Below are 162,744 nucleotides of genomic sequence, written 5' to 3'. Positions count from 1 at the left end.
ATACGTTCCGTTCGATGAACACAAAGCACAGGAGGATTCTTTCTGGCAGGATATGCACAAATTTCACAAAGCCATTGCATTTATAAGAGCACTCAGAGATTTGCAGGTAATAAGAGGATTTATTTTAACGCGATGTCCGCTAAGATTTTTTTAAAGCGTGGAGAATATTTTCGTTCGCAAAGGCAGTGCAGTCGGAAAAGGATAGCAGTGTGAAATGATACGTTCCGTTCGATGCACACAAAGCACAGGAGGATTCTTTCTGGCAGGATATGCATAAATTTCACAAAGCCATTACATTTATAAGAGCACTCAGAGATTTGCCGGTAATACGAGGATTCNCGGCAAATGATAGCAATGTTAAATGATACGTTCCGTTCGATGAACACAAAGCACAGGAGGATTCTTTCTGGCAGGATATGCACAAATTTCACAAAGCCATTACATTTATAAGAGCACTCAGAGATTTGCCGGTAATACGAGGATTCATTTTAACGCGATGTCCGCTAAGATTTTTTTAAAGCGTTGAGAATATTTTTCGTTCACTCAGCAAATCATAGCAATGTTAAAGTAATGAGGCCGTTTAATGAACACAAAGTACAGAAAGGTTCTTTCCGGCAGCGTATAACAGCACCTCTAAAAGTCTTTACGATTATCACTTTTTAGATTTAGATTTCATTTCGTTTTATCATTAAAAATAAAGTATCAAGCATTATCTGTGAAAATCTGCGTAAATCTGTGGTTTAATTTTAACACAGTAGACATATAGGATAGAGGAGCACTTTGAAAAACATTTCAAAACATATAAGTTTAAAAAAATCTTTGATTTTTTCTGATGTGCTCTGAAAATATTTTCAGCCTATCTGAAAAATATTTTGTGACTTATCTGTTAAATAAATACAGCTAGCTAAACGATCATGAAAAAGGTTGGGTTCAGAAAACAAATATTTTCGAACCCAACCCAACAATTTCAATTTAGCTGCTTAATTTTATGCTTCGGCGACCGGTTCTTTCTCAAACCTTCTGTGGCCGCATTTTGAAGCAAATCCTTTTTTGAATTTTCCTTTCAGTTCCTGATATTCTTCCTCGTTCATTTCGCGGATTTTATCAGCCAGTCCGAAAGGTGATCTTTCTTTGATTCCGTATTCTTCAAAAATACCTTTTACGAATTTTTTTCGCTGAATGGCTTTTTTAGCGACCATTGCTGCTCCGGCCACTGCCAGTGCGCCGAAAATACCTTTTACTACTGAATTTTTCATTTTCTTAATTTTAAATTTTACTACTTCTTTTATAAAGACGAATACTCCTGAATTTTTACTTTACTACTTCTTAAAATTTCGGTTATTCGTTTGTTTTTTTGTTTCGGTTGAAAAAACCGTTTTCACATCTGCTTCTCCAGACTTCTTTAAACTTTTCCCGTTCTTCCGGAGACAGATGCATCATCTTTTCTCTCATCTTCCTTTCCTTGAAATCCCGCACGCCTTTCCCGAAATGGAAACCGCCAAAAAGGATTTTACAAAGGATCAGAATACCCATCGCCTGCCAGAACGTAATCGATTTTGCCCCTAAAATTTCCGGTAGCAGCCAATTCCAGAGTACCATGACGATCCAGGTAACCCCCAGAAAAATCAGAGGCGGACAGAGTATCAGAAAAATCCATCCTTTTTTATGTTTATGATTCATAATCTTATTTTTTACTAACTGTTTAAATCTTCGTATAATGTTCTCAGCCGGTTCCTCAGATGCTTGACCGCGTAGTTTTTACGGCTGATGATGGTCTTGATGTTTTCCCTCTGCTCATCGGCAATTTCCTGGAGGGTCCTGTCGTTGAGTTCGTTCTCAACATAAACCAGCCGCTGCTTTTCAGGAAGTTCGTCCAGGGCTTCGAACAGTTTTCTCCAGATTTCGTCCTGAAACATTTTCACTTCCGGTCCGGCACTTTCATCCATCAGCAGGATGTCTTTAATGGAAAAACTCCCGTCTTCATCTTCGTACACGAAATCTTCAAGGTTCGCGGTTTTCTTCTTGCGGTATTTGTCGGTAATCTTATTGGCCGTAACGCGATACAGCCATCCGCCGACATTCACGATTTCCGAGAGATTGGTCAGACTGCTGAACTGATACCACACTTCCTGCAGGATGTCTTCCGCATCTTCGGTATTCTTCACTTTGGGGCGAATATAAGACATCAGCTTTCCTCCGTATTTTGAAACGGTCTGTGAGATGATATTTTCCTTCTCCTTCTGTGGCATTGTTATGTTTTCGGCAACCTCCATATTGCTATGACGGCTGATGATTTTGTTTTACTTTAATAAATTTAAAATATTTTCAGGCAAGTTCGGTTTTTCTTTTGATAGCGAGGACTCCGGATGACAATATGTTTACATAGGAATACACTCTTATCCTTTTATTTTTTTAACTTTTAAACAATTTTAGTCTTTCAGCCCAGCAAAATGATCAGTTCATTGAATTTCTGATACATTTCTCGAAAAATCTTATTTTTAACACTATTGACTATCAAAACTTTAACCACATATATAGCTACAAAAAAAGGAAAACCGATTAAGCTTTCCTTTTATTTTATTTAAATTTTATCAGATCAATTTAAATAGATTCCAAAATACCAGGTCCATGCGATCAGAATAATCTGCATCGGAATTCTTTCTTTGTACAGGTAAGCCATTCCCGGGCCTGTAAAATCAGCCTTGAAAATATTAATGTTTTTCCGGGATGAATTGATGTTGGCAATAAAAACCAACAGGAAGAAAACAATTAATAAGACTGCTGTCAGTTCACGCATCGAAGGAATCATCAATCCGATTCCCGCAGCAATTTCCAGCACGCCGGTGAAATAGACCCAAAATATTTTTCCCGGAACCGGTTCAGGAATCATCATCGCCATTCCCTTTTGGAACTTAAAGTGTGCCAGTCCGGTAAAGATTATAAAGGCTGCCATTCCCAGGTTTCCGGAAAATAAAAAATTCCAGTTTTCCTGAAAAATTTTTGTTGCCAATAAGCCCAAAATGAATGTTACTAAAAGAATCGATAATAGTTTCATGTTTATTCTTTCTACACAATTGTATGCATGGTACCGAAGTTAAGCAAAACCAAGCAGGATCTAAGCAGAAAATAGTTAATAAAGTATTTGATTCATAATTCTTTCCATGAAGGCTTAATGTATAAATAGCTGCCTGTTTTAAGCAGTAAAACTCCATACCTGTTTTTTAAACCACCGACTTTTACGGATTTTCACAGATTTTTATGTTTAAATGAATACTATTTGTTTTATATCGTCTGCAACAAAATTGCGAATTTTTAAACTATTATATTTTCCTAAAGCGCGATCATATATGAAAATCTGTATACATCTGTGGGAAAATTCATTTTGGTTTTATTAAATATTTTCCGCAAGTTTTTTTATCACCTCAAGGCCTTGCGTGAAGCCGGAGTTCATATGATCTTCCCATTCTTTTTCGTTCTGTACCTCGACATGAAGCTTGGTTTTTCCACCGAAATCGATAAGGATATATTTTTCGAAACATCCGCTCCATTGCTTGACTTCCATACTTTCAGTATCTTCATTGCCATCCTTATCCAGCATCCCCAGATGTTTGAAGATGATCTGGTCCGGCTCTTTGAGGCTGTCGATGATGGAGACCATACCCGCTCCTTCCGAATTTAAGAAATACGTCTTTCCGCCGACTTTCCAGTCGGATTTCATTACGCATCCCGGACTGAAAAACTGCGTCCATTCGCTATACGTTCTTTCGTTCCACAATACATCCCATACTTTTTGTCTGGGTGCGTTGATAACAATTTCGTAAGATAGGGTTTCCATATTTTTGGATTTAATTTCATTTAACTTTTATAGCTGATTTTCCGCAAGATGCTTCACATTGGATAGAGCATCGGTAAATTTTTCCTCTAAAAAAGACCTTAATTCTTCGGTAGTATGAATCTCCACTTCAAGATGGGTCATGTTTTCATCTTCGGTCAATAAATATCTTTCGAAAACTTCTCCCAGGTCCCGCGGTGTTTCAATTCCATCATAGATCTCTCCAAGATGATGAAATATGATTTCCTCATTCGGAACCAGCTTTGTAATTGTGCTGTACATCCCGTTGTTTTTCGGGTCCAGGAATTTTATGGTGGCTCCCTCCTGTAAATCCCCCTGATAAAAAGAGCCTTCGGTGAACGCCGACGTCCACTGCCTGAAAGAAAAATCATCCCACAGCACACTCCAAACCTTTATTGCTTCAGCCTTAATCTGAATATCAAAATGTAATTTTTCCATAAAATTTATAAACTAGCTGTTAATTCTGCGTATATCCTTATCCGCCTACAAAATCCCCGCCATTAATGTGGATAACCTCACCGGTAATGAAACTTGAATCCTGAGAAGCCAGAAATACATAAGCAGGTGCTACTTCGGAAGGCTGACCTGCCCTTTTCATGGGATTGTCTTTTCCAAAATCGGAAACATCGTAGAAAGTTTCCTTTACCAAAGGTGTCCAGATGGGACCGGGCGCAACACCATTAACCAGAATATTTTTTTCGGCTATATTCGTAGCCAGAGATCGGATGAAGGTAGCAATTGCTCCTTTTGTGGAAGAATAATCAATTAAATGGTCACTGCCGCGATAAGCCGTCACCGAGGTGGTACAGATGATTCGGGAGCCGCTCTGCATCAATTTCAGACAGTCTCTGGTAAAAGAAATCATAGAGATGATATTGGTGTCGAATGTTTCATGAATCTGTTCATCCGAAATGTTTTCAATATCGTCTTTCGGAAACTGTATGCCTGCATTATTAACGAGAATATCCAGTGATTTCCATTCTTTTTTTATGGTGTCCATACACTCTTTCCGGAAATTTTTATCTGAAATATCGCCTTTTAGGAGCATACAGCTTTTGCCTTCTTTTTCTACCAGCTTTTGGGTTTCCTTAGCATCATCGTCGCTTTCTTTATAAATGATGGCTACATCGGCGCCTTCCCGGGCATAATGTACCGCTACCGCCTGCCCGATGCCGCTGTCGCCTCCGGAAATCAGGGCTTTTTTACCGGAAAGTTTTTCACTTCCTTTATAATTTTCACGGATGATTTCGGGAAACAGACCTTCCTTAGGAACTTTAGATTTAGCATCTGATTTGTTATCTGTTTTCATATTCAAGTATTTGGTGGTGAATAAAGACATCAAACCGCAAGCCGAAGGAGGAAAAAGTATGGTATGCTGAAACGGATTTGAGGTGATGATCTATTATTCAGGGGAAAAACCTCCATAGCGCCTGCACAATTCTAAGACCGGTAAGCTTTTTCCAGATCTTCAATAATAATTTTCTGCATGGTCATCATGGCCTGGGCAACCTTCTGTGCTTTTTCCGGATCAGGGTCGCTCATAAGCTCAATCAGCTTTTTCGGGACGATCTGCCAGCTAAACCCGAATTGATCTTTCAGCCAGCCGCACATGCTCGCCTTTCCGCCGCCGGCTGTAAGAGCATCCCAGTAAGTATCGGTCTGTTCCTGATTATCCGTCATAATAACCATTGATATCCCTTCGTTGAAATCAAAGGTATGATCGTAAGAATTGTCCATACAGTATAGGCTGTAGCCATCAATTTTAAAGTGTGCATGCTGGATGTTGTCTGCCGGTTCCTGTATCGGATTTCCCTTGCTTCCCTGCCCGTATTTCAGAAAACTCCCGATTTTGGAATTGGGAAAGGTCAGGGTATAGAGCTCCATAGCCTGCATGGCTTTTCCGTTGTTTCCATGGATGAACATAAGGGTCGGCACTATTTTCTGGTCCCCGTATTTTTCGCCGAGGTAAACCTGCCAGCTGACACCGAACCGGTCTTGTACCCAGCCGTATTTTGCACTCCAGGGATAGGAATCCAGCGGCATCATAACCATGCCGTCTTCGGCAAGCCCGTCCCAGCACTGCTGAACCTCATCCTCTGTTTCGCAGAGTACCGTAAACGATACCGAGGCATTCTTTTTGAAATGCGGACCGCCGTTCAGGAGCATGAATTTCTGTCCGAAAAGGTCCACATTTATCACCATAGGATTATCTGCTGTGATTTTGCCGTTAAAGACTTTTACGTAAAATCCGGCAGATTCTCTGGCGTCCCCGTCGTACCAGAGGCACGGGAAAATATTGTTGTTTATCATCTTAATTTAATTTTAGTTTTAGAGGTCCTAACTTAACTACATATTAGATCTTTTTGTAAAACAGGCTTTCTATCCACCATTCTTTTGATAAGATTATTAAAGATTGTTTGCTTTGATTGGGACCGATTTATTCTGAAACAAAACTCACTTAAATATCGGTTGATATTAGAATCCGATACCCACGAATAAGTCGTTCTTATCCAGGATTTCACCTGGTAAATCATGGTATGAAGTACCGGGAAATTCCTGCCTTTATTACTTGGAATCTGAGTAATAATAAAGTCTTTTATCGGTCTGTATCCTTTCCAGTCATCCGTTACTATTTGAGCTGACCGATCAATATGTTTATCAAAAATTGTTCGTAGAGATTTAGATGAAAAATCTTTGATTTTCAAAGCATAAAAACGCTTGACTTTGCCCTCATCAGTCAATTCTACGGCACATACAACTTTTTTCCTTTTAGCATCATAACTCCTTCCTTGTTTGCCATCCTCTTTTCCACCAACCGTAAATTCATCGATTTGAACCAGGCCTTTCATTCCATCTTTTTCGTCTGATTTCATTGCTTCCCGAACTTTATGCATGAATAACCGGGCCGTATTTTCCGCAATACCATAACGAACGGACATTTGCAGTGCAGACAAATCTTTTGTCGTTGTACTCATCTCAAAACAAATGAAAAAAGCCTTTCGCAAACCAAATTTAACCCGATGAAAAAGCGTACCGGAACTTGGACTTTCAGTATCGCTGCAAATATTACAGGTTCTTGAAAAATCTTTTCTAACCTGATACTTTGTATGGGCACATTTGCGACAGCAATAACCATTTTTTCACTTCCAATGGGAGAGATATTCTTCGCAATCCAAATCTGTTTTAAAGCGTTCAGCAAACTCCAGAAGGTTTTGACCCTTAAAAATTTCCATAAAAATCCAGTTTTTCAGTACTTTAAAGATATGAAATTATCTAATGACCTCTATTTAGTTTTATTCCGTTATGGATTGACTGGCTTCGGTTCCGCTCAGCCGTCGGGACTACGCTCTAATCAGTTGTTGGATTTAAATCACGGATTGACGCAGATTTGCACAGATGGCTGCGTATATTTAAAAATCTTCGATTTTTATTCTCATGTGTTCCTGCTTTTTAAAAGCTAGTCCTTTTTCTGTGTCTCTTATGTGGTTAAAATTTCTTAAATGGGATTTTACATGTCTATTGATGCTTCAGAAAAATCACGTGTACTTTGCATAAATGAAAACTGATGTTCTTCCATATGGCTTTTCAGTTTTTTCATGCTGACTTCTCCGAAGCCATTCAGCAGCCTGATTTCTTGTTCCGAATACTTCGAAAGCTTTTCCAGGGAATCTATTTTTTCTTTTTCCAGCGTTCGCCGGGCAGGCGCTGCCACAATACCGCGCAGAAAATCTCCTTTGGCCGCATGATTTACCGCAGACATCGAAATTAAACATTTTGCCATTATCACCAGATTGATCATAAAGTCATCATGTTGTTAATGATTTTCAACATACTTATGAAAGTTATTCAGGATGGCATACCAGCCTTCCCGCTGCATTTCAGACGGGTTCTGCTGCTCCGGATCAAAAGTAATTTCTACGTTCGTCGTGTTGTTATCAATTTCTTTAAAAACAACTTCAACCTTTCTGCCGTCCTCCAGATGGTAGCGGATCTTTTCAGGGGGAGCGACTTCATCGTAGGTTCCTTCAAAATCAAACCCGAAACTTCCGTCTTTGGCTTCCATCCTGGTCCTTAACTTTCCGCCTGTCCTAAGATCGTTTTCCGCAGCCGGACAGTGCCAGCTTTCATCGGCAAAATTCCATTTTATGATGTGCTCCGGGTCACTGTAATATTCCCAGACTTTCTGTACGGGTGAAAGTATGGTTATCTCTATTGTAATTGGTTCCATATTGTGATGATTTATGGTATGGTTTAAAGAGCAGCTTCAGAAGCTACGCCAGATAATAAAGTTTAAAGATAAGCTTATTTTACATATTCTTCATTGTAATTCACCATCCAATGAATCCCGTATTTATCCTGAAAACTTCCGAAATAATCGCCCCAGAACTGATCTTCGATCGGCATTTCGACATTTCCGCCTTCAGAGAGGCCTTTGAAAAGCCGGTCCGCCTCTTCCCTGGATTCGGGAAAGATCGATACGTAATTGTTATTTCCTATTGTGAGCGTCTGGCCGAAGCTCGGGACAATATCAGACGCCATCAGCAGGTCGTTTCCTATTGGAAGCGCAATATGCATTACTCTGTTTTTTTCTTCTTCGGACAGGTGTTCCGTGCCGGGAGCATTTCCCATTCTGTAAATTTCGCCCAGGAATTCCCCGCCGAAAACGGATTTGTAAAAGTTGAAAGCTTCTTCCGCCTTTCCGTTAAAATTTAAGTAAGAATTTAATTTAGCCATGTATATTGTTTTGATAAGGTGAGTTGTTGTACTATTGTAATGATTCCCCTGTTGTTTAAGGCTTAATTTTTTAACCACAGATTGGCACAGATGATAGAGATGTACTTTATGAATAAATTAATTCGGTACATGTTTTAAGAACTCTGACATTTCCTGCGCTATTGCGGCATTTGGGAGGGATCGGCGAAAGTAATGTTCCAGCCGTGTCCGTTGATGTCCCAGAAGGAATTCTGATACATCCAGCCGTGATCCTGCGGTTCTTCATGCTGATAAGCTCCGTTTTCTACCGCTTTGTTAACCACCTGATCGACTTCTTCACGGCTGTTCATAGCCAAGGCCACCAATATCTGTGTGGTATCGTCTTTCGGGACCGGTCTTTCGGAAAATGTCTGAAAATATTCTTCGATAATGAACATCACAAAAATATGATCGGCTATGATAATGCACACTGCTTTTTCATCGGTAATCTGTTCATTAACGGTGAATCCTATGTTTGTCCAGAACGTTTTGGTTTCTTCGATATTTTTTACAGGAAGGCTTACGTAAATCTGATTGGCTTTCATAATGTATTGATTAAGGGTAAAACTTTTATCCAAAATTACCTCATTGCCGTGAAAGCCTGCTTGCCATAGGACAAGATTTAATCTTTCCGCGGATGCGAAACCAGTTCTTTCCGGATGCGGCTTAAAGAAGTATCCGTAACACCCAGATAGGATGCAATTTGTTTCAGAGGAGCGCATCGGATCACCTGAGGTTTCTGCTCCATAAGGTTGAGATACCGCTTTGTTGCCGAAAGAGTAAACATTTCCACCGAACGCTGCTTATACACGAAAAGCTGCTGTGACATCCATGCCCTGCCCCATTCCCTGAGGTTAGGGATCTTATGAAAGAGCTCCTGGAAATTTTCAAACCTGAGTTTCAGGCACTCACAGTCGGTGATGCAGACAATATTTTCCTGGGTCGGAATCCGCTGGAATAATGAAGAAACCTCGATAACGATCTCGTTGTCTGCAAAAAAATGGGTGGTTACTTCATTACCATTAAAATCAGTTACAAATGAGCGGGCCAGTCCTTTTTCAAGAATGTAATATTCGTTAGCGGTTTTTCCTTCCTTCAGGATCAGATCTCCTTTCCTGAAACTTATTTTTTCATGGGCCTGAAATATTTCATCAAGCTCATCGCGTAGAAAGAAAGGAAAGTCATAACAGATTTCCAGTGCCGTATTGCTCATTAGTCAGTACTTTAGACTTTAAAAATAAAATTTTATTTGATATGTAGAATAAAATTTCTTAATGCTAAAATGAGCTTATCAGTTTACTGTAAAGATCGGATATCTTACAGACTTTATTTAACTAAGAATCTTTAGATTTAGAAAAGATAAAAATTCTAAAGATTTCTTCCGTTCGGCAAGTAAGTCAGCCATCTGATAAAATAATGTTAAAACAGCGAAAGCTGGATCGGTTTCGGCGGCGACGGTTTCTGTGCATCCCCGAAAACGGTTTTTCCGCCGAAACGCCATGAATTCTGCCGTTCCTCTTCGATGACCTCCTGAATATCGAAATCCGGGATAAAGTCTTTTTCCGTGGATTCAATAATCTGATGAAGCTTGTTTAAGGTTCTCAGCTTGTCTGAATTCCCAAGCTTTGATTTTTCAATTCCGGTTTTGATGATATGCAGGCTTTCATCATACACTTTGGTAGGTACCGGAAACGGATGCCCGTCCTTTCCGCCGTGGGCAAAAGAAAATCTCGCAGGATCCCGAAATCTCGATGGCGCTCCGTGAATGACTTCACCCACCAACGCCAGCGACTGCATCGTGCGCGGGCCAACGCCTTCCAGCATGAGCAGGTCTTCAAAATTTTGAGGCTGCTGCTCACGGGTGACATACAAAAGTGCACCCAGACGTTTCAAATCTACATCTGAAGCCTGAATATCGTGGTGATTGGGAAGAATGAGCCTCGAGAAATCGCTCATGATTTCCGCAGAGTCGGTATGAGAAATTTCGAGTATTCCTTTGCGGTTTTCAGAAGCTTCGGCATCCGTCAGGTTTATGATCTGTCCCCTGGAAATACCGTTGATTCCGGTATGAGGTTCTTCAACAAAAGAGGTAATGTTGCCGGAATGCCAGTGGTAACGCCTTGCGGTTCCGTCGGATTCATGCATGCCCTGCTGCACCACGCTCCAGTTTCCGTTATCCGACAGAATAAAATTGTGGAGATACAACTGATAACCGTCCTGAATGGCCGTATTATCGACTTTGGCGGACAGTTTACTGGCCTTCACGAGCTCATTTCCGTTCAGTCCGGTTTTATCGGCGATCTGAAGCAGCTCAGAGGGAGTCTCACGGGAAAACTTCCCTTTTCCGCCGCAGATGTAAAGTCCCAGCGACTGCGAATTGGGGTTAATGGAACGTTTCAAAGCGCCCATTACGGAAGTGGTAATTCCCGACGAATGCCAGTCCATTCCCATTACGGCACCAAAACTCTGGAACCAGAACGGGTCTGCCAATCTGCGGAGCACCTCATCCTTACCGTAATCCATCAGGATCACCTCAACAATAGAAAGCCCAAGCACCGACATGCGTTCGTACAGCCAAGGCGGTACCTTGCCATAGTGAAGTGGTAAATCTGCAGTTCCGGAACGTTTCATACGGTAAAGGTATGGTTATTATCTGTATTTTTTATTGCTTTGAATCAGTATTTCCGGATTGCTTTTGAAAGCGATTTAAACACATAAGAAAAAAGTAAAGGCCCGCTTTCAAAACAGGAAGAACACATGAGATTAAAAATCAAAGATTTTTAAAACGATATTTGAATAAATGCAATCATCTGTGAAAATCTGCGCCAATCTGTGGTTAAAATTTTAAACACTTCTATGAAAAATCCCTGCGAAATGATTCCGCAGGGATTTTAAATATTATTGTTCAGTTTATTTTACAGCAGATAATGCTGCTTCATAATCCGGTTCGTTGGCAATTTCAGGAACCTGCTCCGTGTATACGACTTTATTATTTTCGTCCGCAACGATGATGGCGCGGCTCAGAAGCCCTTTGAATACGGAGTCTGCAATCGTAACTTCATAATCATCCCCGAAGCTGCTTCTGAAATCCGAAAGCGTTTCCACGTTATCCAGCCCTTCCGCTGCACAGAATCTTCCCAATGCAAAAGGCAGGTCTTTAGAAACATTAATTACAACAGTATTATCCAAAGCAGACGCTTTTTCATTGAAAGTCCTTGCCGAAGCGGCGCAAACCGGTGTATCAACGCTTGGAAAAATATTGAAAATCTTTTTCTTACCTTCAAAATTTTCCAGGGTTTTAACATTCAGTCCGGAATCTACCAACGCAAAATCCCTGATAATACTACCTACTGCCGGAAGCGTTCCTATGGTATGTACTTCATTTCCCTTTAAAGTAATTATGGTTGCCATAAATTTATTTTTTTAAATGTTTTTCAAATTTACTAAAAATACGGCATGAAATTGAATGATGGTTAAATAATTCTTAAAGTAAGACGGTAAATATAGATCATTGTGCATCCAAAGAAACTGTTCCGTGAAACCATATGGTGGAATTTTTCCGTAAGTTGCAAAGCGGCAGCCTGAAATCCCTGTTCTTTAGATTCATAGGTTATAATCTCTGCGAATTATATTTTATTACATTAAGTTTAAAAAATGAAAATTAATTTCCGGAAAAGCTAGGTATTTGCCTATCTTTGTCTACTCATTAACTACACCAAAAAAACACCTGATGAAATCATCATTTTGTGCTTCGCCGGAATACATGATTTTCAAGCAGAAATATTAATATTATAATTGATATATTTTCCTTTAAAATCGGGATTTCTATGTATAAAACATTTTCGGAATTAAAAAAGGTATTGCGAAAAGACACGTATCCGCATAAAATAATAAAAGTGGCCTTATTAGGAGACACGGCTACCCAGTTTCTGAATGTTGCCCTAAAGGGCACTGCAAAAACCGAAGGCTTCGGACTGGATATTTTTGAAGCGGATTTCGGGCAGATTTCCCGTCAGATCATGGATCCGTCCTCAGAATATTATGAATTTGATGCCGATTATACTATTATTTTCGAGTCAACACACAAATTGCTGAATCAATATTACAAATCTTCCGATTTTTCCATAAATTTTGCCAATAACAAAATCAGCTATGTAGAAGAACTTTACAACACGATCCAAAGCAGGACGAAAAGCAGGGTGATCTACTGTAATTTCCCTATTATAGACGCTAAGGTATTCGGAAATTTTTCCAATAAGGTAGAATCTTCATTCAATTTTCAGCTGAATAAGATTAACTATCTTCTTTCTCAGGAAATCGCCGTGCAGAGGGACAATTTCTTTATTGCCGACCTGCTTTCCATCCAGAATAAATGGGGTCGCGATTTTATGTTTACGCCAAGTATTTATGTAAATACGGAAATGGTGATTTCTATCGATGCCCTGCCGATTGTTGCCCATAATATTTTCAGCATTATTGCTTCGCTCGAAGGGAAATTTAAAAAATGTCTGATCCTGGATCTGGACAATACCACATGGGGAGGAATCATCGGTGATGACGGCCTTGAAAAAATTCAGATCGGAAATTTAGGAATAGGAAAAGCCTTTACAGAATTCCAGTATTGGGTAAAAGCATTACAGAAAAGAGGAATAATCCTGGCTGTATGCAGTAAAAATGATGAAGACAAGGCGAAAGAACCTTTTGAAAAGCATCCGGATATGGTACTGAAACTGGACGATATTGCCGTCTTTATCGCCAACTGGGAAAATAAAGCGGACAACATCAGGAAAATCCAGCGCATTTTAAATATAGGCTTCGATTCGATGGTCTTCTTAGACGATAATCCTTTTGAAAGAAACCTGGTACGGGAAAACCTTCCGGATGTCTGTGTTCCGGAACTGCCCGAAGATCCTGCAGAGTACCTGGAATATCTCTACGGCCTTAACCTGTTCGAGACCGCCAGTTTTTCGGAAAATGACAGTGAAAGGACGAAGCAGTATCAGGTAGAAGCCAGAAGAGCGGTTGACCTGGAAAGCTTTACGAATGTAGAGGATTTCCTGAAAAGCTTGAATATGGTTTCCGCTGTGCAGCCGTTCAACAGTTTTTCCAAGCCGAGGGTTTCACAGCTTACCCAAAGATCCAATCAGTTTAATCTGCGTACCGTGCGCTATACCGAACAGGAAATTGAAAACCTGATACAATCCGGAAAACATTATACCCTTTCATTTACCCTTGAAGATAAATATGGCGATAATGGTCTGATTTGCGTTATCGTTCTTGAAGAAAAGGATAAAGAAACCCTCTTTATCGATACCTGGCTGATGAGCTGCAGGGTGCTGAAGAGAGGTATGGAAGATTTCACCCTGAATACCATTGTTGAAAAAGCAAAGGAGCACGGTTACAGATACGTTACAGGAGAATATCTTGAAACCGCTAAAAACCAGATGGTAAGAGACCACTATCAGAATTTAGGCTTCATTTTTGAAAACAACCGGTGGATCCTGAATGTAAATGATTATCAACCCAAAACAGTATATATTAAAAACAAATAATTATGGACAGAAACGAGGTCTTAGAAAAATTAACCCCTATTTTCCGCGAACAGCTGGATAATGAAGATATTGTACTGAATGCAGAAACTACTGCCGAAGATATCGAAGAATGGGATTCTCTTTCCCATATTCAGTTAATTGTAGCTATTGAGAAAGCTTTCGGAATCCGTTTTACGTCTGCAGAAATCCAGAGCTGGAATAATGTGGGCGAAATGATTGATTCTATCATCAGTAAATAGACATCATGCTCCTCAATTCGTATTATTTCATCTTCTTTTTCACTATACTATTTTTTGGCTATTACCTTTTTGGGAAAACATCAAAAATTCAGAATATACTTCTTCTTATAGGAAGCTATATTTTTTACAGCAGCTGGAGCTTGAATTTCCTGTCGCTTCTTATCCTTTCTACCCTGGTTACTTTTTTCATCGGAAATAAGATCCGGAAGGCAGAAGGTCAGGCCAAAGTGTACTGGATGAGAGGCGGCGTCTTCCTGGTACTGATCCAGCTTTTATACTTCAAGTATTTCAATTTTTTCATCGAAAATTTCAACGATGTACTGAAACTGTCCGGCATGAAGGATCAATTGAGTTTGCTGAAGATTATTTTCCCTATCGGAATTAGTTTTTATTCTTTCAGGATGATCGGCTACCTGCTGGATATCAGGAACAATAAGCTTAAAGAAATTCCTTCCTTACTGGATTATTCGGTATTCGTCGCTTTTTTTCCGTGTATTATTGCAGGGCCTATCGATAAAGCGGGACCTTTTTTAAACAATTTAAAAAACAGAAGGGAATTTTCTTCTGCACAGTTCACCGACGGATTGAGGCAGATTTTATGGGGACTTTTTAAAAAGCTGGTGGTGGCAGATAATATTGCAACGATCACCACCCCTATTTTTGAGTCTTATCATACGCTGAACGGCAGTGCTTTATTCATTGGTACGGTTTTATATTTCATCCAGTTGTACTGCGATTTTTCGGGGTATACGGATATGGCAATCGGAATTTCCAAATTATTGGGTGTTAAAATCCAGCCGAACTTCAATTATCCACTGTTTGCCCAGAATGTAGCGGATTACTGGCGAAGATGGCACATTTCCCTGACCTCATGGCTTACGGAATATGTCTTTACTCCCCTGTCGATCCGGTTCCGCGATTATGATAAATACGGACTGATCCTGGCGATTATCATCAACTTCTTAGTGGTAGGCTTCTGGCATGGCGCGGAGTGGCATTATATTTTTCACGGACTGGTAAGCGGTGTAATGTTTATCCCCGTCATCTGGAAAGGTAAGATGAATAAGAAAATAAAAAGCCAGAACAATATCATTCCTACAAAAGAAGAACTGAAGAATATCCCCGTTACTTTTGTAATGTTTTCTATGCTGATGGTCCTCTTCTTTTCAAGCGATATGAAAATGGCCTTAGGATATTACCGGGAAATTTTTTCTCTGTCATTTTTCCAGTTTCCGAATTTTAAATTTCAAAAACTTATCGCCTTCCTTATTCTGTTCACTTTGGCGATTGAATGGATCAACCGTAATCAAGAATACGCACTTGAAGACCTATTTATCAAAAATAACGTGGTTATGCGATGGGGCTTTTATTATCTGCTGATTTTACTGATCTGCCTTTTCTACATTGCACCGAAAGGATTTATTTATGCCCAGTTTTAAAGTTATGAAAAAATCTCTTTACCGACTTCTTCTTTTTTCCATACTACCCCTGCTTTTCATCGGCTATGCGGTCTATATTACCGGAAAAAATACGGATGATTTTTACAAAAGATTCTCCTCTCCTCAGCAGAATTCCCTTATTTTGGGAAGCTCAAGAGCTGCTTCGATGAATCCTAAGATTATCGACCATATTATCCGTGAAAAATATCCAGAGGCAAAATTATACGATTATGCTTTTACCTGGGCCCATTCTCCCTATGGTCCGAAATACCTTGAATCTATAGAGAAAAAACTGAAACCTGACACGAAAAAAGGCATTTTTATCGTCACTGTAGAACCCACAGCGTTGATGGTTTCAAAAAGCAGTCCCGACAGTCCTGAATACTATATTGAAAACGATAAATCCGTTGCCCAAACATCAAACGTTGCAGTTAACCCGAATTTTGAATATCTGATAGAAAGTTTTGACTTTTCGATCACAAAAGAACTGAATAAAGAAATACTTCCGGAAAGAAACAAAATGGTAGAAGTTTCGGTACTGGATAACGGGCAGGTGCATGGAAAAGTTTTAAAAAGGTTTTCTGCTGAAAAGAGAAAAGCCGAAAATAAAGAAAAAATGGCGGAATTAAAAAAGAGAATCGACGGTCTTAAAATGTCGCCGGTACGTTTGAAATATTTAGCAAAAACCATTGGTTTCCTTAAAAAGCATGGAGAAGTCGTTCTCGTAAGAATGCCGGTCAGCAAAACGGCTTATGCTATTGAAAACATTTTCGTACCTGATTTCGACAGGATAATTAACGGTATTTCACAAACTGAAAAAGTGCAATATATCAATTACAATACGATTCCCAATCATTATAAATGGATTGATGAAGTTCATCTGGAACCGGTTTCTATGGATATTTTTTCCGGGCAGATGGGAAAGGATATTCTTTTATTAAAATAAAATACAGGATTTTACAACCCACCTATCCGGTCGTTTTGTAGATTTTTGCTTATTATCTTTATTCATATAAAATTCATTCAATTTCGACTTTAAACAATTCAGTTTATTAAGCTGAAAAAGAATAAATATAGATTTAAATAACTAATGGGATACTCCTTAATTTTTCAATTTTAAATCCCTTTCCAATCAATAATAATAAAATTTAAAATGAGAAAAGAACTGTATTAAACGGAAATTTTCTATCTTCGCATTCCTAAAAAATTGTTTAACCATGAAAAAGAGAATTACTTTACTGTTATTCGGAATTCCGTTCTTCGGCCTAGCCCAGTCAGTGATTGGGAACATCAATTCCGGGGCAGTTTCCACAGACGGCTTTTCGCATTCCGTAGGAGAAATCTACGTAATCCCTACGGATCCCGATCAGGCAAGTTCCGGTACGATGGGCATGCTGTACCAGTCCGTTCTTCAGATATTGGGCGTTTCAGAACTTGAAAAGAATAATGTGAAGATCTATCCCAATCCAACCGCTGATTTTATCTATGTAAAATTAAGCTCAAAATCGAAAATCGAGGGTGCTGAGATCTACGACCTTTCCGGAAAGCTGATTTTCAGAACCAAACTGGATTCCGAACAGCTGGATCTCAGATTGCTTCCACAAGGCGTTTATATGATCGTCTTTAAAAACTCCGACCTCAAACCTATTAAAATTATCAAAAAACCTTAAAAACTATTTACATGAAAAAATTATACGCTACGATAGGATTATTTCTTGCGTCTTTACTAAGCGCACAGGTACCACAGGCTTTCAGCTACCAGACAATCGCTTTCAATGCCGCAGGAGCACCGATTGCCAACGGGAATGTTTCTTTCAGGATCAGCATCCTGGATAACTCGGCAACAGGAACCGTTTTGTACACGGAAACCCAGACCAAAACTACAAATTCTAAAGGATTGGTAAATTTAAACATCGGCCAGGGAACGGCTACTACCGGAAACTTCGGGGGCATCAACTGGGGAACCAATACCAAATTCGTAAAAGTGGAAATGGATCCTGCCGGAGGTTCGAACTATACCAATGTCGGGGTGAACCAACTGATGAGTGTTCCTTACTCACAAGTAAGTAAGACCGTGGTAACCGGCGCAGGACAGGGCATTACGCTTACTGCTCCTAATGGAACGGCTTACACCTTGGGCGTTGATAATTCAGGAGCTTTAAGCTTGCCGACGACTTCAAGTTCTAACAGTTCAATTCCTGTAAATTTATATTTTTACGGTTCTTACAATAATTTTAATGCCAGTGCAGCAGAATTATTAAGAAATGTAAATGGGAATGTAAAAATTGGTTATAAATATATGTCTGCAAATACACAATTCAAATTTATTGCGGCCCAGAATTCATCTGCACAAATATATGGATCAGGAAATCAGGGTACGGTAGTAGCTAACGGAGCTAATTTGAATATTTCTTCTAACGGTTTTTATAGAATCAATATTACCACTTATGGAACGACAAATAATATTTATTTAGAAAATATTAATCCATTAATCTATTTAAATTACACTAGTAGCAGTAACCCTCCTCAAATTTCTGCAACAACTTACAATGCATCAACCAATAAATTTACGATCAATTTAAATGGTGTAACTTCTGCAAATTTTACCGGATTTAAAGTAAACCTACCTAGTGGAAGTAGTGCTAATAACTACCCAGAAGAATTGGGTGATAATTTAAGTGATGCGAGTTTTGATGTAGGCGGAGCATATATTATGATTCCCAATCTAACATCCACTCCCAAAAATTTCAAAATTGAATTTAATATTAATTTTGATGCAACCGGGACATATACGATTACACAAATATAATCAAGAGAGGCAACCGCCTCTTTTTTTATGCAAATACTCCTAATAAAACAATCATAATCACTAAATTTGTGAGTCTTAAAAAAATCAAATAATAAATAACAGTATAATGTCAGACAAATCAAAAATCTATTACACCCTTACGGATGAGGCTCCGATGTTGGCTACACACTCGTTTTTACCGATTGTAAAAGCTTTTACCAAATCAGCAGACATTGAGATCGCAGTCCCGGATATTTCTTTGGCAGGAAGAATTTTGGCCAACTTCCCGGAATTTTTGAAAGATGATCAGAAAACAGGCGATGCTTTGGCAGAATTGGGGCAACTGGCGACTCAACCTGACGCAAATATCATTAAGCTACCCAACATTTCGGCATCTGCTCCACAATTGGATGCAGCGATTGCCGAATTGCAGGCGAAAGGATTTGCCGTTCCGAACTACCCGGCAGAACCTAAAAATGACGAAGAAAAAGCAATCAAGGCGAAATATGCCAAAGTATTGGGAAGTGCTGTAAACCCGGTGTTAAGAGAAGGGAATTCTGACAGACGTGCTCCGAAAGCAGTAAAAAATTACGCGAAAGCCAATCCTCACCGCATGGGTGACTGGGCTTCCGACAGCAAAACCGACGTAGCCCACATGGAAAGCGGGGATTTCTACGGAACGGAAACATCCACTACATTAGAAAATGCTACAAAATATAAGATCGTTTTCAAAGGAAACGACGGTGCCGAAACGACTCTAAAGGATTTCGCCAGCCTTCAGGCCGGTGAAGTAATCGACTCTTCGGTAATGAATTTGACTGCTCTGAAAGCATTTGTTCAGCAGGCAATCGAAGAAGCCAAAAGCAGAAACGTTCTTCTTTCCGCACACCTTAAAGCAACGATGATGAAGATCTCCGATCCTGTCATTTTCGGAGCGATCGTAGAAACTTTCTTTAAAGACGTTTTCACAAAATATGCTGAAACTTTCACGTCTCTGGATATCAACCCAAATAACGGACTTGCCGATCTTTTTGAAAAAATCAAAGGCAACGCACAGGAAGCTGAAATCAAAGCAGATATTGAAGCTGCCCTGGCCAACGGACCTAGAGTAGCCATGGTGAATTCCGATAAAGGTATTACCAACTTCCACGTTCCTTCCGATATTATCGTAGATGCATCGATGGCAGCATTGATAAGAGGCGGCGGTAAAATGTGGAACAAAGAAGGAAAAGAAGAAGATACGGTTTGTATCATTCCGGACCGGTCTTATGCCGGTTTCTACCAAGCGGTAATCGATGATATGAAGGCGCATGGAAAACTGGATCCTACAACGATGGGTTCGGTACCGAATGTAGGATTAATGGCTCAGAAAGCCGAGGAATACGGTTCCCACGATAAGACCTTCCAGGCTACTGCTGAAGGAACGATTGAAGTTCAGGACGAAAACGGAAACGTTCTGCTTTCTCAGAATGTGGAAAAAGGGGATATTTTCAGAATGTGCCAAACCAAAGATGCTCCGATCCAGGATTGGGTAAAACTGGCAGTAAACAGATCCAGATTATCCGATACCCCTGCTATTTTCTGGTTAGATAAAGGAAGAGCACACGACAGGGAGATCATCAAAAAAGTTGAAAAATACTTAGGGGATCATGACACCAACGGTCTTGACATCAGAATCATGGATGTAAAAGATGCGATGACAGAAACTTTAAAAAGAGCCAGAGAAGGAAAAGATACGATTTCGGTTTCAGGAAACGTACTGAGGGATTACCTGACTGATCTTTTCCCGATCCTCGAGCTGGGAACTTCGGCAAAAATGCTTTCCATCGTTCCGTTGATGAACGGCGGAGGTTTGTTTGAAACCGGTGCCGGCGGTTCAGCTCCGAAGCACGTTGAGCAGTTCATCGAAGAAGGATACCTGAGATGGGATTCTTTAGGTGAATTCTTAGCATTACAGGCTTCTCTGGAACACCTAGCGCAAACCCAGGGGAACACAAAATCCCAGGTGCTGGCCGATGCACTGGACGAAGCAAATGCTAAGTTCCTGGCAACCGATAAGTCCCCGGCAAGAAAAGTGGGACAGATCGATAACAGAGGTTCCCACTTCTACCTGGCAATGTATTGGGCAGAAGCACTGGCTAATCAAACAGCTGATGCAGAACTGGCAGATCAGTTTGCTCCGGTTGCGCAGGCGATGCAGGAAAACGAAGAGGTGATCAACTCCGAACTGATTGGAGCTCAGGGTAAGCCTCAGGAAATCAACGGCTACTTCAAACCTGATACGTATAAAACATACGCTGCCATGAGACCAAGCACGGTATTAAACGAAATCATCGACGGAATTTAATTTTCTGTTCCGATATAAATTAAATAAAAGCTCCTTTTTGAAAGGGGCTTTTTTTATTTCTTTTAGCGAATCAATCATATATTCGTCATCATTTGGTATTAGACAACACCCTTCTGTCATTGATTAAGCCGAAGCTACGATTCCCCACAGGGAATGTAAACTTAGCATTAGAGAACAGTAAGGAAAGATCTACGATTGGATTCCGTACCAGAAATCGCAGATTCGACGCAGTAATGATAAGAATACGAATAAACATGATCCCGAAATTTCAACACAAGCTTTGTCATTCCCGCACGGAATTTAAACACAGTATCAGCGACAAGTATGGAAATTCGCATTTAGATTCCTACCAGAATGACAATTTGAGCGTTTTATATTTCCTTTCTCTTAATAAACCCCATTGTCTTTAACAGATAGTCCTATACGTCCTGTTGTTTTTCCCAAAGGGAATCTCGACATAGTATTAGAGAGCAACACGGAAAGATTCTCGTTGAGATTCCTACCGGAATGACAAACGTAATAAAAGCTCTAAGAACTACACATAAAGGAAATAGATATAATTTTTAACTTGGTTCAAATAATTTAAAGTAAAAATCAACCCCATCCGTCTTTGTAAAAACAAATATCAACTTCTCAATTACTTATGCAGCAATAAATCCTCCCGTAATGAGAGGATTTATTATTGAAATATGATGTAGAAAATTTAAATAAAATATTGTCGAGATCAAATTAAGGCTTTAAATATGAGCTTTTCTCCATCTGATCATGCTTAAAATAAAAAGTCCCAATATACCCAGTACAAAATAACCTTCCGCTACCTGAAGCTGGATCTGAGGCTTTATCACCGCAACAATCCCATAGCTGATTGCCGATGTGATGATAAACGCTACCCCACCGGTAAGGCCGCCGGCAATCCCGGCAGAATTCGGGAATCTTCCGATGCAGTACGAAAAATAGTTGTTGAATATAAATCCTGCCGTAACATGGATTAAAAAAGCAAAAGCCACCAGGCTGTAAATCGTGTTGGCAAAATAGGACGCGATGAACATGAGGATAATCAGGAAAAGCTGGATATAATTCGCATTACGGATCTTCGGCAGAAACGCCCGGTTGATCAATGCTTTTCCCAGGAATCCGCCCGTCATCCATGCAAAGCCCAGAATCAAAGAAACATAGCCGGCCACCACTTCGGAATATCCCATTTTATGTTCGATAATAAAAGAACCGCACAGATTAAAGAACATAATCATCGAATAGCTCAGCCCGCACATAATCATTCCGTAGAAAAAATCCTTCGCTTTAAACATGGATTTGTATTCGCTGATCAGGAATTCAAAATTAAAAGGATTTCTTTTTTTTAGTGTTTCCCCGGAAAATATAAATTCCGATATCAAAAGCAGCGCACTGTAGCCGGCAAGTACATAAAAGTTCGACTGCCACCCGAAGTTCTTCTGCAGGTATCCGCCGATGAAAGGTGCAATGATCGGACCTACCGACCAGACAATTGTCATAATGCTCAGGTAATGCTTCCGCTCCTCCCCCTCATAGACATCTACAAAAAACGCTCTTTTAGCAACGACCGCAAAACCGGATAAAATGCCCTGCAACACACGCATTGCATAGATTACAAAAATATTCTGAGTAGTTGCCGTGATCACGAACGAAGCTACAAATAAAGCCAGGGAAATCATCGAAATCCTATACCTTCCGAAAGAATCGACAATACTTCCGGCGAAAAATTGCGTTAATCCGTAGCTGATTAAAAAGATGGATAACGTAAGCTGAATATTGCTTTCGGGCTGGTGCAGCTCCGTAGCCATACTTGGCATTGAAGGCAGGTAAATATCCGTAGCGAGGCCCGACATCGGAATGACGGCAAATGCCAGGATGGTGGATATAAATTTATTTTTTTCTTTAAGTGTGACCATTGCTGTTGATAAAAAAATTGATCAAAAAAGAATTCCCGAAAAGAGGTTCGGGAATCCTGTTATATTTTTAATTGTTAACCAGTTTCATGGAGCCTTCGCTATACCTTTCCCCGACGTTCGGATATTTTTTCAGGATGGCATCGATCGTTTCCAGGTCTGAGGTGGAAAGTTCGACATTTACTGCGGCGATATTTTCTTCCAGGTATCTGATCCGTTTTGTTCCCGGAATCGGAATAATATCTTCTCCCTGGTTCAGGACCCAGGCCAAGGCAAGCTGTGTTCCTTTGATGCCTTTGGAGGCGGCAAATTCATTGATTTCCTTCGCCAGATTCTTGTTATTTTCCAGATAATCCGCCTGGTAACGCGGCAGGGATTTCCTGAAATCTTCATCTGTAAAGTTCCGGGCATCGTTGATATTGGAGAATAATCCCCTTGCCAGCGGCGAATACGGAACCAGCGTGATACCGAGCTCCCGGATTACCGGTAAAATTCCGTTTTCAACATCTCTCGTCAATAACGAATACTCGGACTGCAATGCTGTGATCGGATGGATTTTATGCGCTTTACGGATGGATTCCGCAGAAGCTTCTGATAATCCCAGATATTTCACTTTTCCTGCTTTTACAAGGTCTGCCATGGCTCCGACTGTTTCCTCCACAGGAATATTCGGATCAACCCTGTGGGCATAATACAGATCGATTTCGTCAATATTCAGCCGCTGCAGGCTCAGGTCGACTGCTTTTTTGATCCATTCCGGCGATCCGTCAAAATAGGTACCGAGTGCACCGCTGTGGCCGGCTTTTCCATCCTTAAACCTGAAACCGAATTTCGTGGCGATAAAAATTTTGTCCCGGTTCGGAACCAATACTTTTGAGATGAGCTTTTCGTTTTCTCCATTGGCATACATATCTGCCGTATCCCAGAAATTTATTCCCAAATCAAGTGCCTTGTGAAGCGTATTGATGCTTTCCTGTTCGTCGGTCGGCCCGTAGGCGAAACTCATGCCCATACATCCTAACCCGATAGCCGACAACTGTTTTCCTGTGTTTCCTAATGTTCTAAATTTCATGATAACCTGTGATTTTAAGTTGATGGTACAAAATTAGAGCAGGCTCTTAAGAGATCCAATATAGAATTCAAACAAATAATTATAAAATTCAAACAACAGCAGTTCGTACTGCATTCGGGGTCATCCCGGTCTGCTTTTTAAAATAGTTGGTAAAATAGGCGGGTTCCTCAAAGCCAAGCCCGTAGGCAATTTCGGCGACGCTCCAGTCTGTATGCTTCAGCAGGGCTTTGGCTTCCTGGATAATCCGGGCGGTGATCTGCTGGCTTGTTGTTTTCCCGGTCATTTCTTTCACGGAACGGTTCAGAGAATTTACATGAATCGAAAGGCTTTCTGCATAATCCACCGGGCTTTTCAGCTTCAGAAAACGTTCGGGGCTGTCGATCGGAAACTGCCTTTCCAGCAATTCCATAAATAGAGAAGCAATACGTTGTGACGCATTCTGATAGGGCTCAAAACTTTCGGCCGGCTGCATCTTCATCGTTTCATGGATCAGCAGATGCAGATACGCGCGCAGCATATCGTATTTATGAAGATAATCCGACTGGATTTCATTCATCATCTTTATAAAAATATCAGCTACGGTCTTCTGCTGTTCTTCATTCACGAAGAAAACCGGTGTTCCCCCGATTTTAAAAAGCCGGGAATCCTGCAGATTGCCCAAACGGTTTGCTTCATGCACGAATTCGTCCGTAAACAGGCAGAAAAATCCCCTCTGATCAGTATTTTCGGCCTCCCAGGAATAAGGAATCACCGGATTGGAAAACAGCAGTGCAGGCTGATCGACATAAATCCATTTATCGGCATAATGCAGCTTGCCTTTTCCGATGATCAGGGAAATTTTATAATAATCCCTTCTGCTGTAAGGAGTAACCAGGGAGCAGCTTTCCCGTGAAAATACATTGAAATGACCAACGCCGGGCGTTTTCACGCATTCAAGACCGACACGGCTGTAAAAACCTTTTAATGTTTCATTGGATTCCATTTTTCAAAATTATAAAATTCAAACATGATAAAGAATATAATTTCCAAAATATTTATACTAAAAAACGGCTGGTCTTCCGATCAGCCGTTCATTGGTTTGAACTAATATCAAAATATTTTTTAATGATGCCCGTTTCCGTGTTTCGGTTTGTGCATCTTCATCTTTTTGTCCATATGCTTATAGCGTTTATCATTATTTTTGTTCCGGTTGTACACGGCTACAGGATTCTGGCCTTTGTAATACGTGTTTTTGAACTTCATGTATTTTTCCCGGCCCATAATTCTTTCCAGTTCTCCATAACGATCGGTTCTCCATCGGTCCGGGTTATTGTTATAGGCCCTATCCCAGGTATTGTAATCCCGGTAACGGTCGTTCAAAGCATAAATCTGGTTAGCCTGCGTTGAAGATAAAACCAGATCCGAAATTACACTCTGCCAGTTCAAATCGGTAATGCTTCTTTGGTAATCACTGTAATAATCGGTTTGCGCATTGGATAAACCGAATGTTCCGATCAGCATTACTGCTATTATTAACTTTTTCATAATCATCAAATTTAAATACTTCGGTATTTTCAATTAAAATGCCAGATTTTCTTAAAATATTCTAATTTTTCTTTAAAATTTTTATCTTTGATAGGCGTAGTCCCCGACATGGTTTTTATACGTTTAGTGTGTTAAAAAAACACTATCATCTGTGAAAATCAGGATGACATAAAGTCTGAACTTTTATTCTGCTTAAACAAAGAACTAGTTAATCCAAACTTAACTGCATATACACACTGTCAGGCTCGGGCTCTCGAAGCCCTTATCAGCGCTTACGAAAATCCTTCGAGAGCCTCAGGATGACATAACGCTAATACTAAACCCGATTATGTATCGCTTAAATAAAAAACTGTTTTAATTCAAACTAAACTGTATATGCATACTGTCAGGCTCAGGCTCTCGAAGCCCTTATCAATAGCCTTACGAAAATCCTTCGAGAGCCCCAGGATGACATAACGCTAATATCAATCTGAATCTTATATTCTGCTCAAACAAAGAGCTATTTTAAAAATCTTTGATTTTTAATCTGATCTGTTCTAAAAATATTTTCAAGCTATTAAAATCTTCTCTGTGGCTAATGTGTTAAAAATAAAACACAATCATCTGTGAAAATCTGAGCAAATCTGTGGTTAGAAATATAAGACACAGAATCCAGCCTTCCAATTCATCGGCCTGTAAGAATCTCAGCCATAGAAACAGTCTTATTCAAGTCTCATATGCTGAGAAAAAATCTGTGAGAAATTATAAATGAATTCATTATTAATTTGTAATTTTAAAGAAAGGCTTCACATCATTTTTAATCAAAATCCCAAGATCATGGAAAATATAAAATTTGAAATAGCTCCTTATCAGGATGAACTGCAGCTACTGATTGACGGAACAAAAGCGGGATATATGTCTATCGAAATAGACGGGAGGTTATTGATCGTCTACTACACCAAGCTTGAAGAAGAACATGAAGGAAAAGGATATGCCAAAATGCTCCTTGACGAACTGGTAAGGTATGCAGAAGAAAAAGACATGATGATCGATCCCGAATGCGACTTTGTGAGACAGCAGTTTGAAAATCATCCGGCAAGATACAAAGACATCTGGCACGCCTGAATCAATCTTCCCACCAGGTTTTGAACTGCTGATCCTTTTTATTTAAATCGACAGGTTCTCCAATCAAGGGAGTGAGTACATTCAGATGTTTCTCTTTTCCCAGCGTCGTAACTTTTTGCAGCGGCTCATTCCATGCGTGCAGCGCCAAAGCGAATTTTGACGAGTGAACCGGGATGATATTTTTGGCATTGATATCAATGCTGGCCTGGATCACATCTTCCGGCAGCGCATGAATGTATTTCCAGGCTTCATTGTACTGTCCGTTTTCAAGAATCGCATAATCGAAAAGCCCGTATTGTTCACCGATCGTTTTGAAGTGCGTATCGTAACCACTATCACCGCCTAAAAACAGTTTCCTGGTCGGAGTTTGCAACACGTAGGAAGTCCAAAGCGTTACATTTCGCTTTGCTTTCCGACCTGAAAAATGTCTTGCCGGGGTAAATGTGATCTTCAAATCGTTTTTCAAATTCACTTCGCTTCCCCATTCTTCTTCGATCAGCTGCTCCGGCTGGTAACCCCATCTTTCAAGATGTGCCCCGACGCCCAGAGGAAGAATAACTTTTGAAACCTTATTTTTAATCGCTTTTACCGTAGGATAATCCAAATGATCGTAATGATCGTGGGTTATCACCAGATAATCCAAGTCCGGAATGTCTCCCGGTCTGTAAATATCTGCTCCGTTAAATGCTTTATTGAAAAATTTAAACGGTGAACCATACGGACTCAGCACGGGATCAACCAGCAATGAAATCCCATCGGTCTGAATATAATAGGAAGAATGCCCCAGCCATACAAAGACATCCTGATCTCTAGGAAGAGCATTTAAATCGGTATGAATCGAAGGAATATTCTTCAATGGCTTCAGCAGCGGGTTCTTCTTTTTGAAAAAGAAATCGTACATTACTTTAGGCATGGAATACCCTTCCGCCAGAGATGGCGTTTCGCTAAGGTTCTGAAACTGATGATTTTTATAATGTTGCGACTGCTGCATCCTCCGCAGCCTCTCTCCTTTTGCCTCCGCTCCGAAAACCTCCTGCCCCGTGATGATAAAATACAAAAGGATAATGAAAACGGCGGCGGCGATAATTAGATATATCATTTTTAAAATACTGTAAAATGTGTGACTTTATGTATTGACGGCCAAGAAACCAAAAACCTTTATTTTATTGAGACTTTTCGGGAATTATCCAAATTTATCATGAACCGTATTCATTAATTAACTGTAAACTATTAAATTAGATGCCGGAAAAAATTCAAGGTGCATTTAAAAAATTATTTCATATTCCTGTTATTCTTTACATTGAGCTCCTGTGTATCTGTAAACAAATATAATGAGCAGCAAAAAGTATGCTTACCTCCCGAAAAGCTGAAAGAGGATGTAGATTTTGCCTATTCAAAACTGAAAGAAACTCATCCGCAGCTGTACTGGTACATCGCGAAAGAAGATCTTGACCATAAATTCGACAGCCTTAAACATACCATTACGAAACCGCTTACGCCGCTTCAGTTTTATTTTAAGCTGCAGCCCGTGATCGCCGGCATCCGAGAAGGCCATCTTTCCCTCAGAATTCCGTCGAAGATGATTACCAAAAAGGAAATCAGAACACTGGAAGGCAAGAAAGGAATGTTCAGCCGTTTCGGATATTACGTGGAAGGCGACAGGCTTTTTATTGTTGAAAACAAAGATTCCATTCAGCATATTCCGCCGGGGACCGAGATCCTCTGTATTGATCAGGTTTCCGTTTCCGATTACATAAAGAAATACAGGAAGCTTATCAGCAGTGATGGTTTCAACACCACTTTCCATCCATATTACCTGAAAGATGTATTCTTTAATTACTATGTAGCGGAAAAAGGTTACGAAGATCATGCTACTCTGGAAACGGTCTATAAAGGACAAAAGAAAATATACGAACTCACCCGTGAAACAAAGTCTGAAGACGATCTCAAAAAAGAAAAGGAAAATAAGAAACGAACCGAAGAGAAGAAAGTAAATGATTATATTGCTTTCAACAATTCGTACAACAGGAACTTTAAGTTTCTGGATCAGGACAGCAGCATCGCATATATTAAAATAAAGAGCTTTTCAGGTGATTATTCTGCGAAGTTTTACCAAGAAACTTTTGGTAAAATCAAAAAGGCAGGTTCTTCCTATCTGATTATCGACATCAGGAATAATTACGGCGGCTCGCTCCAGGAAATCAACAACCTGTATTCTTACCTGAGCCCGGAACCTTATACCCTGATCAGACCTTCGCAGGTAACCTCAGCAACATCACCCATAAAAACAAATTATTTCAGGAAAACCAATGTCTTACAATACATCCTGAAAACCCTTGCATATCCTGCCTTTTTCTTCGGACAGACCTTCAGCACCTATAAAAAAGACGGCAGGTTTTACTATAAAAACAAAGCTGACAAACTTTCAAAACCCAACAAAGATGCTTTTATCGGAAAAGTTTTCGTGCTCATCAACGGCGGAAGTTTCTCGGCATCCTCAATTTTTTCAGCCAAGCTTAAAAATGATAAAAGGGCTGTTCTGGTGGGTGAAGAAACCGGCGGAGCCAACGATGGGACCGTAGCTGGATTTTATTCGTACCAGACCCTTCCGAATTCAAAAATAGACCTTCCGATCGGCGTTCTGCTGGTGCAGCCGAATATTGATTTTACGGATACGAAAAAAGGTGTTGTCCCGGATGTGAAAATTTCCGGAACCATGCAGGATATTCTAAATCAGAAAGATCCCGAAATGGATTGGATCATCAAGGACATTGAAAAAGAGAAAAATAAAAAACAATAACTGTATTTTATGGTTAGAAATTTTTTCAGATCCGTTAAAATCTTTTTCATGCTTCTTCTTTTATGGTTTATCTTTCATTCCATTTATATTATTACGGACGGTATTTCCGATGAAGAAAAACAAGCGGACCTTGCTGTTATTTTAGGAAATAAGGTAAACGAAGACGGCACTTTATCGATCAGGCTTGAAAAACGGTTGGAAAGCGGGATTGCACTGTATAAAAAACGGCGGGTTAAAAAGATCCTCGTAAGCGGCGGGCTGGGAAAAGAAGGTTTTTACGAAGGCAATAAAATGAAAGATTTCCTGGTATCAAAAGGAATTCCCGGCTCCGTAATCATCGTTGATAATAAGGGTGACAATACCCGGGCAACGGTTGAAAATACGTTACGGTTACAATCTAAGCTTCATTCCAACAGCGTCATTGTTGTTTCTCAATATTTTCATGTGACCCGGACCAAAAAACTGTTTAAAGACAAAGGTTTTAATAATGTCAGCTCAGTGAGTCCGGATTATTTTGAATGGCGTGATTTGTATGCACTTGTGAGGGAATTCCCGGCCTATTATACGCAGGAAGGCTTCGGCGGGCCTTTGGCCCGCCGAAGCCTACCGGTCAAGTTCTTTCACAAGATACTCTACCTGTTGCATATATCTTCCGTAAAATACCCGGAACCACCACTTGCCGATAATCAGCAACAAAGGCATGGTGATCACAAGAGTACTGATAAGAACCGATGCAATCTGCACATCAGACAACGGTACCGGGCGGGGAATAAATTCCAGCACGATAATCAGTTCGCAGACCAGAAACGGAACAAAGGAAAGGTAAAAGGAAAGGTAATACTGCTTATTCAGATTAAACTGATGGAGCAAATCCTTTAATCCGTCCAGTGTTTTCATCCCCGGATCGCTCATGTTTCTGTACAATTTAAAAAACTGACTGTAAAAGAAGAAGGTCACAAAAACCATTGATCCAATCAGGATCGAGAGGTAAAATTTAAATTTAAAATTTCCTTCACAAAACGCAATAACAGCAAAGGCAAAAATAAAGATCCCGACCGTCGACCACAGCTCCATCCGCATATTTTTACGGATTTTCTCAAGCGGAAGATTGATCCTGCTTTTCTGTTCGATACTGATTTCCGGCATTTGTTCCAGGGAATCATCTTCATTCCAGGTATTTTTAAGTTCGTCTATATTCATGATAAATAAATTTAAAATTAGTAGGTATTCGTTTGTAAGATATCTTTCAGTTTATTTTTGGCGCGGTTCATTTTTACCCGTACGTTTCCTTCGGAAATACCCATTTGCTCGGCAATTTCCTTTCCGGAAACATTTTCAAGATAGTAAAAAATAAAAGCTTTGTCGATGGAATTCAGCTGATGGATGGCTTGGTACATCGCATTCAGTTTTTCTTCCTTTTCATGGTCGAACTCGTCCTGGACAATTTTATATTCGGAAAAATCGTCGCGCCTGAAAATGCTTCTTTTCTTTTCATTTTTAAGAAAAATAATAGCCGTGTTCAATGCAATACGGTACAGCCAAGTAGAAAACTTACTTTCTCCCCTGAACTTAGGATACGCTTTCCAGAGCTGATAAATAATCTCCTGGAAGAGGTCGTCAAGATCATCCTTTTCCTCCATATACATTTTGGAAATCTTGAAAATGATTCCTTTGTGCTTTTCGATTTTCTTTAAAAATTCATGTTCTGTTGAATCCATGATTTTGTATACTTCTGAAGAGTTAGTTTCGCCTTAGAAAAAATGTTACAGCTTTTCCTGAAAAATAATAAAAACAGCGGATCTGCTTATCTATTAAATAAAAATAAAATGAATTACTTTATTGTCAGATATCTAAGAGACTCTTTAAATTTACCTTTTATATTTTAACATTAAGAATTTAAGGCATTTTAGCTTAAAAAATCAATATGTCGGTTGCCCGGCAATATTCAATTAAATCAATTGAAATCATCGTATTAAAGTGAAGAATAAACAAAGTTTATTTGATTCAGAAAATTAAGAGAAATGACGGAAAGTTTGCTGAATTAAAATTTAAAAAGGCTCTAAAAAAGAAAAAGTAAAATCAGGAATTTGATCAGTAAATATAATCCTCGGTAAGAAAAACAATATGATCTGATATTACAGGCTGCCAGCCTTGATGTTGCCAAAAGAAACGTCCAGTATCCATATCTCCTCTTCAGCCTTTTACCTAAGTTTGTTTCCCAATCATGTAAAATATTTAGGTAACACATTTCTATTTATGGCTCAATATTTGAAACTCTTGTGGTACACCAAAAATATCAATATGCCTTACATTACAAAACAGGACGATCAGAGCGTCCAACTTTACTACGAAGATTTCGGATCAGGACAACCCATTATTCTTATCCACGGATGGCCGCTCAGCGGGAAATCATGGGAAATGCAGATTCCTGTACTTCTTAATTTAGGATACCGTGTGATCACGTATGACCGAAAGGGCTTCGGAAAATCATCACCAACTGCAAACGGATATGATTATGACGGACTAACGAAAGACCTTCATGAATTGATTTCACAACTGGATCTGAAAAATGTAATTCTTTTCGGTTTTTCTATGGGAGGCGGAGAAGTAGTACGTTATCTTACGAATTACGGTTCTGAAAACGTGGACAAGATTGCTCTGATTTCATCAATTATTCCTGTCGTTAAACAGAAAGAAGACAATCCGGACGGTGTTCCGCAGGAAAAACTGGATGAGATCATGAATGCTCTGAAGACCGACAGAATCACCTTCCTGGAATCCTTCCATAAAGATTTTTACAATTATGGAATGTTGTCTAGGCCGGTTAGCCAAAAACAGCTTGACTATGACTGGGCCATTGCCTCATTTGCCAACCCTATTGCTACCATCAAATGTGCGGAGAGCTGGGCCAATACCGATTTCCGTCCGGAACTTCCGAATGTAAATGTAAAAACACTGATCGTTCATGGAGATTCCGATAATATCGTCCCTATCGATACAGCCGGAAAGCAGGCTGCACAGGGAATTGCCAACAACGAATTTTTTATTATCGAAGGCGGACCGCACGGTCTTAATGTGACCCACGCCGACGAACTGAACAGTATTATAAGCAGGTTCCTGACTCAACAGTAACTTTTTTCCAATATATGTTTTTTTGATTTTTACTAATCGAAAATCCGCAGTCTTTTTCAGACTGCGGATTTTATTTTTGGAATTTCCCACCTATAAAACTGATCTTCAAAAAAAATCTGTCGTTTCAAGCAACTTCAGCCGCCGAGATAGTTATTACTGATAAATTTTTTTTTGATTTTAAAACTTTTTGTTAACTTATTTGGCATCCGATACCTAAGCTTTATTCTACAGCATCTGTATCTTTTTGATTCTTTGTAGTTAAAAATTCTATGGTTAGATTAAACTGCTGATTTTTGAAAAATCCGAGTGAAATCTCCTTTCAGGTTGCTGTACTTTCATATTAAAAAATATAATCCGTGCTCAAGAAATTGGAATCATGATCCCGGACAATCGTATTCAGCAGGTTCTTATTAGAATCTGTAATTTTGGCTGCCACCAGTGACCGTATCGAAAACGAACGCAAAGCATCGAACACAGAAAGCGTACCCTCCGCACTGTCCTTTCTTCCGGTAAAAGGGAATACATCCGGACCACGCTGGGCCTGGCAATTAATATTCACCCGGCTTACCAGATTGACAAACGGATCGATCAGTTTTGAAACTTCCATCGGATCTTCACTGAAAATGCTTACCTGCATCCCGTGGGAAGCATGAACCTGGTAATCGATCGGCTCTTCAATGTCATCAAACGGAACCACAGGAATTATCGGTCCGAACTGCTCCTCATGATAGAGTTTCATCTCGCTGTTCACAGGGTACACCACTGCCGGAAAAACAAAAGATTCTTCGGTAAAACCGCCTTGTTCATTTAAAACCTTTGCTCCTTTCGACACTGCGTCATCGATACATTCTTTAAGATAAAGCGGTTTGTTAACTTCCGGAAGCGGCGTAATTTTCACATCTTTCTCCCACGGAAGCCCGGGCTTCAGGGCAGAAACCGCAGCCGTTAGTTTTCGAGTAAATTCTGCGGCGACCTCTTTCTGAACGAAAATCAGCTTCAGTGCCGTACATCTTTGTCCGTTGAAAGAAAGGGCTCCGAGGATACATTCGCTTACCGCCACATCAAGATTCGCATGTCTGGTGACAATAGCCGCATTTTTTGCATCAAGACTCAAGATTGCCCGTAAACGGTTAACTTTGGGATGGAGTTTTTTCAGTCCGTTGGCTACTTTACTGGAACCGATAAAAGCCAGGACATTTACCTTTCCACTCTCCATAATCGGCGTAATAATATCCGATCCTTTACCATATAAGGTATTGACTGTTCCCGGAGGAAAGGCTTCTTTAAATGCTTTTAACAAGGGATAATGTGCCAGAACTCCGTGCTTCGGAAGTTTAAAAAGAATGGTATTTCCCATGATCAGGGCAGGAATCAGGGTCGTGAAAATTTCATTTAAAGGATAATTAAATGGTCCCATGCTCAATACAACACCGAGCGGTGCTCTTCTGATCTGTGCGATCGTTCCTTCTGCCTGCTGGAACCTGGATGATTCGCGGTCAAGGTCTTTTAAAGCATCGATGGTCTGGTTAATGTAATCGACGGTCCGGTCGAATTCTTTGGTGGAATCGGCAAGGGTCTTTCCGATTTCCCACATCAGCAGCCTGATAACCAAATCTCTTTGCTGTATCATTAAATATACAAACTTCTGCATGCATTTGATCCTTCCTTCCACCGACATGGTCGGCCACTCCCCCAGCCCATTGTCGTAAGCTTTTACACAGGCATCAAGAACTTTCATCGCCTCATCGGGACCGATATTCGGAATGCTGCCAAGTAATTTCCGCTCCGCTCCGTTTTCCGTACGAATGCAGACCGGAGAATAAATTTCCTGCACATCACCCTTCCAGGGCACAAGCTCTCCATTTAAAAGGTATTCCCGCTGATGGATTTCGGGCACTTTATATTCTTCTGGGATTTCATTTTCAGGTTTAAATATCTCGTGGAATGAAGGGTTGTTTTCTGAATTCATAAATTTTTATTTTTAATAGTCTGATGGGATTTGAGTATTAAAGGTAATCCTAAATTCTGACTTTAAAAAGCAGGACATCATAGATTTGTTCTATTTTAAAAAAGTTTAACATGACGGAACCTGAAAAACAATAATTTTGCTTAAAAATAATTCTATGTATTCAAAATTCGCTTTCGGCTTTGTTTTATTTCTTTCTGCATTCATTTTTGCCCAGCATTCAAAGACAGGCAATACAGTAACGGCAGGCGGAAAACCAGTCCACACTTATGCCAAATTACCGGCAGTAAACAAACAGGCTCCCGGATTCACGCTGACAGATGTTACGATGAAAGACCAAAACCTTGATGCCTATAAAGGAAAATATTTAATTCTGAATATTTTTCCGAGTGTTGACACCGGAGTTTGTTCTGCATCCGTACGTCATTTCAATGAAGATGCCGCCAACCTTCCCAACACGGTGGTACTCTGCATATCCAAAGACCTGCCATTTGCCCAGAAAAGATTCTGTGGGGCTGAAGGTATTAAAAACGTGGTCATGCTTTCAGATTTCCGTTCGGATTTCGGAAAAAAATATGGAGTAGAAATTACGGATTCCGCGATGAAAGGCCTTTTGAGCAGAGCGGTTGTGGTAATCGATCCTTCAGGAAAGATAATTTATGAGGAGCAGGTTGCAGATATTTCCCACGAGCCGAATTATAATGCAGCTATAGGCGCAGTAAAAAAATAGATCGCTTGTTATGAGAGACCATGTAAAACGGTCTCTTTTTATTTAACTCACATCTATTAATTTTTCAAATAAAAATTTACTTTCTTTTTGATTTGTTGTTTTTTGTTGTAACCAAAATTACTCCATAAATTGCTTTTGTACCATATAAAGCAGTTGCATCCTTTCCTTTTAGAACATTCAGGGTTTCTATGGATTGGGGATCTGTTTCTTCAAGGACTTTTAAAGGGACTACCTTCTGGTCGACAATCAAAAGCGGCTCTCCTGAGCTCCCGGAAACAAGGCTGCCGCCACCAATCCTGATCGCATTATTTGAATCTTTAGATGGTGGATTCACCGTAACACCCTTCATCTGTTCAGCCAGCGTACTGCTTTTATCTTCTTGCTTCGCATTAATAACATCTCCCGGAACAACCGTCCCCAGCCCGGTAACCATGGATTTTTTAACTGTTCTGTAACCGGTCACCATTACTTCCTGCAGGTCTTCTGCCTTCGCAGAATCCTGAGCGGTCGCCTGTTGTCCGTTTACAGCGATCAACCCTCCCGCCGTCAGCATAAACCCCGCTGCAAACTTCATAAAGATGGAATTGATATCGGAATACAGGAGATTGCGGTTGAGCTGTGTGATGTTGAAACGACAGCAGATATCATCTTTCGCAGACGAAAAGGCTTTTAGCACTTGCCGGTCTGAAGATGCCGTAAAATCTCTCACGGTTTTTGAACACACAGAACAGAATCTTCCTTTTTCCTCAAGGGTCATGCCCTCCCAATTTTCATGGCATGGACTGGATATTATAATTTTCATAGATTACTTTTTTGTTGTCGTATCGCCTTCCATTTTGCTTTCAATGATGATAACTCCGTGTTCCCCAGATCTGCCATATTTCTTTTCGGCACCCTCGCCGGTAAGAATGGTGACGCTTTTTACCTGTTCGGGTTTTAGCCGTTTCATCTTTGCTTCGGAAATTCTCTTATTGTTAAGCATGATCATAGGCTTCACAGACTCGTAATACTCTTCACTTGGCATTCCCAGAACAATTGAACGACTTAAAAGGGTATCGTTTACCATTTCAATGCCGCCGATTCCTTTCTTAAAATCTATTTTCTTGACCTCTTCCTCTTTCATCTGCTGACCGTTTACCGTGAATACCCCACCACTTAATGCAAATAATCCCAAGGTAAGGGTACTAATCACCGAAAAGCTCAGATCCCTCCCCAGCTGCCCCGCCTTAAACCTTCCGCAGATTCCCGGATACGACTTTACTTTATCAATAATTTCCTCATCCGGGGAAACCGTGAAATCCCTCACAGTTTTTGAGCATACGGAACAGAATCTTCCTTTTTCGTCAACAGACATCGTTTCCCAGTTTTCATGGCATGGAGCCGGTATAGTAAGTTTCATAATAATCGCTTTCTATTAGAGATGCACGATTTGTGAAAAAGGTTGGAAAGAAAAGAATATTTTTTAAATACTAAGCCGTTGAAATAATTTAACAATGTTTTTGAATTTTAAAATTCTGATTTTAAATCCAATAGCAAAAAGCTAAGTGCGATCAGCTATTTAATATTTCTCACCCTGAAAAAAATTCCGATATTTCGGCTTCAAAACAGTTCCCAACTTTTATCACTGCCATGAAAGAAGAAAGCATAAACCGTCTGAATCATGTGTTTTACAACTTAAAAACGGAAGAGGAAAAACTCAGAGACAGCCTGGCCCGAAAAAAAAGCGAAGAAGACCTTTTTCTGGAGGATTTCAGAACACTGTGCAAAAACTTTATTGATCCGAAAATGCAGGAATTCCGGAGAATGCTGAGAGAGAACAAATTCGGAAGCAAAATATCTTTCGCAGAAGAAACTGCAAACCCAGCGGGAGTTCTTGCCCAGCCCCACATCAAACTTCAGATCTCAAGAAATGTTGATTCTAACTTCTATGCGAACGATAAATTTCCGCATATTATGTTTGTGGCCGACAAAAATTTAAAAAGGATCGGAATTCATCTCGATACTATTTTCCAGAACGGAAGCGGTACGGCGGTTCTCAAACCCGACTTCTATACCCTGGAAACCCTTGATGAAGACTCCATCGAAAGAGAAATTGTCGATGCCCTTGAAAAAATACTGGTTAACCGTTAAGATCTATCCATCATACAAAGAAATATCAAGCCGGTAGTCCATAAAAATCTCCGATTTTTATTCTTATGTTTTCCCTTTTTGAAAAGCGTAAAAATCCCTTTGTGACTTATGTGTTAAAATTTTTTAAACCACAAGATAGCGAAGCATATAAAAAACAATTGGCTCTCCTGAGGAAAGCCAATTGCTGTCATTCTATTGATTTACTTAATTTCAATAAGTCTCGGTGCCTGTTTCTTTGCTTTTTCCGTTTTCGGAATGATCAGTTTCAGAACACCGTTTTCATACTTCGCTTCAATGTGTTCTTCATCCACCACATCCTTCGCAAGCTCGAAGCTTCGCTGAAAAGACTGGTAGCTGAATTCCCTTCGGGTGTAATTATCTTTGGATTCTTCCGTTTCATTCTTTTTAAAGGATGAAATCGTCAGAAGGTTGCTGTCCAGAGTAATACGGAAATCGTCTTTCTGCATTCCCGGTGCGGCGACTTCCACCTCGAAATGGTTATCATTTTCCTTGATGTTCACCGATGGAACGGTAGTTAAGGTAGAAGAAAAATTGGTGTTGCCCCAGTTAAAAAGTTCGCGGCTGAAAAAGTCATCGAACAGGGTACGTGTTCCGGCAGGAAGCAAGCTGCCGTTGTTTCTTTTTACGATTGACATAACAAACGAATTTTTAAGGTTAAACAATAATTTTAATGATCGTACTCAAATATTTTCAAAGGTTGTACCAGGGTTATATAGCTGAAATCTTGTCATTTGAAATGAAAAATTGTCAGTTTTGAACGATAAAATTGTCAGATTATGGAAATCCGTAGTTCCCTGATGATTTTTAACCCTTATTTTTGATTAATATTAAACTATTTCTTTAATAAACAATTCGAACAAGCAAATTATATATACTATCATGAATTTATCAAAAAATCATCTTGAAGAATTACGACATGCAATGGAGATCCTCGAAAATCCAGGTATTATTGCCAAAATTACAAACATATTTGGCCAGCCAATTGAAAAAGCACTAGAATTTCTTCCTAAAAATATACATGAAAAAATAGGGTCAATTACAGAAACAGCTCTATTAAAAGCAGCAGACACTGCTATTTTTACTATGAAGGATACCCCGAACACCCAGCCTTCGAACTGGTGGCATAAAATCAGCGTAGCCACATCGGGAGCGGTCGGCGGATTTTTTGGGCTGCCGGCTCTTGCGGTAGAGCTTCCGATTTCCACAACCATTATGTTGCGATCTATCATTGATATAGCCCGCAGCCAGGGAGAATCAATCAGCGACCCTAACGTAAAACTGGCCTGCCTGGAAGTTTTTGCGCTGGGAGGAAATAGCGAATCGGATGACGCAAGCGAAAGCGGATATTTTGCAGCACGGATTGCCCTGACAAAAACCATGGCAGAAGCAGCGAACAAACTTGCAGGAAAAACCATTGCCGGAGAAGGAGCTTCCGCTATCATCAATTTTATCTCAAAAATTGCAAGTCGCTTCAGTATACAAATCAGCGAAAAAGTAACCGCCCAGGCTGTTCCTGCCATTGGAGCAGCAGGGGGAGCAATTCTTAATACGCTGTTTATAGACCACTTTCAGGATATGGCAAAAGGCCACTTTATCGTCAGAAGGCTGGAAAAAGTTTATGGTGAAGAGACTGTAAGACACGCTTATGAGGAAATGCTGAAAAGATAATCTGCAATAAAAGTTGGATGAAATACCAATTGCTTAAACTTTGTCAAAGACTTTTAGCTTTGACAAAGTTTTACCGATGAAAATACCGAGGATCGGGATATTGAAATTCAAAATTCAGTTCTGAGATCAGCTTTTGCGGGGAAATTGTCCTTCCCTTTTCAGCGCGTTTTCCTAAATACGGAAGATCTTTTTGTGCATTTATCACTTCTTCCTTATCGGGATGAACAGGCGCCACAACATTGTACACTTTTGAAGTTAAACTATATTTCAGCATTTTTTCAACAACCGAACAGATGTCTGTATAATGAATATGATTTACCAACTGATCAAGGTTGGAGATGTTGTAATTTTTCAGCAGCCTTTCACCGCCCATTAAACCACCCAATCTGAGGATATTGGTATGTGGAAATTTTTCCAGGATGAAGTTTTCACTTTCCACTTCCGTTGCGGGCAGATCGTCTTCCTTAAATTCTTTTTCGGTATCCGGATAAACACCCGTGGAGCTTGTATAAAATATCTGTCCTTTGAAATCCCCGATAAACCGAAGCAGGTTCTGCCGTTTTCCTGTCATTGGAATTTTTGAACCTCTCAGCCCGGAAAAAGGAACGGCAATGATAATGGCATCCAATTCAGAAACTGTTTCCCAGGTCTTCATTTCAGCATCTGCTTCGTCAGGAAATTTTATTAAAGTCGTGTGATAGCCTTTGGCGTTCAACCCATCAAGCTTTGATTGTGTGGTGGTCGTTGCAAAGATTTCATAGTCTTTTGACAGATGTTCTGCCAAATGGTTTCCTAACCAGCCACAGCCGATGATTCCCAGTTTTTTCATATTTAATTTTTTAGATTTGATTGATTTTTAAGGCTGCAAAGATTTATAATTTTATTCAGGATCCTGATAGTTTTGAAGAGTTCTATGAATGTACAAAACGTCTTCCCCATAATTGTAAATAAAAGAATTATGTTGGTTAAAAGAAATCTGTAAAAAACTGTATCTTCAAATCTCTTAAATATAACTTTATTTTCTAATAACATTTTTATCACATTTTCGAATTTTTCTAGAAAGTTCTCCAATACATTTAAATCCCATTTATCAACAAGAAAAGATTCTATATTCAGCAGATCTTCCTTCGCTTTCTCAGAGATTTCGTAACGCATGCGCCTTGTAATTTTCCAAATGTTTTCTCATATCTTCCAGAACGATCTCTCCCGGAATTCCTTTTTCATTCTTAAAATCTTCTTCTGTCTTCTTTAATGACTCCAGAATTTCCTCTTTTGTTTCATTGCGCCATTCCTTTACTTCTATGGTTTTTGAGATCACCAGCAGCTCTTCCGGGGTAAATCTTTTTTCTTTCAGCTTCTTAAAAAATGTCGGTTTTTTAATCCCGGATTTTTCGATAATATAAGACAGTTTGAAAGGTGAATTTTTAATGATCTCATCGATGTTATTCTGAATCTCGATAAATTTTTCTATTTCTGCTATCATTTTTGTTGTTTTTTAAGTATCAATTTATGATACAAATATAATAAATTATTTATCTGACTAACATATTCAGTTATATATCAAAAAAAATTACTATGGAAAACCGTAAATAAAATATAGATGCTTTTATTAATTTTATAATTCAGAAAAAGTAGTCAAACAATTTGAATGCGTATAATTCATTGACGATTTCCTTATGACTAATAATCATTCCGGAAAAGCCAAAATCCGTAATCACCTTTACAATCTAGGTTAGTTTTTCTATATTTGAACAGATTACGGTTTGGATCAGGCTTAAAAACCTCCCAAGCCGGATTTGAAACAAAAATTAAAGTTGAATTACATCATGAACGATATTAAATGTCCGCACTGCCATAAAATTTTTAAAGTTGATGAGGCGGGTTTTGCTGATATTCTCAAACAGGTAAGGGATCATCAATTTGAGGAAGAGCTGCAGTCGCGGCTGGATCTTGCAGAAAAGGAAAAAGAGAATGCGATTAAACTTGCGGAAGCGACCCTCAAAAATTCCATACAGAACGAACTGGCAGATAAGGAGAAAGAAATCCTGCAGATCCGGGCGGCCCATGAAAAGGTTCTGGCGGAAAGGCTGGCGGAGAAAGAAAATCTCCTGGCGAATCTTAAATCAAAACTTGAAAATGCCGAAACCGAAAAGAAGCTTTCCGTTTCCGAAGCCGTTAAAAGTGTAGAAAAAGAAAAAGACGATAAGGAGAGAGAAATCTTACGCTTGAAAGCCGAGATCGAACGTAACCTGACCGAACAGCTGTCCCATAAAGACGTTCTGATATCGCAGTTGCAGACCAAATTGGAAAATGCAGATACCGAAAAAAGGCTTTCCGTAACAGAAGCCGTTCAGAAAATAGAAAGAGAACGGGATGAATACGCCAGCAAAGTAACCCTTAAGGAAACCGAAAAGGAGCTCCTGGAAAAATCCCTCAACGAAAAACACCTGGCTGAGTTGAAGGCTAAAGAGGATATCATCCGGCACAAAGATGAAGAGATCGCCTTCCGCAAAGACATGAAACTTAAGCTCTCGACCAAAATGCTGGGAGAAACCCTGGAGCAGCACTGCGAAATAGAATTTAACAAGCTCAGATCCATCGCTTTCCAGAATGCTTATTTCGAGAAAGACAATGATGCCCGGACCGGAAGTAAGGGCGACTACATTTACAGGGAAACAGACGATGCCGGCAATGAAGTGATCTCGATCATGTTTGAAATGAAGAACGAAGGCGATGAAACCGCGACCAAAAAGAAAAACGAAGACTTTTTCAGGGAGCTGGACAAAGACCGGAATGATAAAAAATGTGAATATGCCGTTTTGGTGACCCTTCTGGAAGCCGACAACGAACTGTACAACGCAGGAATCGTTGACGTATCACATAAGTACCCGAAAATGTATGTCGTACGGCCGCAGTTTTTCATCCCGATGATCACCCTGCTCAGAAACGCCGCACTAAATTCGATGAAGGTAAAAGCAGAACTGGCCTTTATTAAAAACCAGAATATCGACATCACGAATTTTGAAGAAAACATCAATACCTTCAAGGAAGGCTTTGCGCGGAACTACGAGCTGGCCAGCAGGAAATTCAAGACCGCCATTGAGGAAATAGACAAAACCATTATCCATCTTCAGAAAACGAAAGACGCCCTGCTTTCCTCGGAAAACAATTTACGGCTTGCCAACAACAAAGCCGACGATCTTAGCATTAAGAAGCTTACGAAAGGAAATCCGACGATGGCCGCCAAGTTTGAAGAGCTTAAAAACAGCACCGGTAACGAACTGATGTAATTTCACATGACACCTTTCCGAAAAATCAAACTATAAGAAAAATTCGCAGTTATAAAAATTTTGAAATTTATGTAATTGATATATCGCAAATTGAATAATCTATCGAACATAAAAAACTTTCTCTCACTGGTTTGCTTAATACTCTTTCTCCCACAAATAAATTAACACTTAATCCTCCTTGCCCAATCCCCCAATATTTTCTAAATTTACCCTTTACTAAACAATAAAAACACCGGTCATGGAACAAAAAGTACATCAGGGGCGCAACGTCAAAAGATTCAGGGAGATGTTAGGCATCAAACAGGAGGCTTTGGCTTTTGATCTGGGGGAAGAGTGGAACCAGAAGAAAATATCGCTATTAGAACAGAAAGACGTAGTAGAAGAATCTCTTCTACAAAAGATTTCTGAAGTTTTAAAAATTCCTGTGGAGGCTTTTCAGAATTTTGATGAGGAGCAGGCGATTAATGTTATATCAAACACTTTCACAAGCAATGATACCTCAACATTAAATGCTATTAATTCCAACTGCAATTTTAATCCGTTAGACAAAATGGTTGAGTTGTATGAAAGGATGCTTCAACAGCAGAAAGAAATGATCGAGAAGCTTGAGCAACTTTTACAGAATAAATAATCTACAACCCGCCTTAAGGCGGGTTTCTTTTTTGAAAACTTTGTCAAAGATTTTCAACTTTGACAAAGTGTGGGTTATCACGAGTACCGGAAGTACGGAAATTCCCTCCCGTGGAGGGGAATTGTATTGGTGTAAATTTTCATACCTGAAATTGGGAAGCGGCTTTATACTTCTCCAATTTCCGAAAAAAACTTACATTAGTCCAAAATTAAAAACACAAATGCCGGAAAAACAGATACTCACCCATATACATGGCATCATTATTTACCGCAATTTTGTCGAAAATTTACCTTACAATCCTCATCTCAAACCTTTAATAAAGGAAAAAAGAAAATTAGGGATTTTGTCAGAAGTCTTATTTTGGAAACAGGTTCGGAATAAAAACTTTTACCATATTGATTTTGACAGACAAAGAATAATTGGTAATTATATTGTTGATTTGTATGTAAAATCATTAGTCCTTGTTGTTGAAATTGATGGTATAAGTCACGATTTTAAGCAGGAATATGATTTGGAAAGGGCAAAGTTTCTGGAGAATCTGGGTTTGAAAATTTTTAGAATCACTGATTTCGATGTGAAGCAAAATCTTTCAGTAGCAATGACTGCTCTCGAGAATTTTATTATTGAACATTGGAGTGATTAAATAATTGGTTATTAAAATGGGTGGATTCAGATAAAACCTGCATGAACCACCCCGTCAAAATTTTTTCAAAATTTTGCCACCCCTCCACGGGAGAGGAATTTTTATCGCAGGGTAAATTTTCCAAACTGACACTGATTTCAAAGCTCATATTTACAACCGCAGGCAACCATATTCAAATTTAGTCGTCTTTAATACAGAAAGATTCATTACCTGTTTAACCGTAAATAATTAGCATGAAAAAGACACTTTGTATTTTAGGCTTCTTCGTAAGCTGCCACCTGTTTTTTGCACAAAAGGATCATCTCGCCTTTTATGGCGGACTAGAATTACAGCCGGCCTTAAGGGGGTATGCGCCGGCCTTCCACATGAATGCCCGGGGATATATCAACGACCGCGTTTCATTGGGTGGCGTACTGACCTATACCCAGCAGAATCACTCGGACAACTTTGGATACCTGACTGATCGGACGAGATCTTTTCACACAACATTCAATGCATTGGGCCAAAATGATCTTATCCAAAAGGAAAAGTTTTCTTTTAGTGCTTATATTTCTACAGGGGTGTACTTATTCAGCCTTGTGAATCCCGATGAGACCTACACTCAAAGCTCTTACAATCAGATTGATGGAATATGGTTCGTTACTCAGCAGGAAGCACCACGAAGATTAAGCCGGGATCTGTTTTTCAATATACAGCCCGGATTAGACGCCTCCTATAAGCTGGGGACGATTACCAAAGAAAATGTAGGGATCTATCTCACTTCGCGGGTGGGCTATCAATTTGTCTTTGGAAATGGACGCAACATCAACGGTTCCCAACTTACCAAACCTGTGATATCCCTGGGCATAACTCTTAACGGACCAAAATAAAACCATTAACTACTATTCATGAGATCTTAAAAGACAAAACCTGCCTTTGGGCAGGTTTTGTTATATTATTTAAACTTTCAGATATGCTTTTAATTCTATTATTCTTTTTATAAAACCACCCCGTCAAAATTTTTCAAATTTTGCAACCCCTCCGAGGGATGGAACTTTATCAAAACAGGCTTTCATCCACAAAATTCGGCAGCGTTACTTTCAGTTTCGGTTCGGCTTCCATGGCTCTTTTGATGGCGAATACGGCACCTTCGTTCCGGGCCCAGCTTCTGCGGGAGATTCCGTTGTTGACGTCCCAGAAGAGCATGGATTTCAATCTCCGGTCGGCATCATCGCTACCATCGAGCAACATTCCGAAACCGCCGTTGATCACTTCACCCCAGCCTACCCCGCCACCATTGTGAATGGAAACCCAGGTCGCCCCGCGGAAACTGTCGCCGATCACGTTGTGGATCGCCATATCTGCTGTAAATCTCGAACCGTCATAGATATTGGATGTCTCGCGGTACGGCGAATCGGTTCCGGAAACATCGTGGTGGTCTCTTCCTAGTACAACCGGGCCAATCTCCCCGTTTCTGATCGCCTTATTGAAGGCTTCCGCGATTTTCATTCTCCCCTCAGCATCGGCATACAGGATTCTTGCCTGTGAACCTACGACCAGTTTATTTTCCTGTGCCCCTTTGATCCACTGAATGTTGTCTTTCATCTGCTGCTGGATCTCTTCCGGGGAATTCTGCTGGATTTTCTCCAATACCGCACAGGCAATATCATCCGTCTTTTGCAGGTCTTCCGGTTCTCCGCTGGCACATACCCAACGGAACGGCCCGAACCCGTAATCGAAGCACATCGGCCCCATGATATCCTGAACGTAAGAAGGAAATTTAAACTCTCTCCCTAACGTCGGATGATCCGCCATCACATCGGCCCCGGCCCTGGAAGCTTCCAACAGAAATGCGTTTCCATAGTCGAAGAAGTAGGTTCCTTTTTCCGTATGTTTATTGATGGCTTCCGCATGTCTTCTCAGGCTTTCCTGAACTTTATCTTTAAACAGTTCCGGATCTTCTGCCATCATTTTGTTGGATTCCTCAAAGCTCTGTCCGGCAGGATAATAACCTCCCGCCCAAGGATTATGCAGCGAAGTCTGGTCTGAACCGATATCGATTCTTACATTTTCCTGATCGAATTTCTCCCAGACCTCAACGATATTCCCAAGATAGGCCAGCGAAACCGTTTCTTTATTTTCTCTTGCGGTTTTTACACGGGCTACCAGCTCATCAAGGTTTTCATGGATTTCGTTCACCCATTTCTGTTCATGGCGGATTTTGGTAATCTTCGGATTCACCTCGGCACAAACCGTTACACAACCGGCAATATTCCCTGCTTTCGGCTGTGCGCCGGACATTCCGCCCAATCCTGAGGTAACGAACAGTCCGCCTTTCGGTTCTTTATTGATCTTCCTGAAAGCATTCAGCACGGTAATCGTTGTTCCATGCACGATTCCCTGCGGACCGATGTACATATAGCTTCCCGCCGTCATCTGTCCGTACTGCGTTACCCCTAAGGCATTGAATTTCTCCCAGTCATCCGGTTTGGAGTAATTCGGGATCATCATTCCGTTGGTGACCACTACCCTGGGTGCATCTTTATGCGATGGGAACAATCCCATCGGGTGCCCGGAATACATCACGAGCGTCTGCTCGTCCGTCATTTCCGAAAGGTATTTCATGGTTAGAAGATATTGCGCCCAGTTGGAGAACACCGCCCCGTTTCCGCCATAGGTAATCAGTTCGTGGGGATGTTGCGCCACAGCATAATCCAGGTTATTCTGGATCATCAGCATGATGGCTTTAGCCTGTCCGGATTTTCCAGGATAATCTGAAATCGGACGCGCCTTCATCTCGTAATCGGGACGGAAGCGGTACATATAAATCCTTCCGTATGTTTCCAGCTCTTCCCTGAATTCCGGCAGCAGTTCCGCATGAAACTGAGGTTCGAAATAACGAAGCGCATTCTTCAACGCCAGTTTTTTTTCTTCCTCTCCTAAAATCTCCTTTCGCTTCGGCGCGTGGTTGATCTCCGTTTCATATGGTTTCGGTTGTGGCAGTGTGCCCGGGATGCCCTGCTGTATCTGTTCCTGGAATGTCATATCGTGTTGATCGTTGTTTATAATTATTGGATTTTTGTGGTTTAAAGATATTCAAATTAGAAAATCCGTGCAACTTCTATGTAAAATTTACAATGCTGTAAATTTCCGTTCGTTCAGGAAAGAAAAATAACGATAGTGAATAAAAAAACACTATCAATAAATTCACTTGAGCCGAAATCATAATGTATTTTAAAAATAAGATTTTAATTAATTCATTAAGGCTCAATAACATTAAATACAAAATCAGTACGGCAAAAGCTTCCCTCCGGACCGGAATGGTGGTTAAGCTTAGAAATAACGGTGAAAATATAGAATTTTCCGTGTTTTTTAAAAGCACGTTTTGCTTCAAATAATAAAAAAACCCCACTGAAAATCCAGTGAGGTCCATGATATTATGTTAAAATTTAATTATTGTTTTTAACCAGGATCCATCCGGTAAACGTTCTTCCGTCCGGAAGGGTTATCACGTACCAGTAACTGGAAGTTGGGATCGCTCTTCCTTTGATGGTTCCGTCCCAGTAGAATTCCGTATTGGATTTCTGTTCAAAGATCAGGGCCTGGTAACGGTCGAATATCTTAACGGTCGACAATCTGTTGCCGAAAACCTGAAGGTTCTTAACGATCCAATGGTCATTCATCCCGTCTCCGTTCGGCGTGATGGCATTTTTTATATCCAGGACAACGCCCTGTTGTTTTACAATACAGTCGCTTCCGGTGTATTTCACATAGAAAGTGGTGATACCCGTCGGCAGGTTATAGAACATATTGGAAGACTGCCAGTTGATCCCATCGATGGAATACAGCATCGGTTTTGTTCCCGTAGCATGAACAGTAGCATTGCTTCCGTTAAACTCAAGATTCTCGATGACCGGAACTTCGTAATATTTCACTTCAAAAGTATCGGTATAAGAGCATCCGTTGCTTGCCGTAACGGTAAGCGTATACGTTCCCAGGACTTTAATTCCGGTGATAGTATCGGTGGTGGAGATTACCTGTCCTGCAGGATTTGTCCAGGTGTAGCTTGTTATCGTAAAGCCTTCTATCTTCACTTTATAATCCAGGGTTCCTTCCGGACAGAAATACAAAGTCGGAATATCGAATACAGGCGTATTTTTCAATGAAAGCTTAATCTCAACTCCATTCGGACATGATCCGGAAGCGCTTACTTTCACATATACCGTAGCGGGACTTACTCCCTGAGTATACGTGTAGCTGGAAGGGTTCGCAATAACGTTCGTACCGGCATTAAGGTCTGCCAGAGACGGATAATAGGTAAAAGTGGCATTGGATCCCGAATAGATCTGGTTCTGGAACTGTGTCAGATCCACATTTTCCGTACCGTTGTTTCCGGTGTCGCATGCAGCAAGCTGAAACGGGCCGCCGTTCTGCAAGGTCAGTTTATTTCCCAAAACAAAACTTACCGTGGCGATATCCTGGCATCCCGGGATATTCTGAACCCGCACCCAGATCTTCGCAGGGAAAGGATTTGCCGTAAAATTGGAAGGATTCGCAATCGGGTTTACATTATTCTGTGCATCTTGCTGGGTAAGATAAAAGGTAAACACATTATTCGGGCTTGGAAGATCCACCATTTGACCGGTAAAATTCAGCAGGTTGACTTCATAGCTCCCATCCAGGTTTTCGTCACAAACCGTAATCGTGGAATTGATTGATTTAGGCGGAAAAAAAGTATTCAGCTGGATCGGTGCTACCGAATAACAACCGGTTGTTTTCGACTGAAACCTTGCCCATACCTGTACCGTTGAAACATTTGCCGTTACGGTATTCCCGATCTGGTTGGAAGCATTTCCCGCATTGGCATCGGCCTCCGTATTGTAATAGGTAACCGTTATGTTGGACAGTGTGTAGGTATTCTGTGATGCGATAAACATCTGCGGAATGGCATCGTCCAGCTGAAAGGTTTCGCTGAGGTTGAAATCTTCGTCACATCGGTTCAAAGTGGCATTATTCAGCACAACCGTAGGTAAGAACGTCATGACGATATTCAGCTTGGAGACTGAGAAGCATTCGTTGTTATTAAATTTAACCTTTACAAAAACCGTCGCGCTTCCTCCTGAAACCGTAAACTGGGAAGGGTTTGTTATTTCATTGGAAAAAGTCTGGGTCGCAGCATTATAGTTGGAATAGTAAGTAAAGCTGACGTTCGGGCTGGATGAAATCTGGCTCTGTGCATTGGTGAGGTTATAGATTTCAACACCGTCATTATTATTATCGCAAATGTTTGTCAGATTAATCGTCACTACAGGATTTACCACCGGCGTTGAAGTTAAGCTTACCGTAAACGGATAAACCTGCTGACAGTTGTACGAGTTGATTTTCACAAAAAACTGTTTGCTTCCGTTCAGCGTATAGGCATTTACCGGATTGGTGCCGTTTGCCGCGTCGGTAGCCGTAAGATAAAAAGTTGTCGTAGCATTCTGATTACCGATGATGGCTGAAGAAAACTGCGACAGCTGAATATTCTCCGAGTTGTCATTGTTGAAATCACAAACCGTAAAGCTAGACTGTACAATAACCGGATGCACAAGATTTACATTGATCGGACGAATCGTATAACAGTCATCTGAATTTTCGAAACGCACATAATAAGTCTGGGTCACGAAATTTCCATCCGTGGTAATGGTCTGGTTCGGGCTGATCGGGTTCGTACCTGCTGTCGCGCTGATAAAAGTATAATAATATTCAGTCACAGGAACCGTAGTCGGTGAAAGCAGCATTCCGGTAGAAAGGGTACTTAAATTCACACTGATATCATCCGTTCCGTTGAAACAGATGTATTCCGTTTTATCGTTAGCCTGAATTTTTGTGAACGTGATATTCATATTGACCGTCGCCACAGCAAAACAGCCGTTCGGGATCTGAACCCTTACGTAAACGGTATAAGTTCCTTCTTTAATGGTACTTAAAACCGTACCCGACCCATTAAAGGCTTCATCATATGTTCCGTATGCTGCAAAAGTGGCTCCCTGTTGAGTCGTGATAAGCGGACCGATGTTCAGCGGGAAATCGAAAGGCTCCTGATTATCTGCGTTAATATCACACATCGTCAAAGAAAAATTGATCGGCGAATTCATATTCACCCCAGGTCTGAACTGGAAGTTCACAGGTCCTAAGATATAGGAGCAGTTTCCGTCCACCAGCCTTACCCAGATCTGGGTATTGGCGGTGATATTGGCTGTTGTTACAGGATTGGTATTATTCTGAGCATTCGTTTGGGTGGCAAAATATGAAATCCCGGTAGTTCCCTGTGGAAAAAGGTCCGAATTCAATGCATTTAAATTAAAATTAGGTTCCGATCCGTCGTTATTCGTATCACAAATCTCCACTGTACTTTTCAGCAGATTTTTAGTGAGTAGATTCAGTGTTAAAACCGCGACTCTGTAACAGGCCGGCACATTCGGATTCTGGATTCTTACATATAATACCGTATTTGCATTCAATGTATAATTGTTTGGTAATGCGGCTACATTATTCTGTGCGTTCTGAAGGCTGGTATGAAAGCTGAAGCTGAAATTGGCAGGGTTCTGAGTCGTTACATTGGCCTGAAAGCTATTCAAGGTAAGGTTTACAGGGGCATTTCCACAGAAATTCTGCGTATAGTTTTTGGCTGCCGGATAGGTAGCATCGAATGTCAGCGGAAAATCATCCGTTAAGGTAAGGTTCTGGGTTCCGCAACTGTTGAAGGTAACATTTGCCGTAAAAACATCGCTTTGCGTCGGGCATATTGATGCCTGGATGCCGTTTGCTACCGTCTGCCCTGCCGAATTCGTCCACGTTACCTGCGGCTGGATGACATTTCCAAGCGGACTGAATTTCCAGCCTTCCTGTAATGCCTGCCAGTTCCCTGTATTCCTGCTGGCCGGCGAAACACCCTGTGTTCCGTCGCTGTTGATCACTCCGATCAAAGCATTCGGGAATTTTCTTGTCGGGCAGGGCGTGGGCTTTTTATCAACAAAAACTTCAATCATATTCGTTGTTTCATGAAGAACGATTTGCGAGGAAGAACGCTCGGTACATCCCGCGATCCTTCCTTCATAAAAACTGATGATAAATTTCCTGAAAGGCGCAGTTCCGGTGGTCGTGTAATAAATTTCCGAAGGATCGGTTGCTGAAAAAACCATATCGTGATATGCTCCGAAGATCGAGTTTTTCGGTAAATTCGTACTTGGATTCTGCCACTGGACATTAGGATAATTGATATTTCCCAGCTGACCGAGATCAAAAGTAACCATTCCGTTGGATCCTACAACCAGCGATTGAAAATATTGGTTGTAGAAACAGAATTTGAACGGCATGTCCAGTTTTACCGCAAACAGATCGTCGTAATTGGCATTAAGCGGAGTTCCCTGGTTCAGAGAAACCGGCGGGCTGTAGCTTTCGGAAGACACCTCGTATCCAGTTGTCTGTTTAATAACAGGATATTCTACATTAAGTGCGATGCAGCCATTGGTATCAAGTGTATTCGTACAGGTGACATTGAAACTCTCATTCCCTAGGTTATCTTTTATTTTGACATTTCCGGGTACCTGTGAAAGTCCATAAACACTTACGAGTATAGATAAAAAACGTAAAATTCTCTTCATAATTGTATAATAATATTCCCCTTTATGAGATAAAATTAATACTTTTTATGATATAATTTTCAACCATAACCATTTATTTATATTAAATTAATATTATAAAGCGTATAAAATTGTATTTCAACAATTTAAATTATAAGTATTGCATAAAAAAACCTCACTTTCGTAAAGTAAGGTTCATATTCTTAGAGAAATAATGCTATCTTATGTAAGAACATCATCATTCTGCTCTTCATGATCGTCATCATTATCGCTCATGCTCCAATAGTTATTTTCTTCGTCCTCCGCACCTATTTCCTCCATTGCATCATCTTCTTCCACACCGGGAATATCGAGTCCTTTATCTATTTTATCTTCATCGGCTTCCTCTTTTTCGTCATATACCGGCCTGCCGTCGCCATCCAGAGGAATATGGTCCTCCTGATTGAAAATATCTTCACTGGGCTGATAGTCTCTCTGCTCCAGTCTTCTTTCCTGTTCTCGTTCGCTGTTTTCAGATATCATAATCTTGTTTGTTTTAGTGTTAGGAGCATTCAAACAAAAATAATTCCAGGATTTCGGGAAACCTAAGAGCTTTTTTACACCCTAAATATATTTTCAGTAGTAAGAAATGAAACCTTGATCTATTAATAGACTGATTATTAAATTTTTAACACTTAAGAAATTGAATTTAACGATGTCGATTCTAAAGATTTATTACCACTGATGGTCAGAACGAACTTTGTTTATTTGAATGAAGAAGCATTAAGTAAAAGTCCATAAAATTATCAGATCAATTTAGACAGACTCTAAGAATAAACCTCCGGATTTACGCTGGCAGGCATCGGTTCTCCTTTTGAAAAGGCGATGAGATTTGCTGCTGCTATCTTCGCCATCCCGGTTCGTGCTTCGACGGTAGCTGAGCCGATATGCGGCAGTACACAGACGTTTGAAAGCTCTAGGATAGGGTCATCCTTAAACATCGGTTCAGGATTCGTCACATCCAGCCCGGCACCCCAGATCTTATGTTCGGCCAAAGCATCATAAAGGTCTTTCTGGTTGTGGAAGCCGCCTCTTGCGGTATTGATAAAGATGGCATTCTCCTTCATTTTTTCAAAAACCGAAGCATTGAAAAGTTCTTTCTGTTCTGGTTTAAAGTTGGCATGAATGCTTAGGACATCAGACTGCGTAATCAGTTCATCAAAAGAAACGTATCTGGCGCCAAGTTCTTTTTCTGCCTCATCATTATGGCTACGGTTGTGGTAAATAATTTCCATTCCGAAAGCAGTTTTCGATTTTTTAGCCATTTCCATCCCGATCCTTCCCAACCCAAAAATGCCCAATGTTTTTCCGTAGAGTTCCTGCCCCAAGGCATGCAGCGGATCAAAATCGCCCCAATTGCCCGACTTCACCTTTCCGAAATTATAGCTGGCTCTTCTCGCTACCGACTGCATCAGCAAAAAGGCAACATCGGAAGTCGCCTTACTCAACACATCCGGTGTATTTCCCACCGGAATATTCCTGGCCGTGGCTTCTTTAACATCCACATGATCGAAACCTACCGAATATAGGGCAATGGCTTTCACTTCAGGACAATTATTGAAAAAGGCTTGATCGTATCTGAACTCGCTGCCCACACTCAGGATCATGTCGCTGCCTTTGCAGTAATTCAGCCATTCTTCGTGCGACAGATTTTCGTGTTCGGAGATAAAAATTTCCAGTCCTGCGTCTTTCAGCAGCTGGATGCCCGCCTCAGGAATTCTTTTTGTAATGAATACTTTCATGCTTAATTTTTTATCTGGTTTCCTTATTCTTTAAAAGTTTTGAAGCAACAAAAAGCAAACCATAAAACGATGAGCAATTTTTGTACGGCTGTTCAGGATTACATTTTAAAGATACATTAGATTACTTGGCTGGAAGAGTGAAGCCGGATGCCGGAAGTTTTTTCGTTAACTCACAGCCCGAAGCTCTTAATATTAAAAGCTTAGAGCCTGTTTAAATTTACCTTTTATATTTTAACATTAAGAATTTAAGGTATTTTGGCTTAAAAAAATAATATGTCGGTTGCCCGGCGATATTCAATTAAATCAATTGAAATCATCATATTAAAGTGAAGAATAAACAAAGTTTATTTAATTCAGAAAATTAAGAAAAATGACGGAAAGTTCGCAGAATTAAAATTTAAACAGGCTCTTAATCATTCCTATTTTCTAATTTTCTAAATATTATTAAATCAATCTCGATAATATTTAATTTATCTCAAGCTATTTTAGAAAGAATAAACCGAAAATAATCTGGGATTTTAAATAGATTTTCAGCATCCGGCTTCCCTCTTCCAGCTTATCAAACCCGACTTTTCATTTAGAGTTACATTAAATTCAATCCTATTGAATCCAGATTAAATTAAATCTGCTGAATTTAAAAATGCTTTTACAAAAACAAAACCTCACTCCCTTGATCCAGAGCGAGGTTTTCAACTTTAATATTAAAAATTATTGGTCTTCGTGTTCGTGTCTATCCCAGGCATCTAAAGCCAGCTCTTCAATTTCTTCCCATATTTCGCGGGCTGTTTTTCGGGTATCGTTCATAAACCCTTCTTTCGTGGCTTCCTGGTTCCGAATTTTCATGTCGCTGATATAATCTTTTACATGCTGAGAATAACTTTCGATATGGTATCCCGGATTATTCTCTATGTTTTTCTGAATGTTGCTGAAATCCTGTGATGATTTAAATCTGTTGGTCTCCATTGCATTAAGATTTAATTGATTGCATTTTAAACGCATTCAATTTTCATTCCGAACGGAAATTAAATTTCAGTAGTGCTACTATCCATAAATTTAAAATTATTGGTGGGTATTGCCCAGCATCGGGACAAATTTGTAGGCTCCGAACTCTTCTTTTTCAAATTCCGTTTGGGAGGCTTTGGTGAAGCGGTAGAGCACCTGTTCATCGGTAGGCCCTAAAGGAATCACCATTTTACCACCGACTTTCAGCTGCTTCAGGAGTTCCGTAGGCAATACGGAAGCTCCGCAGGTCACAATAATCTTATCGAAAGGGGCAAAGGTAGGAAGTCCGGCAAAACCGTCCCCGAAACTTTGGAATTTAGGATAGAGATTCATTTCCCGAAGCTTCTTTTTTGAGAAATCGAAAAGATCTTTCTGCCGTTCAACCGTATACACATGCGCTTTCATTGCCAGCAAAACAGCGGTCTGATATCCGCATCCCGTACCGATTTCAAGTACTTTTTCTCCAGGTTTTACCTGCAGCAGTTCCGATTGTTCCGCTACCGTAGAAGGATGGGAAATCGTCTGATGAGCAAGAATCGGAAACGCCCGGTCTTCATAAGCGAAATCTTCAAAAATACTTTCGATAAAAAGATGTCTCGGAACTTCATTCATTGCGGCGAGAACATGCTCGTCCGAAATCCCGATCCTGTTCCGGAGATAATCTACTAAAATTTTTCTTTTTCCTTTATGTACAAACGAATCCTGCATCATGGTCACTATTAGATTTACAAAGTAATTTCCACAAAAATATAAAAACATTTACGATCTCCCAACCCTGAAAACCGAAGGAACGCTGCTATTTCAGAGAAAACTTTTGCTTGTAATATGCGAAGCCGCAAGGAATTTTTCAAATAACCATAATGTAATAAGCACAAAAATCTTATCTTCAATAAAATTATATTCCACCAATCACGTTCAGGATTGAAATGTGCAAAACCGCCAGGAGATTCTTATTTGATAACCTAAAATCTATCATCTCAGCCGAAACCTTAAATTTATTATCTTTACGGAAATTTAATACAGCTATGTTAAAAGCAGGTTTGGTAGGTGCCGGACATTTGGGAAAAATCCATTTACGACTTTTAAATCAGTCGGATAAATACGAATTCGTAGGATTTCATGATAAAGATGCGGAAAACGGAAGGAAACTCGAAGCAGAATTCGGATACCGGTATTTTGAAAATTTCGATGAATTGCTTGAGCAGATCGATATGCTGGATATTGTGACCCCGACGGTTTATCATTATGATTATGCTCTAAAAGCTATTGAAAAAGGGCTTCATTTCTTCATCGAGAAACCGGTAACCCAAACCCTGGAACAGGCTGAAGAAATCCTCAGAAAATGTGAGGTGAAAGGCATCAAGGCGCAGGTGGGACACGTCGAAAGATACAACCCTGCCTTTATTGCGACCAAAGAATACATCAACAATCCGATGTTTATTGAAATTCACCGCCTGGCGGAGTTCAATCCCCGCGGAACGGATGTCTCGGTGGTGCTGGACCTGATGATCCACGATCTTGATATTTTATTGAGCATGGTAAAATCAAAAGTGAAGAATATCCACGCAAGCGGCGTTTGTGTCGTAAGCAAAACCCCGGATATTGCCAATGCGAGAATTGAATTTGAAAACGGATGCGTCGCCAATTTAACGACTTCCAGAATTTCGATGAAAGCCATGAGAAAAAGCCGGTTCTTCCAGAAAGACGCTTATATCTCGGTGGATTTCCTGGAGAAAAAAGCGGAAGTCATCCGGATGAAAGATGCGCCGGAAACTCCTACTCCATTCGATATGATTATTGAAAATGCAGAGGGCGAAAAAAATCAGATCTTATTTGAATATCCGAACATCCAGCCGAACAACGCCATTCTGGACGAGCTGAATTCTTTTGCGGATTCAATTACCCAAGACAAGCATGTGGAAGTTTCTATCGGGGATGGAACAGAAGCACTGAAGGTGGCATTGGAGATCATGAAGCTCATCGGTAACAAATGAAAAATAAAAAAGAATATCTGTTTCCGCTGATCCTACTGTATCTGGCACTTATGTGCTTATACGTAAGCTATACCTTTATTATCAAAGATTATAATATTACGAAAAGCATTTATCAGCCCTATAAAACTTTTTTACAGATTTCTCCGTTTGATCATCGGAATGTGTTCATTACCCTTTTCAAAGGGATTTTTGGAGTGGCTGGATTTATCGCTTTTTTATTAAACCGTAAAGTAATAAATCCATGGAATACTTTATTCCTTGTGATTACCATTTTAGAAATAGCACTGAATTTTTTCGTATGGGCTGAAAATTTTAAAGATTTTTCGGTATATGTCAGTTTTACAGGCATTATCGTATCAGCCGTTCTGTTTGCTGCATTAAGCTATTTTTATTTTAGGGACGCTTCTTTTAAAAAAGTATTTCCTCAAATAATATTGGGCTTGCTTTTAACAGTGATGTCCTATAATTTACATTGATCTTTAACTGAAATATTTATAAAGCGGGCTCTTGCAGCCCGTTTTTTATTTGACGAACTTTTTCAATCATTCCTTATGATTAAATAATTTTAATATATTTGCGAATACTTAAAAGTTTATTTCTTAAAACAATCTCCTATTATTTAAATATTTAAAACCATTATGAAACGAGCCATCCTATTATCCGCTTTTTTATTGTCTCAATTTGGGACATCACAGCTTTTAAAAACACAAGGTCAGAAAATCGTTAACGATAAAGGCGAAAATGTACAGCTGCGGGGCCTCGGTCTTGGCGGATGGATGCTGCAGGAAGGTTATATGCTGAAAACGGCCGATTTTGCCGGTCCGCAATACAAAATTAAAGAGAAAATCGCAGAACTGATCGGCGAAGATGGAATGAACGAATTCTACAAAGCATATCTGAAAAACGGGGTCACCAGGCAAGACATCGACTTTCTGAAAAAAGCGGGATTTAATTCGATCCGGCTTCCGATGCATTATAATCTTTATACCTTACCTATTGAAAAGGAACCGGTAAAAGGACAGAATACCTGGCTGGAAGAAGGTTTCAGAATGACAGATGATCTGCTGAAATGGTGCGCCGATAATAACATGTACCTGATCCTGGATCTTCACGCCGCTCCCGGCGGACAGGGAAATGACGTGAATATCTCAGATAACGATAAATCCAAGCCTTCACTTTGGGAAAGCGAGGAAAACCAAAAGAAAACCATTGCGCTCTGGAAAAAGCTGGCCGAACGATACAGAGATGAACCGTGGATCGGCGGCTACGACCTGATTAATGAGCCGAACATCAACTTTACAGGAAAAAACCCAAACGGCACGGATGAAATGTACAATGCTCCATTGTGGAAGCTTCAGAAAGAAATTACCGAAGCCATCCGAACCGTTGACAAGAAACACATCATTATTCTCGAAGGAAACGGCTGGGGAAACAATTATAACGGCTTAACACCGCTCTGGGATGACAATATGGTCTTCAGCTTCCATAAATACTGGAACAACAATGATGACGCCACGCTTAAGTTTGCACTGGATCTCCGCGAAAAACACAACGCCCCGATCTGGCTGGGAGAAACGGGAGAAAATTCCAACGTCTGGTTTACGGAACTCATCCGGCTTTTAGACAGGCACAACATCGGTTATGCCTTCTGGCCGATGAAAAAGATCGACAATATTGCCGGGATCACGAATGTAAAAATTACTCCGGAATATCAGAAACTTCTGGATTACTGGAAGAACGGCGGTGAAAAACCTTCTAAAGAATTCGCTGAAAAAACGTTGATGCAAATTGCCGATAATTACAAATTTAACAATGTGGAGATTAAAAGTGATGTGATCGATGCGATGTTCAGGCAGACGACGGACGGTTCCACCAAACCTTTCAAAAACCTGCAGGCTCCGGGCAGGATCTCCGCAACGGATTATGACTTGGGAAGAATGGGTGCTGCTTATCTGGATAAAGATTTCGTCAACCTTTGGGTAAGCGATCCGGCGAAAAGATCCGAATGGAATTCCGGAAACCAGCTGCGCAACGACGGTGTTGATATTTATAAAGGAAAAAACAATGAATATTACGTTGGGAAAACGGAAAACGGCGAATGGCTTCAGTACACGATCAATGTAAAAGACGGAAAGCCCTACACTTTCAACATCAATTATGCAAGCAATGGTCCTGCAAAGATCAGGGTTGAAGATACTTCCGGAAAACACCTGGGCATTATTGCTTTACAGCCGACCGGCGGAAATGAAATCTGGAAAACCGCTTCGTTAAAAGGAATTAATCTTAAAAAAGGGGAAAATAAAATCCGTATTTATTTTGAGAATGAAGGGGTAAATCTTAAAGGTTTTGAAATAAAATAAAGACTGACCTTTATTAATGACAGTAAAAACCACCCATCAAGAAAGGGCATATTACATAATTTTAAGTATTTTGCAGAAAAATTATAATCCATGGAAAAATCTCCTTTTGAACAGTTTGAAGAATTAAGAATCGATGCAGCCGCAAAATCTTTTTTGGGTGAAGCTGCAAAATGGACCACCTTTTTATCGATACTGGGTTACATCGGTATCGGTTTTATGGTGTTGGCCTCCGTTGCTTTGTTTGCTGTGGGTTCATCCCTTAGCATGGGGCCAATGCGCGGAGGCATCTGGATGGGAATTTTTTACCTGGCTTTGGCCGCGTTTTATTTTATTCCGATCAACCTGCTGTATAAGTTTTCATCCAATATGAAAGCAGCACTGCGCTCGAACAATCAGCACAGCCTGGTAAAAGCTTTTGAGTATCTGAAATCGCATTACAAATTTATCGGAATCCTTACGATCGTTTTGATCGGAATCTATATTCTTGCTGTCGTCGGTATTGTTTTAACCGGAATGAGCGGTATGAGATAGTAATTAAAATTTAAATCCTTCTTTTTTGAGAGGGATTTATTTTTTAAGGTAACTGTAGAATTCCTGATCAAACTCACTGAAAATTTCAGGCTATCCTTCATTTTAAAATCAGTAAATTTAAGTTTCCATATTTTTAAGATCTAACCATCGTATGAAGCAAAATATTATGAAAAAAACAGCATTGCTATTTCTCCTGATTTCAGCATTTTCGTTTGCCCAGCAATTCATTTTGGAAAAGAAAATCAATTCAATTATAAAAAATAAAAAAGCAACCGTGGGTGTTTCGGTCCTGGGTTTTGAAAATGGTTTTCAGTACAGTAAAAACGGTGACAAGAAACTTCCGATGCAGAGTGTCTTTAAGTTTCACATCGCAGCAGCTGTTTTAAATGAAGTGGATCGAGGAAAACTCTCACTGGATCAGAAAGTCCCATTGAACAAAAGCAATTTACTGGAAAATACATGGTCGCCGCTTCGGGACAAATATCAGAATGATACTGCCGAAGTTCCGTTAAGTGAAATTATTGAATATACCGTAGCGAAAAGCGATAACAACGGATGTGATATCCTGCTTGCATTGCTTGGCGGAACGCAGACCCTCCAGAAATTTATGGATTCCAAAGGAGTAAAGGATTTTCAGATCAGGTACAATGAAGAAGAAATGCATAAAGACTGGAACGCCCAGTACCAAAATTATACAACGACGGTTTCTGCAACGGATGCCCTGAAGAAATTGTATGACGGGAAATTACTTTCTAAAAAGTCAACGGATTATTTGATGAAAGTCATGCTTTCCACCTCCACGGGAACCAATAAACTGGTCGGGCAGCTTCCGAAAGATACGCCTGTAGCCCGGAAAACGGGATCTTCCGGTAAGAATAATGCCGGTCTTACAGGGGCTGAAAACGAAATCGGAATCGTTACACTGCCCAATGGCAAGCATTATGCAATAGCTGTATTTGTCAGTAACTCAACGGAAACGGATGTAGTGAACTGTAAGATGATCTCGGATATTTCAAAGTCGGTCTGGGATTATTTTAATAAGTAAAAATTTAAGCTTAATTTTAAAACCGTTAAAAATGAAAAAAGTATTAGCAACCATAGGATTATTCAGCTCGGTATTTTTCTTTGCCCAGAAAAGCGAAAGCTATCTTCAGGTAGGATATGCCAGCGTCTGCTGCGGAACCCCTTCCGATAAACCTCTTATGGATTATCTTACCCAGTTTAAAAGTAAGAACAAGGTAAAAAGCCTGGAAATCTACAAACAGACAGGCCTCGGCCGGGAAGGTGAATATAAACTGTATATCGGAACCGACGGCCTTTCCGGAACACGGAAGTCCGCTTTTATCAAGGGCCTTAAAGCTGTGGTCAATAGCCAGAATAAGGCAAGAAAAACCGAAAGTGCAGGCTTTGTAAACTTCGACGAAAAAGAAACCGTAAAGAAATCAGATCTGATGAACGCCAGAAATGTAACGCTGATACCAACCCGTAAAACAATTAAAACTAAATAAGGAAAAATGATCAAAAACATTGTAGTTATCGGAGCAGGAACCATGGGAAATGGTATTGCACACACTTTTGCACAAAGTGGCTTTCAGGTAAATCTGGTGGATGTATCCCAGGAAGCTTTGGACAGAGGACTAAAAACCATTACCACCAATCTTGACAGAATAATTGCAAAGGGAAACCTTACGGAAGAGCAGAAAGCAGAAACCTTGGGAAACATCAACACGTTTACAGCCCTTCAGGATGCGGTAGGAAATGCCGACCTTATCGTGGAAGCGGCTACTGAAAACCAGGAACTGAAACTGAAAATCTTCGGCCAGATGGATGAATTCGCACCTCAAAACTGCATCCTGGCCACCAATACTTCATCGATTTCCATTACAAAGATCGCAGCAGCCACAAAACGGGCAGATAAAGTGATCGGAATGCACTTCATGAACCCGGTTCCGATTATGAAACTGGTAGAGATCATTAAGGGCTACTCAACTTCAAAAGAAACTTTTGATGCGATCTATGAAATGAGTAAAACGTTGGGGAAAGTACCGGTAGAAGTAAATGATTATCCCGGTTTTGTAGCCAACAGAATCCTGATGCCGATGATCAACGAATCGATTGAAACCCTTTACAATGGTGTTGCAGGCGTTGAAGAAATCGATACGGTGATGAAGCTTGGAATGGCCCATCCGATGGGACCGCTTCAGCTTGCAGATTTCATCGGTCTTGATGTTTGCCTTGCCATCTTAAATGTGATGTACGACGGTTTCAAAAATCCTAAATATGCTCCGAATCCGCTGCTGGTAAACATGGTAATGGCCGGAAAACTGGGCGTAAAATCAGGAGAGGGATTCTATGATTATTCCGAAAGCAAAAAGGCCGAAAAAGTAGCCCGCATGTTTTCAAAATAAAAAAAAACTCAAAGCATAGTCGATCTGAGTTCTCAGCATTGACTGGCTTTACAAAATTCATTACTTTTCCGTGATGAAATTCAGAGAAAGACCTATTCAGATAGTACTGGTCATCATTACTTTAGTGATGACCATTTTTCGTTTTTTACTTAATGAAAACGGGCGGGTAAGTCCGGATTCGATACGCTACCTGCGGTTTGCACACAATTTACCGGTCATTGACAACACGACGACACCGCTGGGCTATCCTTTGGCCATCAGATTTTTCACTTTCTTTGGGCTTGATGAATTCTGGGGCAGCAAAGCCATCGGCATTATGGCTTTTCTCTTCATTATTATATTTACCTGGCGGAAAAAGTTCTTTTTCAGGGAATCGGTTATCCTGTGTTCTTTATTCAGCTTTCTTTCCATTTTTTCGTTTACCATGAGTGAAGCGCTGACCCTGCCTTTTGCATTCCTCTTCCTGTATGTATCGGCATTGATCATTGAAGGAAAATTAGAAAGAAGGAACGCTATTTTTTATCTTACCTTAAGCCTGATCGCCCTGTATAACGTCAGGTACAGCTCGCTTTTCATTATCGGCGGCACGGGGCTGTTCGGATTGGTTTTCTATAAAAGAAAATATGCTTCACCGTTTATTATTTCAGGAATCATCGGAGGAACTTTCGTGGTTTTGTACAAGTTTCTGTTTATTGATTATTTTAATGAAAACTACGTCAATGAAGCCCTGGAAATCGGCCTGCACCCTACTTCACGGCTTTTAATAGAACTATTGCAGGGATTGTGTACCAGCTTTAATCCTTTTATCCATATTTCCGATCCGGGAGGCGGGATAATTAATTATGCAATCTACGGAATCGGGTTTATCAATATACTCGCTATCGTTTATGTATTTATAAAATACAGGCTTACGGAAACCGAAACTTTTTACATTTTTGTAGGGGTAACAGGCATTATCTGTTCCTATTTCATACAGTATTTTTATTCAGTCAACGCTATCGATTACCGGCTGCTGGCTCCTTTCAGCCTTCCGGTATGGCTGGTGTATTTCAGGAAATTATTTCAGGTCCTTTCGCTTAAAACCTATGCGGTTGGTTTTTTAAGTATTTTTTCGGGCATGCTTTTCACGTGGCTTTCCAAAGGCAATTACCTTGAAAACAGAAAGGAAATGAAAGACTTTTTACAATCTGAAAAGCTTGATAAAGTTCCTTTGAAATTTTATCTGGAAACGACTGAAGATCTCGATAAAATCCAGATAGCGGAACTGATAAGTACGGTAAATGCAAATATTTCCCTGACTTTCAAGCCACAAGATACCCTCCGGAGAACAACGCTGACAAGGGATAAAGTTTTACAAAAAATAAAGATTGACAGGAACAAATACCAATAATTTTATTATCTTTGATTTAAAGTTAAAACATTAAAAAAATGAAATTACCAAAGTTTTTATTAGCAGATAATTCGGAATTTCCAGAAGATTTGTTCGTTGTTCATACAGAATACCCAAGATTCATTCTTAACGTAGAGGAAGAAGAGGTTGAGTGGCTGGATGATCTGGAAGGCGACGATGAGGAAACGATGGCAGACGAGGCTACAAAAGTAGTAGAATCCGCATTCAAGTGGTGCGATGAAGAGTTGGCTAAGTACGACGACGAAGAGGAAGAATAATAACGACCCGAACATAAAAAAAGGAACTCCAGTGAGTTCCTTTTTTGTTTCTTGCTTATTTATTCGGCCTTATTGAATTTCAGGAGTAAGAGATTGTCCTGGTATAATTCCAGCACATTTCCGGTTACCACGTACTTGTTGGCTTTCCCCATCATATCCATGAAGTTTTTCTCAACGCTCATGTTATCGCAGGCCATTTTGGTGGCCCCCATCTGTCCGGCAGAGAAATTTCCTGTAGAAGGCTCTACCCTGGCTGTTCCGAAGTAATTATTACATCCGGCATTCCCGTTGATTTTCTCACCGTCAATATTCAGTGTAGGAATTTTTCCTTTCACATTATCGGCCAATGCCCATTTCGTTCCCGAAAGTGCGGGCTGTGCCTTTCCTAATTTTGCAGAAGAACCTGCGGTTGTGCCACATGAAACCAAAACTGCTGCCATACCTATACTTAAAAAAAGATTTTTCATTTTTTTCTTTTTGATGTAAACCAAATTTACGAAATATTATAATGAAAACGGGATTCCGGAGGATTTTATTGTGGTGCCGCTGGTTTCTGTTGTGCTATTTTACGGTAAAACTTTGTCAAAGTTCAGAACTTTTACAAAGTTAGATGCAGCATTGTTCTCCGGCTGACAACAGCTTTGTTAAAAACAAAAAAACGGACCGAAGTCCGTTTTTAAAATATCTTGTAAAACCAATCAGAAAATTATCCTCTCAGTTCAGCGTTGAATTCTTTTTGGAAAGATTTTATCAATGAATCCATCACAGATGCAATTTCTTTTTCTTCCAGCGTTTTTTCCTCGTTCAGAAGCTCAAAGCTCATCGCGTAAGATTTTTTCCCTTCAGGAAGATTTTTGCCTTCATATACGTCAAACAGGTTAATGTTTTTAATGTAAGGTGATTTATTCTTCTTGGCCGTCTGGTAAAGATCCTGATAGTTTACATTCTTATCCAGCAGCAATGCCAGGTCTCTTCTGATCTTGTTGAATTTCGGGATGTCCTTAAATTTAAGTTCGTTTTTAGCACGCAGCTGCTGGGCAAATTCCAACTCAATCTCTGCATAGAAGCATTCCTGATCGACATCGAAATCTTTCAGCATCTGAGGGGCCACTTTTCCGATTCTTACCAAAGCTTTCCCATCAACTTCATACGCAAGCGCATCAGAGAACCTTTCGTCGGTTAAAGCCACTTCTTTATAATCCACTGCCAGTTTTTCAAGCAATACTTTTACGTAAGCTTTCAGGTTGTAGAAGCTTGTCGCAGATTTCGGCTGCAGCCAGTTTTCGGCAACTTCCCTTCCTGAAACAATGATGGCCAGCTGTTTTCTTTCTTCGTATTTTTCTCTTTTGTGGTAAATTTTTCCGAATTCAAAAAATTTGATATCCTGATTTTTCCTGTTGATGTTGTAGATCGCGTTCTGTAAAAGCCCTTCCAGCAGAGATTTTCTCATAAATGCCAGGTCGTTGCTCAACGGATTCAGCAGTTTTACGGCATCGGTTTCATCTTTTACGGAAGTCAGCGAGTTGTTCATTACCTCATTGAAGCCTAAGCTCTGTAATGTTCTTGCCCAGTTGTTTTCCAGCTCATCCTGATCCTGTGCATTCAGTTTAACCGGTGTAAAAGATATTTTTTGCGGAGCATCGATTTTATTATACCCATAGATTCTAAGGATTTCTTCAATAACATCGATTTCTCTGGTTACATCCGCCCTGTAGGCAGGAACAGAGATCTCATATCCGTTCTGGATTTCATTCAGTACCTGGATTTCGAGAGCTTTCAGAATTTCCTTTACTTTTTCCCTATGGATTTTTGTTCCCAGTATCTGCTCGATTTTTGAAAATCTGATAATCACATAATGGTCTTCGATCTTCTTCGGGTATTCTTCCAGCAATTCTCCCACTAACTTTCCTTCTGCAATGTCCTGGATCAGTTTAATTGCATGGGTAATCGCTGTTCTGGTAATATTCGGGTCTACGCCTCTTTCAAATCTGAATGAAGCATCGGTATTCAGTCCGTGGAATTTGGCCCCTTTCCGCACCGCTACCGGATTGAAGTAAGCACTTTCCAGGAATATGGTTTTTGTTTCTGCGGAAACTCCGGAATCTGCACCTCCGAAAACCCCGGCAATGCACATCGGACTGTCGTTTCCGTCTTTAATGATGATCTCGGAACCGTTCAGCGTTCTTTCCACGCCATCCAGCGTTGTGAATTTTGTTCCTTCTTGTACGATTCCCACTTTTACTTTCTTGCCGGCAATCTTATCCGCATCAAAGGCATGAAGCGGCTGTCCGTAACCATGAAGAATATAGTTGGTAATATCAACAACGTTATTGATCGGACTTAAACCAATGGCTTTCAGACGGTCTTTCAGCCATGACGGGGATTCTGCAACTTTTACATTTTCAATCACCGCTCCGATGTATCTCGGGCATAATTCCGCATCTTCCACTTCCAGTGTAAACTCGTGGGAGCCTTCATTGTTCAGCGCAACAGAAGATACTTTTTCAAATCCGGAATTCTGTTTGTTGGTTAAAAGATAGGCATGAAGGTCCCTTGCCACCCCATAATGGGACATGGCATCGGTTCTGTTCGGTGTTAATCCGATTTCTAAGACCTCATCGTTTGTCAGTTCAAAATAATCAGCGAAATTCTTTCCGATTTCATATTTTTCTTCATCCAGTACCATAATTCCTCCGTGATCGTCACTAAGGCCCAATTCGTCTTCGGCACAGATCATGCCCTGAGACACTTCTCCTCTGATCTTAGCTTCCTTTATTTCAAAAAAGTTTCCGGTTTTATCGTAGATTTTTGTTCCGACAACCGCTACGGGAACCGTCTGCCCGGCTTCCACATTCGGAGCTCCGCAAACGATGTGCAGCACCTTTCCGTTTCCTACGTCTACGGTTGTTTTTTTCAGTTTATCTGCATTCGGATGTTTTTCGCAGGTAAGAACCTTACCGACAACAACTCCTTCCAGGCTGCCTTTTATGCTTTCAAATTTTTCTATCCCTTCAACTTCCAGACCAATATCTGTAAGGAACTCACCGATTCTCTCCGTTTTTAATTCCGTTTTGATGTAGTCTTTAAGCCAGTTGTTTGATATTTTCATTGAATCTATTTTGAAAATTTATTTGAATTTTTGTACAATTTCAGTGTACGGTTTTAAGCGTACAAATGTCGTGTTTTTTTGATAAATACAGAAATTTATAACAGATTTTAAGAGTTTAATTTTTGCGTGAAATCATTTATTTGCGCCTCTCAATTCAGCTGATTTCAGCGCTATTGATTTTAAATTTTTAAAAATCCCTGTCAAGAAAAAAGAGGTTCTGAAAAATCAAAACCTCTTTCTTGTATAGTAAGCAAATACTGTTATAATCCGATTACCGGCATAGACAGCATTAGAATGCTTTCGTTGTCTTCAAGACCATCAAGAGGTTCGATAATTCCCGGCCTGTTCGGTTGTGACATTTTCATGGTAATATCATCGGATCCTAAAATCGTTAACATTTCTGTTAAAAACCTGGAACTGAATCCGATATTGATATCTTCCCCGTTGTAATCGCAAGGAATCTGCATATCCGCTTTGTTTGCATATTCCGTATCTTCTGCATGAAGGTGAAGAATGTTTGCAGACAGTTTAAACCGTACCTGATTGGTAGATTTGTTCGACATAATCGATGCCCTTTTGATGGCTCCTAACAGAAGGTTTCTGTTGATCGTAAGCACATTCGGGTTTTCCTTTGGAATGACCGCCGTATAATTAGGATATTTTCCGTCGATCAGGCGGCAGATCCATACATGTTTTCCGAAAGTAAATTTAGCCATGTTCTCATTGAATTCGATGGTAACGTCTTCGTTGGAACTTGCCAGTATATTTTTAAAGATGTTCAGCGGCTTTTTCGGCATGATAAATTCCATCGGTTCGGCATTCATCAGATCCGTTCTTTTGTATACTACAAGCCTGTGAGAATCAGTAGACACGAAATTGGTTTCGTTTTCTCCGAACTGAAACAGTACTCCCGTCATCACAGGACGCAGGGAATCGTTGCTGGTTGCGAAAAGCGTATTTGTTAACGCTTCAGACAGAACTCCTGCAGGCATAGTTACGCTTTGTGCTGCATCGAATTCAGGCAGTTCCGGATAATCGTCCGCATTGTCCAGTGCTACCGCGAAGTTGTCTTTTTCATCTAAAATCTCAAGCTGACTTCCCGTTCCTTCTGCATTGTCCTTTACCACCAGCGTAAGAGGCTGTTCCCCGTAAGTCTTGATAAAATCCTGAAAAATCTTTGCAGGTACGGCAAATTTACCCGTATCATCAGACTTCCCCTCAAGAGAAGTTATCAGCGTTGTTTCGCCGTCTGATGCCGTAATGGTAACCTGGGTTCCGTCTAATTCAAAAAGATAGTTTTCTAAAATCGGTCTCGACTGAGAGCTTGATATTACGCCACTTACAGTTTGCAAAGCCTTCTGCAGTTCTCCACTTGAAATAATAAATTTCATAGATTTAAAAATAAGTTTTTACAAATATAATAAATAGAAAACAGATTAAGAAGAAATAATCAAAGGAGTTTTTCACAAAGACCGTTAATCCATTTTCAAAGCTGAAATTATATTCAGGTTTCTGTAGTTATTTGTTGCAGCATCAAATATCTCATTCCTGTAATACCGAAAAGTTACTTTTTTCTGCAACAGCGACGCATATTCTTTAGGAAGGTCCAGACCGGACTGTATGGAGGTTATCCAGTACAGTTTAGTAAGATTACCGTCTGACGCTACGATATGAAATACGATAAACTCATCTTTCTCGATTCGGGAAACCGTTCCGCTAACCGACATTTCAGAGGACCGGACCTTTGCGCCGTTTTTTTCTTCGTGATCGACCATTTCCAGAAAAAGATCCGGACATTCTTTCAGAATCCAGGTCGCAACCAGTTTCCCCGTTTCTGAAGATTCATCACGCAGGATATCGAGGTTGTACTCTTTTTTGAGTTGCTTTGCATACGGTTCTGCAGCATTGATAATGCAGAACCCCAATTTTGTCTCAAGTATTTCGGGATCCGTATTTTCCGCTTTTAATTTCTTAAAACACTCACAGGCCGATATGGCAATTCCAGCTTTGTAATCCTGCGAAAATCCCGTAGCAAAGAGCAGAATCAGGAGTAAGGCTGACAGATTTTTTTTCATTAATTTAAATTATCCATTCCAAAGATAACAGATAAACCTCATAATCACGAAATACTTGTTTTATATTTGCAGATAATCTTTTATCATGCGCAAACCACCCTTCCATAAAAGTTTCCTGAATGCTTTCCGCGGGATTTTCATGATGGTGAAAAGCGAAAGGAATTTTCAGCTGGAGCTTGCCGCTTTTGCAGTCAACCTGTTTTTAATTTTCTATCTCAACCTTTCCATCTTAGATTCCGTATTGATTTTAATGGTTTCTTCCGGCGTACTTGCTGCGGAGATTTTCAATACGGCTATTGAGAAGATCTGCGATATTATTCAGCCGGAGTTTGATGTAAGAATCGGTTTGATCAAAGACATTGCTGCGGGAGCAGTTTTGCTGATGGCTTTCATTTCCGTTGTTACGGGCGTTCTGGTGTATTGGAAATACCTGTTTATTTAGATTTTGGTAAAGCCCGTTTCAATAATTTCATTACATATTCCCTGAATTATTTTTGTTAATTCCTTCTGAAACAAGGTCGTTTCATAGGTATTTTTCAATAATCGGAATGGCCATTTCTGCCATGATTCCATATCCTTTTTCATTGGGATGCACGCCGTCCCGGGAAAGCAGAAGTTCTTTGTCCGCTACAAATCCGGAATAGAAATCGAGGTAATTCAAATTGTATTCACCGGCAATTTCCTGAAGAATCCGGTTGTATCGTAGGATTTGCGCTGTGCTTCTCCTTTTTCCGGAAGCTACCGCAATGCCGTCGATGTTTGCAGAAACAGGCAGAATGCTGATCAGGTAAATAGCTTCAGCATAAGATTTTGCTTTTTGAACAGCTGTTATAATATTGGCTTTGAACCGTTCCGGCTCTACCGTTTGTGTACCGTTTTTTACAGCCATGTCGTTCGCTCCGTAGCCGATAAACACGATATTTCCTGCTGCAGAATTCCGGGCTTCCATTTCATGAGAGATCCTCTTTACCAAACCTTCGGTGGTTTCACCTCCAATGCCCAGGTTGTAGAGAATCAGCTCTTTGCTTCCTTCATTGTATTTTTGCAGCGCATATCTTTTCAGAATATCCACCCAGCCTCCGAATACGCCGTCGTATTCCCCATACGTAATGCTGTCTCCGAAAAACAATCCGTACTTCATCTATCTTCTATTTAAAATCAGTCCAAAAGTAAAGTAATATTTTTGTGCGATCCGATAATTTCGATTAAAATTTCAAATAAGGTCTGCCCTTTTCCGGCCATCAGTTCATCAAGTTTTTCCTTCATCAATGCAAGGTTGAACGGTTTTCCCTGACTGATCTTATTTTCGTAAAATTCTTTGGTTGCGTCTACTCCCAGATCTTCCCTTGATTTCTGAGCATTTTTCCAAATAATTTCACCCTGAAATCCATATAAAATATCATCAAAACCATCCAGTGTTCCAACTTTCCAGCCTTCATCTTTCATGAAAATTTCTGAGATTTCCTCATATAAACCTGCCAGATCAGAAAAATGACGGCCATTGATGACTGCCGTTTTCGGTATGTTTTCTTTCTTCATTTTTATTTTTGAAAGCGGTAATTTCATTTGTGACAACTCAACTATATCGAATAAAATTACAAAAAATAAATTCTCCTGTTCAATGTGAACTCCGAAAAAAGACCAGATTAACAGGCTAGACCTGTTTACAGACAGGAATGTAATACCGCAGGCTTATCCGGACAAAACCTACTTAACGATTACACCCTTTAAGGGCTTGAGACTTTCCGTTAATCAATGAGCCCCGGACAATGCCCGGGGCTCATTGATACAGCCCTTTCAGAGCTGAATGTATTCATAAGAATTTAAAATACTAAAAATAAGTTGAATAGCAACAAATTCACATTATTTAAAAATGGGTATAGACTGCAAATTGCCGATATAGATTGTATCGTCATTTTCAATCTTAAAGCTCAATTTATTTTTTTGAAAAAGCAACTTGGAGTAATTGGCTTTCTGATCTTTATAATATTCCTGTATACTTTTGGGATTGGCTTTAAAAACAAAGCGGGTTACACTGTCAATTTTCAGATTTGGAGTTAATTTTTGGTTCATTTCGTTTTTAATCTGAAGATCAACCTCTGCATTGGGTTCCGGTCGGAGTAATGGAATTGTATCTTTCACCGGTTTTTCTACTGCTGGTTCAGGTTGTAGTGTACTGTTGACCTGCATCATATTGTTGTCCGGGACCTTTTTTTCCTCCGTCTCCAGGTAAAACCAGACGAAGCCTGAGATGGCCGCCGCCAGCAAAACGGAGAGCACTACGGTTGCTATCCTGTAGATATTTGGCCGATCCGAACTATCTTCTCTTTCCCGGGAATGGCTATAAATATGATTTCCGGACTGTTTAAAAGGTTCGGGCCTGTGGGCCGGTCTCATTTCGGAAATTATTCCCAGATCGGGTATTTTTAAATCTCTGATATTTTCAGTGAAGATGTTTTTGTTTTCCCTGTATGATTGCCTGATGCCATTTAAAGCTGAAGCATCGGCTGTCTTTAATCGGGTTAAATGTTCATCGATTTTCCCGGAAAATGTCTGGTAAACATCATTGATCCTGGCCAGATTTTTTTCTGACTCCGCTATTTTCCCAGCGTTTACCGCATGCAGCTCTTTATTTTTCTCTATTTTAGACTTACAATCCTCGTAAGTCTGTTTTTTGGCATCTTCCAGCCTTGATTTTTCTCTTTCAAAATCGGCAATGATCTCCTGAATTTTCCGTTTTCTCTCTTCAGCCAGCTTCTGAATCTCATTTTCAAACCCGTCTTTCTCTACAAACCGGAAAATACTTTTCTGATGAACGAATTTTACAATATCCTGGCTTGCCGTGAAATAAATCGTATCGTAAACGTTCAGCAAATCGAGAGATTTTATGAACATGGTCTGCAATACGGAAGGATTGGTTTCGCAGTAGACCATTAACTGTTTGCCAGTCATTTCGGCGGAATCCAGTGCATTTATTTTCTTCAGGTTAAATTTAATTTTATCAAAGTCGGTGAGTTTACTCACTGAAAAAAGATCCGAATGATTGACGGAAAGTGTATCTTTCTCAACATTTTTACCAATCAGGTTTTTATGAAATTCGTTCAGGCACCGGATGGTAATGTTCTCTTCTGCAATTTCATCAATAAACAGGATAGCAGATCCTATAAAAGACCCTTCCCTGGCTGAAGTCGGTTCCTTTGCATAAGTATATACGGCATACGAGACCATGAAAGCCCCGTCTTTATATTCTTTCCGGATCGAATATAACGTACTTTCCGGATAGACGAGGATGGGACCTCTGATGTCAAATGTTTTCACGGAAACCGGATTTCCTGCAAAAAAAGTCTGGGTAAATCCATTGGGATTCCCGAACGTTCCGAAGGCGATTAGATTAACACTGCTCATCAATGGGTAAAACTAAATTTTATACGTTCCCAGAAAGTTCCTTCATAAGAAAGCGGATAACCTGTTATGCTTTCATAGAGCCACTCCGACAGTCTCTGGGCTCTGTCCAGATTCAGTAAGGTTACCCGGTTGGTATCTTCATTCAGCTCACCTACGGTATAAAAAGTTTTGGCCAGGCTGTACGTATCCATTGCTGTGGAAGTCATCGGAAGTCTTTCCCTGATAAAATCATCCAGCTGCGCAGAATCCTCCACCTCTGCCCTGCCGGATTTATCCCATTTCGAAATCACCAGGATGATGTTTACGGATCTTAATCTCTTCTCATATTTTTCAAGTTTATTCAAAAAAGTATTGATCAGGATATCATCTTTATGCGCATTTTCGTAGCTGGTTACAAGAATGAAAGTAAGCGGCAGGTTGGCTGAAAGATAGGTTTCTATACTGCTGTGATAATTTCCTCCCCGCCTGATTTCGTTATGATTTTCTCCCGAAGTTTCTAAAAACGTAAGATTAACGGGGGTTACTTTTTTTGATTTATTGTTGGGCTCAAAAACCAGGTCCAGTCTTGTCACCTGATCCTTGACGGTTCCCGCCGGTAAAATACCTTTGCTTATATTATCGAAAAAATCATACAGTAAACTTTCCGCTTCAGCCGTATTGGGCGTACCTATTTTCGGTCTTATAACCCCTGCTGTTGACCGCAGGTAGTAAAGCATGGTTGCCAGGATCACCGATTTCCCTGAAGATGCCGTTCCGAAAAAAAACACAAAATTGCTGTCTTTGTTTTTAATTTCCGACACACTTCCTTTTGCAATGGGTACAAAATTATCATCGATGACCTCTTTTTTATCATCTAATGAAAGAGGCTTTAATGCATCGTCATCATCCAGAGTGAGAGGCTTAAGGTCTTCAGTGGCTGTATTGAAAGACAACGGTTTCAAAGGTTCATTATTCCAATCCATATTCTGCTGTTTATTAGATTATTGTTTTTCCGCTGCGCTTGCTGTTAAAAATACTTTCATTGCTCCGGCCTGTATTCCGGTTGTTCTCGGTCGGCATCAAAAGGATGATGAGCATAATTCCAAAATCCAGTAAAATACATCCTGCCAAAACCACCAGCTGAAACATTCCGAAATTTTTAATGGCATGACTGAAAGCGTAACCGATTTTCCCAACTTCCTGGGTTTCCGAATGTGCGGGTTCAAACTTCAGCTTGTCTCTTCCGAGAATAGATTCTGCCCGACTTCCTAATCGGTTATATTCTGTCAGAGATTTGTCGATCTGCCCCTGCGCCATTATATTTATTGCATCAGGCGGCGATTGTAACAAATTCTGGATCTCTTTGTTCCATCGTAAAGAAGCGTCATTGATGTCGCTCATCAGATTTTTCTCTTCAGGAGTCAGGTTATATACCATCTGAACAATCTGTTCTTCCATCCGGTCTGCCAGGTCGGCGTATCCTTCCGGAGTTTCGCTGGTCGGTGTAAGCGGAGTTACCTTCTTGCCGATCATTTTTTCAATTCTTGCAAGGATCTGTCTTGCTTCCGGGCCGATCCCGACATTTTTGGGATCATTGATCTGAATTTTCAACAGGTTCAGTTCGCTTCGGATGGCCTGCCGTATTTTGGCATCCGGTACCGAATAGTTTAGCTTGGATTCGACATCGGTTTCCAGCCTGGTAAATTTTTCGTTGACGTCCCTCAGTTCGGTGGTGTAAATATCGGTTTTCATAAACCGGGTGTACAGGGCATTAAAATTGGCTACGAAGCAGAAGATGGCAAAGAAGAAATAGATCCAACCGAGAGATGATGCAGATCCTCCTGTAGTTTTAGCACGCCTGATCTGCCAGAGAAGAAAAAGAAGGATCAGGGAAAGCACAAGAGCAACAATGAAAGAACTTCCTCCGAAGATCTGCTGTAAACCCATCCAGGTCTGATAAAAACTGACGCCAATGAGCATAACCGCTAAAATGCCGAGAAACAGGTCGGTTACCGTAACTTTTGTATTCATAGTTAAAAGTTGTATTGTTTTAGATTCTTATTTAGGACGGCAAGGTATTGCGGTTTTCAGCATTTTGATTACGGTTTTCCGTAATACGGGGAAAAATTTTAAGGTAGAAGCAAAGAAAAATGCCTCTGTTGAAGAACAAAGGCATTTTACATTATTTTATTTAATTATCTACTTGAAGTATTCCACTCCATTTTTGAAGATGTTGTGGTAATTCGCAGTTGGGATGTTTTTCATCAATCCTTCGGCGAAACGTTCCGGGTGCCCCATTCTTCCGAAGATTTTACCGCAGTTGCTGGTAATTCCCTCGATTCCGAATAAGGAATTGTTTGGGTTGAACGGCATTCCGTGGGCAATGTTTCCTTCCAGATCCAGGTATTGCGTGGCAATCTGCCCGTTTTCATACAGCTTCCGGATTTCAGCTTCCGAGGCCATGAAACGACCTTCTCCGTGGGAAATAGGGATGGTGAATACCTGATCCTTCATTCCTTTTAACCAAGGAGATTCATCGTTAACTACTTTTACGTTCACCATCTGGGAAATATGCCTTCTGATGGCATTATGGGCTAAGGTTGCGGAATTTTCATCCAGATCCTTAATTCTTCCGTATGGTAATAATCCTGATTTGATGAGTGCCTGAAATCCGTTACAGATCCCGATGATCATCCCGTCTCGGTCTAATAATTCATGAACTGCATTTCTCATCTTTTCGTTTTTCAGAACGTTTACGATGAATTTGGCAGAACCGTCCGGCTCGTCACCGGCAGAGAATCCTCCTGAAAAAGCTAAAATCTGGGAAGAAGCGATCTCTTTTACCCAGGCATCAATGCTTTCTTCCAGCAATTGGTGATTGATGTTGATCAACGGTAAACTGCTGGTCACAGCACCTTCTTTCGCAAAAGCATTCAGCGTATCATATTCACAGTTGGTTCCCGGGAATACCGGCGCAAATACTTTCGGCTGGGCAATTCCGTGTTTTTTGATGATGATATTTCTAGGGTTTACCGAATTTAATTTTTCGTCCAGTTCCACCGTCAGTTTTTCTTTTTCAACCGTTGGGAAAAGGTTTTCAAAAGTTCCGGTATAAGCGGATTCAAGATCTGAAATACGGAATTTGGAATTGTTGATGTTCAGCACCTGTTCTTCCACTACTTTCCCTATTAACTGAAGCGCTGTTGAGCTTAATTCTTCCGAAGATTCGATGATTAAGCTTCCGATGTTTTTAGATAACAGCACTGCTTCATCAACCTTAATCTCAGCCCCTAATCGGTTTCCGAAACTCATTTTCGCTAAGGCAATGGCTACTCCACCTTCTTTTACCGTTTTTACGGAAACAATTTTCCCGGCCTTGATGTTTTCAAAGATCAGTTCGAAAACAGCTTTCAAGGCATTGTAATCCGGCAGTCCGCTTTCCTGGGCGGTATGGTTGAAGAAATAGATTTTATTTCCGGCTTTTTTAAATTCGGGAGAGATGATATTTTTCTTTTCTCCGTTCGCGCAGGCAAATGAAATCAGGGTTGGCGGCACATTCAGGTCCTGGTAGGTTCCGCTCATTGAGTCTTTTCCTCCGATCGCAGCCAGACCAAGGTTCATCTGGGCATCGTAAGCTCCCAATAATGAAGCCAAAGGTTTACCCCATTTTTCAGGATTCTGTCCCAGCTTTTCAAAATATTCCTGGAAACTTAGTCTGATATTTTTATAATCACCACCCATCGCTACGATTTTCGCCACACTTTCCACGACGGCGTAAGAAGCTCCCAGCAATGAATTCTGCTTGGAAATCTCCGCATCGAATCCCCAGCTTGCCAGAGAAACGGTTTCAATATTTTTTGCTCCGATGATTGGCAGCGTCTGCACACTTCCTTCCATTAAAGTCTGCTGGTATTTTCCACCCAAAGGCATGGCAACGGTTGTCGCTCCGATGGATGAGTCGAACATTTCCAGCAATCCTTTTTGGGAAGCTACATTTTTATCACTTAACATTTTCAGGAAATTCTCTTCGCTGAAAACAGGTGTTTCTTCTTTTACTTCATTCAGATGGGTAATTTTCACTTCCTGGCTTTTTGAGCAGCCGTTCGTATCTAAAAACGCTCTTGAAAGGTCTACGATTTTGTCCCCTTTCCAGAACATCTGCATTCTTCCGGAATCGGTTACTTTTGCCACTTCTACGGCAACAATATTTTCCGCTTCACAGAATGTGATGAACTGTTCTTTATCTTTCGGATCTACCACAACCGCCATTCTTTCCTGAGATTCGGAAATGGCCAGTTCGGTTCCGTTTAATCCCTCATATTTCAAAGGCAACACATCCAGATTGACTTCCAGTGAATCGGCAATTTCACCGATGGCCACCGAAACGCCTCCTGCTCCGAAGTCATTTGATTTTTTAATCAGCCTCGTCACTTCAGGATTTCTGAACAGCCTCTGGATTTTACGTTCTTCCACCGCATTTCCTTTCTGAACCTCAGAACTCATGGTGTGTATTGAAGTTTCGTCCTGCTCTTTTGAACTTCCGCTCGCACCTCCAACGCCATCACGGCCCGTTGCGCCTCCAAGGATAATTACTGAATCTCCGGCTTCCGGCTTCTCTCTTCTTACCCAATCTACAGGAACGGCCCCGGTTACGAAACCGACTTCCATTCTTTTGGCCTTATAGCCTTCGTCATAAATTTCAGAAACCATGGTGGTTGCCAAACCGATCTGGTTTCCATATGAAGAATATCCGTTAGCCGCCTGTTTGGTAATGGTTTTCTGAGGCAGTTTTCCCGGCAAGGTCTGATCCACCGGTTCAAGAACATCTGCCGCACCGGTTAACCTCATCGCCTGGAACACGAAAGAACGTCCGGATAAAGGATCCCTAATCGCTCCACCCAGACACGTTGAAGCCCCTCCAAACGGTTCGATTTCCGTTGGGTGGTTATGGGTCTCATTTTTGAATAATAAATACCACGGTTCTTTCTTTCCGTCGTATTCCGCTTCGATCTGAATGGTGCAGGCATTGATTTCATCGGAAACCACCAGGTTTTCCAGGTTGCCTGTTTTATGGAAATAGCGGGCGCAAACAGTAGCCAGATCCATTAAGGAAATCGGTTTCAACTCTCGGCCCAAGAATTTTCTTTTTTCGATATAGTCGTTGAAGATCGTTTCCAGCGTATGCCTGAACTGCCCTTCAAATTCAATATTTGACAGTTCCGTCTCGAAAGTCGTGTGACGGCAGTGGTCGCTCCAATAGGTATCGAGTACTTTCAATTCGGTTTCCGTAGGGTTGCGCTGTTCAGATTTGAAGTATTCCTGAATGAATTTCAGATCATCAAGGCCTAAAGCAAACCCGTGGCTGTTATAAAAACTTTCCAGTTGCGCATCGTCAAAACTGATGAAATTTTCGTGGATAATTACTTTTGACGGTGCTTCTTCCGCAGGAATATCCAGAATAGACAAATCTTTTTCCTGAGATTCCACTTTGTTGATCAGCAGGTCTTTGATCTTTGCGAGATCCGGTTCTGAAACGCCTTCAAATTCGATAAGTTTTCCGCTTCTCACTTTGGATTTCTCATTCTCCGTGAGCAAAGCGATACACTGCTGGGCGGAATCGGCACGCTGGTCGTACTGGCCCGGCAAAAACTCCATGGCGAAAAAGATTCCCTCCGCCGGATTTTCCTCGTGCAGAATATCCGTTACCGGATCCACAAAGGTACTGTTGACTGTTTTTTCAAATTCTCCATCGTTCAGTCCGAAGATGTCGTACACATTGTAGACTTTTACTTTCTGTACGGCAGGAACCACCGCTTTTACTTCATCAAAAATTTTTGGACTTTCCACATCGAAAATTCCTCTTTTTTCTACGAAAATTCTTTTGTTTTGAGACATTAGATGTCAGTTTTTATTTAGATTTATTTTTATTTCGTTTTTATATCCGGCATTTGCCATTTTTGCGTTTACAAAGATAGCATTCCTACGGGATGCATGTCCTATCCGGTGCTATATTTCTACACAGATTTCATTCCTAAGGAATAAATAATATCCATGATCCGGGGGAATCATATCTGTGTAGCTAATGTACCTATAACCACAGGCATTCCGGAGGAATGCTATCTTTCTCCATCATAAAATTCAAAAAGGTATTCGTTCCTAAATTCAATTTCAAAAGCATCTAACATTTCCAAATATTCTTCTCTAAAGCTTTTCTTTGAATGGTGCTTTTCTTGGTTTAAAATATAATTCACCACTTTATCTTTCTGGCTTTTAGCATAGGAAAAGGCACCGTATCCTTCCTGCCATAAAAATTTCCCTAAACATAATCTTCTTTCATTAATAAAATTCGTTGATTCTATTTTAACGGTCTTCATTAGTTCCGGAATGGTGATCTGTAGATTTTTATAGCTGAAAAAAATATGGATGTGATCCGGATTGGCATAAATGGCCAATACTTTCTGTTTTTTAGCTGTAAAAATTCCACAAATGTATTTTTCTATTTCATTACGGACATTAGATATTATCTTAATGTCACGGCCTTTTGTAGCAAAGACAACCTGGAGGTAAATCTGTGTATAGGTATTGGGCATATGTATTCATTTTTCATCATCATACAAAGATAGCATTCCTACGGAATGCAGATGTACTATTTACAATCTTGCTACACAGATTTCATTCCTACGGAATGATTATCAAAATAAATAAGTGTCCTGAATTGTCACATCGGCGATGCGAAAATCTAAAGCAACAACATCTCATTTTTTATCATTATTATTTTTGCAGTTCTATTTTCTACACAGATTTCATTCCTACGGAATGAATAAGGTCTATCTTAAATGTCACGGATGTTCAAAATATTTTAGACGCATATTTTAATTATCTTTATGTTATAACCTGCATGATTCCAGAGGAATCATATCTGTGTAGCTTGTACCCACTATCACAACAGGCATTCCGGAGGAATGCTATCTCTCGATCCATCATATCATTATTTCTACACAAATTATATTGTACTAAATGGACAAATACTTCTCTTTAATAAATTTATTTCTGCTTGCTTATAAACTTCAATAATGACTCCGTTTCAATTTTCCGGACATTGCCTGGAAAATTTGATATTTTATTAATCACTCAATTTATTCGGGGCATCCGGATGTTTTTTCTGAAATGCTTCAGCCTGATTCCGTTGTTCTTTAAGCCATGTTTCAAAAGGAATTTTTTCATCATCAAATTCAAGGGCAAAAACTTTCCGGCCGTCTTCTGAAACCAAAAATTTTAAACCGGCTAATCCGGCTGCCGATTTACTGTCATCATAGGCATTCACCTGATAAAATGGGAAATTTTCTTTCGGACGTTCAACGATTTCGAAATACAGTTTTTTATTTTCCCCAGACAGTTTTTTATAATGATTGACGTAATAGATGTCCGAAAGCTTTTGATTCTGTTTTTCAAAGAACTGAAGAACTTCTTTTTCCTTTTGGGTATAAGAAAAAGGATACGGATAATATTTTCCATTTACTTCCACCGTATTTACTGACTTTGCCACCGGCTGAACATGCTGGCCTTTAAAATTCATAACTCCCCAGGTTCCGCCTACGATGGCTTTATGCTCATCTTCCGTTTTTTCCCAGTCGCAGCCATCGCAATAAGCGGCATAACCGTAATGAAAGGGTGATACAAAATCGTTTTTGGCTTCAATGATCACTTTGCCGTTTCTGTCGGCAAAACCAACTTTTCCGTTTTTTACGAAACGTCTCAGACCTTCAGAGAAATAATCGGCTCCGTTATCATACGCAAAAGGCCTGTACAGGAAATTCCCTTTTCGGTCATACACATAACCCCAAGCATTTTTTTCCTCATCATCTTCTCTGTACCCGTCAATGAAGATGGTTTCCCCTTTTACCGGCTCACCGTCTTTCAGAAAGGAAAATACTTCAAACTGCGCCGGAACGATGATTTTACCCTCCGAATTTTTAACCCCTGCTAAAGAATCTTTGGTTTTAAAATACATTAAAACTTCCTTTTCCTGAGAAAAAGAAAGCATGGGTATTAATAAAATGGCTCCGAAAATTTCCTTCATGCTCTGAGGCGGATAATCATTAAACTTGAAACTTTGACAAAGTAAATATGCAGCCCAAAAGGACTGCATACGGTGTTATACTTTAAGATCAGCTTCGAGTCCGATCAGGTCTTTATTCTGATCGATAATCGGCTGTACTTCGTTTTTGATGAATTCTTCGGTCTGGATCGGTGCAAAACCGATAAAGTTCTTAGGATCCAGCACTTCCTTAAGTTTCGACTTATCCAGTTTTAACGAATCGTCGTTCAGGATTCTTTCGATCAGGTCGTTTTCCTTTCCTTCTACTTTCACCTGCTTGGAGGCTTCCATGGAATGAACCCTGATGACTTCGTGGATTTCCTGACGGTCACCGCCGGCTTTTACTTCTTCCATGATAATGTATTCGGTTGCCATGAAAGGAAGTTCATCCATGATATGTTTGTTGATCCTGTTCGGATAAACGACAATTCCATTCATGATGTTGTTCCAGATCAATAAGATCGCGTCCACGGCTAAAAAGGCCTGAGGAATCGTCAATCTTTTGTTTGCTGAATCATCCAGCGTTCTTTCAAACCATTGGGTTGAGGCTACCATCGCAGAACTTGTCGTTAATGACATGACATATTTCGCCAACGCACCGATTCTTTCACTTCTCATCGGATTACGTTTGTATGCCATAGCGGATGAACCGATCTGGTTTTTCTCAAATGGTTCTTCAATTTCTTTCAAATTTTGAAGCAAACGTAAATCGTTGGTAAATTTATGAGCTGATTGTGCAATATTTCCCAATAAAGCTACTACTTTCGCATCGATTTTACGGTCATACGTCTGTCCGGATACCCCGAATACTTTTTCAAAACCGAATCTTTTGGATAGTTCTTTATCTAAATGTTTTACTTTAGAATAATCACCATTGAAAAGCTCAAGGAAACTTGCAGCTGTTCCTGTTGTTCCTTTCACTCCTCTGAATCTTAATGTTTCCAGGAAGAAATCCAGCTCTTCAATATCCAGCACCAGACTCTGTAACCAAAGCGTGGCTCTTTTTCCTACGGTAGTCAGCTGAGCCGGCTGGAAATGGGTAAATCCTAAGGTCGGAAGATCTTTGTATTCAATAGCGAAATCCGCTAAGTTTTTGATGACATTTACTAATTTTTTCTTCAGGATTAATAATCCGTCACGAATCTGGATGAGGTCTGTATTATCGCCTACAAAAGCGGAAGTTGCTCCCAGGTGAATGATTCCTTTAGCTGAAGGCGCCACATCTCCATAGGTATGAACATGTGCCATTACATCATGACGGAACTTCTTTTCGTACTCTGCTGCTTTATCGTAATCAATATTTTCAGCATTGGCTTTCAGTTCCGCGATCTGCTCGTCGGTGATGTCAAGACCTAAATCTTTTTCGATTTCGGCAAGCGCGATCCAAAGTTTTCTCCAGGTGCGGAATTTATTGTTATGTGAGAAGTTAAATAACATTTCTTCACTGGAGTAGCGCTCTTCCAATGGATTTTTGTAGGAATTCATTCTTTCTTTTACTTTTAGGTATGCAAAAATAAGATTTTTCGGCGAGAGATGAAAATCGTTCGCGATTGAGTCGTATTATAAAAATAGTTAACAGATGAGAATTAAATGATAAAAAGCCACTCTTGCGAATGGCTTTGTGTTTCGTTATTGATAAATTACTACATCATTTTTCTTAATCTGGTAGCCTTTTTTCCGATAAGGAACCAGGACATAAGCGTCTTTTATGGCTTTACCGCTCTTCCAGATCTTGCTTTTTCCCTGTCTTTCAAGGATAATGCTTTTCGCAGCGCCATCCGGAATAAAAATTTCTGCTTTTTTCATGTTTTTGCTGAAAATAACCGCTGTCATCGTGGAATAGCTTTTGTCGCCATCTACTTCTTTAAGCTTGATTTTCTGTTCAAAAACGCGTACACATTCGTTTTTTATCTGGGAGTACGTATAGCCCGCAGAGCCAATACATCCATGAATATCACGGTCATTTCCTACAACCGTTGGATTTTTCTGAGCAAGCATTAAAGATGCAAGGAATAATAAACTAAATAAGATTGTTTTTTTCATGTGTATGTTTTTAAATTTCTACGGTTTTATTACACTAAATATACAAAAAAAGTCACTCGATTTGAGTGACTTAAGAATTATTTTGTCCAGTTGATTTTTGAATGTTTCACATCAGAAGAACTGGTTCCGATCATGATATCGAATTCTCCCGGTTCCCAATCGTATTTCAGATCGCCATTGTAGAACTTCAGGTTTTCCGGTGTAATGGTGAAGGTTACTTTTCTGGATTCTCCTTTTTTCAACATGATTTTCTGGAATCCTTTCAGTTCTTTCACCGGTCTGGTAATACTGCCTACCATATCCCTTATGTACAGCTGAACGACTTCCGCTCCATCGTAATTTCCGGAATTCGTCACCGTTACGGAAGCCTGGACCGCCTGGTTTCCTTTAGGATTGGCGTTTGAAACCGTAATATCGGAATAATCGAACTTCGTGTAGCTCAATCCGTATCCGAAAGGATAAAGCGGCGTATTGCATTCATCCATATAATTGGAACGGAATCTCTGGAATTCACATTTATCAACCAGTTTCTGATCCAGCGGGCGGCCGGTATTTTTTTCATTATAATAGATCGGCACCTGTCCTAAACTTCTCGGGAAGGTCATCGGCAGTTTTCCGGATGGGTTTACTTTTCCGAAAAGAACGTCGGAAATCGCGTTTCCTGCTTCAGAACCTGCAAACCATACGTTAAGGATCGCATCAGGCGTATCTTTAATATTGGTTAAGGCTAAAGGACGACCTGTAAACAACACTACGGCTATCGGTTTTCCCGTTTTTTTCAGCTCATTCAACAAATCAACCTGAGACTGCGGAATGGTAATTTCGGTTCTTGAAGAAGACTCCCCGCTCATTTCGGCTGATTCACCGATCGCCAGCACGATAACATCTGCTTTATTCGCTATATCAACGGCTTCTTTTAACAAAACTTCTTTCGGACGGTTATCCCTGTCTGTTTTTTTTCCGTGAGCTGCGTAAATATCCTCTAATTTCGCATCATAATCGAGATTGGCACCTTTTGCAGAAAGGAATTTCACTTCTTTCCCGAAATTTTCCTGCAGTCCCTGCATTAAGTTAACCGAACGATCTGCTTTTGCCGCTACACTCCATGTTCCCGCCATATTCAGGGAATTGTTTACCAATGGTCCGATTACCGCTACGGTTCCTGATTTTTTCAAAGGAAGCACCTGGTTTTCGTTTTTCATCAATACCATCGATTGTGCTGCCGTGCTTCTGGCAATGTTACGGTTTTCCATGCTGTAGACTTCTTTTGCTGCCAGCTTTGCATCCCCGTATTTGTAAGGATCGGTGAACAATCCAAGATCGTATTTGGCCTCCAGAATTCTTCGTGCCGCCATGTCGATTTCCGCCTGAGTAACTTTTCCTTCCGCCAGGGATTTTTTAAGGGTCGTTAAAAATCCTTCCCCAACCATATCCATATCAATACCTGCTCTTAAAGCCAATGCAGAAACCTGCTGCAGATCACCCATTCCGTGGTCAACCATTTCGTTGATCCCGGTATAATCGGTCACCACAAAACCTTTGAATTTCCACTGGTTTCTCAAAACTTCGGTCTGAAGCCATCTGTTGCCGGTTGCCGGCACGCCATCTACTTCATTGAAAGAAGCCATTACGGAAGCTACCCCTGCATCCACAGCCGCTTTATATGGTGGAAAATATTCGTTATACATTCTTACATGGCTCATGTCTACGGTATTGTAATCACGTCCGGCTTCCCCCGCTCCATACAATGCATAGTGTTTAACACAGGCTAAAATGGTATTTCCTATGGATAAATCTTTGCCCTGATACCCATACACCATGTTTTTGGCGATTTCACTTCCCAGATACGGATCCTCACCGGAGCCTTCGGAAACCCTTCCCCATCTCGGTTCGCGGGAAATATCCACCATAGGCGAGAAAGTCCAGTTGATTCCATCGGAAGATGCTTCTTTTGCCGCTACCCTTGCCGACTGCTGGATCAGATTCATGTCCCATGAAGCAGCCAATCCCAAAGGAATCGGAAAGGTAGTTTCGTATCCGTGGATGACATCCATCCCAAAGATCAAAGGAATTTTAAGACGGCTGTTTTCCACCGCTACTTTCTGTACGGCTCTGATTTTATCAGCCCCTTTTATGTTGAACAGTCCCCCGACTAATCCCTGCTCTACTTTTTTACCGATGTCCGAGCTTTTTGCCAGTCCGGTGGTAAAATCTCCTGAACTGGGTAAGTTCAGCTGTCCGATTTTTTCATCCAGCGTCATTTTCGCCAGCAGGCTTTCAACGAAGGCTTTCTTTTTTGCCTGGTATTGGGCTGTCTGATACGCCTGTACAGGCTTCGTTACCATTTCCTGTGCCGAAAACATGGGAGCCAGCGCCAGGGTGGCAATTACAATTAACTTTTTCATTGCTCTATCTTCTTTAATTATAGTTTCTTTTTTGATTTAAATTGATAAGTTCAAACGCTACGTCCGCTAAGTTACGTTTAAATTATTGTGAATATTTTTTGTTCGCAAAGGTACTTCGACAAGCTCAGCATAAACTATTCACTCAGCAAATGATATTACGGTTTAACTTTGTATCTTTAAGTATTTTACTTTCTTTTAGACAGCATCCATTTATACAATTCCGGATTGGAGTACGTGGAATCCCAGGAATTGTGGTTGTCGTTCGGGAAGATGGTAAGTTCTGCCGACGGGTTTACCGGATGCAGTTTCTGGTAAAAATTGAAGGCATTTTCCGGAAGCACCACATCATCCATTCCCCCGTGGAAAATTTTCATGTTGAGGTCTTTGTACCGATGGATATTGGCGTACATCACCCGATCCGTCGGAGCACAAACCGAAACGACGGCAGCAAACATTTCAGGATGTTCCATCGCCAGCTTCAGCGTTCCCCAACCTCCCATGGAGAGCCCGGTAAGATAAATCCTCGAAGCATCCACTTTATACTTAGACTGAATTTCTTTTATAAGATTGTAGAGGGTTACCGTATCCCACCATGTATTTTCCGGACACTGGGGTGCCAGGATCGCTACCGGCTCCTTGATCAGGTTTTTGTAGGTGAACGGGCTGTGGGCCTTTACCATCTCCAGGTTGTTCCCTCTTTCGCCGGAACCGTGAAGGAAAACGATTAAAGGGAAATTTCCTTTGGTGCCCTGCGGATAATCGAGGATATAGGATATTTTATCCTGCCTTTTAGATTCTTTATTAAGCTCCGCCTTTATTTCCTGAGCGTTGACGCTTAATGAAAGGGGCAAAAGCAAGAGCGGCAGATGTTTCAGTTTCATTATCATTTTATTTCCTGTTTGGGCTGAAGCTGTTTTCAATTTTGTTTTAGTCTACGGGCGTCCTGTATTTGGGAGAACGTTGATGATATGTTGTTATTTTTAGCCCCGATTGCAGCGGCTACCCCACAGCGAGCCTGAAAGGTGAGCGAGGAGTAATAGCGGAAAGCGGGAAACAGCTTCAAATTACTAAAAATTATATTAACGGGTTACCTGATGTTGTATTTTTCAGAGGCAAAGCTCAGCTTTTTCAGTCCGCTTCGGATTTCGGGAGCGTTCATGAAAAGCTTCCACAAAAACCCGGTCCTGTAGTTCTCGATCATCGGCGCAATGGTGCCCTGGTCGATAGCCAGATACCTTGGGGTCGTCCAGTTGTTGTAATGGATGGAATTGGCATCATAAGGGCCTGCCGATCCGATGAATTCAGGTTTTTGAGTATACAGAAATCTCAGAAAACCCATCGATTCTTTCGGCGTATAGGGGAAACTACTCAACGCTGCAGTCGGTGTAATCACACCGTGATCGTTTTGCGGGAAATGAGCATCATATCCCACTCCTCCATCCTGGTTTCTGGAGTAGCTTGCTGTCAATCCCCAATAGTTCGGCCCATAACCTTTCCAGTGTTTCGGATTCTCGACGCAGTATTTGTAATCAATGAGAACCTGGTTTTTATTTAAGTCGAAGTAATTTTTAATGAGTTTGTCAGACAGGTTGGTCGGATCAAGGCCGATGTAGGAATAATGGGCCCAAAACAGCGGACCGCCGTATTCTTCAGCACCATTGTGTTTAACATACATTGGCAGCCCGTATTTTTCTTTGTCTGAAAGGTAGGTTCCGTTTCTTGTCCAGCCTTTGTAATAGGTTTCGGCGTCAATCGGGTAGGTAGGTGATGAAGCCGCTAAAATATAAGTGATCAGGCACTCATTGTATCCCTGAAGCGGAAAATTCATTTCCCACTGATAGTCCGGAGACCAATGCCAGTACAGGACCTTTTCGCCGCCTTTGGTGTACCAGTTCCATTGGATGCCTTTCCAGAGTTCGTCGCATTTCTTAGCCAATGCTTTCTCTTCGTTGTTTCCGTTCTTAAAGTATTCGCGGACCATCAGGATTCCGGAAGTGAGGAAGGCCGTTTCTACCAGGTCCCCACCGTTGTCTTTTTTTCCGAAAGGCACGGTTTTCCCCGTTTCGCCGTTGATCCAATGCGACCAGGCTCCTTTGTGACGGTCAGCTTTCGCAAGAAAATCCATCATGGTGGTCAATCGTTTCACTGCTTCTTTACGCGGTACGAATCCTCTCTCTACTCCTACCAATATCGTGGCAAGCCCGAATCCCGAACCGCCGGTCGTTACTACATGCTTGTCATTATCCGGATAGATGTTGTCTTCATGGTACCTTTCCCTGCCAAGTTTCGAGTTCGGTTCGGCATAGTCCCAAAAATATTTCAGGGATTCTCTTTGAACGAGGTCCAGGAGCTGGTTATCAGTGAGATTAGTCTTTACAGGTTGGTTTGTAGATGGCTGCGTGTTTTGGACTTGGATGTTTTGGCAGGAAAGACTGAATAATGAGAGAGCAACGGCTGATAGTATAATCCTTTTCATAAAATCTTTTTTAACAGAATACTAAAAGAAGAGGAGAACTTTCATTCTCCTCTCATTATTATTATTAAATCTTAATAGCCGGGGTTTTGCGTAAAAAGCCCGTTGCTTTGATTCATTGCATCTAGAGGAATAGGGAACAATTCATTCTTTCCTGTTTTAAATCCTTTAGGACCTAAATAAGTAGCTGCCTGTCCTGTTCTTACAAGGTCTGGGAATCTATCATTCTCCATCGCCAATTCTACTCTTCTTTCCTGCCAGATAGCAGTTCTCAATGCAGACTGAGTTGAAGCCGTAGTATTAGGAAGTTGTGCTCTGGTTCTTACTTTATTAATATTTGTAATAGCTGCAGAAGTGTTTCCTAGTTCATTTGCCGCTTCTGCATTGATTAGAAGAATATCAGCAAATCTCAGGATTCTTATATTCTGTATAGAACCATAACCACAAGCATTATTATTTAAAGAAGAAGGTACATAGACTTTTTGGTTCCACATATTACCCGCTTGAGGATCACCTTTTTTAATAAGATCTCCTTCAGGGGTAGTTTCTCCTTCTCTTAGTATCGTCAGTTCTTTTCTTATGTCACCTGGTTCAAATGCATTTTCCAGTTCTTGAGTCGGTGTAAAGAATCCCCATCCGAATTGATTTCTTACTCCCTGAACTTCTGCATACTGACTACCGCCAAATGCAGCAGAACAATCACAATTAACTTCAAAAACGGATTCAGTACCAAATTCACCGGCTGGTCTAAATAAATGATTAAAATCAGGATCTAAACTATATCCCATTGCAATTACCTGATTTGAAGCATCATAAGCTTTCTGGTAGTCCTTCATGTAAAGATATACTTTTGAAAGCAACCCCAGAGCACCGCCCTTTGTAACTCTCCCACGATCCGCAGCAGAGTATGTCTGGGGCAGAACAGCAGCCGCTGCAGTAAGGTCTGAAACTATAAAATTATAGACTTCTGCAGCAGAATTTCTTGGTTTTAAATAATTTCCCCCTTCCGGCAATCCGTCAAAAATAGGCACACCTCCGTAAATTCTCACTAAATTAAAATAGAAATAAGCTCTTAGCATTTTTGCTTCAGCAACTAATCTATTTTTAAGTGTAGCATCCATGTCAATTTTCGGCACATTGGTGATTACCTGATTTGCTCGGTTAACTGCCTGCCATTGTCCGATCCAATAACCTCTTACACCGTCATCACTTACTGAAAATGTAAAATTATCATAAGCATTAATAAATGAAGCATCTCCAGGGTTAGATCCTTTTTCTACATCATCGCCTGTAACTCCAAATACATATTGTGCAGGGAAACCTGAGTTCTCCCAGCTTCTTAGGAAGCTATAAATAGCACTAGTTGCCTGCATCGCATCATCCTGAGTAGTAAAAAAGTTGGTCACTTCTGTCTGCCCTTCATCTTTAATATCTGTGAAATCGTCATTACAACTAATCATTAAAGACAATATAGAAAGTGTTAAAAATATCTTTTTCATAATTTTAATTAAAATGTTAAGTTCATACCTAGTGTATAAATTGCAGAAATAGGATAAATATTATTATCAATTCCCATCTGTACTCTATCATTATTTGTTATCTCTGGTGAGAAACCATGATATTTAAAGCTCGTCCAAGGGTTTTGTGCACTTACATATAATCGAAGTCTTGTAATAGAAAGAGAATTGGCAAATGATTTCGGAAGATTATAACCAACCTGGATATTTCTAATTCTAATGTAGCTACCATCCTCAACATAGAAACTGTTAGGAAGTATAATCGATTGATTAGAAGTAATCATTGAATATGTATTGGATGTTCCCGGACCATTCCATCTGTTATTATAGATATCCAGATCCCAAGTTTCATTACCATAACGCTGTTCTCGGTTGTAGTTGTATATTTTGTTTCCAAATACTCCTTGGAAATCAACAGCAAAATCAAATGAATAAACATTTAAGTTAACTCCGAAACCATAAGATCCTTTTGGAATCGGGCTTCCTAAGAATGTCTTATCTCTAGAGTCGATAACTCCGTTACCATCCTGATCAGCAAATTTAAACCACCCTGCTTTTGCTCCACTCTGCCCTGAAGCTGCTGCTTCCGCATCTGTCTGGAAAACACCGGCAACTTCATAACCATAATAAGAACCCACAGCCTGTCCTGCCTGCAATCTTACGATCGAGTTCCCAAATAAGCTTGCTCCGGTCTCCAGGTACGAACCACCATAAACTGAAGTGATTTCATTTTTAAGGGATGTAAAATTACCATATACTCCAAAACTAATGTTCTCGTTAATCTTGTTATTGTAGTTCACAGCTACTTCAAAACCACGGTTATTGAAAGAATAGGCATTGGTTACGAAATTATTCCAGTTGCTTGCTCCTGAAACCGTTCCCTGATTTACTCCATAAACCACATTCTTAGAATCTTTATCGTAATAAGCCGCATCAATTTTCAGCTTATTGCCAAACAATGCCATTTCAAGACCAACATCTTTACCTGTTGTTGTTTCCCAGCTTATATTCGGATCTATAAACTTGTCAATGGTCTGTGCCGGATAACCAACATTTCCAAAATAAGCTCCGCTGCCCACAATAGTAGTATTAGCTGTATACCCTCTTCCTACATTTGGATTTCCTAGCTCACCATAACTTGCTCTCAGTTTCAAAAGATTGAAAATATTTTGGTTGCTCATGAAATCTTCTTTGGAAATAACCCAACCGGCGCTCACCGCAGGGAAAGTTCTGGATCTGTCAACATTAATCTGCGAACTGGCATCTCTTCTTATAGAGGCATTTAATAAATATTTACCTTTATAATCATAATTAATTCTTCCGAAGAAAGATTGAATTCTCTGCTGATCCTGTTCTACGCCCAAATCTGATCTGTCTACGCCTGTAACGTGAACAATATCAGTTCCACTTTGAATGTTAAGAGAACCATCTGTTCCGTCATAATTTACGTTTTTAGCAGACCAATATTCTTGTGATAATGTTGTTCTTGTTCTGGAGAACCCGGCAAGTGCTTCCAAATTATGTCCGCCAAAGCTTTTCTTCCAGTTCAATGTATTATCCCAAACATAATTAAAGTTTCTGAAATCTCTTGTGATAAGTGAGGAAGCTCCTTGGTTTGCAACCGGAACATAGGTTAACTTTGGAGTAAATTCGTATTGGGTCGGATTATAATTATCGCTGGAGTAGCTTACTCTGAAAGTAAAATCTTTTAAGAACTTTAGTTCTCCCCACACATTATTCAAAAATCTTTCCTGCCTGATTTGAGAGCGATACTGATCAAGCTGTGCTCTCGGGTTAGCAATTGAATATCCGTTAAAATATTGATAGTCTCCTGTGGAAGGATTCATTACAGAAAATATCGGAGGAGCAATAAATGCTGTTAATAAAGGATTTTGGGCAACATCCGTCCGCATTTTGGAATAACTGAAATTATCCCCAATCGTGATATTATCCGTGATTTTATAACTAACATTTAATTTAGTATTAAATCTGTTGAAACCACTTCCGGAATTGATTCCTCTTCCAGCCGCCAGGTTTCCTTCATCCTTAAGATATCCGATGCTGGCATAATAGTTAAATTTTCCAAGGCTTCCAGTTGCAGAAAAATCATTGGAATTGATTACGCTGGTTCTGAAAATTTCTTTGAACCAATCGGTATCAGCAGGAAACTGACTTCTACTAATAGATCCTGCGCTGGATCCGTTGTTGTCGTTCAGTAATTTTTCATTATACAATTCGATATACTGGTCCGAATTAACCATCTTAGGAACATTGGTAACTTTTTTAAATCCTAAGTATGAATTGAAATTATAGGTTGGCTTGCCTTTTCCTGTCTTTGTCTTGATGATCACAGCACCGTTAGCGGCCTGAGCTCCGTAAATTGCTAAACTCGAAGGATCCTTTAAGATACTCATCGATTCTATATCCTGAGAATTCAGGTAAGAAATATCAGTTGTAATCATTCCGTCAACGATAAAAACCGTATTTCCGGATAAAGAACCAACACCTCGGATATCTATTCTTGGAGAGCCCCCAGGAGCACCGGAATTGGTTATATTAACCCCTGCAACCTTCCCTTGAATAGAACTGATTGGATTGGCATTAGGTTTATCAGCCAGATCTTTCGCAGAAACTAATCCAATACTTCCGGTTACGTTCTCTTTTTTCTGAGATCCGTACCCAATCATCACCACCTCCTCAATCTTCTGCTCTTTTGCAACAGTATCTCTTGGTGTTGTTTGTGCATTCACGTTCATTCCGAAATAGAGTACGGCAATGAGACATGAATACTTTAAATCACGTTGTTTCATATAGTTTTATTTTATTCGTACAATCAGTTTTTATGAAAAGAAATAAGCCTTTTCATACTTTTTCCGATAACATTCTGCGTGTTCTCAAAAAAAGACATTAGCCAAAATTATAAAAATATATTTAACAATGTTAATTTTACTTAATTTTTTTGGTAACCTGTTAAAAGTGATAATTTTACTAAATTTCAACAAAATGATCTTATCATTAAAAAATTATTCACAATAAATAAAATTTTATATGATATTTTAAATCCATAACTTCACATTTAAGATAAAAAAATTATTTATTATTACTGATATTTTGTTCTTTTTAAAGATAATTTTAAATAAATTCTTGTCAGGAAGAGATAATTTTGGGAAAAAGAGATTTCTTAATATTCCGAATTATAAAATTTGTTAAACTAATTCCAGTATCCTAATTTTGGTTCACTATTTGAGAACTTATAACGTTTAATCAATACCAATGAAAAAATACATCATCGCTGCAGCTTTACTTATAGGAACCGGAGCCATCATTAATACAACGGTGCAATCCTGCACCACATTGGCGACGTCTGATTTGGGATTATCGATTATCAAAAGGCTTCTTCTGAACGGGATCGATAAAGGAGCAAGCGTTTACAGCAACCGGGATGCGTTTTTGCAGAACAACATGGTTGATAAAGCCCTGCCGAAGCAACTCAGAGAGATCAATACCTTGCTTGAGAAAGTTGCGCCTTCTCTGGTTGCTAAAGAAAGAGCTTACATTGCTGATGCTGCCGCCTATACCGTAAATATTTCCAAGCCCATCTTGGTAAATGCCGTTAACAGCTTAAACGCACAGGATGTAACAAGAATTATCCAGGGAGAAAAAGGAACAGCAACGCTGATTCTAAAAGAGAAAACTTCCCAACAGCTGATTGCGGCCATCGCTCCAAAAGTAGACGAACAGCTTAATCAATATGGAATTGTGAAAAGCATCAATACCGCTTTATCCGGAAGTAATTTCCTTGGCAGCCTTTTAGGCAGCAAAACCACCGTAAATTCCGGAGGGTTGAGCCAACTGGCTTCAGAACAGCTTGTGAACGGGATATTCAATATTATCGAAGATTATGAAATCCGGAACTCCGGTTCACTGCTGGGGCCGCTTGGAAAGTAAAAAATTTTCATTATCTTTATAAAGATATTAAAAGCAGATGGATATATTACAAGGAAATCAACATGCAAGCCCTGAAGATTTTTATATTTCTTTACGGGAGAAACTGGAAGATCATCACGATTTTCCGGAAGATTATTTATTTAAATTTATTATTCCTACGGACCAGGCAAAACTGACGGAAATTTATAAAGTATTCGACGGGATTAAGTTTACCTTGGGAAACCGGGAGAGCAAAAACGGAAAATATACGGCCTGCAACATCAACGCCTTTGTGCTGGATGCCAATCAGGTAGTTCATATTTATCAGGAAGTCGCCAAAATAGAAGGCGTAATTCTATTATAAAATAAAAAAGTCAGCCGTAAAGCTGACTTTTTAGTTTATATTTTCAATGTTTATTATTTATCAATAAAGTATTTTACGTTTTCAACAGGTCTTCCAAGCATGGCCACAGAACCTTTGATGATAATCGGCCGCTGAATCAGCGAAGGATTTTCAGCCAAGATCTTAATCCACTCTTCTTCTGAAAGATTTTTTCCGGCAAATTTCTCAACATACAGCTTTTCATTTTTTCTGATGATATGAAAAACACTTTGGTTGAGTTTCTTTAAAACCGTTCTAATCTCAAGCTCAGTCAGCGGATCTTCCAGTATATTGATGATCTCGAACGGCACGCCGTTTTCATCAAGATATTCCAGAACGGCATTCGATTTCGAGCAATTTCCGTTATGTAGAACTTTTACGATCATCTTTATTACTTTTATAAAATCAATTTATTTTAAAAGAATTACCAGCAATTTACTTACCAAGATTGATTTCGAGTAAAACTTTTATTAAAACAATCCGTACAGTTCGGCTTCGATTTTTTCCAGAATGAAACCGAAATCTTCAGGTTTTTCCACGAAATCCAGATCATCTACCTCAATAATCAGCAATTTTCCTTCGGTATAGTTGGAAATCCATTTTTCGTACTTCTGATTCAGTTTGGAAAGGTATTCGATGCTGATCGAGGCTTCATATTCCCGGCCTCTTTTGTAGATCTTTTTCACCAGATTCGGAACATCAGATTTAAGGTAAATCAGAAGGTCCGGTGCTGAAACAAAAGATTTCATCAGGCTAAAAACCGATTCATAATTTTTAAAATCGCGGTCCGAAAGCAGGTTCATATCATTGAGGTTCTCCGCAAAAATATGGGCATCTTCGTAGATCGTACGGTCCTGAATGATGTTTTTTCCGCTTTCTCTGATCTCTTTTACCTGCCGGAAACGGCTTCCGAGAAAATAGATCTGAAGTGCGAAACTCCACTTGCTCATGTCGGCATAGAAATCTTCTAGGTAAGGGTTATGATCCACATCTTCAAATTGGGCATCCCAGCCGTAATGCCTGGAAAGCATCGTCGTTAATGTTGTTTTCCCCGCTCCGATATTTCCTGTAACTGCAATATGCATATTTCTCTTAAGTATATTTTAATGTTGTCTGATCAATAATTAAACGCCGGCCGCCTGAACCTCCGAACTTTCATCCATAAGTTTCCGCAGAGAACTTTCCGCAGGGTTTTTGCTTTCAATTTCCTGAGTTTTCTGCTCCAGCTTCTGCTCTTGACTGCTGGCTTCAGCAGGTTTTTCCGCTGATTTCTCAACATCCTTTTCAGTTGCTTTTTGAAGAGGCTCCGGCTCGTTTTCAGGCGTTGTTCCCCTGGCTTTCTCAAGGCTGTAAAGATACAGGTTGTTGGCTTTTATTTCAAAATAAGACAGTACATTTTTATCCACAATCTGCACATCGGGATCATCGAAAATCTTAACCATTTCTTTTTCCGGAATATACTGCAGTACGGAATTATTTGTTATAACCAGGATCGTTTCGTTCTCCCTCCGGAAACGTTTACCGTTTTCTACAGGAGCTTCAAAGATCTTTTCAAATTTTAAGGTAAATACCCGGATGTGATTCCTGGTAAGAATATACACTTTATTTTCGTATACCAAAAGATCCATCAAGTCATCGAAGCTTGCATCAAAAGGATAGGAATTGATGGTGTTGTCATTCCTGAAATTGTATTGGATTAGACGTTTGGTACTGTCATCGAGCAGCCAGATCTGCTGCAGGTCTTCGGCATAAGCCATTTTGATAAATCCGAACTTCTGCCTGAAGTCCACCCGCTGGATTTCATTGAGATTCTGGTCCACAAACTTCATTTCCTGAGCATTCTCCGAAAACAACGGAACGCTCAGAGGGTTCTGTACGGTCTGCACTTTATAAGGAACGGTAAGCATCATTTTCCCAAGCTGCCTGCCGAGGGAATCGTATTTGGTAAAGCTGAATTCTTTATTCTTATAAATGTACAGATTTCCGTAATCGTCAACAAGCATATCTTTCGCATCCTTCAGCTTCAGCGTATCAAAAGGAAGAGTCTTCTGTGCCGTGACGGAACAGAAAAGCAAAGCAAATATTAAATGGAGTAGTTTCAAATTCTTTTACAATGATAGCGCTCCCATAAGGAACGCTACCAATTTACTATTTTTATTGAGTTTAACAGAAATTATACCTGATTTTAACTTACTGAACAGCAACTTCATATATCTTCGGCCAGTTTTTCCCGGTCACGAGCATATTTTCTCCTTTAAAGGCAATCCCATTCAGAACGTGTTCACTGTCGTCTTTCGTATATTGTTCCGTAATTTTCGTAAAATCAAATTTCCCGACCACTTCTCCGGTGGAAGGATTAATTTTCAGGATGTAAGGCTGATGCCAGACATTAGCATAAATAAACCCGTTGTGGTATTCCAATTCGTTGATCTGGTTGTAAATGGTTTTATTTCCTCCTACCGGAACTGTTTTCACGACTTTGGAGGGATTATTCACGTCCAGGTAATACAGATCGTTGGAACCCGAATCCGCAATCAGGTTTTTTCCGTCATAAGTAAGCCCCCATCCTTCACCGAATTCATCCGGCAAAGGAAATTCCGAGATTTTCTTCAATGTGTTTTTATCATATATAAAGCCGATCTTATTCTGATACGTCAACTGATAAACTTTATCCCCTGCAATGGCGATGCCTTCGGAAAATATATTCGCGGGTTGTTTTTCAGTAGTGGTTGGGGTTGTAGCTCCTAAAGAATATCTTATTAACTGAGATGCATTCTTGAGACCGTCACTTTCATAAACGGTATTGCCATCAAGCAGAAAACCTTCCACAAAATATTCCGGGTCGTGGGGATATTCCGCTACGATTTTATAAGCAATATCCTGCTCCGGTATTTTTGAAAACACATTGATGGTAGCATCCTGGCTTAGTGTTTCACCGCCTTTGGTTTTGATATTAAAAGTCACTTCATTGTCCCCGAAATCAAAAAATTTCGGGTCAATCGTTAGATCAGAAGTTTCTTTATCGCCGAAGCTGATGGAAATACTTTCGGCATTGTCCGTCACTTCTTCCGGAAGGTTTAATTTATCCCCGAAATGATAGCCTTTTTCTTCCATCGAATTGTTGTAATCTGCCAGGCTGTCCAGGATTTTTTTATCGTTTTTACAGGAAACCAGCAGCAGTACCGCAGCAAAGCCTGTGATAAAACTTTTCTTCATTAAGAATATCTATAAATTATTTGATGGCTACTTCGTAAATCTTTGGCCAGTTTTTCCCGGTAATCAGCATATTATCGCCTTTGAAAGCGATTCCGTTCAGTACATCATCGCTACCTTTGGTATTCTGCTTCGCAATATCTGTAAAGTCAAATGTTCCCACGACTTCCCCATTGGCCGGGTTGATTTTTAAGATAACAGGTTTCTGCCAAACATTCGCATAAATGAATCCGTTGTGGTATTCCAGTTCGTTCAGCTGATCATAAGCCTGTGAACTTCCCGCCACCGCAATATATTTTACCAGCTTTGAAGGATTGGCAGGATCAAGGAAATACAATAATTTACTTCCGTCAGAAGTGATCAGATTTTTTCCGTCATACGTTAATCCCCAACCTTCACCCAACACATTCGGATATGCAAATTCTGCTAAAAGTTTCAGAGAACTTTTATCGTAAATATATCCTTTCTTGCTCTGCCAGGTAAGCTGATACACTTTATCCCCGACAATTGTACTTCCTTCGGAAAAATCTTCTTTTGCCTGCTTGGTGGAAGCCAGAGGCGTTGTAGTTCCCAATGTATATTTTAAGATTTGCGAAGAGCCGTTCTGTCCGTCACTTTCATAGATCGTATTGCCTTCTACCTGAAATCCCTGAACGAAATTTTCGGGGTCGTGCGGATATTCCGCGATGATTTCATAATTGATTTTCTGCTCCGGATTCTTTGCAAAAACGTTGATGGTTGCATCCTGGGTTAACGTTTCGCCGCCTTTGGTTTTAATATTAAACGTCACCGCATTGTCGCCCAGGGTGAAATATTTAGGATCGATCGTAAGGCTGGATGTTTCCTTATCGCCGAAGCTGATGGAAATGCTTTCCGCATCATCCGTCACTTCTTTCGGAAGGCTTAATTTATCTCCGAAATGGTATCCTTTTTCCATCATCGAATTGTTATAATCCGCCAGTGAATCGAGTACCTTTTTATCATCCTTACATGAAGTCAGCATCAGTACCGCTACAAATCCTATTAAAATATTTTTTTTCATTGATTTCTTAATAATTTCCCCAAAATTAGCAAAATTTATCCCTCCGAACTAATTTCATCAACAGGTTGATCAAATTGTAACAAATCACGGTTGCAGTTAAAGTTAAAAAATACTTTTTCGTGATTTAAAAAATACTGATCTATTCGGTTTGATTTGATTTGTTTTTAATAAAGGTGTAACACCAACCCGGTTTTGTTTCAGTTAGGAAGTTTCTAACTACAGCTTTCAAGATACAGCTTCAGGCAACTATTTTTAATCTGTTTCACTTATAAAAAACCACAAAGGATTTTAAAATTTCATAGTCAATTATATGATTTAATTATCCATGGGAAAAGCCGGTGATTTTAGCTTCGTCGAAATCCAGCTGCATTTCGATAGTTCTCATTACATGGTCGTCAAAAATTTTTTCCTTTTTCATGCGGTGAAGTTCATTGCGCTGAGCCTGAATCAGCTGACGCATCACTTCTTTGTTTTCATTCATCGCGGTGACGTAATCTCCTGCGGACGCCAGGCATTGTGATTTATCGGCCATCATGATCATTTCATTTTCCAGACGGTGCTTCTGATGTTGCACCAGGCTGTTTCTTTCTGCCAGATCGGAGAAATCGTTTTCAAGTTTGTGTAAGGCCGTTTCTTTCAGCTTACGCATCAAAATCACTTCCTGCTTTTCTTCCGGCAGTTCACTTCCGGCATCCTGTATTTTTAAAAGTTTTAAAATTGGTGTAAGTAAAAGCCCCTGTCCTACCAAAGTAATCAGGATAATGACAAAGGTGACGAACAGGATGATGTTCCGGTGCGGAAAGGCTTCCTTTGGCAGGAATGCAGGAATCGAAAGCGCTGCGGCCAGAGAAACAACACCCCGCATGGCGGCAAAGCTGATGATAAACGGTTCGCGCCAGTCGGGCTTCGGATTTTTCCGGCATACTTCTTTTGATAAAAGCCTTGGAAAGTACATCAACGCATAGCTGTACAGAATCCTGGTTCCGATGATCGCTCCGCCGATAACGATGCTGTAAATAATGCCTTCTGAAATGGTATAATCTTTCATCGCAGCCACAACGACCGGCAATTCCAATCCGATCAGGATAAAAATGATGGTATTCATCAAAAAAATAAGAACACTCCAGACGTTTCCCGACTGTATCCTTGAAGTATGGCTTAGGTAACAATGGGAATTATAGGACATCAGAAGTCCTCCCGCCACAACAGCCAGCACTCCGGAAAAGTGGAAATGTTCCGCTCCTATATACATAATGTACGGAACAATCAGCGTAATAATGGTGTCGATATTGGAATTGGACGGAATAATCCTCAGCAAAGCACCGAAAAGCAATCCGCTTCCAACGCCTACGCCAATGCCTCCGATGGCCATGGTAAAAAAGTCTTTTACGGCTTCCCCGAAAATAAACTGCCCGGAAATTACAGCCGCCAGTGCAAATTTAAAGACAATTAAACTCGACGCATCGTTGATGAGGCTTTCTCCTTCGAGGATCGTCGTGATTTTTTTAGGGATTTTCACATGCTTCAAAACGGAAGTGGCCGCCACGGCATCAGGCGGGGAATTTACCCCTCCCAACAGGAAGCCCATGGCTACCGTTAACCCCGGAATAATGGACGAGGAAAGATAAGCTACAACAATGGACGTAAGAAAGACCAGTCCGAAGGCCATGGAAAAGATCTGTTTCCGCCATTTGTGGAAATCCTGCCAGGAAGTGAACCAGGCGGCTTCAAACAGAATCGGCGGAAGGAAAATCAGAAATACGAGATCCGGTTCGATTTCAATGTGAGGCATCCCCGGAACAAGGCTGATAATCAACCCGGCGATCACCAGGAATATAGGATAGGCCACTTTGAGCTTCTGCCCGATCATGACGAGTATCATTACAGAAAGGAGGACTGCAATTGATATGATAACATAACTGTGAATCATTATTAATTTTTTTTAAAAATACTGAACTGTTTTTAATCATTAATAATTTTTCTTCATGGTTTTGTGCGAGGTGAGATTTAAAAAGGATATTATTGATCTCCGGCAGGTGTATATGTTAAAATTAATTTACTCAAAAAACGGTGAAGATTGAAATCCTGCCATTTGATTTTACTGTTTACTTTATTGACCACCCCGTCAAAAATTCTTTGAATTCTCGTCACTCCTCCGGTGGAAGGGAAATGCTTATCTTTCTTAGAAAAGTTCTCTGTTTATTGGCTTTTAGTTCAAGGGTAATGCTGTTTTATAATTATTTTTTTCTTGTAAATTTTGGATTTAGGTAAGAATATTTTTAATAAACAACAGACTCCCTATCTTTGAGAATAGCAGGAAAACTTCCGGCATCCGGCATCCCTCTTCCCGACTATTATTTAGTCTTTTGTAAACGGGATGTTGTTATAAAAGCCGATCTGGATCTGGCCGCGGTTTTTGTTTTCCTGGATCTGGTTCATGTAGCCGGCTTCGATTCTCATGTTCTTGCTGATAACATATCCTAATGCACCGTATACCCTGTTCCGGTCAAATACCGGGCTGTCCAAATGGAGGAATATTTCATTGTATACTGAAGCATATAACGTTTTAGGCAGCATCTCCTTATTATTGATCGGTATATTCAGGTTTAAATAATACCTGAACCTCATCCTGAAATCGTCCTCCAGAATTCTTTCTTCCAGACGGTAACGGTGCTGAAGATTAAATCTTCCAAACTTTTGTTTGGTAATGTACTGCTGAAAAATCCGGTGTTCGATATTTTCCGTTTTTTCGCCGTTTACATAGGGCTTGCTCAGAATAAATCCATAGCCCAACAATACATTGTTATTGTTCTCCGTCAGGTCGTATCCGATCCCGGTACGGATCAGGAGTTGTTCGAGATCGCCGATAACATCAAAGTTCCGGTACTGGATTTCGTTGTGAAGGTTTAGCTTTTTGCTGATTTTGTTGTTTCCGAAGTACATATACCAAGCTCCGAGATCATTTTTCTGGGCCTGTAGCATTATTGCCGCAAAAGTACCTATTCCCAAAGCCGCTTTTTTCAGTATGTTCTTCATTGTTTATTATTAATATCTATCGTTTATAACAAATTTAATAATTTAAATCAATAATAACAAACCGGTGAGTGTTGAAATATTTAGGGCATTTGGTGAGTTTGAGGGTTTCCAGGGTTGGAGAGTTGGGGAGTTTGAGAGTTTCCAGGGTTGGAGAGTCGGGGAGTTTTCGGATATAAGAAGGAGCTGGAGAGTTGAGGGTTGGAGGGTTGGAGAGTATGAGGATCGGGAATAAATAAGATCAGTGACGATTTCATTTACGGTTACGGATCTGAAGGACTGCTTTCATAGCCCGGATCGCAGCGGTTACCCCACAGCAGGTTGGAGAGTTTGGCGGGAAAGGCTTCAGTAGAGGCGTGTATTGGAGAGCAGGCAGCGCGAGGAGTAGTAGCGGAGAGCCGGATCAAGCTCCTGAAATTGTCCGGATCATAAAAAAAGAATCAGGCTCACAATTAAATGATGCGGGTTAAGAATTGACTTAATGAAAATCGTTCCCGGATAAATGGTCGAAAAAATCATAAAAAAAGTCCGTTTTCACCAGTTGTGAGACGGACTCAATTTTTTAGTCTTCTAATGTACTAAATTTCTATATTGTACTATTTTATCTAAGGATGCTGCTGCATTTTCGAAGGATCATCATAATTTACCATCCAGTTGATTCCGAACTGATCGGCAAACATTCCGAAATAGGCGCCCCAGAATGTTTCTTCCATCGGCATGGTTATTTTACCGTCCGCTGAAAGACCGTTAAACAGGCGATCAGCCTCTTCTCTGGATTCAGCATTTACGGAGATGGAAAAATTGTTGCCCATAATCAGGTTTGGCGCATGATCACAACCTGCATCGCTTCCCATCAGGATGGTTTCCTGTGAAATCGGAAGGGTAACATGCATAATTTTGTCCCGGTCTTCTTCTTTTACTTCTTGCCCATCTGCAGGAGGCATTTCCCCGAAAGTTCCGATGTAAGGATATTCGCCGCCGAAAACGGATTTGTAGAAATCAAAAGCTTCCCGGCAGTTTCCGTTGAAAGTAAGGTAAATGTTTACTGTTGCCATACAATGACTTATATTAAGGTTAAGATTGAGTTTAATTTATATTATCGGTGCTGATCAATCAGGATCATGTTTCCGTCCGGATCTTTCAGGTAAATATGCTCCGGGCCGGAAGTAGTTTCATCGGCTTCTTTTAAAAGTTCGATACCCTGTTCCTTTACGTGTTTCTGAATATCCCGAACGTCATCAAAAGCCTCAAGATTCCTTGCATTCTGGTCCCATCCCGGATTGAAGGTCAGCATATTGCCGTCGAACATTGCCTGGAACAGCCCGATAATATGATCACCGTTTTTCATGATGAGATAGTTTTGTTCCATCGCTCCGCCCATCATGCCGAACCCCAGTTTTTCATAAAAGTCTCTGGATTTCTGAAGATCCTTTACACTTAAGCTGATAGAGAATGCGCCTAATTTCATACGCTGCTTTTTATTTATGAATTACTGATTTGTAATTAACGTTTTGAAATCCATGGTTCCGTCGTAACTTTTCCAGTTTCCTTTCAGTTCGATTTCCTGGTCTTCCACTTTTTCCGTGTCTTTATTCCAGCGGAAAGTATAGATAAACTTTCCTTTTAGAATCCCGGAATGCTTTCCCTTGTTTTCTTCTGCCAGTTCGTATTCCCCAAAAACCGTCCCTTTTTTACGGGCATCTCTGTATTTGGTAATGGTAAATTTTCCTTCGAATTTAGAATAGACTTTATCGACAAGCGTATAGCCTGAAACAAAATATTCCTGGTCGTTTTTCCTGTTCTGTTCGGAAATGTTGATCTTTAGTTTGATTTCCTGATTCCGGTTTCCGATGGTTCCGGTGTACGCTCTGCTGTTGTTGAGCCAAACATTGGAAATATCCGGCATTTGCGAAAAAGCAAAGCCTGAAATAAGGATAAAAAGTAATAAAAGTTTTTTCATAATCGATTGTTGTTTTATTTAAATACCACTTTGGAAATATCTTTCGGAACAAAATTAGCCCACCAGGTTTCAAAATCCAGTGTACCCGGATAATTTTCCCATCTTCCTTTAAAGGTAACGGTAGCATGGCTTTCTTTGGTTATAATTTTGTTCATCTGCATCCTTACTTTCCCGGTAAAAATCCCGGAATGTTCTCCGGAACCCAGTTCCTTCATTACAAAATCTGCAAATACAAGCATCTCGTCCGGTGCATTATTGACATTAAATCTCTGGGTAAAGGTAATTTCTCCTGAAAAGCCGGATTTTGTACCTGCAACTTCAGAATGCCCGGAAATAAAATACTGTTCGGGTTTATCCGGATTTTTAGTCGATTTTTCAATCTGTATTTTAATTTCTGCTTTATCGGTGGAGATCTCTCCGTAAAAAGGGGTGTTGCCATTCAGCAGAAACAGACTAAAGTCTTCATGCTTTAACGGAAATGGCTTCACCTGAGCAAAAGAAAGAGAAAAGGCAAATGCTACGAGAAAAAATGAAAGAAACTTTTTCATATCAGACGCCAAATTGTGCCAGGTGATGGTTGAGATGCTTGGCAAACATATTGTTCCATTCCTGGGCTTTCAGTTTTCCGAAAGAAAAGGATTCTTTACCGTCGAAAGCGGAGCCTCCGAGCTGCTGGGTTTTCTGGATAAATCCGATCAGCCGCTTTTTCTCTTCGTTAAAATTCTTATGATCCGAAATGATAAACTGAGGAGCCGTCGGCCCGTTCTGCGTATATGCTTTTTCACCAACCACTTTCGGTTTCACAAAATTTTTAAGAATGAATTTTGCAATAGCTCCCGGTTTTTTATGCTTTTCGGGTTCGTAAACCATCTCGTAAGATACGTTGCAGTGGGCCAGCATCTGATCTACTGTCATTTTTCCCCACAAACCTTTGGTTTCCGGTGTAAGTTTGTTTATCCTGTCGATGTAGTGCTGAGCATCTTTTGCGTCAAAAACGTTTTCCATAGTTTATCTGAATGTTGAGAGACAAATATATCAGTTTTTCGATACAGAAACTATATGAAATTAATTTTGTTTCTCGAATTGATATTCGTGATGGAAAGACTGTAAGAAGGATGCCGGAAGTTTTCTGCAGTTAATACCATAACCGGTTGACTTAATTTATTTTTGATATTAAGAAACAATTAAGAAAGCCCGACTTTGCTTAAAACAGTTTTTGAAAACCTGTCTGATCCGAAGCCATAGTGTTTTTTACCAAATGCATCCTGCAGCTGAGCGGCATCGTATTTCGAGACCATGAAATCAGCCAGCACCTCTTCATCTTCTTCCGTGCTGCTCCATTCGTTCCGTGTTTTTACCGCCATCAGAAATTTATTTTTATTGGTTAAATATAATTTTTCAGCATAGAGGTTGATGATTGAAGTTGGTGTGTTCCTATCAATAGCATCAAGCATTTTTTTATAATTTTTTTCATAGTCCAGAATGGCAAAATACAGACCCCTATTTTCCGGGGAACTTAAAAAAGTGTTTTTTAGCAAAGTCAACGCTCTATTCCTGAATTTTTTTAATTCCTCTGCATCGGTATCGTTTTCCGTAATGAAAATATAATCTTCAATAGATCGTGTTTCCCAGAATATTTTTCTCTTGATAAAGGCAAGATCTGCCGGGCTGCCATTTTCCTGATAAATTTTTTCCAGGATGCTGTAATATGGCAGGTCATATTTTTCATGCGGATTGGAATCAATAATTACCTTGCACGCCTTCTCTGCTTTCTCAAGATCGATTTTCAGCAGCTCGTTGATTACCTTCAGGTTATAGGAATGTTCGTATTCTTCGATCACGAAATAATCCTGAAGCTCACTGAAAAAACCGTTCTCGGCAATAATTTCCAACATATCTTCTTTAAGAGAGGTTCTCAATTGGAAATCGGTTTTCTTCCACATTTTAATCTCTTCCCTTACCAGTCCGGCAATGTGCATTTTCTGGTCAGGATTTCCGGTTTGGTACATTTCTATGATAAAATCATAAAACGTGATCGTAATAGGATGATCGGATCTCAGAAATAAATACCAGTTCTCGGTAGCGAGCTCTTTCCAAAGGTCAAAATCTTTTATTGCATTAATATGGGTGAGAAACCGTTCTTTTAATTTTTTCTGAAAGGTATCCATTCTTGTACCGGAAAATAAGATCTTCATCTGATAGACGTAGATAATATCGTTGATTTTTAAAAACTTCCTGACACTTTCCTTTTTGTCAGGGTTTTGCTGGAGATACTGCTCTACCGGCTCGATTGCTTTTGTAAGAAGATCCACCAGCTTTTTAACTTCCGGCGCGGTAAGGCTTTTTCTTTTTCCAGCTACCGAGGCAATCGTATTTTTAATAAGCTCTGAGATTTCGATTTCCGAAAATTCTTTTTTCTTTTGCCCAAAGCTGAGCATAAACTGCATTTCCGCATCTTTATTTTTTTTGAAGAATTCCAGCAGCCAGGTTTTGAGTTCCTCCGAATTGAGATCTTCCATCGCCCGTTCCGCTTCGGACAATTTTTTCTTAACTCCTTTACGCGAACTTGTTTTGCCGGTTTTATTTTCCGACATAAAAATCCCCATGGCCAGCACGTGAAGACAGAAATCCTTACTGCCACATTCACAGGAATATCCGGTAATTTCAGATTTTGAGTTTATTAGAAAACTTACGTCATACGACTCGGTTTCATCATCTACAAAACAGACAAAACGGTTCTTTTCAGTTTCTTCAAATTCTCTTATTGACAGCTTCTTTGCTTTGTTTATTTTTTGTTTTGAAAACTGGTTCTGCAGATCTGAGATATTATACATCGGGAATTTTTCCCCAAAGATAAAAAACGGCTCCTTAAAAAAGAAGCCGTTTTCTGGTAATAATTGTTTTTTATTATTCGGAAATGATCACATTTTCCCCTTTCGTATGCGAATTCATCTGCGGTGCGTAATAGTTCTGAATGGTGGTGATCCCGTTGGAGAACTTTCCGGAAGCATTTGCCACCAGGTCGTACTCAAATACATACTTTCCTTTCGGCATCCGTTCGATGTAGAAATTGGTGGAAGCATCTTTGGTGGACTGATAATACCCCAGATTATTCTTCCACTGATATCCCGAAAGTATATCCACCGGTTCGAAACCTGCCGCCCGCATGTCTTTGACATGAATGAACTCCATCGGCCGGTTGGTATTCAGGATCATTCTCACTGTGACCTTATCCCCTACTTTCAACGGTGTTTCAGGTGTAATTTTCTGAAGTTCTTCTCCGTTTACGGTTTTAATCTTCCTGTATAATTCTTTAATTGCGGAAAGATATGTTTCAGAGGATTTTATTTTATCCAGATCTTCGTAATACTGCCAGAACAGTCCGCCCTGTACGATTCCCGGGCCCGGTTTGGTAACAATAACCGTTGCTAAATTTTTATCCACGACATCCGATTTTACGGTTGATTTTATATATCCTGTGGCTTCTGTTTCGGGCTTGAGCTCTTTTCCGCCCCAGACAATGGTTGTTTTATCACTTTCTGCTCCTGTCCAGGATTTCCCAGAATTCAACATCGTATAGATTACTTCTGCCGTTCCTCTGGAGCTGCCCCATGAATTAACTTCCTTTTGGGTAATCAGCCAGATCTTCATTTCTTCAATGAACTTTTGGTCGTCAGGTCTCAGTTTGTTAAAAGCTTCCAGGGCACCGGTATGGTTTACGACTTTTGAACTGAACCACCCCCAGTCGTTTAGGTTCTGTTTCCAGTAGACGCCCTGGATCTTTGATTCTATGGAGGTTTCCTTTAAGTAATTCATAATTTTACCGGAAAAATCTTTTAATCCGTAATCGTTCATCAGCAATGCTGCACGGTGAAGTCCAAAGAAGGTAAAGTCGGTAAGCTTTGCTGTTTTGGCCTTTTGTTTTACAAGGTTTTTTAAAGTGGAGCCTTTTCCTTTTAACGGATAATCTTTTTCCCAGTAATTCCTTGAATCCAGGTAATCCAGGGTCCAGTTGGTCCAGATATTCTTTTCTTTAGGATCTGCAAATTTTTCGATTTCGCCGTCGATATATCCGATCAGTTTTTTTACCATTTCTTTCTGATCGGCATTCTGGTAATATACCAAATTGTCTTTTAACCAAACATTGATTTTGCCTAAATTTTTAAGGATATACAACGAGGTAGAATATGATCCGGGATAGCCGGGATACCACGAGAAGCTGCCGTCCGGGTTCTGTAGTTTTTTCAGGTCGTCCCAATCCTGAGTGATTGAATTCTTCATGGTGTTGGCATCAAACAGCAGGGCCAGTTTCTGCATCTGTTCTTTTTCGTTATTGCTTTCCAATACCCAAGGCGTTTCTTCCAGCAGCAATTGTTTCAGGTCCTGGTTTTTCTCCAGGTTTGAATTTAGTAATCCTTTATTCTGATATTCCTCAAAAACAGCTTTGATTTTAGGATTGGCTTTAAAAATCTCCGAAGCCACAACATCGGCAAACCATTTATTGAAGACCACATCCGCAGAATTATTGGGATCGTTTTTAAGGCTTGGAAGCGCAAACATAATTTCCCAGATCGGATTGGTTGTCAGTTCAAGGGTATTGGAAACGTTCGTGATCGTTTTAGAATCCGCATTTTTAAGATTTACCAGCTCGAAAGTTTTAGTTTCCCCTTCTTTTACAAATACCGGAACCGCATCCGTCACGAGCATCCTGTTGGGAAGAACAGCTACGGCATTCTGTTCACCATCCGAATATTTCCCGGCCTTGGCCACCACTTTGAAAATAACGGAGGAAACATCTTCCGGAACTTTTATTTTCCAGCTCACCACAGAATTTCCATTGGCCTCCAGTGAAAAAGCCTGTTCCTTATTCAATCCTGAAACTGCCGTTAGCGTACTCAGTCCGAATTTCTCCGAAATATCTTCATTGGTAAAAGCATCCAGGATCTGTAATCCGGCAAACCCACTCAGTTTTTTATCGGTTAAGTTTGATAATTTAGACTGTAAGTTCAGCTCATCCCCTTCCCGTAAAAATCTTGGGTAATTCGGTGTCACTGAGAATTCTTTTTGTGTTACCACTTCTTTTTCCAACGTTGCCGCTCTTGCATCTTTTGTATGAGCCAGAAACATCAGCTTCCATTTGGTGAGTGCTTCCGGAGAGGTGAATTCAAAGCTCACGTTGCCTTCGGAATCGGTCCTTAGATCCGGATAGAAGAAGGCGGTTTCGTTGAGGTTCTGGCGGATTGGGATTTTTTCCAATTGTTTTTCTGATAGAAAATCAGTGTACTCTTTTTTTTCAGCTTCTGTAACCTGTCTTCCTGAACTTACAATATCCAGAAGTGTGTCATCCGCTCTTACACTTTCAAGCTTCATTTTAATTTCAGAAGGCGGAGCCGGAGCTGCACTTGCAACACCACGGATTTTAATTCCGGCAGCTTTACCCTGTAACATAATTAAACCATTTCGGTCAAACCAGTTAAACTGAGGCAGCTCTACATCATTTTCATTTAAAAATTTTATTCTTCTTTCATAATATTTTGTTGAAAGATCATTTCTGATATCATACATCCTGATCAGTGAGTAAGGAGTATATAATCTTTCCCAGATGAAGCTATTGGCTGCAAACTGATCCAGTGACTGATCGTACATATTGGCCAGAACCTCAGCATTGATTTTCTCTTTATCATTTCCTGAAACTTTTACCGACCATTTCTCTTTTACATTAGGTTCAAGCCTGTCTCTGAATGTGGTGGTCTCAATTTTTAACGGTTGCTCGGAATCTTTAATTTTTAAATCCACCGTTTCGGTCTGAATATCATTAAACGCTACCATCTGAAATTGAATATTTACTTCAGATACTGCTTTGCCTCTAGGAATATCAACCCTATATTCAAGCTTACCGCTTTTCATGTTCTGAATATCATAAACGGTTTTCCCGGAACCATCCTGTATAAAAATATTCACCAAGGCATCCGGAACTGCAGAATACACATATATTTTGGCTTTTTCTCCTCTTAAAAATTCTGTTTTAGGCTGTAAAGCACTAAGGAATGTTTTCTGATTCGTCTTAAGATTATTCTTATCCCAGACACTGAAGTATTGAGAAGTTTTAATGGTGTCTTTTCCTTCGATATTAAACAATTCAAGCTGATAATCGCCGGCATCCAGTTTTCCTAAATCCAATAATTCTTCTTTGCGCTGTACATCATTCAATATAACGGAAGAAACCTGCCTGTTTTGTAATTCATCGTTTTTATCAAAGAGATCATGAGGAAATTTCTTGATAAATTCTTCCTTTGAAAATATTGGATAGTTCTGTACGGCATCTTTAAAATTACTTCTGAAAATCCTGTCCGGAGCCTGAAGTTTTAAAAGCTTTACACGATAAGATTTCTTTACATTCTGTTCGTTGTAATTTTTGGTTTCAACTTTCAGCTTAACATTTTCGTCAGAAAAAGCATCTTTTATTTCATCTGTCTTGATGTAATGGGATACAGAAGCGACTTTCAACTGTGTCTCTGCAGATTGAGTCTCACCATTGATATCCGTAACTGACGCATTGATTTCATAATTATCTATCTGAACGCCTTCAAGCTTTTCATCTTTTTTAAGTTCAATGCGGATGACAAATTCTCCTTTTTCATTGGTGGTCGTTCCTCCCAGGATTGAATTTTCATTATCATTATCCTGCGGATATCCCCCGAAATACCTCCAGCGAATATTCTGTTTTTTAATTTCATAATTCACCTTCGTATCGTTCACGGCAATTCCTGAAAAGGTGGTTGCCTTACCTTTCAGTTCAATGGTCTGACCATATTTATATTCTTCTTTTACAGGTTCAAAATTTACTTCAAACTTTGGCCTTTTATATTCTTCCACACTGAATTCTTTGAACACAGGTGTTTTACCATCCGTATTCAGGTAAAACCGGCCATTAAGATTTCCCTTAGGAAGCACAAAGCTTCCATGATAGGAACCAAACTCATTGGTTGTAAAGTTTTGTGAAGATATTTCTTTACCATTAGCATCACCTAATGTAATTTTTTGCTTTAATCCTGTATCTACAGACTCTTTATCGTTATTTATTCTGGTATTAATTACTTTAAAATAAACAGTCTGGCCAGGCCTGTAGATGGCTCTGTCTATAAAAATTTGAGTTTTAGTCCGTTTTTCATTATCGGTAACATCATCATCAATATAAGTATTCCCATAAACCTCCATCATCTGAAAATCATTTGTTTTCGGTTGCTGGATCAGGAATATTCTGTAATATTTTTTATCGGATGAAGATGGAAAATTAAAAACTCCCTGATTATTGGTTTTACCCGTATTTTTAACGATATCTGAATTTTCCGAAAATTCATAAAATACGAGATTTTCATTAACTAAAGGAATACCGTTTTCACTGCTGACTAATTTCAGTTCGTTTGCTGAAGAATTTTTTCCAGATTTATTTTTATAAATGATCTTCTGATCAGAGACTAAAAAATAAAAATTCTGGCTTTTATCATTCGTCCCATCATTTATTAAATATTCGGCTATATATATTCCTGAAGGAAGCGGCTGTATTTCAAGTGAAGTTCTGTGCAACTGAAAGTCTTGAGGATCCGTAATCTGATACTTCTCTTTTCTGATCAGTTCTTTTTTTACCTTTCCGAACATTTCAGTATAAGGATTTCTGGAATATTGAAGAAAGGATCTGAAATCTTCATTTACCTTATAAATATTCAGAGAAAAACTGCTGAGGTTTTTATATTCTGAAACAAAATGAATGGGTTTATTGCTCTGGGTCTGCTGTTCATATTTGATGTTTAAAGAAGTCTGTCTGATCTGCTCTTCTTTATTTTTAATATTTTCTATAAAAGGCGATTGAGGATATTGAGATTTCGCTTTTGCAACAATTTCAAGTGCTTCTTTCTCCTTCTTTTCAGCCAGCAGTTCATTGATGATATCATCCATAATGAGTACTTTGTAGTCACCCTGAATATCAAAATTCAAAAGACTGTAGAGCTGTTGAAGTTTATCTTTGCAGTTATTATCGCTGCAGTTTCTCTGAAGTTTCTGATGCATAAAATACAACTTGGAGTTGCCATTATTCTGTGCAATTAATTCGTTGAAAATGTCATCGATCTGTTTACGGTTACCGGCTAATTCATTTTTAGTAAAAAGACCGTTATCAGATAAGAAATTAATTTTTTTGAGCGCATACCAGTCTGCAAGTGTCGGAAAAAAAGAGATTGATTTTGTATTAACAAAAAGCGACTGGTAAGGTAATAGTGAGATTCTTTTCATTTCAGCTCTTTGCTGATCAAGTTCTTTAAAACTTTTGCTGATATAATTTTTAAAATCAAGTTTGCTCCAGGTTTCAATCTGCGTAACATCTTGGGAGTTTATATTCGTCCTACCATTGATTTTCCAGCTGTTACGGGCATAATAATCCATAATAAAACCATTAGTTAAAACTTTATAAATGATTTTTTCATCACTTTTCAGTTTCTTTTCAATATCTGTTATTTTATTAAAGAACTTTGAAGCAACATTATTCTGTTCATCATCCCTGGTCTGATTTACAATTGCAAATTCCGCTTTTAAAGATCGGATGAGCTGAAGTGTATTATTATCTTTCATGGCTTGATTTTGAATATCCAAAATAATCGAAAGATTGGATTTAACAGTTCCTTTTGTACTGTTTTCTTCGACTTTTTTCCATTGCTCGTCATAATATTTCTGGGCATGTGCTCCTGAATAGCTCAGCAGCAGAAGCAAAATCAGAAAAATCTTGGAAAATCTTTTCATATATGTTATTTTTGATAAATGAATTCCTTAAAAGTACTGAAAAAATCCGTTATCGATAGTCAGCTTTACGTATCCTTAACGGGAACTCTTTTTTCAGTATTCTTTATGCTGGAACAAAACACATTCCGGTATCCCACAGTATTCTTTATTTTTATTACGTATTTCAGTGGGTATCTTTACACGAAATACCAAAAGACAAGGCATTTTTCTAAGATTTTAATTTTAAATGTGATCGCCGGAATTGTTTGTGCCTTTTTAATTATTCATAACCATAATGGCATACGGCTGATAAAATGGTTTATTATTGTCATTCTCGGACTTCTTTACAACAGTTTCTTTCTTGATACATATATCCGGAAAATCCCTTTGCTGAAAGTATTTTATGTAGGGCTCGTCTGGGCACTGATGAACTGCTGGCTCATCCTGCCGGAATTTGACATCCCGATATTTTTAATCAGTTTCTTTTACATTACGGCTTTGGTACTGCCTTTTGATATCCGGGATATGAAAATAGATACGGTAAAAACATTTCCAACCCTTATCGGGGTTCAGAACACAAAATACCTGGCGTATATCCTTATTTTTATCAGCAACCTTCTTTCCGTGTTTTATCTTGAACAGCCTTATTCAACTGCTTTTTTTCTTTCGGGAATTATTAGTTATGTGCTGATCTATTTTTCGGAGAATGAGCGAAGTGACGCTTATTTTTCATTCGGCGTCGAAACGTGTTCGGCACTTCCTTTTTTATTTTCAGTAATAATGAAGTATTTTTGACAAATGATTATCAAGAAACTTTCCCTGTACAATTTTAAGAACCATACTGAAAAGAGATTTGAATTTTCTCCGCAGATCAACTGTTTTGTGGGAAACAACGGCGCAGGAAAAACCAATATCCTGGATGCGCTCCATTATCTTTCGGTGGGAAAAAGCTTTCTGGGAAATACCGACCTCAACAATATTAAAAACGAAGAAGATTTCTTTACTGTTGAAGCTGAAGTCCTGAACGATGACAGTGAAGACATCATTAAAATTTCGCAGCCGAAAGAGGCAAAGAAAATCATCAAAAAAAATGATAAAAGTTACGACCGGCTGGCCGATCACATCGGATATCTTCCCAGCGTAATGATATCGCCTTATGATTCCAACCTGATTTCAGATGCGGGAGAAAGCAGGCGGAAGTTTCTGGACTCCATGATTTCACAAACCGATTCCGAATATCTTTTCAATCTGATCCAGTATCAGAAGACGATCCAGCAGAGGAATGCCCTGCTAAAGTATTTTGCCAAGAACAGAACCTGGGACAGAGATTCACTGGAAATATATGATGAGCCGATTATCCGTTTCGGAACTAAAATTTTTACTAAAAGAAAGGATTTTGTTGAAAAACTAAACCCAATCGTTAAAAATTTTTATAAAATCATATCTGGTGGTAAAGAAACCGTTTCGGTAATCTATGAATCCCATCTTCTCGAAGATTCTTTAGAAAAACTACTAAAAGAAAGTCTGGAACGGGACAGAATGCTGACATACACTTCAAAAGGCATTCACAAAGACGACCTGCTCTTTGAAATGGATGCTGTTTTGATCAAGAAGATCGGTTCACAGGGCCAGCAGAAATCGTTTTTGGTTTCCCTGAAACTTGCCCAGATGAGCCTGATCAAAGAACTGACAAGAAAAACACCTATCCTTTTGCTGGACGACATTTTCGATAAACTGGACGACAGCCGCGTTTCCCAGCTAATCGAACTGGTAAATCAGGAAAGCTTCGGGCAGATTTTCATTACGGATACGCACCGCGAACGCACGGAAAATGTGGTAAAAAAAATCAATGAAGAGAGTATTATTTTTGAAATTTAGTCATGAAGAAGAAAAAAAAACGTGAATTCCAGTCCTCGGAACTGGTACGGTCTTTTGCAAAAATATATGGTTTTGAAAACAAGCTCTTAGCCTTTGAGATCAAAGACTTCCTGGAGGAATACCTTGACGACACCCTCTTTAATGAAATCGAAAGTGTGAACATCGAAAAGAAATGTGTCATCATCAAAATAAGCTCACCTCTCCTTAAACACGATTTCCAGATGCGTAAGAGCTTTTTTCTTAAGAAATTCCAGGATAAATTCGGAACAGACGACTTTAATGATCTTCAGATTCTATAGAAATAATACGAATTCATTAAAAATTAATTCAAAACATTGCGAAAAATTTTTATATTTGAGCTGTTAACTAAACAAATCAAATCAACATGAAAAAATTACTTTCTACCAAGAAATTATCAAGACAGAATCTGAAAGAAATTAAAGGAAGCGGTGCTACCGGATCAATTTGCTGTGCAAAATATTGCGGAACCGATGAATGTGCCGTTTGGACAGAGCCAAAAGTAAAGTGCCCTTTATTACCGGATTGTGTATAATTAACAGATCAGAGCTACAGCAATGTGGCTCTTTTTTTTAGTTTAATGATCTTCAGATTTTGTAGCAACCGTATTACTCATCAGCTCGTCCGTTTTTTGATCCAGTCCGGATCTCAGCGGAAGGAAAAACTTCAGCGGATTTTTAATAAAATACCTGAAAATCCCTTTGTAAATTTCACTCACTTGTCCAAGATTCATTTTTCTCGAACGGAAGGCCAGGAACATCGACAGGCTGAAGCTTACCAGGAAATTAAAAAACCCGATCAGACAAACCGTAATCAGTGATATGCAGAACGTATAGGACCCGATAGAGAAATCTTTCCCGTACAGTCCCAGTGCAAAGTTCCCTGCTGCAAAGGTAATGTGGCGGATGTCGAGATCCAGCCCCAGAAACAGTCCGACCGGAGCAGTGGCTCCCAGAAATACCCCGAACCAGAAGTTCGACACAATGCCTGGCCAGTTTTTAGCATAATATTTTGATAAGTTTTTGGCAAATTTATTTCCGAACAATCTCCTGATCGAAAGATTTTTTGAGATCCGTTCCGGAATCTGATAAAACACAGAGTTGTTCCCGATATTTCCGGATATGATTCCCGATATGAAAAGGTAAAACCCGGCAATGCAGGCATGAAGTATCGCCTTCGACTTAAAAGGATCAAGATCTTTCAATAGTTTGTCCGACCGGTCTACTGCCAGATTCTGTGAGAAAAATACGTCGAGCCCGTAAATAATCAGCAGGGCAATCGGGAAAGACAGGAGGACGTTGCCTACAAAAGCAATAAACTGGCTTCGGAACAACTTTGAGACCAAATGTGCGAATTCCGTGCTGTTGCTTTTGATGTTTCCTTCTTCCGACAATACTTTAGTCATGGTCGCAGCCGTCATCGCAGGCTGTTTTGTAGCAAGGGTAAAGCCCATCAGATAGATCATCACGAAACCCATCGCATAATTCATCGAGTACAGGAAAGCATGGGAAAAATCGCTTCCGGGAATATATCCGTACAGCATTTTGAGAACACATAAAGCGCCAACGATAATTCCGCCACCACTGGCTTTATAGAACATCCGCATGTATTCTTTACGGGTTGAAGTAATGTAGTGTGTTCCGGTTTCCGCGGTATGATTGGTAATTAAGTGTGAAATCAGCCGGGTGCTGTCGTTGATAAGATCCGAAATATTGTTCTTATGGGATTTATATCTCAGAACATTAAATACCAGATTTTTGGAATTAATCAATATATCCTCTTCCTTATCGATCACCAGCAATTGTACAATTTCGTAAATCCTCTGGATCTGCTGGCGGATTTTGATGAGCGACTGGTTAATTTTTCCGGAAATCCCATATCTGGAGGAATTTTTAAAAGAGATATTAACGAATTCCAGGCATTGTTCGATATAAATTTTGATCTGCTTGTACCGGCTGTCTTTTGAATGAAGCTGAAGCTCAGCATTCTGTTCCAGTTCTTCGGCAAGCCCTTCAAGCTCATTCTGTAAAGCAAGAAACGGATTGTCAAAATTTTTGTACTGCGGAGCCATCCGTACCACTTCCACTTCCATTGCGGCTCCCGTTACACGCCACGAAAGGATGTTCATGGAGAACAACATTTCCTTTTTCACGCCCGGTCTTGTAATAAAATCATCGATTCCGAGAAGTCTGAAAAGCTCGCTGATTTCCTCTTCCGGAAGATTCTGAAAGTATTTCAGGTCGCTTCGGGGCCTTACACTCACATTGTCGATCATGTACCAGACTGTATTTTCGTTAACGACCGGAGGCAGGATTTTATTCAGAATTCTCTTTTTTAATTCAGGAATAAAGGCATTCTCAGACAGGATGTTGGCTTCCGTCAGCGAAAGATTGAACGGCTTCTCATCAAAGATATGATGCAGGTAATTTTTAAAATGCTCCGTAATTTCGGGATTATCCTTTAAAAAGCTGAGCACTTTCTTAAAATCAGTATTCTTTATACCCTCCAGCAGTTCCGCCAGCGGATCCAGAGCAAGGGTATCATTCTCAAAAGAAAAATATTTTTTAAGAACAGATTCGAAATTTGTACCGGCGTTGAAGAATTTCATGGGTACAAAGATACTATTTCAAACTCACATTCCTCATTTGCCGCATAATCCAATTATGCTTCTTCCTGAGATAAGGCGAGGGATTTTTGGGATCATACTTTTTCGGATTGGGCAGCACAGCGGCAATCCATGCTGCTTCAGAAGCCGTAAGGTTCTTGGACGACTTTCCAAAATAATACTGTGAAGCGGCCTCAATCCCGAAAACTCCTTGCCCCATTTCAATAGAATTCAGGTATCTTTCGAGGATGATGTCCTTGCTCCAGACTTTTTCTATAATAAACGTATAAACCGCTTCCAGTCCTTTTCTCAGCCAGCTTCTGCCCTGCCACAGGAAAATATTTTTAGCCGTCTGCTGGGAAATGGTACTTCCTCCCCTTATTCTTTTTCCTTTTTCATTGTTCTTCATCGCTTTTTCAATCGCCTTGTAGTCGAAACCGTCATGTACGAAGAATTTCTGGTCTTCCGAAGCGATTACTGCTTTTTTCACGTTGCTTCCCATTTCCTCATAGGAAATATAATCGCGCTGCAATCTTCCGTATTCAAAAAGCCCTCCAATCTGGGTAATGGTGATCGGCGGATTGAAGAACCTTCCCCAAACGATGAATACAACGTTAAGAACAAGAATGATGAATATAATCTGTTTAATTCTTTTCCACATACTCTGTAAAATGAGAAGCAAAAATAAGCAAATAGTCTGATTATTTAAGCTCTTTCATGTAAGTAAGCTGATAGCCGGGCAGCAATTCCGGGTGAAAAATCTTAATATAGTCTTTCAGGACCAGATCGGACCGTACCACACCGCTTTCAAAAAAGTCATTGGCCTGCCCGCGCTCTTTGCCTGTGATGACGTAAATTTTCCCTTTATTGAAGACATTCAGCTTGCGGTAAAAGGGATTCATGCTAAGCATTTCTTTTCTGGAAGTATGGTTTCCCACGTTGATCCAGTACTGCACAGTTCCCGACTTGGCAAAGACCTCCTCAAAACTCATGGTTACTGCCTTTTCTTCGGTATTATTCTTTAAGATATAATCCGCATTCGCATCTGAAATAAAGTTGGCAGTCGATGTTTTTCCGCCCGGCAGGTACCAGACATCGCCGTACATTTCATTGGCCAGGACCATCGGTTTTTCCTTTGCTTTCAGAGCCAATTGTTTTAAGTCAGCATAATTTTTTTCTACGTTTTCATACATTCTCTCTGCTTCTTTATCTTTTCCCAGAAGTTTTCCGAAGAGTTTAAGGTAAGCTGTTTTCTGGAGAGGTTTCTGCTCCATGTATTCATCCAAGAAAACCACCCGGATTCCGTTGTTTTCCAAAAGTTGGTAGGTATTGTCGAAACTGGCAATATGATTGGTAAAAATAACATCCGGTTTCAGGGAAATGATCTTTTCAATATCGTATTTCTGATCGCTGCCTACATTCTGTATTTTTCCCTGCTTTAACAGACTCTGAATTCTTTCTGAATAAATGTATTCAGGGCTGGAAATACCAATAAGGAGATTTTCCGCATGCAGTTCACCGATATAGCCTGCCATACTCGCGTTAAGCAGGATAATTTTTTTAAACGGGACCTGATTTTTCTTAATATCGTAGGTGAAATTTCCCGATTTTATATGCAGTTCTCCTTGATTTTCCCTATACTGTAACAAACTGGAAACAGAAACCGTTTCCGGAGACAAAATTTTTTGTTCTCTTTTACAAGACGTTAGCGCTAAAAACGCGGTTAATACTAAAATTCTTGATTTCATCTTTCAAAGAAAAGAAAAAAGTGCTATATTTGCAAACCATTAAACAACGGCCTCGTGGCGCAACTGAATAGCGCATCTGATTACGGCTCAGAAGGTTACAGGTTTGAATCCTGTCGAGGTCACAAGACCGACATTTGAAGTTTTTACTCTCTTATGTCGGTTTTTTTTATTTCCTAATCCATTGTTATACTGATAGATACATTGGGCGACAATGTTCATTTTAGGTGTTTGAAAACTTTTTCCGTCAAATTCGACTTTTTGGGGAAATATCAAACACCCTATTGTTCTTTTTGTTAGCAGATCGCCCTGCTGGTAAAGGTTTACAAGATTTTCCATTGAGTCAAGGGCGTTTTCTATTTTTGTTCTGATATCAAGTTCTTTGCTTTCCGAGACGATGTGTTGAAGCTCCTGCTCCAGTTGCTCAATTTGTGATCTAGTGAGCATTTTAATCTCTTTGTAATCATCTTCATCCAGTTTATCGGCAAGATATTTATCTCTCGCACTGGCTACTTTTTCATTGAGTAAATTAATCTCCTTGGAGATTGACTTTCTTTTCGCTTCTATGTCGCAAGTAAACTGTTTATAATTATCCAAGAGTATTTCCTTCATAAGTTCTTTGATAATTGGATTATATTCTAACTTTGAAATTTCCAGCTCGAAAAGTTCATTTAGTTTATCCGAGTCAAATCTGAATCCGCATTTGTAGTGACAATGATAATAGTAGTAGGTTTTAGACTTCCCCTTTGCTCCACTTGCGGTAAGGTTTTTTCCACACCTTGGACATACCAGGAGACCACGAAGTGGAAAGCGTTCGTTGCCGAACACTCTTCCTCCTGGACCTTCAACTTTTCTTCTTTTGTCCATAACCTTCTGTACTTGGTTGAAAAGCCTTTCAGTTATTAACGCCTCGTGCTTACCATCAGTATAGTAAGCTTCCTCCTGCTTGTAATCTTCAATGTAGATCTTACCACAATAGACCGGATTTCTCATTGCTTTAGCAAACGCACTTCTTCCCATCGATACCCCATCTCTCTTATTCATCTGAAGTCTTACGTGGTCAGCTGGAATATGGCCTTTAGCCAACTCATTAAAAGCCCATCTGATATTTGAAGCCTCTGGTTCTCTAATAGCAATGTACTTTTTACCGTCTTCGTGGGTCCTGTTGACATATCCATACGGGGCAATGCCCATGAGTCGACCCTCTTTTTTTGCTCTACGCATGCCGTGGAATGTATTCAGTGCTCTTCTGTCATTTTCCACTTCAGGAGTAGAAAGATAAATAGCCAACATGAGCTTATTTTCAGGAACAGACATATCCAAAGGCTGTTCTATTGCTTGGGGAATAATGTGGTTCTTATGGAGAAGGCTGATCATCTGATAAGCGTCGCCCGTATTACGGCTGAACCGATCCCATTTTGTAAAGAGGACAAGACTGCTTTTGTGATTTCTTTTTCTTATTTCAATCAGGTACTTTTTCCATTCTGGACGTTCAAAGCTTTTAGCTGAGTGATCTTCGTAAATGACCTTATTGATCAAAATATTATTGTTTGCACAATATCTGCGCAATCTCTCATCCTGATCTCTTTGGGAGTAGCCTTTTTCGGCCTGCTCATCGGTGGAAACTCTAATGTATAGATCTGCTATAATCATTGTAATGATGATTTCGTTAAAATTTATTTTAATGCTCTTGCAGCTTGGAGAAATATGCTGCTGTAGAAATTCATCATTCTAATATGTTACTAAAATACAAATAATCAGTCAGATGTAAAATATTCTTTGAGTGTTAATTTCACAATGATATATAAAAAGTCCATAATCTCTTCTGACTGATCTTGGTCAATATCACAACCAGCCTTTTTCAGTATGGTTAAAGCCTTTTCAGGTGGAATCTTCTTTAATTCTATGGATGGGATATATTGAGCAATTTTTGATCGTGATGTTGATCGCTTTTTAACTCTACCTTTCTTCATAACAATTGAAATTGAGGACTTGCTCTCAATAATTGTAATTTAAAGGACGGAAAATTATTTGTTAGAGCAATTTCTTTTAAAGTATCTTATTGGCTGTCAATTGCAAACTCTATTAAAATTAAAATTTCTTATCTTGTAATTAAAATTCAAACTAATGACCGAAGCAATTTTTGGCTTAATAGGAGTCCTGGTAGGATCTGGTATTTCGTGGTTTCAATCTTACATGACAAGCAAGAAATAAAATGAGAAAAGCGCACGATATTTAGCGATTAGAGTGGTCTGTATTTTAGATAAATACATGGAAGACTGTATGAATGTTGTTAAAGATGATGGTTTATTTGAAGGAAAGAAATCTGCAGAAGGTTGTCTTGAGCCTCAAGTAAAAATTCCTGCTGCACCTAATTTCCCTGATGATGTGGACTGGAAAAGCATTAATCCTGATTTGATGTTTAAACTTCTCTCTTTCCCTACTGAAATTGAAGATGGAAATCGCATGATTGACGCAACTGAAATTATTTCAACGCCACCAAACTACCGGGATTGGTTCGATGAGCGAAAGCTCCATTACTGCAACTTTGGATTAATGGCTCTTAAGTTATCAAAAGAGCTATCAGAGAAATATGGTATTAAGAAGAAAAAATACAATGATTGGAATCCAGCTGAAGATTTCTCTAACGAATTGAAAACTGTTGCTTCACGACGTAACCTTCGAACTGAAGAACATAAGGCATTTGTTAAAAGAGTTTTGGGATAAGTTAGGTAATAAAAAAAATTATAAAAAATAATCGTCATTGGCTGCGATTCGTTAATTTTACTAAAAACTTATAACCGGCAATTTTAAAACCACATGAAGAAAAATAAAACTCAAATTACTTCAAAAAGCATCATACAAAGTGGACTACCAAATGATTTCAAAAAGTCGATCTCTGAATATATTTGGAATGGCTTCGATGCAGGTGCCACCGAAATAAAAATATATTTTTCGTGTAGTGAAGTTGGTACAATGCACGACTTCTCTATAAGAGATAATGGACATGGAATTTCTTTCAATGCGATAGGTGAAACATTTGGATATTTTCTTGATTCAAATAAAACCAGATCCTATGACCATAATAGATTCGTCAAAGGTAGAAAAGGAAAGGGGCGTTTTTCATTCCAACAATTTTGTGCAAAAACTCAATGGGAAACTACTTTCTTTGATTCTAAATCTGAAAAACTCTTAGATTACACCATCGAGATCACTAGTGGTAATTTAGATGATTATAAAACATCCGATCAAAAAATATCTTCTGCTACTAACTCCGGTACGGTTGTGAGATTTGATGCCTTCACTACATTAACAGGAGATCTTTTAGAGTCAGAAGAGTTCATTAAGTTTTTGGAAATCGAATTCGGATGGTTCCTGTATTTAAATAAAAATAAAACCTATCAGATAACTGTCAATGATGAAATCATCAATTACAATAATATCATTGAAAATAATATAGAAAAACAATTCATCATTGATGATGAAGTATTTGATATTTCTTTTATTCTCTGGAACAGTAAAATAAATGAAAAGTATTATTACTATTTTTTGGATCGTTCGTTATTTGAAAAAGGAAGAGAGCATACCAAATTTAATAACAAAACTGAAGACTTTTGTCACTCCGTATTTGTCGTGTCTAAGTATTTTGAACAGTACAGCAAAACAGAAAATGAAGGTATTTCTTTAGGTTTTGAGAAAAATCAAAGTGATCCAACGCATAAACGGCTGATGCAACTTCTGAATAAAATGGTTTCTGATGAGGAAAAGAGCTTTATTAGAAATAAAAAGGCTGAGAAACTAATTGATGACTATAAAAATAAAAACATATTTCCATCCTTTAAAAACAATCAATATGATAGATTAAGAGAGAAAGATCTGGAAATAGTTGTCAAAGAACTGTATTGTGTCAACCCAAAAATTTTTCAGAATTTAAATATTCCGCAGAGTAAAACATTGGTTGGATTTCTAAATCTTCTTTTGGATTCTGAACAAAGGGAAAACATTTTATCGATCTTAGAAAATATAGTTGAACTTACCGATGAGGAAAGAACTGAACTTTCAAAAGTGCTCAGCAAAACAAAACTAAGTAATATTACCGCACTGGTAAAACTGCTCGAAGGAAGAAAAAACACCATCAGCGTTATACAAAGACTTGTGTTTGATCTGGCAAAGTTTACTAATGAAAGAGACCACATTCAAGTATTGGTGGAAAACAATTACTGGTTATTCGGTGAACAATACCATCTGATCTCTGCTGATGAAAATTTTGAAAAGACATTAAATAATTACATGTTTTTCCTGGAAGAGGAAGAAAGATTAAAACTTGAAAAAGGTGAAGGTTCTTCTCCAAAAAGAGAAGAGCGTAAAAAAGCAATTATCGAATCTAAAGAAAAACTCAAAAGACCTGATATCTTCATTTGTAGAAAAAATGCCTCACAAGAATTTCTTGATGACGAAGAAAATATTATCGTAGAACTGAAAAGACCATCGGTAGTCGTAGGAAAAACTCAATATGATCAAATTGAAAATTACATACGCTTTATCGTTAAAGAGCCAAAGTTCAACAGTGATATGAGAAGATGGAAACTCATTCTGATTGGTAAAGAGGTTGACGAATATATCAAAGATCAGTATGAGTCTCACAAAAGTAAAGGTAAACGTTTTCTGGTGCAAGCTGTTAGGAACTATGAGATCTATGCTTACACATGGGATGATATCGTGAAGACATTTGACCATAGACATCGCTTTTTGTTGGATAAAATAGGATATAAAGATAATTTTGAACAAGAATTTGAAAGCATCAAAAACAATCCTGATGAATTATTGAAAAAAGTGATTTAACCTGCTCTTATATGAGTATAAAATACAAGCTGTCTTCTATTAATCTTTTCTAAACCGCATGATTAAACATCGTATTTATCCTCCATTAAATTGGTTTGATTTTGAACAATTATGTCTTAAGTTATGGGGGCAGATATGGCAAATTCCTAATGAGATTGATTTAAACTCTACTAACGCTCAAGGTCAGGATGGTGTAGATATATATGGCATTCCTAAAGGAGAAAAGAGATATTTTGGAATTCAATGTAAAAATTATAAAGATGAAAAAAAGTCAGGGTTAAGGAATAGTATAACAAAAAAAATAATCGATACTGAAATACAAAATGCAGAAAAATTTAATCCTGCACTTCAACATTTTATTATTGCCACGTCTTTAGAAAAAGATAAGAACATTGAAGAATACGTTAGGACAATCAATCAGGAAAGGATTGAAAACAATAAGTTTACAGTTCAAATATGTTTTTGGGATTACATCACACAGATGCTTTATGACTATAAAGAAATATATGATTGGTATTACGATCAGCAGAATTTAAATCAAAACAAAAAGATCTCTGTTTTTTTCAAAAACAGCAATGATCCTCTTCGAATTAAGCATTACCCAACTTACATAAAACTTAAAAAGGTTTTCAGATTAGAAACTCAGAAAGACATTGACAAGGAAAAACAGCGTAATCACGAAGCAATATTAAGTCTTTCAAAAAAAGGTAAATTTCCTCCTACACCTTTTTATGAAAGAGTTCTTGATTGGATATTTAGCCGAAAAATTAGCGATAATATTTTATCTAAAGAACTTTTTATTAATGGCGTTAATATTAGATCTGAGGAGTATAGGAGAAGTCTTTACCCAAAAGAAGTAACTGATTTCTCTGATTTTAAATTTACCCTAAATTCAATTGCTGACGATAAATTTCCGTTAAGCCTTAAAATCATCATTGATAATATTGGTGATTCCGTAATTGAAGATTATAAGTTGAGATTATACTTTGATGGTGATTTTGAAAAAATTGATACTAGAACACCAAGGATTTCTGAAATATTTGCTAAAACAGTAAAGCACGATGTTTTTGTGAATGGTGATACCTGCCTTATTCAGCCTGAAAACAATTTTTTAGTACAAAAAGATTTCTTTGTATCTGAAGCAATAATTTTGATTCCAAAACTGGCTATAAATACAGAAATAAAAATCAAATGGGAACTGATCAGCAGAGATTATAACGACAGAGGAGAGCTATATATCAACATTGAACCAAATTTTAAATTAAAAACAAAAGAGTACTTGGTTTTAGATATAAATGACTGTACGGAAGTTGAAGAGTATCATTATCAAACTTACGAATATATGCCTGCACAAATAAATTGGTAATATATTGATTTTTAATGATGACTTAGAACTAATATAAATGATTATTCTCTGCAGCTCATTTTTAATCCGGCAACTGAACGCCACCATTGGAAGCCAGATTTATATGCCCTCTACTAATATCAATAACACTTTCCAGATCCTTCCAACCCCTCGTTCTTATGGCGCAGAATATTTTGATCTCCTTGTCAGGATAAACTTTCTGAAGTTCTAATGCGGAAGCCATTGATGTTCTGCCTAAAGTTAGAATATCATCGACTATAATAATAATGGGCTCACTGATCAATACTGGACTTACTATTAAGCTTTCTTGATGTGCCTCCACCGTATTTCTGGTATCAGCATGAAATTGTCCACTTGATTTGGGGATTGCATACTTGCGTTTAAGACAATCGGCTACACTTTCGCCCAATCCATTACTGACAAGTGTTTCACAAATGATCCTTGCAGGAAAAACAGCTCCTTCAACCAAAGGTGTACTTCTTGGTACCGGAACTAAAGCTGAGTTTGAAAAATATTCCGATAGATCGGCTTCTTTTATTCTCTGGCTTAATCTCGTACTGAAGCTTACATCTCCGTTTTTACAGGAACCGGCAACCGTACGTGAAGCAATTTCGATCTCAGACTTACCCCTTGGAGAATAGGCCAGAAAAGTAAGAAACTCAAAAGACATAATCTTTCTTTGTTGTTAAATAGGGAATCCTTTCGATCAAAAATTCAAAGTTATCATTGGTCAGTACCTGTGCACCATAACTTAACATTTCTTCTGCCCAAGAGATTTTATCGTTGAGGACATTTTCCATAATAAACAACTGTCTTCCCAGTCTCAATGCCTCCCAACCTTGATGCTTGGTTCCGCTCTTCTCACTGGCCTCAATGATAATCGTTGCATCACTGACCAACGCCATTGTGCGGTTTCTGATAGGGAAACTTTTTGGAGTTACGGGATAGTTTTCGGGGAACTGCGAAATTAGTAGGTGATTTTCAGCAATGAAATCCTGAAGTTCTTTATTTTCTGCTGGGAAATATTTATTAAGAGGTGTTCCGATAACACCGATGGTATGACCATCAAATTCAATAGCTGTTTTATGGGCGATTGAGTCAACTCCTTCCGCTAAACCACTGACCACAGTAATGTCATTTTGCACCAACAGCTTTGCGATCTTTCTTGCTCTTCTTATACCCAGTTCAGAAACCTTCCTGGAACCAACGACGGCTACCCTTCTTCCATTTTCCAATAACGAAAAGTCCCCTTGGTAAAATAACTCTTTGGGACTATTTTTCTTCTCAACGGTAGTAAGCTTATCGTAGTATTCGTTAAAAGCATTGATCTGCATAGGTCTTCAAGATTTAAATGAATAATGTAAATATAGTGTATTTAGTGTGTAAAATACAAATTGAAAAACATTAAAACTGACCATTAATAAGAATTATTAAATATTATATACGACTGATCTTTTTCATAATAAACCGGTAAAAAGGCAGCTAAGGTATATCAGTCATCCATTTCTTCACCCAGCCAAAAGACTACGGCATAAACGGTTTCCTCCCTGAAGGTACCCTCCAATTATTCCGTTTCCTTTTGGCTTTCCCCTTTGCCCGCTAAAATTATCTGCTTTCTTTTTTCCGGTTTTTCTTTTGAAAAATATTCAGCGAAGCCCAAGGGGCTTTCAGAGAAAGGACGGAGAAAAGATTGAGAACAGATCAAAATGTACAATCTTAAAAACCTACGATTATGAACATCATTGGAAGACTGACAAGGGATGCGGAAGTGCGCAACTTGCCAAATGAAAAACAGGTAGTTAATTTTTCAATTGCTACGAATGACAATTATCGCAACAAACAGGGCGAACGGATCGAACAGACCACCTATTTTGAATGCGCCTATTGGATCTCTCCAAAAGTTGCTGAATTTTTAACAAAAGGCACTTTGGTGGAATTAAGCGGAAGAGCCTATACCTCTGCATGGTTAGGAAAAGATGGAGAACCTCATGCAGGATTGAATTTCCACACCTCACAAATCAAGGTTCACAGCAGTAATAAGCGAACTGAAAACAAGTATACTGAGCCGAATAAAACAGCTAAGAAGGAAATTTCTAATTCTAAATCCAACGACAGTGACAAGCATGATGATCTCCCATTTTGAAACTACCAAACAAGATTCTCTAACAATTAAATATTAACATCATGGCACATAATTTAAATTTCAACAACAGAACAGGAAAATATTCATTTTTCAGCGTAAAGGAAAAAGCATGGCACAACTTGGGGCAGATCGTACAGGAATACCCGACAAGTGAAGAAGCCATCAAATTTGCAGGACTTGACTACGAGGTTGAAAAGTCTCCCCTCTTCACAAAAGGTGCAGGCATTATCGAAAATACTAACGGAATAGAAATGATCGATTCAGAATTGGAAGTTCCCAACTACTTTGCCAATATTCGCACCGATAATAACACCTTTTTAGGCGTGGTCGGAAAAGATTACCATATCGTACAAAACCGTGAATCCTTTTCATTTTTTGATGCTATTGTAGGCGGTGGAAATGGTATCTTGTACGAGACTGCAGGAGCTTTGGGAAATGGTGAACGCATATTTATCACGGCTAAATTACCAGATTATATTCGTGTTGGAAATGGTGACGATATTACGGAAAAATATATTTTCCTGACCACCTCCCACGATGGGAGCGGAAGCATCACCGCCGCATTTACGCCTGTACGAATTGTCTGTCAAAATACTTTAAACGCTTCACTAAAAAATATGAGCAATGTAGTGCGGATCAGACATACCGCAGGAGCAAAACAGCGTTTGGAGGATGCCCATAAGGTCATGGGATTAGCGAATAAATTAAGTAATGAATTGGAAAGCACGTTTAATCATTGGGCAAAAATAAAGGTCGGTGATGATGAGATAAAAAGACTGATACAGTTGGCACTCTGCCCCAACAAAGAAACTTTAAACCATTTGCAGAAAGGAAATTTCGATGATCTGTCAACTGTTTTTAAAAATACCGTTGATGATGCTTTTGCCTATGCGATGATGAGCGACACCCAACAGACGGAAACCACAAAAGGGACGTTGTTCGGAGCATATAACGCAGTGACAGGATATTATCAGAATGTCAAAACATACAAAGATGATGAAGCCAAATTACAGTCCATCGTTTTGGGTGGGACTGCACAATTGAAATCTCAAAAGGCTTTTGACCTGTGTAAAAATTTTGCCCAATCTGGCGCAGAAACTCTGATCATGAATTAATTAGAGATTTTAAAAGTTAAGTACGGGAAATTCAAGTCTCTGCCGTACAGGAGCAACCATTATGAAATTCAATATTGTCAACGAGATAAAATTAAGTTATTCCAGAAAAGGAAATTCTGAAAAATTAGTTAGTAGTTCGCGGGACGCAGTGGATGTATTCCGTCAGCACTTTGACCGTGATGAAATAGATTACCGAGAATCATTTTTTGCCTTATATTTAAATCAGGCTCACAAAGTTTTAGGGATCAGAAAAATTTCTGAATCGGGAATTTCTTCCACGGTTGTCGATGTTCGTATCATCATGCAGGCGGCACTGCTTTGTAACGCTTCAGCTTTAATATTGGCACATAATCACCCCTCCGGAAATTTGAAACCTTCTGCCGAAGATATGAAAATTACGCATAGCATTAAAAGCGCATCAGAATTTTTAAACCTTAAATTACTGGATCACTTCATTCTGACATCAACCAATCATTTATCATTTGCCGACGAAGGTCTTTTGTAAATGAATTCATATTATTAAAAAAAATACACGACGTTTCAAATATTGTCGTGTATTTTCAAATTCGGGCGAAAAGACAATTCCTTCCGGTGGTCGGAAACGTCTTTTCGCAAAAAGTAGGGATACAACTCTTATGTTATTCCTCACAAAACCTCCCTGCTTCATAAAAGTTGTGAGCCTGTGTAGATTTAATGTTTTATTAAATGATGAAGATATTCTACTGTTCTCCCAGTACCCATTGCTTGCTTACTTTGAAATCGCTTGTATTCAATCATTGAACAACTATAAGTTCCCAAACCATTCATCATCTCCTTAATAATAGGATATGAAAGAAATCCTTCATTATTGTAACTTAAGAAAATATGCTGAAAATCGCATTTTTTTAAAAGATCAAACATCACATTTTCAGCCTCTGATCTTAAACAGAACTTTGATGTATTGTAGCGTCTCAAACCAGCCTTTCCCCGAGGCTCAAAATCGATATCATACAAAGCAATGGTATTCAACAAATGATAATAGGAACCATATTCTCTGCCATTGTACGGAGGATCCAAATACAGGATGTCACCTTTCACCTGGGTAATTAATTCGCTGCTGTCCATATTAAATATTTGATAGTCCGGAAGCGGTAGTGACGTTCTTTTAAGAGGAAGTAATTGTAAGTTCTTGTTGGCAGTTATTTTTAGTATCTTTAGGTAAGCGCAGTACACGGAGGCTGTGTTAGCAACTTTATCAACCGCTTTTAGCAAGGTAGCCAATAAAAGGATATAGAAATCTTGATCTATCTCAAAACTTTGAAATCGTCGTTCAATATCCATCCTTATGGCATCTATTTTTCGACCGTTTTCGGCTGAAAAATATAACCGACCAGCTGTTCCGCATTCCGAATATTGATTAAATATAAATCCTTCCCTGCCATCTAATTGATTTAGTTCCGCAAGCATTGCCCGGTATTTCTCTTCTGATACTTTGCTAAAGAATGCACTGTTAATAACAAAGCTGTAGTACTCCCTGTCGTTGTAAATTATACTTTCAACTTTGTCATGGAAATAGTTTCCTACTACTCCTGTTCCTGCAAACAGATCACAGAAGCTGCAATCAGCCAGTTTTTGTTCTACAGAATTTGAAATTACATTGTAGATAAAACCTAATAGTCTTATTTTGGATCCCAAATAATTCATTTTTGTTTGCAATCTCCCGTAAAATGGCACTAAGACTTTACTTAGTCCAATCCTGACCTGATTTTGCTTTCAATGTCCTCATGAAAAGCGGCTTGGTACAAAACCAAGCCGCTAGAAGTCAATTAGAAATTTTAAGATGCATTGTCAAATTCAAAATCTACCTTTCTTTCATTTCCAAAACTATCCTTTATCCAAATACTGAACTGATGGGATTCGGAAGCTTTAGATGTATAGTAAAGTCTGAATTGTTTTTGCTTCAATGGATACTCGTCATTCGGTAGATATGGTGGATCGCTGTAATATTGAAGTTGACCAGCTCCTTCATATTGAAAATACCTAACACTGTACATTGTTCCATTAAAGTTCGAAGAAGTCAATAGTGAAATGCGAATTTCTACCGTTTCATTCTCAGCTATTTTACCAGGAACAGGCATTATTTGGACTTGAAAAGGAAAGTCCTGTTGAATTTCCAGATCGTTGTCCTGACAGGAATTAAATACAAAACTAATTAAGAAAATTACCATTGAATACTTATATAGTTGCAAGATCTTTTTGTTGATTACATTTTTCATTTTACAAGCTTTTTTAAAAATTAAATCGCATTCCGAAACCAAACAAAGCGTGAAACTCACCGAGCTGACTGTTCTGCAAATAGCGCAGCTGCCCATTGACCAAAAAAACCAAATGGTCTGTCAGATAACTTTCTAAAGATAGTTTACCACTTGCACCATAAATAAAATTCTCGGTTGCATTAATAATAGAGCCATCATAGATCGTTTTATTTCCCCCATTGATCTGCTCATAACCTGCAAGCCCTCCTAAACCCAGATTGATATTGACATTCCGCATCAGATCTCCCCACACATAGAGACTGTAACCCCCATTGAAAAGGAAGGTATCAATCGGGATATCGTAATGGGCATATTCGTAATACTTTCTGCTGTATTCGGCCAATCCGAAGAGGTAATTACCGTTTTTGGTGTAAGAAATAACACCTGCACCTAAAGCGTAATTTTGCTTTTCAGGAGATTGTGGAAATACTGAATATGAAATTTCGAATCCTTTTTGCTTAGGGATCATTTGCTGGGCAAACGATTGAATACTTATTGTAAGTAGTAATGCGGTTGTTAAAAATATTCTATTCATCTTATTTTGTTTTTACGTTTAAACTGCTGATCAGCCTGGCATGGATCAGATCGGTATTTTCAAGCTGAACCTTCTGATGCCTTCCGCCATTCTTTTCCAGAATTTCAATTTCCAAAACCTGATCTTTCAGAAGGGTAAACTGATCCAATAAGTAAACTCCTGATATTTCAGAATGATGAGAAGCTGTCATTGTTGGAAAATATACCCTAATCGGCTTTAACAGTTTGTCCTGAACAACCGTTCTTTTCAAATTCTTCTTATCGATAATTTTGAAATTGACCAGATCAATGTCATACGCCACATTGCTGCTGTTTTTAACCTCTAAGGTGAAAAAGAATTTGCTATCATTGACGTGCAGTGCCCGGACTGAAAACTGGATCCTATAGCTTCCGGACGATATGTGTTTGATGGTCTTGCTGCTTTTTTCATACAGGTTTTCCATAATCAATTCCGTAAGAGAGGACGAACTTCCTCTGAGATCTTCAAACAGGACATCCGCAATATACTGTCGCTCATTGCTTCTCTGCATCTTTAAAAGGTCATAGCTGAGTGCGTCAGGATATGAACTGTAAAACACATCGAAGCTGTAGAACTTTCCGTCTTCGGTGATCACCGAAAAATTGGTTTCTTCTTCGAAGTCCCTGACTGCCGATTTGATCCGAAGAACATTTCCAACCGGCTCTGCCTTATTGGCGACCAGCAGGTCACTCCCCAAGTCAACATATCGGATCGGCGAAGGAAAAAGCAGGTGCGAGGTTTTATTGTAGGTGACCTGCATTTTGTAGGGCTGTAATCTAGCCTCTTCTAATGGAAGATATGTAAAGATAGAATCCTGCGCTAGTGCTCTTACTGTCAAAAGCAGAAATACGATCATCAAAAGATAATGGCTTTTTATTTTATTCATTTTATTGTTTTTTAATGGGTTATTTTTTTGGCACAAGCAAAACCTGATGGCCCGCTTTTACCTTTACTTTTTGTTGTCTGACCCGTTTCTGGAAATATCCTGATAACCCCTGCACAACGCCTCTGCTTAAATCCGCCGCGATCTGCTGACCTGCCGACTGCGTCATCATAATATTGGTACCAGAAGTTTGCCCCATACTGCCCACAATGTCGGTCACAGCATTTTGCTCCGGTGAATAAGGAACATATAAGCCGAGCTGACCATCATTGTCATGAACATTGATCTCTACAGGATAAATGCTACCCTGATATTCTATCGACGAAATTTTCAATTGCAGTCTCCCACCCTGAAATTTGCCGTTTGCCTTTAGTAAGGTCCCTGCAGGAATTTTGGTATGAGCCAGAAGCATACTTTCCAAGAGTCTGATCGATAATGTACTTTCATTGGTCATCGTCATTGACTCCTGTAAAAGACCTTTGATCGCATTCTTAGAATACCTTGTGTTTTTGGTTTCATCCTGAGTTCCGAACAATCTATTATCATTCAGACCAGCCAGAAAGGCGCTGTCCGATGGCTCTCTGTACAAAGAAGAGACAATATTTAATTGAGCTGATTTTACTGCTGTGAGCTGTACTTTATTTCCAGAAGGCTGCTTCACATCCTCTTCTCTTGATATAAGATCTTCCTGCTTATTACTTTGGGGAAGGTATTTCGCAGCCATTTGGTAGGATTTTTCCATCAGCTCCAATTGGTCATTGACCCTAAGACCAGCAGGAACAGCATTGTTCTGCAAAGCTTCATTTTTTAATCTGGATATTTCTTTCCTAAGATTATTCACTTCCTGATCATCCCTGCTGTAGAAGGAACCTAATGTCTGCTGCGCATTGCGATAGCTGTTAACTGCACTCGGATTAGATGGTGACAAACTATTCGGATTAGCAGTCAATGACGTCTGATCAGAATTTTGGTTAAGGCTGTTTTGGTCAGTCCAGTAATCAGACAAGTTGGTCATCGCATTTCTTTTCTCTTCATTTTTTTTCTCCAGCAATTGTTGCTCATAGGCTTTCTGTTTATCAGATTGTAACTGGTCTTCCTTTGCCTGCGGTATACCTGCATTGAAGCCTGATTCTTCAATGACCTTATCCTCGTTTGGTTTAAAGATGAGGTAGAGGCATCCGACACAGACAACAGCCATCAGAAAATAGATGATCGGCTTTTTAAATCGTTCCACTGGAAATTTCTGCAGACCTTCTGCTTCTTTTTCCCGTTCCTGCGATTCGCCCTCCGTGATCTTGATCTTATTCGAATCTTTCATTGTCCTATTTTTTAATGGTTGAACCCGTTTTGTTATCGTGTGACTGTCTTTTCATAGCAGTGTGATCTGATATGGTCGTAATATGACTGATTGACATGGTGTTGTTATCATTTGCTGTTGTGATAAAGATGCTGATCAACACCAGTAAGTTAACTACGGTATAACCTGCAAAAAACAGCTTGGTGAAAAACCTCTGGCGTTTCGCCGGGAGCTCTTTCCATTTTCTGTCTGCATGCAAAATCTGGCGCTCTATTTTATCCCTTATTTTTTTCATTGTTCTGACTTTTAACGTTCAACAGTTTCAACATCTTTGTTTTCAAGGACATTGAATTTTTCAATCGTAAATCCCTGGGGATTGCTGTCTGACCGCACAGAGTTCACTAATGAACAATTGGTGATCAGACTTCGTATCGTCAGATTGCTAGATCGGATAATGAACTGTCTTGCGTACGTTTTTACGTTATAAGGATAGCTGTCGAAGTTGGCAACGACACTGTCAACCTCTACCCTCTGCTGAATATTCCCTGAGATGATCCGGTTGTAATAGCCTTTCTCCTGAAGGTCTTTATAGTAATCGAATGCGGACTGGTCTGCCAGATTGAAAGCTCTTTTAACATTGCTTTCAATGGCATTCTTATCCGGCGCCACTGTAAAGAACAGCTCGTGAAAACGCCTTACATGCTCCCTTGCCTCGACAGGCCTGTTGATCGACATATCCTGAGACAGGGCGACCATCAGTGATTTACCGTTGTCCAACACGTAGATCTTCTGACGTTGTTCTTCTGCAAATTGATAGGACTTGAAAACGACAACTCCAACTACTGCAAAGCAGAGCACCGCAAAAACAAATGTAAATAGGCGGATCTGCTTGAAGCTGCTCTCTATATTTCTTAAAGTTTTAAATTCCATTGGATCGTATTTTTATTTTAATAATCTGCCTGAGATATTACCTGTTGCAGAACCCGCTGCTGCTCCCGCAATATTTCCTGATTTTGTGGCGGTCTGGTTGACATTGCGCATAAAGTTACCGGCGCCTCCTGCCTGAATGACCCATCCGGTAACGGTTGGAACCGTAAAATATCCGATAATCCCGATGATCATATAGATGATGTAGACCGTGTTAGATGTATCAGGAATGAAATTAGAATCTGCTAGCATCTCAATATCCCGTTCCAGGATGAGCGTTTGTATTTTGGCCAATATTGCACTGAAAATATCCGCAACTGGCAGCCATAGATAAACACTAATATATCTCGTCAGCCATTGTGTGAGGGTGGTCTGGAAACCATCCCAAACAGAGATGGCAAAAGCAATGGGTCCCAAAATAGACAGTACAATGAGAAAGAAGGTTCGGATTGTATCAATGACCAGAGCTGCTGATTGGAATAGGATCTCCAGAAACTCACGAAAACCGTCCCTGATATCTTTCTTGATGTCAAACATCTCCCTTTCGATGTACATTCCGGACATGGTCACCAGGTCTGATGGAGACCATCCAAGCTCTTCTAACTTTTTATCAAATTCCTCATCAGAGATCAGATAGGCCATTTCGGGATTTCTAAGCATCGCTTCCCGTTCCAAAAGGTCTTTTTTCTGTTGCAATTCGTTCATATCAAGAACCTGATCTTCCAGCATCGAATGACTTCCCTGAACGATCGGACTTAAAACACCATTGATGCTGCCCAATACCAATGTTGAAAAGAACATAATGCAGATACCGATGGCAAAAGGTCTCAGCATAGGAAACAGATCGATCGGTTCGGCACGGCTGAGTGACTGCCATACCTTGATGGCCACAAAGAACAGTGCGCCCAGACCCGCGACACCCTTAGCTACGGCAGCCATATCGGCACATAGGGGCATCATCTCATCATAGACCGAACGAAGTACTTCGTGTAAACTAGTCGGTTCCATCTTACCAGTATTTTTGATTGGCGGTTCCGTAAAGGTCCAACACCCTTTTCGTGTTGTTCTGCTTTTTGGCTCTCAGATAGCTGACAGAAATATTCTTGTTGGTGTAGTATCTTACCAGATTATGGTACTCTTTGACCTCTTTGTAAACCCTGTCGATCACATCCATTCTTTCCTTATCGTTCAGGGAAAGACCATTCGCAGTGATGATCTCTTTCAGCTCTTTTAGTAGCTCCGTACTTTCGTTCAGCAGGGCTGAATAACCGTTGGCAATGGCCGTCAGTTCCTGGACATTGAAGTTGGGGTCGTTGAGCATCTTGCCAAAATTATTGACGTAGATCTCTGAGACATCGCCTACGAGAAGAACCGTCTGCTGCACCTTTCGGGCATCTTTGACCAGGTTGTTGACAGCCTTCAGCTTGTCGTAATACTCCTTTCCCTGTTCATAGACCTTCTTGACCTCGTTGAAGTTCTTGATAACGTTGGAAACCGTTGATGAGGTCTGCACGATCTCATTGGCGGAGTTCAAAATGCCTGATGCCAGATTGGCCGGATCGGTCACTACGAATTGTGCATTTGCATAGTTTGCGGTAGCGAAAACGGCTACCATTGTTGTTTTAATGATGTAATTTTTCATTGTAGTAAAATTTTAATGATTGAATTAGTTGTCTTTGGTCGATTTGATCCTCTTGAGGGAGATCCTCTTGATGGCCTGTTCTACATTGCCATCCAATTCAGAAGCGAGATTCATGACCTCCATTTTCTCTGTCTCTTCTGTCGTGTAAGCCAGATATTCTTCTGTGGAAACTTCCGTAGCATAGACGGCAGAATGGGTTCCGCCCAGTCCGATCCAGACTTCTTTGTAGAGTCTCTTAGGATCATTGTTCATATTGATGGAAAGTAACTGTGACTTTTCTTTGTCAGTCAATCCCAACATTGCCTGGATGTCATCGAACTTGTTCATATACTTGCGCTGATCCAGAAGGATCTTGCAGTCTGAATTGTTGATGATGCTCTCCTTGACGATCGGTGACTGGATGATATCATCGACTTCCTGGGTTACCACAATGGCCTCTCCGAAGAATTTCCTGACCGTCTTGAAAAGGTATTTGATGTACTCTGCCATTCCTTCTTTGGCGATCGCTTTCCAAGCTTCTTCGATGAGGATCAGTTTTCTGATGCCCTTGAGTCGTCGCATCTTGTTGATGAAGACCTCCATAATAATAATCGTCACGATGGGGAACAGGATCTTGTGGTCTTTGATCGCATCGATCTCAAACACGATGAACCTTTTGGACAACAGGTCAAGCTGCTTTTCCGAATTCAACAGATAATCGTATTCGCCGCCTTTGTAATAGGGCTCCAATACATTAAGGAAGTTGGCGATGTCAAAATCCTTTTCCCTGACCTTCTTTTGTTCCAGAACTTTCTGATAGTCATCTTTCACATAATCATAGAATCCATTGAATGAGGGATGGGAATTTTTACTCCTGATCTGTTCTATGTATCCGCTGACCGCATTGGACAGCGCCACTTCTTCAGATCTTGTAGGCGGTTCATCATCCCTCTTCCATAAAGTCAGGATCAAGGTCTTGATACTCTCTCTTTTTTCGATGTCAAAGACACCATCATCGGTGTAAAATGGATTGAAGGCAATAGGATTGTCTTCCGTGTAGGTAAAATACACGCCGTCCTCCCCTTTTGTCTTGCCTTTTATAAGTTCACACAATCCCTGATAGGAATTTCCGGTATCGACCAGTAATACGTGAGCACCCTGCTCATAATACTGTCTGACCATGTGGTTGGTGAAGAATGATTTGCCACTTCCCGAAGGCCCCAAAATAAACTTGTTCCGATTGGTGATGATCCCACGCTTCATCGGCAGATCGGAGATATCCAGATGGATTGGTTTTCCGGTTAGACGGTCAGCCATCTTGATTCCGAAAGGTGACGGGGAGTCCTGATAGTTGGTCTCTTCGGTGAAAAAGCACAAGGCAGGTTCAATGAATGTATAGAAGCTTTCTTCACTTGGAAAGTCGCCCGCATTACCTGGAATCCCTGCCCAATACAAGGTCGCTGTGTCCGTCGTATTGTGGCGGGGCTTGCATTCCATCAAGGCCAATGCACTTCCGGTGTCATTTTTCAGCTGCTTTAATTCTAAAGGATTATCCGACCAGGACATCACATTGAAATGCGCTCGGATGGACTGCAGACCGTAGGAATGGGCTTCATTGAGGTATTTCTCGATCCATTCCTTGTTGATCTGATTCGCCCTGCTGTACCTAGCCAACGAATGCATGTTTCTGGCTGACTTTTCAAATTTGGTCAGGTTTTCATCGCTGTTATCAATGAACAGATACTGATTATAGATGTGATTGCAGCTCAACAGAAGTCCTACTGGCGATGCAAAGGAAAGCAGACAGTCACTGCGGTCGGTACTCAGTTTTTCATACCGGCTGTGTGATGAGACAGTGCCTGGCAGATCATCGGTATCGGATAGTGTATGCATGCTGATGCGATTGTTGCCGATACGCAATTCTTCTGATCCAAGCTTAATGTCCTGGAGAGATGGATTCGACTCTCTTGACAGGGTCAGGTACTGTTCGAGTATTCCCGACTTGTCATCAGTTCCTGAGATCTCATCTTCGGTCATCCGTTCCAGATGGACGTAGCCGCTGTCATTCACAATTCTTTCAAACTGATCGACGGCTTCCAAAAAACGGCTGATCACCTCTTTGTCTTTGATCTCCTTGGGGATCAGTTTGCCTTTGCATAGGGATGAGAAGTTGCTCTGCATCCGCATTCTCTCTCTACTGGTTTTCGTGATGAATAGATAACAGTAGTGGTTCAAAAATGGTCTCTCATTGAAATGGCGCTCAAAAGACTTTGACAGAAAGCTCTGGTCTTCTCTGGACAGATCAGGATTGTAATTTTCCTTGATAAACCAGTCCTGCTTATGGACGACCGTAAAATCAGGAAGTGTCTTGATAGCCTTGAACCATGCTGAATGGATCGCTTCATATTCCGCCGACGCCACCGTAAAGAGTTCAGGCAGCCTGACCTTGAAACAAACCGTGACATCCGCATCTTTTGAAATAATGCAGTTGTTCTCTATCGCAAGCAGTGGAAATCTACTTTCCAGCGTTGCGGCTTTGGAGGTATTTCTCATGCTGAAGATTTTTGACGGTTACTTTTCAGGTAGCGATAGATGCATTTGCGACTGATGATATACTTGGGATGCTTCTTTTGGGCACCCAATTTCATAAGTCCGTGCTCGCCGTATTTTCCGTTGAGTAAGAAGGTCTGCCAGATGAGAATAGCACTACTTGCTCCGCCAATCGTAAGGCAGAGATAGGTATTGACGCCAGCCATGTACATGATTATCACGCATACAAGTATCCCCAATAATCCCCCTGCAAAAATGAACAGGTACTGTGCTTTTAATCCTTTGAACTCGACCGTCCTTCCGATGCCTTTGTTGATATGATAAGTATTCATCGTAACAAAGTTTAAAGGAAGAATGAACGTAGGATCGTTGCAGCTACAATTAAGAAGATACACGCTCCAAACCAGCTGGCAGCGGTCTTGCTGGTGTCAGGGTCACCACTGCTGAACTTGTTATACACCTTGACCCCTCCAATAAGTCCGACAACAGCACCGATCGCATAGATGAGCTGAGTTGCGGGTTCAAAATAAGAGGTCACCATTTGTGTAGCCTCATTAATTCCTGCGGTACCATTGCCTTGGGCAAAGGCACCTGTTACTGCAAAAAAGGTCAGACCTAATAGCAGTAGTTTTTTTCTTTGTTTTTCCATAACTGAAACACATTAATTGTTACTTCACCCCACGCCCTGTGGGTCGATAAGTCAAAGGTGTTATGGAAATTGTCCTGTTGTGGTAAATTGGAAATCAGAGGAATTGTTTGGTACTATGTGTCTTAATCTCTATTAATTAATTTCAGATTTATGATAATAATTTCTTTGAAGACATTATTATTTCGGACATTTGAGTTTCAGCGAAATGTATTGGTTTTTAATCCTGAAGCACATGGCTAGAATAATCACTTATATGAAATATGAATCAATTAAAGTTATCCTGATAAATGTCTTAGCTATTGTGTTAGTGGGGACTACATTTTCCTGCTCAACAACAAACACCGCCAAAAATTCTATTGCAAATAAAAATGACGCGCTGTATATGGAAATAGAAAAGTTGGGACAGGAGCTAACTGTAAAAAATAATGTTCCCGGCGTTGGAGTTGCTGTAATTCGGGATGGAAAAATCGCATGGATACAATCGATGGGTTATGCGGATCTGGCAAGCAAAAGACCCGTAACACCGGAAACAATTTTCAATATCGGTTCCGTCTCCAAACTGGTTTCTTCCTGGGGCTTTATGCAATTGACAGAGAAGGACCTTATAAAACTGGACGATCCTGTTGAACAATCTCTTACCCGCTGGCATCTGCCCCGCTCTGAATTTGATGAATCTAAAGTAACATTACGGCGATTGCTGAGTCATACGGCAGGACTTTCTGTTCATGGTTACGGCGGATCGGATCAAGGAACTCCATTGCTAAGTCTCGAAGAATCACTGAATGGAAAAACAAAACGCAATGGTGAAACCGTACATCTCATCAGCGAACCGGGAACAAAATGGGAATATTCCGGAGGCGGTTACACACTCGCCCAACTGCTTTTGGAAGAGAAAACCAAACAGGATTTCACCAACTATATGAAGCAAAATATCTTCCTGCCACTTGGTATGAAAAACACCAACTACGAATGGACAGAAGATATGAAGCCCAACTCTGCAACCGCATACGACGAACTCGGCAATCCCATCAAAAATAGAATCTTCACTGAAAAAGCGGCTGCAGGATTGCAGACTACGATTGTCGATCTGGCTCACTTTGCAGAACTATCGATTACCCTAGATCCCAAACAATTGATTAAAGTTCTAAAACCTGAGACTATCAAGCTGATGGAAACGCCTGTTCTTCCTTCTTCCACCGAGGGCGAAAGCGGACTTGGTTACAGATTTATGAATTATGAAAATTTCCGAACTATTGGTCATACCGGTGAAAATGCCGGATGGAGCGCAGCATTGTTGTTAGATCTTCCTTCAAAAAGCGGTATTATAATACTTTGCAACGGATCTAATGGCGACCGCGTTTGGTTTCCTATTTATCAAAGCTGGCTGAAAACAATTAAAAGATAAAAGGTTTTAAAAAAAAATTCTCAATATCAAAATCTTTTATGAATCTCATACAATGAGCAAAAAGGGGAATCTGACTAAACAAATTCCCCAATGTCGAAACCATCCGCACCATCTTTACGCTTAAAAGAAATGTCCTCACCTTCATTCGAAATACTCTGGCTAAGCAAAGCGGCAACTCGCTTTGATGCGTCACCTAATGAATTTTCTAAAAGATCAAAAAGCTCGGTTCCCTGAATTTTCTGAATGATGTGAACTGCTTGCTGTTCTAAGTCAGGCTCCAGCAAATCTTGCTGAAGCAACTGTCCCGCAGTACTCAATTCCTGAAAGGTAACCCCTGTGGCAAACCCGCTTTCTATTTTAGAATCATCTTGGCACTGCCAGTCTTCTTCCTCGTCTTCCCAATCATTATTTTTGACCAGTATCTCGTCAAGTTCTTTTTTTGAAGCTGTATTTTCAAATACCTCCTCCTTGGTTTCTGAATCAAAATTATTTGCTTTTAGTACGATAGATTTGTTCTGGCTATAATCGGCATCGGATGGCACTGGTTTTCTCTCTTCTATCTTTGTTTTTCCCATAATGGAGGGCACAGGTAGTTGAGGTTCGGCACTTTTTTCATTTGGATGCTGATCTATAAACTTCCTGTCCCAAAGTAGTAGGATGATAATGAGTAATAGTCCTATGATGATTAATTGTTCCATAAGATGATAGATTAAAAGATTGGACGGTATTTGCTGTTGAAATCATCAGTGATCTCTTTTTCAAACGTTTCAAAATGGTACGCCAAAATATTATCTAGATAAGCATATAAAGGGATCTGGTCGTCGGCAATGATCTGGATGATCCGGGAAAGTCTTTCGTGATATTCAGGTCGAATATAGATACTTTTATCACCACGCTTGGTCATGGTGTGATGAGTAAGAAACTGATCAGCGTAGGTGATTCCAACACTTTTTTTGTTCTTTATTCTTTGCTTCGTAGGCTGCTTGTCCTTTTCAGAATCAAGTTCCTGCCTCTGTGGTTCCTTCTTTGTGCTGCCAGCCATGATAGACATCAGATATTGTTCATCAATATTGTTGTCTTCGCGGTTTAGTTTATCACTGTCCATCTTTTTACAATTTTATGATTCTTAAAAACTCTTCCATAAACTGGTCTAGCCTACATAATGTCATCAACTTAGGGTCTGCCGGCAATAAGGTCGAACGGAAAACAGTTTTTGCAACCGTCTCCCCTTCTTTGCGAAATCTCTTGCTGTCTGTGATGGATGATTCCATCAATTGAAGTCCCAGATCTTTGATCACCTTATTGTAATTTTTGTACAATGGGGTTTTCTCCCTACCATCGACCTGATTCCAGAACAGCTGTATGCTTTTGATCTCGGTATGCTTTTTCTTCATCAAGACATTGGTCAGAACATCCGTAAAACTCAGGGTGCTTTCAAGGACGACTCTATCGGCAGTTATAGGTGAAAAGATATAATGGACATTGGCAAGTGTACTTAATATCCCAGCCGTATTGACCGTGCCAGGCAGGTCTAGAAAAACTACATTCGGTGCAACTTCGGAATTTATAAGATAATTTTCAAGCTCTTCCAAAACCGTATCGGTCTTGCTCTGAAAAACAGGATAGGCTTTTTTATTAATAGTTGTAAACTGTTTATGAGCCATTTTTTTTAAGACCTCATTATGCATAACTGTTTTAAGATCCCTTTCCCGCATCTGTATCAAACTGTACTGCGGAAAGTCACAGTCGAACACAGCGACTTGATATCCTAACCGGTAATGAAGGATACTTGCCAAAAGTACTGTGAAGGTACTTTTTCCCACCCCTCCCTTTTGAGTGGAAAAGGCAATGATTATTGGTTGTTTTTTTGTTTCCATTTTTCTGATTTTATAGTTGAACATTGGTTAACGATACTTCTAGAGTGACAGCTGGCTGGCAGGCTCAAATCACATCCTGCTTTCCTGCAATCTTAGGCAATTGAAAGCATATCTGACTTCCAACTGTATGACCAGAATTCAATCAGTCAGCGGGCCTTTCCTTAAAGGATCCTGTACTTCCGTCAGGTTGAAATGCCTGACCGATCTTTATCTTGTGCTATTGCATTCCGGATATCCTGACTGACCTCTGGAAAGTTGGAATGCCTGCCTTCAAGAACTCAAACGATTTTGCCATACATCAGTCGTGATGACATCCTGGTACAAATGAATAACATCCGGCTGTACTCACCTTCTGAGTGGTTGTCTTTGTCTCGCAATGGATTTGTTTGGCCTTATGAACTTTAGAGAGTCTGTGAAGCATTGTAGTTTACTTTGTCAAAGGGTGATTGAATGGATTAATGCTCTAAATCTTTTCACATAGGAAGAGCCTGTAATACTGGATTGAATCTATTCTATTATAGCTTTATCCTTTCACCCGAAAGGGGCAAGTTGTGTTTTGAGCATCTCGAAACGTTTTCAGATGCTCAAAACAACTTGCCCTTGCAGGGGGCAGAAACAATCTCCGAAGTCGATGTTTTGTAAATTTAATTGGACAGACGATGAATGATCATAATAGTAAACCACAGAAAAAAACGGGACGCCGTCCAAAGGCCGATCCTTCCAAGATCCGATATACAATCTCATTTAATGAGGTGGAACATTCCCGCTTTCTTGAACTTTTTGACGAGTCAGGAATGAAAGTGAAGGCCCATTTTATCACTTCGTGCATTTTCGAAAAGACAATAAAGACCGTTAAAGTGGATAAGGGAACGGTCGATTTTTATATGCGGCTGACCTCTTTTCACAGTCAGTTTCGGTCTGTGGGGGTCAATTATAATCAAGTGGTTAAACTGTTGTACACTAATTTTTCTGAGAAAAAAGCTGCAGCACTACTCTATAAATTGGAAAAAAACACTATTGAAATGGTCGACATCTTTAAAAAAGTGATGCAGTTGACAAAAGAATTTGATCAGAAACATTTGAAAAATCAAGAATAACATGATCGCAAAAATTGGAAGAAGCAGTAATCTTTTTGGCTCCCTGTCTTATAATAATTCAAAAATTGAAAAGGATAAAGGAGAAATTCTGATGACCTATAAAATGATTGAATCAGCTGACGGGAAGTATTCAGTTGCTCAATTGGCGAGATCATTTGAACCTTATCTTTTGGCAAACCGAAAGACTGAAAAACACACGTTGCATATCTCCCTGAATCCTGATCCTAAAGATCAAGTCTCTGATGAACAATATAAAGAAATGGCTCAGCTTTATATGAATGAGATGGGTTTTGTTGGTCAGCCATTTGTAGTATTCAAACATAATGATATCGACCGGAGTCATATCCATATTGTTTCAGTCTGTATAGATGAAGATGGAAGGAAAATATCCGACAAATTTGAAAAGATCCGATCGATGAAAATCTGCCGGGAATTGGAAAATAAATTTGGTCTTATATCAGCAGTTGAGAAACAGTCTCAGCAAAATCACAAGATCTTTCGACCGATTGATTATAAGGCTGGAGATATTAAAAGCCAGATTGCGTCGGTAATACGACACATATCCTCTTACTACCAATTTCAATCCTTTGGGGAATACAATGCCTTGCTTTCATTATTTAATATTACAGCCGAGAAAATAGAAGGTGAATTACATGGCCAATTAAAAAGAGGATTGCTTTATTTTCCTTTAGATGGCCAAGGGGAAAAAGCTGGGAATCCTTTTAAAGCATCTTTGTTTGGAAAAAATACAGGATTACCGGAGTTGGAATTGCACTTCGCAAAAAGCAAAGAGGCTTTAAAAGGCCATCGGTCAAAGCCCACTATCAAAGCAGCCGTTACTATTGCTTTAAAATCAACAAATGATGAACAGGTTTTTAAAAAACAGTTAGGCAAACAAGGCATTAATGTGATAGTACGTAGAAATGACACAGGACGTATTTATGGTATAACTTTTATAGACCACAATTCTAAAACGGTTTGGAACGGTTCACACTTAGGCAAAGAATTTTCTGCCAATACTCTTAATGATCATTGGAACAATAACATCAAGCCTGATAATAAAGAGTCAGTTAAACAGCAATCGAAAACACCAAGGACAAATGACGCGGATCTTCCTGCCCAAGAACCACATTATTTGTTCGACTTCATTAATTCTACTGATAGACACGAAGATGGTTTGATTGAAGCATTGGGTGGTTTACTGCCTGAAGCACAAGGAGAAGATTTTGAGGAACTGAATTTTGCCAGCAGGATGAAGAAAAAAAAGAAACGACCAAGAGATTGATATCGTCGTAATTACAGACGATGGAACTTAGTACAACTTTTTAATTAAACGACTTTCTAAACTGCAATGGCGAAACGTTTGTCTTTGTTTTGAAAAGTTTGCTGAAAGATTGAGAATGCTCAAAGCCCAGTTCATAAGCAATTTCCGAAACGGATAAATCCGTTGTTGACAATTTTTCTTTCGCTTTTTCTATGACTGTATTCTGAATATATTGTTGTGTATTTAGTCCTGTCAATGAACTCAGCATATCGCTCAGATAGCGTTGCGACAGCTTTAATTCCGTGCTGATATATTTTACGGACGGTAAACCATTTTTCAGACTTTTTTCTTCTTCAAAATAATTGTTTAACAGTCGATCCAAAGAAGTGATGATGTCGTGATTGACTGCTTTCCTAGTGATGAATTGCCTATTGTAAAAACGGTTGCTGTAATTCAATAACAATTCTATCTGCGACACCAGAACATCCTGACTGAAACCATCAATATTGTTGTCCAATTCATTCGCTATTGTATCAAATAAATTAGCTATAATTTCTTTTTCCTTTGCCGATAAAAACAAGGCTTCAGAGACATCGTAGGAGAAAAAGCCATACTGATTAATCGTTTTTCCCAGCGGATAGTTGCGGATAAAGTCTGGATGGAAATACAAGGCAATCCCTTCATAGCTCTCCGTTTCTTCGGGTGAAATAACAATTTGTTTCGGCTTCAGAAACGCCAGTCCACCTTCTTCAAAATCATAATAGCCCTGTCCGTACTTTATGTGTCCTTTGAAGGTAGGCTTAAAGGAGATCTTGTAAAAATCCAGACTCACCTTTTGCCCTTTCGGAAACATATCAATTGAAACAGCATTGTAGTCCACCAATGCGATCAACGGGTGCAATGGCGCAGGAAATCCCAATACCCGCACCAATTGCGATATACTTTTAATTTGATTGATGTCAGATTGTTGTTGCATTTCATTTACGAATTTAATCAATTTTGTTTTGAGGGACGAATTACAATATCACCAACTTCAACATCTGCAGGTTGGCTTATGGCGTAAATAACAGCATTAGCAATGGCATCCGGGCTAATGGCCAGATTTTCCATATTATCCTTGATGATGGTTTTCATTTCCTTGTTTTTTATATTTTCAGCAAAGTTGGTTTTTACAACACCTGGCGAAATTCCGGTAATCCTGATTGTTCCGTCTGATTCTTGTCTAAATACTTCAGCGATAGTTCTTACCGCATTTTTGGTTCCTGCGTAAACACCCTGCATGGGTACAATCTTGATTCCTGACGTTGAAATGATATTGACGATATGACCCGATTGCAGTTGCTTGAAAACAGGAATTGCAGCCGCCATTCCATACAAAACACCTTTGAGGTTAATGTCGATCATTTCTTCCCAGCCGTCAACATCCAGCTCGTCAATGCGGCTTAACTGGCTGACTCCGGCATTGTTCACAATGACATCTAATTTTCCGTATTCCTCAACTGCTGTATTGACCAGTCTTACAAGATCGGATTTATTCTTCACATCAATTTGAGCACAGGCTGCGTAACCACCTTTGATTTTAATTTCTTCAACAATCTGTTGTAATTGTTCTGTTCGTCTTGCACCCAAAACGACCTTCGCACCGTTTTTAGCTAATTCTAAGGCGATAACCTTACCCATTCCACTGCTTGCGCCTGTAATGGCAACTACTTTTCCTTTGATATTCTGCATTGCTATTTGTTTTTATCTGTCAATTTGTTTTTCTAAAAATTCGGGATAACGGTCGCCCACCAGTGTAATTCCATTGACCATTTCGTCAATTTTTGCCAGTTCATCGGTTGTCAATACAATATTTGTACTGGCGATGTTTTCCTCCAAACGATGCAATTTTGTAGTCCCGGGAATTGGTGCGATCCAAGGCTTTTGAGCTAAGAGCCAAGCCAATGCTAATTGACTTGTTGAAATATTTTTTTGTTGGGCAATCTCAGAAAGCGCATCTACTAAAACCATATTCGCTTTAATATTTTCTTCGGTGAAACGTGGAATGACATTTCTGCGGTCGACAGCCTCTAATTTTTTGTTGATGATACCGGTTAGGAAGCCTTTTCCCAAAGGACTGAACGGAACGAAACCAATTCCTAACTCTTCCAAAGTCGGTATAATTTCATTTTCCGGTTCACGCCAAAATAAAGAGTATTCGCTTTGTAATGCGGATACAGGTTGAACTGAATGTGCTTTTCTGATTGTTGTGGAACTCGCTTCCGATAAACCGAAATACTTTACTTTGCCCTCCTCTATCAAGTCTTTCACTGTTCCCGCAACATCTTCTATCGGAACATTAGGGTCAACTCTGTGCTGATAAAGCAGATCAATGTAATCTGTTTTTAATCTTTTTAAAGATGCCTCGGTAACGGCTCTTATTGTTTCGGGTCTGCTGTCCAGACCTATTGCCGGACTGGCGTCTTTACAACCAAACTTCGTAGCGATGACCACATCTTTTCTATAAGGCTGTAATCCCTCGCCAACCAACTCTTCGTTGGTGTACGGTCCGTAGGCTTCTGCGGTGTCAAAAAATGTAACACCTCTTTCAACTGCGTTACGTAGTAGCGTGATGGCATCTTTTTTATCAAGACCTTTTCCATCCAAAAAGTTTAACCCCATACAGCCAAAGCCCAATGCAGAAACCTCTAATCCGCTATTTCCTAATTTTCTCTGTTGCATAGTTCTTTTTTTAATTGTTTCTAAAACTGATTGTAATCTCAAGTACAAAATTCTGAATCGTCGTTCTATAAAAAGTAGCCCAATTGGTAATTGTTGTAGTCTAAAAATCATATAACGGCCTCCAAAAGCCAAACACTGCGATTGACTTCCACATTCTTATAGCTGGGCTGCACAGTCTTTAAATTCACAAACTATCATTAAAAATTAGATAATGCAGGGAGAAGACGACTTGAGAGGGCTTGCCAAAATAATGGCATTTATGAGAGCGGTGAGTATAATTCTTGTTTTATTGCACTTGTACTGGTTTTGTTACGGCTTTTTTGAAGAACGTGGCTGGACTTTAAATCTTGTCAATAAGATCCTTCAAAACTTTAACAAGACTGCAGGATTATTTAGCAAACCACTTTATTCAAAACTTTTTGCATTGATATTGCTGAGCCTCAGCTGTCTTGGAACGAAAGGGGTAAAAAATGAAAAGATCACCTGGCATAAGATATTTGTGGTTTTAGTTTTGGGCGTTTTATTTTTCTTTTTTAGCATACCCATTCTAAAACTGTCATCAGACTTTACAGCTCCATTATATATGCTGTTTACTGGTTCAGGTTTTATTTTCTTGATGATGGCCGGTGTCTGGATGAGCCGTCTACTGAGACATAATTTAATGGATGATGTCTTTAATAATGAAAATGAAAGTTTCCAACAGGAGACAAAGCTTATTTATAACGAGTATTCGGTCAATCTGCCTACCAAATTTTATTATCTGGGGAAGTGGCATCACGGATGGATCAATGTAGTGAATCCTTTTCGCGCCACCATTGTTTTAGGTACGCCCGGGTCAGGAAAATCATTTGCTGTAGTCAACAACTATATCAGGCAACATATTGAAAAGGGATTCTCAATGTATATCTATGATTTTAAATTTGAAGATCTATCGACCATTGCCTACAATCATCTCCTACATCATTCTGAAGGCTATCAGATTAAGCCTAAATTCTATATCATCAACTTTGATGATCCCAGAAAAAGTCATCGTTGCAATCCGTTGAATCCTGATTTTATGACGGATATTTCTGATGCGTATGAAGCGGCCTACACCATTATGCTGAATCTCAATCGGAGCTGGATCCAAAAGCAGGGCGATTTTTTCGTGGAAAGCCCTATCATCCTTTTGGCTGCGATCATTTGGTTTTTGAAAATCTACAAAGGTGGGATATACTGTACGTTTCCACACGCCATTGAGTTGCTGAATAAAAAATATGAGGATGTTTTTACGATCCTGACCTCTTACTCCGAACTGGAAAACTACCTCTCCCCTTTTATGGATGCGTGGCAGGGCGGTGCACAGGACCAGTTGCAGGGGCAGATCGCTTCAGCAAAGATTCCTTTGTCCCGGATGATCTCTCCACAATTGTATTGGGTAATGACCGGAGATGATTTTTCGTTGGATATCAACAATCCGAAGGAACCGAAGATTTTGTGTGTTGGCAATAATCCGGATCGACAAAACATCTACTCTGCTGCATTGGGACTTTATAACTCCAGAATTGTCAAATTGATCAATAAAAAAGGGCAACTGAAAAGCTCGGTGATCATTGATGAGCTGGCCACCATCTATTTCAGGGGATTGGACAATCTGATCGCGACTGCCAGAAGCAACAAGGTTTCTGTTTGCCTGGGCTTTCAGGATTTCTCACAGTTGACAAGGGACTATGGCGATAAGGAGAGCAAAGTGATCCAAAACACCGTTGGGAATATTTTTAGCGGACAGGTGGTTGGAGAGACTGCAAAAGCCCTCTCAGATAGATTTGGTAAGGTTTTGCAAAAAAGGCAAAGCATCTCCATCAACAGGAATGATACATCAACGTCTATTTCAACACAATTGGACAGCCTGATCCCGGCTTCAAAGATCTCAACATTGACACAGGGATTTTTTGTTGGTGCGGTCTCAGATAATTTCGATGAAAGGATCGAACAGAAAATTTTCCATTCTGAGATCGTTGTAGATACCGTAAAACTTTCTACAGAGGAAAAGAATTATCAAAAAATACCTCAGATCCGTTCATTTGTCGACGAGCAAGGGATTGATTGTATGCAGGAAGAAATTACAGCCAACTATAAAAACATCAAAGCTGACATACTGATGGTCATCCGTGATGAAATGGAGAGAATCTCAAATGATCCGGATCTACAGCATCTGATCAATAAAGATCAAGGAAAACCTTAAAATGGCCTTACCTCAATTTAAGGTTTTCAAAACAATTACTCACCTTCAGTGTTTAGGAAGTGCTGAGTGAGATGGTCACTGACCAAATGCAGAAATTTCGTTGGACCCTGTTTGCGGTTCCTGATCTCAAATATCGTTTTGTGAAAGTTGCCCAGGTTCGTGTCCAGAGATCTTTCCACGAATTTGATGACCTCACTGAGTTCGACATTTCCTCCATTGAAACAACGCATCTGATATAGCGCATACACGAGCTCAATCAGTCCGACCTTGGATGCAGACCATACCAATGGTGACAAAGTTTTAGTACTGACATTATCACTTAAGTTTTCAAGTTGTTTTTTCAGATATTTGTCCATCTGCTGACTGGCAATGAATCTTGCTACCAAGTGATCGTGAGAAGTGGTGAAGCTGGTGTCGAAATTGTAGAAGCCGAATGATAATTTCATTTTCAGATCGTATGAATTCCTGACAAATACCTTATGGTCGAGATAGGTCGCCTCTCTGCGGTAATAGCCGTAAAATTCTGCTTGTTCCAGATAAAAGCTTTTGAGTTTTTCCTGTTCTGCCTCGTAATATTTTTTTAAGGTCTTGTTTCCGGCACTCGGTTTATGTGATTCGAGGTCTAAAATTGTGGAATAGTAGATGAATTTTGAAATGAACTGAGGCTTTAGTTTTTTGAAGAAATGTACCTCTTCGGCGATGGATTCAAAATGATGGTCGGTAATCATCTCCTTTAACTTTCTGATGGATTCATCGATCAGTAGCAGTGAACGCTCTGCGACCTTAACCATGTCTTCATCATCGTCATATACTTCGTTGATCCTTAACTCTAATTCATCATACAATTGAGCGATCTTTCTAAAAATAGTTTTTGTTACCATGTCCTTTTTTTAGAAAATTACAAAAAATCCTTTATTCATGCCAGTATCAACTGATTCCCAATTCCTTTTTGCGCTTCTTGATGTAATCAGTCGGACGTATGCCGTTAATATCAAAGAAAAGATTCGAGAAATTCTGGCGGGATGCGATGCCGCACTCTTTCGCCAATGCCTCAATGGTGAAGCGGAGATACATGTTGTTGGTATTGAGTAGATTTGTGATATAGTTGATCCTAAGCTCCGCTATATACTTATTGAAGTTCATCCCTTTGTGTTCATTGATGTAGACTGACAGATAATGGGAATTGGTTGATAGCTTTACCGCAACGTCCTTTTCGGTCAGTCCTTTCTTCAAAAATTGCCTTTCCAGTTCAAATTTTTCCAGTTTTTCTCTGATCTCAATGCTAATTTCTTGTGTCAAGGAGGTTTTCCTTGATGTGTCTTCAACATTTTCGTCTTTTACAATATCTTTGACAATATAAGTACCGTCAGATATTCTTTTTTGAAGCATGTCATACTGTTTTTTTATTTTCCGGTCTTTACTGTAACGCACGATAAGTAAACCAATGACAATGCTTCCAGAGAATATGAGGGCCTTTGCAAATCTTATTTTTCTTTGGCTGGACTTCTCCATATCATCCTGTTGCTCGATCAATGTTCTACGGTCATAATCTCTATGAAGTTTGGAGGACAGATAAGGATAATCTTTTGAGATGGCACTGTCAGCTTTAAGAAGTTGATTGGTATAATAAAGCTGTTTATTTACATCATTATTCCTGTAATATTTAATAAGATAATTATAGCTTCCGTAGACTTCTGGCAGTATAAATTTATGCTTCTCAAAGATGGTGTCTATTTCACTATAGTAGCGGATGGCTTCAACTGAATTATTTTGAGCTTCTGCAATCTTACCCAAATGGTAATAGACGACGGAAGCCCATGCAAAGTCATTTCGCTTCAAAATAACAGGCAGTGCTTTTTTTAGGTCTTTCTTTGCCTCAGCATAATTTTGCTTATGAAATTTTGAGATGCCCATGCATTTGAGAAAATAACTGTTTTCAAGATCAAAATCATGATCATTTAAGGTCAATTGATAGCCCAACCGGCTAAGGCTGTCACTTTTAGTAAAGTTTTTAAGATATCTGTTAACGATGGTCATTTGGTGAAGACTATTCAGATAGGCCTTTTTGTAATTGAACTTCTCATTATCGTGCAGGATATGCTTTGGTTTTGATGAATAAAAAGTAACACAGTCCTGAAAATGTTCCAGCGCTTCTTCATAATACCCCAAATGTTCTTTAACGACCCCCAGGTGATAGATCACCTTATAATGATGATACCTATCTTCTGATCCTTTTGAATATTGATAGGCTTTTAGATATTGATCCAAAGCAAGCTTATATTTTTTTTGATAAAAATAATAGATGATTCCCTTGCTTAAATAATCTTTGCTGATGTCATCACTGGTTCCATGCTTTAAGCTGACCGCTATGGCACTGTCCGCATACTTGATCTTGCTATGGTAGTCAAACTGCCTCCCATCTCTATAGCCCTGAATTAATCTCTGAAAGTTATTTTCGTTTTTTGCCTTCGTGATATACAATTTCACATAGGGCGTTGCATCCATGTCATCAATGGTCATTTTTTCGTAGTGTTTTCTGATCTCACTGAAAGTCGTTTCTTTTTTTTGCTGGGAAAATAGCAGGTGTGAAAATGCAGAAAATAGCACGAGAAAGTACATTATCTTTTTCATATACTGATTATTAGAACCTCACCATCTCAAAATTAAACATTTTGCGCCTAAATAAAGCAGTTTTAAGGGAATTGGAAGCTTATCGGGAGCAATATTCCAAAATCTTTGATTTATAAGGCTTTCACAGCAATTTATCCCTGTATCAATTTTAAAATTGAGACGTATCTATTTTAAAATGGATCCATAGAGTAGTTTTTTTCGTGGCTTCAGCCGGATAACTTTGACTTCAGAATTCTAATACAATCCGGCCGGGATAACCAACCAAAAAAATTAAAAATGAAAAAGTTTATCCCAATTTTTAGTGTAACGATAGCTTCAGTTTTTATGCAAAACTGTACCCATCGAGATGAGGAAATCAATGTACGTGATGATCGATCTGATCAGATAGAAAAAACTATGATGATGAAAGGAGATTCAGCCAGATTTTCAGAAGAAATTGTAGATCCAGATCCACCGGTACGAGACGGTGACAATTGGCGGCTTGTTCCGAATAATTAATCAATTTATATGACCTATGATTCCCCTTACCCCCATATCAGTTGTCACAGGCTTACCATGTCCGGAAAGCGGCATCTGGGAAAGTATGGGGAATTTTAGAACGACTGTCACCTTATTCAAAGGCGAGAAAATGCCTGACTATTGTGGAAGGAAAACCAGTTGGAAATTACTTATTGCCTGTTAAATTTTACAAGTATCTATAATGAAAGATGATAATACCATTGTCGTTAAAGCGATTTCATATTTCTTTATCTTACTGTTTCTCTATGCAAGCGTCAGTAAGCTACTAGAATTTGAAAAATTTCAGGTGCAATTAGCACAGTCACCTCTACTTAGTGCCTACGCAGGTATCGTGTCCTACTCTGTAATTATAGTAGAATGGTTTACATCAATTTTACTGTTGATTCCAATATTAAGACGTTTTGGGCTGTATGCTTCTTTGATATTAATGACAGGCTTCACAGTCTACATTTTTATCATTTTAAATTTTAGTGACTTTGTGCCATGTTCTTGTGGAGGCATATTGGAAAAGCTTGGCTGGACTGAACATTTGATCTTTAATATCGCTTGTGTATTATTTGCAATAATTGCTATTCTAATTGTTGAAAAGACAACTCATTATAAGTTTCAAAGGATAGCATTTTCAGTACTGTTCAGTTCCTTTTTGATAGTTGCCCTATTTCTATCCTCCGAATATGTCATTAAAAAAGAAAATAACTTTACAAGACGTTTCATTAAGCACCCCATTATCGATTACCGGACACTGGAAATGGACAATGATTTTTACTACTTTGCAGGTTTTGACCAGAATAATATCTATCTATCCAATCAACAGTATCCCCAGCAGCTAACCACCGTAGATTCTTCGCTGCACAAAAAAGAAGTTCTGACTGTTCGTATTGAAACAGCACATCCTTACAAAAACATCAGGCAAACTGTACTGGGAAAAAATTTCTATCTGTATGACGGAACGGTTCCTATCATATTTAAAGGAACAATCGGTAAAGAAAACACAAAACGTATCAGCTACAAAGACGCTTACTTCAATGATCTTAAAGTTATTGATTCCTTAAATTTTGCGATAAGGACACAGGTAAGGCCAAGCAATCAGTTGATATTGGGTCTGCTTAAATTGAGCGATGATCCAAAACTGCAGCTGAAAGCCCATATTTTAAAAAAGCAGATTGACGGACTTTTCGATTCTGATGGGAGTTTGTCCTATGATGAAAAAATGAGGCAGCTCTTATACACTTATACCTATCGAAATCAGGTCATCTTGATGAACGACAAAATGGCTGTCAAGAATTACTTAAAAACGATTGATACCGTAAGCACCGCAACAGTTAAAACTACCCAATTGTCAGATGGAACATACAAAATGGGTGCGCCGGCAGAGAAAGTCAATATCAGGACATTAGCCTTTAAAGATCTGCTTTTTGTACAGTCCAATTTAATGGGTCGGCACGAATCGAGAAAGGCCTGGCGAAAATCAGATGTCATCGATGTTTACCATATTGACACTAAAACTTATGTTGGCAGTTTATATCTTTTTAGAAAAGAGAATCATAAGCTATCGGATTTTATTGTCACGGAAAAATACATCTATACTCTTCACGGAAAACAGCTTGGACAGCATAAAATTACTAAAGCGCTATTAAAATATTTTAATTCGGGGAAGCCGAAAACCGATTAACAGAGTAGGCAACACTAAATATTCATACCTATGAAAAAAATCCTTTTCCCTGCTTTGCTAGTTGTACTAGGAACAGGAACAGCGTTTGCCACAAAAATGGCCAACAAGACTGAGAAAGCTACGGTACCAGGTTACAGAATGGTACAGGACGAAAATGGTGATTTTGCCTGCGTTGCAGCTGGTAAAAATTGCAGTGACATTCCGACAGGGCCAATCTGCCAGTTAGCAGATGGCACCCAATTACAGGAACAGATCTCGGAGACTTTTTGCGATAATTTGCTGAGAGAGATTCCTTAATTAAAGAAGAGGATGCCTTACAAGGCATCCTTTTTCATTTCTTTTTCGATCCAAGGAACATTTTTTTTACCTTTTAGAAAATAGTCCCACCAATCCAAAATGCGAAGATGAAGATCAATGCTTTCTTCACTGTTCGTTGTCAGATCATGATCCTGATCTTTATAAAACAGAGCGACTGTCTTTTTTCGATTTCGTAATAAACCTGTGTAAAATTCGACAGTGTGATCATAGGGAACATTCATATCTTTAGTACCGGTCCATAACAAAATCGGTGCAGTAACTCTTTCGACATTGGATATAGGGCTGTTATCATAGTACAACATTTTGTTTTCTGAAAATGGCACTTTCATACTGAATTGACCGTTTTCGAAGCGGGGATAATTTGGGAGTTTTCTTTCCTCACTGAAGGAAAAATAAAATTTGACTAGGTCAGTAACAGAAGCGCCTGCAATGTATGCAGCAAAACGATTGGAATGGGTGGCAACGAAACTGGTACCAAAACCACCAAATGAATGTCCCATCAATCCCACTCTATCTAAATCGATATTTCCATTAGTTTTTAGAGCATCTAAACCGGAATGTACACAGTCCAAGATCGACAATCCCGGTCCCCTTCTGTCAATAATCACATCAGGAAGAAAAACGAAATAACCGTTATCGATCAGTGATCTCACATTGATTCCGATTTCGGAAAAATGTGGATATAGATACATCGATGCATTTTTACTTTGAACCTCGTAGATCGACAAGACCATAGGATATTTACCTGATGGATCGAAGTTCATCGGATAATACAGTACACCTTTAACAGATGCACCAAAACTATTTTTGTAATGTAAAATCTCCTGTTTGGCTGCCTTTATGTCTTGGTCATGGATATTGCTTTGATACAGTTTTTTCTTAACCCTTCCCACAGTTGTATAGATGGCCTGAGGTTTATTAAAATTCTCTTCGATACTGACAAACTGATCTTTTCGACCATTACATTTAAAATCACCCACTCTATTGCTGGTTGAACTAAGGATTGTTTTTATTTTATCACTGTACCACTCGACAAATGATGTTTCATTCTTATTTTTGTTCCACACTTTCAAAATTACCGGTCGGTGTGTATCTATACTTTGAAATTTAAAATCGGCTCCTAAAGAGCCATATATACGGTATGTATCAGGATCTAAAATAATTACTTTTTTATCTGAAAGAAAAGTCTTTCGTTCTAATTTTTTCGTTTTTAGATCAAGGCAATAGAAACCTTCATCACTTTCAAAAAAAGCATATTTATTATCTTTGCTGTAGGTTGGTTCGCCTACTTGAGAATTGTTGATCGTCATTGCTTCTGATAACAGAGTATCATAAAGCACCCAACGTTTTTTCGCTTCACTAAAACCTAAGACAAATCTTCCATCTGGACTTATCACAAGTGTCGAAGACTGTGGGAAGATCAATGTTGATAAATTTTCAGATCGGTCGTACAACTGGATGTCAAACCAAGAAACAGAACTTATATATTCATTTTTTTCTTTTCTGTCAAAACTTAAAAAATACCTTTCGTTATCAATGGGAAGCAAGAAGGCCAGTGGATTATCAATTCGTTGAACTTTCTGGGATTTGACATTATAAGACCAATACTCATGACGCTGATCTCCCAACTTCTTAAGCCAGAGATTAGTATCACTCCCATACCAGATAAGAGGTCTGTTGTCCGATATGGGTGGCAACCTCTGTTCAAAATCTAAAAAATAGGTATCCCCGTGTTTTATTTCACTGACCTTGATATAGTCAGCATCAACAAATCCAGTATTGACCGATGTGGCCTGGTCAGATCTTGTGTTTAACAACACCAATTTCAACTTTTTTGAGAGCTTCTTTTGTTCCGTAACAGCGATGTTTTTCTGTGAAGGCATTACTTCCAGCTTTTTGATAAGGTGTTCGGAAGTATAGATTTTTTTAATTTTTTTTGATTTTAGCATCCAAATGGATGAGATCTCCTCACTTTTAGAAATCAAATACAGCAGATTCCTTCCATTGCTAACTGTCTGTGTGACATCAGGTATCGATGTTACAAGATGGTCTTTCCTATCATAGACCTCGAGAAAATGGTCTTTGTACAAAATAATATAATAGCCTAAAGAAGTTATTGCTTCTGATTTAATGACATCCTCAAAGTCTTTTTTCTCTTGAGTCCTCAGGTTAATGACCTGCGCCTTACCTTTTCCGTACCAAAGAAATCGGTCATTATCTAAAAAGAAACTCTGCGAGATGCCTGGAAAAGCACCTGCCACGATTTGTTCCTGGTCAGCTTTTGCAACAATGGTCGTGTCTGAGTTTCTTTTATAGATCTTGTTGAACGAGATCCATCTATTGTCATCAGAAACTTTGAGATTAGCCAGTGAATAGAATCTCGAATACCTTTGTACTATGGAATCGACATTTCGTTGACCAGACAACTCTTGACCATATATCAAAGCAATGAGCAGGTAAAATAACTGCGATAAACTAATACCCTTCATTCTGCGGCTTTAAATTTGGATTTAACAAAATATCCTGTTGTGGAATAGGCCAAAGCTGATGATAAGGCTTCCAGTTAGACTTACTTTGCAGTGCTGTATTTAATGTTCCTGTTCTTTTAAGGTCAAAGAAACGATGACCCATTTCTGTAAAGAACTCGCGGCGGTTCTCGAGAAGTATTTCATTAAGTGCATTTTCTTTTGTCATTGGCAGCACCAAAGCGGTCAAGCCCGATCTTTGTCTTGTCTTATTAAGATAAGATAATGCCTCACTGATCTTATCCTGCTGAACCAAGTTTTCTGCCAGCAGAAGATTGACCTCTTCGAGACGGGCAATGATCGAATACTCGGTCGTGTTGGCGCTTCTGTTCTTATATTTTTCAGCTCTGTACCAGGTTGTTCCGCCAACCGTTACGGGCGCCATCCAGTTTTGTTTTCTAAGGTCTGTTGAAGAAAAAGAACTAAGCAATGCTGCACTTAAAGCTATAGAAGTGGGTGCCGCGCCGGCAAAATAGTAAGTTCCGGATTCCTTTGTTGCATCCCCTGAATTTTTAGGCTTCAGCTGCCATAATATGTGTGTTCCAGATTTAAGAAATACCTTTGTGACATCAGATTGGAATTGGTAGAGAGGGCTTTGAACAATTCCTTTTAACAATATTTCCGACTCTGCCCATTTGCCTTCTGTCATGTAGACTTTCGCAAGGAGTAATTCTGCCATCTTACGGTTAGGGAAAATACGTTCAGAATGCCTGTAAGTATCGGAAAGCAGGCTTCGGGATTCGGTCAGGTCGGTACTTAACTTGATCAGGACCTGTGAGGAATTGGTCTTCGCAATGTTCTGGTTAGCCTGATAGTTTGTCGTTTCCGGATAAGGAATATCTCCATACACCTGTTGAAGGTAGAAAAAGAGCATCGAACGAACCAATAATGCTTCTCCTTTCAGCCTGTTGCGGTCTGTCTCTGTCAATGATGTTGACTTTTCAACCCCTTCCAAAATGGCATTGGCGACATAGATCTGTTTATAACCGGTTGACCAATCGGTATAGATACTCGCATTGGAATCATTATGCAGATTTTGAGCAATTTCGGGCAGTCCGTTGGTTGCCGTCGTGGAATAGAAGTCAAGGTCATCAGTGTACAGTCCGAATAATTTGCCGGATTGATCTCCTGCAAATGGCGAATTGTCACGTAAGCCTGAATAAAGGCCTGCCAAAACAGCATCTGCAGTCTGCGCATCTACAAAAACCTGATCGGAGGCGATCTGGTTGGAAGGAAGGTCTACCTCGATCATTTTTTCACATGCAGTGGTCATTAATAGTAACAGTACTGCTACAGTATACTGGTGTTTATGATTTTTCATTGGTTTCAATTTTAAAAGTTAATCTGCATCCCAAAAGAATAGGTCTTTAAAGGTGGAAGGAAGCCTATCGATGAAAATTCAGGATCCATTCCGAAATATTTCGTCCTTGTGTAGAGGTTCTGTCCCTGGAAATATATTCTGGCGTCTCTGATCAGTTTTCCTTCCAGAGGAATACGGTAGGTCAGCTGAATGTTCTTTAACCGTATAAATGAGCCATCGGAAACGGTGGCATCACTCATCTGAAATAAGCTGTGCAATGGTGAAGCGGTCGTATGGTACGGCATATACTGGCCGTCCAGATTTTCGGCAGACCAGACATTCAGTGCCTCCACAGGCAGATTGCGCATCAATCCGGGAGAGGACATCAAATAATTATAATTCCTGCTCTGTTGTTTCACAAACTGAAGAAGAAAGGAGAACGACCAATTTTTATAACTGAAATTGTTGTTCCACCCGCCAAAGTAATTGACCCCGATATTTTTCACGACCTGCCTGTCATCGGGTGAACTGACCTTCCCATCACCATTATAATCAGTGAAGACATACTGCCCGTTTTGAGGATTGATGCCTTCCAAATGGTACAGTTTTACAATATTGACCGATTGGCCGATGACATAGGAACTGGCATAGGTGGATCCTTCCAGACCCGGAAATGAAATTAGTTTGTTTCTCGGAATACTGAGGTTTATGGAGGTTTCCCACTTAAAAGCACCTGTGAAAGGCCGTCCGGATAATTCGAACTCCCAGCCCGTATTCTCTATCGTTGCATCGAGGTTTGCCAATACTGATGAGAATCCTGTTACAGAAGGCAGCTGATAACCCACCAGCTGATTGGAAGAGCGGTTGCGGTAAAACGATGCTGTAACATTAAGTCGTTCTTTGAATAATCCCAATTCAAGGGCCGATTCCAATTTAATTGTCTTTTCCCAACTGAAATCAGGATTGAACAGTTTGGAGGGTACCAGACCTGTGGTATTGTTATAGCCTAACGTTGAGGTAATGTACGTGTCATTGTACTGGTAGTTGCCGATGTTGTCTGTTCCCGATGAACCGTAGCTTGCACGGAGTTTTCCGAAAGAAAGCCAGGGAATGTCCTTTAGAAAGCTCTCGTTCGAAAATAGCCAGGCCGCTCCGATAGCCCCGAAGTTGGCAAATTTTCGGTTGGTGCCAAAACGACTGCTTCCGTCCCTTCTGCCGGTGATGTTAATTATATAGCGGTGGTCAAACTGATAATTTAGCCTACCGAAAGCTGCCATATATTTGTACTCTGTACTGATCTGGTCTGAGATCAATTTCGTCGTTGCGGCAGAAATATTCTGGATAAAAGCGTTATTGGTAAACCCGTATCCCTGAATGGCACCCTGGGTATTGAGATCACTTTGATAAGTCCCTCCAACCAACACGTCTATCTGATGCCGGTCTCTTTTGAAATTCCAATTCAACTGAGGCTCCAAGGTATAGGAGAAACGGCTTTTGTTACTCTGCAAGGCCCGGGAGTTGGCAGGACCGATAACTAAAGATGGGTTGTAAATGGTATTCGGCTGTAACGATAGCTCATTAAAGGTCTGGTAATTGATGCCTCCATTGAGTTTGACCTGTACATTCTTCAGCAGCTCATAACCAGCCGTGAAATTGTTCATGAACTGGATATTATCATTGGCATAGGTACTATTGTAGGCAGCCAGTGGATTATCGAAGGTATTGTTTTGCCAGTTGATGTTTCCTGTAGCATCGTATAAGGATGGTGCATTTGGAGAAAGCGTGATCGCAGAGCTGGTATTGTCAAGATTAATGATGTTGTGCTCCAACTTTGAGAACAAAGTGGACATATTGAAATTGAACCGGTTATCCACAGAACGGTGTGCCATATTTCCTAAAAGCGTATTGGTCTTATATCGGAAGTCCTTTGCAAATACGGTCGTCTGCTCGTTATGCCCATAGCTTATCAGAAATGAGGTCTTTTCTCCACCTCCCGATAAGGACAGTTGAACATTGGATGTCACTGCCGTTTTTCCCAACAGTTCTTTGGTCCAGTCTGTATATCTGCCTTGATCCCAGATTCCATTCACATCATATGCTGTGGCAGGATAAGTCGAAATACCGTCGTTCGCATAGGCCTGCTTCCGCATGGCCACGTACTGTTCGGTATTCATCATCTTGAGGTTGGACGTGCTGTTGCTGAGCGCATATGATGAATTGAAGGTGAGTCCCAGTGAACCCTTTTTGGCCCTTTTCGTCGTGACAAGCACTACTCCATTCGCTCCCCTCGAACCATAGATGGCCGTGGCATCCGCATCTTTTAAGATCTCGAGGCTTTCAATATCATTGGGGCTGATATTGCTCAGGGGATTCAGATTCGAATCTGAGAGGATGTTGCCTCCATAAGTAGAGGTCATACCACTGCCAATGGGCACGCCGTCCACAATATAAAGTGGTTGGCTGCCATCGATCTCACTATTGGCGTAGGTACGCAAACTATTTCTTCCACGGATCTGGATGTTGTATCCGCCTCCCGGTACTCCTGAATTCTGGGTAATGCTTACCCCAGGCATCCTTCCCTGAACGGCAGACAGGACATTGGTGATGGGTTGATTTTCTATATCTTTTGCTGAAACTTTGGCGATGCTACCGGTTCTTTCTTTGTCTTTGACCTTGTAGTAGCCGGCGTTGAGAATAACTTCTTCGATTCCCTTTACTTTTTGTTCTAAGCTGATATTGACGACGGTCTGATTGGTGGCTGAGATTCGTTCTTCAGCATAATCAGGATGTCTGAACAATAGGATGGGATTTTCTGCTGAAACCTGTAATGTGTAGGTTCCGTTTTCGCTGGTGGTCGTTACCTGATCGCTTCCCTCTTGGGAGATGGTTACTCCGTGTAAAGGTTTGTTTGATGCAGTAACGGTACCGGAAATGGTGCGTGTTTGGGCTTTTGTGTTGTTGCTGAAAGCGGTCAACATAAGGCCAAAGAAAATACCTCCTATCTTGTAATAGGAATTTTTCATAGATTTGTAAAAGGTTTTTAATCGTTAAATTAATTACTGATCTGCTCTTTCCCTGTGTCGTCAAACTGTATGGGAAGGAGCTTTTTTGTTTTTTTATTTTTTGTAATTAATGTGATGGATTCATCGATGGATAAAGACTTTCCTGATGCCCTTTGGTATGAAAAAGGACTGGTGAGGATCTGAAGCAGTGACCGCAGGGCACCGGAAAGAATTTAATATGAATGAAATCTGTGTCCCGTGTGAGCTATTTAAAGCCGCAATAGGTTGTACCCTCCTATTGTATCGTGTAATCTGATACTATATTTTAGGAAGCGGGCTTAGATTTTATGTAGATAGAGCGAACTGCATTGAAAGAAAAACGGCATGAGACTCTACATTATCAGTATTAGGGGTACTGGTATACCTTTGCACAAGATAAGAGAGCCCACGCCTAGGTCGTGAGCTTTCTGCTTATCGTCTTGTGCATTCTAAAATTACCAGTTTTCTAATACAAGATTCTAAGCAATAGCTTCTGATATTCTTTGAAGTATCGCAAAGTTACATTTCTATAACTTATTTTACAAATATAATAAAAAATTATATACAACACATATATGTGTTTATGAAAAATCATAGAATTCCCAAAATTTACTAAATGTATATATGGGAAATAGAAGAATTAAAATTTCAAATTGGAAGTATATTTCAATTTCATAGATTGAAAGGTAAACTTTCGCAATTGCAACTTGGCAATGAGATTAATCTGTCTAGTAATCAAGTTGGTAGAATTGAAAGAGCAGAAACTAATCCAACTATAGAAAGTATCGTAAAATTTTGTAATTTTTTCAAAATTGACATATTAAGTTTGTTTACTAAGTTGACTGACATTGAATATGAAAAACTTCAAATTGGAATTAAAGAATTACAAAAAGAATTTAAAAATCATAATAGAAGAAAATCCTAACGAAAGTTGGGATTTTTCATTTTACGGAAAACCGTAATGATATAATATCAAACCTCTTTACATTTACTTTACGAACCAAAAATTATTTATTATGAGCGATAATTTAAGTAAAAGAAGACCTCAAGATGCAACTAAAGTAAATGTGACCGAAACTTGGGAGCTGGAATACTGGTCAAACAAGTTTGGTGTTACCAAAGAAAAGTTAAAAGAAGCGGTTAATATTTTTGGAACTGCTGCTGCGGTACAGAAGTACATGGGGAAATAATGTAAATTTTATATGTAAACCTTGACAAGGGTTGGGATTTTTTCTTAAGTATACAAAATTTGTAGTCGTTAATAAATTCAGTGAAAATACTGATATTGGATTTTATACTGGTTTTTATCTTTGCTATTTATGGAAAGCCATAAAAATTATGTGAAAAATTAATTATTTTTAATGTTTTAAAATAACCATGATAAAACCATTACACAAATTTCAATTTATTAGTACTCATAGCAGGCAGTATAAATTCTAAATATAACAGACACATTTGTATTTAATTTTTCTAGTACATTAATGGAAATTTTATAATTTCATAATACTTCTTTAAGGAGTGTATTAATATATATTACACTTACAACTTATTACTATAACTCTCAATGACTGAACTAAATTCTGAAATCTCAAAACACACTGCCGGTTCAAAATTGATTGGGTTTGATTATCAATTTTATTATTTTATGCTTTTAGCACTCGACCTCAAATTCGGGGAGAAAATAGGATTTGAAGTTAAGGATGATGTGCATATTGATAAGGAAGATGGAACAACCATATTATATCAGGCAAAACATACAGTCATAAAAAACGCAAAGGGCAATCCACAAAATTTAACTGAATTGGATGTGGACTTATGGAAAACTCTAAGCAATTGGGTTGATTTTATTAATGTAGATAAAAGTTCAGACTTTCTTAAAAAACATACATTTATTTTTGTAACCAATAAAAGTGAAAGCAACAATGATTTTATAAGTGCACTTAATTCGTTCAAATTAGATAATAATTTTGATAACATAAAGTCGAAAATAGATGAATTGGGAAACAAAACTCAAGACGAAACACTAAAAAAATACTTGAAAAATGTTTCCAAATTAAGCAAAAGTAAGCTTAGCCTACTTTTGACGAAACTAATGATAGAAACAGATGAAGACGAAATAATTGAAAAGATTAGGAAAAGGATACTTGAAAAATACTATCAAGAAAATTTAGTTGATCCAATCTTTGAAAAATTTTCATCTGAATTAAACTTGTCAAAGTATTTAGATATAAAAGCTGGTGAAAAATTTGAAATATCGGGAGATGAATTTGGGAAACGTTTTGGTAAATGCTTTAAGATTGCTGCTGAGATCCGCCCACTGCCTAAAAGAGAATTTCCTGTATTATTACCTGATGATTTAGAAAATCAGATTTTCATAAAGCAATTACTGGACATAGGCGAAATACAAACAGGCTCAAACGATATTAGGAACTACACAACTCAAATGCTTAAATTTTTAAATCATTTCACATATTGGTCTGAGGAAGAAAACTTTATTTTGCTTACAGATATAGAAGAATTCAAAAGTAACAGTATTCAGATATGGATAAATGAATTTAAAGCAAAATACAGACAAATTGAACGTCAAATAAGTAATGGCTCATCTAGTGAGATTTTAGAAGATGATATTAAAAACTTAGGCGTTGAGTTAGTTGACTACATTAGAAAACAGGACTTGTCAATACCAGGATTTTCAGCTTTAGGCATTGAATTTAGTAATGGACACTACTATGCTCTATCTGATAAACTTGAAATAGGTTGGCATTTTGATTGGGGCAATAAATACAAAAAAGAATGAAAGAAATCTACTATGTTTATAATAATGAAGCAATTGCAAGTTGCATTTTCTTAGCGATATTGAATAAAATTGATATGTTGGATATAGCTCGTTCTTGTTTGGTTTTACCATTCTTATTTGATGATAGAACGGTCAGTTATTTATCCAAAAATCCTGATACCGAATTAGACAATATGATTAAAGAGCAATCAAGACTATTTGCATCATTCAACAAAAGATATTTATCATTATTACCAGTAACAATAAATTCTTTAACCCTTTTAAATACTAGTAATCAAATTAGTATAGGAAATGAAATCGTGGCAAATGTTATATTAGATTTTGAGAATAAAATTTTAGGTAACAGATTCGATAGAATACTGGAAGTTATTCCAATATTTTTGTCATTGATAGAAAAACATTCTACCACTCAACTTTACAAAATCCTAAAAGTACAATTATGAGATTCATACTTCACGAAATAAAACTTTGGTTTAA

General features: G+C 39.5%; 149 protein-coding genes, 1 tRNA gene and 1 pseudogene (1 of these 151 cut by a window edge). 54 read left to right on the top strand and 97 right to left on the bottom strand.

Annotated elements, in window-relative coordinates; translation table 11 throughout:
• Nucleotides 1-986: 986 nt before the first annotated feature.
• The 16 genes and pseudogenes from ACED20_RS01800 to tpx (ACED20_RS01725) form a co-directional block, all read right to left on the bottom strand.
• Nucleotides 987-1,256, bottom strand: a complete 270-nt coding sequence (locus ACED20_RS01800; protein WP_294200634.1) for a hypothetical protein — start codon at nt 1,254-1,256, stop codon at nt 987-989.
• Nucleotides 1,257-1,338: 82 nt separating this feature from the next.
• Nucleotides 1,339-1,680 (bottom strand): hypothetical protein, encoded by a 342-nt coding sequence (locus ACED20_RS01795; protein WP_294223233.1) that lies wholly within the window; start codon nt 1,678-1,680, stop codon nt 1,339-1,341.
• A 14-nt stretch (nt 1,681-1,694) separates the two neighbouring features.
• On the bottom strand, nt 1,695-2,249 hold the full coding sequence (locus ACED20_RS01790) for an RNA polymerase sigma factor (RefSeq protein WP_294199256.1): 555 nt from the start codon (nt 2,247-2,249) through the stop codon (nt 1,695-1,697).
• Between the two features lie 347 nt (nt 2,250-2,596).
• Complete coding sequence (locus tag ACED20_RS01785) at nt 2,597-3,055, bottom strand: hypothetical protein (RefSeq protein WP_378103309.1); 459 nt, start codon at nt 3,053-3,055, stop codon at nt 2,597-2,599.
• Nucleotides 3,056-3,391: 336 nt separating this feature from the next.
• Nucleotides 3,392-3,835, bottom strand: coding sequence for an SRPBCC domain-containing protein (locus ACED20_RS01780; protein WP_378103308.1), 444 nt, complete (start codon nt 3,833-3,835; stop codon nt 3,392-3,394).
• A 27-nt stretch (nt 3,836-3,862) separates the two neighbouring features.
• Nucleotides 3,863-4,291 carry an SRPBCC domain-containing protein gene (locus ACED20_RS01775; protein ID WP_345765916.1) on the bottom strand — a complete coding sequence of 143 codons (429 nt, stop codon included), beginning with the start codon at nt 4,289-4,291 and terminating at the stop codon, nt 3,863-3,865.
• Nucleotides 4,292-4,328: 37 nt separating this feature from the next.
• Nucleotides 4,329-5,162, bottom strand: a complete 834-nt coding sequence (locus tag ACED20_RS01770; RefSeq protein WP_294267571.1) for an SDR family oxidoreductase — start codon at nt 5,160-5,162, stop codon at nt 4,329-4,331.
• Nucleotides 5,163-5,293: 131 nt separating this feature from the next.
• Nucleotides 5,294-6,163 (bottom strand): VOC family protein, encoded by an 870-nt coding sequence (locus tag ACED20_RS01765; protein ID WP_378103307.1) that lies wholly within the window; start codon nt 6,161-6,163, stop codon nt 5,294-5,296.
• Nucleotides 6,164-6,195: 32 nt separating this feature from the next.
• Nucleotides 6,196-7,086 (bottom strand): annotated as a pseudogene (locus ACED20_RS01760) (IS1595 family transposase).
• 275 nt (nt 7,087-7,361) lie between these two features.
• Complete coding sequence (locus ACED20_RS01755) at nt 7,362-7,634, bottom strand: hypothetical protein (RefSeq protein ID WP_294223217.1); 273 nt, start codon at nt 7,632-7,634, stop codon at nt 7,362-7,364.
• A 33-nt stretch (nt 7,635-7,667) separates the two neighbouring features.
• Nucleotides 7,668-8,081, bottom strand: a complete 414-nt coding sequence (locus ACED20_RS01750; protein WP_294199249.1) for an SRPBCC family protein — start codon at nt 8,079-8,081, stop codon at nt 7,668-7,670.
• A gap of 74 nt (nt 8,082-8,155) precedes the next feature.
• On the bottom strand, nt 8,156-8,587 hold the full coding sequence (locus ACED20_RS01745; protein WP_294223211.1) for a VOC family protein: 432 nt from the start codon (nt 8,585-8,587) through the stop codon (nt 8,156-8,158).
• 158 nt (nt 8,588-8,745) lie between these two features.
• The gene (locus tag ACED20_RS01740; RefSeq protein ID WP_294308120.1) at nt 8,746-9,150 is read right to left on the bottom strand and encodes a VOC family protein; all 405 of its coding nucleotides are present in this window, start codon (nt 9,148-9,150) and stop codon (nt 8,746-8,748) included.
• 77 nt (nt 9,151-9,227) lie between these two features.
• Nucleotides 9,228-9,818, bottom strand: coding sequence for a Crp/Fnr family transcriptional regulator (locus ACED20_RS01735; protein ID WP_294199246.1), 591 nt, complete (start codon nt 9,816-9,818; stop codon nt 9,228-9,230).
• Nucleotides 9,819-10,024: 206 nt separating this feature from the next.
• On the bottom strand, nt 10,025-11,236 hold the full coding sequence (locus ACED20_RS01730; protein WP_378103306.1) for a DUF763 domain-containing protein: 1,212 nt from the start codon (nt 11,234-11,236) through the stop codon (nt 10,025-10,027).
• Between the two features lie 279 nt (nt 11,237-11,515).
• Complete coding sequence (gene tpx, locus ACED20_RS01725; protein ID WP_294237143.1) at nt 11,516-12,016, bottom strand: thiol peroxidase; 501 nt, start codon at nt 12,014-12,016, stop codon at nt 11,516-11,518.
• A gap of 416 nt (nt 12,017-12,432) precedes the next feature.
• Between tpx (ACED20_RS01725) and ACED20_RS01720 the strand changes: the two genes are divergently transcribed.
• From ACED20_RS01720 to ACED20_RS01690, 7 genes are all read left to right on the top strand, one after another.
• Nucleotides 12,433-14,157, top strand: coding sequence for an HAD family hydrolase (locus ACED20_RS01720; RefSeq protein WP_294223195.1), 1,725 nt, complete (start codon nt 12,433-12,435; stop codon nt 14,155-14,157).
• Between the two features lie 2 nt (nt 14,158-14,159).
• Nucleotides 14,160-14,396, top strand: a complete 237-nt coding sequence (locus tag ACED20_RS01715; RefSeq protein ID WP_294223192.1) for an acyl carrier protein — start codon at nt 14,160-14,162, stop codon at nt 14,394-14,396.
• 5 nt (nt 14,397-14,401) lie between these two features.
• Nucleotides 14,402-15,835 (top strand): MBOAT family O-acyltransferase, encoded by a 1,434-nt coding sequence (locus ACED20_RS01710; protein ID WP_378103305.1) that lies wholly within the window; start codon nt 14,402-14,404, stop codon nt 15,833-15,835.
• 4 nt (nt 15,836-15,839) lie between these two features.
• A complete protein-coding gene (locus tag ACED20_RS01705) occupies nt 15,840-16,781 on the top strand; it encodes a hypothetical protein (protein WP_294237130.1) in 942 nt (313 codons plus the stop codon).
• A gap of 271 nt (nt 16,782-17,052) precedes the next feature.
• Nucleotides 17,053-17,505: a T9SS type A sorting domain-containing protein gene (locus tag ACED20_RS01700; protein WP_378103304.1), complete on the top strand. Its 453-nt coding sequence runs from the start codon at nt 17,053-17,055 to the stop codon at nt 17,503-17,505.
• An 11-nt stretch (nt 17,506-17,516) separates the two neighbouring features.
• Nucleotides 17,517-18,644 (top strand): hypothetical protein, encoded by a 1,128-nt coding sequence (locus ACED20_RS01695; RefSeq protein WP_378103303.1) that lies wholly within the window; start codon nt 17,517-17,519, stop codon nt 18,642-18,644.
• 106 nt (nt 18,645-18,750) lie between these two features.
• Nucleotides 18,751-20,970, top strand: coding sequence for an NADP-dependent isocitrate dehydrogenase (locus ACED20_RS01690; protein WP_378103302.1), 2,220 nt, complete (start codon nt 18,751-18,753; stop codon nt 20,968-20,970).
• Between the two features lie 737 nt (nt 20,971-21,707).
• On the opposite strand, the gene ACED20_RS01685 is transcribed toward ACED20_RS01690, so the two are convergent.
• From ACED20_RS01685 to ACED20_RS01670, 4 genes are all read right to left on the bottom strand, one after another.
• Complete coding sequence (locus ACED20_RS01685) at nt 21,708-22,898, bottom strand: MFS transporter (protein ID WP_294237119.1); 1,191 nt, start codon at nt 22,896-22,898, stop codon at nt 21,708-21,710.
• Nucleotides 22,899-22,965: 67 nt separating this feature from the next.
• Entirely contained in the window at nt 22,966-23,967 is a 1,002-nt protein-coding gene (locus ACED20_RS01680; protein WP_378103301.1) for an aldo/keto reductase, read from the bottom strand.
• Nucleotides 23,968-24,055: 88 nt separating this feature from the next.
• On the bottom strand, nt 24,056-24,949 hold the full coding sequence (locus tag ACED20_RS01675) for an AraC family transcriptional regulator (protein WP_294230904.1): 894 nt from the start codon (nt 24,947-24,949) through the stop codon (nt 24,056-24,058).
• 119 nt (nt 24,950-25,068) lie between these two features.
• Nucleotides 25,069-25,491, bottom strand: a complete 423-nt coding sequence (locus tag ACED20_RS01670; protein ID WP_294222936.1) for a hypothetical protein — start codon at nt 25,489-25,491, stop codon at nt 25,069-25,071.
• 816 nt (nt 25,492-26,307) lie between these two features.
• Here ACED20_RS01670 and ACED20_RS01665 point away from each other — a divergent pair.
• Nucleotides 26,308-26,595 carry a GNAT family N-acetyltransferase gene (locus ACED20_RS01665; protein WP_294199232.1) on the top strand — a complete coding sequence of 96 codons (288 nt, stop codon included), beginning with the start codon at nt 26,308-26,310 and terminating at the stop codon, nt 26,593-26,595.
• 1 nt (nt 26,596) lies between these two features.
• On the opposite strand, the gene ACED20_RS01660 is transcribed toward ACED20_RS01665, so the two are convergent.
• Nucleotides 26,597-27,694, bottom strand: a complete 1,098-nt coding sequence (locus ACED20_RS01660; RefSeq protein ID WP_378103300.1) for an MBL fold metallo-hydrolase — start codon at nt 27,692-27,694, stop codon at nt 26,597-26,599.
• A gap of 201 nt (nt 27,695-27,895) precedes the next feature.
• On the opposite strand from ACED20_RS01660, the gene ACED20_RS01655 reads away from it, so the two are divergent.
• Both ACED20_RS01655 and ACED20_RS01650 read left to right on the top strand, forming a co-directional pair.
• Nucleotides 27,896-29,395, top strand: coding sequence for a S41 family peptidase (locus ACED20_RS01655; RefSeq protein ID WP_294237108.1), 1,500 nt, complete (start codon nt 27,896-27,898; stop codon nt 29,393-29,395).
• Nucleotides 29,396-29,443: 48 nt separating this feature from the next.
• Nucleotides 29,444-30,274, top strand: a complete 831-nt coding sequence (locus ACED20_RS01650) for a YdcF family protein (RefSeq protein ID WP_378103299.1) — start codon at nt 29,444-29,446, stop codon at nt 30,272-30,274.
• A gap of 338 nt (nt 30,275-30,612) precedes the next feature.
• Here ACED20_RS01650 and ACED20_RS01645 read toward each other — a convergent pair whose 3' ends face one another.
• The gene (locus ACED20_RS01645) at nt 30,613-31,113 is read right to left on the bottom strand and encodes an RNA polymerase sigma factor (RefSeq protein WP_294237102.1); all 501 of its coding nucleotides are present in this window, start codon (nt 31,111-31,113) and stop codon (nt 30,613-30,615) included.
• A gap of 583 nt (nt 31,114-31,696) precedes the next feature.
• On the opposite strand from ACED20_RS01645, the gene ACED20_RS01640 reads away from it, so the two are divergent.
• Nucleotides 31,697-32,527 (top strand): alpha/beta fold hydrolase, encoded by an 831-nt coding sequence (locus ACED20_RS01640; protein WP_294291225.1) that lies wholly within the window; start codon nt 31,697-31,699, stop codon nt 32,525-32,527.
• 340 nt (nt 32,528-32,867) lie between these two features.
• Here ACED20_RS01640 and ACED20_RS01635 read toward each other — a convergent pair whose 3' ends face one another.
• Complete coding sequence (locus ACED20_RS01635; RefSeq protein ID WP_294226916.1) at nt 32,868-34,496, bottom strand: NADP-dependent glyceraldehyde-3-phosphate dehydrogenase; 1,629 nt, start codon at nt 34,494-34,496, stop codon at nt 32,868-32,870.
• Nucleotides 34,497-34,650: 154 nt separating this feature from the next.
• Between ACED20_RS01635 and tpx (ACED20_RS01630) the strand changes: the two genes are divergently transcribed.
• Entirely contained in the window at nt 34,651-35,223 is a 573-nt protein-coding gene (gene tpx / locus ACED20_RS01630) for a thiol peroxidase (protein ID WP_378103298.1), read from the top strand.
• A gap of 76 nt (nt 35,224-35,299) precedes the next feature.
• Here tpx (ACED20_RS01630) and ACED20_RS01625 read toward each other — a convergent pair whose 3' ends face one another.
• Both ACED20_RS01625 and ACED20_RS01620 read right to left on the bottom strand, forming a co-directional pair.
• A complete protein-coding gene (locus ACED20_RS01625; RefSeq protein ID WP_378103297.1) occupies nt 35,300-36,025 on the bottom strand; it encodes a TonB-dependent receptor plug domain-containing protein in 726 nt (241 codons plus the stop codon).
• A gap of 3 nt (nt 36,026-36,028) precedes the next feature.
• Nucleotides 36,029-36,622: a hypothetical protein gene (locus ACED20_RS01620; protein WP_378103296.1), complete on the bottom strand. Its 594-nt coding sequence runs from the start codon at nt 36,620-36,622 to the stop codon at nt 36,029-36,031.
• A 230-nt stretch (nt 36,623-36,852) separates the two neighbouring features.
• Between ACED20_RS01620 and ACED20_RS01615 the strand changes: the two genes are divergently transcribed.
• On the top strand, nt 36,853-37,353 hold the full coding sequence (locus ACED20_RS01615) for a hypothetical protein (protein ID WP_294232638.1): 501 nt from the start codon (nt 36,853-36,855) through the stop codon (nt 37,351-37,353).
• Between the two features lie 200 nt (nt 37,354-37,553).
• Here ACED20_RS01615 and ACED20_RS01610 read toward each other — a convergent pair whose 3' ends face one another.
• Complete coding sequence (locus tag ACED20_RS01610) at nt 37,554-38,009, bottom strand: Hsp20/alpha crystallin family protein (RefSeq protein WP_345765935.1); 456 nt, start codon at nt 38,007-38,009, stop codon at nt 37,554-37,556.
• A gap of 244 nt (nt 38,010-38,253) precedes the next feature.
• On the opposite strand from ACED20_RS01610, the gene ACED20_RS01605 reads away from it, so the two are divergent.
• Nucleotides 38,254-39,042, top strand: a complete 789-nt coding sequence (locus ACED20_RS01605; RefSeq protein ID WP_378103295.1) for an EcsC family protein — start codon at nt 38,254-38,256, stop codon at nt 39,040-39,042.
• 70 nt (nt 39,043-39,112) lie between these two features.
• Here the strand turns inward: ACED20_RS01605 and ACED20_RS01600 are convergent, their stop codons facing one another.
• Both ACED20_RS01600 and ACED20_RS01595 read right to left on the bottom strand, forming a co-directional pair.
• On the bottom strand, nt 39,113-39,871 hold the full coding sequence (locus ACED20_RS01600; protein ID WP_378103294.1) for a hypothetical protein: 759 nt from the start codon (nt 39,869-39,871) through the stop codon (nt 39,113-39,115).
• 306 nt (nt 39,872-40,177) lie between these two features.
• Nucleotides 40,178-40,525, bottom strand: coding sequence for a hypothetical protein (locus ACED20_RS01595; RefSeq protein ID WP_378103293.1), 348 nt, complete (start codon nt 40,523-40,525; stop codon nt 40,178-40,180).
• A gap of 343 nt (nt 40,526-40,868) precedes the next feature.
• On the opposite strand from ACED20_RS01595, the gene ACED20_RS01590 reads away from it, so the two are divergent.
• The 4 genes from ACED20_RS01590 (at nt 40,869) to ACED20_RS01575 (ending at nt 44,475) form a co-directional block, all read left to right on the top strand.
• Nucleotides 40,869-42,332 (top strand): DUF2130 domain-containing protein, encoded by a 1,464-nt coding sequence (locus ACED20_RS01590; protein ID WP_294237076.1) that lies wholly within the window; start codon nt 40,869-40,871, stop codon nt 42,330-42,332.
• 238 nt (nt 42,333-42,570) lie between these two features.
• Nucleotides 42,571-42,963, top strand: coding sequence for a helix-turn-helix transcriptional regulator (locus tag ACED20_RS01585; RefSeq protein ID WP_294197850.1), 393 nt, complete (start codon nt 42,571-42,573; stop codon nt 42,961-42,963).
• A gap of 40 nt (nt 42,964-43,003) precedes the next feature.
• On the top strand, nt 43,004-43,606 hold the full coding sequence (locus tag ACED20_RS01580; protein WP_294232650.1) for an endonuclease domain-containing protein: 603 nt from the start codon (nt 43,004-43,006) through the stop codon (nt 43,604-43,606).
• A gap of 233 nt (nt 43,607-43,839) precedes the next feature.
• Nucleotides 43,840-44,475 carry a hypothetical protein gene (locus tag ACED20_RS01575; RefSeq protein WP_294306487.1) on the top strand — a complete coding sequence of 212 codons (636 nt, stop codon included), beginning with the start codon at nt 43,840-43,842 and terminating at the stop codon, nt 44,473-44,475.
• Nucleotides 44,476-44,644: 169 nt separating this feature from the next.
• Here ACED20_RS01575 and ACED20_RS01570 read toward each other — a convergent pair whose 3' ends face one another.
• On the bottom strand, nt 44,645-46,630 hold the full coding sequence (locus ACED20_RS01570; RefSeq protein WP_378103292.1) for a urocanate hydratase: 1,986 nt from the start codon (nt 46,628-46,630) through the stop codon (nt 44,645-44,647).
• A gap of 404 nt (nt 46,631-47,034) precedes the next feature.
• Nucleotides 47,035-47,394 carry a T9SS type B sorting domain-containing protein gene (locus ACED20_RS01565; protein ID WP_363315509.1) on the bottom strand — a complete coding sequence of 120 codons (360 nt, stop codon included), beginning with the start codon at nt 47,392-47,394 and terminating at the stop codon, nt 47,035-47,037.
• A gap of 328 nt (nt 47,395-47,722) precedes the next feature.
• Between ACED20_RS01565 and ACED20_RS01560 the strand changes: the two genes are divergently transcribed.
• Nucleotides 47,723-47,830, top strand: coding sequence for a hypothetical protein (locus ACED20_RS01560; protein ID WP_363315666.1), 108 nt, complete (start codon nt 47,723-47,725; stop codon nt 47,828-47,830).
• A gap of 3,605 nt (nt 47,831-51,435) precedes the next feature.
• Here the strand turns inward: ACED20_RS01560 and ACED20_RS01555 are convergent.
• The 4 genes from ACED20_RS01555 to ACED20_RS01540 form a co-directional block, all read right to left on the bottom strand.
• Nucleotides 51,436-51,735: a hypothetical protein gene (locus ACED20_RS01555; protein ID WP_294232272.1), complete on the bottom strand. Its 300-nt coding sequence runs from the start codon at nt 51,733-51,735 to the stop codon at nt 51,436-51,438.
• 284 nt (nt 51,736-52,019) lie between these two features.
• Complete coding sequence (locus ACED20_RS01550) at nt 52,020-52,994, bottom strand: 2-hydroxyacid dehydrogenase (RefSeq protein ID WP_378103291.1); 975 nt, start codon at nt 52,992-52,994, stop codon at nt 52,020-52,022.
• A gap of 708 nt (nt 52,995-53,702) precedes the next feature.
• Nucleotides 53,703-53,957 (bottom strand): prevent-host-death protein, encoded by a 255-nt coding sequence (locus ACED20_RS01545; protein WP_378103290.1) that lies wholly within the window; start codon nt 53,955-53,957, stop codon nt 53,703-53,705.
• Between the two features lie 96 nt (nt 53,958-54,053).
• Complete coding sequence (locus ACED20_RS01540; protein ID WP_294199082.1) at nt 54,054-54,704, bottom strand: protein-L-isoaspartate(D-aspartate) O-methyltransferase; 651 nt, start codon at nt 54,702-54,704, stop codon at nt 54,054-54,056.
• A 317-nt stretch (nt 54,705-55,021) separates the two neighbouring features.
• Here ACED20_RS01540 and ACED20_RS01535 point away from each other — a divergent pair, with 317 nt between their 5' ends.
• The 9 genes from ACED20_RS01535 (at nt 55,022) to ACED20_RS01495 (ending at nt 62,957) form a co-directional block, all read left to right on the top strand.
• Nucleotides 55,022-55,990 carry a Gfo/Idh/MocA family protein gene (locus ACED20_RS01535; protein WP_294220240.1) on the top strand — a complete coding sequence of 323 codons (969 nt, stop codon included), beginning with the start codon at nt 55,022-55,024 and terminating at the stop codon, nt 55,988-55,990.
• Nucleotides 55,987-56,466, top strand: a complete 480-nt coding sequence (locus ACED20_RS01530) for a hypothetical protein (protein WP_378103289.1) — start codon at nt 55,987-55,989, stop codon at nt 56,464-56,466. Before ACED20_RS01535 ends, ACED20_RS01530 begins: the two co-directional genes overlap by 4 nt.
• Before the next feature lie 162 nt (nt 56,467-56,628).
• Nucleotides 56,629-58,350, top strand: coding sequence for a cellulase family glycosylhydrolase (locus ACED20_RS01525; protein ID WP_378103288.1), 1,722 nt, complete (start codon nt 56,629-56,631; stop codon nt 58,348-58,350).
• Between the two features lie 90 nt (nt 58,351-58,440).
• Complete coding sequence (locus ACED20_RS01520) at nt 58,441-58,881, top strand: DUF5362 family protein (RefSeq protein WP_294232285.1); 441 nt, start codon at nt 58,441-58,443, stop codon at nt 58,879-58,881.
• Nucleotides 58,882-59,047: 166 nt separating this feature from the next.
• Complete coding sequence (gene bla-A, locus ACED20_RS01515; protein WP_345765950.1) at nt 59,048-59,926, top strand: CGA/CIA family class A beta-lactamase; 879 nt, start codon at nt 59,048-59,050, stop codon at nt 59,924-59,926.
• Nucleotides 59,927-59,957: 31 nt separating this feature from the next.
• Entirely contained in the window at nt 59,958-60,389 is a 432-nt protein-coding gene (locus ACED20_RS01510; protein WP_378103287.1) for a hypothetical protein, read from the top strand.
• A gap of 9 nt (nt 60,390-60,398) precedes the next feature.
• Complete coding sequence (locus tag ACED20_RS01505) at nt 60,399-61,289, top strand: 3-hydroxybutyryl-CoA dehydrogenase (protein WP_378103313.1); 891 nt, start codon at nt 60,399-60,401, stop codon at nt 61,287-61,289.
• A 73-nt stretch (nt 61,290-61,362) separates the two neighbouring features.
• Nucleotides 61,363-62,679 carry a hypothetical protein gene (locus tag ACED20_RS01500; protein ID WP_378103286.1) on the top strand — a complete coding sequence of 439 codons (1,317 nt, stop codon included), beginning with the start codon at nt 61,363-61,365 and terminating at the stop codon, nt 62,677-62,679.
• A 38-nt stretch (nt 62,680-62,717) separates the two neighbouring features.
• Complete coding sequence (locus ACED20_RS01495; RefSeq protein WP_146940095.1) at nt 62,718-62,957, top strand: hypothetical protein; 240 nt, start codon at nt 62,718-62,720, stop codon at nt 62,955-62,957.
• A gap of 59 nt (nt 62,958-63,016) precedes the next feature.
• On the opposite strand, the gene ACED20_RS01490 is transcribed toward ACED20_RS01495, so the two are convergent.
• The 4 genes from ACED20_RS01490 to ACED20_RS01475 all read right to left on the bottom strand — a co-directional run bounded on the left by ACED20_RS01490 (nt 63,017) and on the right by ACED20_RS01475 (nt 68,141).
• Nucleotides 63,017-63,424 (bottom strand): META domain-containing protein, encoded by a 408-nt coding sequence (locus ACED20_RS01490; protein ID WP_294199170.1) that lies wholly within the window; start codon nt 63,422-63,424, stop codon nt 63,017-63,019.
• Between the two features lie 239 nt (nt 63,425-63,663).
• Nucleotides 63,664-66,066, bottom strand: a complete 2,403-nt coding sequence (gene pheT / locus ACED20_RS01485) for a phenylalanine--tRNA ligase subunit beta (protein WP_378103285.1) — start codon at nt 66,064-66,066, stop codon at nt 63,664-63,666.
• 260 nt (nt 66,067-66,326) lie between these two features.
• A complete protein-coding gene (dnaN, locus tag ACED20_RS01480; RefSeq protein WP_294199172.1) occupies nt 66,327-67,457 on the bottom strand; it encodes a DNA polymerase III subunit beta in 1,131 nt (376 codons plus the stop codon).
• 84 nt (nt 67,458-67,541) lie between these two features.
• Complete coding sequence (locus ACED20_RS01475; protein WP_294199173.1) at nt 67,542-68,141, bottom strand: hypothetical protein; 600 nt, start codon at nt 68,139-68,141, stop codon at nt 67,542-67,544.
• Nucleotides 68,142-68,226: 85 nt separating this feature from the next.
• On the opposite strand from ACED20_RS01475, the gene ACED20_RS01470 reads away from it, so the two are divergent.
• Nucleotides 68,227-68,583: a diacylglycerol kinase family protein gene (locus tag ACED20_RS01470; protein WP_294199174.1), complete on the top strand. Its 357-nt coding sequence runs from the start codon at nt 68,227-68,229 to the stop codon at nt 68,581-68,583.
• Between the two features lie 81 nt (nt 68,584-68,664).
• Here ACED20_RS01470 and ACED20_RS01465 read toward each other — a convergent pair whose 3' ends face one another.
• From ACED20_RS01465 to ACED20_RS01395, 15 genes are all read right to left on the bottom strand, one after another.
• Complete coding sequence (locus ACED20_RS01465) at nt 68,665-69,282, bottom strand: GDSL-type esterase/lipase family protein (protein ID WP_294237036.1); 618 nt, start codon at nt 69,280-69,282, stop codon at nt 68,665-68,667.
• Nucleotides 69,283-69,299: 17 nt separating this feature from the next.
• Entirely contained in the window at nt 69,300-69,680 is a 381-nt protein-coding gene (locus tag ACED20_RS01460; RefSeq protein ID WP_294237034.1) for a ribonuclease inhibitor, read from the bottom strand.
• Between the two features lie 324 nt (nt 69,681-70,004).
• Entirely contained in the window at nt 70,005-71,546 is a 1,542-nt protein-coding gene (locus ACED20_RS01455) for a hypothetical protein (RefSeq protein ID WP_294316579.1), read from the bottom strand.
• Nucleotides 71,546-72,508, bottom strand: a complete 963-nt coding sequence (locus tag ACED20_RS01450; protein WP_294316574.1) for a hypothetical protein — start codon at nt 72,506-72,508, stop codon at nt 71,546-71,548. The genes ACED20_RS01455 and ACED20_RS01450 overlap by 1 nt, the downstream gene beginning before the upstream one ends.
• A gap of 13 nt (nt 72,509-72,521) precedes the next feature.
• Nucleotides 72,522-73,556: a hypothetical protein gene (locus ACED20_RS01445; RefSeq protein ID WP_294292537.1), complete on the bottom strand. Its 1,035-nt coding sequence runs from the start codon at nt 73,554-73,556 to the stop codon at nt 72,522-72,524.
• A 168-nt stretch (nt 73,557-73,724) separates the two neighbouring features.
• Nucleotides 73,725-77,420, bottom strand: a complete 3,696-nt coding sequence (locus ACED20_RS01440) for a phosphoribosylformylglycinamidine synthase (RefSeq protein ID WP_378103284.1) — start codon at nt 77,418-77,420, stop codon at nt 73,725-73,727.
• A gap of 221 nt (nt 77,421-77,641) precedes the next feature.
• Nucleotides 77,642-78,115, bottom strand: a complete 474-nt coding sequence (locus tag ACED20_RS01435) for a transposase (protein ID WP_294219859.1) — start codon at nt 78,113-78,115, stop codon at nt 77,642-77,644.
• A gap of 533 nt (nt 78,116-78,648) precedes the next feature.
• Nucleotides 78,649-79,605, bottom strand: coding sequence for a WG repeat-containing protein (locus ACED20_RS01430; protein WP_378103283.1), 957 nt, complete (start codon nt 79,603-79,605; stop codon nt 78,649-78,651).
• Between the two features lie 75 nt (nt 79,606-79,680).
• The gene (purB, locus tag ACED20_RS01425) at nt 79,681-81,108 is read right to left on the bottom strand and encodes an adenylosuccinate lyase (RefSeq protein ID WP_294199449.1); all 1,428 of its coding nucleotides are present in this window, start codon (nt 81,106-81,108) and stop codon (nt 79,681-79,683) included.
• 144 nt (nt 81,109-81,252) lie between these two features.
• Complete coding sequence (locus ACED20_RS01420) at nt 81,253-81,666, bottom strand: hypothetical protein (protein WP_294219862.1); 414 nt, start codon at nt 81,664-81,666, stop codon at nt 81,253-81,255.
• Nucleotides 81,667-81,743: 77 nt separating this feature from the next.
• Complete coding sequence (bglX, locus tag ACED20_RS01415; RefSeq protein WP_378103282.1) at nt 81,744-84,071, bottom strand: beta-glucosidase BglX; 2,328 nt, start codon at nt 84,069-84,071, stop codon at nt 81,744-81,746.
• 185 nt (nt 84,072-84,256) lie between these two features.
• On the bottom strand, nt 84,257-84,952 hold the full coding sequence (locus tag ACED20_RS01410) for a prolyl oligopeptidase family serine peptidase (RefSeq protein WP_294237010.1): 696 nt from the start codon (nt 84,950-84,952) through the stop codon (nt 84,257-84,259).
• Nucleotides 84,953-85,158: 206 nt separating this feature from the next.
• Nucleotides 85,159-86,547, bottom strand: a complete 1,389-nt coding sequence (locus ACED20_RS01405) for a glucoamylase family protein (protein WP_378103281.1) — start codon at nt 86,545-86,547, stop codon at nt 85,159-85,161.
• Between the two features lie 71 nt (nt 86,548-86,618).
• Nucleotides 86,619-88,043, bottom strand: a complete 1,425-nt coding sequence (locus ACED20_RS01400) for a RagB/SusD family nutrient uptake outer membrane protein (protein ID WP_345765959.1) — start codon at nt 88,041-88,043, stop codon at nt 86,619-86,621.
• Between the two features lie 8 nt (nt 88,044-88,051).
• Nucleotides 88,052-90,871 carry a SusC/RagA family TonB-linked outer membrane protein gene (locus ACED20_RS01395; protein ID WP_378103280.1) on the bottom strand — a complete coding sequence of 940 codons (2,820 nt, stop codon included), beginning with the start codon at nt 90,869-90,871 and terminating at the stop codon, nt 88,052-88,054.
• A gap of 463 nt (nt 90,872-91,334) precedes the next feature.
• On the opposite strand from ACED20_RS01395, the gene ACED20_RS01390 reads away from it, so the two are divergent.
• Entirely contained in the window at nt 91,335-92,009 is a 675-nt protein-coding gene (locus tag ACED20_RS01390; RefSeq protein ID WP_378103279.1) for a DUF4197 family protein, read from the top strand.
• Nucleotides 92,010-92,046: 37 nt separating this feature from the next.
• Nucleotides 92,047-92,352 carry a DUF493 family protein gene (locus ACED20_RS01385; RefSeq protein ID WP_288446001.1) on the top strand — a complete coding sequence of 102 codons (306 nt, stop codon included), beginning with the start codon at nt 92,047-92,049 and terminating at the stop codon, nt 92,350-92,352.
• A gap of 53 nt (nt 92,353-92,405) precedes the next feature.
• Here the strand turns inward: ACED20_RS01385 and ACED20_RS01380 are convergent, their stop codons facing one another.
• The 14 genes from ACED20_RS01380 to ACED20_RS01315 all read right to left on the bottom strand — a co-directional run bounded on the left by ACED20_RS01380 (nt 92,406) and on the right by ACED20_RS01315 (nt 110,411).
• Nucleotides 92,406-92,756 (bottom strand): ArsC/Spx/MgsR family protein, encoded by a 351-nt coding sequence (locus ACED20_RS01380; protein WP_345765961.1) that lies wholly within the window; start codon nt 92,754-92,756, stop codon nt 92,406-92,408.
• Between the two features lie 84 nt (nt 92,757-92,840).
• Nucleotides 92,841-93,455, bottom strand: a complete 615-nt coding sequence (locus ACED20_RS01375) for a deoxynucleoside kinase (protein ID WP_294311650.1) — start codon at nt 93,453-93,455, stop codon at nt 92,841-92,843.
• A gap of 39 nt (nt 93,456-93,494) precedes the next feature.
• Entirely contained in the window at nt 93,495-94,472 is a 978-nt protein-coding gene (locus ACED20_RS01370) for a hypothetical protein (RefSeq protein ID WP_294236991.1), read from the bottom strand.
• 88 nt (nt 94,473-94,560) lie between these two features.
• Nucleotides 94,561-95,586 carry a glutaminyl-peptide cyclotransferase gene (locus ACED20_RS01365; RefSeq protein WP_294225667.1) on the bottom strand — a complete coding sequence of 342 codons (1,026 nt, stop codon included), beginning with the start codon at nt 95,584-95,586 and terminating at the stop codon, nt 94,561-94,563.
• Nucleotides 95,587-95,602: 16 nt separating this feature from the next.
• Nucleotides 95,603-96,625: a glutaminyl-peptide cyclotransferase gene (locus ACED20_RS01360; protein WP_378103278.1), complete on the bottom strand. Its 1,023-nt coding sequence runs from the start codon at nt 96,623-96,625 to the stop codon at nt 95,603-95,605.
• A gap of 319 nt (nt 96,626-96,944) precedes the next feature.
• Nucleotides 96,945-98,555 (bottom strand): Na+/H+ antiporter, encoded by a 1,611-nt coding sequence (locus tag ACED20_RS01355; protein ID WP_378103277.1) that lies wholly within the window; start codon nt 98,553-98,555, stop codon nt 96,945-96,947.
• Nucleotides 98,556-98,983: 428 nt separating this feature from the next.
• Nucleotides 98,984-99,661: a DUF2490 domain-containing protein gene (locus ACED20_RS01350; protein ID WP_294225675.1), complete on the bottom strand. Its 678-nt coding sequence runs from the start codon at nt 99,659-99,661 to the stop codon at nt 98,984-98,986.
• Between the two features lie 602 nt (nt 99,662-100,263).
• Nucleotides 100,264-100,713, bottom strand: coding sequence for a VOC family protein (locus ACED20_RS01345; RefSeq protein WP_345765966.1), 450 nt, complete (start codon nt 100,711-100,713; stop codon nt 100,264-100,266).
• A 41-nt stretch (nt 100,714-100,754) separates the two neighbouring features.
• Nucleotides 100,755-101,126, bottom strand: a complete 372-nt coding sequence (locus tag ACED20_RS01340) for a VOC family protein (RefSeq protein WP_294236980.1) — start codon at nt 101,124-101,126, stop codon at nt 100,755-100,757.
• A 21-nt stretch (nt 101,127-101,147) separates the two neighbouring features.
• Nucleotides 101,148-101,618: a hypothetical protein gene (locus tag ACED20_RS01335; RefSeq protein ID WP_294236978.1), complete on the bottom strand. Its 471-nt coding sequence runs from the start codon at nt 101,616-101,618 to the stop codon at nt 101,148-101,150.
• A 14-nt stretch (nt 101,619-101,632) separates the two neighbouring features.
• Entirely contained in the window at nt 101,633-102,166 is a 534-nt protein-coding gene (locus tag ACED20_RS01330; RefSeq protein ID WP_378103276.1) for a hypothetical protein, read from the bottom strand.
• Nucleotide 102,167: 1 nt separating this feature from the next.
• Complete coding sequence (locus tag ACED20_RS01325) at nt 102,168-102,623, bottom strand: DUF1569 domain-containing protein (protein WP_294224368.1); 456 nt, start codon at nt 102,621-102,623, stop codon at nt 102,168-102,170.
• 179 nt (nt 102,624-102,802) lie between these two features.
• Nucleotides 102,803-104,452 (bottom strand): hypothetical protein, encoded by a 1,650-nt coding sequence (locus ACED20_RS01320; protein WP_378103275.1) that lies wholly within the window; start codon nt 104,450-104,452, stop codon nt 102,803-102,805.
• A gap of 73 nt (nt 104,453-104,525) precedes the next feature.
• Complete coding sequence (locus ACED20_RS01315) at nt 104,526-110,411, bottom strand: alpha-2-macroglobulin family protein (RefSeq protein ID WP_378103274.1); 5,886 nt, start codon at nt 110,409-110,411, stop codon at nt 104,526-104,528.
• Between the two features lie 18 nt (nt 110,412-110,429).
• Between ACED20_RS01315 and ACED20_RS01310 the strand changes: the two genes are divergently transcribed.
• The 4 genes from ACED20_RS01310 to ACED20_RS01295 all read left to right on the top strand — a co-directional run bounded on the left by ACED20_RS01310 (nt 110,430) and on the right by ACED20_RS01295 (nt 112,821).
• Nucleotides 110,430-111,185 (top strand): hypothetical protein, encoded by a 756-nt coding sequence (locus ACED20_RS01310; RefSeq protein ID WP_294306543.1) that lies wholly within the window; start codon nt 110,430-110,432, stop codon nt 111,183-111,185.
• Between the two features lie 3 nt (nt 111,186-111,188).
• The gene (gene recF, locus ACED20_RS01305; protein WP_294230880.1) at nt 111,189-112,268 is read left to right on the top strand and encodes a DNA replication/repair protein RecF; all 1,080 of its coding nucleotides are present in this window, start codon (nt 111,189-111,191) and stop codon (nt 112,266-112,268) included.
• Between the two features lie 2 nt (nt 112,269-112,270).
• Nucleotides 112,271-112,567: a hypothetical protein gene (locus ACED20_RS01300; RefSeq protein WP_294199163.1), complete on the top strand. Its 297-nt coding sequence runs from the start codon at nt 112,271-112,273 to the stop codon at nt 112,565-112,567.
• 86 nt (nt 112,568-112,653) lie between these two features.
• Complete coding sequence (locus ACED20_RS01295) at nt 112,654-112,821, top strand: hypothetical protein (protein WP_288446021.1); 168 nt, start codon at nt 112,654-112,656, stop codon at nt 112,819-112,821.
• Nucleotides 112,822-112,863: 42 nt separating this feature from the next.
• On the opposite strand, the gene ACED20_RS01290 is transcribed toward ACED20_RS01295, so the two are convergent.
• From ACED20_RS01290 to ACED20_RS01280, 3 genes are read right to left on the bottom strand one after another with little or no spacing between them, the layout of a single operon-like run.
• Nucleotides 112,864-114,894 (bottom strand): recombinase, encoded by a 2,031-nt coding sequence (locus ACED20_RS01290; protein WP_294236960.1) that lies wholly within the window; start codon nt 114,892-114,894, stop codon nt 112,864-112,866.
• Nucleotides 114,895-114,907: 13 nt separating this feature from the next.
• A complete protein-coding gene (gene mtgA, locus ACED20_RS01285; protein WP_294199161.1) occupies nt 114,908-115,552 on the bottom strand; it encodes a monofunctional biosynthetic peptidoglycan transglycosylase in 645 nt (214 codons plus the stop codon).
• A gap of 40 nt (nt 115,553-115,592) precedes the next feature.
• Complete coding sequence (locus ACED20_RS01280) at nt 115,593-116,570, bottom strand: ABC transporter substrate-binding protein (protein WP_294230877.1); 978 nt, start codon at nt 116,568-116,570, stop codon at nt 115,593-115,595.
• Between the two features lie 117 nt (nt 116,571-116,687).
• On the opposite strand from ACED20_RS01280, the gene ACED20_RS01275 reads away from it, so the two are divergent.
• A tRNA-Arg gene (locus ACED20_RS01275) sits at nt 116,688-116,761 on the top strand.
• On the opposite strand, the gene ACED20_RS01270 is transcribed toward ACED20_RS01275, so the two are convergent.
• Entirely contained in the window at nt 116,727-118,289 is a 1,563-nt protein-coding gene (locus ACED20_RS01270; protein WP_288446027.1) for a recombinase family protein, read from the bottom strand. The genes ACED20_RS01275 and ACED20_RS01270 overlap by 35 nt on opposite strands.
• A gap of 104 nt (nt 118,290-118,393) precedes the next feature.
• Complete coding sequence (locus ACED20_RS01265; RefSeq protein ID WP_288446028.1) at nt 118,394-118,609, bottom strand: hypothetical protein; 216 nt, start codon at nt 118,607-118,609, stop codon at nt 118,394-118,396.
• Between the two features lie 298 nt (nt 118,610-118,907).
• On the opposite strand from ACED20_RS01265, the gene ACED20_RS01260 reads away from it, so the two are divergent.
• From ACED20_RS01260 to ACED20_RS01250, 3 genes are all read left to right on the top strand, one after another.
• The gene (locus tag ACED20_RS01260) at nt 118,908-119,363 is read left to right on the top strand and encodes a hypothetical protein (protein ID WP_288446029.1); all 456 of its coding nucleotides are present in this window, start codon (nt 118,908-118,910) and stop codon (nt 119,361-119,363) included.
• 93 nt (nt 119,364-119,456) lie between these two features.
• Nucleotides 119,457-121,478, top strand: coding sequence for an ATP-binding protein (locus ACED20_RS01255; RefSeq protein ID WP_288446030.1), 2,022 nt, complete (start codon nt 119,457-119,459; stop codon nt 121,476-121,478).
• A 58-nt stretch (nt 121,479-121,536) separates the two neighbouring features.
• On the top strand, nt 121,537-122,844 hold the full coding sequence (locus tag ACED20_RS01250; protein ID WP_288446032.1) for a hypothetical protein: 1,308 nt from the start codon (nt 121,537-121,539) through the stop codon (nt 122,842-122,844).
• 61 nt (nt 122,845-122,905) lie between these two features.
• Here ACED20_RS01250 and ACED20_RS01245 read toward each other — a convergent pair whose 3' ends face one another.
• Both ACED20_RS01245 and ACED20_RS01240 read right to left on the bottom strand, forming a co-directional pair.
• Nucleotides 122,906-123,514 (bottom strand): hypothetical protein, encoded by a 609-nt coding sequence (locus ACED20_RS01245; RefSeq protein ID WP_288446034.1) that lies wholly within the window; start codon nt 123,512-123,514, stop codon nt 122,906-122,908.
• Nucleotides 123,504-124,178 (bottom strand): DNA-processing protein DprA, encoded by a 675-nt coding sequence (locus tag ACED20_RS01240; protein ID WP_288446035.1) that lies wholly within the window; start codon nt 124,176-124,178, stop codon nt 123,504-123,506. The genes ACED20_RS01245 and ACED20_RS01240 overlap by 11 nt, the downstream gene beginning before the upstream one ends.
• A 398-nt stretch (nt 124,179-124,576) precedes the next feature.
• On the opposite strand from ACED20_RS01240, the gene ACED20_RS01235 reads away from it, so the two are divergent.
• The 3 genes from ACED20_RS01235 to ACED20_RS01225 all read left to right on the top strand — a co-directional run bounded on the left by ACED20_RS01235 (nt 124,577) and on the right by ACED20_RS01225 (nt 126,607).
• Nucleotides 124,577-124,987: a single-stranded DNA-binding protein gene (locus ACED20_RS01235; protein WP_288446036.1), complete on the top strand. Its 411-nt coding sequence runs from the start codon at nt 124,577-124,579 to the stop codon at nt 124,985-124,987.
• A gap of 41 nt (nt 124,988-125,028) precedes the next feature.
• Nucleotides 125,029-126,102, top strand: a complete 1,074-nt coding sequence (locus tag ACED20_RS01230; RefSeq protein WP_288446037.1) for a DUF932 domain-containing protein — start codon at nt 125,029-125,031, stop codon at nt 126,100-126,102.
• A 61-nt stretch (nt 126,103-126,163) separates the two neighbouring features.
• Nucleotides 126,164-126,607 carry a RadC family protein gene (locus ACED20_RS01225; protein WP_288446039.1) on the top strand — a complete coding sequence of 148 codons (444 nt, stop codon included), beginning with the start codon at nt 126,164-126,166 and terminating at the stop codon, nt 126,605-126,607.
• A 185-nt stretch (nt 126,608-126,792) separates the two neighbouring features.
• Here the strand turns inward: ACED20_RS01225 and ACED20_RS01220 are convergent, their stop codons facing one another.
• From ACED20_RS01220 to ACED20_RS01165, 12 genes are all read right to left on the bottom strand, one after another.
• Nucleotides 126,793-127,785, bottom strand: coding sequence for a DNA adenine methylase (locus ACED20_RS01220; RefSeq protein WP_378103273.1), 993 nt, complete (start codon nt 127,783-127,785; stop codon nt 126,793-126,795).
• Between the two features lie 131 nt (nt 127,786-127,916).
• Nucleotides 127,917-128,357 (bottom strand): TraQ conjugal transfer family protein, encoded by a 441-nt coding sequence (locus tag ACED20_RS01215; protein ID WP_288446041.1) that lies wholly within the window; start codon nt 128,355-128,357, stop codon nt 127,917-127,919.
• Nucleotides 128,358-128,370: 13 nt separating this feature from the next.
• Nucleotides 128,371-128,931, bottom strand: coding sequence for a conjugal transfer protein TraO (locus tag ACED20_RS01210; protein ID WP_288446043.1), 561 nt, complete (start codon nt 128,929-128,931; stop codon nt 128,371-128,373).
• Between the two features lies 1 nt (nt 128,932).
• Nucleotides 128,933-129,835 carry a conjugative transposon protein TraN gene (gene traN / locus ACED20_RS01205; protein ID WP_288446045.1) on the bottom strand — a complete coding sequence of 301 codons (903 nt, stop codon included), beginning with the start codon at nt 129,833-129,835 and terminating at the stop codon, nt 128,933-128,935.
• Nucleotides 129,836-129,854: 19 nt separating this feature from the next.
• Nucleotides 129,855-131,150, bottom strand: a complete 1,296-nt coding sequence (gene traM / locus ACED20_RS01200) for a conjugative transposon protein TraM (protein ID WP_288446046.1) — start codon at nt 131,148-131,150, stop codon at nt 129,855-129,857.
• A 4-nt stretch (nt 131,151-131,154) separates the two neighbouring features.
• Nucleotides 131,155-131,424, bottom strand: a complete 270-nt coding sequence (locus ACED20_RS01195) for a hypothetical protein (RefSeq protein WP_288446048.1) — start codon at nt 131,422-131,424, stop codon at nt 131,155-131,157.
• Nucleotides 131,425-131,435: 11 nt separating this feature from the next.
• The gene (gene traK / locus ACED20_RS01190; protein ID WP_288446049.1) at nt 131,436-132,059 is read right to left on the bottom strand and encodes a conjugative transposon protein TraK; all 624 of its coding nucleotides are present in this window, start codon (nt 132,057-132,059) and stop codon (nt 131,436-131,438) included.
• A gap of 12 nt (nt 132,060-132,071) precedes the next feature.
• Nucleotides 132,072-133,064, bottom strand: coding sequence for a conjugative transposon protein TraJ (gene traJ, locus ACED20_RS01185; RefSeq protein ID WP_201134235.1), 993 nt, complete (start codon nt 133,062-133,064; stop codon nt 132,072-132,074).
• Nucleotide 133,065: 1 nt separating this feature from the next.
• Nucleotides 133,066-133,698 (bottom strand): DUF4141 domain-containing protein, encoded by a 633-nt coding sequence (locus ACED20_RS01180; RefSeq protein WP_378103272.1) that lies wholly within the window; start codon nt 133,696-133,698, stop codon nt 133,066-133,068.
• 24 nt (nt 133,699-133,722) lie between these two features.
• Nucleotides 133,723-136,230 (bottom strand): TraG family conjugative transposon ATPase, encoded by a 2,508-nt coding sequence (locus ACED20_RS01175; RefSeq protein WP_288446051.1) that lies wholly within the window; start codon nt 136,228-136,230, stop codon nt 133,723-133,725.
• Nucleotides 136,227-136,559: a DUF4133 domain-containing protein gene (locus tag ACED20_RS01170; RefSeq protein WP_288446052.1), complete on the bottom strand. Its 333-nt coding sequence runs from the start codon at nt 136,557-136,559 to the stop codon at nt 136,227-136,229. Before ACED20_RS01170 ends, ACED20_RS01175 begins: the two co-directional genes overlap by 4 nt.
• 11 nt (nt 136,560-136,570) lie before the next feature.
• A complete protein-coding gene (locus ACED20_RS01165) occupies nt 136,571-136,876 on the bottom strand; it encodes a DUF4134 domain-containing protein (protein WP_288446054.1) in 306 nt (101 codons plus the stop codon).
• Between the two features lie 253 nt (nt 136,877-137,129).
• On the opposite strand from ACED20_RS01165, the gene ACED20_RS01160 reads away from it, so the two are divergent.
• A complete protein-coding gene (locus ACED20_RS01160) occupies nt 137,130-138,281 on the top strand; it encodes a serine hydrolase domain-containing protein (protein WP_378103271.1) in 1,152 nt (383 codons plus the stop codon).
• 74 nt (nt 138,282-138,355) lie between these two features.
• Here ACED20_RS01160 and ACED20_RS01155 read toward each other — a convergent pair whose 3' ends face one another.
• From ACED20_RS01155 to ACED20_RS01145, 3 genes are read right to left on the bottom strand one after another with little or no spacing between them, the layout of a single operon-like run.
• Nucleotides 138,356-138,979 carry a hypothetical protein gene (locus ACED20_RS01155; protein WP_201134241.1) on the bottom strand — a complete coding sequence of 208 codons (624 nt, stop codon included), beginning with the start codon at nt 138,977-138,979 and terminating at the stop codon, nt 138,356-138,358.
• A gap of 11 nt (nt 138,980-138,990) precedes the next feature.
• Nucleotides 138,991-139,386 carry a DUF3408 domain-containing protein gene (locus ACED20_RS01150; RefSeq protein ID WP_201134242.1) on the bottom strand — a complete coding sequence of 132 codons (396 nt, stop codon included), beginning with the start codon at nt 139,384-139,386 and terminating at the stop codon, nt 138,991-138,993.
• A 4-nt stretch (nt 139,387-139,390) separates the two neighbouring features.
• Nucleotides 139,391-140,158 (bottom strand): ParA family protein, encoded by a 768-nt coding sequence (locus ACED20_RS01145; protein ID WP_288446058.1) that lies wholly within the window; start codon nt 140,156-140,158, stop codon nt 139,391-139,393.
• Nucleotides 140,159-140,817: 659 nt separating this feature from the next.
• On the opposite strand from ACED20_RS01145, the gene mobA reads away from it, so the two are divergent.
• Nucleotides 140,818-141,255, top strand: a complete 438-nt coding sequence (mobA, locus tag ACED20_RS01140) for a conjugal transfer protein MobA (RefSeq protein WP_288446059.1) — start codon at nt 140,818-140,820, stop codon at nt 141,253-141,255.
• Nucleotide 141,256: 1 nt separating this feature from the next.
• A complete protein-coding gene (mobB, locus tag ACED20_RS01135; RefSeq protein WP_288446061.1) occupies nt 141,257-142,540 on the top strand; it encodes a conjugal transfer protein MobB in 1,284 nt (427 codons plus the stop codon).
• A 40-nt stretch (nt 142,541-142,580) separates the two neighbouring features.
• Here mobB and ACED20_RS01130 read toward each other — a convergent pair whose 3' ends face one another.
• The 3 genes from ACED20_RS01130 to ACED20_RS01120 are packed head-to-tail and all read right to left on the bottom strand — an operon-like array spanning nt 142,581 to nt 145,240.
• Nucleotides 142,581-143,495: an AraC family transcriptional regulator gene (locus tag ACED20_RS01130; protein WP_201134246.1), complete on the bottom strand. Its 915-nt coding sequence runs from the start codon at nt 143,493-143,495 to the stop codon at nt 142,581-142,583.
• 17 nt (nt 143,496-143,512) lie between these two features.
• Complete coding sequence (locus tag ACED20_RS01125) at nt 143,513-144,250, bottom strand: SDR family oxidoreductase (protein ID WP_288446063.1); 738 nt, start codon at nt 144,248-144,250, stop codon at nt 143,513-143,515.
• 12 nt (nt 144,251-144,262) lie between these two features.
• Nucleotides 144,263-145,240 (bottom strand): aldo/keto reductase, encoded by a 978-nt coding sequence (locus ACED20_RS01120; protein WP_288446064.1) that lies wholly within the window; start codon nt 145,238-145,240, stop codon nt 144,263-144,265.
• 211 nt (nt 145,241-145,451) lie between these two features.
• Here ACED20_RS01120 and mobC point away from each other — a divergent pair, with 211 nt between their 5' ends.
• Nucleotides 145,452-147,464: a conjugal transfer protein MobC gene (gene mobC, locus ACED20_RS01115; RefSeq protein ID WP_288446065.1), complete on the top strand. Its 2,013-nt coding sequence runs from the start codon at nt 145,452-145,454 to the stop codon at nt 147,462-147,464.
• Nucleotides 147,465-147,499: 35 nt separating this feature from the next.
• Here mobC and ACED20_RS01110 read toward each other — a convergent pair whose 3' ends face one another.
• On the bottom strand, nt 147,500-148,345 hold the full coding sequence (locus ACED20_RS01110) for an RteC domain-containing protein (RefSeq protein WP_288446067.1): 846 nt from the start codon (nt 148,343-148,345) through the stop codon (nt 147,500-147,502).
• A gap of 46 nt (nt 148,346-148,391) precedes the next feature.
• Nucleotides 148,392-150,095 (bottom strand): AraC family transcriptional regulator, encoded by a 1,704-nt coding sequence (locus ACED20_RS01105; RefSeq protein WP_288446069.1) that lies wholly within the window; start codon nt 150,093-150,095, stop codon nt 148,392-148,394.
• Nucleotides 150,096-150,371: 276 nt separating this feature from the next.
• Here ACED20_RS01105 and ACED20_RS01100 point away from each other — a divergent pair, with 276 nt between their 5' ends.
• The 3 genes from ACED20_RS01100 to ACED20_RS01090 all read left to right on the top strand — a co-directional run bounded on the left by ACED20_RS01100 (nt 150,372) and on the right by ACED20_RS01090 (nt 152,583).
• Complete coding sequence (locus tag ACED20_RS01100; RefSeq protein WP_288446070.1) at nt 150,372-150,593, top strand: hypothetical protein; 222 nt, start codon at nt 150,372-150,374, stop codon at nt 150,591-150,593.
• A 202-nt stretch (nt 150,594-150,795) separates the two neighbouring features.
• Nucleotides 150,796-152,286 carry a MauE/DoxX family redox-associated membrane protein gene (locus tag ACED20_RS01095; RefSeq protein ID WP_288446071.1) on the top strand — a complete coding sequence of 497 codons (1,491 nt, stop codon included), beginning with the start codon at nt 150,796-150,798 and terminating at the stop codon, nt 152,284-152,286.
• Nucleotides 152,287-152,316: 30 nt separating this feature from the next.
• Entirely contained in the window at nt 152,317-152,583 is a 267-nt protein-coding gene (locus tag ACED20_RS01090; RefSeq protein ID WP_230635706.1) for a DUF6520 family protein, read from the top strand.
• 17 nt (nt 152,584-152,600) lie between these two features.
• Here ACED20_RS01090 and ACED20_RS01085 read toward each other — a convergent pair whose 3' ends face one another.
• Genes ACED20_RS01085 through ACED20_RS01075 form a run of 3 tightly spaced genes read right to left on the bottom strand, consistent with a single transcriptional unit; the run spans nt 152,601 to nt 159,452 of the window.
• A complete protein-coding gene (locus ACED20_RS01085; protein WP_288446073.1) occupies nt 152,601-155,093 on the bottom strand; it encodes a S9 family peptidase in 2,493 nt (830 codons plus the stop codon).
• Nucleotides 155,080-156,450, bottom strand: a complete 1,371-nt coding sequence (locus ACED20_RS01080) for a RagB/SusD family nutrient uptake outer membrane protein (RefSeq protein WP_288446074.1) — start codon at nt 156,448-156,450, stop codon at nt 155,080-155,082. The genes ACED20_RS01085 and ACED20_RS01080 overlap by 14 nt, the downstream gene beginning before the upstream one ends.
• Nucleotides 156,451-156,461: 11 nt before the next feature.
• Complete coding sequence (locus ACED20_RS01075; protein WP_288446076.1) at nt 156,462-159,452, bottom strand: SusC/RagA family TonB-linked outer membrane protein; 2,991 nt, start codon at nt 159,450-159,452, stop codon at nt 156,462-156,464.
• Nucleotides 159,453-160,086: 634 nt separating this feature from the next.
• Here ACED20_RS01075 and ACED20_RS01070 point away from each other — a divergent pair.
• The 5 genes from ACED20_RS01070 to ACED20_RS01050 all read left to right on the top strand — a co-directional run.
• On the top strand, nt 160,087-160,395 hold the full coding sequence (locus ACED20_RS01070) for a helix-turn-helix domain-containing protein (RefSeq protein WP_288446078.1): 309 nt from the start codon (nt 160,087-160,089) through the stop codon (nt 160,393-160,395).
• Between the two features lie 91 nt (nt 160,396-160,486).
• Nucleotides 160,487-160,660 carry a DUF3606 domain-containing protein gene (locus ACED20_RS01065; RefSeq protein ID WP_288446080.1) on the top strand — a complete coding sequence of 58 codons (174 nt, stop codon included), beginning with the start codon at nt 160,487-160,489 and terminating at the stop codon, nt 160,658-160,660.
• A 374-nt stretch (nt 160,661-161,034) separates the two neighbouring features.
• Nucleotides 161,035-162,267 (top strand): ABC-three component system protein, encoded by a 1,233-nt coding sequence (locus tag ACED20_RS01060; protein WP_288446082.1) that lies wholly within the window; start codon nt 161,035-161,037, stop codon nt 162,265-162,267.
• A complete protein-coding gene (locus ACED20_RS01055; protein WP_288446083.1) occupies nt 162,264-162,710 on the top strand; it encodes a three component ABC system middle component in 447 nt (148 codons plus the stop codon). The genes ACED20_RS01060 and ACED20_RS01055 overlap by 4 nt, the downstream gene beginning before the upstream one ends.
• Nucleotides 162,707-162,744 carry the beginning of a DUF3732 domain-containing protein gene (locus tag ACED20_RS01050; RefSeq protein WP_288446084.1) on the top strand. It continues 1,819 nt past the right edge of the window, so only the first 38 of its 1,857 coding nucleotides appear in the window; it begins with the start codon at nt 162,707-162,709; its stop codon lies beyond the right edge, outside the window. The genes ACED20_RS01055 and ACED20_RS01050 overlap by 4 nt, the downstream gene beginning before the upstream one ends.

The sequence above is a fragment of the Chryseobacterium sp. sg2396 genome (assembly GCF_042610505.1).
GTDB lineage: Bacteria > Bacteroidota > Bacteroidia > Flavobacteriales > Weeksellaceae > Chryseobacterium.
This window is presented reverse-complemented; position numbering and strand designations above follow the sequence as displayed.

What these genes read in the sequence shown, in the direction of transcription:
- bla-A (WP_345765950.1), top strand. Translation starts at nt 59,048, where the DNA reads ATGAAAAAAACAGCATTGCTATTTCTCCTGATTTCAGCATTTTCGTTT.
- ACED20_RS01640 (WP_294291225.1), top strand. Translation starts at nt 31,697, where the DNA reads ATGCCTTACATTACAAAACAGGACGATCAGAGCGTCCAACTTTACTAC.
- bglX (WP_378103282.1), bottom strand. Translation starts at nt 84,071, where the DNA reads ATGAAAAAGTTAATTGTAATTGCCACCCTGGCGCTGGCTCCCATGTTT.
- traK (WP_288446049.1), bottom strand. Translation starts at nt 132,059, where the DNA reads ATGGAATTTAAAACTTTAAGAAATATAGAGAGCAGCTTCAAGCAGATC.
- ACED20_RS01800 (WP_294200634.1), bottom strand. Translation starts at nt 1,256, where the DNA reads ATGAAAAATTCAGTAGTAAAAGGTATTTTCGGCGCACTGGCAGTGGCC.
- tpx (WP_378103298.1), top strand. Translation starts at nt 34,651, where the DNA reads ATGTATTCAAAATTCGCTTTCGGCTTTGTTTTATTTCTTTCTGCATTC.
- ACED20_RS01540 (WP_294199082.1), bottom strand. Translation starts at nt 54,704, where the DNA reads ATGCAGGATTCGTTTGTACATAAAGGAAAAAGAAAAATTTTAGTAGAT.
- ACED20_RS01295 (WP_288446021.1), top strand. Translation starts at nt 112,654, where the DNA reads ATGAAAAAATTACTTTCTACCAAGAAATTATCAAGACAGAATCTGAAA.
- mobB (WP_288446061.1), top strand. Translation starts at nt 141,257, where the DNA reads ATGATCGCAAAAATTGGAAGAAGCAGTAATCTTTTTGGCTCCCTGTCT.
- ACED20_RS01290 (WP_294236960.1), bottom strand. Translation starts at nt 114,894, where the DNA reads ATGAAATTCTTCAACGCCGGTACAAATTTCGAATCTGTTCTTAAAAAA.
- ACED20_RS01325 (WP_294224368.1), bottom strand. Translation starts at nt 102,623, where the DNA reads ATGGAAAACGTTTTTGACGCAAAAGATGCTCAGCACTACATCGACAGG.
- ACED20_RS01510 (WP_378103287.1), top strand. Translation starts at nt 59,958, where the DNA reads ATGAAAAAAGTATTAGCAACCATAGGATTATTCAGCTCGGTATTTTTC.
- ACED20_RS01385 (WP_288446001.1), top strand. Translation starts at nt 92,047, where the DNA reads ATGGATATATTACAAGGAAATCAACATGCAAGCCCTGAAGATTTTTAT.
- ACED20_RS01590 (WP_294237076.1), top strand. Translation starts at nt 40,869, where the DNA reads ATGAACGATATTAAATGTCCGCACTGCCATAAAATTTTTAAAGTTGAT.
- ACED20_RS01165 (WP_288446054.1), bottom strand. Translation starts at nt 136,876, where the DNA reads ATGGAAAAACAAAGAAAAAAACTACTGCTATTAGGTCTGACCTTTTTT.
- ACED20_RS01500 (WP_378103286.1), top strand. Translation starts at nt 61,363, where the DNA reads ATGAAATTCAGAGAAAGACCTATTCAGATAGTACTGGTCATCATTACT.
- ACED20_RS01675 (WP_294230904.1), bottom strand. Translation starts at nt 24,949, where the DNA reads ATGGAATCCAATGAAACATTAAAAGGTTTTTACAGCCGTGTCGGTCTT.
- ACED20_RS01055 (WP_288446083.1), top strand. Translation starts at nt 162,264, where the DNA reads ATGAAAGAAATCTACTATGTTTATAATAATGAAGCAATTGCAAGTTGC.
- ACED20_RS01315 (WP_378103274.1), bottom strand. Translation starts at nt 110,411, where the DNA reads ATGAAAAGATTTTCCAAGATTTTTCTGATTTTGCTTCTGCTGCTGAGC.
- ACED20_RS01780 (WP_378103308.1), bottom strand. Translation starts at nt 3,835, where the DNA reads ATGGAAACCCTATCTTACGAAATTGTTATCAACGCACCCAGACAAAAA.
- ACED20_RS01250 (WP_288446032.1), top strand. Translation starts at nt 121,537, where the DNA reads ATGATTAAACATCGTATTTATCCTCCATTAAATTGGTTTGATTTTGAA.
- ACED20_RS01790 (WP_294199256.1), bottom strand. Translation starts at nt 2,249, where the DNA reads ATGCCACAGAAGGAGAAGGAAAATATCATCTCACAGACCGTTTCAAAA.
- ACED20_RS01175 (WP_288446051.1), bottom strand. Translation starts at nt 136,230, where the DNA reads ATGAGAAATACCTCCAAAGCCGCAACGCTGGAAAGTAGATTTCCACTG.
- ACED20_RS01130 (WP_201134246.1), bottom strand. Translation starts at nt 143,495, where the DNA reads ATGCAACAACAATCTGACATCAATCAAATTAAAAGTATATCGCAATTG.
- ACED20_RS01310 (WP_294306543.1), top strand. Translation starts at nt 110,430, where the DNA reads ATGAATTCCTTAAAAGTACTGAAAAAATCCGTTATCGATAGTCAGCTT.
- ACED20_RS01225 (WP_288446039.1), top strand. Translation starts at nt 126,164, where the DNA reads ATGAAATTCAATATTGTCAACGAGATAAAATTAAGTTATTCCAGAAAA.
- pheT (WP_378103285.1), bottom strand. Translation starts at nt 66,066, where the DNA reads ATGAAAATATCAAACAACTGGCTTAAAGACTACATCAAAACGGAATTA.
- ACED20_RS01230 (WP_288446037.1), top strand. Translation starts at nt 125,029, where the DNA reads ATGGCACATAATTTAAATTTCAACAACAGAACAGGAAAATATTCATTT.
- ACED20_RS01740 (WP_294308120.1), bottom strand. Translation starts at nt 9,150, where the DNA reads ATGAAAGCCAATCAGATTTACGTAAGCCTTCCTGTAAAAAATATCGAA.
- ACED20_RS01300 (WP_294199163.1), top strand. Translation starts at nt 112,271, where the DNA reads ATGAAGAAGAAAAAAAAACGTGAATTCCAGTCCTCGGAACTGGTACGG.
- ACED20_RS01120 (WP_288446064.1), bottom strand. Translation starts at nt 145,240, where the DNA reads ATGCAACAGAGAAAATTAGGAAATAGCGGATTAGAGGTTTCTGCATTG.
- ACED20_RS01785 (WP_378103309.1), bottom strand. Translation starts at nt 3,055, where the DNA reads ATGAAACTATTATCGATTCTTTTAGTAACATTCATTTTGGGCTTATTG.
- ACED20_RS01210 (WP_288446043.1), bottom strand. Translation starts at nt 128,931, where the DNA reads ATGAATAGAATATTTTTAACAACCGCATTACTACTTACAATAAGTATT.
- ACED20_RS01320 (WP_378103275.1), bottom strand. Translation starts at nt 104,452, where the DNA reads ATGTATAATATCTCAGATCTGCAGAACCAGTTTTCAAAACAAAAAATA.
- ACED20_RS01085 (WP_288446073.1), bottom strand. Translation starts at nt 155,093, where the DNA reads ATGAAGGGTATTAGTTTATCGCAGTTATTTTACCTGCTCATTGCTTTG.
- ACED20_RS01775 (WP_345765916.1), bottom strand. Translation starts at nt 4,291, where the DNA reads ATGGAAAAATTACATTTTGATATTCAGATTAAGGCTGAAGCAATAAAG.
- ACED20_RS01265 (WP_288446028.1), bottom strand. Translation starts at nt 118,609, where the DNA reads ATGAAGAAAGGTAGAGTTAAAAAGCGATCAACATCACGATCAAAAATT.
- ACED20_RS01650 (WP_378103299.1), top strand. Translation starts at nt 29,444, where the DNA reads ATGCTTCTTCTTTTATGGTTTATCTTTCATTCCATTTATATTATTACG.
- ACED20_RS01635 (WP_294226916.1), bottom strand. Translation starts at nt 34,496, where the DNA reads ATGAATTCAGAAAACAACCCTTCATTCCACGAGATATTTAAACCTGAA.
- ACED20_RS01660 (WP_378103300.1), bottom strand. Translation starts at nt 27,694, where the DNA reads ATGATATATCTAATTATCGCCGCCGCCGTTTTCATTATCCTTTTGTAT.
- ACED20_RS01400 (WP_345765959.1), bottom strand. Translation starts at nt 88,043, where the DNA reads ATGAAAAAGATATTTTTAACACTTTCTATATTGTCTTTAATGATTAGT.
- ACED20_RS01710 (WP_378103305.1), top strand. Translation starts at nt 14,402, where the DNA reads ATGCTCCTCAATTCGTATTATTTCATCTTCTTTTTCACTATACTATTT.
- traJ (WP_201134235.1), bottom strand. Translation starts at nt 133,064, where the DNA reads ATGGAACCGACTAGTTTACACGAAGTACTTCGTTCGGTCTATGATGAG.
- ACED20_RS01125 (WP_288446063.1), bottom strand. Translation starts at nt 144,250, where the DNA reads ATGCAGAATATCAAAGGAAAAGTAGTTGCCATTACAGGCGCAAGCAGT.
- ACED20_RS01470 (WP_294199174.1), top strand. Translation starts at nt 68,227, where the DNA reads ATGCGCAAACCACCCTTCCATAAAAGTTTCCTGAATGCTTTCCGCGGG.
- ACED20_RS01360 (WP_378103278.1), bottom strand. Translation starts at nt 96,625, where the DNA reads ATGAAAAAAAATATTTTAATAGGATTTGTAGCGGTACTGATGCTGACT.
- ACED20_RS01145 (WP_288446058.1), bottom strand. Translation starts at nt 140,158, where the DNA reads ATGGAAACAAAAAAACAACCAATAATCATTGCCTTTTCCACTCAAAAG.
- ACED20_RS01445 (WP_294292537.1), bottom strand. Translation starts at nt 73,556, where the DNA reads ATGAATACAAAAGTTACGGTAACCGACCTGTTTCTCGGCATTTTAGCG.
- ACED20_RS01405 (WP_378103281.1), bottom strand. Translation starts at nt 86,547, where the DNA reads ATGAAAAGGATTATACTATCAGCCGTTGCTCTCTCATTATTCAGTCTT.
- ACED20_RS01110 (WP_288446067.1), bottom strand. Translation starts at nt 148,345, where the DNA reads ATGGTAACAAAAACTATTTTTAGAAAGATCGCTCAATTGTATGATGAA.
- ACED20_RS01065 (WP_288446080.1), top strand. Translation starts at nt 160,487, where the DNA reads ATGAGCGATAATTTAAGTAAAAGAAGACCTCAAGATGCAACTAAAGTA.
- ACED20_RS01535 (WP_294220240.1), top strand. Translation starts at nt 55,022, where the DNA reads ATGTTAAAAGCAGGTTTGGTAGGTGCCGGACATTTGGGAAAAATCCAT.
- ACED20_RS01080 (WP_288446074.1), bottom strand. Translation starts at nt 156,450, where the DNA reads ATGAAAAATCATAAACACCAGTATACTGTAGCAGTACTGTTACTATTA.
- ACED20_RS01755 (WP_294223217.1), bottom strand. Translation starts at nt 7,634, where the DNA reads ATGGCAAAATGTTTAATTTCGATGTCTGCGGTAAATCATGCGGCCAAA.
- traM (WP_288446046.1), bottom strand. Translation starts at nt 131,150, where the DNA reads ATGAAAGATTCGAATAAGATCAAGATCACGGAGGGCGAATCGCAGGAA.
- dnaN (WP_294199172.1), bottom strand. Translation starts at nt 67,457, where the DNA reads ATGAAATTTATTATTTCAAGTGGAGAACTGCAGAAGGCTTTGCAAACT.
- ACED20_RS01565 (WP_363315509.1), bottom strand. Translation starts at nt 47,394, where the DNA reads ATGTTCTATAACCTGCCGACGGGTATCACCACTTTCTATGTGAAATAC.
- ACED20_RS01585 (WP_294197850.1), top strand. Translation starts at nt 42,571, where the DNA reads ATGGAACAAAAAGTACATCAGGGGCGCAACGTCAAAAGATTCAGGGAG.
- ACED20_RS01700 (WP_378103304.1), top strand. Translation starts at nt 17,053, where the DNA reads ATGAAAAAGAGAATTACTTTACTGTTATTCGGAATTCCGTTCTTCGGC.
- ACED20_RS01680 (WP_378103301.1), bottom strand. Translation starts at nt 23,967, where the DNA reads ATGAAATTTAGAACATTAGGAAACACAGGAAAACAGTTGTCGGCTATC.
- recF (WP_294230880.1), top strand. Translation starts at nt 111,189, where the DNA reads ATGATTATCAAGAAACTTTCCCTGTACAATTTTAAGAACCATACTGAA.
- ACED20_RS01075 (WP_288446076.1), bottom strand. Translation starts at nt 159,452, where the DNA reads ATGAAAAATTCCTATTACAAGATAGGAGGTATTTTCTTTGGCCTTATG.
- ACED20_RS01255 (WP_288446030.1), top strand. Translation starts at nt 119,457, where the DNA reads ATGAAGAAAAATAAAACTCAAATTACTTCAAAAAGCATCATACAAAGT.
- ACED20_RS01155 (WP_201134241.1), bottom strand. Translation starts at nt 138,979, where the DNA reads ATGGAACAATTAATCATCATAGGACTATTACTCATTATCATCCTACTA.
- ACED20_RS01180 (WP_378103272.1), bottom strand. Translation starts at nt 133,698, where the DNA reads ATGAAAAATTACATCATTAAAACAACAATGGTAGCCGTTTTCGCTACC.
- ACED20_RS01340 (WP_294236980.1), bottom strand. Translation starts at nt 101,126, where the DNA reads ATGAAATTAGGCGCATTCTCTATCAGCTTAAGTGTAAAGGATCTTCAG.
- ACED20_RS01610 (WP_345765935.1), bottom strand. Translation starts at nt 38,009, where the DNA reads ATGTCAATCGTAAAAAGAAACAACGGCAGCTTGCTTCCTGCCGGAACA.
- ACED20_RS01720 (WP_294223195.1), top strand. Translation starts at nt 12,433, where the DNA reads ATGTATAAAACATTTTCGGAATTAAAAAAGGTATTGCGAAAAGACACG.
- ACED20_RS01450 (WP_294316574.1), bottom strand. Translation starts at nt 72,508, where the DNA reads ATGGATTGGAATAATGAACCTTTGAAACCGTTGTCTTTCAATACAGCC.
- ACED20_RS01235 (WP_288446036.1), top strand. Translation starts at nt 124,577, where the DNA reads ATGAACATCATTGGAAGACTGACAAGGGATGCGGAAGTGCGCAACTTG.
- ACED20_RS01690 (WP_378103302.1), top strand. Translation starts at nt 18,751, where the DNA reads ATGTCAGACAAATCAAAAATCTATTACACCCTTACGGATGAGGCTCCG.
- ACED20_RS01095 (WP_288446071.1), top strand. Translation starts at nt 150,796, where the DNA reads ATGAAAGATGATAATACCATTGTCGTTAAAGCGATTTCATATTTCTTT.
- ACED20_RS01575 (WP_294306487.1), top strand. Translation starts at nt 43,840, where the DNA reads ATGAAAAAGACACTTTGTATTTTAGGCTTCTTCGTAAGCTGCCACCTG.
- ACED20_RS01455 (WP_294316579.1), bottom strand. Translation starts at nt 71,546, where the DNA reads ATGAGCAGTGTTAATCTAATCGCCTTCGGAACGTTCGGGAATCCCAAT.
- traN (WP_288446045.1), bottom strand. Translation starts at nt 129,835, where the DNA reads ATGAATAAAATAAAAAGCCATTATCTTTTGATGATCGTATTTCTGCTT.
- ACED20_RS01465 (WP_294237036.1), bottom strand. Translation starts at nt 69,282, where the DNA reads ATGAAGTACGGATTGTTTTTCGGAGACAGCATTACGTATGGGGAATAC.
- ACED20_RS01260 (WP_288446029.1), top strand. Translation starts at nt 118,908, where the DNA reads ATGGAAGACTGTATGAATGTTGTTAAAGATGATGGTTTATTTGAAGGA.
- ACED20_RS01395 (WP_378103280.1), bottom strand. Translation starts at nt 90,871, where the DNA reads ATGAAACAACGTGATTTAAAGTATTCATGTCTCATTGCCGTACTCTAT.
- ACED20_RS01795 (WP_294223233.1), bottom strand. Translation starts at nt 1,680, where the DNA reads ATGAATCATAAACATAAAAAAGGATGGATTTTTCTGATACTCTGTCCG.
- ACED20_RS01735 (WP_294199246.1), bottom strand. Translation starts at nt 9,818, where the DNA reads ATGAGCAATACGGCACTGGAAATCTGTTATGACTTTCCTTTCTTTCTA.
- purB (WP_294199449.1), bottom strand. Translation starts at nt 81,108, where the DNA reads ATGAATTCCTACAAAAATCCATTGGAAGAGCGCTACTCCAGTGAAGAA.
- ACED20_RS01705 (WP_294237130.1), top strand. Translation starts at nt 15,840, where the DNA reads ATGAAAAAATCTCTTTACCGACTTCTTCTTTTTTCCATACTACCCCTG.
- ACED20_RS01430 (WP_378103283.1), bottom strand. Translation starts at nt 79,605, where the DNA reads ATGAAGGAAATTTTCGGAGCCATTTTATTAATACCCATGCTTTCTTTT.
- ACED20_RS01245 (WP_288446034.1), bottom strand. Translation starts at nt 123,514, where the DNA reads ATGTCTTTTGAGTTTCTTACTTTTCTGGCCTATTCTCCAAGGGGTAAG.
- mobC (WP_288446065.1), top strand. Translation starts at nt 145,452, where the DNA reads ATGCAGGGAGAAGACGACTTGAGAGGGCTTGCCAAAATAATGGCATTT.
- ACED20_RS01460 (WP_294237034.1), bottom strand. Translation starts at nt 69,680, where the DNA reads ATGAAGAAAGAAAACATACCGAAAACGGCAGTCATCAATGGCCGTCAT.
- mobA (WP_288446059.1), top strand. Translation starts at nt 140,818, where the DNA reads ATGAATGATCATAATAGTAAACCACAGAAAAAAACGGGACGCCGTCCA.
- ACED20_RS01070 (WP_288446078.1), top strand. Translation starts at nt 160,087, where the DNA reads ATGTATATATGGGAAATAGAAGAATTAAAATTTCAAATTGGAAGTATA.
- ACED20_RS01495 (WP_146940095.1), top strand. Translation starts at nt 62,718, where the DNA reads ATGAAATTACCAAAGTTTTTATTAGCAGATAATTCGGAATTTCCAGAA.
- ACED20_RS01750 (WP_294199249.1), bottom strand. Translation starts at nt 8,081, where the DNA reads ATGGAACCAATTACAATAGAGATAACCATACTTTCACCCGTACAGAAA.
- ACED20_RS01520 (WP_294232285.1), top strand. Translation starts at nt 58,441, where the DNA reads ATGGAAAAATCTCCTTTTGAACAGTTTGAAGAATTAAGAATCGATGCA.
- ACED20_RS01730 (WP_378103306.1), bottom strand. Translation starts at nt 11,236, where the DNA reads ATGAAACGTTCCGGAACTGCAGATTTACCACTTCACTATGGCAAGGTA.
- ACED20_RS01330 (WP_378103276.1), bottom strand. Translation starts at nt 102,166, where the DNA reads ATGAAAAAGTTTCTTTCATTTTTTCTCGTAGCATTTGCCTTTTCTCTT.
- ACED20_RS01345 (WP_345765966.1), bottom strand. Translation starts at nt 100,713, where the DNA reads ATGGCAACAGTAAACATTTACCTTACTTTCAACGGAAACTGCCGGGAA.
- ACED20_RS01215 (WP_288446041.1), bottom strand. Translation starts at nt 128,357, where the DNA reads ATGAAAAATGTAATCAACAAAAAGATCTTGCAACTATATAAGTATTCA.
- ACED20_RS01170 (WP_288446052.1), bottom strand. Translation starts at nt 136,559, where the DNA reads ATGAATACTTATCATATCAACAAAGGCATCGGAAGGACGGTCGAGTTC.
- ACED20_RS01670 (WP_294222936.1), bottom strand. Translation starts at nt 25,491, where the DNA reads ATGAAAAAGTTAATAATAGCAGTAATGCTGATCGGAACATTCGGTTTA.
- ACED20_RS01605 (WP_378103295.1), top strand. Translation starts at nt 38,254, where the DNA reads ATGAATTTATCAAAAAATCATCTTGAAGAATTACGACATGCAATGGAG.
- ACED20_RS01270 (WP_288446027.1), bottom strand. Translation starts at nt 118,289, where the DNA reads ATGATTATAGCAGATCTATACATTAGAGTTTCCACCGATGAGCAGGCC.
- ACED20_RS01570 (WP_378103292.1), bottom strand. Translation starts at nt 46,630, where the DNA reads ATGACATTCCAGGAACAGATACAGCAGGGCATCCCGGGCACACTGCCA.
- ACED20_RS01150 (WP_201134242.1), bottom strand. Translation starts at nt 139,386, where the DNA reads ATGGACAGTGATAAACTAAACCGCGAAGACAACAATATTGATGAACAA.
- ACED20_RS01220 (WP_378103273.1), bottom strand. Translation starts at nt 127,785, where the DNA reads ATGAATTATTTGGGATCCAAAATAAGACTATTAGGTTTTATCTACAAT.
- ACED20_RS01355 (WP_378103277.1), bottom strand. Translation starts at nt 98,555, where the DNA reads ATGATTCACAGTTATGTTATCATATCAATTGCAGTCCTCCTTTCTGTA.
- ACED20_RS01195 (WP_288446048.1), bottom strand. Translation starts at nt 131,424, where the DNA reads ATGAAAAAAATAAGGGATAAAATAGAGCGCCAGATTTTGCATGCAGAC.
- ACED20_RS01440 (WP_378103284.1), bottom strand. Translation starts at nt 77,420, where the DNA reads ATGTCTCAAAACAAAAGAATTTTCGTAGAAAAAAGAGGAATTTTCGAT.
- ACED20_RS01555 (WP_294232272.1), bottom strand. Translation starts at nt 51,735, where the DNA reads ATGATATCTGAAAACAGCGAACGAGAACAGGAAAGAAGACTGGAGCAG.
- ACED20_RS01620 (WP_378103296.1), bottom strand. Translation starts at nt 36,622, where the DNA reads ATGAAACTTACTATACCGGCTCCATGCCATGAAAACTGGGAAACGATG.
- ACED20_RS01715 (WP_294223192.1), top strand. Translation starts at nt 14,160, where the DNA reads ATGGACAGAAACGAGGTCTTAGAAAAATTAACCCCTATTTTCCGCGAA.
- ACED20_RS01765 (WP_378103307.1), bottom strand. Translation starts at nt 6,163, where the DNA reads ATGATAAACAACAATATTTTCCCGTGCCTCTGGTACGACGGGGACGCC.
- ACED20_RS01625 (WP_378103297.1), bottom strand. Translation starts at nt 36,025, where the DNA reads ATGAAAATTATAATATCCAGTCCATGCCATGAAAATTGGGAGGGCATG.
- ACED20_RS01695 (WP_378103303.1), top strand. Translation starts at nt 17,517, where the DNA reads ATGAAAAAATTATACGCTACGATAGGATTATTTCTTGCGTCTTTACTA.
- ACED20_RS01420 (WP_294219862.1), bottom strand. Translation starts at nt 81,666, where the DNA reads ATGAAAAAAACAATCTTATTTAGTTTATTATTCCTTGCATCTTTAATG.
- ACED20_RS01410 (WP_294237010.1), bottom strand. Translation starts at nt 84,952, where the DNA reads ATGAAACTGAAACATCTGCCGCTCTTGCTTTTGCCCCTTTCATTAAGC.
- ACED20_RS01160 (WP_378103271.1), top strand. Translation starts at nt 137,130, where the DNA reads ATGAAATATGAATCAATTAAAGTTATCCTGATAAATGTCTTAGCTATT.
- ACED20_RS01350 (WP_294225675.1), bottom strand. Translation starts at nt 99,661, where the DNA reads ATGAAGAACATACTGAAAAAAGCGGCTTTGGGAATAGGTACTTTTGCG.
- ACED20_RS01100 (WP_288446070.1), top strand. Translation starts at nt 150,372, where the DNA reads ATGAAAAAGTTTATCCCAATTTTTAGTGTAACGATAGCTTCAGTTTTT.
- ACED20_RS01375 (WP_294311650.1), bottom strand. Translation starts at nt 93,455, where the DNA reads ATGCATATTGCAGTTACAGGAAATATCGGAGCGGGGAAAACAACATTA.
- ACED20_RS01335 (WP_294236978.1), bottom strand. Translation starts at nt 101,618, where the DNA reads ATGAAAAAACTTTTATTACTTTTTATCCTTATTTCAGGCTTTGCTTTT.
- ACED20_RS01365 (WP_294225667.1), bottom strand. Translation starts at nt 95,586, where the DNA reads ATGAAGAAAAGTTTTATCACAGGCTTTGCTGCGGTACTGCTGCTGGTT.
- ACED20_RS01685 (WP_294237119.1), bottom strand. Translation starts at nt 22,898, where the DNA reads ATGGTCACACTTAAAGAAAAAAATAAATTTATATCCACCATCCTGGCA.
- ACED20_RS01090 (WP_230635706.1), top strand. Translation starts at nt 152,317, where the DNA reads ATGAAAAAAATCCTTTTCCCTGCTTTGCTAGTTGTACTAGGAACAGGA.
- ACED20_RS01770 (WP_294267571.1), bottom strand. Translation starts at nt 5,162, where the DNA reads ATGAAAACAGATAACAAATCAGATGCTAAATCTAAAGTTCCTAAGGAA.
- ACED20_RS01550 (WP_378103291.1), bottom strand. Translation starts at nt 52,994, where the DNA reads ATGAAAGTATTCATTACAAAAAGAATTCCTGAGGCGGGCATCCAGCTG.
- ACED20_RS01615 (WP_294232638.1), top strand. Translation starts at nt 36,853, where the DNA reads ATGAAAGAAGAAAGCATAAACCGTCTGAATCATGTGTTTTACAACTTA.
- ACED20_RS01530 (WP_378103289.1), top strand. Translation starts at nt 55,987, where the DNA reads ATGAAAAATAAAAAAGAATATCTGTTTCCGCTGATCCTACTGTATCTG.
- mtgA (WP_294199161.1), bottom strand. Translation starts at nt 115,552, where the DNA reads ATGTGGAAAAGAATTAAACAGATTATATTCATCATTCTTGTTCTTAAC.
- ACED20_RS01060 (WP_288446082.1), top strand. Translation starts at nt 161,035, where the DNA reads ATGACTGAACTAAATTCTGAAATCTCAAAACACACTGCCGGTTCAAAA.
- ACED20_RS01525 (WP_378103288.1), top strand. Translation starts at nt 56,629, where the DNA reads ATGAAACGAGCCATCCTATTATCCGCTTTTTTATTGTCTCAATTTGGG.
- ACED20_RS01475 (WP_294199173.1), bottom strand. Translation starts at nt 68,141, where the DNA reads ATGAAAAAAAATCTGTCAGCCTTACTCCTGATTCTGCTCTTTGCTACG.
- ACED20_RS01105 (WP_288446069.1), bottom strand. Translation starts at nt 150,095, where the DNA reads ATGAAAAAGATAATGTACTTTCTCGTGCTATTTTCTGCATTTTCACAC.
- ACED20_RS01665 (WP_294199232.1), top strand. Translation starts at nt 26,308, where the DNA reads ATGGAAAATATAAAATTTGAAATAGCTCCTTATCAGGATGAACTGCAG.
- ACED20_RS01380 (WP_345765961.1), bottom strand. Translation starts at nt 92,756, where the DNA reads ATGATCGTAAAAGTTCTACATAACGGAAATTGCTCGAAATCGAATGCC.
- ACED20_RS01745 (WP_294223211.1), bottom strand. Translation starts at nt 8,587, where the DNA reads ATGGCTAAATTAAATTCTTACTTAAATTTTAACGGAAAGGCGGAAGAA.
- tpx (WP_294237143.1), bottom strand. Translation starts at nt 12,016, where the DNA reads ATGGCAACCATAATTACTTTAAAGGGAAATGAAGTACATACCATAGGA.
- ACED20_RS01645 (WP_294237102.1), bottom strand. Translation starts at nt 31,113, where the DNA reads ATGGATTCAACAGAACATGAATTTTTAAAGAAAATCGAAAAGCACAAA.
- ACED20_RS01600 (WP_378103294.1), bottom strand. Translation starts at nt 39,871, where the DNA reads ATGAAAAAACTGGGAATCATCGGCTGTGGCTGGTTAGGAAACCATTTG.
- ACED20_RS01435 (WP_294219859.1), bottom strand. Translation starts at nt 78,115, where the DNA reads ATGCCCAATACCTATACACAGATTTACCTCCAGGTTGTCTTTGCTACA.
- ACED20_RS01545 (WP_378103290.1), bottom strand. Translation starts at nt 53,957, where the DNA reads ATGGAGACCAACAGATTTAAATCATCACAGGATTTCAGCAACATTCAG.
- ACED20_RS01595 (WP_378103293.1), bottom strand. Translation starts at nt 40,525, where the DNA reads ATGATAGCAGAAATAGAAAAATTTATCGAGATTCAGAATAACATCGAT.
- ACED20_RS01240 (WP_288446035.1), bottom strand. Translation starts at nt 124,178, where the DNA reads ATGCAGATCAATGCTTTTAACGAATACTACGATAAGCTTACTACCGTT.
- ACED20_RS01490 (WP_294199170.1), bottom strand. Translation starts at nt 63,424, where the DNA reads ATGAAAAATCTTTTTTTAAGTATAGGTATGGCAGCAGTTTTGGTTTCA.
- ACED20_RS01390 (WP_378103279.1), top strand. Translation starts at nt 91,335, where the DNA reads ATGAAAAAATACATCATCGCTGCAGCTTTACTTATAGGAACCGGAGCC.